Origin of the sequence: Pseudomonas sp. GXZC (assembly GCF_026967615.1) — a bacterium.
Classification (GTDB): domain Bacteria; phylum Pseudomonadota; class Gammaproteobacteria; order Pseudomonadales; family Pseudomonadaceae; genus Aquipseudomonas; species Aquipseudomonas azotoformans_A.
Genome location: NZ_CP114115.1, coordinates 1,377,554 through 1,603,274, shown reverse-complemented (window position 1 = coordinate 1,603,274; position 225,721 = coordinate 1,377,554). Strand labels below are relative to the sequence as shown.

The window sequence follows — 225,721 nt, the reverse complement described above, 5'->3', positions numbered from 1 at the left end:
GCCGATCTGACCGCCCAGGCTGGGCAGCCCTTCAAGGCCTTCGATGTCGAGGGTCAGCTTCAACTGATCGGACGCAAAACCCGCCAAATCGGTGTGCTCCCATTCCAATAGCCGCTCATTGAGCAGCGCGGCATTGGCGCCGTAAATTTCCACCACCGGTGTAAATCCAAGTGTCATGGTGACTCCTTAGTCCCAGGCCGAAACCGGCTGCTTGGCAATAGGTTGTACCGACAGCTCGGGCACCACCACGGTGACGCCTGCCGGCAGGACCACACCCTGCTCGGCGAGTTGAGGATTCAAGCGCCACAGCACTTCCTCGGCCGCATCATCACAGCGACCCAGCTCGCGGTAGAGCAACAGGTTCACCGAATCCCCGGCAATACTTCTCACCCTACGCATTGACGAACTCCTCCAGCACCACGGACCAATTGATCACCATCGCCGTGCCGTCATCGATGACGCTGGACTGTTTTTCGTCCACCGACTTGATGGTCCACAGCCCCCAGCTAAGGCCAACGCCGTCGACCAGAGGCAACGGCAAACGCAGGGTTTGCAACGCACGCAATTCGTCCAGCCGCGCCATGCCCTGTGCCCGTGCGGCCTTACCGCCGAAGGTGAGCGTTTCGAGCGCCTGGCCGACCTGGCTAGATTTGGGTTTGCCGGCAATGATCTCCAGGCTGACCCAGCCACCGCTGCTCGCACGGTCAAGGGTGTCGTAGGCAAAACCCCGGGACAGCCCAAAAATAAACGAGCCCAATGCCATCTGTTGTCGCATCACGCCACTCCTGTATCGGTCAGCGCCGAGTCACGTCGCGTCGCCAACAGGCTGTCCATCGACAACGGCGTGAATTGGGCTTCAATCTGTTGCACCACCAGCGCCGCCAGTTGCTGATAGCTGGCCTGTTCAGGTGCGTTGATGGTGATTTGCGGGGCGAATGTCAGTTGGCGATTGTCAGCCTGGGCGTTGCTCAGTTGCTTGCTGACATCGGCGGGCGCGGCCAGGCGGTCGCTTGGCCCGAACAGCTTGTCACCCAGCCAGGCGCCCGCCTCACTGCCCAGCAATCCACCGATCGCGCCGCCGACAGCCGTACCGACACCGGGTAAAACCAGGGTGCCGATGGCGGCCCCGGCAGAGGCGCCGGCCCAGGCACCACCCGCCGTGCTGAGGCCGGCGCCGACGGCCTTGACGTCACCGTCGCGTACGCCCTGGATCACGCCCAAGGTGGCTTCAGCGGTTCTCAAGGGCGCGAGCCGCCGAATGCCGACGGATCCGAGTGTGACGAAAGCATCGGCCAAGGCACCCGCCGGAATGTCTGGCCGGTTGGGCGCTGGCGTTGCGGTGCTCGCCCCAGTAAAGGACTGAAAGCCTTGCGAGGTCGCCCCGGCTTGAAAACTTGCTGACGAGCCGCCCAACGCCTGGCGGCCTGGTTCGACTAAGTTACGGACTTCAGCAGTACGCCCACCGATTTTTTTGCGACCTTTGTATTTCTTTGCAGCCGTGTCTATGACCCAATCAATCGCTTTTTCTGCGGCCTTGCTTTTCAGCGCGTCCCACAGCTCGCTCCAAACCGCCTTGATGGAGCTCATCACCACACCATCAGCCGGTTCCTTGGGTTCATCCTTCGGCGCGCTCGCGGCAACATCCGCTGCCTTGGGCATCAGCGCATCGCTGTTGATGAACAACGTCGTGTTGAGCGTCTCCAACGTCTCGCGCAGTCGCACTTGTTCCTGGGTCAAGGCGTTGATATCCACACTGAGCGTGGCCAACGTGCCGTTCAACGCCCATTGCGGTTGCGAGGCAGCCTCCAGGCTTACAGGTGCCGCAGCGCTGGCGGAAAACGGTGCCAGCACATTGCCAAGGTCTGCGTTGCCAATCATCCAGCGCAAATCCTCCTGGGCGAGTCGGATCCCATAGTTAGTCTCTTGCATCCCGCTCTACTCCTGTTTAACGCCAAGGCGAGTGATCGCAATGTCGTAGCGGCGCAATGCTTTTGCGGCATCCCAATCCAGGATCTCCGCCTCATTGACCGAGTAAACCAGCGGCACCACATCGAGGATCACGTCGATGTCGCGTTGCGAAAGAAGTCCGCCGGTTGATTTAAAAAATCGTCGATGCGCTCCTGCAGCTCGGTCCAGTCAGGCACGGTGAGGTGGGCAAGATCGGGGATCATCAGGCCTGTGCAATGAGCGGTGATGAACTCGGCACGCTCTTTATTGGTGGCGAGTTTTTTCATCACCTTGGTGGCGCGCAGGGCGGGCATTTCCAGGGACAAGTCGGTGAAGACACGGCCGGCAGCGTCGAGAGGCTGCAACAGTTGGACGGGCTGGTCGTGGGTCGATGCCGCTGGCTTATCGAGGAAGAACGACGCAGGACGTGTCGACATCTCATGTACGTATTGGGCGATGGTCACGTAGTCCGGACGCTTGAGTTGGTCGAGCTCTTTTTCCGACAGGCCGGTGGCGAGTTTCGCCAGTTCGAAGAACTGGTCGTCCTCGTCCTCACCGGCCCGGGCCAGCGCGTCTTTTTGCGCGGCGTAGTACAGCGGCTTGAGTTGAACCTGCTCGATCGTCGCGCCGGTATCGGCAGTGACTGGCGAGAGCAGGCGGTGCAGCGGTGGCATCCAGGCCATTGTGCAGCTCCTTGGTGAAGTATGGGGGCGAGCGAACCCGCCCCCGGGGGATTACGGCATCAGCACGGCGCGACGCGCATCGCCGAGGATGTCGACGCCGTTGAGCACGAATTTCTGAGTGCGCACGTCGATGTCGATCACCGGAATGCCGTTTTCCAGGCGGTTGTAGGTGCGGCAGGAGAGTTCCAGGGTGGTGACAGGCTTCTCACCCATTTTCAGAGCCGTCTCAGTCAGGCTTTTCAACTTGCCGCCGACCGTGTGGTAGGTGAAGTAAGTCTTGCCATCCTGGTCCTGGCCGGCTTCGCGCACGTTGAGCAGGATGTCATCACCCAGGCGAACGCCCAGGGCCAGCATGATTTCCGGGCCGGCGCCTTGCAATTCAAGGGTCGCGTTGAGCACCTTGGCGCTCTTGGCCATTTCCTCACCGATGAAACGCCCGCCGGTCATCGGTTCCATATCGAAGTCGATCTTCGGCGGTGTGAACGAATTGACCGTCGCGGACAACGGCAAACCTTGAAGAGTGGCCGCAATGGCCTGTCTGACTCGGTTGGTAAACATTAGAGAACGTCCTCCAGGAACTGCTCGATGATTTCATCGCGGGCATTGAGTTGATAAATCATGTGTTCGTTCGGCGCATAGCGGCCGTAGTCGATGACGATGAACCAGGTGCCGTTCTTGTACTTCTCGACACTGTTCAACTCCGGGTGCAGGTACACGCTGCCGCCGGGGATGGTTTCATCGGCGACCAGGGTTTGCAGCCAGTCGTTGATGCGCTTGACCTCCTGGTCCATGAAGGACTTGGTGAGGTTCTTGGCCATGGCTTTCTGGCCGGCCTTTACCAGCTTGCGGCTGATGGCATCTTCCAGGCCGACGTAGCTGATGAACTTGCCGGTGATGGACCGGTTACCCAGCAGCGAGAAGCCACCGAGGATGGTGCGGGCGTAGTAGCTCACGCCGTAGCGGTTGAGCAGGTCGCCTTCGGTGGAGGTGTCGAGGATGTTGTACTCGACGACGCGGGAAACGTCCTCGGCGAACGTCACCTGATTGCCTGGGCTTTCCCATTGCTTGACCTTGGCCAGGGCTGCGATAGCCAGGGAAGATGGCGCAAGGAACACGTTTTTCTTCGCCGCCTTGGAGTACACCGACGGCATGTTGTGCACCAGCAGGCAACGGTCAAAACCCAGATCGGCCCCGCCCAGTTCACCGCTGTAGGTCACTTGGTCAGCGACGCTTGCGTCTTTGCCGTCCAGCACCACACGGGCCTTGATGCGCTTGCCGAACGAGGCGAACTCACCGGCCACCGCCTTGGTGCCGGTGAAGCCTGGAGCGCCGATGATAGTCAGGTCTTCCGGCACGCTGGCTAGCGCCGCCAGGCCCAGTTTGCGACCGGTCACCGGCTCGTCACCGCCGATCACGTTATTGAGCGTGTCCGCCGGGGTGGCGCCCTCCTCCACGATCACCACATAGACCGGCACCTTCACCACTTTGAGGATCTGGTACACCGCCTGGAACAGCGTGCCCGACTCCGTACCGGTCGGGTCCAGCAGCGCCTGGGTGGTGAAACTGTTGATGCGAAACGGGGCATTCTTCGGGATCGACGCATGGGCCTTCGGCGCAGTGCCGACCAGGCCGATCACATTGTCGCCCAGGCCACCCATGGCCTCGGGGGATTCGGTGGCATTCACGGTGATGCCGTTGTGCTCGAAGTTCAAAACCTCAGCCATGGTTAGTCAGCCTTCTTGGGGGTGGAGTTGAGGACGCTGGTCAGTTCCAGGCGGCCGGCGGTGCGCAGGGCGGATGCTTCGACGTCCAGCAGGTCCAGTTCCTGGCCGACGGCGGACCAATGGCCACCTCCGGTGGGGAATGGGATGAGGACGGTGTAGGTTTGGCGGGTGGGCATGAGAGAGAATCTCCAGGCGAAAAAAAACCGCGGGAAGCGGTTTGGGATAGTGATTAGCAGGGAAAGGCTCCTGAAACTGTCGGAGGCTTATTTGATTTGTTTGTCGATCCAGTCAGGTGAGACTGGCCGTCCTTCGCTATTAGGGAAATCTGGGGATTGAGGCCAGTCGCGCAACCCCTGCATATAAACCAGCAGCTCTTTGAACTGCTCCGAAGAAAGGGTAGTAGCGACCTCTATTTCTCGCTGGTCACGATGTCGATCACGCAACCATGAAGTATCAGCTAACACCGCGTCACGCCACTCACGTTCAATCATCATGAAATCAAGAGTCGGCTCTGGGCCAGCAGCCAGAGCCATAGCCTCAGCTTCTGAAACAACACTTAAACTATCTGGCGTACTCACGCCCAACTCAAAAGCGAATACCTCTCCAGCGTCATTAACGAGATAGTTCATCAGCGCATTTCCGTCCATGTATTAATTGTGTAGCTACCCGTCGGGACTTTATAAGTGGCGCCTGCTGGAACAATTGCAGAAACCGCCAGGCTCAAGCTTGCACTTGGGAATGAAGACCCAAGAATCAACACGCCATCGACAAGAATCGATGCTGTTTGGTTATTTGCAGTACTAACAAATGCAATGTTGACGTACAGAGGACTTTCTGTCGCATTAGTATATGTGATGTTAATCGCCCTGCTTGCCTTGACATCAGATATTGCCTTGAACTGATTCATCAAGGATCGATTCAAATTTTGTACGTGAGTTCCTAGTGCTGCTACATCGATACTTCCTTGATTGATTGGCGCATTCCAGGCCTTGATGCACCACATAACGGCTAAGTTACGCGGACGAGTTTCGATCCCCCCCTCAGACTGAACGTAGCTACTGCTATTAGTTTGCGTACCATTGGAGTACATCGTTGTGAAACCACCCCCCGCGGCGGCTTCTCTGACGGTAATTCCGTGGTTGTGGGCTTTCAACTGATCACTTTGCCAACTTCCTGGCATCCTCCCAGCATCTATTCCCCGTCCATGATCCCAACCACGCAAGAACTCTCCTCGCGACTCAGGCAGGCGGAAAAAGCCGGCAGGTTCGCTACCTATATTGAAGGTCGTGCCCAAATAAGCAGCGAGATCTGGGTACACAGCGATGCTTTGCACACTCCCGTCCAACTCCAAATACCCAGGAGGTACAGCAGCTTTCGGAAAAGGAACAATCGACCCAACTGGAACAGCAGATTTCAACGCATCAAGTTCATTAACAAGGGCCGCAACATCAATACTTCCCTGGTTGATAGGCGCATTCCACGCTTTGATACACCAAAGAACGGAAAGGTTACGCGGACGAGTCTCCGCGCCGACTCGAGGTTCGCCGTTAATACCGTCGGTAACGGGCGTACCGGAAGCAGCAGGATTTATGATTCCGCTGCCAGCTGCTAGCGCGGAGCCACCAGAACCGAATGCGGCATATGCCGTAGTCCCCTTAGGTGCGGCATGAAAGTGTCCTTGCATCTGATCGAGTTGATAACCGCCAATAATCCGACCGGCATCCACCCCCCGCCCATGATCCCAGCCACGTAAAAACTCCCCTCGTGATTCCGGCAGTCGAAAATTCCCCGTGCCTTCGTCCCCTTTGTTGAACGCAACCCCCAAGAACTTCGCCAAGTCCGGATAAGCCGCAGCACTCTTCACGCTGCCGTCAATTTCCAGGAACCCAACCGGGACCTTATCAACCGGAAATGCCACCATGGATCCCACTGGCAATGCGGACGACTGAGCAATCATCGCCTCAATCTCAGCCTTCGAATAGGTCCCCTTCCCCAGGTAATCCATAACCCAAGCCCGAGTCGCCTTCACCACCGTGTCATCAATCAACAACGTCACGATTGCAGCATTACTCGTCTCGAAGATCGAGCGGATATAAAACTCTTTCCCCGACCCCGACGTTGCCAACACCGGCTTATACGACTCCGGATATTTGACGATGGCGTACAGAATCCCGGTATCCGTCCACAGACCGGCCTCGCGCACGTACCAGCCACCCACATCCGAGGGGATGGTGACTTCGGCCATCAGCCAGTTGGCGTTTTTCTCATCTTGAAACAACGCATTCAAAGGCCCGCGCCAGACTTCGCGTTTCAGCGCTTTTGCGCTGGCATCTGGGTTATAGACAGCGCCGTTGCCGTCGCCGACGGAAATCTGCGCCAGTTTGATCGGTACGCCCGCGGCCTTGCAGGCGGTTTCGTAGGCGATCCCCGCGTTGGTGAGCAGGGTGTAATAGTCAGCCATTTAGTGCTCCTGTGGATAAAGGGTGGTGGTTTCGACGGTGTAGAGGGCGGCCGCCATAAAGGCGCGGCCGGAGGCCTCGACGCCTGCCAGCACGTTGGGGTAGATCGTGGTGAGTTCGCCGCACAGCGTGGCGGCGCCGATGCTGTGGCTTCCAGAAGCGCTAAGGCCGACGGAGATCGAGAGAATGTCGCGCTCGCTTTTGGCGTCGGCCAGGCGGCGGTCGAGTCGGGCATCGATGGTTTCGCTGTAGGGCAATTCGGTCCAGGCCCGCACGGCAAAGCTATAGGGCACGCCCTTGGGGTTTTGTTCGTACCAGGCGCGTACTTCGGGGCTGAGTTGCAGACCTTTGGCGGCGTTCTCCAGGGCTTGGCGGGTGCCGGCCTGGCGTGCGGTGGGCCAGGCAAGTTTGACGGTCAGGCGCTTCTCGGCCTCGGGGGCCGTGGTGCTCCATTCGTTCACCGCGCGGTCCGCTGCCAGGTAGGGCAAGAAAGCAGCCGGTGTGTGATCCGGGTCCATCAACTGTGGGAAAGGAGGCGTTACGCGCTCCAGCAACTGGCCGAAGCCTAGGTCCAGCGCCTTTTCCAGCGGTGAGCTATTGGCCGGCAACAGGCTCGCTTTAGGCTCACTCATAGCGTACGCACCTCCACCTCGACACCCGTGCAATACGGGGCCTGGAACGCCGTGCTGATGATCGGTTCCAGCGGTTCGAGTATCTGCAGTTGCGCGGCACCGGCGCTGTGGATGGCGTAGTCGATCCAGCTGGGGTCGACACGGCCTTCCAGGCGATGGCAGGAGTCGGCGTAGGTTTGCAGCAATTTTTGCGCTGCGACTTGGGTCAGCCCTGAATCCGGGCCGGCGTTGATCTTGGCGACCACGCGAATCTTGTAGCGCTGAATCTGCGCGCCTTGGACGCCGACCAGATCAGTCTCCGGTCGTACATCCGGCCGTGCGAAATGTCGCCGTACGCCGTCAAGCAAATCGGCGGAAGCCGTGCCATCACCGTCCCTGGAAAGCACGGTGACCATCACTTCGCCGGGGGCAGTGCGGCGGCCGTTGCCGTCCTTGACCTGGGCTGCGTAGCCATCCGGGTCAAAGGTGTAGCTGACGGTCACCACGCCGGGTGTGGCGCTTTGCACCTTGACCGACGGTCGCTCGCCGAGGGTGAATACCTCACGGCGATATTGCATGCGTGAGCCCGCCGCCGGGGCGTGTGGTGCCAAGTAGTAACGCAGGCGGGCGTCGTCGTCGCTTTCCAGAACAGGTGGCACGGGTGGAAAAGCGGCCGGGTCGCCGGGATTGAGCACCTGACGCTCCAGCCCCATGTCGGCCAAGCGCGCGTCCAGGTTGCTGCCAGTGGCCCACCACGCCAGCATCTGCTTGATGCGAGCGTTGTACTTGCGTTCGTGGGTTTGCAGGCGCAGGCAAAACGCTTCCAGCGCCAGGGTCAGCAGTTCGCTTTCATTGTCGAGGCTGACCTTGAGTTTGGCCGCGCTTTGCGGCGCGCGGGTGGCAACGTAATCGACGACGAAGGCCTTGAACTCGGCCAACAGCGGTTCGAACTCATCGACGGCGATGATGGCCGGTTCCGCCAGTTGGTTCTGGCCTGGGATCAACATGCTCATGTCACGACCTCGAAGGTTTGTTGGCGGTTTTTCCAGGTGCCGGCAAAACGCAGCAACAAACCCGCGCCCTGACGGGTAGCGACGATGACCTGGGGTTGAAAGTCGGCGATGCCGTTCTGGGTGTTGTAGAACGCCTGGGCGGCATGGCTTTGGGCGAGGATCAGCAGGTCATCGCCCAGGTTCTGGCCGAGCAATTGCGGGATCAACGAGCCGTACAGCGGGCGCTTCTGGCGAGTGCCCACGGGGGTGGTCAGCGCTCGGGTGGCGCGCTGCACGAATTGCAGCCAGTCGTCGACGGCGGCCCCGGTGTTCCTATCGATTCCGATCATGGCAAATCCTTATGCGCTACTGATCACGCGGCCCTGGTGATCCACCACCGGACCGCTCAAATGCACGCCGGCGGCATCCAGCAACATGCTGGTGGCGCCAAGTTGCAGGGTGATGCTCTGGGCGTTCAGGGTGAAGCTGGCGGCGCCGACGTTGACGTCGACCTGCTCGCGGGAGCCGCTGAACGTGGTGGGACCGTTGACCCAGTTGAACGTGTGGCTGGCGTCGTCGTAGTCGCTTTGGGTGCCGTCCTGATGGCGACGCCGCGTCAGCGAAGCGACACCGGACACAGGCGGAAAAAGACTACTGTTGAGGCCGAATAAGGCGACGGACTGAGCGCCCCCTTCCCCGCCGCCATAATTGAGCAGCAGGCATTGTTCGCCCACGGAGGGAATGCGGGTTTCGGTCTGCGCCCCCGCACTCGGGTTGAAAAACTTGATCGCCGGGCTGAGCAAATCACCGTGGCTGACCTTGCAGGTATTACTCGCGGCGTCGACCTCCTGGCACACGCCAATCCGACAGAAGCTTTCGGCACGCCGATACAGATCTTCCAGCTGGGCTTCCATTTCCGCCAGGCGCTCGACAATCGGCCCCAGTTGCATGCGTAGCAATGCATCGAACATGGACTACTCCTGCAAGGGGCGATATTGATCCGGATCGTTGATGTCGGAGACTTCCCAGGTGCAGGCAAATAAAGGCTTGCCTGTGGGATCTTCGAGCAGCAATGGTCCGAGATAGAGGTTTTGGGTGAAGGAAACCGTCCAGGTGTCGTAGTCCGTTTCTACACCGCTGAGCGCGGAAGGCGCTGCGACAATCGCGTTGGGCAAATCGCACTGATCAGGCGGCAGGCCCCAGCGGTTATCCAAGGCCAGGTCCATCAATTGGCTGGCCAGGTCGCAGGCATCAAAGGCTGCCGATCCGCTGGCAACCATGGCCTTGAGTGAAACCGACAAGGCATGCGCCTTTCGCCCTGCAAGAGAGCGCACGCCGGGGCCATTGCGCTCCACGCTGATCAAAATGCCAGCTTTATCGCCCGTTCCGGGAAAGTCATGGTGATTGCCTACGTGCAGCTGTGGGAAAGCGCTCTTGAGCACGTCCCCAATCGCCTCTGGTAGCTGGGAAGGTTTTTCGAGAAGTGTCATCTGCTTGCATCCTTGCAGCGGTTACTGCTGATCCGGTCGAGAGGTTGGGGTCTCGTTGACCCCGATGCGCTTGGCCGCCCAGCGTTCATAAAGGCCGATGGCCACGTCCGCACCGGCCATGGCCGTCAGGCAACCAATGGCGCCAGCGGTCCAGATCGACATGCCGGCGGCGTAGCACAGCATCAATGCCGATACCCCGCAGACCATGCACGCCCCGGACCGCAGCGCCAGGCGCCGGATCAGCGACCAGCCGCGGGCGCCCTCCTTGTCGGCGCGCCACATTTCGCCGGATACACCGCCAATCAGCGCCAGTACGATCACCAGCCAGATAGGCATTTCCGCTAACGCTTGCTGCTCGTTTGTCATGTCACGCCTCCTGGCTGAGCACTACCGGCCAAAGACCGGCTCTTGGGTAAATCCATTTATAGGTAGGCATTCCAAAAAGCCCGGTTGCCCGGGCTTTTCAGTAATGCGGTCCTCAGTCGATCTTTCGGCGCTACTGGCGCGGTACGGATCTTTCCTCGATGTTTTTCCGACCACGATCCCTGTCTGCCGGATAACTGCTTCTGGTGCTTTACGCTGCACACCCGGGTCAGTTGCCAACCCTCTGAACCGTTAAGGCCGGTTCATCGCTGCCTGTTTGTTAAGCGGTGAAACTAAAGAGCGTCGGCATCCTTGCCGGTGTTGCTGGCGTCCTTGCCATCGCTCGGATGGCGTCCTTGCCGGTGTTGCGTGCCTTCCTTGTATTGACTGGCAGCATCCTTGCCGCCTCCACCAGGCCTTGTTGGCTGGCTTGATATGGAGAATATGCATGTATGCATATACAGTCAATGCGCAAATGCATTTATTTTCACTATTCAAATGCACAAATGCATTTTTGTCCTTGTGGACAGCGGGTTTGGTGGTTTTTTCCAGGCGAAAAAAAGCCCGCTCGTTGGCGGGCTATTTCTTACAGAAGAAGGTTAACGGGCGTACATGCCCCACCAGAACACATGGCCCAGGATGCTGATCTGCTCATCCTGGATATCCTGGAAGCTGTAGTCCTCATCCGGGTGCTCATCGCGATTGAAACTGCGCAGGCGAATCCCGGAAGGCAGGCGGTAGAGCTGTTTCACGCGCAATTGGCCGTTGTGGTTGATGGCATACAAGTCACCATCGACGATGTCACCAATGCCGCTTTTGCCCGCGTTCACCCCGACCGTCGCGCCATCACGCAGCACCGGCAACATGCTGTTGCCACGCACCGTCACACACTTGGCCTGGTCGAACTGCACACCGTTATGCCGCAGGCTGCGCTTGCCGAATCGCAGACTGGCCTTCTCGCTTTCCTCGATGACGAATCTTCCTGATCCAGCAGCCAATTCAACCTCGCGCAGAAAGGGGATCGACACCTCGTCGTCATTAACGGGTGTGTCGTCGTCCCACAGGCTTATGTCCTTGAGTTCCGAATGCATCGGGTCGCGCCCGTCCTCCCGCGAAACACCCACCGCCGCGCGCCCGCGCAGTTGGTCGGTGCTCACACGGAAGTACTCGGCGATGCGGGAAATGTGCTTGTCCGACGGATCAACGATCTTGCCGCTGAGGATCCGGGACAGCGTGGATTGAGGCACGCCGGTACGCCGGTGAAGCTCCGTGGGGGAGATCCGGTCGCGGTCCAGCAGTTCGCGTAAGACGATAGAAACGTTGCGTTTTTGCATAACGGGGATAGTGACGGGAGATTTTGGGGTTGGCAAATGCTAATTTGCATTATTTATGCAAACTCGATGCATTTCCTGGGCTATTTCAAGTGGAGTGATGTGGACTGCGAACGGCAGACCTCGCGTGTTAACCTTGCGCCATCGCAAAATCGCAGGGCGGAATGCCCCACCTTTGCCCCACTCCTTTCAACGAATTTGCCTACGACCCAATGAGTAAAACCACTTCAGACCTCTCCTCCCACACCCCGATGATGCAGCAGTATGGGCTTGGTTTGGGCGTGGGCCTTCTGCTACGGTGCTTTCCGCTTAAACCTGTCTAAAACCCTATCGTCATTATTGGAGCTTTAAGCCCAATGAAACCGACTTAGCTCAAGGTAGTATTAGACAGAGAACCACCCTTTCCGGCGTCCTGCCGACGAACACCACTCCCAAATCCTAATCGCCTCGATTACTGTATGCACATACAGCATTTGAGTTTGCCCACCATGAACATCGATGAAGACACCTCAGCGTGGCTTGGCTGCCCTACGCCGCTGGAAATGTACAAGCACCATTGCGCCCTGCTCGAGGACGAACTCAACCAGGCGCAAGCGATGCTGAACAAGGCGCGGCGCAATATTGCCGGACTTGTCCAATTAAGCGATGACCTGGCCACCGGCAAAGCGACTGCCGAACTGGCACTCAAGAAAGCATTGGAAAATATCGCCAGGCTGAACGTGGAAAACTCCGATATGGGGCGGAAGATCGCCAGCCTCGACGTGGTCGCCGATCAGCGCGACCACCTGTTCAGGGAGAACCAGAAGCTGTTGATGGAAAGGAAGCCGGTGCAATCGTCCTGACGTACGCCTGGCATGCCCGTAGCGCAATCAGTCCTTGGTCGCCGGTGTCGGTGATGGCGATAATTCGTTGAGCATGCGCTGGGTCAAGTTGGGCTCGACGGGCTGCATGAACCACGCCGGCGGCGCCGGTGGCGGCAGGCACGTCGCAGTCACTGGCTGAATCCTCGAGGAGGACTGACAGCCGGACATCAGCAGTAGCAAGCTGGTCACGCAGGCGAGCCTGGTTGCGCTGGGCATCGGATAATTCCTTGGTGTGTTGCTGGTCCTGGCCGGAGAGCTTCTGCTCCAGGGCCAGCCGTTTGTCCTGTTCGCCGCGGGCCTGGGATGCGGCGGCATTGCTGATAGCCGCCAAGTCATCCTTGTGCAGGGCCGCCTGTTCGGCCAGCTGCTTGCCCATTCGCCAGTCCTGCACCTGCCAGGCACCCCCAAAGCCGATGGTAAGCGCCAGCAGGATCGCGGCCAGGATTTGCCCGGGCGTCATCATTGCTCATCCTCCCAGTCAGGTAGGTCAACGGTCTGGCCGGCCAGCTTATGCGTGCAGTCGCCCAGGTACTGGATTCGACCATTGGTGACGAATGAGTGGCAGACCTTGCCGAAGCGGCTGGCAAAAACCGCCTCTCTTCCACCCTTGGCATAGATAGCGTCGTATTCAGCCTCGTCCTCAGGCGTCATTACACTACGTCCATCAGGGGCGCCCGTGGTTCGAGCCAGCACAGACGGCGTGAATGTAGGTGCCTCGGCATTGCCGTTGTAGCCCCAGCGGGGGCCAGGCCCATTTCCAGTGGAGATGCCGTGCACCATGTCGCAGCCTGGGCACTTGAAGAAGAGATCGCCTTCCTTGGCCTGGGCCAGCACCCGCGACAGCCTGGTGAATCCTGTGCCGCTCATGCCAGCACCTTCAATGCCTTTTCGTACAGCGCCTGGCGGTCGTCCTGACCATTCGGAACTCTTCCTCTCTGCCCGGTGTTGATGATGCTGCCAATATCCTGGAAGGCGCCGGCGTCTGCCAGTTCGTTCAGGCCCCGAGCGTCCCAGTAGTGCGCTGCAGACATTGCCGCCCATTCCGCCTGCTCAAGCAGCTCAGGCTGATTCAACAAATCGATCTGCAGCGCCGTGCCGGCAGCCAGGTAGTTCGACTTCCCCGTCACCTGGATCAGGCCGCGCCCGCGGTACTTCCAGCCGTCGCCGGTGGACGGTGAGCCGTTGCCCATACGCGAGGCGTACACATTGTTCGCGATCGCCTCAGGCTTCCCGGCCAGGCTCAGCGCCAGGGCATTTGGCTTGTTCCGCGCTTTGCCCTTCACATCGACTTTCAGATAGCCGCCTTTCCCGTCAGGCTCCGCATAACGGGCTGCCCAGTTGCCGGCCAGGCCGTCGGCGCTGTAATTGAGGTTTTCCGCCACACTCTTGAGTTGCCCGGATTCATGGCCGACCTGGGCGATGAAGGCGGCTTGCCGCTGCGACGTGTCGATTTTGAATCGGAGCATCGCACGGTTTAGTGCAGGCAAAAAAATACCGGCTCGAGGGCCGGCGTTCTGGAGGATCTGCAGCAGCTGCAGCTGAGTGATTGGCATACTTTTCTCCGATCAATATAAAAAACCGCGCATGGCGGTAATGCATTGATTACAAGACTTCAGGAAACTGGCTTAGCCCAAACGACAGGCGTATATAGCGTTGTTTGTATATCGACACCAATCACTTGCATGACCAGCCTATTATTTCCATAGTCCCAGACGGCATATTGATTACCCTGCCGAGAAGAACTACCGGCAACGTCCATTGCTATATTGTTAATCAACATATACTCCCCTGTATTAAGCGGAGTAAATGCAGTCCAACTCAGTCTAAGAACGCCCTGCCCGGTATTTTCCGCACCCAGGTAAGTCCAGGACGTAATAGTCTTTGTAAACTGGGCGCAGGGATTCGAGCTATCAAACAGTAACGTCGACGCCCCATCCCATAGTCTTAATCCAAACGTTCCAATAGGCGAGGCTTTAAATGCGGCGGCGAAGTACGTCCCCGAATAGACTTGACCTGCAATTCCCCTGAAAGAGAACCCGGTCCAGGCTCCTGGGGAGCCATTGATAAGGCAAAAGCACATCGTGCAAGACGAGCTAGGCCTTACAAACACCAAGGGCGGATCAGATGATGTTATCACCGCTGGAAATGACACCGCCGCCCCACCACCGCCATTTGTCCAAGATCCTTTGTGAAGTACTACAAGCCTCGCAAACTCAGAGTCCAATGTAACCACGTCATTATTGTTTACAAACCTTAGACCGAAAGACATTACCGATACCTAGTGACAATAAGTCTTTGAGGCCCAATACCTAAAGGCGCCCCCTCGTTCGTGCCCGGCTGCCCAAAATATAAAGTCACCCCACCATTTCCGACGATGGGGATATATTGAATAGACGCAATATTTTGAGCGGACGTGTCATAAGCTGCCACCGGAAAACAAACCGCTGAGTGTGTTGCCGGCGAAATCCCAGGAATGGATATCCATCTAGTTCTGCTCTCGCCGCCCACCTTCTGTACAACGGCGCTGTAAACAATCCTGACGGTGAATGAACTTTCATCTAGCTCAAGGAAGCCAGTAGGCCCCCAGATTCTCATTCCGAAGCTCATGCTGTCAGATCTCCAAGCTGTACCCTCTTAACGTTGTTTTCGTCGTAGACCTTGATCGCCCGATTGGTCATCGTCAGCCGGCCACCGCCAGGAGCTGGGCCGTTGAACTCAAGGTTTCCAGCCTTATCCAGGCGCCACCCCTGCACACCGGCGACGTAGTTGTCCGATTGCAGGGCCTGGCCGATCTTCAGCATGGTGATGCTGCCATCTCGGATGAAGGCCGTATCGATGTACGCCGCGTTGTCCTGCACCACGAACGGGTAAAAGACATTCGTGGTGTTCGGGTCAACGATCGCAAACCTGCTCGCTGCTATAAGCACCTGGCTGGTGATGATCCCCTCGTTGTTTTCGACACCTACGCCGATACCGGCGAGATACGGTTTCCCGTCCACGGTGAGCTGCGTCTTGATGCTGTACATCGCCGCCAGGTCCGACTTCAGCGCCTCTATCTCGATCTGGGCACCGCCGCCAGAATCGATCTTCTCAAGCAGATGCTGGCTGAGCTGGGTCTCGGTGATCTGGTCATTGAGGTAGTCCAGGATAGGTCCTGCGTCCGAAGACGACTGGCCGTCAACCGGTCCGTAGAAAGCGCCCAAGTTGCCTATACGGTCCACCAGGCGCGCCCAGAAGAAGAACCGCTTGCCGGCGGCCAGGCCCATGATTGTCAAATCTGTTTGCGGATTTGCGTAATCACCGAACTTGACTGCGCTGGCAATATCGCTGGTCTCGCTGTACCAGATTTCAGTTCGCTGCAGGTCAGCGGTGCTAAGGTCCTGGGGAATCGACCACTGCAATTTGATGCCGAACACGATCGACAGCGCAGTGAATGACGATACGACCGGCGGCGGCGTGGTCTTGCCGTTCAGTACCGTCTCTGCCGAAGTCGCAAACACCGACCCAATGTCGAGCGAATTAATCGCACGCACCTTGGCCACGTAGCGCCCGGCGTATATTCCGCTCACGTCAATCGACGTGGTACCGGTACGGCCCGCGAAGATCCAATCGCCATCGTTCTTGCGCCAGTAAACCTCATAGGCGATTGCTGAGGTCGGCTTCTCCCAGGCGATCGTCATAACACTGACCGCTGTGCCCTGGTCTACGAAGTGGTCATTGCTGACTATCACATTTTCCGGGGGCGGCTGAACGCTGGGCGGAATTACGGTCAACGGCGGCTGCTCGATGCGGCTTCCGTTATCGATCGCGCTGTACTTGCTGGAGTTGTGGCGAACGGCTGTGATGCTGAACTTGATCTCGGTGTCGGAAAAATCCTCAACCACGGACATGACACGGAACTGCTGAACCGCCAGGGTTGGCGAATCGATTGCCCACATCGAATGCGTGGGAGGCAGGTCAGTCAGCGGCTCGGCCAGGACCACCTGCTGAACATCCGATGGGAAGCCAGTGGTGTCCATGGTGATATTGCCGTTATCCCAGGTGATGCCGGTGCTGTCCCACGTCAGCGGGTAGCCAACGGACTTCACCGCCCGGGATATGGCCTTGCCGTTCGGCATGATCAGCGTGATGGTATCGCCCGGGTAAGCGGTCACGTCGGCATCGAGGACGAGCGTATCCAATGTGGATGAACGCAGTCGGCCGCCAATGCGCCGGCCAGCCCGATCATTGTCTGCGACACGGATAATCTGCCCAGGGCGCGCCAGGGTGCCGTCCAGGCCAACCGAAAAACCTACACTCTCCGTCTCCAGGCGGTTAGTGAGCAGAGCCCACTTACCGATCCGCTGGGCCTGGGCTTGGGAAGTGCACCCCGTTGCAGTGATTTCTGTCTGCTGAATGCCATAGCGGCTGATACCTGCCTGATCATCAACATACTCGACCTTCTGCCGATAGAAGTCTGTCGGGTCGTTCCAACTAACCAATGCGACGGTGTAGCGCGTCTTCTTCGATGAGCCGAAGTAGCTAAACTTGCCATCAATGACGTTGGCGTTCGAATAGGTATAAACCGGATCCTCTGGCATATCGCACAAGGCAGTAACAGTGCCGCCAGCCCAGTACGCCATCCCGCGGAATGCCGTCGAAAGATCTTGCAGCACGCGTAAGGCGTCGGCGCGTACTGACAAGTAGAGATTGCAGGTAAATCGCGGGTGGGTTCCGCCCTTGCCGTCCGGCACAAGCTGATCGCAGTACTGGCCGATCCGGTAAAGCTCCCACTTGTCGACCTGGCCATCGTTCAGGAGGTGGCCCAGCCCATAGCGAAAGTGCAGAAGCAGGTCGTAGAAGATCCAGGCTGGATTATCGGTCCACGCGCTTTTGAAGCTACCGTCCCAGACGCCAGAGTAGATACGGGTCTCGGGGTCGTAATTGCTCGGCACCCGGATAATTCGCCCGTACAAGTCGAACGAACGTGTCGGGATCGACTGGAACTGTGAAGCGTCAAACTGGACACCAATCATCGCCGAGCCCGGGTAGCGCAGCTTCGCGTCGATTACTTCCGTAATCGCGTCGATGGTTGTGGTGTCGGCGATGGCGGAGCTGGTCGCGTTTGGGGTGGATCTCACCACGCGCACCTGCCAACCACTATTGGCTGGGGGAAGATCCACCCGGTGTGAACGCTCGTACTTCGTCGATGTTTTACCGCTGAACGATGAAATCACCATAGGCACGTATGGGCCGCCGTCGGTAGAAAGCTCGATCCGGTACTGCACGGTATAGCCATTGGTGTCGCCGTTCGAGGTGTTCGTCTGCGCGAGCCGAGGCACTGAAATTCGAACACGCTCGGCCGACAGCTGCAGGTTGGTAACAGCCCTCACCCAAGGCTGGTCATAACGAAGCTCTACGCCCACCCCTACCTCGCTTTCCACCGCCGGGAAGCCAGGGATATGCGTCTGGTCCTGGCTTCCCGTCCGGACATCGAGCGTCACACCACTGAAGTTCAGTGAACCATCCGCGTTGGCCAGCGGCGTTTCACCAAGGAAGACGGAGCGCATGCCGTCCACCAAACCTACAATTTCACCCTCACTCACCAGGTCCAGAATTCGGGCGTACGCAACGCTTTGCAGGTTGTCAGGGGCCTCAACTGACGGGCGCGGCTTATCCTCGCCGCCTTTGCTGCCGGCGATAGCTAGATTGGTCATGGCTTTCCTTCAGGCGAAAAAAAGCCCGCGCGTTGGCGGGCCTGGTGGTGGGTGGGCGCTTACATCTGGTCTTCGGAGTAAATGCCGGCGCTGATCACAGCGCTGCCAACGATCATCCTGCCGTAAAGCAGCGGGACGGGGTTACCCTGAACGCTGGTATTTACCGGCCCGTTGAAACTGTAGCTGGGCCGGTTGTTTGGGCCGTCCTGGGTGCCGAGGCCTTTGGCTTGAGGGCTGAGCATTTGCATCGCGCCACCGATGGTGAGGCCTATACCGAGTTGAACGGCCCAGGTTTGCCCGAAGTAGCTGCCAACAGCAATTAGAACGACCCCCACCACTGTCTGGATAAGGCCAGCGCGCTTGGAACCGGAAATTATCGGAACGATGCGAATCACATCTCGCCCGGTCGGCTTCCCCAGGTCATCCTCGCCGACGTTCTCCCTGCCGTTGAATATCGCGTAGCGCAGTCCTTTTTCTGAGCTATCCACCATGTGACGCTCAAAGCCAGGAAATTGCTTTAAATACCCAACTACATCGCGGAACCCGCCGGCCGTCGTGACGCGATGACGTCTCCCAAAGAGACGGCCCAGCGATCCAGACAGCAGAACGGTTTGCATCTTCTCGACTGACTGAGCCATTTTTTCTCCGAGCAATAAAAACCGCCAGAAAGCGGCCTGTTGATTAATGGGCGGCGCTGCGATGGCGCCAGTACCCGACCGTCACCTCGGACCAGTAGCCGCCGTACACGTCGCGCTTGCTGTCGCGGTTATAGAGGTGGTGCAGAATCGAACCGGGCGCCGGGTAATGTTGGGGCTCGGTCTTCAGCACTCCGTCGGCTAGGTAGATCGCGGCGTGGTTCGGAACCGGTGAGCGGATCTGCATCAGCACCAAGTCGCCGTGCTGCAGCGTCGATACCTTCTCGAAGCCGGCGGCAGGCAGATTATCCAGGTACAGGTTGCCGCCCTTATCCCACCAGCCGTCTTCGCGCTCGAAATCGCCAAGCTCGATACCCATCTCGCGGCGGTAGAAGTCGAGGATTATGCTCAGGCAGTCGCTAACGCCGTGCGCAAAGGCCCTGCCAATCAGCGGGGCCTGGTAACCGGTGGGCGCGAAACTCACCAGGTCGCCGGCGCGCACCACATCGTCGTCTCCCTTTCGGAGCTCCAGGATGTGCCACGGAAGTGCCGATGCCTCGCAAGAGATGCGATCGGCCTCGCTGGGTGATGCTGGGTAGTCCGGATGGCTGTGCACCACCGCCAGGATCGCGCCACGGTCCTCAGCGCCGGCGTAGTCCTCCGGATCTAGGCGGAAATGCTCGCTGGGCGTCGAGGCGGTATTGCGGCACGGCACGTAGACTTCCTTGCGGCCCTCGCGCACCAGCAGCCCGCAACACTCGCGGGGGTACTCGGCGAGCGCATGAGCCTCAATTGCTGCCTTGCTTGCTTTGTTCATGGGTTAAGCCCTGATCAGGCCGGCGGCCGGGAACGACCCGTACGGCAGCGGGTTATTGGCGCCGAAGCGAAGCTTGCAGCTGGTGAGCCGCCCGCCGCACTTGTCCTTGGCGGCATCCGTCACAATGATGTCGTTCTCGTCTGCCACCGGCGGCCCGTTGTAGCCACAGTACGGCCCGCGATATCCGCCGCAGGAAAGCCACCAGCAAACGTTGGCGACGATCTGGCGGCGCGGTAGCTGGACACCCTGGAAGTCCAGAGCAGAAGCCAGTTCAAACTGCACCACCTCATTGTCTTCCGAGGCTTTGCGCTCGACGTACCAAATGTCCGGCGGCATCTCCTCGTCAGGATCGGCCTCTGGCTGCCCGTCCAGGTATTTGCCCAGAGTGCGGTGGCGAATCAGCTTCGCGCCCACCAGGTCCTCGAAATACAGCACCAGGGCGGTGATGAAACCACCGACGTTGCCCACGGAGAGCGTCGGCGTGGGCTGCGCGCCCTGCCCTGTCATCTCGAACCCGCCGGCCTTGATCGGCCACGGCGAGTACTCCAGTCCCTGCCAGAAAATAGAGGATTCCTGGGGGTATCCGTGGAAACGGTAAAGCTCAGCGCCAAGCGCCGTGGCGTCTAGCTCAAAAAGCTCCACCCACGCTCCTGGCTCAAGCGTTTGGATGTCGGCAGTTATCGGCATGGCTTTCTCCAGGCAATAAAAAACCCGCCGAGGCGGGATTAGATAGTTTGATTTTTACCTACAGGCAGCCCTGTAGCGATGACAGCCTATTCTTTGCGATAGTATCGCTAACAACCACGTAGAACTTAGCCATAGACCCGCTTGGGCTGTCGTCAATATCTACGAAATAGTGAGAGCCTTTAGTAACAACCGTATAGCCGGTATTTCCCCACGACTGAACATATGAGCCTGGCGATCCATCAGCGGCGCTCTGGGATTGCCAAGCACCCTGCACACACTTGGATAGTTGCGATGAGGTTTTTTTTGAGCCAAAGGCCTGGTTCGAGCCCCAGCCACGCAGTTCGCCCATCGATGGCGCGCCGCATCCTGCAAGAAAACACACAACCGCCACTACTATCAATGCACGCATGATCGATTCCATTCCTGAAAGCAGCCAGTTTATCACCAAGCCCTAGTAGTGCGTAGGACTTGGCTCAGCTTCCAGCAGCTATTGAACTTGTCCATAGGGTCAGCATCTTGATATGACCAATCAAAACTTCAGCAGCGACAGCGAAGCAACAGGTGCGATCTTGGCATGGCCCTGCAAGTTGAAGTGAAGGCCATCTGCTTGAAGGTCGGTTGCGGGGTTTATTGTTGAGAACACATCTGCGAGATTGACTCTATAACCATCAGCTACAAGCATCGCCACGTTATCCGAGATAGCAGTGTTGTAGGCAATGGTGGTTGCATCAACGCCTCCGCCGGCGGCTGTTTGGCGAGCAACGTTCAACACGTTTACCGGTCGGCTAAAGTTCGCAGCATCTGGAACGGCGAACCACTCAACAAAGAATAGGTTTTGCGAGTCCGCAGTTACCGTCGTTATCGTAACTGTGTGCTGCCCGGCGGAAAGCCCGCCGAATCGATACAGCGCGGGACCATAGTTAGCGCCAATGATAGTGTTAGAGGAAAATCCTTGGGCGGTGACCGTGCCAACAACTACACCATCAATTCGCACCGTAGCAGTTGCACGTGTGCCGGATACGTTTGTTCTGGCCGTAGAAAAATATAGCGTGGTTCCGGTGAAGGTGAAACTCGCGACGGATCCAACGGCAGGAGAACCTTTAAGCGTGAGGGTTGGGTAAGCCGCCGAGTCACCCCAGTTACCCGTGTAAGTAATCAGTGGGTTGGCTGCCCTAACTTTACCCAGTTCGGGGATTGCGAGCCAAGCAATCAGGGATGCGTGAGCACGTTTGAAGGTGTCAAGATCATTTGCTACCGTGCCATACCTGCGCGAATCGTTGGTCCCGATCATAATTTGAGAGCATTCATTTACAGCGAGGTTAGTTGAATAAACTTGAGCAGCCTGATCCCAAGTGCATGCGCTATTAACTGCATTATTTACAAAGGGAATCTTAACTATTTCCGACTCGCGATTGATGTAATTGTATGCAGTCGAGGATAGTCCCAGCCCCACTGTATTTGAATCGCCAAACCCTTTAACGCTAACGTAAGGTTTTTGCGTTGAGATCGTCTGCCAAGTTCCGTCGCTTGCAAGAAAGCGTAGGTCACCAACTGATGGCGCCGGCACCAAGCCCTTGGTTCCGACCGTGCTGGAAGACGCGCCAACCATATCAGGTACGCCAGACGCAGAACCTGTACCACCCTGGCTCAAAGCCAACGGTGTAGTGAGGCCTGTAATCGCCGTGATGTCGCTATTGGCGCCCTTGTTGGCCTTGTTCGCAACGGTGCCTGCCAGGTCGCCGATCTGCTTCTGAAGCTTACCAACAGCGACCAAGATAGTGTCCGTGGTGACAACAGGAGTTCCAGTGAGCAAGGAAAGCCCAGAAAGGACCGCGCTAAGTACTCGAGCTCCACTGAAGTAAAGGTTCGTAGAACCTTCCGGCAAGCTGTCGGTGTTGTCTGGTCCGCCGCCTGAAGCGCCTTGTAGCACCCATTTTATATCGGATGCGTCCCAAATGAATCGCTGAACGTCCGCGCCGACCCCCGCATCCACGTCGCCGTAGTCGCCTGCGACCGGCGTCGAGACGCCGGCCTGCAGTGCGGCAAGCGAGATGAACGTGCCGCGATAGTGGGCAGGCTGCAAACCGGCGAGCTTGTTCTTCTCCCCGGTGGTGAAGTCTTCGGTGCTAAGGCCCTTACCTGCGATCTTGTCGACCTTTACGTCCAGGCCTGTCTGAAGCTGTACGTTTGTTACGGCAGCATCTGCAGTCGCCTGAGCTGAGGTCGCACGTTGGTCCAGCTCGGCGAAATTATCGTTGATGACCTGTCCACCTGAGCGCAGATCTTGACCAGTTCCGTCGTTCGGCCCCGATCCGATGTTGAGAGGGACAATACTCATGGGTGAAATGCCTGTTCGAAGGTTGCTGTCAGGGTGTAGACGCTGCCGCCCTTGTTGCTGGACTGATATTCCTTGCACTTAATCAAAAGATTTTCTCCGAATGGCTCGGTCCAGTTGAAGGCTGTGGCGCCTTTGTGTCTATTCAGAAAGGCCTTGATCTGAGCGATCTTGGTCTTCTGCCCCGTAAACGTAAGTGGCCATGACTCAGACTTGTTGTTGATTCCGTCCTCCGCCGTCTGCTCGTAACCGTCGCCGAATTTGGCTGACTTGATACGGAAGCTGGTGGTACCGGTTGGCTCCTTATCTGGAGTCCACGTGAAGGTTTCCGTAGCCATACGGCTCTCCAAAAAAAGGAACCCATACCGAAGTGGGGGCTGTTATCGACCGTTGATTGCCGCCCAAATTTGACCGCCAGGCCTCAGGTCTCGGGCAATTTGCTCCTGAGCGCCCTGTTTCGCTGCCTTGGCGTATGCCTGCGCCACCGCTTGGCCCTGCGCCTCCTCGGAAGCCCCTCCCCCCTGACCATCGGCAACAGTGAAGTTCTGCTGAATAACCACCTCGGTGCTCGAGCCCTGACCGCCGCCAACCGCCATAACGCCGAGCTTGCCGCCGGCAGTCCGGGTCAGAGGCATGATCGCCTCATCGCCGGCCTCGCCCATGACCCCGGTCTTGCCGTTCGCCATGCCAAAAGCCGTGGGCTTGCTGACGACAGAATTAGCGAACGCTCCACCATCGGCGAACATCTGGACGCCATTGGACCAGGCCCCTCCAAGTGCTTGCGGAAAGTACGTGCTGGAGTATCCAGCCGAGGACGCGCCAAGGCTGGATGAAGCCGCGCCGGCAGACCCTGCGGCCATTCCGTTTCCCGCGCCGCCGCCGAAGTAGGCGCTTGCCGCAGAACTGGCGGCCCCGAACAACGAACTGAGAGCCGATGACGCCGCTTGCCTGGCAGCAATGCGCGCCATGTCCGCCAAAATCGACTTGGTGAAGTCCGCAAACGAAAGCTTCCCGGTCATGGCGAAGTTAACGACCGCATCTTCCATCGAGCTGAACGCGTTGCTGAACAGGCTTTTTGTTTGCCCTGCCACATCCCGGGCACTGTCCATGTAGTTCTGGAAAGCGGCCGTTGCCCCGTTGCGCCAATCACTTTGAGCGGCCGACATCTGCTCATAATTGCTGAGCGTGGTCTGCGCAAGGTCGGATTCGCTTTTATTGATGGCAGCGAGCTTCTGGTTGTACTCGTCCGCACTCATGTTGCGCGCGGCGTCGGCTTTGTCCCGGGCCAGATCTAGGCGCTGCTGGTTGGCTTGGTCAGCAATGCCATTCAGCTCACCGTTGAGGGCGTTTTGACGGTCACCCTGACCAACGCCGAGCGCGGCCCGCTGCCCCGCCTGCTGCAACGCTTGATTCTGCCGACTCAGCGCATCGGTGTAGTTATTGATCGCCAAGGTTTGCTTTTTAAGGCGCCCCTCTTGATCAATCTCCAGCACTTTAAGCTTACTGTCCGCGTCCTGCTGAGCTTTAACCATGTCAGTGCGGGCATCGGCGATCTTTTTGTCGAGTTCGATCGCTTGCGCAGCAGAGGTGGTCTTTCTGGTTTTGGCTGACTCAAGCGCTGCTATCTCGGCCTCATACGCCGCGGTGATTTCGTCTTTCTCATTGCCTATCAGGCCTGCGCGCTTCCAGCCGTACTCTTCCTGCGAAACCAAGCCAGCCTTTTGCAGTGCATCCAACTCCTTTTGGGCGTTGGTGTACTCGGCGAGGATTGTTTTGATAGCGTTTTGAGAGGCGTTGAACTCCGTCAGGTCTACGGCGCCGACCGCTCCTTTTGGGACTTTCGGGTCTTTGTACTTGTCTTTGATGTTCTGAAGGGATTTAGCCACAAACTCTGCCTGGACCAGAGGATCGTCCGGATTGGCCTTCTTCAGCACTTCTACATCACGTAGATAAGCCTTGGTGAGTTTGTCGCGCTTTTCTGCATTTGTAAGGCTGGCATCACTAATTTGCTTCAGCCGCTGCCCGGCATCTATACCTTCTTTTTGTATTCGGTTTCGCTCGCCGAGATAGCTGTTTTTGGATTTCTCCGCATCAATTTGAAGCTCGAGATAAGCCAGCTCACGCTGATCATTAGCAATGTCTCTGGTCTCAATACCAAGCGATGCTACTCGCCCGCGTCGACCCTGATTGGTTGCGAGGCGATCCCGAATGACCTGCGCCTGCTGCTCCATGGTCAGCACCCGACCGATATTTAACGTCGCATCCAGCGCGCCGGCAGCCGCATCCTTGATCCCTTTCCATGCCCGTTCAATCGTCCCGAGGTTGTCGGTAATCTGCCTGGATCGATCTTGAACCGTTTCGGCGTAGGTTTTGGTGAGAAGGTCGGTCGCTGCCGTGGTATCGCCCTGCTCCTTCAGCGCGACAATTTGCGAGTAAACCGAGGCGGTCAGGAAGTGATATTGATCATTGAGTTCTTTTGCTGCCGCCACCGGGTCCTTTGCGATTTTGACGAACTCGGCAATGGTTGCATCTACCGACCTGCCAGTAGCGTCTTCCATTGCTGAAGCTGCATCAGCTATTTCCTTGAAGCTGCTACTTGCAATCACACCACTACCTGCGAGCTTAGCCAGTATGGCTGCCGCATCGCCGATCGTGCCATTGGTAGCGCTGACCTGCAGTGCCAAGTCAGCCAATTGCCCGGCGCTGGTTCCGGCATAGTTACCGGTGAGGATCAGTGCCTTGTTGTACTCATCAGCCTCCTTGCTCCCCTGGCTATAGCCATAGATCAGTACGCCTACCGCTGCCGCTGCGGCAAGTACGGCGAGCGCCATCCCTGCCGCACCAAGCGTCACGCCACTCATTGCTGGGCTGATCGCCCCTACGGCTTTCTGTGCGTTCTCAGCGGCCTCCGCTGCTGTGTTCGAGCTTTCAGCCAGATCAGAAAGACTCTCGCCAGCTTCGCCAGCACTCTCAGCCAAATCTTGTGAGTTCACTGCCATGCCGGCCAAAGAAGCCCCTAAATCAGCGGCGCCGGAGCCACCTGAAAACAGCGACCGAAACTTCTCCTTGAGCACGGTCAGGGTGTTATCAATGCCTCCAAACGAGTCCTTGATCTGCCCGCCCTGTTGGATCAACACCATCAGCGGGTTTTGCCCGCCTGCCAGGCTGGTAAATATATCGGTGAACTGAGCTGGTAATTGACGCAGTGCCGCCTCGGTTTGCTTCGCACTCAGGCCGGTTTTCGACAACCCATCGTCAAACCCGCCAAGGCTCTTGCGCGTCGAATCGATGCGCGTCGAGTAATCCTTGAAGGTCTCTGCATCAATCAGCCCGGCCTTGCGGTATTGCTCGAGCTTGGCCTGCTGTTCATCAAGACGCCCCAGCGCTGCAACGGCAGGATTGATTTGCCCCAGAAGCTTGGCCAGACCGTCGGCCTGCACTCCGGTCGCCGCTGCTGCTTGGCGGGTGGATTGCGCTTGTTGGTCTACCGTTCCAACCAAAGCGTCAGCATCCGCCTTAAGTCGCCGGTTGAGTGCAGCAAAGTCGGTGGTGGTGGCTCGAGCCGCATCCATGGCGGCGGTATTGGTGTTTACGCTTGAAGCCAGGCTCTTCAGATACTCGCTTGAGTCCAGAGAGGCCTTGGCCATTGCAAGCAGGCGAACCTTGGCATCCTCCGTGGTTTCAGCCAGTTTGGTTTCTGCGCCCGACAAACCAGAAGCCGCCGCCGAAGCCTTGTCGAAACCATCACTGATCCCTGCTGCTGCCTTTTCAGCTTTTTCACCAACCTGAACGAGTTTTTCCAGCTCGTTATTGGCCTTGGTGACTTCGCCGGTCTGCACGGCAATCCCAAGGCTCGCAATATCGCCACTCATGCCGTCACCCTTTATTCATTTGCTCAGACATGACGAGCATGGCCTCGGCTTCCAAAACCCGAAGGTCAGGGAAGAGCTTAATTGTGTGTTTTTTGGTAAAGCCCGAGAGGCTGGCGGTGTCGTAGATCGCCGAATAATCAAGGCCGGTAGCCCCGCACGCGCCGGTGCGCCACTGCGTCGACAGGGCTTCAAAAAGCCGGAATGCCTGCCAGTTATCTGGCCAGACTTCGACGGTGTCGTCGTAGTCTGTCGAGGTCAGACCGAACAGACTGAGCTGCTCGGATGACGCCGAAGGTTCATACAGCGCGCGACCGACCTCGATCAGTTTCCCAAGCGTGCCGCTTCGAATGCACCCTGATAGGCTTTAACGATTGCATCCCCAGCGCCCGCTGACGTTTCCACCAGCGCCCGAATGGATTCTTGGCTAAGTTTGACGTCATAGCCCCAGCCAACAACCAAGGCTTCGACCTGACTCACCTGGTGCTCGATATTGGCCTCAGTCAGCGCAACGATGGTCAACTCGGCGCCCATTTCCTTGAAGCGCACCTCATCCGCCTTGAAAGCCTCCTGCCACGACAGGAACAATGCAGCCAAGGCTTTACGGTCTCGATACTTGAACTCGAAAGGTACCTTGTCGGGCTCAGCGCCAACGCGAGGGATTTCAACGGTGACCTTGAACGTGGGGTTTTGCTGAATTTTGAACTTGGCCATGAGTGCTCCTTACACCAGATAACGGGTCGGTTCGGCCTGCAAAGCCAGGTTAACGGTGCGGGTCAGCACGTTGCTACGCGAGACCGTCGGCTGCTTGGAAAACGAGGTATAGGCACCGTAGAAAATGGTGTCATTGCCGGGTAGGTTCAGGCGCGCAGCTTCCACCTTCCGACCTGCGTCAGCGGCCTCCAGTACTTTCACGAATGGCTTGCCCGGATCGTCGGCAATGGTCAGCACCATACTGGCCGCCGATTTGTCGGTGGGCACTTGGCGGCCTTGCTTATCTTCCAGAAAAACCACGTCCGTGTACTGCTGCTCGCCGCCGGAAAACGCCACGTCGGTGATTTGCGGAATCTGCACCCACGTTTCGATCTTCTTGAGGGTGCCGCCACCGGAGCCCGCCGGGAAGCTTTGCGTGTCAGAGGTGTCAATATCCTCAAGAGTGATCGACACCGCTGTTGCGGCCTTAACACGTACAACGCGCCCATTGAGGGTGCTCCAGCCGGACTCAACCAGCACGATATCGCCCACCTCCAGATCGGCGTCTGCGACCGTGGCCACGGCTTCAGTGGCGTTACTGATCGCAGTGAACGCCAGAGCAGCGGCATAAGTGGCGGCGTGCTGGAACGTGCCGCCGTTGGGGAGTTTGTAGCCCATGGTTTTTACCTCTCTCAGAAATAACAAAACCCGCTCAAGGCGGGTTCGGGGTTTGCCCAATGGGCTGGATTAGTGGGTGTCGGCGCGATATGAAAACGAAACGGGAACCGTGTATGTGGAATCGCCGGTGATGCCGGGGCCCTGGTCGGCCGGCGACATCGTCACCACGGTGACCGAGCCCTTCGTGTCCCTGGCGTAGAGCGGGAACAGATCGGTCAGTTCAGTTGCTATAGGGTTCGTCTTGGTCTTGCCGGTGCCCGCCGGCGCGATGATGCTCACCTGGAACACGCCGGTGAACAGCCGGTGATCACCGCCGAGCGTGTTGCTGGCGGTGTCGCCCGGGATCGTGAACGCCCGCAGGTAGGTCTCGCCCGCCGACGGCGTGTAGGCCGTGTTCTCGAAGACGATCTTCAACTTCTCCGACCTGGCAGCGTTCCAGGCGATGAGCTTTGCCTCGTAGATCGAAGCGATGATTGCGTGTGACATTCGGAAGCCCTGTATGATTGCTCTGTGCAGCTAGGGTCGCCCCCGAAAAGCCGTCTAATCACCGGCCTGCTGCACTCCATTAGTGATTACCCTCTGTGATGGAGAGCAAAATGAATGAGATATGGAAGCCTGTTCCCGGCTACAACAACGCCTATGAAGCGTCTTCGTTCGGCCGCATACGCTCAATCGACAGAGTAGGATTGGGCCGTTTTCGCTCCGGGAAGCAGGTCGCGCGCAAATTTTCAGGCGTGGTACTCAGTCCCAGGATTAGCAATTCCGGATATCTACGCTGCCTGATGGCGGGAAAAACGGTGAGCGCTCATCGAGTGATCGCAGAAGCATTCATCGCTAACCCCTCCGCACTGCCTTGCGTCAATCACATAGACGGGTGCAAGACAAATAACCAGCCAGCAAATCTGGAATGGTGCTCCCACAAAGAAAATACGGCACATGCTCACTCAACAGGGCTTCTGGTTCCCAAAACGTGCCAAGAAAGCCACGCAGCCAAACTCACAGATAATCAAGTTCGAGAAATTAGGAACCTGATGCAAGAAGGCGTTTCTCAGCGCCAGATTGCTGCAATGTTTGGCATGAGCCAGCGCGCTATCGCTGCTATTAGCACGGGCCGGTCTTGGGCAAACCTTGCATGACGCACAGACTCATACCTGATTGTTCCTGATAGCCTCCAGCACGATCTGCTGGAAGCGGGCCACGGTTACCCGGACCATGCCGCCGGGCGCCTGGGTCGAATGGCCAAACTCCAGCGGGATCGCGTATCCGAGACTGTTAGTTATGTAGCAAGTATCGCCTGCTTTGAATTCGATGGTACCGGCGGTAATACGCGCCGTCGACTTGGCGCCGCTCGGGTCGACCTCTTCGGTCGTGGCGCTATCGGGGGCGCCGATGCTGAACATCCAGTTCCCGCGGAACCGGCCACCGACGTAGCCTTCAGGAGCGACGATATCCATGCCGTCGTGCACCTTGCGCCCTGGTCGAAGCCTGCCCGCCTTCGTCAGGTTGGCCGGATCACTACGCAGCGTCGTGTTGTGCTCGTCAACGGCCTTGTTGTACTGGATCGCCACAGCGTTCTGCGCCCAGATCTCCGGGCTACCCACGGGAGACATGCGGATCAGGCTGTTGCCGACCTCAATGATGATCTCGCGCAGACTAGCGTCGATGGCTTCCGTGGCCTGGGCGGCAAACTCAGCCAGGCTCAGGGCGAAACTACCGGACTGGCCGGCACCTGCCCGACTCACGACCGCACCTGCAGCTCATACAAGATCGGCGTGCCGGCCGGGTTGACCTCTTTCAGCGGTGGCACGATTGACCAAGTGCGCCCCTGAACGACCACCTTGTCCAGCAAACCCGGCACCCAGGACAAGCCCTGCGCGGCGATCTTGAGCTTCTTGTCACCCTGCCGGATGAGACTGTTGTTTTGAAATTCTTGGCCGGTGAAGTCGAGCAGGATGCCCTGGGCGATCTGTTCGACAGTTGCCCCCGGAGCTTCGCCGCCCGTCTCTGGGTCGTACTCGCCAGGTTCAGTCTTGCTGATGATTACGGGCTGGCCGAACTCTGTGATCATATCCAGAGCCATTACGGCCATTTCGTCGTAGAAGGCCATGGCGGTCTCCGCTGTGTCTATGCGCGTACTGCGAACAGCCCACGCTTTTGAAGGTAGTCGGCAAACTGCGTTGCGCTCGGACGATCAGGCGCCGCTGGCAGCAGCCGGTTACTGGTAGACGGAATAGCCGCATACTGTCGCGTCACCGCCCCCTCAACACGATCCAGCAGCACAGCTCCTTTGCGCTTCTCCACCGGGTCGATATCGTCCTGATGAATCTCAGCGGCCAGGGCCATCTGCCCGTACTGGATGCGCGCCGGCAGGTAGTTGTTCGGCTTGATCTCCTGATCCAGCAGCACTTCCCGGCGCGGCCAGGACAAGGCCTGCTCGCTGCTCATCTTGCGGCCTTTCCAGGTCTTGCCATCCATCGCCAAGGCGGCCCGGCGCAGCAATGCTTCCTGCTCGGGAACGCCTGCGGGGATGACTGTGCCGAATTTCACGGCATACAGGGCCAAGTCCTCAGCGCTCGCGTAGCTTTCGGCGTCAGGCTTGCCGGTGCCGTCCTCGATGATGAGTGTCATGCGTCAACTCGCTGGAATGGTTTGAAGATTGGCCGCCGGGTCGCCGGCAGCCAGCATTATCAGGCCTTGGGCAGATCAGCTACGAGCTTTTCCAAGGATTCCTTCGAGGCGTTGGCGCGGTACGGCACCTTCGCTTCGTCGAGCTTTGCTTTCAGGTCGGAGATTTCCTTCGCGTAGCCATCTTCCCGACCTGCTTTGTCGGCCTGCTGGAGAAGGTCGTCTACCTGAAGTTGCAGAGATTTCACCTTCTCAACTTCACCGTCACGCTCGCGAATAAGGCTTTCCACGCCGGCGTTTACCGCTTCGAACACCTGAAACAGGCGATCAGCGATCGGGCCAAGATCACCTTCGGGGCGCACCAGCGCTTGATCAGCGAATGACTCGACGATCAGGCCGACAGATTCGAGTTCGGCACGGAAGGCGTCGATGTTGATGCTGGAGTTTCCGCCATCGATCAGCAGTACCGTCGGCACTTCCTTGACCGTCACGTCGGGCACATCGTCGGCAGCATCTTCGCGGCTTTCGGTAACGCTTGCGTCGACGATGCGCAGGCCATTCGCCTTGGCCAGCGCCTTCACGTCTTCCTGGTACTGGTGGAATGGACCAGGCAGATACCAGATGTTCTTGTTGCTCATGATCGTGTCCTCGCCGAGCCGGGCACTGGGCCCGACTCAGCTGTCAGGGTTACTTGGAGGCGTCACCGATCAGAGCCACACCGGCGGTGTGCTTGATGCTGGTGGCGGTCTTGTCCCAGTTCGTCCCAGTGGCCAACTCGGCGTCGGTAGGCGACTTGCCGCCGGTGGTGGTGTCCCAGGTGTAGCCCTTCAGACCCAGGCCGAAGGTGTAGTCGGTCTGGAGCGTGGTTTCGATACGCTCCTTGCCGTTGGTGGTCTGGACGTTGCTGATGATGTCGCGGCCGTCGTGGACCAGCGCAGCGCCTTGCACCAAGGACAGGATGATTTCCTTGTTCGGGGTGCCGGCCTGCATCAGCGCCGGAGCATCCGTCACAACGGAGATCTTGCCGAGGATGTCTACCACGCGGACGTTGCCCGCCTGGAACAGCTGCTGCTGGTTCGCCAGGTTCTGACCTACCAGCTTGTGGTAGCTGGTGCCCTGCATCACCTGGGTTACCAGGTTCTGGCTTGCGTCGCCGAACTTCGCGTGGGCGTTGTTCAGGCCTGCGTAGGTGATGCCAGCAGTAGCCGACACATCGTTGACGGCAGCAGCCTGGGCGGTGATTGCAGCAACCAGGGCGGCGATCGCGGTGTTCAGCTGGTCCTTCAGCAGGATTTCAGCGAACGCACGGCTGGCGACCTCGATGCCTTGCGCGGTTGGACGCTCCAGCCAGGTCATCTGCGATGGCTCGTAACGGATCGGACCGAAGCCGCCGGCTACCTTCACCGAAGTGTTCTTCAGCTCGGTCAGATCGGTTGCAGCGACAGTAGCGTTCGCGCTGTAGCGGTCCACGCGGCGCTGGGCAGCGGCCAGGGTCTGGAAGAACGATTCCTGGAGGAAGTCACCAGTGAAGCCGTCCGGAGACAGCACGATCGCGCCACGGCTGGCGGCGTTGAAAGCGGCGAGATACTGATCCAGCGTCTCGAGAGTCGCCGGCATGATGTATTCGTTGAAAACCTGCATTTGCGACAGGGACATGAGTTATTTCCTTACGATTGAGGGAGATCCGGGAACCGGCTCGCGATCGCGGCCTGTCGTTCCTCTTTGGTGCCGCCGATTTTTCCTTTTGCGGCCCCGCCGCCACCTCCAGCACCAGCAGCCCCGCCGCCAGATGCCTTGCTACCCGCGATCAACGGCGCGAAGGCCGTGTCGTTTGCGAATTCTGCTTTCAGCTCATCCAGCGTTGCCGCCGAGAGCTTGCCTTGCTGGTCGAGGACGACCACAACAGGCTTCCCTTCGCGCTGCTCGACGCTCAAACGGCGCTCGATGTGCGGCAACAGGGCTTTGGCGCTGCCTGGGATTGCCAGGGCAGACGCGATGTCAGTAGCGGTACGGCCGACGGTCAGATCCCGGATCTGAGTGCTCAGCGTTCCACGCTCCTGTTCCAGCATGCCGTTCAGCTCAGCTTCGCGGCGGTTGTATTTTTCAGACCAAGAACGCTCAAGCTCCTCGACGTTGCCGGACTTGCGGGCGTTTTCTTCACGCTCCAGGCGGGCCTGGTCCTCGGCATCCTTGCGGGCCTTGTCGGCAGCCTTCTTCTCGTCCAGCAGTTCCTGGACCTTGGACTTCAAGCCCGAGACATCCTCAGGCTGCGGCAGACCTTCGATGCCGAGTACGAACTTGCCGTCCTTCTCGGTGTAAAGATCGCGCACGGCTTCATCTACCCCTTCCAGGGTATCCAGTTGGAATTTCAGCATTGGTTGTCTCCCAGAGACGTAGTTGCAGGCCCTGCCTGCTATTTGATGCCTGCCCGCTCGAACGCCAGAGGCTCAAGAGCCTTCATCTGCACAAGGGTCAGAGGTGAAAAGTTGCGATCAAGCTGTAGCTCGGAGAATCGTTCGATACTCAGGCCACCTTCGCGGAACAGCTTGGCGCGAACCGGGCCGATGGCCTTGTCCTGAAACGCTGCTGGCTGCTGCTGGAGCCAGTCGTAATAGCTGAGGTCTGCCCTCACCTGCTGGGCACCGCCGTCGCCGATGGATGCCCGGGTGGCATCCTTGGCGAACAAGGCGCTGAAGCGCGTCACCGCAACCACCGTCGAGCGACAGTTGATGTGGATCGGTGGCCTTGGCCCCTCGGTCAGCTTGAACCGTTGCTTATCCAGCGTCCGGCATTGGCTGGTGGTCTTCGAATCCAGGGTGCTGACCCACTCCACCGACTGCACGACGTCACTGTTTTCCTTGAGCGTCTCCATGCGCGCCTGGGTGGCGACGTGCTGCACTGCCGTCCGCACGATGGCGCCAGCGTTGCGGTTGGTCGTAGCCAGGATGCCGTCGTTGTACTGGAGCGCCTTGGTGCCCCGGATGTTCTTGATGATCTGGAAGTTCGTCTGGCCCTCGAAGAAGCCCTGCCTGATCGCGCCTGTGAGGCGTTGCCGCTCCGTGGCGGTGAAGCCATCAATGAACGCCTTGAGCAGCTTCCCGCCATCCGCACCGCGCACGCTGAGCGGATTGGTGAGGATTGCCGCCCTGATTGCCGCAGCACCTGGCACCGCCGCGTCGAAGGTCACACCCACCGGCGCCGCCCGGGTCAGGCTGGTCGCCTCAAACTCGGCCTCGTAATTGGCGATGTCCACCAGGTCGAGGTTCAGCTTCTCGCTGTAACGGTCGAAGATGCCCAGCAGCAGGCTGTCGACTTCGCTTAGCAGGCGCTCCAGGCGGTCGACGGTGTAGTCCGTCAGGTCCGCCCGGGTCAGCCGCTCGCGTATCGAGCGGTCAATTTCCTTGAGGAAGGGTGCGAACTTCGCAACCTCTCCCGACTTCAGCTGCTCCAGGAAGACGGCGTGCCGGATGGTGGCGTCAAGGATTGCTTGGTTTGCCGCCATTCGGAATTACCTCGTCGTCATCCAGGTCAGGCCCAGTGCTTTGCGCTTCCAGCTCACCTCGGATGTCGTCGTCTGTTTTCTCCGGGTTGATCACGCCGCGATCGCGCAGGTACTGCCAGAAGTCGCCTTCCGGCAGCTTGCCGCCCTGCACTGCATTGAACAGTGCAGCGAGGATCGTCGCGTCCAGCGTGATCTGGCTGAAGTCTTGATTGAGCTTGTAGACCACCTCGCCGGTGGCGTTCACGAACTCAGCCATCCAGGCCAGGCACTGGCTGTACGCTTCGCTAACGTTGCTCACTACCAAGGAGAGAACGCTGTGCTCAGCGGCGCTGTCGTTGTCGGCCTGGGTTGCGGTCTTCACCGCGCTACCACGCTCAATCAGTCGGGCGCCGAGGGACACCATGTCCTGCTTCTTGGCGTCCATGGCCTCCTTGGCCACAATGTTTGGCTGTGCCTGCCAAACGCCACACGCGCCATTCGCAGGGAGCAGCCAAGGCGCCCGGGAACCCAGGAATATCCCGGTCTTTTCGAGGTGGTCGCGCCATTGCTCATCAAGCCCGGACATCCATGGTTGAGGCTGGCCCACCAGGTAAGCTGCTTCTTCGTAGTCGGCACTGTTCCGGTAATGCCCGATATTCACTTCGGCCATGTCGTACAGCGGCGAGTCGTCGATGCTGGTGTCGTTGTTCTCGCTGCCCAGGAACTGGAACGGAATAATGCGCCACGGCTGGCCTGAGCCGTTCAGCGGGGCAAATGGCGCCACGGTCATTTCCGTCTTGCTGGAGCCCTCTTCCCAAACCTCCTGGGTGTACACGCCGGAAGCATCCAGGCGCAGCACGCGATATTGCACAACCTGCTCACTGCCAAACCCGTCATCAGTATCGACGTCGACCTTTTCGCGCAGCACAACCAGGCTCAACAGGTGCTGACCGCCAACCTGGCGCGTCTTCCAGTTGATGATTGATTCAGCTGGGTAGCTGGCGACGTTGGCGCGGGCACGACCGGCCTGCTCGTCCGCTTTACTCACGGTTCCCGCCTCAACGGCGGCGTAATCCACCAGCAGGCCGTGACGACCAACCTCGAGCAAATGCCCGATAACCGACTGCGATTGCTGGTAAACGCTGACGCCTTGCCCGTCGATGTCCTTCGTCACGTAGTCGAGCGCACCCGGCACGGTCAACGTTGGCCAAGTGCGGAACACCGCGCCCACGAGGCTGTGTTTCGTGCGGCCGGTCGCGTTGTAGAACACAGCACGCTTCTTGTACGCGTCGTACCGGTCCTTGTTGTCCCGTGACTTGTCCGAGGCATTCGGCCTGGGCAGGTAATAATCGCCGGCAGCCTTGACCGTTTCCGAGCCCTTGCAGACGTCGCGCACCAAGCGCCAGCGGTATTTCGCCGCCGTGTACTCGGGACGGGTGAAAGTGACGTCCGTCATCGAGCGACCCCCATTTTCATTGCGGTGACCGGTTTGATGATCGGGTACTCGCGGTGGATGAAGTAGCCGCCTGCGTCGTTCGCGTGATCGATACCGGCGGTTTTGTCTGGCTCCCCGTTCGCGCCCCACACCTGCTGCTCCAGGCCATCGGCGTAGGTCGGACAGGTGAGCGAGTTGACCAGGTAGCGGCGCTCGCCCTGCGCATTGCAGAAGACGGCGTTCATTGCGTTGATTCGGTCCTTCACCGGCGGGTTTGCCGCTGGAGCGATGACCGCGAACCCGGCCTGCTTGAGCATGGCCAGGTCGGTGATACTGGCGTTCACGGACTTGCGCGAATCGCCCGAGGCATCCGGGTAGATCCTGATCTCGCAGGTCTTCTTGAAGTCGTTGCCGTCGTGATGCCAGTAGCGCTCTTTGATGCGGCGGATCATGTCGGGCGTGTCGTAGCCGTCGATCAGTTCATCCACGGCCCTGGGCAGCCCCTGGTCACGTTTGACGTGTGTGATCGCAGCCATCTTGCCGACGTTGAAGTCCATGCCGATGAACAGGGGCTCGCCAGGCTGCACGGTGTCGAAGCATCCGTTTAGCTTGCGGTCGTAGGCGGTGTAGATCGTGCCGGACGTCAGGTTGACGAACTGACCCTTGAGGTACGCCATGATCAACTGAGGTGGATACGACTCCATCAGCGAGGCGATGTAGTCATCCGGCAGGTTCAGCTCGTTGTCGAACGTGCTGGCCTGCACCAGGCCGTACATCTCCTTGAGCGACGGCTTGTCGCGCAGCTGCTTCACGAATTGCAGGAAGACAAATTTGAAGCCTTCCGGCGTCGTGGTGACGTCCACCCCGTTCTTCAGCCCAGGCAGGTTATAGCGCATCCGGGCGATGATCTTGCGCCAGGCCTGTTGAGCCTTGACGGCAGTAAGAACGTCCAGCTCATCCACCAGGGCATGGCCAATCTTGAAACCGACAATCGTCTGCGGCTTCTCCATCGACCGACAAATCACAGTGCCGCGGTACTGCCGGCCGCTGTAGATGTGAACCTCATGGTTCGCCTGGTTGATCTTGGTCTTCAGCCCCCAGTCGTAGGCCACCTCATCCATGGTCGGATAGAAGATGTCGCGGATCTGCGGGTAAGTCGGTGCGAAGTAACCAGCGTTGACGCCGGGCCACTCCATGAAGTGCTTGCTCAGTGCCGAACAGCCCACCCATGTCTTACCTGAGCCAAACCCAGCCACGAAGGCGCGGAATTTATGAGGCAGCGTGAGGAACTGAGCCTGCGGAACGTTAAGGCTCGGCATTCGGCTTCCTCGCATCCACCACGTCGACCTGGATGCGGGTCGGGATCACCGGTTCGTCGCCCGCCTCTTCCTTCCGGGCTCGGTTGACGTAGATGTCGCCACACTCTTTGGCTGCCTGCTCCAATAGCTGGGCAGTGAGTGCAATGTTCTTCATGCTTTCGGCTTTCTCAGCCATGCGCCCAAGCGTGCGAAGTCGGTGAGAACGGTTGGCGATTGGTATCTCGGCCGTCTCCTCCCTGAATCGCTTGCGGGTGTCGTGAAACAGGGTCACCCATTTGGCCGCGAGGGTCTTGCTCGCCCGCTTGGTCGCATCATGCGATTCACAAAGCTGACGGGAGATCTCAATGCCGAATTCTTGTTTGACGGCCTCTACCACCTGAGAGGGGGTGTCAAAGCACGCCAAGGCCTGAACGATGAAGCCTTTCACCTCACTATTCAGGTTTGCCATAAATTGGATTCCGTCTAATGCCTGTCAAATTTCAGGCCGATCTGAGCAGACAGGTTCCGCAGGCCCTCGCTATTTTCAATTTCCCCACCTCAGCAGGACTGTTTGCAGCATCCACCAACGCTTGAACGTCAGGGCTTGCACCGTAGCGGCGGACCACACCGACGAACTCTTCGACGTCGTGGCCACGCATCTCCAGCTTCGGCGCCCCTTCCTTGGTGAAGGCTGGCTGACCGTACTTATCGTTGGCGTGGGCGATGTGATAAAGCTCATGCTCTAACAGGGCGCAGAAGTCGGTGTCGCTGCACTGGGCGCAGTAGTCGGCAGCCAAGGTGATGATGAAAGCCGGCACGCCGCCGAACCAATCGCGCATCTGTTGCTCCATCCGGGCTTTCTGCCAGCCGCCGGCGCGGAACGCTACCTGTTCGGCCTGACCCAGGACAGTCCTTCCCTGCCTCTCGAAGCTCGACGAAGCCCACATGATCCGGATGTCTGCATCCAGTAGGTGGGCATGGTCTTCGTTGTGAATGCTGCCGGTGTCGGCAAGGATCTCGGCCTGGAGCCACTCCCACACTTCGGGATCTGGGGTCAGCCGGACGCCAAAGTCGGAAAGATCGGACAGCTCAAGCAATGACGATGGAGGGTATGGCCTGTCCATGGGTCACCTTAAGCTTGAAATAGTGGCGCGTTGCCGGTATTGGTGACGATCAACTCAACAGCAAGGAACGCATCATGTCTGAAAACTTCAAGAATCTTCGCAGGGACAACGGCTTAGGCGAAGGATCATCAGCCCTCCAGCGAGAGGCAGCCGTGGCAGCCGCGCTGACCTTGATTCAGTCCAAGGTCTTGAACTCCACCGGCGCGTCCCAGCTTCAATGGGAACTCGATAATTTGGATCGTTACGCTGACAAGATCCAGGAAGCTCTGAAAGTGAAGTGATACACCCGTGCCGCACTCACCTGCGGCACACCTACCCTTCCGCGTTATCCAGCAGCACATCAATCAGCTTCTGCTCCCCGAGACGCATTGCACCCAGGCATTGCAGGTCATCGCACTTGGGGCCGAGGCCGAACACGGTGACCTCTCCCTTCGCGCCAATCAGCGTCAAGGCACCTACGGTGCACTCGGGATGCTCGCCGGCGTCCAGATCATCGGCAATCTTGCGCAGGGTCTTGGCTGCATCGCGCCAGTCTTCCCGCTTGAACTCAAGAACCTTGACGGTCATACGGTCACCATCTGATGCGTCTGTGCGTGGGCATGGCCGTGGAGCAATCCAACGATCAGGCCCTGGGGCAGTCCGGCGTCCTTGGCGGCGTCAACGGCATCAGCAATCGCCTTGTCGAGAGCGCCTACCGCAGCGTTGATGTCCGGGCTCATCGGCAGTACGTGCCGCAGGCGAGTCACTTTGCTCACGGTGCAACCTCGTACTGGAATGCGCGATCAGCAGGCGTTGCCGTCACAAACCGGCAGCGGTGGCTGTCGAACGGCTCCTTTGTGGCGATCGTGCGGCGGTATTCGGAATCTGTCTTGCCGGTAAAGCGCTCACGGTGAACGACCACACCTTCACGCAGGAACTCGACCTCAGCCGACCCCAAGAGCTTGGTTACGATTACTTTCATGGCGTCACACGAAGCTGAAGGCCGCCACTGCCAGGACGATGATCACAAGCGCGATCCCGCCCAACAGGGTGACAGTCTTGGAGGAATTGGTATTCGAAGCCATGGCGATGCCCTCGGCGCATTCCGCGCCACAATTTTGCGAGTTACGAAAACGTGGCGCGGATTACTGCTTCCGGCGCTCTATACCTTCGGGCGCCTTCGGGCAGCTCATGCAGTGTTCGCAGTTGAGCGTCCGGCAAAGCCAGGCTTTAACCGGCTGCCAGTAAGTGACCATGAAGATGTGGCGGGCGCCGGCCAGGGCCAGGGACACATGCAGGGTCAGGCCGGCACTGCTCGGGCCAAAGAAGATGTTCTGGCTGCGTGCCATAACGACGAAACCGCTGATGGCGATGGCCGAGTAGATCAGCTTCCCGAGGATGCCGTCCCTCACCTTCCCGCTCAGTACGCACCAGGCTGCCCACAGCGCGATAAGGCCGCAGGCGATGGAGTTGATCAGTTCAAGATTCATGGTGGATTGCCTCCCCCGAACCGCTGGCGGATAAGCGCCCAGAGGTCAGCGGATTTAATGGCTCGATTGATGGCCGCCAGGAGCGAGCCGCCGAAAGCACCCAGCAGGAAGCCGATGCCGGCGACGATCTTCGGCTCCGTCACACCCAGGTAGGTGCTGACCATGCTCGTCAGGTAGATCGAGCAGGCCATGCCGGTGATGAGGAAGATCATCCAGGCACGCCAGTCGTTCAGATCGTCCCTGTGCCACCAGCTGGCGATCACAGCCCCAACGAGACCCGCAATCAGTAGTTCGAACCTGTCGATCTTGTCGAGCAGGCGCTGTAGATACTCCATGCGCTCGACTCCGTGGGGCATGAGGAATAAAAAAGCCCGCTCAGTGGCGGGCATATGGCTCCGTGCTATCGTCGATACCACTAAAGACACGAGACGGGATAGAACCATGGAGAAAACAAATATTGAGCGATTTGACGAGGTAGCTGCGCAGATTCTTTCTGCCCTCTATGAGACGTTTCCCCGACCCACACACATAGACCCCAAGGTCATCGGTGTGCTAGATGAAACACCAACGCGCGATGATGCGGGCGGGGTTATCTACAGCGAGGAATGGAAAGAGCTCACGACATTTGCCAATCACACGGCGAAATGGCTCGCAGAAGAAGGCTATCTATCTGAGCGGTCAGGGAGGTCTTACTCTCTGTACACCTTGTCCGCTGTTGGGCTCAAATCCTTGAAGCATGTCGATCAGCCCGAGTTAGGAGCAGATACCTTAGGCGAGAAGATAAAAAAGGCATCTTCCGATGGCGCTCGAGCCACTACATCAAAACTAGTCGATCAGTTCTTTGCGATCGGCGCCCCACTCCTAGCGAAGGCGATAGGAGTCGGTTAATCCCACGCCAGCACGGCGAAGCAATAAAAACCCGGCGCTTGGCCGGGTTCAGGGTTTCGTGTGCGTTTCGCGTTACTTGTGCACTATGGGAAAAGTACCCACATTATTCATTCATGTCAATACAATTATGCCGCCTCTTGGTCCTTTTCCGAATGAATAACCTGCCAAATAGGCTGCTGAGCCTGAATATCCACTTCCTCAATTTCTTTTCTCAGGGAAATCCACAGGTCACGCCAGTCCCGGTTCCAGTTGTTCTGATCAACTGACGCGCCGAAGAAGGCCATCATCTCGGCAGCTACCCGCGCCGGCCCCCACTCCACAGCACCGTGCACCTCCCCCTTGTACGACTGCAGGGCCAGGGTTACCAGGTACTGCGCCTTCACTCGCTTGGCCGAAGTCAGGTCAGGCAGCGCCGCTTTGGCTGTTATCAGCAGCACCGCGTTCAACAGGTGCTTCATGTTCATAGCCGGGTGGTACAGGTAGTGCCCGAACTGCTGTACCTGAAACGGCAAGGTGTCGATGGCACGCAGTACCTTGCCGATGGTTGCCAGGTGCGCGGCGCGAGCGGTGGAGCGGCCGGCGGGCGTACCGCGGGTCTCGCTGATACTGATCTTCTGGCGCACAACCTGGATGCGCTCTTCCTTGTCCTCTCCCAGGGCTGCAAATACAGCCTCGGCGCGACGCATGCGCTGGCCCTTCTTGATAGGTGCTGATTGCGATTTTTCGATGGCCACGGCGCTGATCGACGCGTTCGATTCGTGCTGAGCCTCAGTCCATACCTGCCTTGCGTTGATCAGTTTCATGCTGCGAGCCCCTTCTTCAATTCTATGTTCTTTGCCCGGTATTCGGCTTTGATGGCTTTGATCTCTTCCACGGTGTACTTGCATGGCGCGTGCAGCCCCTCAAGCCAGGACACCTTCTCTTCGCCGATGCGCTGCACCAGGCGAATGCGGTACTCCACGGCGTTGCCGGAAAGGTTTCGGTTGCACTTCACGCACTGCCGGTGGATGTTCAGCGGCTCGAAGCGCAGCTCTGGGCAGGCGCCGACGGATCGGTAATGTCCGGCGTCCCAGCGGCTGCCGGTCATGAGGTCGTTGTCGTTCGGCGTCGAGTCGCAGCTGATGCACGGCAGGTGTGCGTCACGCAGGCGCACGTACTCGTTCACCGCGGCCTGAGCTTCGCGCAGGTGATCCGCCCGGGTCTTCAGCTTCTCCTTGCGGACCTTAATGTCCTTGCGCTCGATGTCGGCCAGGGCCTTTCGCGCCTTGGGCGCATGCCTGGGCGCGTCGATCATTGCGCAGACCGGGCTGCATACCGCCTGGCCCATCCGCGCAGGCACGAATAAGGCCCCGCACGTAGCAACGCGGCATTTCTTCGGCTTGGCCGGCTTCCGTTCGATAGTCATGCAACCTCCTTGAACGCTTCGAACTCCGCCATCTCGGTCAGGCGCTCTTCGGTTAGCGTCGGCCAGTCATGCAGCACCAGATACGCGCAGCACTGGCGCCAGAAGTCTTGGAACACCTCTTCGCCCATCGAGTCGTAGGAAAGGCTGCGTGGTGTCTTGCGAGTGAGCTGGCCTAGGCCGGGAATGTCGAATGCTTCCTCGTCGCAGTACACGCCCGACTCCAGCTGCAAGGCCTTGATTGCGTCGTGGGACTGCTTGCCGGAAAACCGATCGATGTTCTGGCTCAGTACGCGGCCCAGGCCGTGGACCAAACCATTGAAGCGCGGGTTGCGCGGCTGCTTGAGGTCGGCGCGGATCTTCGCGTTCATCTTGAATTCACGCTCACGCAGGATTGACCGGTCGGCGTCGGAGGACGGTACGAATGCAGCCACCTCCTTGCCAGTGGCTGGATCGACCAGGCGGCGCAGCACCAGGTACACGGGCATTGGGCGGGGCTTCGTCGGCTTAGTCATTGCCCGCCACCCTTTGACCCTTCTGGGTCAGTACTTTCAGACGTTTTTGAGGTCGATTGCCCGCCACGGTCAACGAACACAATTGAGTTGTCTGTCATGCGCACGAACATGGCCGTTTCCCCAACCAGATCAGCAAGCGCGGTCATGTACTTGGCTACCCGTTCCAGTGGCATACCTGAGAAGCCAATACCGCTCAGCTCAAAACTCAGCTCAGTAGTCATGACTGCTCTCCATTGTCCATGGCGGCAGCCTCTTCTTCCCACGGGAAAGGACTGTATGACTCAAAGTCAGTCTCCCAGTGAGCCGGCTCCGTCATGCCTACGTTGTCGTAATGCGCCTGGTAGTGGGCGCACCTGAAAACGTAAAGGCCTGACCCCTTCTCGAAATAGTCCTCCCGATATTCACGGATCTCAGCCTGGATCAAAGCCAACTGTTCGACGGTAATCTGGCCGCTGATGGCGCTGATGAATTGATCGTCGCCTTCGCTGTTAAAGACTTCGACCCAGACCGACTCTTCGCCATTGCGCCAAGCGTTGGCGTCGTACTGTTTCTGCTCACTGTCGTCGCGCAGCGCCTCGCACTTAGCTTCGATACCCTGAAGCCGATCAATTTCCGCAGAAGCTTCTTTGGCCCACTCAATACGAGACTCAGCATCCTTGCGCAGCGCCTCGTTCTCGGCCTTGAGTTGGTCGCGCTCGGCGGCCAACGCTTCGAAGTCTTCCAATGACCCAAGAACGCCATCCCCGCCGCAGGTGCCGCACACGTCCATGTCAGGTTCTGGCGGCTGATTGTGACCCTGGTAGGAGCTGTGACCGGAATAGACCTCACCCTGGCCACCGCAGTCTCGGCACACGCAAAGTCGAGCTTTGACGCGCTCGTTCTCGGCGATCAGGGCCAGGACTGCTGCAGGAGTTGCTACCGTGTAGGCATGGCCAAGCGAAAGATGATGCTCGGCCAGACGCTGCAGTTCGGTGTAGTCGGTCATTGCGATATCCCCTTCAGCAGTTCCTGCAACTGTTTCAGCTTGCCCACGGCCGCTGCGTTGGTTTCGCGCTCAGCCTCCACGGACAGCGCCACCTCTTCGATGCGACTGGCGAGCGCCTTCATGCGCTTGCTGAAATCATCAGCCAGGCTCACGACTTCGCCGGAAAGGCTGGCCAGAACATCCAGGGCGCCTTCGGACTTCTTGATCGAAACAACGGCTTGTTTGGCTACCTGGGTCACGGCTTGCTCCTTGATTGTTTTGGGGGTCGCTGCGTCACGCTGAAACTTGCCACCAACCGGCTCACGGATCAGACCGGCCTCCATGAGTTCGCCCAAGGCGCGGCGGATGGCGTAGGGCGATGCGCCGGTGGTCTTGGCCGTGAGAGCGGCGCCGTGGATTTCGTGATTGCTCCAAGCCGCCTGGATAGGAACGAGGGTGAAAACCTTCTGAGCGATTGAGGACTGACCGGCGAGAATCTGTTGCTGCCTGGATTCGTTCATCAGAAGCCCTCCTTGCCACGCTGAGATTCCCACTCGAACGGAACGACGATCAAACCGCCCTCCCGCAACCGGTCGACACAGCGGTCGCCCATGGCCCGCCCCAGTTCGCCGGCGCCCAGGTTGGAAATAATCACCGTCGGGGCTTCACGCTCGTACCGCCCATTGATGATTGCGAACAGAGTGGTCAACTCGAAGTCGCTCGGCTGTTCCTTGCTCACGCCGATCTCGTCCAGCACCAGCAGGTCGGGATTGATCAGGCTGGACAGGATGTCCGACTCGGACAGTTCGCTCTTGCGGTCAAAGGTTGCCTTGATGGCCTGCAGGACTGCCCCGACGGTTCGGTACACGGCCGTACGTGGCGTTTTGTGCAGCAGTTCATTGGCCATGGCTACGCCGAGGTGCGTCTTTCCGGTTCCGGGCTTTCCGATCAGAACCATGCAGCGCCCTACTTCGCGGATCTGGTCGAACGTGGCGACGTAGTGGCGGCAGAACTTCAGCGCCCGGCGCTGCTCGTCATGCTCGGCTTGGTAGTTATCCAGTGTGCGGCTCAGGAAGCGCTTCGGGATCAGCGCGTCACCCAACTTCCGGGCCAGGGACAGGCGCAGCTCGTATGCCTTCTCGGCTTTGGCGCTTTCCTCACGCTCAATGGCAACAGCGCGAAGGCACTCAGGGCATCCGCCCTTCAGCTCCCGCCCGAGGATCACGGTAACCTTCTGGTCGAATTTGCCGTGCTTCTCGCAATCGGCCGGCTGGGTGCGGATTGGCAGCACACCATCCGGAACTGACACCGCTTTCTCAGAGCGCATAGGTGCCGTCCTCCCGCTGGATCAAGCCTGCGGTGTAGTCGCGCTCAGCGAAGCCCGTGTGGCGAGATGGGGTCTCACGCTTCACGAACGGGCGGACGTTGCTGGCCCTGTTCTTGTCGTCCTTGACCCACTTCACCAGCAGGGAAACCCACTTGGATTGGGTTTGCAGCAGGCCGGTTGTTTCGTGGTGAGCGGTAAACGGGGCCACGGCCTCCTTGGTGAACAGGTCAGTCGAGACGCCGAAGTGGATGCAGTAGGTCTTCAGCAGATTGGCGTCAGGCATCCAATCCAGGGTCATCTCGACAGGGGCCTTTGGGTCAACAGGTGGTTCGCCCTCTTCCGGGGGAAGGTCTTCGAGATCATCGAAGCCTTCGAAGCTTGAGCCCGGAACTTCTTCGCCCGCGTTATGAGAGTGGTGTTGATCCCTTCCATTCCCTTCTACATCTACATCCCTTCCGGGGTCGAGGTCTCGAGGATCATTCGACGACTCCTCGACGACTTCTCCGCTACCGCTCGACGACTGCTCGACTACTTCTTCCTGATTGATCGACTTATCGTCGCTGTCAGGCTCTTCGTCCTCGACGATCAGTTGCGGAGGCTTGGGGTACTTGAAGGTGCGCTTTTCGATCTTCTGGTGCTTCCAGCCGTTAACGTGGAGGTACTGCTTTCCGGATACGGAATAGCTGCGGGTCAGACCAGAGCCTTCAAGCTCGCCCAGCAATTCGCTGACCGCCTCGGTAGTGATGTCGTCGCCTGGGAATACCAGAGCCTTAATAGTGCGCGGGGCCAGCGGGTGGTTGCCGCCGTCATCGCAGAAATTCCAGAGCCCAATGAACAGCAGTCGAGCGAGCGGACGGCTTTCCATCACCTGCTCGCTCGACCAGAATTCTGGTTTGATGGTGCGAATGCGGGCCATTACTTGGCTCCTTTGCCGACAAGGCCGGCCAATTCAAGGAAGCGATCCACGTACCAGTGAGGCTGCGTCTCGCGGGGGCATTGAGGGCTGGTGAGGTTCTTGCCGTAGGCCAGGCCCTTCTCGGTCACGGACCAGAAATCGACAGTCTCTTGTTTGGAGTTTTTGCGATGAAGCAGAGTCAGGAACCCGTGAGCCTTGAGTGCAAGGTTGAAAGCGCGGGCAGTGCTGGCGATGGCGTGATCTTTGATCAGGGCGGTGATTGCCTTGGTTGGCATCGAAGACCCGCCGGCAGCGTCACAGGCGGCGTCCACTGCATAGCCTGGGAGGAATTTGGCATCCAGGCCGTTGTTGGCGGCGATCTGCGCAAGCATCATCATTTTGCTGGAGGGCGCCGGCTTCAGCAGGCGATCGAAGCATTCCAGAATGGCGAGTTCGCCAATGACCTTGGAGTTGTTCGTCTCCTGGCCGGTGTAAGAGCCGGTCTTTCGAATGGTCGGCAGGACCTGGCCAACCACCCACTCTTCGAACTGCTCAGCAGCCGGAAGCTTGGACTTCATCACCAGCCGGTAGAGATCGCGTTCAGGGATGATTTGCACTGCGCGGACCTGACCTCCCATTTCGGTATGGCAGGTGCTGACCGCTTTGCAGTGGACATTGATCGCCTTCGACGTGTTGGAGTAGCCCAGGGCTTCGGCGATGTCCTTGGCCATGAACCATGGCTCCCCGTGACCGTCGTCAATTACGCGGACGGGAAAGCCGTGGAAGTCGAAAGGTGTCACTGGTTTAATCCGCGCCACGTTTTGCGATTGCACAAAACGTGGCGCGAGATTGTTGGGGCTATTGATCGATTCTGTGTGTTGGTGCATGATTCGCTCCAGATGTTTACTGCTGTAGAAAAAGCCACCCTCGTCCGGTGGCTTTTTTGTGTTTGAAATTCAGGCTGCTTTCACCGACTGCTTGAACACTTCCAGGCTGACGATCACTTCCTCAGCCTCCTTGAGCAGTTCGGATTTCTCGCGAGAGCAAACGCGACCATCGGCCTGGGCGTCGAACGCAAGGCGGGTCACGTCTGCCAGATCGGCATGGAGGCGCAGAAGCGCGGTGTTGAGGTTGATCCCCTCAGGCTTTTCCTTCGGCACCAGGTCGAAACCAAACGCCTCGGCCCATGCCTTCAGCGGACGGAAGTCCTGGGTGAACTTCATAATCCGGTGCAGCTCCTGGACGTTCAGCTTGTGGCTGTCGTAGTCCGGGTTCGCCTTCTGGGAAAGCAGCGTCTTCGAGGAGAAGCTGGCGCCCTCTGCAATCCGCCCTGCCCCGTGGTCGTCCACAACGTCATAGATCGCCTTCATCAATTCCTGCATGTAACACCTCGAAATTCTTTACGTGGCGCCCTGCAGGTGCAGAGGCGATCATTTGCTCAATGGAACGGCGGACAGGAATGTCGCTTAGGCGGCCTGGACTTTCTTTGCGGCCTTAAACTTGCCCTTGGAAAGGACCTGGATCTGGTATTGCCGGGATTCAGGGATGGTTTCTCCCCACATGGTCACGGCGCTTGGGCGGATGCCCAGAGCCAGTGCCAGCTTTGTCTTGCTGCCGAAGAATTCGGCGACTTCATGCGTATTCATTTCGCATCCTCGTTCGACTCTGGCGCAATTTCAGCATGCTTAAGTTATCGAGTCAACGGCGTTTTATGCCTACTGCATGCTTAAATTCAGTTAACTTAATATTGAGTCCATGGAAAGACACGAACGTATTGCCCGGGCTATACAGCTCAGCGGGAAAAAGAAGGGCGAAATTGCGTCGCTTTGTGGGGTCGCAAATTCTGCTGTTACTCAATGGATTACTGGCGAGAGCAAAAGCCTGCGGCCAGAGAATCTCTACGCCTTGGCGAAAGCCACGGGATTTAGGGCTGAGTGGCTTGCCATTGGCGAGGGGGATGAGAAGGAGGCTTCGGAGTCGAACGTCTCCACAACTTCGCAGCCAGCTCTATCCTTCCGCTATCCGGTGATTAGTTGGGTCTCTGCGGGCGCCTGGTCTGAAGCGGTGGAGCCCTACCCCACTGGAATTTCGGATCGCTACGAGTTTTCCGAATACAACTCGAAGGGCCCCGCGTTCTGGCTCGAGGTCAAAGGCGACTCAATGACCTCTCCAGTCGGCACGAGCATTGCCCAGGGATCCCTGATCCTAGTAGACACCGAAGTCGAGGCGACCCCAGGCAAGCTTGTTGTGGCCAAGCTGCCGGACAGCAATGAGGCGACCTTTAAGAAGTTAGTCAGTGATGGTGGCAGGCTCTACCTAAAACCCCTGAATCCCGGCTACCCGACTGAAGTATTTGATGAAAACTGCCGAATCGTTGGAGTTGTAGTGCAGGCCACCCAGAAATTTCACCACTGAGCGCGGAGGCCGTGATGGCCCTGACCAAGCCCAACCAGCAACTGCGCCGCGACTTGAAAGAGGCTGCGGCCCTGCTCAAGTGGTCAGGTGTAGATCTGTTTGTCTTTGCCAAGCGCCTTCTGGCGGCAGGGGATGAGCAAGGCGCCAACGATCTGATGAAGATCGCGCTGAGCTTTCAGGAGACCGAGGACAGGCTGGAGGGTTATGCGGATGAGGTGAAGGCGGGAAGGATTGTGCGTGATGCGTAACGAGACCTATATCCAGGAACGCGTACTGCTCGTCTGGAATGCCAACTTGGTTTGACGCAGTTTGGCGATTTATTTAAGAGGATTTCATGTCTGAAGAACAGAAAAAAGTCCATAAATTCTCAACAACCATGGACGACTTCGTTCGCTTTTTAGTTGCAAAAACTGATGATTCGAAGTGTCCAGGGTGCGGATCAAAAAGCTGGACAGTCATAGGTTCGGACGAAACCCAGATGGCATACCGAATGGTCACGCCTATGAGGGATGGACCTACTCCGACCTACCTGAATTTTTTCGGAATTTACTGCAATGAATGCGGTTTTGTAAGGCAACATGTCGCCAGGAAGGTCAAGCAATGGGTCGACGAAAATCCTGTGCAGGAGCAGCTGGAGCTAGAAGAGACCTCAGATGATGACCTCGAGTAGATTTGAAACTTCGCAGCACATAAAGGAGTCATTTGAAAAGGTAACCCCAATGTTTAGCAGGCCGTCACGGAACGATACAGTCTCGGCTGATGACAAGTCGCCACCTGCGGGAGATACTGACTTAATGAATGACATAACTCGCGAAGAACTCAGCTCCACGCTATCTGCCATTGAAGAGCGAATGGACAAGCGCGTCGAACGAATAGAGAAAGAAACCGATCGCCGCTCGGAAGAGTTCCGGAAAGAAATTTCTCTTCGCGACGACACTATTCGTCGAGAGCTTGATCTTCGCCGAGAATCATTTCTTGCTGAACAAGCGATCAGGGATCAGGCGTGGGAGGCAAAATTTTCCGGTTTCCTGTCCACTCAGGCCGAGCGGGATAAACGCTTGGATGAGTCTGTTTCAGGAATTCGAGCGGACCTGACTCGACTTGGCAGCCTCAAGCTCAACATTTGGGGTGCAATGCTCACGGCTGTAGGTGTGGGTCTGGCAGTTGCGGCGTTAAGCGTCAGCTTTTACCAAACCGGAAAAGCTGACAAACCAAACGTAGAAGTTGTGCGGACACCGACTCCACCAACTGTTAAATCTGGTTCATAGCGAAAGCCCGGCCCGTCGCCGGGCTTCTTGTATATGCCCTCCCCGCCCGACAATGGTGGCTGTACGCCACGGATGGTAAAGTGCGGGTCAATTACGGGAGTGATCCAATGAAAGGATTTGGGACGTTCGCGCTGATCGTTGGCGTCTGCTGGCTGATCTTCGCGCTGAGCATGGATGTATCCGTGTCTACTGGTGCCGGCGGCAGAGTGAATAACCTGGGGCTCATGGCCGACCGCCAGATCCACACCATTGTCGGCGGAGTGATTGCACTCGCCGGCCTGCTAATGGTTTTGCTTGGCGGTAAGGGCTCCCCTGCTGCCGCCAAGGCAGAGAAAGACATGCGCCCATGCCCTTTGTGTGCCGAGGGCATCAAAACCGCTGCAATCAAATGCAAGCACTGCGGTGCAGACGTCGAGCCCGCCGCGGCACCGAGGTTGAAAAACGGCTGGGTAGCCTCTACGGCCTGCCGTGACGAAGAAGAGCAGCAGCGAACAATAGAATCCATCCACGGCGCGGGGCTTCCAGTTGTTTCGATGATCGGCCTGGACGTAGGTGCTGGCCCATTTGAAAAAAAGGAAGAAGCCAAGCAGGCCCTGGTCGCAATGCGCGACGGCCCTAGGTTGTTCAGCGAGATTGTTTATAGGGACTCGGTGAGCGGCAAGTACCCACCGATAATCGATTGACACCCACAGGTTACCAGAGCCCGCTTTTGCGGGCTTTTTCTTGCGCGTAGGAAAGTCACCTTCAGACTATTTATGCATAAATGCATGCTGGATCCAAATGCAGCTTGCCAATATCGCTGACCACCAATACTGTACATATATCCAGTAACGACCAGGAGAGTCGCATGCCCAGTCCAGCGTTTACCACCTCGAAACCAAAATCCTCGTACGAGTCGGCAGGCCGTCGCCTACAGGCCCTGATCGCCTCTCCAGGCGTTCAAAAGTATCAGGCGGTGACCGTGTGTAGGTTGGAGCATGAAGCTCCTGAAGACTGGCAGCGCTTGCTGGATGAGATCAGCGAAACAGCCGGCGTCCGAGTCGAGACCCTAGAGGGCGGAACCGTCAGGATCGGCTGGCGAGAATACTGCGACCCATAAATTAGCCCGCCATTGAGCGGGTTTTTTACGGTCGCTAATTTCAGCAAGCTGAATTTATTTATTCAGCATGCTTGACATGGGTATTTCAGCTTGCTTAAATTCACTCCATCGAGTCACCCAACAGGGACTCGCCAGGGCCTCACCGCCCGCCGCTCTTTAACAGCACGGGAACCTCGCAGATCGATCCCCAGCAATGGGCACAGCGCGAGCAATAAATTCGATCTCCACGCCAGCTCTGGGACTGGCCGTACTCACCAGATGTGAGTACGCGAAACCACGCAAGCCGGTCGGCGAATAACACCGTCCACGAAATGTGTGACGCCGGCCAGAGATATGAATCGGGCGATGCGCGTGGTGGAGACAACAGATTTCACTGGCAGGCCTTCGCAAGAGGGCCTGACGGGAAATCAAACGAACATCCCCGACGAGGAATCAACCATGCAAGCAGCAGAGCAAGAACAAATCACCATCCCTGAAATCGGCGCTGTGTGGCCTGGTCAGGGCGGTATCTACGCCGGCTTCATGCCGGCCCGCAACGGCTCCGAGGGCTACCACCTGATCCTGGGTGAAGAGTTGGCCCGTGCTGAGTGGGGTCAGTATGGCGAAGAGTCGCCGGCCACCAGCCTGATCGACGGCCGGGCCAACACCTTGGCACTGGTTAACGCTGACGGCGAATATCCAGCAGCAATTGCCGCATACGAACACATCGCCGAAGGGCATGGCGACTTCTACCTGCCGGCCGCCGCCGAACTGTACGAAATCTGGCTGAACCTGAATGGCAAGTTGAGCGGCTGGGTGTGGTCGAGTTCGCAGCGCTCAGCCAACAACGCTTTCATCACGTACTTCGGTGGTGGCACTCAGGGCTTCAACGCCAAGTACGACGAGCTCCGTGTCCGCCCCGTCCGCAGATTCATTCAGTAATTCGTTTATTGCTTTTCATGCAGGCGATTCCTGGGGCCACGGGGTGTCCGTGGCCAGACCAGAAGCGCCCGAGGTAGCGCTCGGCGCCTGCTCCCCTTACCGCCACACTGGAGGCGACCATGTCAGCACTACGCAAGGCTCAGTTTGAGCATGACGAACAACTGCCGCCCCCGGTGAGTGACGACGACCTAGCGGAAGTCGAGTGGCTTGAAGCGAACGCCGAGCGCCTGATACTTGGATATCGGGTCGACTGGGGGTTCAGCCGGGCCGATAAGGGCGAGGTGACCCAGGCCATGTTCGCCAAGGCCGTTCAGGATCACGTCAACCAGCGACAGATCGACGGAAAGGACCAAACCGACGCCCTTGGGCAGTTGGTGATTCACGCCATGGGGTTTGGCAGCGCCGGACTGATGCTCGACCTGGCCACCTACCTGCTGGGCACCAAGAGCGCCTTGAAAGACATCGCCGTCGAGTTGCTAAAGCCACACGCCGCGCTGGCCGTTCAGCTTCAGGAGGAGCAGGACGATCTGGAGCTGAGGGCAGGATTTTGAGCCCGCACATTCTGATCGACGAGGCGCTCGAAGCCTTGGAGCATCCTGCCAGCGAGCCAGGCGCCCAGCGCGTCGTACTGAACATGATCACCAACATGCTCACCGGCAACGTGATCACCACCGAAGAGTTCAACCACTACTGCCAGCGCATCCTGAAAATAACCAGGCAGCGCAAGGAGGCCCCATGAACAGCATGACCTTGGCGTTCACCCACAAGTCCTGGCTAGGCGCACTGTCGCTGGCCTACGACGCTGGTATCGAAAACGTCCACGCCTGGAGCCGTCGAGCCTGCCTGTGCGGTGAGTGGACCGTGGCTTATGAGGTGAAGGCATGAAGATTGATCTGACCAAAAAGCCCGAAGGCGCCACCCACATAAACCCGCATTCCGGCCTTTGGATTAAATGCTTTGGCGGAAATTCTGGCAGCTATCAGTTCTTCAAAAATGGCGAGTGGGAGATGGGCTTCGGGTGCATGAGCAACTCCTATCTCGAGATTGCTCAGCCTGAACCCTGGACCGGCGAAGGCCTAGCGCCTGTTGGGACTGTATGCGAGTTCGCCGGTTTCAATCCCGAGGAAACCCTTTCGACGGATCCGCGTGTCGGCGACCAGGTGACGGTGATTGCTCACTTCATGAGCGGGTCTTTCGAGGTAGCTGCATTCACCTTTTATGCGCCTCCTGAGTTTGAATATTTGCAAGTCGCTCAAGGCGCGCACGGCTGCTTCCGCCCCATCCGCACGCCCGAGCAGATCGCCGAAGAGGCGCGCATCGCCGAACTCAACCTGATGATCGGTGCAATCAAGGATCACCCTGGCGGACGGCACGGCGTTGACCATCTGACCCAGCTCAAGATTCATGAAGAGGCCTGCATAAATCTTTACGACGCAGGTTGGCGAAAGCAGGTGGTGGAATGAGGGATATTGAACGCACCGAAGCTCTAGGTTGGAAAGGTGAAAGCGAAGCGCGTCGGGCGGATAACCGCGAAAAGAGCGCTGTCATCTTGGCGGATCGAGGCATTCAGTTCGAGACCAAGAATATGGGAGCCCACTTGATCGTAAGCCACGACGGCAAGGTGGCCGACTTCTGGCCCGGCACCGGCAAGTACATCCCGCGCGGTGGCGGTCGTCCTGGTCGTGGCGTGTTCAACCTGCTGAAACACTTCGGTGTAAAGCCATGACCACCCACCAGCGGCACCGGCGCCGCGCCATCCGCGCTCTGTCGGCCATCGTTGGCCTGACCTTCCTCACCATCTTTCTACTGGGCCCAGCCATTGGCGGCCTGATCACTCAATAGGTAACCGACATGAACGAAGCCAAGCACACTCCCGGGCCTTTCTTCACCACCTGCCCGCATGGCGGAACGATCTACGTTGAAGCCAGGCTTCGCGGCTCAACAATTCAGGAAGTTGCAGCGGTTGGTCCGACCGAGGCACCAGAGCAGCAGCATGAGAACGCCAAGCTGTTCGCCGCCGCGCCGGATCTACTTAAGGCCCTGGAAATGTGCATTGAGTGGATGGGTGATCGTCGCGACATATCACCAGAGTCCATCGAAGCTTGGGTCAAAGGCCGCTACGCCATCGCCAAAGCCACCCAATAACCCCCTTCACAGCGCCCCCCTCCGGTGGCGCGGAGAGCAATCATGTCTGACAAGAACATGCAGATCTGGAATCAGGTCAGCAAGACCGACACCAGCCACACGAAAAAAGCTGAGGTCGGCGGGCAGAAGATCACCAGCCTCAACGGTACGGCGATGATCATGAAAGCGACCGAGATTTTCGGCCCCGTCGGTATTGGGTTCGGCTGGTCGGTGGTGGAAGAGCGCTTCGACCCTGGTGCGGAAATGTTCGTTGGTGAGGGCGACAAGCGTGCATCGTTGGGGTTTGAGCTGAATCACACGATCAAGATCAAGTTTTGGTTCGAGCTCGACGGCAAGCGCGGCGAAATCGAACAGTACGGCTGCACCCGCTACCTCTACAAGTCGAAGTTCGGCACCACCACCGACGGCGAGGCGCCGAAAAAGTCGCTGACCGACGCCATCAAGAAATCGCTTTCGATGCTCGGTTTCAGCGCAGACGTGTTCCTAGGCCTTTTCGACGACGACGAGTACGTCACCCAGCTCAAGGAAGAGGAAGCGATCGCCAATGCCGACGACAAGGACGCCGAGATCTTGCGCCAGAAGCAGGAGCGCGTGGACTGGCTTGCCTCGGCAGTTGAGACCATTGGCAAAGCAGTCACAGCCTACGAACTAAAAACCCTGAACGTGAAATACATCCGCGAAGCCACTCGCCGCAATGAGCCCGCGTTCATCGCCCGCATCACTCGCGCATTCGAAGAGCGCAAAGCCAGCCTTGAGAAAGGCACGGAGGCAGCAGCATGACTCAACTCTACGCACTCACCGGCAAACTCGCCGAACTCCAGGCCATGGCCGACACCGATGATGAAGGCCTTAAAGAGGCGTTGCAGCACGCCATGGACGAGGTCCAAGGCGACTTCAATATCAAGGCGGACAACATCGTCATGCTGCGCCGCAACATCGAGAGCGACGTGACCGCCATCGACAACGAAATCGAGCGCCTGGCCGAACTCAAGCGGATCAAGTCCAACAGCGTGTCGCAGATCAGCGACTACCTGCGCCGCAACATGGAAGCCGCCAACATCAAGTCGATCAAGCGTCCGCTCTTTACCATCACACTGGCCATGGGCAGCGAACGGGTGATCGTGGACAACGAAGATGCAGTGCCGGACGAGCTGACCACTGTGAAGTCGAGCATTGCTCCGGACAAAAAGGCCATTGCCGCCAAGCTCAAGGAGATCCGCGAGCATAACGAAGCGGTGCGCAAGCGCATGGCAGCCGGTGAAGACGCTGAACACGAACTTCTACCCGAACCTATCTGGGCTCACTTGGAGCGCGGCGACAGTTCGATCCGAATCAAGTGAGGTCGCCATGTACGTCAGTAACCACCTAAGCCTGGTAGAGCAGCACCGCCAGGACGCAGTTTCAATCTCGGAGCGCACGGCGCAGTTCCTGGCGTCGGGTGGTGCCGTCGCCCAGGTGCCGAGCATGTCAGTCAACCCGGTGCCGCCGAAGCGCGCAACCAAGATTGATCCCGAAACTATCCTCAAGCGCCGAAAGCCAGCTATCACAGCGGCAGAACGCAAGGCGCTGCGCAAACTTGCGGAGGCGTTATGAAAAAGCGCAAGCCTCACAACCTGCGGGAGCGCATTGCCAGATCGTGCCGCTCCCTGCTGGCCACCAACCATGTCGCGGTGGTGAACATCGATCCCAGCGGCCGCCAGGGCATGATCAATTACAAGTCGCTGAAGAACATTACACCGGGGAAGATTGGCCAGGCCGTCTGCGGTATCCCCCACCGGTGGACGATCTACCTCAGCGCCCTTTGCATCGATGCCCGCGGTGACCGATACAGCAAGTCAGTGGAGGTGGCGCCCGATGGCGTTTACCTCTCCGACCACCTGGAAGACGTGATCGAGCATTGCTACAAGAAGCTGCGCGACGAGGCCAATCAAAGCCAGATGGTGGCTTCGGGTTGGATTGCCATTCCGGAAGCGATGTCACTCGATGAGGCACACGCCGCGCGCATCTTCGAAGCCGTCGGCGCCTGGCACCAGGTGAAGGTCGATTCATGCGCCGCATAGCCCGCACCCAGCAACGCAAACGTCAAACCTGGCTCGCACTGCCGGCCAGCGGAATTGAAGAGGTAGGCCATGGCAGCAGTCCCGCAGAAAGAACGCTCGGCCAAGTCTGCCAGGAAGCGCGTGGCACTTGCCGAGGAAGAGTTGAGGCTCAGGGTTCGCCCAGGCACCCGACAGGCTCTGGCCGATCTGATGGAGTGGTCGGGCATTACTGAGCAGGGCGAGGCGATGACGCTGATGATTCATCACCTGCATGCGATGGGCGCTGCGAAGTGCCAGCCTCTACTGAATCCGCCGCGCCACGAAATCGAGATATCGCAAAACGTGGCGCGGGAATTCCGCAATAAAAGCCTTCTCGCCATCCAGAAAGACCCCGGCGACGAAATCATAGATCCCGAATAACTCACCCGAGGAACACCGATGAAAGCCAAGACAATCTCTATCGAGGCTGACGGCCTCAAAATCAAAGGCACTGCCGAACGTATGATTCAGCTGCTCGCGGCGAGCTTGTTCGTGCAGGCTCTGCCACCGGCTGCGAATGTGCAGCCGGTAGTGGCGTCGGCCGTTCCAGAGATCGGCCAGCCTTGGCCAGGCCAGGGCGGCATCAATGGCGGGTTTGTGCATGCCCGCGGCGATGTGCCAGCGCACTACCTGATCATCGCTGCAAAGGACGTTGGCAGCCTTGAGTGGGGCGGTCGCGGAGTCGAGGTTAAAGGCCTCAGCAAGACCGACGGCTACACCAACACCCAGGTGCTGATTGGTAACGACGACGAGCGAAAATATCCCGCCGCCGATGCGTGCGCCGAGTACCAGGCTGATGGTCACCATGACTTCTACCTGCCGGCCGCTGCCGAGTTGTACCAGGGCTGGCTGAACTGTCCCGAGGTGTTCGCCCAGGACTGCTACTACTGGTCGAGTTCGCAGCGCTCAGCCCACGGCGCATTCAGCCTGCTCTTCGATGATGGCTATCAGTACTACGACGCCAAGTTCAACGAGCTCCGTGTCCGCCCCGTCCGCAGATTCTTTATTTGATCCTTTAACCATTCGTTCTTGATCCGGCACACCAGGGCGCACAGCGCCTTTTTTGTTGCCTTCGAAAAGAGGAAGCACCATGTCCGCAGTTGAGAAAGCAGCACCGGCATTGACCACCCCATCCATCGGCCAAGCCTACGGCGGCGGCTTCGTCACCGGCATTACCCGCGACCCTGCAACCGGTAAGCGTTCCCTGCACATCACCGCCAGTTCGGCGCATGAGCTGGTTGGCAAGTGGGGGGAGTACGGCGAGAAGATCGAAGGCGCCGACAGCCTCACTGACAGCCTGGCCAACACCAAGGCCATGGCGGCGGCAGGCAGTGAGCTGGCGGCAAAGGTTCTGGCCCTGAACATAGAGGGCTTCACCGATTGGGCGATCCCAGCCCGCGACGTGCAGGAGTTGCAGTACCGGCACTTCAAGCCGACCACCGAAGAGAACTGGGAGAATTCGCGCAACGGTGATAACCCGCACAGCGAGCCAGTCGGCCAGCTGTACAGCGCAGAAGATCCGCTGCAAACCGCTCATGCCGCATTCCAGGAAGGTGGAGCCGAAGCCTTCCGCGACACCTGGTACTGGTCGAGTTCGCAGCGCTCAGCCTACTACGCATTCAGCATGGACTTCGCTGATGGCAGTCAGGACAGCTACGTCAAGAACGACGAGCTCCGTGTCCGCCCCGTCCGCAGCGAGCTTATTGATTAATTCGCTTATTTAATCCGGCCGCTTGCGGCCGGTTGCTTTGCTTATGGAGCTGTACCGCAATGGGAATGCACACCGATCTGTCGATCTACCGGGCGGCCATGGGCCTCTTACACATGGCAACCATCCTGACTCGCAATATCCCGCGAGACCTCAAGCAATCGCTGGGCAAGCGAATGATCGACGAATGCATCGAGGTCGTGATGCTGATCGCCCGTGCAAACGCAACACAGGACAAGCGGCCACACCTGACCCTGCTGGTTGAGAGGGTTCAAGTGGTTGAGTTCCTGATGCGCCTATTCAAGGACAGCCGATTCATCAGTGTCGAGCAGCATGCTAAGGCGATAGAGGTAACAGCCTCCGTCGGCAAGCAGGCCAACGCCTGGAAACGCTCCACCCCAACCGCGCCCGCTACCTGAAGGTTACGGCTTTCTGGTCTGTGCGAATTGAATCTGGTCGTGCCGCTGACCTGATAGGTCACCGCCATGCGCATCAGAGATACCGACGGTCTAAAGCGTCCGTGCAGGTCTCGCGCAGTTTCCTTGCTGATCGGCTATGCCTTCGGCTCGGCGACGTAGATAGCACGATAGGTCGCAGCGCTCAGCCAACAACGCATTCAACATGAACTTCGATGATGGCAATCAGAACAACAACGACAAGAACAACGAGCTCCGTGTCCGCCCCGTCCGCAGATTCGACTTTGGGTCCCTACCCGTTTCAGGATCTGGTCCAGGCCTATTACGACTGCCGACGCACCAAGCGCAACAGCGACAGCGCGCTGGCTTTCGAGATAGACCTGGAGCGGAACCTGATCCAGCTGCACAACGACCTGGTCACCGGAAATTACCGGCCAGGCCGATCCATCTGTTTCGTGGTCACCCGGCCGAAAGCCCGCGAAGTTTGGGCTGCAGCCTTTCGGGACCGCGTCGTCCACCACCTTATGTACAACCATGTGGCACCGCGCTTCTACGCCAGCTTCATAGCGGACAGTTGCGCATGCATTCCAGGGCGCGGCACGTTGTACGCCGCGACCCGGCTTGAATCGAAGATCCGCAGCGCCAGCGAGAACTGGTCGAAGCCAGTCTTCTACCTCAAGTGCGACCTGGCCAACTTCTTCGTCGCCATCGACAAGGCAGTGCTGCGCAAGCAGTTGGAGGCCAGGATCACCGAACCCTGGTGGTTGGCCCTGGCCACGCAGATCCTCATGCATGACCCTCGTGAGGATTACGAGACCCGCAGCCCGGCGCACCTGTTCAACCGGGTGCCGCAGCACAAGCGCCTGGTAGCGCAGCCCGCACGCCTCGGGCTACCGATCGGCAACCTGTCATCGCAGTTCTTCGCTAACGTCTACCTCGACGCACTTGACCAGTTCGCCAAGCACACGCTGCGGGCCAAGCACTACATCCGCTACGTAGATGACTTCGTGTTCCTGCACGAGTCGCCGCAGCAGCTCAACCAGTGGCTGGCCGAGGTCGAAGCGTTCCTGCCCAGCTTGGGCGCCAGGCTCAACCCGACCAAGACCATCCTGCAGCCCGTGGATCGCGGTGTGGACTTCGTTGGGCACGTCATCAAGCCGTGGCGGCGCACCACCCGCAAGCGATCACTGGCCCAGGCGCTGAAGCGAACAGCTGCAGCACCGGCCGAGGATCTGCGCGAGACCGCCAACAGCTACTTCGGCCTGCTCAGCCAGGCCAGCCACAGCGAGAAAGATAGGGCGGCACTCGCCCGCGTCGTGCTGAAGCGCGGCAACAGCGTCAATGCCGACCTGACGAAGACCTACCAGAGGTGCAAGGCGCCGGGCCATAAGCAAGATCGCGCCATCGCGCAAGATCAGCAATCAATCTAAGCCCCCCAGCGGCCTCGGCATCAAGCCTTTCATCAGGAAGGCTAAGCAGCCGGACAACCTCATCGCCGATCAGGCGTATGGCCTCCACATCAGTTTTCGTGCTCATCGCAGCCACCAAAAGGTTCGCGTAGAGCGCCGATTATAAACCCACTCCACCGCCCGGGCATGGCCCGGCAAGGACTCCCCATGCCTACAGAAAACAAATTCTTCGCCACCGGTGTGACGCTCCAGGCTGCCCGCGCCAACCGCGTCTATGTGGCCGGGCCCATGACGGGTATCGCCGACTTCAACTACCCCGCCTTCAACGCCGTGGCCGACCAGCTGCGCGCCCTGGGCTACGAAGTCGAGAACCCGGCAGACCACGGCATCGTCGAGGGTGCGCAGTGGGCCGACTACATGGCCTACGACCTGACGCGCCTGGGCCTCTGCGGCGTCATCGCGCTGCTTCCGGACTGGGAGAAATCGCAAGGCGCCCGCCTGGAAGTCCTGATAGCCGAACGCCTCGGCATGACTGTTGTGAATGCCCATGATCTGGTAACGAGGGAGGCTGTATGAACAAGACTCTTAAGGCATTCGCGGTGGTCGGTGACGGTTACGAAGACTCGCCCGAACAGTTGCCCGTGGCAGCGACTGACGGTGTTCAGCTGGCTGTATTCGCCACGATCCCATCGGCCACTGAGCGCCTGGAGTTTAAAGGTGAGCAGGTTCTGCCTGTCGTGATTCTGTCGGAAAAAGATCACGACGCCAGGAATGCTAAGTACGAGCAGCTGCAACAGTGCCTGACCGCAGCGGATGAGCTGGCGGATACCATGGGAGGGTTGTTGCGACTGGCGCGCGGCGCAATTGGCGAGAATCAATGGACTCTTCTGACCAAAGACATTGACACGATGCTGTCGCAGGATGCCGGGCGGACCAATAACAGCAGGAACGCGCACTGCCCGCATGACGGCATCTGTCATACCAGTGAAGAAACATGCGCTGATGCTCAGGAGCGTATCGCATCACTCACAGCGCCAGCGGGCGCAGGACAATGAATATCCCGACCTTCAACCCGAAAGGGATTCGACCATGGATGCTCAAGTGCCCGCTTGCCACTCGCGCCTTCTGCTTGGTGATGCTGCCTATCGCGCCCTTCGTTTTCGCAGCTGCGATCCTGTGGGCGAACCGTAGCGACTTCTCTGAAATGAAGATGCTCGTCAAGGCAGCGTTTCTTCCATGGCAATCTATCCCGGCACCAAGCGCCCCGCCTAACCCTGGCTCGGGCGATCGCGCAAAACCCTCATAGCACTTTCCAGTTCGTCGGCAGCGCCGGCTACGTGGTCAGCTGTGACCCAGTGCCACGAGGTATTGCCGATAAGACCGCCAATCGCCTGCTTGTATAGCCGGTCTATATCGACGCCTTGCTGCTCGGCCTGCTGAAGTACCGCCAGCAGCGCCTGTTCAAGATGAAACACCCTTTCGACGGACATGGCCCAGCCCTCAAGAAGTGAGGCGCCAAGTCTAGTCTGTAACCCCTCCCCCTTCAAAGTCAGCCGCTATAGCGGCAAGGACGAAGTCATGCCTGAAGAAAACAAACACGACCTGGCTGCAGCTGATCGCAAGCTACTCATTCAGGCCGCGCACTCCGCCCGCATCGATATCGAACCGTGCACCTGCAGCGATCCTAAGTGGCCTTTCCGGCTGGCTGGCAAGTCCGGTGTCCGTGGACACTGGAACCCGCTCATCAATGACGGGGATGCGCTGCGCTTGGCGGTGGTCATGGGCCGCATGGAGCGCCTGTGCGTAGCCATCCACATAGTCGAGCCATTCGACGGCGACACCGGGCCGTATACCTACGTGGATGCTGAGCGCTTCGGCGAACACACCATGTCCCACCACGCCGATCCGTTCGGGGCAACTCGCCGCGCAATCGTCGAAGCCGCAGCTGAAATCGGGAGAAGGTCATGAGCCGGAGCGGATACAGCGACGATTGTGGTGGGTGGGATCTGATCTGCTGGCGGGGCGCTGTGAATTCGGCGCTCAGGGGAAAGCGTGGACAGGCTTTCCTGGTCGAGTTGCGCGATGCTCTGGACGCCATGCCTGAAAAGCGCCTGGTGGCAGACACGCTTGAAGCAGACGGCCAGTTCTGCACCCTCGGCGTTCTCGGTGCAAAGCGCGGGGTGGACATGAGCACAATCGATGCGCATTGCCGAGAGACGGTGTCGGAAGCTTTCGGAATTGCGCCAGCCATGGCCGCCGAAGTCGTGTTCGAGAACGACGAATGTGGATGGAACGAAACCCCAGAGCAGCGCTGGCAGCGGATGCGGAAATGGATCGACAGCCATATCAAGGAGGTGACGCCATGATCGCCACCCTCTGGTTCGCCTACGTCTTCATCTACAAGGGGCCAAGGCCATGAAACAGCATCGCGTTTTGATCGGCGACTGCATTGAGTCGATGCGGACGCTGCCAGACAAGTCGGTTCAGATGTGCGTGACCAGCCCGCCCTACTACGGGCTTCGGGATTACGGCGTGGACGGGCAGATCGGCCTGGAGGAAACGCCGGCTGAATTCATCGCTCGACTGGTTGAGGTTTTCCGCGAGGTGCGTCGAGTGCTCCGCGACGACGGTACCGCCTGGGTGAATATGGGTGACAGCTATGCCAGCAAGCCCAACGGGCCAATAGGGCTTGGAGGACACAATACCGACGCGCCGCATGTGGCAGTGCGTACCGCCAACGCCAGACGATCCAGCCAAATCCCCATGGGGTTCAAACACAAGGACCTGATGGGAATGCCTTGGCGACTGGCCTTCGCCCTACAGGATGACGGATGGTACCTTCGGCAAGACATCATCTGGCACAAGCCAAACCCCATGCCGGAATCAACGCGCGACCGCTGCACAAAGGCCCACGAATACATCTTCTTGATCAGCAAGTCGCGCCGGTACCACTGCGATATGACCGCGATCCGCGAGCCTGCGATATATGGCGCAACACCCAGCGGGGTCGGCTTCGGCCATGGCTTCGATGCGGTAACCAAGCCGCGGGCGACGGTACCGACCGGCTGGGACACATCAACCGGCGACGGTGGGCACGGTGCTTTCCACAAAGACGGCGCAGAGCGGGCACGGCGGGACAGCTTCAAGCGTGAAGGTTCGAAGCGAGAGCAAGCCATACCGGGCCAAACAGTCGGCACGCATCGACCTGACCGCGAGGAAAGTTCGTGGGATGTGGCTACCCGCAATAAGCGCAGTGTCTGGACTGTTGCAACGCACGCCTTCAAAGAGGCCCACTTCGCAACCTTCCCGCCCGACCTGATCCGCCCGTGCATCCTTGCCGGAGCGCCACTCGGCGGCGTCGTGCTTGACCCTTTCGGCGGGGCCGGCACTACGGCGGTGGTCGCCATGCAGGAAGGGCGAAAATCGATCCTGTGCGAACTGAACCCGGAATATGCCGCAATGGCTGAACGCCGAATAGCGGCAGCCTGGCTCGACGGCGCGGCGCAGATGGATGTCTTTCGCGACACCGCGCAACACCCAGCAGCCTAACCCCAATCCCCCTACATGCCTGCCGGTGAGCGGCGGGCGAGGTATTCGTATGTCTGACTTTCAAACGGAAACCATGCCCGTGGCGCGCAAGCAGCACCAATGCTGTGAATGCTACGGCCCGATCCAACCTGGCCAGCAGTACCAACTCATCAGCGGATGCTGGGATGGCGACATGGACACTTTCAAGACTTGCTCAGCCTGCACGGCGGCACGCTCCTGGGCAACCACACAACCTGAATGGATGGGAGACGGTGAGCACCTCTATTACTTCGGGCAGATGGAGGAAGACTTGTCGTACACGGCGCCAGAGATTCCACCCGGTGACGGGCGGCGATTCAAAGCGTACCGCTTGCAGCTGCAAATCACGCGGCGCCGTAAGGCCGCATCAGAAGCCCGCAAAGCGGCGTAACCCTAACCCACCTTCTGCCGCCCAGCGCGGCAAGGACACCAAATTAAATTGATCAAGAAAGCGCGGCCCAGAAGGGACTGCGGGAGGTAGGTATGTTTTTGACAGCAGAGGAAGTTGCCGACCTGACCGGATATAAAAAGCCAGGGGCACAGATAAAGTGGCTGACCGCCGAACGATACGGGTTCGCGGTAGGTGGTGATGGGCACCCAAAGGTGCTGCGCCAAGTTGTCATTGGGCGGCTGGGTGGTATTCAATCAAGGAAGGGGCCGGAGTTGCGGCTGTGCTGAGGTGATATAGATGCGACCGCGCAAGAAGGACCGGCACCTGCCGGCGTGCATGTACCAAAAGCACGGCGCCTATTACTTGGTCCGCAAGGGCAAGTGGTTGCGCCTCGGCACTGAGTTTCAGGCGTCTCTCGCCGAATACGCCATGCTGCTGGATAAGCGCAGCCTGGGCGGGATGCCCAAACTGATCGACGACGCGCTCGAGCACATGCGCACCAGAACGAAGCCGGCGCTGAAGCCGAACACGCTCAAGCAATACGAGGCGGCGGCCGAGCGACTGAAGGAAAACTTCGCCGACTTCGAGCCGCGCGAGGTGCTGCAGCGTCACGTCGTTGCGCTAAAGCTGCACATGGCGGACACACCGAACATGTCGAACCGGGTGATCTCGGTGCTGCGGGCAGTCTTCACCTACGCCCTGGAGCAGCAGATTGTCGACTCGAATCCGTGCATCGGCGTGCGCCGGCACCTGGAGCACAAGCGCGACAGGTACATCACTCACGGCGAGTTCCAGGCGATCTGCGCCAACTCAAGCGACAACATGCGCGTCATCTATGAGATGTGCTACCTGACCGGCCAGCGTATCGGTGACGTCCTGGCCATCCGGCTGGCCGACATCAGCCCCGAGGGCATCGCCTTCAAACAGGAGAAGACGAACGCGAGGCTGCTGGTGCAGATGACGCCGGACCTGGAGGACTTGGTGGCCAGGGCAAAGGCGCTTCCAAGGAAGATCCGCGGGCTCACGTTGTTCTGCTCGCCGCGCGGCGGAAAGCCGGTGCACTACAGCTCGGTCAAGGATGCATTTGCGATCAGTTGCAAGAAGGCCGGCGTCGAGGATGCCAGCCTCCACGACCTACGCGCGAAGTCGCTTTCCGACACGGACGACCAAGGCAACGACGCGCAAAAGCTCGGTGGCCACACCGATGCCAAGATGACGCAACGTTATCTGCGCCTGCGCAAAATCAACGTAGGCCTGCCGCCAACAATGCCTAAAAAATCCCTGTAGTATTAGACAGATGTGAATTGTCAAATAGACAGGTAGAGCCGAAAGCCCCGTATGACAGACCTTTCAAGCCACACTCCAATGATGCAGCAGTACTGGCGCCTCAAGAACCAGCACCCTGATCAGTTGATGTTCTACCGCATGGGCGACTTCTACGAGATCTTCTACGAAGACGCGAAGAAGGCCGCCAAGCTGCTGGACATCACCTTGACCGCGCGCGGGCAGTCGGCGGGGCAGTCGATTCCGATGTGTGGGATTCCTTACCATTCATTGGAAGGTTACCTGGTCAAGCTGGTGAAGCTGGGCGAGTCGGTGGTGATCTGTGAGCAGATCGGCGACCCGGCCACCAGCAAGGGGCCGGTGGAACGTCAGGTGGTACGCATTATTACGCCGGGGACGGTGAGTGATGAGGCGCTGCTGGATGAACGTCGTGACAACCTGATTGCGGCGGTGTTGGGCGATGAGCGTCTGTTTGGCCTGTCGGTGCTGGACATTACCAGTGGCAACTTCAGCGTGCTGGAGATTAAAGGCTGGGAGAACCTGCTGGCGGAGCTGGAGCGTATCAACCCGGTGGAATTGTTGATCCCGGATGATTGGCCGAAGGATTTGCCGGCGGAAAAACGCCGTGGGGCCAAGCGTCGTGCGCCGTGGGATTTTGAGCGTGACTCGGCGTTGAAAAGTCTGTGCCAACAGTTCTCGGTGCAAGACCTTAAAGGCTTCGGTTGCGAGACCCTGACCCTGGCCATCGGCGCCGCCGGTTGCTTGCTGGGCTATGCCAAGGAAACCCAGCGCACCGCCCTGCCGCATTTGCGCAGCCTACGCCATGAGCGTCTGGACGATACCGTGGTGCTCGATGGCGCGAGCCGTCGCAACCTGGAATTGGACACCAACCTGGCCGGCGGGCGTGATAACACCCTGCAATCGGTGGTCGACCGTTGCCAGACCGCCATGGGCAGCCGCTTGCTGACCCGCTGGCTGAACCGACCGTTGCGCGACTTGAGCGTGCTGCAGGCGCGTCAGACTTCTATTACTTGCCTGCTGGACGGCTATCGCTTTGAAAAGCTGCAGCCACAGCTGAAGGAAATCGGTGATATCGAGCGCATCCTGGCGCGGATCGGCCTGCGCAATGCACGTCCGCGTGACTTGGCGCGCCTGCGTGACGCCCTCGGTGCCTTGCCACAATTGCAAGCGGCGATGACCGAACTGGATACACCGCACCTGCAACAGCTCGCGGTCACCGCCGGTACTTATCCGGAGCTGGCCGCGTTGCTGGAAAAAGCCATCATCGACAACCCGCCCGCGATCATCCGCGACGGCGGCGTCTTGAAGACCGGTTACGACAGCGAGTTGGACGAACTTCAAGCCCTGAGCGAAAACGCCGGGCAGTTCCTGATTGACCTGGAAGCCCGCGAAAAAGCCCGTACCGGCCTGGCCAACCTGAAAGTCGGCTACAACCGTGTGCACGGCTACTTCATTGAGTTGCCGAGCAAGCAGGCCGAGTCGGCCCCCATCGACTACCAACGTCGCCAGACACTGAAAGGCGCCGAACGGTTTATCACCCCAGAGCTGAAAGAATTCGAAGACAAGGCACTGTCGGCCAAGAGCCGTGCCCTGGCTCGGGAAAAGATGCTCTATGAAAACCTGCTGGAAGACCTGATCAGCCAGTTGGCACCGCTGCAGGACACCGCCGCCGCCTTGGCTGAGCTGGATGTGCTGAGCAACCTGGCCGAGCGTGCGCTGAACCTTGACCTGAACTGCCCGCGTTTTGTCAGCGAGCCGTGCATGCGCATCGTGCAAGGTCGCCACCCGGTCGTAGAACAGGTGTTGACCACGCCGTTCGTCGCCAACGACCTGTCGCTGGACGACGATACCCGCATGCTGGTGATCACCGGTCCGAACATGGGCGGTAAATCCACCTACATGCGTCAGACCGCTTTGATTGTGCTGTTGGCGCACATCGGCAGCTTTGTGCCGGCGGCCAGTTGCGAGCTGTCCCTGGTGGATCGCATTTTCACCCGGATCGGCTCCAGCGACGACCTGGCCGGTGGCCGTTCGACCTTTATGGTGGAGATGAGCGAAACCGCCAACATCCTGCATAACGCCACCGAACGCAGCCTGGTGCTGATGGACGAAGTGGGTCGCGGCACCAGCACTTTCGACGGGCTGTCCCTGGCCTGGGCGGCGGCCGAGCGCCTGGCGCATCTGCGTGCCTATACGTTGTTTGCCACCCACTATTTCGAACTGACCGTGCTACCGGAAAGTGAACCGCTGGTGGCCAACGTGCATCTGAACGCCACTGAGCACAACGAGCGTATCGTGTTCCTGCACCACGTGCTGCCGGGGCCGGCCAGCCAGAGTTACGGCCTGGCCGTGGCCCAACTGGCCGGTGTGCCGAATGACGTGATCACCCGCGCCCGCGAACACCTCAGCCGCCTTGAAACCACGGCCCTGCCCCATGAAACCGTGGTCGCCAGCCCAGCCAAAGCCTCCAGTAAACCGGCCGCACCGCATCAGAGCGATATGTTCGCCAGCCTGCCCCACCCGGTGCTGGATGAGTTGGCAAAGCTTGACCTGGATGACTTGACGCCGCGAAAAGCGCTCGAAATGTTATATGCACTGAAGACTCGGATATAACGCTGACGCTTGCAAGCTGGTAGACTCTCGCGCGGTTTGGGATGCTGCAGGCTATTAGCCTGGCCTGCAGACTATCGCTCCCGAACCTCGCGAGCCCTGCCACAAAGGGTTTCGCTGCCGCCGCCTGAGGAGAAAATTAGAAATGACCTTCGTCGTCACCGACAACTGCATCAAGTGCAAGTACACCGACTGCGTGGAAGTATGTCCGGTGGACTGCTTCTACGAAGGCCCGAACTTCCTGGTCATCCACCCGGACGAGTGCATTGATTGCGCCCTGTGTGAACCTGAATGCCCGGCCGTCGCTATTTTCTCCGAGGATGAAGTCCCGGCAGGTATGGAGCAGTTCATTCAGCTGAACGTCGAGCTGGCTGAAATCTGGCCGAATATCACTGAGCGCAAAGACCCGATGCCGGATGCTGCGGAATGGGATGGCAAGACGGGTAAAATTGCTGACCTCGAACGCTGATAGCGTCGCGTCCAAAAAAGGCCCCTTGCGGGCCTTTTTGCGTTTCTGGAAGGTGGGTATCACTTTCCTACAGGCAAAAAAAAGGGGCGGTATGACCCGCCCACATTTTTTCCCTAGTCCCTGTATTCCTTTTCATCATCCTGATGAATCGCATCCTGCGATATTCCTTTAACCATCGTTCCTTGATGGCTGTGTCAATCCGTGGACACAGGGCTGATGTTAGAGAGTTCCAAAGGAAGTTCAACGGGATCCATTTCTGCGGCTGACAGGCTTTGACGGTCAACAGACAATAATTAATTGTTATTTTTCAACAAGATAGAAAACTCTTTCACCTAACCGGGACGGACTTGGCGGGTAAAAAACCCAAACGCTTACGAAAAAGTAAGCGAATGCTTACACGACCAATTGCGTAAATGAGAAATAAACCCGCCTTGACCACTGCCCAGACATGAAAAAGCCCCGACACTGTCGAGGCTTTTTCCCTTCAAAGCCCTCAGTCGTCGCTGACGGTGATGGTCGGCATCGCTGGCGCAGCGGCTTCCTGCAGCACAATACGCGCGCCCACATGGCGAGCCAGCTCCTGGTAAACCATGGCGATCTGGCCATCAGGGTCCGCCGCGACCGTCGGCTTGCCGCCGTCAGCCTGTTCACGAATAACCATCGACAGTGGCAATGAGGCCAGCAGTTCCACGCCATATTGGGTGGCCAGCTTCTCGCCACCGCCTTCGCCGAACAGGTGCTCGGCGTGGCCGCAATTGGAGCAGATGTGCACCGCCATGTTCTCCACCACGCCCAATACCGGGATATTGACCTTGCGGAACATCTCCACGCCTTTTCTCGCGTCGAGCAACGCCAGGTCCTGGGGCGTGGTGACGATCACCGAGCCAGCCACCGGGACTTTCTGTGCCAGGGTCAGTTGGATATCACCGGTGCCTGGTGGCATGTCGATCACCAGGTAGTCCAAATCGCCCCAGGCGGTCTGGGTGACCAGTTGCAGCAAGGCGCCGGAGACCATTGGCCCGCGCCAGACCATCGGCGTGTTGTCATCGGTCAGGAAGGCCATGGACATCACTTCCACACCCAAGGACTCAATTGGCACGAACCACTTCTGGTCCTTGACCTTCGGCCGCGTGCCCTCGGCGATGCCGAACATCACGCCTTGGCTCGGGCCGTAGATGTCCGCATCAAGGATGCCCACGCGCGCACCTTCGCGGGCCAGGGCCAAGGCCAGGTTGGCCGCCGTGGTGGATTTGCCCACGCCGCCCTTGCCCGAGGCCACGGCCACCACGTTCTTGACGTTGGCCAGGCCCGGGATCTGCGCCTGGGCCTTGTGCGCGGCGATCACACACTGGATGTCGACCTTGGCCGAACGCACGCCGTCGAGGCCTTCAATGGCCATCTGCAGCATCTGCGCCCAACCGCTCTTGAACAGGCCGGCGGCGTAACCCAGTTCCAATTGAACCGACACCTGGTCGCCCTGGACGTCGATGGCACGCACACAGCCGGCACTGACCGGGTCCTGGTTCAAATAAGGGTCGGTGTACTGGCGAAGCACGGCTTCCACCGCTGCGCGATTGACGGCGCTCATGGGCTACTCCCGAAAAAGACTGACTGAAACAGGCGGCTATCCTAACCGTTCCAGCGGCGTTACGGCATGCTTTCGCAGGTTCGGAAGATTCTGAAACAGCGCCACGGGGTGAAATATATTTCCCGGCGCTTTATAGTGGCCGACCTCCGTTTCATCAAGTAGCCGAGCCCCATGTCCGAGCCACGCAAGATCCTCGTCACCAGCGCCCTGCCCTATGCCAATGGTTCCATCCATCTTGGCCATATGCTTGAGTACATCCAGACCGATATGTGGGTGCGCTTCCAGAAGCATCGCGGCAATCAATGCATTTATGTCTGCGCAGACGACGCCCACGGTTCGGCCATCATGTTGCGCGCCGAAAAGGAAGGGATCACCCCGGAACAACTGATCGCCAATGTGCAGGCTGAACATAGCGCCGACTTTGCCGAGTTCCTGGTGGACTTCGATAACTTCCACTCGACCCACTCCGAAGAAAACCGTGAGCTGTCGAGCCAGATCTACCTGCGCTTGAAAGAAGCCGGGCATATCGACCAGCGTTCGGTGACCCAGTATTTCGACCCGGAAAAGAAAATGTTCCTGGCCGACCGCTTCATCAAGGGCACCTGCCCGAAATGCGGCACCGAAGACCAATACGGCGACAACTGCGAGAAATGCGGTGCGACCTACGCGCCCACCGAGCTGAAGAACCCTAAGTCGGCAATCTCTGGCGCTACCCCGGTGCTCAAGGATTCCCAGCATTTCTTCTTCAAGCTCCCGGATTTCCAGCAGATGCTGCAAACCTGGACCCGCAGCGGCACCCTGCAGGACGCCGTGGCCAACAAGCTCTCCGAATGGCTCGACAGCGGCTTGCAGCAGTGGGACATCTCCCGCGATGCGCCGTACTTCGGCTTCGAGATCCCAGGCGAGCCGGGCAAGTATTTCTACGTGTGGCTGGATGCGCCGATCGGCTACATGGCCAGCTTTAAGAACCTGTGCGACCGCACGCCGGAACTGGACTTCGACGCGTTCTGGAACAAGGATTCCACCGCCGAGCTGTACCACTTCATCGGAAAGGACATCGTCAACTTCCACGCGCTGTTCTGGCCGGCAATGCTTGAAGGTTCGGGTTATCGCAAGCCGACCGCCATCGCGGTGCACGGCTACCTGACGGTCAACGGCCAGAAGATGTCAAAGTCCCGTGGCACCTTCATCAAGGCGCGCACCTACCTGGACCACTTGTCGCCGGAATACCTGCGCTACTACTACGCCTCCAAGCTGGGCCGTGGCGTCGATGACCTGGACCTGAACCTGGAAGACTTCGTACAGAAGGTCAACTCGGACCTGGTCGGCAAGGTCGTCAACATTGCCAGCCGTTGTGCCGGGTTTATCCACAAAGGCAATGCGGGCCTGCTGGTGGCCGAGAACGCTGCGCCGGAACTGACTGACGCGTTCCTGGCCGCTGCGCCAAGCATTGCCGATGCCTATGAAGCGCGCGACTTTGCTCGCGCCATGCGCGAGATCATGGGCCTGGCCGACCGCGCCAACGCCTGGATCGCCGACAAGGCACCGTGGTCGCTGAACAAGCAGGAAGGCAAGCAGGCGGAAGTCCAGGCGATCTGCGCCACGGGCGTCAACCTGTTCCGCCAACTGGTGATCTTCCTCAAGCCGGTGCTGCCGTTGCTGGCCGCCGACGCCGAGGCGTTCCTCAATGTGGAGCCGCTGACCTGGAACGATCACGCCACCTTGCTCAGCAACCATCAGTTGAACGAGTTCAAGCCGCTGATGACGCGTATCGACCCGGTCAAAGTCCAGGCCATGACCGACGCTTCGAAAGAAGATCTGGTTGCCAGCCAGACCGATACCGGTTCGACCGCACCTGCTGGCAATGGTGAGTTGGCCAAGGACCCGATCTCTGCGGAAATCGACTTTGATGCTTTTGCTGCCGTGGACCTGCGTGTCGCGCTGATCGTCAAGGCCGAAGCCGTGGAGGGTGCCGACAAGCTGCTGCGTCTGACCCTGGACCTCGGTGGCGAGCAACGCAACGTGTTCTCCGGGATCAAGAGCGCTTATCCGGACCCGTCCAAGCTTGATGGCCGCCTGACCATGATGATCGCCAACCTCAAGCCTCGGAAAATGAAGTTCGGCGTTTCCGAAGGCATGGTGATGGCGGCTGGCCCTGGTGGGGAAGAGATCTACCTGCTCAGCCCTGACAGCGGCGCCAAGCCGGGCCAACGTATCAAGTGAGCCTGCACGGTCTGGGGGTGTGGTTGTAGTGAGCGGGCTTGTCTGTGGTGAGCGGGCTTTTGTGGTGAGCGGGCTTGCCCCGCGCTGGGCTGCGAAGCGGCCCCCATCATTGCCACTGCAGTTTTTACAGATAGATCCGGGTGCCTGGTTTTAGGGCTGCTTCGCAGCCCAGCGCGGGGCAAGCCCGCTCACCACAGACAAGCCCACTCACCACAGCAAGCCCGCTCACCACAAGAAAGCACAACCACTCCAACCAAGTTTGCATAAACGGCCTACCCATGATCACCCCATGAACCTCATTCAACGTATCGACGCGCTGCTGCCGCAGACCCAATGCGGCAAATGCGGGCATCCAGGCTGCAAGCCTTACGCTGAGGGTATTGCTCAGGGCGAAGCGATCAACAAGTGCCCGCCTGGTGGACAGGAAACCATTGCTGGCCTTGCGCAATTGTTGCGCGTTCCGGTGCTGGAACTGGATATCAGCCGAGGGGAAGCCCCGGCCCAGATTGCCTATATCCGCGAAGCTGAGTGCATCGGTTGCACCAAGTGCATCCAGGCCTGCCCGGTAGACGCCATTGTCGGCGCCGCCAAGCTGATGCACACGGTCATCGTCGATGAGTGCACCGGTTGCGACCTCTGCGTCGCGCCCTGCCCCGTTGACTGCATTGAAATGCGCCCGACAGCCACGGTCTTGCCGATCGTCGGTGGCCTGGCGACAAATGATCAGCAACGCCATGAACGCCACCTCAAGCGCGACCGGGCAAGGCGGCGGTATGAGCAACGCAACGCGCGGCTGCAACGAGAGGAAGCGCAAAAAGTCGCCGAACGCCAGGCGCGGGCCAAACGCTCAGTGCCGATTTTACCCGTGCAAGCCGATGCAGCACAGGATGCCGCGATCAAGAAAGCCAAAATCACAGTCGCCATGAGCCGCGCCCAACTGCATAAGTCCTTGAAGGCCTTCGGTCACCCGCCAACCTTTGAACAGCAGTCGCAGTTGATCGTTTTGCAGCAGCAGTTCGAAGCGGCAGAACAAGCGCTGACGACGCTAGAGCTGGGCACCGCGCCGAAGACAATGGCAGCAACCGGTAATACTGCCGACCTGAAACGCGCCAAAATCCAGCTGGCGATGCGCCGCGCAGCGTTAAAGAAAGCCCAGGACTTGAACGCCAGCCCGCAGCAACTGGCCGAAGCGCAGCATGACCTCGACGAGGCGCAACGCCAAGTGGATGCCCACGGCAACGCCTGACCCGCAAAGCCTGTATTGCTACAATCCCGCCGATCGACTGCCAGGAAAAACCCACCCCATGAACGCCGCAAAACGCCTGGAAATTTTCCGCAGGCTCCACGAAGACAATCCAGAACCCAAGACCGAACTGGCCTACACCACGCCGTTCGAGTTGCTGATTGCGGTGATCCTGTCGGCCCAATCCACGGACGTCGGCGTGAACAAGGCCACGGCCAAGCTGTACCCCGTGGCGAATACGCCAGAGGCGATCTATGGCCTGGGTGTAGAGGGGTTGTCGGAATACATCAAGACCATCGGCCTGTACAACAGCAAGGCCAAGAACGTCATCGAAACCTGCCGCCTGCTGGTGGAACTGCACGGCAGTGAAGTGCCGCAGACCCGCGAAGCTCTGGAGGCCTTGCCAGGCGTTGGCCGCAAAACCGCCAACGTGGTACTCAACACAGCGTTCCGGCAACTGACCATGGCCGTGGACACCCACATCTTCCGGGTCAGCAACCGAACCGGCATCGCCCGTGGCAAAAACGTGGTGGAGGTGGAAAAGCAACTGATGAAGTTCGTGCCCAAGCCGTATCTGCTGGATTCCCACCACTGGCTCATCCTTCATGGCCGCTACGTTTGCCAGGCCCGCAAGCCGCGCTGCGGCAGCTGTCGCATCGAAGACCTGTGCGAATACAAGGACAAGACGTCCGACGATTAAGGGATCATTGGTTTTCTCGATCAGTCGATTGAAAAAATCTTTTTTACCGGATCATGGATTATCGTTATAAGGAGCGCCAACGGCAGTCTTAGCCCGGAGTGAACCTTATGAGCACTGGCAAAGAGCAACTGGAAGTGGAAGACGACCTCGTTGAGTCGGAAGACGAGGGGGCGGAGACACCTGTGGCAGAGGTCGCCAAGACCAATTTGAGCAAACGCCGCACTATCGACAATCTACTGGAAGAACGACGCTTGCAAAAACAGCTGGCCGATTACGACTTCGATCTCTGATCGAGCGATCGACAGCCGGAAGCCTCCTTCAGGGAGGCTTTTTTCTGCCGGTGACCCGGGCAATACGCTGTGCTTTACCCTCCTCTATACCAAGCCGTTGCGCTGGGCCAGTTCGATCAGGTCCACCAGCGAGCGCGCATTGAGCTTGAGCAGCAGACGCGTCTTGTAGGTGCTGACGGTCTTGTTGCTGAGAAACATGCCGTCGGCAATCTCCTTGTTGGTCCTGCCCCGCGCCAACTGCTGCAATACCATCATTTCCCGCCCGGACAGGCGCTCGACCATATCGGCTTCACTGGCATTGCCCATGGTAGAACGTACCGAGTTGAGCGCCTGGTTGGGGAAATAGCTGTAGCCGGACAAGACCGCCTTGATCGCACTCAGCAGCTCGGTGAGGTCCTGTTGCTTGCACACGTAGCCGGCAGCCCCCGCTTGCATGCAACGCATGGAAAAATGACCCGGGGCCTGGGACGTCAGCACCAGCACCTTGAACGGCGCAGGTTGCTTGGTAGAAGACAGCCGGCAAATAACTTCCAGGCCATCAAGTTTGGGAATCCCGATATCCAGTATCACAATGTCCGGCATATGCTCCCGTGCAAGTTGCAACGCATCGACACCGTTATCGGTCTCGGCAACGACCTCATAACCATGACGTTCCATTAGCATACGCACAGCAAGACGAATGACGGGATGATCATCCACGATCAGCACTTTATTCATAAGAAAGTCCAATTTCGCTGTTCGAATTATTTAGAGCAAGCACAATAGCCTAGTCGTTTCCTAGTTGGCATAGCATTACCCCCCAAGCAACAGCAAGCAGAGACCCACCCCACAGCGATAAAGGAATTGCCCTACAAAAAAACGCCCTCTCGGAGGGATCTGGTTTTGTGGATCCTTTCAGACCTTTCCTGGGACTTACATACTTTGAGTGAAATATCCGTGGCTTATAGGGGTTTGGGTAAACGTGCCGCACATGACTCTCAGGAAATGCCCCTTGCCTCTCACCTGCTGCAGGGGAAAACGGCCAGAACGATCCGTCTGCTTTAGTTCCATTTAACATATTCACTTACATCCTTAATTCCTACAGACTATTCGGCGCTTCGTATCTTCTCCGCACTTGTATGAGTGAATTATCTGTAAGACCAGTTCCTACATAGATGTAAAAAATTCATTCCCCCTACAAACTTTCAACAACAATTCATTCAAACCCCATTTCTGATAAAGATTTTGAGGAAAAACATCCACAGTCGTTTAATCGTTATAAACATCTAACATCTCTAAACAATCACAGGACAAAAAAAATGGCCCCTTGTACAAGGGGCCATTCTTCACAACAGGCTGAGACTTAGAACAGCGAGCGACCTTTGTTGGCGGCAATGCGCATGCGCAATGCGTTCAACTTGATAAAGCCTGCCGCGTCTGCCTGGTTGTACGCACCGCCGTCTTCTTCGAAGGTGGCGATGTTGGCGTCGAACAGCGACTCATCGGACTTGCGACCGGTCACGATCACGTTGCCCTTGTACAGCTTCAGGCGCACAACGCCATTAACGTGAACCTGGGAAGCGTCGATCATCTGCTGCAGCATCAGACGCTCAGGGCTCCACCAGTAGCCGGTGTAGATCAGGCTGGCGTACTTGGGCATCAGCTCGTCTTTGAGGTGAGCCACTTCGCGGTCCAGGGTGATCGATTCGATCGCGCGGTGGGCGCGCAACATGATGGTGCCACCAGGGGTTTCGTAGCAGCCACGGGACTTCATGCCCACATAACGGTTCTCGACGATGTCGAGACGGCCGATGCCGTGTTCGCCACCGATACGGTTCAGGGTCGCCAGCACGGTGGCCGGGGTCATTTCGACACCGTCCAGCGCGACGATGTCGCCGTTGCGGTAGGTCAGCTCCAGGTACTGCGGCTTGTCGGGCGCGTTCTCCGGGGAGACGGTCCACTTCCACATGTCTTCTTCGTGCTCGGTCCAGGTGTCTTCCAGCACGCCGCCTTCATAGGAGATGTGCAGCAAGTTGGCGTCCATCGAGTACGGGGACTTTTTCTTGCCGTGGCGCTCAATCGGGATTGCGTGCTTTTCAGCGTAATCCATCAGCTTTTCACGGGACAGCAGGTCCCATTCACGCCAAGGGGCAATCACTTTCACGCCTGGCTTGAGGGCGTAGGCACCCAGTTCGAAACGCACCTGGTCGTTGCCTTTGCCGGTGGCGCCATGGGAAATGGCGTCGGCGCCGGTTTCGTTGGCGATTTCGATCAGGCGCTTGGCGATCAGCGGACGTGCGATGGAGGTACCCAGCAGGTACTCGCCTTCGTAGACGGTGTTGGCGCGAAACATCGGGAAAACGAAATCGCGGACGAACTCTTCGCGCAGGTCGTCAATGTAGATCTCTTTCACGCCCATGGCTTGCGCCTTGGCACGTGCAGGTTCGACCTCTTCGCCCTGACCCAGGTCAGCGGTGAAGGTCACCACTTCACAGTTATAAGTATCCTGCAGCCACTTGAGGATCACCGAAGTGTCCAGGCCGCCGGAATACGCGAGAACGACCTTGTTTACGTCGGCCATGCCATCACTCCACGGGGTTGTACGGAAAGGCGTCGATTCTACCGACCAAAACCGCGAATTTACAGGGGCGCGACAGCAAATGAAGATAAAGCGACAGATTATGTCGAACGGGCGACCGATGGTCGCACCTCAGGACGTGTGCGCGGGGTTGCTCGGGCCAGTGGCCTGAGGTGCCGGTTTCTCGGGGGCTGCGACGCGTTCAAGCTGGATATTCACGCGGCGGTTGCGCGCCCGGTTGGCTGCATTGGTGTTGGGCGCCAGTGGGTAGCTTTCACCGTGGAAACGCAGGGTGATCTGCGATTCCGGGATCCCGTTGGCCTTGAAGTAGTCCATGACCGCCAGGCCGCGACGACGCGAGACGTCTCGATTGGTCAGACGATTACCGCTGTTGTCCGAATGGCCATTCAATTCGATATGGTTGACGGTCGGATCGGCTTTCATGAACGCGAGAATCACGTCGAGTTTCTTCTTGGCGGCCGCGTCCAGCTCGATTCCGCCGCCGGGGAAGCCAACTTCGGTCTGTTTGACCTGGTCGTAATTCATCGGCAACAGCTTGGCGGTGCACAGTTGGTAATCGTTGTAGGCCTTATTGAACTTGACCGGCAGCAGGCGGATCTCCGAATAGCCGCCTTCGCGCCCATAGTGCCGCACGGTCGGGCTACGCCCTTCCAGCAAGCCATTGAACAGACGCCCGGCCTGGGCCTGGGAGCTGTTGAACAACACATCGCCACTGCCTGCACGCACGGCGCCGAGGTTGATATCCCCTCGGCCCGGCTGCCACGGTGCAGCGGCGGCCAGCAAGGTGGCAGAACCGGCGCCCAGTGAGCCGTTGTAGGCCTTCAGACGAAACGTCGCCTGCTCGCCGGCCCGGCGCACGAACTCACCCGAACCGAAATCGGTGATCGGCTGGGTCAGGCGGCACTCGAATTGGTCGCCTTCCACCTTCCACTCAATATTCTCCAGACGTGTCTGGAACGTGAGGGCCATCGCAGGCAGGCTGGCGAACACACTGAGCAGGGCTAGATATTGCTGGCGCACGGGAGGCTCCATTGGTTTCTACAACACTTCAAAGCGTCATACATCGATAAGGCATACCCAAGGCTATCGGTTGCATCCTGCAAAACTTGATAGCGAGTGCCTGAGAGAGTCTTTTCCGGTAGCATTCCCACCAGATTGACCCGCCTGGAATCCCCAATGTCCGACCGCCTGACCCTGCTGCGTCCCGACGACTGGCATATTCATCTTCGCGATGGTGCTGCGTTACCCCACACCGTGGCCGATGTCGCGCGCACGTTTGGCCGCGCCATCATCATGCCTAACCTGGTACCTCCGGTGCGTAATGCCGAGCAAGCCGATGCCTATCGCCAGCGTATCCTCGCTGCACGACCGGCCGGCAGCCGCTTCGAACCGTTGATGGTGCTCTACCTCACCGACCGCACCCAGCCCGAAGAGATTCGTGAGGCCAAGGCCAGCGGTTTCGTGCACGCTGCCAAGCTGTACCCGGCCGGCGCGACCACCAACTCCGATTCCGGCGTAACCAGTATCGACAAGATTCTGCCGGCCATCGAAGCCATGGCCGAAGTCGGCATGCCGCTGCTGATCCACGGCGAAGTCACCCGTGGTGACGTGGACGTGTTCGACCGCGAGAAGATCTTCATCGACGAGCATATGCGCCGTGTGGTCGAGCTGTTCCCGACCCTCAAGGTGGTGTTCGAGCACATCACCACCGCCGATGCCGTGCAGTTCGTCAGCGAGGCCTCGGCCAACGTTGGCGCGACGATCACCGCGCATCACTTGCTGTACAACCGCAACCACATGCTGGTGGGCGGGATTCGGCCGCACTTCTATTGCCTGCCGATCCTCAAGCGCAACACCCACCAGGTGGCCTTGCTGGATGCGGCGACCAGCGGCAGTCCGAAGTTCTTCCTCGGCACCGACTCGGCGCCTCACGCACAGCATGCCAAAGAAGCGGCGTGCGGCTGTGCCGGTTGCTACACCGCCTATGCAGCGATTGAGCTGTACGCCGAAGCGTTCGAACAGCGCAACGCCCTGGACAAGCTTGAAGGTTTCGCCAGCCTCAACGGCCCGCGTTTCTATGGCCTGCCGGCGAATACCGACCGCATCACCCTGGTCCGTGAAGACTGGACCGCCCCTGCCAGCCTGCCGTTTGGCGAGCTGACCGTTATCCCGCTGCGCGCCGGTGAAACACTGCGCTGGCGCCTGCTGGAGGAAAGCAAGTGAGTGAAGACCATTACGACGACGAACACGAGCACAGTGGTGGCGGTTCGCGCCACCCGATGGCCGAGCGGTTTCGCGGCTATCTGCCGGTTGTCATCGACGTAGAAACCGGTGGTTTCAATTGCGCCACCGACGCCTTGCTGGAAATCGCTGCAACGACGATTGGCATGGATGAACAGGGTTTTGTGTTCCCGGAACACACCCACTTCTTCCGCGTCGAGCCGTTTGAAGGCGCGAATATCGAAGCCGCCGCTTTGGAATTCACCGGCATCAAGCTCGATCACCCACTGCGCATGGCGGTCAGTGAAGAAGCGGCATTGACCGATATCTTCCGTGGTGTGCGCAAGGCGTTGAAGGCCAATGGCTGCAAACGCGCGATCCTGGTCGGCCACAACAGCAGCTTCGACCTGGGCTTTCTCAACGCCGCCGTGGCGCGGTTGGACATGAAGCGCAACCCGTTCCACCCGTTCTCCAGCTTCGACACGGCCACCCTCGCAGGCCTGGCGTATGGCCAGACCGTGTTGGCGAAAGCCTGCCAGGCCGCCGGTATCGATTTTGACGGCCGTGAGGCTCACTCGGCTCGCTACGACACCGAGAAGACTGCCGAGCTGTTCTGCGGCATCGTCAACCGCTGGAAAGACATGGGCGGCTGGGAAGACTTCAACGATTGAGAAAAGCTTGTGTGGTGAGTGGGCTTGTTGTGGTGAGCGGGCTTGTCCCGCGCTGGGGCGCGTAGCGGCCCCAACTCAGGCACTGCATTTCTCCAGCTAGAACTCACTGACAGGTTTTAGGGCGGCTTCGCCACCCAGCGCGGGGCAAGCCCGCTCACCACAAAAAAAACCGGCCTTATCAGGCCGGTTTTTTTGTACCTCAAACCTGGCTTACAGCTTGCCAGCGTTCTCGGTCAGGTAAGCCGCAACGCCTTCTGGCGAAGCGTTCATGCCTTTGTCGCCTTTTTTCCAGTTGGCAGGGCAGACTTCGCCGTGCTCTTCGTGGAATTGCAGGGCGTCGACCAGGCGGATCAGCTCTTCCATGTTACGACCCAGTGGCAGGTCGTTGATGATCTGAGAGCGGACAACGCCCTTGTCGTCGATCAGGAACGCGCCACGGAACGCCACGCCGCCTTCGGACTCAACGTCGTAGGCCTTGGCGATGTCGTGCTTCATGTCGGCAGCCATGGTGTATTTGACTTTGCCGATGCCGCCATCATTGATGGCAGTGTTGCGCCAGGCGTTGTGGGTGAAATGGGAGTCGATGGAAACGGCTACCACTTCAACGTTTCGCGCCTTGAAATCGTCCATGCGGTGGTCCAGAGCGATCAGCTCCGAAGGGCAGACGAAGGTGAAGTCCAGCGGGTAGAAGAACACCAGGCCGTATTTGCCTTTGATGGCTTCAGACAGTTTAAAGCTGTCTACGATTTCGCCATTGCCGAGGACGGCTGGGACGTCGAAATCCGGCGCTTGTTTGCCGACGAGTACGCTCATTGGGTATCTCCTGATGTGAGGGTGACGATTGAAGTAAAAGGACCGGCTCCGAGTCTGCCGTTAATAAGCGACAGCCCTGTGACGCGGTCACGCTTCGTGAAGACCGACCATCATACACTGAAAAAACCGTTCGTCAGTGCGGGCGCGGTGCCAGCAAATACCCTACGAATCTACTTTGACAATCATTCTCGTTAACATTAAGATCCATCGCACTTAAGCCTTAAACCCGCGACGGTTCTCCCTTATGTATGTGTGCCTCTGTACTGGCGTCACCGACGGACAAATCCGCGAAGCAATCTATGAAGGTTGCTGCAGCTACAAGGAAGTGCGTGAAACCACCGGCGTTGCCAGCCAGTGCGGTAAATGTGCTTGCCTCGCCAAGCAAGTGGTACGGGAAACCCTGACGCAGCTGCAGACAGCCCAGGCCGCGCTCCCCTATTCAGCAGAATTTACACACGCCTGATTGGCGTGTTTTAAAGAACCGGACTTAGTGTCCGGTTTTTTTATGCCCGCAATTCAATAAGTTAGCACTAAGACGCGGAACACAAACATTCTTATTCCGATTAATTTTCATTTATTATTCAATAACTTAGGTTTGACACTAGGGATTTCGCCGCTCAAACTCCGCCTTATACACAGCTATTACAGGGCAGGACCCCAGTCATGAAAGGCGACATCTCAGTCATCCAGCAACTCAACAAAATCCTTGCCAATGAACTGGTCGCGATCAATCAGTACTTTCTGCATGCGCGCATGTATGACGATTGGGGCCTGGAAAAGCTGGGCAAGCGTGAATACAAAGAATCCATCAAGGCCATGAAAGATGCGGACAAGCTGATCAAGCGCATCCTGTTCCTGGAAGGCCTGCCGAACGTCCAGGACCTGGGCAAGCTGAACATCGGCGAGCACACCCAGGAAATGATCAGCAGCGACCTGAAGTTCGAACACAAGAGCCACAGCGACCTCAAGGCCGCCATCGCTCATTGCGAAACCAAGGGCGACTTCGGCAGCCGCGAACTGCTGGAAGACATCCTCGAAGACCAGGAAGAACACATCGACTGGCTGGAAACCCAACTGGGCCTGATCGACAAAGTCAGCCTGGAAAACTACCTGCAATCGCAGATGGGCGAAGAATAAGCCCCCAGCAAGCAGGTACAAAAAAGCCCCGCTCTCTCACGAGAAGCGGGGCTTTTTATTGCAAGCGCATCAAGCGTCGGTCTTGGCCGCCGCGTTGGCTGCTGCTTCTTTGACCAGCGTTTGCAGCGAACCATCAGCCGCCATCTCAACGATGATGTCGCTACCGCCGACCAGCTCACCGGCCACCCACAGCTGTGGGAAAGTCGGCCAGTTGGCGTATTTCGGCAGGTTGGCGCGGATTTCAGGGTTTTGCAGGATATCCACGTAAGCGAATTTCTCGCCGCACGCCATGATGGCCTGGGACGCCTTCGCGGAGAAACCGCACTGAGGAGCGTTTGGCGCGCCCTTCATGTAAAGCAGAATGGTGTTGTTGGCAATCTGCTCTTTGATCGTTTCGATGATATCCATGGAACACCTCGGCTGGAACTTTGCGACTCACAGGTCGGCACGGTGGCGCATTGTAACGCAAAATTCCAGCGCAGTGCTCAGGCGGCTGCTACCTGCACGGGGACGCCGTTCAATGCCGCATTGCCCGACAGCTCGTCCAGTTGCCGTTCGTCGGTCAAATCGTTGGCACTCGCCCCTGGCTGCCCACTGGCGATCGTCATCTGTACCCCAGGACGCCCGTGGCCCCAACCATGGGGCAGGCTGACCACGCCGGGCATCATGTCCAGGCTGGCCAAGACTTCCACTTCGATCATGCCGATGCGCGAACTGACCCTGACCCGCTGGCCATCGCTCAATTGCCGACTGGCCAGATCATCCGGATGCATCAGCAATTGATGGCGCGGCTTACCCTTCACCAGCCGGTGATAGTTATGCATCCAGGAATTATTACTGCGCACATGGCGGCGGCCGATCAACAGCAGTTCGTCGGCCACAGGCACCGGTTGCGCGGCAAAGCGCGCCAGGTCGGCGAGGATCACCGGCGGCGCTGCCTGCACCTTGCCATCCGCGGTTTTCAAACGCGCTGCAAGGTTGGGTTGCAGCGGCCCAAGGTCGACGCCGTGGGGATGATCCGCCAGCATGGCCACGGACAACTTGTGGCTGGATGCATCACCGTAGACACCCGCACGCAGACCGAAATCAATCATGTGTGCCGGGGGCATCGCCGGCTTGAGCGCGACACCGCTCTGGGCTGCGAAGGCTTTGGCCAGGCCGACGAAAATCTCCCAGTCATGCAACGCGCCTTCCGGCTTGGGCAAGATCGCCCGATTGAAGCGGGTGACATTACGCACCGCGAACATATTGAAGGTGGTGTCGTAATGATCGTTTTCCAGCGCCGACGTAGACGGCAGGATCAGGTCGGCATAGCGCGTGGTTTCGTTGATATAGAGGTCGATACTGACCATGAACTCCAGGCCATCGAGGGCCTGTTCCAACTGCCGGCCGTTGGGCGTCGACAACACCGGATTGCCTGCCACCGTGACCAATGCACGGATTTGTCCTTCGCCCTCGGTCAGCATTTCCTCAGCCAACGCCGACACAGGCAACTCGCCACCGTACTCCGGACGCCCGGACACCCGACTCTGCCAGCGATTGAAATGCCCACCACCAGTCGACGCCACCAGGTCCACCGCCGGCGTGGTACATAGCGCGCCACCGACGCGGTCCAGGTTGCCGGTCACCAGGTTGATCAACTGCACCAGCCAATGACAGAGCGTGCCAAACGCCTGCGTCGACACACCCATGCGCCCGTAGCACACGGCCTTGTCGGCTGCAGCAAAGTCCCGTGCCAACTGGCGGATCTGCTCGGCAGGCACCGCACATTGGCGGCTCATGGTCTCGGCAGTAAACCCGGCGATCGCACGACGCACCTCCTCAAGGCCTTCAATCGGTAGATGGCTGTCGCGCGTCAGGCCCTCGCTGAACAAAGTGTTGAGCACGCCGAACAACAACGCCGCATCCCCACCGGGACGCACGAACAGATGCTGGTCAGCCATTGCTGCCGTTTCACTGCGCCGTGGGTCGACCACCACCACTTTGCCGCCCCGCGCCTGGATCGCCTTGAGGCGTTTCTCCACGTCGGGCACGGTCATGATGCTGCCGTTGGACGCGAGCGGGTTGCCTCCCAGAATCAACATAAAGTCGGTGTGATCGATGTCCGGGATCGGCAACAACAGGCCATGGCCATACATAAGGTAACTGCTGAGGTGATGGGGCAGTTGGTCCACCGACGTCGCGGAAAACCGATTGCGCGTCTTCAACTGGCCGAGGAAGTAGTTACTGTGGGTCATCAGCCCATAGTTGTGCACGCTCGGGTTGCCCTGGTACACCGCCACTGCATTCTGCCCGTGCCGCGCCTGAATGCCTGACAGACGCTCGGCGACAAGCGCGAAGGCGTCTTCCCACGCAATCGGCTGCCATTCGCTGCCGACCCGCAACATGGGTTGGTGCAAGCGGTCGGGATCGTTCTGGATATCCTGCAACGCGACGGCCTTGGGGCAGATATGCCCGCGGCTGAACGTATCCAGCGCATCGCCCTTGATCGAGGTGATCGCCAGGCTGCCGTCGTCCGCTTGGGTGGTTTCCAGGGTCAGGCCACAAATGGCTTCACACAGGTGGCAGGCACGGTGGTGGAGAGTCTTGGTCATGGCCAGTCTCTTTTATAGGGGCTTTGATCCCACTATGGGCCGCGACCGAGACAGGCGCCACCAACGTTCGTCCCGTGAATCGACCTGCATCAGGCCAGACCATGGCCAAGCGTGAGCAAATGTTTCAAAACCCGGCATACCGCCTCTGAAACCGACGCAGCCTGGCCTGAGCCCGCCCCCGCACGTTGCAAAAGGTCTCGGCGCCAGTGTACAAATGGCTCGCTGCTGTCTGGAGATTGTCTTCAAAAGCGCCTTGGCGCCCTTCTTGAACACCCTTAAAAACCGTAGCCCTATTGGTAAGACGCGACATTTAATTATAAGATCGCGCCTCCCCCTATTTCGTCGCCCCGTGCGGCTTTCGCCGCAGGTCTCGCCCGTTGTCACAATAAACAAGGCTTTGAGTATCTGCGGTCTGTTGCAAAAAGGTAGTTAATGATGAGCGCAAGGCACTTTCTCTCCCTGATGGATTGCACGCCCGAAGAGCTGGTCAGCGTGATCCGTCGAGGCATTGAGCTTAAAGACCTGCGTAACCGCGGCGTACTGTTCGAGCCTTTGAAAAACCGCGTACTCGGCATGATCTTCGAGAAGTCGTCGACCCGCACCCGCGTGTCATTCGAAGCCGGCATGATCCAACTGGGTGGCCAAGCCATCTTCTTGTCCTCGCGCGACACCCAACTGGGCCGTGGCGAGCCGATCGCCGACAGCGCGAAGGTGATGTCGAGCATGCTCGACGCCGTGATGATCCGTACCTTTGCCCACAGCACCGTGACTGAATTTGCCGCCCACTCCCGCGTACCGGTGATCAACGGCCTGACCGACGACCTGCACCCGTGCCAGTTGCTGGCCGACATGCAAACCTTCCTTGAACACCGCGGCTCGATCCAGGGTAAGACCGTGGCCTGGATCGGCGACGGCAACAACATGTGCAACAGCTATATAGAAGCGGCGATCCAGTTCGACTTCCAACTGCGCGTTGCCTGCCCGGAAGGCTACGAGCCTGACGCGCGCTTCCTGGCCCAGGCCGGCGACCGCGTGACCCTGGTGCGCGACCCGCGTGACGCGGTGATCGGCGCACACCTGGTGAGCACCGACGTCTGGACCTCCATGGGCCAGGAAGAGGAAACCGCCAAGCGCCTGGCCCTGTTCGCCCCGTACCAGGTGACCCGCGCCCTGCTCGACTTGGCCGCGCCCGACGTGCTGTTCATGCATTGCCTGCCGGCCCACCGTGGCGAAGAGATCAGCACCGACCTGCTCGACGACCCGCGCTCGGTCGCCTGGGACCAGGCTGAAAACCGCCTGCATGCGCAAAAGGCCCTGCTCGAATTCCTCGTCCCGCCGTCGTACCACCACGCATGAGCCAGCCATTACTGCTGAACCTGCGCAATCTGGCATGCGGCTATCAAGATCAACGGGTGGTACAGAACCTCAACCTGCACCTCAATGCCGGCGATATCGGTTGCCTGCTGGGCTCTTCGGGGTGCGGCAAGACCACCACGTTACGTGCGATTGCCGGGTTTGAGCCGGTGCACGATGGCGAGATCAGCCTGGCGGGCGAAGTGATCTCCAGTGCCGGTTTCACACTGGCTCCGGAGAAACGTCGTATCGGCATGGTGTTCCAGGACTACGCACTGTTTCCGCACCTCAGCGTGGCCGACAACATTGCCTTCGGCATTCGCAAGCATCCGCAAAAAGATCGTGTGGTGGCTGAGTTGCTGGAGCTGGTCAACCTGAAGAACCTCGGCAAACGCTTTCCCCACGAACTTTCCGGCGGCCAGCAACAACGCGTCGCCCTCGCCCGCGCTTTGGCGCCGGAGCCGGCCCTGTTGCTGCTGGATGAACCCTTCTCCAACCTGGACGGCGAGTTGCGCCGCAAGCTCAGCCACGAGGTGCGCGACATCCTCAAGGCACGCGGCACCAGCGCGATTCTGGTGACCCATGACCAGGAAGAAGCCTTTGCCGTCAGCGACCAAGTCGGGGTTTTCAAGGAGGGTCGTCTGGAGCAGTGGGACACGCCCTACAACCTCTATCACGAACCGCAGACGCCCTATGTCGCCAGCTTTATCGGCCAGGGTTACTTCATCCGTGGCCAATTGAGTTCGCCGGAGTCGGTCAGCACCGAACTGGGTGAGTTGCGCGGCAACCGCGCCTACACCTGGCCTACGGGCGGTGCTGTGGATGTGCTGTTGCGCCCGGACGACATCGTCTACGCACCGGACAGCGCGTTGAAAGCGCGGATCGTCGGCAAGACCTTCCTCGGCGCGTCGACCTTGTACCGCCTGCAGTTGCCGACCGGTGCGCAATTGGAGTCGATTTTCCCGAGCCATGCCGACCATCTGGTCGGCGCGGATGTGGGGATTCGTGTGGCGGCCGAACACCTGGTGTTGTTCCAGGCCTCAGGCAGCACCGCCGCGCAGATCCCTCAAGCCGAATCCGGCGTGCGGCGCTACAGCCCGGTCTAACGCGTTGTCATGCCCGGCCAATTTCTGCGAATTTGGCCTGGGTATGTTCAGCCAGCACCGCTGCCGGCAGTTCAACTTCCAAGCCTCTTCTCCCCGCACTTACAAAAATCGTTGCAAAGGGTTGCGCCGTTGCATCGATAAACGTGCGCAGGCGTTTCTTTTGCCCCAACGGGCTGATGCCCCCCAGCAGATACCCGGTTGAACGTTGCGCCGCCGCCGGGTCGGCCATTTCAACTTTCTTGACGCCCGCCGCGTGAGCGAGAGCCTTCAGGTCCAGACTTCCGACGACCGGCACCACCGCCACCAACAATTCGCCCTTCTCGCTGCTCGCCAACAAGGTCTTGAACACCTGCGCCGGGTCGAGGCCCAATTTTTCCGCGGCCTCCAGCCCATAGGACGCCGACTTGGGGTCGTGTTCATAACTGTGGATACGATGTTCGGCGCGAACTTTTTTCAACAGGTCCAATGCGGGGGTCATGACGTCTCCAGGCGTGGCAAACAGATGGCCAATTCTAGGCCAAGCCCACACAAAACGCTCTAGTCCGCCCACTCTTAAGGTGCACATACAATGTGACAAGCGTGATCATTCACCAGACCAATAGTTTGAAAGTGACTGACGGTTCACTTTCGACCTTTGACAGCCGTCATTCTTGTCTATATTTTTTCGTTTCCGAATACTGTAGGAATAGACCCACAGCATTCAAGCAGTAAGCCGTGACCGGGATGGGGATCCTTGCCACGGTGAAAATCGCGCAACAATCCGTTGAGGTTGTGCGCCAGACAAGAACAACAACTGAGGTTTTCCATGACAACTGCTCTTCAACAGCCTTCACTTTCGAGCCAATGCATGGCCGAATTCCTGGGGACTGCGCTTCTGATCTTCTTCGGCACAGGATGCGTCGCTGCGCTCAAGGTCGCGGGAGCCAGCTTTGGCTTGTGGGAGATCAGTATCATCTGGGGGGTCGGCGTCAGCATGGCGATCTACCTGAGCGCCGGGATTTCCGGGGCCCACCTCAACCCCGCCGTCAGTATTGCCCTGTGTATTTTCGCTGACTTCGAAAAGCGCAAACTGCCCTTCTATATCCTCGCCCAGATCGCCGGTGCCTTTTGCTCGGCGGCCTTGGTGTACACGCTCTACAGCAACCTGTTTTTCGATTACGAACAAACCCATCACATGGTGCGCGGTTCCCAGGCCAGCCTGGAATTGGCGTCGGTATTCTCCACCTACCCCCATGCGCTGCTGAGCACCGCCCAGGCGTTCCTGGTGGAAATGGTCATCACCGCGATCCTGATGGGCGTGATCATGGCCCTCACCGATGACAACAACGGCCTGCCACGCGGCCCGTTGGCCCCGCTGCTGATCGGCCTGCTGATCGCGGTGATTGGCAGCGCCATGGGCCCGTTGACCGGCTTTGCGATGAACCCGGCGCGGGATTTCGGGCCCAAGCTGATGACCTTTTTCGCGGGTTGGGGTGAAATGGCTTTCACTGGTGGCCGTGATATCCCTTACTTCCTAGTACCGATTTTCGCGCCGATCGTCGGCGCATGCCTCGGTGCTGCGGCCTATCGCGGGCTGATTGCCCGCCATCTGCCTAGCGCCGCACCTGCTATAGATGAAGCAACACCTGACACGGCTGTCAACGGCAAGACCCGTATTTCCTGATAGCGCCAGCCTGAGCACCTGCCCTTTGTAGCCCAGGCTGATTACCGATTTTCTTATTTTCCAAGGCATTCGACATGACCGATATTCAGAATAAGAACTACATCATTGCCCTTGACCAAGGCACCACCAGTTCCCGGGCGATCATCTTCGATCGTGACGCCAACGTGGTCTGCACCGCCCAGCGTGAATTCGCACAGCACTACCCGCAAGCGGGTTGGGTCGAGCATGACCCGATGGAAATCTTCGCCACCCAGAGCGCGGTGATGGTCGAGGCCCTGGCCCAGGCCGGCCTGCACCATGACCAGGTCGCCGCCATCGGCATCACCAACCAGCGTGAAACCACCGTGGTGTGGGACAAAGTCACCGGTCGCCCGATCTACAACGCCATCGTCTGGCAGTGCCGCCGCAGCACCGAGATCTGCCAGCAACTCAAGCGCGACGGCCACGAGCAGTACATCAGCGACACCACCGGCCTGGTCACCGACCCGTACTTCTCCGGCACCAAGCTCAAGTGGATCCTCGACAACGTCGAAGGCAGCCGCGAACGTGCGCGTAATGGCGAACTGCTGTTCGGCACCGTCGACAGCTGGCTGATCTGGAAATTTACCGGCGGCAAGACCCACGTCACCGACTACACCAACGCCTCGCGCACCATGCTCTTCAACATCCACACCCTGGAGTGGGATGCGAAGATGCTGGAGATCCTCGACATTCCGCGCGAGATGCTGCCGGAAGTTAAGTCGTCGTCCGAAATCTACGGCCGCACCAAGAGCGGCATTGCCATCGGCGGTATCGCCGGTGACCAACAAGCCGCCCTGTTCGGCCAGATGTGCGTCGAAGCCGGCCAAGCCAAGAACACCTACGGCACCGGCTGCTTCCTGTTGATGAACACCGGCGACAAAGCCGTGAAATCCAAGCACGGCATGCTCACCACCATCGCTTGCGGCCCGCGTGGCGAAGTGGCCTACGCCCTGGAAGGTGCGGTGTTCAACGGCGGTTCCACCGTGCAATGGCTGCGTGATGAGCTGAAAATCATCAACGACGCCCACGACACCGAATACTTCGCTGGCAAGGTCAAGGACAGCAACGGCGTGTACCTGGTGCCGGCCTTCACTGGCCTGGGCGCCCCGTACTGGGACCCGTACGCCCGTGGCGCGCTGTTCGGCCTGACCCGTGGCGTACGCGTGGACCACATTATTCGTGCAGCCCTGGAGTCGATTGCCTACCAGACCCGTGACGTGCTCGACGCCATGCAACAGGACTCGGGCGAACGCCTCAAGGCCCTGCGCGTGGACGGCGGCGCGGTGGCCAACAACTTCCTGATGCAGTTCCAGGCCGACATCCTCGGCACCCAGGTCGAGCGCCCGCAAATGCGCGAAACCACCGCATTGGGCGCCGCCTACCTGGCCGGCCTGGCGTGCGGCTTCTGGGGCAGCCTGGAAGAGTTGCGCGGCAAGGCAGTGATCGAGCGCGAATTCGAACCGCAACTGGACGAAGCAGCCAAAGAGAAGCTCTACGCCGGCTGGCAAAAAGCGGTCAGCCGCACCCGCGACTGGGAGCCCCACGAAGGCGCTGAATAAGCCAACGTCCGGTTGTAACTGGCAGGGAGCGGATTCCTGCGTCATCATGGGCCACTTTTGTATGGCAGCCCAAAGGACGCCCCATGAATCTGCCTCCCCGCCAACAACAAATCCTCGAGCTGGTCCGCGAACGCGGCTACGTCAGCATCGAGGAAATGGCGCAGCTGTTCGTTGTCACCCCGCAAACCATCCGCCGCGATATCAATCAGCTGGCGGACGCCAATCTGCTGCGCCGCTACCACGGCGGCGCGGCCTATGACTCCAGTGTCGAAAACACCGCCTACGCCATGCGCGCCGACCAGATGCGCGACGAGAAACAGCGTATCGGCGAAGCCATCGCTGCGCAGATCCCCGATCACGCCTCGCTGTTCATCAATATCGGCACCACCACCGAATCTATCGCCCGTGCGCTGCTCAACCACAATCACCTGAAAATCATCACCAACAACCTCAACGTCGCCACCATGCTCAGTGCCAAGGACGACTTCGACGTGTTGTTGACCGGCGGTAACGTGCGGCGTGACGGCGGTGTGGTGGGTCAGGCGAGTGTGGACTTCATCAACCAGTTCAAGGTCGACTTTGCCCTTGTGGGCATCAGCGGTATCGATGAAGACGGCAGTCTGCTGGACTTCGATTACCAGGAAGTTCGGGTTTCCCAGGCGATCATCGCCAATGCACGCCAGGTGATCCTGGCAGCGGACTCCAGCAAATTCGGGCGCAATGCCATGATTCGCCTGGGGCCGATCAGCTTGGTGGATTGTTTGGTCACGGATCAGCAGCCGGTGCCGGCGTTGGTGCAGTTGTTGAGTGACCATAAGGTGCGGCTGGAAGTCGTGTAACCCTGTGGTGAGCGGGCTTGCCCCGCGCTGGGCGGCGAAGCCGCCCCAATAAGACCACCACAGCGCATCAGGGTGACCGAGATGCCTGGGTTTGGGGCGGCTCCACCACCGGCGCGGGGCAAGCCCGCTCACCACACCAGCCGGCTGCCCTTCGTGCAAATGTTCACAAATCTTCCTTTCCCAGCCCTTCGATGAGTTTTTTCAATCGAAGTCGGCTGGCTGTGCGCGTGTTTATCAGCTACCATTTTCGCAAATGAACATTAATGTTCGAATTCCAAGACGAAAAAATCGCGAGGCCAGCCGATGAACCCTTCCACCTTGCCTGCTCCACCGCTTGCCGAAGTCTATGACGTTGCCGTGATCGGCGGCGGGATCAATGGCGTCGGCATTGCAGCAGACGCAGCCGGTCGCGGGTTGTCGGTATTCCTTTGCGAAAAGGACGACCTCGCCAGCCACACCTCGTCCGCCAGCAGCAAGCTGATCCACGGCGGCCTGCGCTACCTCGAACATTACGAATTCCGCCTGGTGCGCGAAGCCCTGGCCGAGCGTGAAGTATTGCTGGCCAAGGCCCCGCACATCGTCAAGCAAATGCGCTTCGTGTTGCCGCATCGCCCGCACCTGCGCCCAGCGTGGATGATCCGTGCCGGTCTGTTCCTGTATGACAACCTCGGCAAGCGCGAAAAACTCGCCGGTTCGAAAAGCCTCAAGTTCGGCGCCGACAGCCCGCTGAAAAGCGAAATCACCAAAGGCTTCGAATACTCCGACTGCTGGGTGGATGACGCCCGCCTCGTCGTGCTGAACGCCATGGCCGCCCGTGAAAAAGGCGCGCACATCCACACCCAGACCCGTTGCATCAGCGCCCACCGCAGCAACGGCATGTGGGAAATGAACATGGAACGTGCCGATGGCAGCCTGTTCTCGATACGTGCCCGTGCCCTGGTAAACGCCGCGGGCCCATGGGTCGCCAAGTTCATCAGGGACGACCTGAAGCTGGATTCGCCTTACGGCATCCGCCTGATCCAGGGCAGCCACCTGATCGTGCCGAAACTGTACGAAGGCGCCCACGCGCATATCCTGCAGAACGAAGACCAGCGCATTGTCTTCACCATCCCGTACCTGAACCACCTGACCATCATCGGCACCACCGACCGCGAATACACCGGTGACCCGGCTGCCGTTGCGATCACCGAAGGTGAAACGGACTACATGCTCAAAGTGGTCAATGCGCATTTCAAAAAGCAGTTGAGCCGCGACGACATCGTCCACACCTACTCCGGCGTGCGCCCACTGTGCAATGATGAATCGGACAACCCGTCGGCCATCACCCGCGACTACACACTGGCGTTGTCCGGTGGCAAGGGCGAAGCGCCGATCCTGTCGGTGTTTGGCGGCAAGCTGACCACGTATCGCAAACTCGCTGAATCGGCGATGGCACAACTGGCGCCGTATTTCACCCAGATGCGCCCAAGCTGGACCGCCAAGGCCAGCCTGCCGGGCGGCGAAGACATGACCACGCCGCAAGCCCTGGCCGAGGCCATCCGCAGCAAGTTCGACTGGGTGCCGACTGAAATCGCGCGCCGCTGGTCCACCACCTACGGCAGCCGTACCTGGCGCCTGCTGGAAGGCGTGCAGTCGCTGGCGGACCTGGGTGAGCACTTGGGCGGTGGCCTGTACACCCGCGAGGTGGATTACCTGTGCGCCGAGGAATGGGCGACCCAGCCTCAGGACGTGCTGTGGCGTCGTACCAAGCTGGGTCTGTTCACCACCCCGGAAGAACAGGCCAACGTGCAGCGCTACCTGACCACCGTTGATCAGAACCGCAGCAAGATCGAAGCCGCCTGACGGACCGGTACTACAAAAGCCCCTGCGCCGAAAGGTTCAGGGGCTTTTTTTCACATTCGGTTTTCCGAACACCACAGTACCATCCATTCGGTTTGCCGGACTTCAGGCCCTGAAAAACCCCGTCATATAAAGTTAATAACCTTATAAATCATTGAGTTAACCTTTTATAGCGAGCCTGGCACGACTCATGCTCTACACTCTTGGACGATTGCCTGGGACGCCTCAGGAGCCGTCACGGGCATTCGCTGTACAAGAGAGCCGTTTAGCCGGCTTCATAAAAAAAACAAATGTCGAGGAAGTATTGATGCGCATCGTTCCCCATATTCTGGGCGCAGCTATCGCTGCTGCTCTGATCAGCACTCCAGTTTTCGCCGCCGAACTCACCGGCACGCTGAAGAAGATCAACGACTCCGGCACCATCACTCTCGCTCACCGCGACAGCTCCATTCCGTTTTCCTACATCGCGGATGGTTCGGGCAAACCTGTGGGCTACTCCCACGACATTCAGTTGGCCGTCGTCGAGCAACTGAAAAAAGACCTGAACAAACCCGACCTGAAGGCCAAGTACAACCTGGTCACTTCGCAAACCCGTATTCCGCTGATCCAGAACGGCACCGCGGACCTCGAGTGCGGCTCCACCACCAACAACGCCGAACGCGCCCAACAAGTTGATTTCACCGTCAACATCTTCGAAATCGGCACCCGTCTGCTGGTCAAGAAAGATAAGGAAAGCAAGCCGTCCTACGCTGACTTCGCTGACCTGAAAGGCAAGAACGTCGTGACCACTGCGGGCACCACGTCCGAGCGCATCATCAAAGCGATGAACGCCGACAAGCAAATGGGCATGAACGTCATCTCCGCCAAAGACCACGGCGAATCCTTCCAGATGCTGGAAAGCGGCCGCGCCGTAGCGTTCATGATGGACGACGCCCTGCTGGCCGGTGAAGAAGCCAAGGCCAAGAAGCCGGACGACTGGGTCATCACCGGTACTCCGCAATCTTTCGAAGCCTACGCGTGCATGGTGCGTAAAGACGACCCAGCCTTCAAGAAAGCCGTCGATGACGCCATCGTTGCCCTGTACAAATCCGGCGAAATCAACAAGATCTACAGCAAGTGGTTCGAGAGCCCAATCCCACCAAAAGGCCTGAACCTGAACTTCCCGATGAGCGACAAGGTGAAGGAGCTGATCGCCAACCCAAGCGACAAGCCAGCGCCTGACGTAAAAATCTGATACCTGACTAAGCTTATCTCCTGAGGGAGCCAACCCTCCCTCAGGCGTCTGTTACTACCTGCTGGCTTTATTTTGGAACACTCGACCTGGCGGTTTTCGAGCCGATCGCGTGTGCCTGACGTTCACCGTCAGGTGGGAAAGGATCTTCCCCAAGCGGGTGCTTGTACATCGATCGATCTCGAGGGGAGACCCTAATGAATTACAACTGGGACTGGGGCGTGTTCTTCAAGTCCACTGGCGTGGGCAGCGAGACTTATCTCGACTGGTACATCGCCGGCTTGGGCTGGACCATCGCCATCGCTGTCGTGGCATGGATTATCGCCTTGCTGCTGGGGTCCATTCTGGGCGTCATGCGCACCGTGCCAAACCGCATCGTATCGGGCATCGCGACCTGCTACGTGGAACTGTTTCGTAACGTGCCGCTGCTGGTTCAGCTATTCATCTGGTACTTCCTGGTACCCGACATGCTGCCGCAGAACCTGCAGGACTGGTACAAACAAGACCTCAACCCGACCACCTCGGCCTACCTGAGCGTTGTCGTGTGCCTGGGCCTGTTCACCGCCGCCCGTGTGTGTGAGCAAGTGCGTACCGGCATCCAGGCGCTGCCACGCGGCCAGGAATCCGCCGCGCGTGCCATGGGCTTCAAGCTGCCGCAGATCTACTGGAACGTGCTGCTGCCACAGGCCTACCGGATCATCATTCCGCCGCTCACCTCGGAGTTCCTCAACGTCTTCAAGAACTCCTCCGTGGCGTCCTTGATCGGCCTGATGGAACTGCTGGCGCAAACCAAACAGACCGCCGAGTTCTCGGCCAACCTGTTTGAAGCCTTCACCCTGGCCACGCTGATCTACTTCACCCTGAACATGAGCCTGATGCTGCTCATGCGCCTGGTCGAGAAGAAAGTCGCAGTGCCCGGCCTGATCTCCGTGGGGGGTAAATAATGGACTTCGATTTCAGCGGCATCATCCCCGCTATTCCAGGCCTGTGGAACGGCATGGTCATGACCTTGCAGTTGATGGTCATGGGCGTGGTCGGCGGCATTGCGCTGGGGACGGTCCTGGCGCTGATGCGCCTGTCGTCCAGCAAACTGCTGTCGCGCGTGGCCGGCGCTTATGTGAACTACTTCCGCTCGATCCCGCTGCTGCTGGTGATCACCTGGTTCTACCTGGCGGTGCCGTTCGTGTTGCGCTGGATCACCGGCGAAGACACGCCGATCGGTGCGTTCACCTCCTGCGTCGTGGCCTTCATGATGTTCGAAGCCGCGTACTTCTGTGAAATCGTACGGGCCGGCGTGCAGTCGATCCCCAAAGGCCAGATGGCGGCGGCACAGGCGATGGGCATGACCTATGGCCAGACCATGCGCCTGATCATCCTGCCCCAGGCGTTCCGCAAGATGACCCCGTTGCTGCTGCAACAGTCGATCATCCTGTTCCAGGACACCTCGCTGGTCTACACCGTGGGCCTGGTGGACTTCCTCAACTCCGCCCGCTCCAACGGCGACATCATCGGCCGCTCCAACGAGTTCCTGATCTTTGCCGGTGTCGTCTACTTCATCATCAGCTTTTCCGCCTCGCTGCTGGTCAAGCGTCTGCAAAAAAGGTTTGCCGTATGATCTCTATCAAGAACATCAACAAGTGGTATGGCGACTTCCAGGTGCTGACCGATTGCAGCACCGAGGTTAAAAAAGGCGAAGTGATCGTGGTGTGCGGGCCGTCCGGCTCGGGCAAATCCACCCTGATCAAGTGCGTCAACGCGCTGGAACCGTTCCAGAAGGGCGACATCGTGGTCGACGGCACCTCCATCGCCGACCCGAAGACCAACCTGCCGCAGCTGCGTTCGCGCGTGGGCATGGTGTTCCAGCACTTCGAGCTGTTCCCGCACCTGACCATTACTGAGAACCTGACCATCGCGCAGATCAAGGTGCTCGGCCGCAGCAAGGAAGAAGCCACCAAGAAAGGCCTGCAGCTGCTCGACCGCGTAGGCCTGTCGGCACATGCCCACAAGCACCCTGGCCAACTCTCCGGCGGTCAGCAACAACGTGTGGCGATTGCCCGCGCCCTGGCCATGGACCCGATCGTCATGCTGTTCGACGAACCGACCTCGGCGCTGGACCCGGAAATGGTCAACGAAGTGCTCGACGTGATGGTGCAACTGGCCCACGAAGGCATGACCATGATGTGCGTGACCCACGAAATGGGCTTCGCGCGCAAAGTGGCCGACCGCGTGATCTTCATGGACGCCGGCAAGATCATCGAAGACTGCCCGAAAGAAGAGTTCTTCGGCGACATCAGCGCCCGCTCCGAACGCGCGCAGCACTTCCTTGAGAAAATCCTGCAGCACTAAGCACTGCCCAGTTGTGGTGAAGGGCCCAATCCCTTTCACCACAACTGGTTGACCCAAGGCATCTGTGATGAAATGCGACCCCAACCAATTTCGCGCCGCACCGCCATCACTTGCCGTGAAACCACGTCTGATCCGCCAACTGTTCCTGCCGCCGTTGATCATCGCCCTGATGATCGGCCTGGGTTATATCGGCTTCTGGGTCAGCGAGTACTACGGCATCCGCACCCTCAGCGATACCGGCGAACGCCAGCTGGAGCTGCATGCCCGCACCGTCGAAAGTGAACTGAGCAAATACACCTACCTGCCGAGCCTTCTGGAATTGGAATCCAGCGTCTCCACGCTGCTGGCCGATCCGAACCAGGAAACCCGCAAGACCGTCAACGATTACCTCGAAGGCCTGAACCGACGCAGTCGCAGTCGGGCCATCTATGTGATGGACACCACCGGCCGCGTACTGGCCACCAGTAATTGGCGCGATGCCGACAGTTACCAGGGTGAAGACCTGTCCTTCCGTGCCTATTTCCAGAACGCCGTGCGCGGCCAGCCTGGCCGTTTCTACGGCATCGGCAGCACCAACGGTGAACCCGGCTACTACCTGGCCCACGGCCTCGAAGAACACGGCAAGATCATCGGCGTCGCCGTGGTCAAGGTGCGCCTCGAAGCCCTGGAAGAACGCTGGCAACGCGCGCGCCTCGAAGCCTTTGTGAGCGACGAGAACGGCATCATCATCCTCTCCAGCGACCCGGCCCGCCGCCTCAAGGCCGTGCGTCCACTGAGCGATGACACCAAGGATCGCCTGGCCCACAGCCTGCAATATTACTGGGCGACGCTCAACGAGCTGGAACCCCTGGCCCGCGAGCGCCTCAACGAAGGCACCGAAAAACTGACCTTCCCGGCCAACAGCGAAGTGGTCAACGACGAGCACGAAGTCAGCTACCTGGCGCAAACCCGCCCGCTGAATGACACGCCGTGGAACTTCACCCTGCTCACGCCGCTCAACGATCTACGCCGCGCCGCGATCAACCAGGGCATTTTGGTGGCCGTTGCGTTTGGCCTGGTGGCGTTTTTGCTGATCGCCTGGAACGAGCGGCGTAAGGTCATCGCCACCCGCCTCGCCGCCCGTGAAGCCCTTCAGGAAGCCAACAGCCAGTTGGAACGGCGGATCGCCGAGCGCACCGCCGACCTGCGCGCCAGCAACGAACGGCTCAAAGGCCAGATCCGCGAACGACGCCAGGCCGAAGAGACGCTGCGCCGCGCCCAGGATGAGCTGGTGCAGGCCGGCAAACTGGCGGCCATCGGCCAGATGTCCACCAGCATCGCCCACGAATTGAACCAGCCACTGGCGGCGCTGCGCACCTTGTCCGGCAATACCGTGCGCTTCCTGGAGCGCGGTGCCCTGGACACCGCCAGCGCCAACCTCAAGACCATCAACGAACTGATCGACCGCATGGGCCGCATCACCGCCAGCCTGCGTTCCTTCGCCCGACGTGGCGATGACCAGGGCGAGGCCAGCCTGACCAAAGCGGTCGACGCGGCTTTCCAAGTACTCGGCGCACGCCTGGACAGCCTGCCGCTGACCCAGCACCGCGACTTTTCCCCCGCCCAATTGCAAATCGACCAGACGCGCCTGGAGCAGATCCTGGTCAACCTGATCGGCAATGCCCTCGACGCCATGCAGGCCCAACCCGCACCCGAGCTGTGGCTGGAAGGCAGCAGCAGCGAGGGCAAATACCGCCTGCACGTGCGCGATAATGGTCACGGTATCGACGCCGAGGCGCGCAAGCATTTGTTTGAACCGTTCTTCACCACCAAGCCCGGCGAGCAAGGCCTGGGCCTGGGCCTGACGCTGTCCGCCAGCCTCGCGGCGGCCACCGGCGGCAACCTTGCCGTGGAGCACCCGGCCAGTGGTGGAACGGCCTTTGTCTTGTGCCTGCCGTTGGCGGGCGCTCAAAAAGCTGAGTCGACATGAATACAGACGCTAAAGCCATCAAAGACGAACTCACGGTGCTGATCGTCGAAGACGATCCTCATGTGCTGCTCGGCTGCCAGCAGGCCCTGGCTCTGGAAGACATTCCCAGTGTCGGCGTGGGCAGCGCTGAAGAAGCGTTGAAACGTATCGGCGAGAACTTCGCCGGCATCGTGATCAGCGACATTCGCTTGCCAGGCATTGACGGCCTGGAACTGCTCACCCGCCTCAAGGCCCTGGATAAAAGCCTGCCGGTGGTGCTGATCACCGGGCATGGCGATATCTCCATGGCCGTCGGCGCCATGCGCAACGGCGCCTATGACTTCATGGAAAAACCCTTCTCCCCCGAACGCCTGGTCGACGTGGCGCGCCGCGCCCTGGAGCAGCGCGGGCTGGCGCGGGAAGTCTGGTCGTTGCGCCGCCAACTGGCCGAGCGCGATTCACTGGAAGGCCGCATCATCGGCCGCTCGCCGGCCATGCAGAACCTGCGCGAGCTGATCGCCAATGTGGCCGACACCTCGGCCAACGTGCTGATCGAAGGCGAGACCGGCACCGGCAAGGAACTGGTCGCGCGCTGCCTGCATGATTTCAGCCGGCGTCACGCCCACCAGTTCGTCGCCCTGAACTGCGGCGGCCTGCCGGAGAACCTGTTCGAAAGCGAGATTTTCGGCCACGAAGCCAACGCCTTTACCGGTGCCGGCAAACGCCGCATCGGCAAGATCGAACACGCCCACGAAGGCACGCTGTTCCTCGATGAAGTGGAAAGCATGCCGATCAACCTGCAGATCAAACTGCTGCGGGTGTTGCAGGAGCGCACCCTGGAGCGCCTGGGTTCGAACCAGAGCGTGGCGGTGGATTGCCGGGTGATCGCCGCCACCAAGTCCGACCTCGACGAACTGAGCCGCGCCAACCAATTCCGCAGCGACTTGTACTACCGCCTCAACGTGGTAACCCTGGAACTGCCGCCGCTGCGCGAGCGCCGTGAAGACATCCTGCAACTGTTCGAACACTTCCTGCAGCAGTCGTCGCTGCGTTTTGACCGCAGTGTGCCAGAGCTGGACAACCAGACCCTGTCGAGCCTGATGAGCCACGACTGGCCGGGCAACGTGCGTGAGCTGCGCAACGTCGCCGAACGCTTCGCCCTCGGCCTGCCGGCGTTCAAGAAAAGCGGCGCCAGCAGCGGCAGCCAGGGCCTGGCCTTCACCGAAGCGGTGGAAGCCTTCGAACGCAACCTGCTCAACGATGCCTTGCAACGCAGCGGTGGCAACCTGACCCAGGCCAGCCAGGAACTGGGGATGGCCAAGACCACACTGTTCGACAAAGTCAAAAAATACGGGTTGAGCCACTGATGGATCTGCTATTGAAAGCCGCCCTGGGCGCGGCCGTGGTGTTGATTCTGGCCGCGCTGGCCAAGACCAGGAATTACTACATCGCAGGCTTGGTGCCGCTGTTTCCGACCTTTGCCTTGATCGCCCACTACATCGTCGGCAAAGGCCGTTCGGTGGACGACTTGAAGACCACGATCCTGTTCGGGATGTGGTCGATCATTCCGTATTTTGTGTATTTGGCGACGTTGTATGTGATGGTCGATCGGATGCGGTTGGAAGCGTCACTCGCCGTGGCGGCAGTAGCATGGTTGATGGCCGCGACGGTGCTGGTCAGCGTGTGGGTCCGCGTTCACGCCTGATCAGCGCACGATTTTGTCGACCTGAATGCCCAGCTTCTTCAGGCGATACCAGAAGCTGCGCTCCGAAATGCCGATCTTCGCTGCCGCCGCTGCCTGCACACCATTGCTCTCCTGCAACGCCGCGAGTATGTAGGCCTTCTCCACCTCCGCCAGCGCCGCATCCAGGTCCTGGGGAATGCCCGGCCCGTCGCTGAGGATCGCCGTCACACCGTCCTCGCTTGGCTTCGAAGCAAACAGGTAACCCGGCAAGTCGATATCTTCGATCACCGGCGACGCCGCCACGATGGTCGCGCGCTCTACGCAGTTTTGCAGTTCTCGGATATTGCCAGGCCAGTGATACGCCGCCATGGCCTGCAACGCCTCCGGGCTGAAGCCGGTGATGCGTTTACCCGCTGTAGCGCTGAGGGTCTGGGCGAAGTGGCGGGCCAAGGGGGCGATGTCTTCCACCCGTTCGCGCAAGGACGGCAGGGGAATCGGGAACACGTTGAGTCGGTAGTACAGGTCTTCGCGAAATTCCTTGTTGGCCACCGCTTCCAGCAGGTTTTTGTTGGTGGCGGCGATCACCCGCACATCGACCTTGCGTTCGCGGGGATCGCCCACCGGCTCAATCACCCGCTCCTGCAACGCGCGCAGGATCTTGGCCTGCAACGCCAGGGGCATGTCGCCCACTTCATCGAGAAACAGCGTGCCCTTGTCGGCCTGTTGGAAGCGCCCTACCCGGTCAGCCACGGCGCCGGTAAACGCGCCTTTGCGATGGCCGAACATTTCGCTTTCCAGCAACCCTTCCGGGATGGCCGCGCAATTGACCGCCACGAAGGGTTTGTCGGCGCGACTGCCATGCTTGTGGATGGCACGGGCAACCATTTCCTTGCCGGTGCCGCTTTCGCCGGTCAGCAGGATAGTGGCGCTGCTGTCGCGCACCGAGTCCACCGCTTGCAGTACTTTGCGAAACGCCGGGCTGTCGCCCACCAGGCTGTCGAACTGCGCGTGTTCGTCCAGCTCGGCACGCATGCGAGCGTTGTCGCGCATGATGTCGCGAAATTGCAGGGCCTTGGCCACGGTGATGTCCAGCTCGTCGATATCGAACGGCTTGGCGATGTAGTCGTAGGCGCCGTTGCGCATCGACTGCACGGCGTTTTTCACCGTGCTGTAGGCGGTCATCACGATCACCGGCACATGGGGGTAGCGCACCTTGATCTCGGCCAGCAGCGCCGGCCCGTCCATGCCGGGCATGCGCCAGTCGCTGATCACCAGGTCGATGTCTTCCTGCTCCAGCACCTTGAGCGCGTGCAGGCCGTTGCCGGCGACAAACACCTGCACGTCGTTCTGGCCCAGGGCCGAGGCCAACAGGTCGCAGAGTTTGGGTTCGTCGTCGACTACCAGAATGTTATGCGTCATGACTGTCCTCGTCGTCTTCGCCACTCGCCGGAATGTACAGGCTGAAGGTGGCGCCGGCATCTTTCTCACTGGCACATTCGATGCTGCCGTCGTGACTTTCCATGATCGAATAGACTTTGGCCAGGCCCAATCCGGTGCCCGACGCCTTGGTGGTGACAAATGGCGTGAAGATGCGCTCGATCATGTCCGCCGGAATGCCTTGGCCGGTGTCAGTAATGCTGATCAGCGTGTTCTCGCCTTCCGTACGAATGCCCAGGGTCAGGCGCCCGCCTTCGGGCATCGCGTCGATGGCGTTGAGGATCAGGTTGAGGCACGCCTGCTTGAGCTGTTTGGCATCCGCGTAAATCGTCGCTCCGGGTGCCTGGTCGTCGATGTGCGCGTCGATGTTATGGGTGGCCAGTTCCGGCGCGCAGAAGCCGAGGATTTCCTCCACCAGCGGGCGCGCCGGCAACAACACGCGCAACGGCGGGTTGGGCTTGGCAAAGTCGAGGAATTCGGTGATCAAGTCGTTGATACGACTGACCTCGCTGACCACATATTCCAAATGGCGCTTGTCGGTTTCCGCCAGGTCGGCGCGGCGGTGCAGCAGCTGCGTCGCCGTTTTGATGATGCCCAGCGGGTTGCGAATCTCATGGGCCAGGCCCATGGCGACTTCACCCAGGGCATGCAGGCGATCACGTCGACGCAGCTGGGCTTCAAGGTGATGCAACTCGCCCAGCCGCTCGGTCATGTGGTTGAAGGTGCTGCTCAACTGCGCCAGTTCGTCGCCACCGCTGACCACCACGCGGTGCGCGTAGTCGCCGGAAATCACCGCGCTCACGCCTTGGGACAGGTCCCGCAGCGGCTTGGTCAGGCGCCGCGATACCAACACCCCCGCCGCCAGCGACAGCGCCGAACTGAGCAGGAAAATCAGCACGAACAGATTGCTCTGGTTTACCAGCCCCACCAGGCTGGTATGGCGCAACAAGCCACTGAAGATCACACCTTGCAGCTCACCGGCATCGTTGAAGATCGGCCAGTACAAGCCGCTGTAGTTGTTGGTGAACTGTTCGCTCGGCTGCTTGGTGCTGCGCATGGCGATTTCGACGCTCTTGGGGATGCGCGACGGGTGATCTTCAAAGCGTTGGGTCGAGAATATCTCTGAGAAGCCATTGGGGTTGGCCAGGTACAGGCGCAGGTCGAGGGAATGCACATCGGCCACGCTGGTGAGGAAACTGCTGTCCAGATAAGTGGCGACCAACAGCAGGTAATCGACACCGTCCTGGGTGGTTTCAAAAGTCGACACCACAACCCCCGTGCTCACCCCGGCCACCTGCACGGTCTGCAACACCGCGTTGCTGGTCAGGCTGATCTGCTTGACGATGTCGTCAGAGGCGGTGCTGAACACCAGCTTGTGGTCGCTCATGCGGATCAGCGCCACCACGTCGATGTCGGTGGCGTCGGCAATGTCGGCGGTCAGGCGGTCGTGCTTGGCGGCTTGCCGGCTCGACGGCGGGCTGGTGTAGCGCAGGAACAACTTGGCCATGCGCGCGTTGTCATGAAGGATGTCGCCGATCTCATCCTTGACGATCTTGGTCGACTCCTGCAGCCAGATGCGCACGTTGCTGTCGAAGATCTGCGACAGCGTGGTAGCCGCCAATTCGGCGGCGATCATGGTGGGGATCACGCTGACCAACCAGAACGCCAGCACCAGCTTGCGCTGGACGCTCCAGCGCGAAATGGCAAAGGGGCGGGCTTTCTGGCGGGTCTTGGTGATCATCAGGTTTCGCTTATCGCAGCAGCCATGGCAGGGTCGGAACGATCCGGTCGAATAAACAGTTTTACAAGCTTGAGCAGGCCGTTCACCAGCCGGTTGCGGTGGCGGAAAAACACGCTGTTACCCTGGAACTCGCAGCCCAGGCGCAGCTTACTGGCATACCCGGCCTGGCCGCACTCATACACGGCAATATTGTGTTGAATACAGTAGTCGACATTGGTCAGCCAGCTACGGAAGTACAGGTTGTAGTCACGGGTGAATTCCACGTCATGCCCGAAAAACTTGTCCACCAGTCGGTGCTCGTCCAACAGGATCAGGTTGAACGCCACCAGTTGCTCGTCCACCCAGTAAAGAACACAGACTGCCCGCTCATCAAGGCGTTCGAGTACACCGGTGAAGTAGCCGGCGGGCAGCCGCTCGAACTGCAACTCGGCACGCGTCAGCGTGGCCTCGTACAAGCGCATGACCTCGGGCAGCACGTCGTCGATATTGCGCCGCCACTCCACTCGCGGCCCCGGCGCACGCAGTTTACGGCGCAGGTCCTTGCGTGTGGATTTGCCCAAGGATCCCAGGTAAGCGTCCACCGAGCCGTAGGGCAGCGGCAACACGCCCGTGGGCAAGCTCGGCATGCTTTGGAAGCCCGCCGCGCGGCAACTTTCGACCCAGTGCGGGTCTTTGCTCGGTGCGTCCTTGACCGCCACCAGGCCGATACCGAAGTCATCGGCATCCTGGCGCGCGGCTTCCAACAGGTGCTTGAGCAGCAGCGGACGTCGTGTATCCGCCACACTGCTGGCAAAACCAACGTCGCAGCGCTCCGCCACCGGGGAGCCGAGGGCATACAGGCCCAGTTGCAAAAGCCCCGGCCACAGTCGCTCCACACGCTCGGTCAAGCGTTTGCCGGCGCCCGACACCGTGGTGTCGAGGCGATAATGGGTGATGAACGCGGCCGCCACAGCCACCAGCGTTCCATCTTCGTAAACCGCCAGGTAACGCCACTGGAAATCATCGATGGCGGCGTTTTCCACGGCGACGTAATAGTCCCAGTCCTCCAGGGCACCCGGGAAACAGTCGTTCCAGGCACTGCGCTGGAGGGCCCGGATGGTCGGGAAGGCTTGGGCGGTAATCACATCGTGTCCTTTGTTAGAGTCTGTGGCGGCAAGCAGGCTTGTTGTGGTGAGCGGGCTTGCCCCGCGCTGGGTGGCGAAGCCACCCCATCACTGACACTGCATTCCCCCCGTTAAAACCGAGGTGCCTGGGTTTAGGGCGGCTTCGCCACCCAGCGCGGGGCAAGCCCGCTCACCACAGGAGAGGACAGTGTGCTGTTCGACAAAGTCGGCGCTCAACTCGATCACCCGGCGGTATTGCAAGTCGACGGTGATCATGTGGTAGCAGTTGTCCAGCAGGATCTTGGTCACCGGGCCACCGAGGTGGCGTTCCACATAGTCAGCGTTCCAACGGCTGGTGATGTCATCCTCGATAGAATGCAACACCAACGCCGGCACCTTGACCTGCGGCATGCGCTTCTTGACCACAGCGTTCATCCGGTGCAACTCGCGCACGGTGATGCCCTCCATGGTCAGCAAGCCCGCCTCGCTACTCTCGCCCTCCTTCATTTGCCGCTCGACGATGCCGCGCAGGCGCTCATTCTTGATGCCGTACGGCGGCTTCTCTTCGAAGCGGCAGATATGCACGCCGAAAGGGATTTTCATCAGCAACGGCGTGAGGAACGCCAGCTTGTTGATGCTCCAACCGTCGTACTTCAGGGTGGTGGAATACATCAGCAGCCCGGCGACTTGCCCAGGGTGCTCGGCGGCCACGTACATCGACATCACCGCCCCCATGGACAAACCACCGACAAACACCTGTTCATGGCGCTGTTTCACACCGACGAACGTCTTGCGCACGCCTTCGTACCAGTCGCGCCAGCCGGTGGCTTGCAGGTCGCTGTTATCACCGCAGTGCCCGGCCAGGGTAGGCACGTACACCGTACAATTGCCCACCTTGGCCAGGCCCTTGGCGACCTGGCGCAATTCCGTCGGGGTGCCGGTCAGGCCGTGGATCAACAGGATCCCGACCGGACCATCACCGAGAACGAAGCCGGCAGTACCTTCACCGAGGTCGATCTCTGCCGTTTTCACCGGTTGGTCGCCCGCACCAGCAGTTGCTCAAGCAGCTTCAGGCCCAGTTCGATTTCCGGGTAGCTGATTTCCAGGGACGGTGCCAGGGTGATCACGTTTTTGTAGTAACCGCCCACGTCGAGGATCAGGCCGAGTTTCTGACCGTCCACCACCATGTCGCCCTTCATGCCTTCTTCGACCATGTAGTCCAGGGTCGCCTTGTCCGGCGTGAAACCATCCGGGCCGCAGATTTCGCAGCGCAGGGCCAGGCCCAGGCCGTCGACGTCGCCAATGATCGGGAAACGCTTCTGCAGGTCTTGCAGGCCTTCGAGGAAGAACTTGCCCTTGGCCATGACCATCGCGCCGTAGTCGACTTCGTTGGTCATCTTGAACATTTCCAGGCCTACCGCCGTGCCCAATGGGTTGGAGGCGAAGGTGGAGTGGGTCGAACCTGGCGGGAAGATCTTCGGGTTGATCAACTCTTCACGGGCCCAGATGCCGCCCAGTGGGTTGAGGCCGTTGGTCAGCGCCTTGCCGAACACAATCACGTCCGGTTGCACGTCGAAGTGCTCGATCGACCACAGTTTGCCGGTGCGGTAAAAGCCCATCTGGATCTCGTCGGAGACCATCAGGATGCCGTGCTGATCCAGCACGTGCTTCAACTCACGGTAGAAGTTCATCGGCGGGATCACGTAGCCGCCGGTGCCCTGGATCGGCTCGACGTAGAACGCAGCGTATTCGCTGGAACCGACTTTCGGGTCCCACACACCGTTGTATTCGGTCTCGAACAGGCGGGCGAATTGCTGCACGCAGTGGCTGCCGTACTCTTCCTTGGTCATGCCTTTAGGGCCACGGAAGTGGTACGGGAACGGGATGAACTGCGCGCGCTCGCCGAAGTGGCCGTAGCGGCGACGGTAGCGGTAGCTCGAAGTAATCGACGAAGCGCCGAGGGTACGGCCATGGTAGCCGCCTTCGAAGGCGAACATCAGGCTCTTGCCGTTGGTGGCGTTACGCACCACCTTCAGGGAGTCTTCGATGGACTGCGAACCGCCGACGTTGAAGTGCACGCGACCGTCGAGGCCGAATTTCTTCTTGGCGTCGACTGCGATCATTTCCGACAGCTCGATCTTGCCCTTGTGCAGGTACTGGCTGGCGATCTGCGGCAGGGTGTCGATCTGCTGTTTCAGCGCGTTGTTGAGGCGTGGGTTGGCGTAGCCGAAGTTGACCGCCGAGTACCACATCTGCAGGTCGAGGTAGGCCTGGTCTTCGGTGTCCCACACGTAGGAGCCTTCGCAACGGCTGAAAATGCGTGGCGGCTCGATGTAGTGGACGGTGTCGCCGTAGGAGCAGTATTTGGCTTCTTTATCCAGAAGGATCTGGTCTTCGGCGGTAGCGATACGGATATCAGACATGGTGGAAGAGTTCCTGATTGTCAGCAGCAGTAAAGGAGGTAGCGTTGGCGGCAATGCCTTGTGGCAGTCGGGCCAGCAACGCAGGCAGTTCGGCAAAAGTGTCGAAACGTGCGTGAGGAATGTTGTTGGCTTCGCAGTACTTGGCGAGGCTGCCCTTGGCGAACACGAAATCGGCGGTGGACGCCACGCACATGTCGGACTTGCCGTCGCCGATCACCAGCACGCGCTTGTTGCGCGGCGTGGACTTGCACTTGCAGTTACCGGAGGCGGCGCGGCAGGCATCGCTGGAATACGGGAAGTCGATGCGCCAGCTGTTCTGGTCGACTTGGCGCAAGCGGTTGGCGAGGATCGGCAGCAAGGTCACGTAGTTGCGCGACAGGATCCGCGCAATGCCCTGCTCGATGCCGTCGCTGACCACTTCGATGGTTGCGCCCAGGCCCATGACGTGATCGACGAAGTCCGGGAAGTCCGGGTCGATCTCGACGCTGTCGAAATACGCCAGCAGTTCGGAGGGGGTCGCCTTGATCAGCGCCAGTTGGCGGCTCAGGCATTCGCGTGAACCGATATGCCCATCCAGCCATTCCTGTTCGATGGTTTCCCACTCGGGGCCGGCGAAGCGTTGGAGGACGTTGTCGATGACATCGGTGGGGGTAATGGTCCCGTCGAAGTCACACACGATATGCCAGTGGATCATCGTTGTTTACCTTGGAGGAGCGCGCTGTATGCGCTTGCAACAAGGGGTAGAGCAGGGAGTGTGCCAACTGGCCAACAGCCAGCGGGGCTGGTGCTTTGCCTGGCATGGCGGGCAATTTGTGTCCCAGGAGCTACAATTTTTGTAGCTTGCTACAAACAAGATGAGTGCTTGCGTGGAAAGGATGCTTTGCGCGTTCATGCGCACGTAATCAATCAAGGAACAGTGACCATGTTGAGGATCACTTGCGCTGCACTGGCCGGTTTACTGGGCCTCTGGAGCGTTTCTAGCGCGGCTCAGGCCGGCGGTATCACCGGCGAAGTCGGCGCAGGCGTCAGCTACCAGCCCCATGACCCCACCGGCAGCCGCTACGAAACGCGGCCCGTGCCCTATTTCGACCTGGACTGGGGCGATGTCAGCCTGAGTACCGATGACGGCCTGACCTGGAGCGCGCTCAACACCCAGGGCCTGAGCGCCGGCCCCTACATCAATTACCTGTCGGGCCGCACGTCCAATGGCGATCTCCAGGGCCTGCGCAATGTGTCGGACATGGCGGAAGTCGGTGGTTTTATCCAATACGCCCCGGCTGATTTCTGGCGGGTCTACGCACAATTGGGGCAAGCCGTGGGCGGGGGGCATTCGCAGAGCGGTGCCCTGGGCAAAGTCGGCGGCGAACTGGGCTACCCCCTGGGTGGCGGGATTATCGGCAGCAGCGGCCTGGTCGCGCATTTCGCCGATGCGCGCCAGACCAACACGTTTTTCGGCGTGGATGACAACGAGGCCGCCGCCACCGGCTTTCGCCCCTACAACGCCAGCGGCGGCTTCCAGAACCTGACGCTGACCCAGAGTTTCGAGTTTCCCCTGGCGGCTAAATGGTCATTGCTGACCAGCGCCAGTTGGGTTCACCTGGTGGGCTCGGCGGCCGACAGCAGCATCGTGCGGCAGACCGGCGACGTGAACCAAGGCCAGGTGCAGACGGCCATCAGCTACAAGTTCGATTAGGTTGGTCTGGGGTTTGCAATGAGGTCCTGGAATCCATTTTTCCAGGACACTCTTCATGGCTCGCCCCGCTTACCGCCTGCTGCACCACTCGCTCTGGGACCTGGTGCCCATCGCCCTGGGCCTGGCGCATTTCGCTTTTGTCATCTGGCTGGTCACCGCGTTCCACAGCCTGAGTTGGTGGGCGCTGGTGCCCCTGGCGCTGGTCTACGCGGTGAGTCTGTCGTGGAGCATCAACAGCATCTCCCACAACCAGATCCACAACGCCTACTTCACCCATCGTGCGATGAACCGGGCGTTCGATCTGCTGCTGTCGGTGACCATCGGCTTTTCCCAGACGCTCTACCGCGATATCCACAACCGCCATCACCGTGGCAACGCCGACCTGCCGGGCCCGGACGGTAAAACCATTGACCCGCTGTCGATCTACCAGCGCGGCCACAATGGCAAGCCGGAAAATCCGTGGGCTTACACTTTCCTGAGTTTTTTCCGCGACGATCCCAAGCCGTTCTATGACGAGATGAAGCGCAAGCGCCCGGCGGATGCGCGCTGGGTCAAGGTTGAGATCGGCGTGACGGTAGCGTTCTATATCGCCCTGGCGTTCTACAACTGGCAGGCGGTGTTGTGGCTGTTGCCGTTCTGGTACCTGGGCCAGTGCCTGTCATCGCTCAATGGCTACTACGAACACTTCGGCGGCAACCCGGACCTGCCGATCGCCTGGGGCGTGAGTTCCTACAGCGTGCTGTACAACCTGATCTGGATGAACAACGGCTATCACGCCGAGCACCACTACCGGCCGAAAATGCACTGGACGAAAGTGAAGGCGTTTCATCGGGAGATTGCCGAGCAGCAGCGTGAGGCGGGGGTCAAGCAGCTTCCGGTGTCACACGGGTTGGGCTTTCTGGTAGCGCACCGCAATAACTAGGGCTGAAACCGGGATTTTGTGGTGAGCGAGCTTGCCTCGCGCGGGGCAAGCCCGCTCACCACAAAAATCAAATCAAACCAGACCAAAGTGATCAGTTTTCTTCGCCTTCCGCCAGGAGGGCGATACCGCCGATAATCACCGCCACCCCCACCCAGTGCAGCGGGCTGATATGTTCCCCCAGCCCCAGCCACGAACCGAGCAGCACCACCACAAACACCAGTGAACTCAGCGGAAACGCCAGGGACAGGCTACTGCGCCGCAGGATCAGCATCCACACGAAAAACGCGCCGATGTAGCTGGCGATAGCCGCCAGAATCCCAGGGTTGCGCGCCACGTCCGCCAGCCATTGCCAGCTCAAATCCATCTGCCCCAGTTGATCCCCGGCCACTTTGGTAAACAGCTGGCCAGCGCTTTCGGTGCAGATCAACAAGGCCCACAGCACCACCGTGCCGAGGCGCCCATGTAGCCATCCGTTATTCATGGTTTGCGTACTCATGCCTGACTCCCTGCAATCGCCACCAACATCACACCCAAGGTGATCACCAGCGTGCCCAGCCAACGGCGGCGGCTGACGGTTTCGCCCAGCACCACCTTGCCCGCCAGCACCACGCCGCAATAGGCCAGCGCCGCAGCCGGGAACAACAGGCTCAACGGCGCACGGGACAAGGCTTCGAGCCACACGAAGAACTCAATGGCATAGGCACCGATCCCGGCCCACAGCAACGGCGCATTGAACACCTGGCCCCAGAACGCATTCAGGCGAAAACCGCCGTCCAACTCGGGCAAACGGTCGAGGCCGATCTTGAAACACAACTGGCCGATCACATCGAGCACGATGGAAAACGCCACCAGCAACACCACGGTCAACGTCACGGGAACAGCTCCTCAAACAGGTCGATCAAGGCCTCATTGGTGGCCGCATTACGCTGCAGATCTTCCGCGCTCCAGCGCTCGGGCGGTGGCTGGTCGGACTTGGCTTCCCAACGCTTGAACGCATTGCTGAAGGCGGGCGTGGCGAACTCGCCGCACACGTCGATGCCGATGATGCGTTTGCGCGCTGCCAAGGCCCGCAGGGCTTGTAGCAGATGGGTCAGGCGCATGCCGCCCTGGTCCCAGTTGGTGGCCGCGTCTTCGCTGGCGAGCACGTCTTTGTCGATGGTGATCCAGATCGCTTCGGTGGGCAGGCTGGTGATCATCTGATCGAGGAATTGCGCCCAATCCAGCTCGGCCAGGTTGCGCCAGTACAGGTGGTTTTCCTGCTGCTGGTGACCGGCGCCATCCCCTACCCGGCCCCAGACTTTCGACGGCGGATGCTGCCAGGGGAACAACTGCAAGTGCCCGCGCTTGAGCGCGCCGAGGTTGCCGCCGCGCAGCTGCGGGTTGTGCAGGTCGTCGCTGCACGGGCCGAGGGTGACGATGCGTTTGATCGCCGGCATCTTCAGCGCGCGGTTGACCCACGAACCACAGTGACGCTTGGGCGCAAAGCGCACCCAGTCGGGGTGATTGTCGAAGTGGATCAGGCTGATGGGTTCTTTCAGGTCGGCGAGAAAGGCTGGCGTGAGGTGGTGATAGTCGCCGGAGCCGACAAACAGGATTTCCGGGCGCGCATCGGTGGGTCGTGGCCGTTGGGCCAGGCGTTCGGCGAAGCGCTTCCAGGTTTTTTCGGTGGACCACAGGCGCAGCTTGGGGCCCAGGTCCAGCAGGTCGATACGCGTGGCACGGCCGCTGGCCAGACGCCGGGCAATCGGTGCCTGGCCGGTGAGGCTGTGGTCGAGGTCAAGAATATTCAAGGTAATGTTTCACCCCTAATGGCAGCGCCCATCCGGTACCGGATGGGCTTTAGGGGGTCAATGCAAGGGACGGGCCAGCGCTTAGCCTTTGGCCTCTTGGATGATCTGGCGGATCGCCCCCACAAAGGCTTCCGCCGGCTGGCCGCCGCTGACGGCGTACTGGTCGTTGAAGACGATGGTCGGCACTGAGGTCACGCCACGGGAGATCCACAGTTGCTCTTGCTCGCGCACTTCAGCGGCGTATTCATCGGAGGCGAGAATCTCGGCCGCACGCTGGATATCCAGGCCGACGCCTTCGGCGATGATCGCCAGGGTGGCGTGGTCGGACGGGTCCTGCCCATCCGTGAAGTAGGCCTTGAACAGCGCTTCCTTGAGGTTGTACTGCAAGCCTTCCAGCCCGGCCCAATGCAACAGGCGATGCGCGTCGAAGGTGTTGTAGATGCGGCTTTGGCCGTCGGTGCGGAAGGCAAAACCCAACCCGGCGCCCAGGTCGCGGATACGCTCGCGGTTGGCCTGGGATTGCTCGGCGGTGGAGCCGTATTTCTCAGTGATGTGCTCGACGATGTTCTGACCGACGGCAGGCATGTTCGGGTTCAGCTCGAAGGGCTGGAAATGGATCTCGGCCTGCACCTCGGCGCCCAGTTGGTCGAGGGCTTCGGTCAGCCCGCGCAGGCCGATGATGCACCAGGGGCAGGACACGTCGCTGACGAAATCGATTTTCAGGGGAGTACTCATGACAGGCTACCTCGCAGGCGCAAATGGGCCACAAAGGTTGCACGATACACCAATGTCACAAGACCTTCGAAGGCTCGCCCAGGTCAATCTGCGCCCAATGCGCCGCGTCTTCGCGATGGGCTTGCAGGTACGGCAACACCGCCGTCAGCAGCGGTGCCTTGAACGCTTCCTGGAAACGATGGGCCATGCCGGGAATCAGCTTCAACTGGCTGCCTTGGATATGCGCCGCCAGGTGCACGCCGTGCATCACCGGCAACAGCGGGTCGGCGGTGCCGTGCACCACCAGGGTCGGCACGCGCAGTTGGTTGAGCAACGGTACGCGGCTGGGTTCGGCAAGGATCGCCATGATCTGGCGCTTCACGCCGTCCGGGTTGAAGGCGCGGTCGTAGGACAGAGCCGCCTGGTGCAACAGCGCTTGGCGGTCATCCGTCACGTTCGGGCTGCCCAGGGCCGCCAGCAGATCGGCCTGCTGCTCCAGCGCCACTTCACGGTTCGGGGCGCTGCGCCGCGACAGCAGTTGCACCAACGCCGCATTCGGCGCAGGCAAACCTTCGGCGCCGGAGCTGGTCATGATCAGCGTGAGGCTTTCGACCCGCTGCGGCGCCATCGCCGCCAGGTGCTGGGCGATCATGCCGCCCATACTCGCGCCGAGCACGTGGAATTGCTGGATCTGCAACGCGTCCATCAAGCCGATGGCGTCATCAGCCATGTCGGTCAGCGTGTAAGGCGCCGCCACCGGCAGGCCGAGCTTGTAGCGCAGCACTTCAAAGGTCAGGTTGGCGTTGGCCGGTGCCTGGCGCCAGGTGGACAGGCCGACGTCACGGTTGTCGTAACGGATCACCCGAAAACCCTGCTGGCACAGGGCGACCACCACTTCATCCGGCCAGTGGATCAACTGCCCGCCCAGGCCCATCACCAGCAGCAACGCCGGGTCGGACGCACGGCCGATGCTCTGGTAGGCGATGCTCACCTGAGCCAGATCGACCGTTTGGGTCGGGACATTGACATCACATCGAGAAGCCGCAAAAGACGGCAGGCCGAACAACAGAGCGGCCAGTAAAAGCAACACGCGCATGAAAAACACCGAAACGCAGAACCCCAGTAGAGCGCGAGTCTGATGAAGTTTGTTCAAGCGCGCTGCCACAGTTGCGTGACAGTTTGATGAAGAGTGCCCAGCGGTCATTGTCGACCTGCTTATCGACAGGCAAGCCAACATGAGACAAACTCACGCCATTCGAATTCGTCACAAATTATATTCATGGAGAGCCCGTGCTCGAGATCCGTCACCTCAAGACCCTGCACGCCTTACGCGAGGCCGACAGCCTGGTGGAAGCCGCCGAACGCCTGCACCTGACGCAGTCGGCGCTGTCCCACCAGTTCAAAGAGTTGGAGGAGCGTCTGGGCATGCCGCTGTTCGTGCGCAAGACCAAGCCGCTGCGCTTCACCAGCGCCGGCCTGCGCCTGCTGCAACTGGCCGACGCCACCCTGCCGCTGCTGCGCGGCGCCGAGCGTGACATAGCGCGACTGGCCGGCGGCACCGCCGGGCGCCTGCACATGGCAATCGAATGCCACAGCTGCTTCCAGTGGCTGATGCCGACCATCGACCAGTTCCGCGATGCCTGGCCGGAAGTGGAGCTGGACCTGGCCTCCGGCTTCGCTTTCGCCCCGCTGCCGGCGCTGGCCCGTGGCGACCTGGACCTGGTGGTGACCTCCGACCCGCTGGAACTGCCAGGCATCACCTACGTGCCGCTGTTCACCTACGAAGCCATGCTCGCCGTCGCCAACCAGCATGCGCTGGCAACCAAGGCGTACATCGTGCCCGAAGACCTGTTGACCGAAACCCTGATCACCTACCCGGTGGAACGCGACCGCCTGGATATCTTCACGCGTTTCCTCGAACCCGCCGATGTGGAACCGGCGCAGGTGCGTACGTCCGAGCTGTCGGTGATGATGATGCAGCTGGTGGCCAGCGGCCGTGGCGTGTGCGGCATGCCCCATTGGGCGCTGCATGAGTACAGCTCGCGTGGCTACGTGAAGGCCAAGCGCCTGGGTGAGAAAGGTTTGTTTGCCACGCTGTATGCCGGGATTCGTGCGGACATGCTGGATGCGCCCTACATGCGCGACTTCCTGCTGACGGCCAAGGACACGTCGTTTTCCACCCTGGATGGGGTCAGCGCAGTGCGCTAGCGCGTCAGCTCACGCCACATGTGGATCTTGTCGAAATAATCCACACCGACCCGCACCGCCAGCGGTTCCAGGCCGTACTGGATGAAGCCGCAGCGTTGGTACAGGGCGAAGGCGGCGTCATTGCCGGCGGTGACCGTCAGTTGGATCACTTTGAGCCGCGGCTGTTTGCGCGCTTCATCCAGTGCCGCTTCCACCAGTTGCCGGCCCAAGCCTTGTTGTTGGTGGCCTGCATTCACGTACATACCGAACAGGGTCACCTTGTGCCGCGCTTTCTCTCGCGGCTCAAACGCCAGGCCGACAATGCCGGCCAGCTCATCCCCGGCAAACGCACCGAGCAAGCAATCCAACGGACTGCTCAAGCGTTTTTCCCACCAACTCAGCGGCATGGCTGCACGCTCCGCCACGCTGGAGGTGAACGCCTGGGGATAGACGCCATAGGCTTCCAGCATCAACGCCCGATACGCCTCGGCATCGCTGGCCGCCAGCGGGCGAATGATCATGCCGTCAGCGAGGCACGGTAAAACGGCAGGATCAGGTCCCGCGTCAACGGGGCCAATTGCAGACCGCCGTCACCGGCCGGGTCGATCCAGCGCACTTCTTCAATCTCGGCGGCAGGCGTGACCGCCACATCGATCTGCACCTGGAACAGCTCGGCTTCCACGGTGAAACCCGGCTCGTTGACCGCAGGTGCGGAAAACTTGCCGAGATAGACGGCGGCGCTGGGCTCGATACGCAGGTTCAGCTCTTCGTGCAGCTCACGGGCCAAGGCCTCGGCAGGCTGCTCGCCAGCATCGATCTTGCCGCCAGGTTGCATGAAGGCCTGGGTGCCGCGCTTGCGCACCAGCAGGGTCTGGCCGTCAGCGCCGATCAGGAGGGCGGCGGCGATGCGGATGGTGGAGGGCATGAACGATCTTCCTTGGCTGCAAAAGGCGCAAGGATCACATGAAGTGGCTCAGCCGCAAAGCAGTGCATCGCCGTTGTCCTTGATGAAGACACTGTAGCGCGCGCCCTCCATGGTTTCGAAGGCAATCAATTTATCCACCAATGGCAGGTTCAACACCTTGCCGGCGTTGAGCAGCAACATGCCGTTGTCGGCATTGAGGTTGCGCGCCAGCACCATGCCCTCTTCCAGCTCACGGGTGCCGAGGACTTTGACGTTGGGGTCGCCCAAGGTCACGTCATTGAGATAGGTGGCGCAGACCAGCACAAAGTCTTCGACCATCACCGGGTCATACAGCCGACCGGCGTATTTGCGGATGTACAGCAGCGCTTCGTCGCTGTTCATCTGTCGCTCCAAGATCAACCCCTTTTGCAACTCGATGAAATCCACCGCCAGTTTGAGCAAACGAGAACCGGTGGGAATTGCTTCGCCTTTGAGGTGATCGGGGAAGCCACTGCCGTCCCAACGTTCTTGGTGATGACGGATCAGGCGCGCGGCGTCTTTCATCGGCTCCAGGGTCATCAGCAGTGATTCGCTCTGGGTGGCGTAGGCGCGATAGCGTTCGCGGTCGCTGCTGTGCAGCAGGTCCGAGGGCGAGGCCATCATGCTGTCGCTCCAGCTCAGTTTGCCGATGTTGTAGAGCGCGGCGGCCATGGTCAGGTCGCGGTTGCTCGCCTCGTCTACGCCATGAGTCACACACCAGGTGCGCACTAACTCGATAATCTGCCGGTTGGTCTGCTTGGCTCGCGGCAGTCGCAGATTGGCCAACAGCGAGAACACCTCGGTGCCGGTGGCGTAGCTGTGTTTGAGCTCTTCGTAGGCCAAGTCGAGCATGTCGGCGGTCTGCTGCAACTCGCTGGTGCGCGAGGCCACGCGTTTTTCCAGGCTGGCGTTGAGCTGCTTGAGTGCTTCGTTCTGCTGCTGAATCAGTTGTTCAAGACGCAGGCGTTCGCGCTCTGAATGCTGATGGGCCAGGGATTGGCGCAAGGCCAGCAGCAATTCTTCGTCTTTCCAGGGTTTGCTCAGGTAGCGGTAGATCTCACCTTCGTTGATGGCTTTGACGATCAGGGTCAAGTCAGTTTCGCCGGTCAGCAGAATGCGCACGGTGTGAGGGTAGTGTTGGTGGATATGCGCCAGCAGCGAGGCGCCGTCCATGTCCGGCAAGCGTGCGGCGCTCATCACCAGGTCGATGGGTTGGCTGGCGAGAATGGCCAGGGCATCGACAGCGCAGGTGGCGCTGTGCAGGTCGAAGGGTTCCAGCCGCAACAGTTGGGTGAGGCTGTGGAGGACGTCCGGATGGGCGTCGATCAACAGCACCACGGCACGTTCGGCATCGGTAAAAGTGACTGACTCTCCCATGGGACACCTCGGATCGTCGGTGTGCGGTCCTTATGGTCGGGGTCTGCCTTCCTGGCGCTTACTGATTTGCCTATTACTGAGTAGCTTAGTCGGTTTTTTGGGGAGGTGATGGCCTTTCAGTATCACCCCTTTTCAACCGCCAATAAAAACCCGGCACTCTCGCCGGGTTTGAAGAGTGGAACATCAGACGCAATGCGCGACTTTCTCCACTTCCTTGGATATCTGAGCGCCCTTGGCAATTTCCACCGTACGCAAATCATAAGCGGTCTGCAGGTTAAGCCAAAACTGCGCGGATGTTTCCAACGCAGCGGCCAAGCGAAGCGCCACATCAGCACTGATGCTACGGCGCATCAGCACAATGTCATTCACCGTCGGCGCGGAGACATGCAGCGCTCGCGCGAGGGCTGCAGCCGTAAGGCCCAACGGCTCCAAGTATTCTTCCTTGAGAATCTCTCCAGGGTGTACGGGGCGCATGCCGTTTTTAAACATGATTCACCTCAGTGGTAATCCACAATTTCAACGTTTTGCGGACCGTTAGGCCCCCAAATGAAACAGATCCGGAATTGACCATTGATTCGGATGCTGTGCTGCCCCTCTCTGTCACCGTACAGTGCTTCCAGCCTGTTTCCAGGTGGCGAACGCAAATCGGCAAGATCAATGGCCGCATCGAGCATGCTGAGCTTTCGTTCAATCACCGACACGATGGCAGACCAGCGCCGGGTTCGACCGGTTTCAAAAAGGGTTTTGGTATCCGCGCATTTGAAGCTTCTGATCATCGCTTAATGCTTAACGTTATTCGTTAACGCCAAACTCTACACGGGTTCCCAGGATATTCAACGGGTCATTGAGCACGCTCAGGGATGTAGCGACAAACGGTCAGCACCGAAGCAAAAAAGCCGCTCCAGATTCCGGAGCGGCCTTCGAGGTGAAACCTGTAAACCTCACGCGTCAGCTTTTTTCGGGCTTGATCCGAACGAAGCGAAACGCTTGTTGAACCCGGCGATGCGGCCTTCGACCTGGGTCTTGCGCTGCTGGCCGGTGTAGATCGGGTGCGAGGCGCTGGAAACGTCCAGCGGAATGTACGGGTAAGTGTTGCCGTCGCTGTGTTTATGGGTGCGGTCGCTGTCGGCGGTGGAGCCGATCAGGAAGAACACGTCGGCGGCAGTGTCGTGGAACAGCACGGTGCGGTAGTCGGGATGGATACCAGCTTTCATAAGGCCTCCGGGGCGTCTGGGTGCATTTGATGTGTTATACAGTAACACAAATCATGCACCCAAACGAGAACCGATTGCAATAAGAATAGGCCCGTCGCTTCTATGCGGCTTCCTGGAAGTCCATCTCCGGTGGCTGCTGTGAGAACCCGCGAGTCAGCACGCCCAGGTAAACCAGGCCGATCGCCAACCACACCAGGCCCAGATAGATCGCCAGATGATCGAGGCTGACCATCAACCACAGGTCCGCCAGCAGGCCGATGAACGGGAACACCAGGAACAGGATCAATTCACGCCCCCCCCGCTGCTTGGCGCCGATCCAGTAGTGGAAAATCACCGACAGGTTGACCAGGCTGAACGCCAGGAATGCACCGAAGTTGATGAACGAGGTGGAGGTGGTCACGTCCAGCTTCAACGCCAGCAGGGCGACCACTGCACACAGCAGGATACTGTTGACCGGCGTACCGAAGCGCGCATGCAAAGCGCCGAAGAACGACTTGGGCAACACACCGTCGCGGCCCATGGCGAACAGCAAGCGCGAACCACTGGCCTGGGCCGACAGCCCCGAAGCGAACTGGCCGACAATCAGGCCGATCAGGAAGATCGACACGAACAGGTCGCCACCGATATTGCGCGCAATTTCATACGCCGCCGAATCCACATTGGCGAATTCGAACGACGGATGGGCAATCTGCACAAAGTAGGACACCGCCACGAAGATCAGGCCGCCAACCAAGGTGATCAACATGATCGCCCGTGGGATGGTGCGGCGTGGGTCGCGGGTTTCTTCGGTCAGCGTACTCACCGCGTCAAAGCCCAGGAACGAGTAGCAGGCGATGGCCGCACCGCTCATGATCAACGGCATGTGCATCTGGCCGTTGAAGAAGGGGGCGATGGTCCACAGCGGCTTGCTTGCGTCACCGCCGATGTAGTGGATGCACAGCGCCACAAACGCAATCAGCACCAGGAATTGCACCAGCATCAGCAAGGCGTTGATACCGTTGGCCAGCTTGAGGCCGACGATGTTGATGGCGCTGGTGATGCCGATAAAGGCCAACACCCAGATCCACTGCGGCACCGCCGGGAACGCCGAATTGAGGTACGCCGCACCGATCAGCCAGATAGCCATGGGCAAGAACAGGTAGTCGAGCAACACCGCCCAACCGGCGATAAACCCCAGTTTGGGGCTGATGGCCTTGCGCACATAGCTGTAGGCGGAACCGGCCACCGGAAACGCCGAAGCCATGCGCCCGTAACTCATGGCGGTGAAAAACATCGCCACCAGGGCAGCCAGGTAAGCGGCGGGGACCATGCCCGCAGTGGATTGCGCCAGGATGCCGAAGGTGCCGAGCACGATGATCGGCGTCATATAGGCGATGCCAAACAGCACCACCGACCCTAGCGACAGGGTGCGTTGCAAACGAGCCATGGGTGATTCTCCGCGCAATTATTAGATTTATGGCAGAACTGAAGTGGGTGTTGCGAATGTCATTTTTCTTATGATCAAGCTTGTTTCGTGTGGCGAGCGGGCTCGCCACAATGGTCCGATGCACAAAGGGAAATCAGTGTTGTGGGATCAACAACTCGCGCGTCCCATCGCTGCGTTCAATCACCTCACCCGGCAATTTCATGCGTTGGTCATCCAGGTAGCGGTAATCCTTGCGCGCCGCCGCCAGTCGGTCGAGATCCAGCTCAACCGTGTATTGCCCTTCCTCACGCCCGGCTTCAAACAGCAGCGTGCCAAACGGGTCCACCAACGCACTGCCGCCAGCGAACACCAGGTCGCCATCGCCCTCTTGCACCCGGTTGACCATCAGCGCAAATGCCTGGTTTTCCTGGGCACGGGCCATGATCGCGGTGCGGTGGGTAGGCCCGTAGGGGTCCATGTTGCCGTTGGTGACAATCAGCAACTCAGCGCCCAATTGCGCCAGGGCGCGGGCAGTTTCAGGGAACTCGATGTCGTAGCAGATCAGCAGGCCGACGCGCAGACCGTTCCACATACCAGTGGGGTAACGATCGCCAGGATTGAACACACCGCGCTCCAACGGCCACAGGTGGGTCTTGCGGTACTTGAGGGCGATACCTTCGGGAGTGATCAACAAGGTGGCGTTATAGAACTGGCCGCCATCATTTTCAGCGATGCCGATGACCACGGCGACGTTGCGCGCGCGGGCGGCCTGGATAATCGCCTGTACGGTGGGGCCATCCAGCGGCTCGGCGATGGCTGCAACGGTCTCGGCCGTGGGGAAACCGGTCAGGTGGGTTTCCGGGAATACGATCAGTTGCGTATCGTCGGCGCAGGCGGCAATGGCCGCCAAGGCGCGCTCAAGGTTGTAAGCTGTATCGTTATCACGACCGGCCAACTGGGCAAATTCGACCTTCATGGGTATTCCTTGTTCTTTAGCTGTGCCGCAGTATGCGCAGCCTCAACCCACCAGGGAATCACGCGGCGGGGGTAACCCGATAGGGGTAGATCAATGACCATGTCGCTGCAAGACATCGCCTGGCACCGTGCGGTGGGGCAAATGATAGACGCGTTGGACCAGCCCAACTTCTGGACCCAGCTTGTCCGGTTGCTGGACCAATACGTGCCGTCCGACAGCTGGGTAGCCCTGCTGTTCAGCAGCGCGCACCGCCCGCTGGTGTTCGCCGAATGCCCCGGCGCCGACGGCACGCCGGACCACCTGTTCCAGGACTACCTCAACGGCCTGTACCTGCTCGACCCCTTCTACATCGCCAGCCGCGAACACGCGCGCACCGGGCTTTTGCGTCTGGCCGAAGTGGCGCCGGAACACTTTGAACTCACCGAGTACTACCAGCGCTACTTCCGCCTGAACGTGGTGGCCGACGAAATCCAATTCAATTGCCACCTGCCGGATGGGCGTACCCTGTGCCTGTCGCTGGGCTCGAAGCAGCGCTTTGACCCGCAGCAGATCGCCCTGCTATCGCTGATTCAACCCTGGGTCGTGAGCCTGCTGCGCCAACGCCTGCCCCATGAACTCAGCCAGGTCAGTACGCCGCAGCCGATCCAGAATGATGACTGGGGCGCGCAACTCACCGCCCGCGAGCTGGATGTGGGCCGCTTGATGCTCAGCGGTTGCTCCAGCAAGGAGATCGCTCGTAAGCTGGAAATCTCTGTTGAAACCGTGAAAGTCCATAAGAAACACATCTACAGCAAGTTAGGGATCAAATCCCAGTCAGAGCTGTTCTCGATCTTTCTACAGGCGCAAAACGCCTAGCCGATGAGTCCGAACCAAGGAAAACCGTATGAGCCTGTCGTTATTAAGCCGTTACGCCTTCTTTGCCGTGTGCGTCATTTTCACCCTCGCCAGCCTCCCCTTTATCGAACATGAATGGCTGTGGCCGATTACCCTGGTCACGGGCGTGTTGAGCCTGATCGGTGTGTTCGACCTGCTGCAAAGCCCCCACGCCGTGCGCCGCAACTACCCGATTCTGGGCAATATCCGTTACCTGGTGGAAGCCATCCGCCCGGAAATCCGCCAGTACCTGCTGGAATCCGACAGCGACGCCCTGCCCTTCTCCCGGGCCCAGCGCTCGCTGGTCTATTCGCGGGCCAAGAATGAAACCGCCGACAAACCGTTCGGCACCCTGATCGACGTGTACCAGTCGGGCTTCGAATTCATCGGCCACTCCATGCGCCCGGCACCGCTCAGCGACCCCAGCGCATTTCGCGTGATGGTCGGCGGCCCGCAGTGCACGCAGCCGTACTCGGCGTCGGTGTTCAATATCTCGGCGATGAGTTTTGGTTCGTTGAGCGCCAACGCTATCCGCGCGCTCAACCAGGGCGCCAAGCTGGGCAACTTTGCCCACGACACCGGTGAAGGCAGCATCAGCCCCTACCACCGTGAAAACGGCGGCGACCTGACCTGGGAGTTGGGCAGCGGCTACTTCGGCTGCCGCACCAGCGACGGCCGTTTCGACCCGGAACGCTTCGCCGTGCAGGCGCAGAACCCGCAAGTGCGCATGATCGAAATCAAGATGAGCCAGGGCGCCAAGCCCGGCCACGGCGGCATCCTGCCCAAGCACAAGGTCACCCAGGAAATCGCCGACACCCGCGGCATCCTGATGGGTGAGGACTGCATCTCGCCGTCGCGCCACAGCGCGTTCTCCACACCTATCGAGCTGATGCAGTTCATCGCCCAGTTGCGCGAACTGTCCGGCGGCAAACCGGTGGGCTTCAAGTTCTGCCTGGGCCACCCGTGGGAATTCATGGGCATCGCCAAGGCCATGCTCGAAACCGGCATCCTCCCGGACTTTATCGTGGTGGACGGCAAGGAAGGCGGCACCGGCGCCGCGCCCGTGGAATTCACCGACCATATCGGCGTGCCGCTGCGTGAAGGCTTGCTGTTCGTGCACAACACCCTGGTGGGCCTGAACCTGCGCGACAAGATCAAGCTCGGCGCCAGCGGCAAGATCGTCAGCGCGTTCGACATCGCCAGCGTCCTGGCCATCGGCGCCGACTGGGCCAACTCCGCGCGGGGCTTCATGTTTGCCATCGGCTGCATTCAGTCCCAGAGTTGCCACACCAACAAATGCCCGACCGGCGTGGCCACCCAGGACCCACTGCGCCAACGTGCGCTGGTGGTGCCGGACAAAGCCCAGCGCGTGTTCAACTTCCACCGCAACACGCTCAAGGCCCTCGCGGAAATGCTCGCCGCCGCCGGCCTGGATCATCCGTCGCAGCTGTCGGCCAAGCATCTGGTGCGACGCATGTCGGCGACCGAAATCAAGCTGTTCTCGCAACTGCATGTGTTCCTCAAGCCCGGCGAACTGCTGACCGGCGAGGTGAATGGCGAGTTCTATTCGCGCATGTGGCAGATGGCCCGGGCCGACAGTTTTGAACCCCACGAAGTTGTTGCCGCTTAAGGAGCCGCACCGTGTTGAAGGTCATCGCCGAAGACTTCATCAAACCTGAACATGTAGAGACCGTGCACGGGTGGTACGCCGAGCTGGTGGAAAAAACACGCCAGGAACCACTGTGTATCGCCTACGATTTGTTCATTGATCAAAAAGACCCAGGACACTTTATCTTTGTCGAATTATGGCCCGACCAGGCAGCCCTCGACACCCATTGCCAGACCGAACACTTCACCCGCCTGGTGCCGCAGATCAACGCGTATCAAGCCAAGCCATGCCGAGTGCTGTTGATGGATGCGTTTTGAGCCAAACACCTTTCCCCGCTGAACCGGACCACCGACGGCATCGCTGAAACAAGGAGATTCACATGCCGTTACTGGACTTCGCTGCCATTGCCGCACAACTGCCCGACACCTGGAAATCCACGCGCCTGGGCCAGGTCGGCCCGGCGCATATCAAGGTGCTGCGCATGGATGCGCAGGCCTATGAGGAAGAGACCCACGATTACAACGAAGGGCTGCTGGTGATCAGCGGGTGTTTGCGCCTGAGCATCGCGGATGCCGTGGTGACGGTCAGCGCCGGTCAGATGTACCTCGTAGAAGCCGGCATTGCCCATGGGGTCCTCGCCGGTAGCCAAGGTACCCTGGTGATCATTGATGTCTAGAGACATTCAGTAATACCCAACCTTTGCAATTGTTTACAAATACCGCCAACCTGCGCCCGCCCGACGTGAGGCGCCCTCTCGCCTCTCTGTCACTCCTACTATTTTGTACAAGAGCCCGCTGCCATGCTGAACGGACGCGACCCACGCATCGATTTTTTTCGGGGCCTGGCGTTGATCTTCATTTTCTGGGATCACGTCCCCCACAACCCCCTCGGCCAGATCACCCTGCGCAACCTCGGCTTCAGTGATGCTGCGGAGGTCTTTGTATTCCTCGCCGGCTTCGCCTCGGTGATGGCCTATGGCAAGGTCTTGCAACGCGAAGGCTACTGGATGGCCTGCCTGAAAATCCTCCGCCGCACCTGGGTGCTTTATGTGGTGCATATCTTCTTGCTGGCGATGCTGATGGGCATCGTGTTTTTCGCCAACAGCCACGTGGAGACCCGCGACCTGGTGCAGGAGATGGGCATGACCCACTTCATCACCCATCCGCAACAGGCGTTGCTGGATGAGTTGCTGCTACGCTTCAAGCCCAACCTGATGGACCCGTTGCCGTTGTATATCGTGTTACTCGCCAGCCTGGCATTGGTGTTGCCACTGATGCTGCGCAAACCCCTGGTGGTAGTGGCAGTGTCGCTGACGGTGTACCTGCTGGCGCCGTGGATGGGCTGGAACCTGCGGGCCATCGAAGATGGCGTGTGGTATTTCAACCCGGTCACCTGGCAGCTGCTGTTTGTGCTGGGCGGCGCGGCGGCGATTCGCAGCGGGCAACCCAAGCCCGCCCAGAGCCTGCCCTTGCAGCGTCAGCCGCTGTTTGTGGCAGCGGCGGTGTATGTGCTGGTCACCGGCCTGATCACCGTGTCGTGGCGCTGGCCCGAAATCCATGACGCGTTGATGCCCGCGCTGATCAGCGACCTGATCTACCCCATCAGCAAGACCGACCTGTCGCCAGTGCGCCTGCTGCACTTCCTGGCCTTGGCCTATGTCACCGCCAAACTGCTGCCCGGCGCGGGCTGGACGCAAAACCCGGTCGCCGCGCAAGTGGGCCGCATGGGGCGGTTTTCCCTGGAAATCTTCTGCCTCGGCGTGCTGATTGCACCGCTGGCAGACATGCTCAACGCCATGGCCGGCGACACATTGACCATGCAATTGCTCACCGCTGTCGCGGGTGTGGTGCTGATGGCCGCACTGGGCGCCTGGCTGGATCTGAACAAACGCCTGAGCCAGCCCCGGGCTATATAGGTAGCGCCCGCCACGGCTGGGCGAGTGTTCCCATTTCCTTCCACGTCTCACTGTGAAAGGAAATGGCACATGCCCAACCACCACCTTCTCAACGGTCTCTCCGGCCACTTGCAGTCCAGCGAATCCTGGGGCCGACAACAGGCCCTGGAACTGCTGCGCCAGATCCTGGCGCAATCGATGAGCAGCCTGACCCTCGCGCAACAGCGCGATTATGTGCGACTGCAACGCGAGGCCGTCGCCGCGCTCAAGGCGGTCGAAACAGAAAACGCCGCCTTGGTCGAGCAGTTCAATGTCAATGGCCAGGCGCAGTTGCGCGCCAGGCTCGGTGGCCTCGACCCGAACGAAATCCACATCAACACGCGCTACCTGGAAAAGGTCGATGCGCCCTTGCCCTGGGAGCCGCGCAGCAGCGCCAGCGAGGGCTTGACGCTAAGCTCGCGCTACAGGCGGGCGGTGGATGAGTGGCAATACCGCACACATGAATCAAGGATGACGTTATGGCAGGCCGCGTGCCTGAACTTCGACTTCGGCACCGGCAACCCTCAACAGTCCGGGCACAGCTATGTCGACGCCTCCTACCTGACCGGCGTGGATAAAAAACAGCTGAGCGTCAGCCAGTTCGTCGACATCAGCCGCGAACTGGACCTTGGCGGCCAACTGCATACCACCTTGACCAACACCCTGGGCCAGGGTGGCAAGCTGCACAGCTTGATTGAGGCCAGCACGCGCGCCCACCTGCTGTTCGAAGCGCTGGAGGCCTATCGCAACCGCGCCAGCACGGGCGTGATGCGGGACCGGTACGACGCGCTGGTGGGGGCGATTGACGGCAGCGGCGCGGCGTTGCCGTTCGATACCCTGAGCCTGGACTTCGACACGGCCATCATTCAGACCATACCGTTCGTACCTTCCGGCGAGGGCATTCCGCTGCCCTTGATGCTGATCCATGTCGGCAGCGTGGGCGTGGTGTCCTATTTTCCCTACAGGCCAGGCGGGGCCATGCGTTATCACCTCGACGCCAAGGCTGCCGGTGCGCAACTGCACGCGGACCTCAAGGCAGGCCATAGCGACGACGACCTCGGTTGGTTTTCGCGGCAGTTGCCTATCCGCGAAGTCAATCAGTTCACCCAGCTCTTGCGCGAAGACCCGCGCCCCAAGGGCTTGAGCCTGGTGGCGGGTTTCCTCTATGACGCCTTCCACACGCTATTCCCGGAGAAAACCCTGGATCACCTCAGGTTCATCCACGATCCAAAACCGAGTCGTCCGCAAACCCTCGTACAAGCCCTCACCCAGCGCCATATCCGGCATTACCACACCAACCTCGGCATGCTTGCCACGCGCCGTTCGGAGCGCGACCTGCAAGGCGTGATCGACGGCGCGGCGGCGATTGCCGCCGAGATCATGGAGCTGCTGATGACACCTGTACCGGGCGGCGTCTGGGGCCTGAACCGGATCATGCAAGTCGTGGTCTTCGGCAACCTGGCCTACAGCGTGATCGTCGGCATCGACAAGGCCGCCAAGGGTGAAGCCAGCGAATTTGCCGGCGCCTTGGCCGATGTGGCTGACCTGGCAATCAACGGCCTGCTGATTTCCACCGCCGGGCGTGTCCATCGCCAGCGGATCGAAGGCCTGCTGCAACGTTTGGGCAACCCGCGCAAAGTGACCCGCAGCGACGGCACCCCTGAGCTGTGGAAACCCGATATCACCGCCTATGCCAGCCCCAACCAACGCCTGCTTGACGGCCAGATGCCAAATGCCCAAGGCCTGTACCTGATCAATAACCAGCAGTACGTGCGCGTGCAACAAGGCCAACAGCAGCTCGTGGCGCAAGTCACGGTCGATCCAAAGACCCAGGGCTTCGTGCTCAAGCGCAAGAACGGCAACGGCGTCACCGCGCCCGTGGTGTTCGACCCCAGGCGCCAAGCCTGGGTCCTGGACTTGCACAGTGCCGGCCAACTCTCGGACACCCAGTTGATTGGGCAAATGCTGCCCAACGGCGAAGCCCCCGTGCCCACCGTGCAAATCCGCAACCTGCTGCGCAGCACCGCTGTGTCCCGCGCCACCCTGGATGCCATCTGGGCCGGCGAGCAGCCGCCAGTCAACCTGATCGAAGCCTCCCGCCGTGTACAGGCCGACCGCGTGATCGAGCAACTGAGCAAGGATTTCCATCGCCGCGGCAACCTGCCCGCCCATGCCGGCAGCGCCGTGTTTGCCCTGCTGACCCAACTGCCAGCATGGCCCGCGGAGGCGGTCATTCATGTGCATGACAGTCAAGGCAACTTGCTGGAAAGCCACGCCGCCAGCGCCGACGCCAGCCACGCCATCAACCTCAAGCGCCGCGATGACGGCACCCACGTTGCCCTCGAAGCAGCGGACACCGACCTCGCCACGCAGGAGTCGCTGTTCGAACTGATCCTGCGCCAGCAACCCGCCACCTCCACCCTGGGCAAGGAAGGCAGCCCGCAGCTCAGCGAGACCCAGCGCATCGCCAGGCTGCGTGTACAGATCAGCGCCTTGGCGAGCACACAGCGCATCGCCCTGTTCCAGGCGCTGACCCGTTACAGCGGCCAAGCCCGCCACCAAGTGCCGGAGGGCGACACGGCGCGGGCATTTGTGCCGATCAAGGCCGCGACCAATGGCGTGCAAGCCACGCCCTTGCTGAGCAAACTGCAAGCGCAATTTGCACCGCTGAGCCTGGCCAACCTCAAGCAACTGCTCGACACCCAGCCACTGACCCCGGCCCAGCAAAGCACCTACCTCAAGGACGCCAAGCTGCCCGACAACGTGCGCGAACACCTTGAACAACACCGCACCACCGTGCGCATCGACGCCGTGATCGACAGCCTCTACTACGCGCGGGTGTTCAACCACGACACTGACCTCTGGGTCCGGGAATTTGCCGGCAGCCTGCTGCGCGAGCGCCTCAAGCGCGAGTTTGTCGTCACTGAAATGGCGACCGGGCAGCCCAAGGACCGCTACAAAAGCAGCGGCCCCGACGACACCACCGTCGAGCTGCTGCACTACGGCGACGGCCGCTACGAAGCCTATGACATGCGCAACGCCGGGCCGATCCCGGTATCGCCGGCCACCGACAGTTTCTACCTGGCCATCGCCTCGGTGCTGCAACCCCACGAACGCAGCCTGCTCGGCATGAACTCCGCTACCGATGCCCAAGGCCTGCGCAACACCCTGGGCGACCTGATGAGCGAACGCCGCAGCCCCAGCGGGTTGGTCAGCTTGATGGACTATTCGCTGGGCCAATACCAGAAGCACAACCTGGTGCTGCCGGTCGACTTGCGTCCCAACCCCGAAGGCTTGTACGACTGGCAGGGCGAACAACTGATGGCGCTGTACGGCGCGTTCTACCCGGTGACGTTCGACCAAAAATTGCTGCAATGGCGGCTCAAGCACCCGCATAAAGTCGGCGTCGACACGCCCCGCCTGGAACACAACCGCCACGGCGCCTGGCGCCTGGAAAACGAAAGCCCGCTGAGCTGGGATGACCATCACCTGTTCTCGCGCCTGGGCAGCGATTTCAACGTGAGCCAGGCCACCAGCGAGCGCATCCTGAAACTCACCGATACCCCGCCGCGGGCATTGCGCGAAGTGCATTGCGCCGGCCTGCCACCGCCGCCGCTGTTGAAAGACAGCACCAAGCGCTTCGACATCGAGGCGCAGATCCTGCATTTCATCAAGGCCATGACCACCTATTCGGCCACCCGCACCGCGCGGCCGTCCCTGCAATTGCTGCTGGTGTGCGCCCTGCCGCAGTGGCCGGCCAGCCACGTGCTGCAAGTGCATGACGAGTCGGGCCGAACCACCGCGCATTACCCGGCCGCCAACGCCGACGCGCCGCATAAAGTGCGGATGTCGCAAGCACAAAGCCGCAGCCTCGAACCCCTGCTCAACCTGGTGCGCAACGACGACCTGACCCGCGCCCTGCTCGGCGAGTTGCCCGAGGGCCAGCAAGAGCGCCTGTTCAAACTGGCGAAAAAAATCGCCGAACACGCCTACCGCGAACGCAGCCAACTGTTCGACACGCTGTACGCGCAAAGCGAGCGCAATGGCAACGGCCTGCACAACCGCCTGCGTAACCACTACCCGCAATTGCCCGCCAGTGCGATCCAGGCCTTGCTCGACCACGCGACGCCCAAGGAGCTCAAGCATCTGGGCGAGAAAGACTGGGTACCGCTGCGCCTGGCCGAACAAGCCAGGCTGACCGCCGACGATGTGCGCCTGAACCGCGCCTTCGAAGGCCTGTACCTGACCACCCTGGCCAACCCCGACAGTGAAACAATCATCCTGCATGCGCTCAAGCTGCTGCCCGGTTGGCCCGCCGATGTGCGCGTGGATATTCACCAGGGCAGCGCCAGCGGGCCGCTGCTCGAAAGCGCCGGGCACCTGGCCGGCCGTGACCGCAGGCGGCTAGCGCGGGTCGATGAGCGTTATCAAGCGTATGACGCCGAGGGCAAGCTGATCAGTGAGCAACCCTACGATTTGCTCACCGCGCTGTGGCAGGTACTCGACGACAGCGAACGTAAAGCCCTGGGCGTGGCCGACAGCGGCGACCTGAGCGCGCTACGCAACGCCATCGCCGACCTGGCCCTCAACCAGCGCATTGCGATCAAGGACCTGTTGGGCCTGGCGCACATTCCGTACTGGCTGCAACCGCCGATGCGCGTCGACAGCTCGTTCACCGCCTACCCCTTCACCGTGCAGGACCTGTGGCCGTTCGGTGGGCGCCACTCAAGGGACCTTGTCAACAAAGTACGCGAGCTTTACCCCAGCATGTCCCGCGCCAATGCCAATGACCTGCTTGATTCCCTGGGCCCGAACGAGCCGGCGGCACTGCTTGAGCTGGAACGGCGCAAAGCCGAATACCAAGCCCTCAGATACGGCCTCAACCGCTGGGCGAACGCCGAATACGCCGTGGATGCCGACAATCCGTTAAACCTCAACCAACGACGCATGACCGCACTGAACCTATTGAGCGCCTGGCGCCAGGAAACCCTGCGCCCGTACATTGGCGGGTTGCTCGATGCCCATAGCCTGGAGCTGCAATTGGACGGCAACACCCTGCCGGACGTTGACTTCATCTTGGGCACCCGAGGCTTTGCGCACATTGAGTACCTGAAAATCGCGGGCAATGCTTTTCCGGCCAACGGCGATGCGTTCCTGAGCAAGTTCGCCAACCTGCGCGAGCTGAAACTCGATTGCATGCTCACCCACTTGCCGCCCAGCGTGACCGCCATGGCACATCTGGAAAACCTGGACCTTCAGGACAACGACATCGTCCTCACGCCGGAATCACGCCAACGCCTGGCTGGGCTGACGCAGTTGCAGATACTGGAACTGAGCCACAACCCGCTGGGGTTGACGCCGGATGTCACTCGCATGCACCACTTGCTCAACCTGAACCTACGCCACACCGGCATCAGCGAATGGCCCATCGGCGCCGAACGCCTGACCCAACTGCACAGCGTAGAGCTGCAGGAAAACCAGATCACCACCGTGCCCGAAGCCCTGTTCACCAACCCAGACATGCAACACGCCAACCGCAACACCGAACTGCACGAGAACCCCTTGAGCGCAGCGACGCTGCAACGAATGGCTGAATATCGCCTGCGCACTGGCAGCCGGTTCAACGGCGAGATTCCGGGGCAGGTGCACGCGCCTGTGCACGCTCCAATCCAGCCACCTGTGCATCCCCTGGGCACCTTGGGCCTATGGCTGGCTGGCGTCCCGGAGGCTGAGCATGGCCAACGCCGAATCGTCTGGGACCAACTGCAAGCCAACGAAGGCGCGAACCCCGACGATGTCTTTCGGGTCCTGGGGGATTTAAGAAACTCGGGCGACTACAAGAAGGGTGGCGCCCGAAGGGCAGCCTTGACGGCACGCGTGTGGCGTGTGCTGCAGGCAATGGCCGAGTCCCATGAGCTGCGAGAAGATATCTTTCTGCACACCTATGAGGCCGGCACCTGCGGTGACGGGGCCATTCTGGTCTTCATGGAGATGGAGATCCGCAGCAAGCAACATGCGGCGATGACGCTGCCCAGTTCCAACCAAGCCACTCAAGCACTGAAAAAACTCTTGGATGGGCTGTTCTACCTGCGCCGCCTTGATGATTTTGCTCTCGAGCATATCGAACGGTTGCGCAGCGAACGCGAAGTATGGAACGCGCTAAACCCCACCCTTGAGCCCAAAGCCATGCCCGATGACGTTGAGGTCAAGCTGTACCTGCGCCTGGATATGCGCGTGTCATTCGACTTGCCAATGCAACATGAAAACAGGCTATACAACCCGGGTGAAGACCTGCTGCCCGAGGACCTGAACGCGATTCGCAACAAAATGAACACGCTGAAGTCCACCAATGAGGTGAGCCAGGCTTTGCAGAAAAACGCGACATGGATCAACTACATACGGCGCAGCAGACCGAAACGCTTCAGCATTGTCGAGATTCACACCGATAAAATGATGCAAATACTCAGAGAACAAGTCCCCGACCCGCATTCCGACGAGTATCAGGAGCGCCGCCAATCCATCACAAAACTGAAAGTCGCCGAAAGCGAACGACTCGTCAGCCAGTTCACCCAGAAATTCCTGACCACAGGTGAACTGCCCGCCGATTATTGATTTATTGAGACACCACACGACCCGCAAGCTTGGGCTGCAGGTTGAACGCGTAGTACAGCACCGTCAGTAGCACCAAAAACGCCGGCCCCACATACAGCGCCACGCGGGTGTCCGGGAAGTAGGCCATCAGGCCGACCACCAGCACCAGGAACGCCAGCGCCAGGTAGGAGCTGACCGGGTATAGCCACATGCGGTACTTGAGCCCCGCCTGCTCGGCCGGGCTCAAGCCTTTGCGGAATTTGAGCTGGGCCAGCAGGATCATCAGCCAGGTCCAGATCGCACCGAAGGTGGCGATGGAGGTCACCCAGACAAACACCTGGTCCGGCACCAGGTAATTGAGCAGCACGCCCAGCAGCAAGGCGAAAATCGACAGCAACAGGGCTTTGCGCGGCACGCCATTGCTGGAGGTGGTGCCGAAGGTGGCCGGGGCCTGGCCGTTCTGCGCCAGGCTGTAGAGCATGCGCCCGGTGCTGAAGATGCCGCCGTTGCACGACGACAGCGCGGCGGTGATCACCACGAAGTTGATGATGCCGGCGGCGGTCTTGATGCCCAGGCGCTCGAACGTCATCACGAACGGGCTACCCTGGGTGCCGATTTCATTCCACGGGTAGATCGACAGAATCACGAACAGCGCACCGACGTAGAACAACAGGATGCGCCAGAACACCGAGCCGATCGCACTGGGGATGGTCTTCTGCGGGTTGCGCGCTTCACCGGCGGTGAGGCCGATCATCTCGACGCCCAAGTAGGCGAACATCACCATTTGCAGGGACATCAGCACGCCCTGCACACCATTGGGCATGAAGCCGCCGTGAGCCCACAGGTTGGAAATACCCAACGCCACGCCGTCATTGCCAAAGCCGAACGCGATGATGCCGACGCCACCGATAACCATGGCAATAATCGTGACGATCTTGATCAGCGCGAACCAGAATTCGAATTCACCGAAGGCTTTCACCGCGATGAGGTTGATGGTGCCCATGCTGATCAACGCCGCCAGGGCCCAGATCCAGCGTGGCGTGTCGGGGAACCACACGCCCATGTACACGGCGACGGCGGTGATCTCCGCGACGCAGGTCACCAGCCACAGGAACCAGTAGTTCCAACCGGTGAGAAAGCCCGCCAAAGGGCCGAGGTAATCCTGGGCATACCGGCTGAACGAACCGGCGACGGGGTTGTGCACCGCCATTTCGCCGAGGGCGCGCATGATCACCAGGATCGCCAGGCCGCCGATGATGTACGACAGCATGATCGCCGGGCCGGCCATTTCAATGGCCTTGGCCGAACCGAGAAACAGGCCGACACCGATGCAGGCACCGAGGGCCATGAGGCGAATGTGCCGTTCACCGAGTTCGCGTTTGAGCGGGCCGCCTTGAGCGGTCTCGCCATGGGGCAGTGGGTTGCCGACTGGCATAGGGGTACAACCTCATTTTGTTATTGGATTGTCCGTTGAGTTTCAAGGGAACAAGCCGGTGAGCCTGCGCCCTTGCCGAAACCGGAGCCGCCTCATGGGCGGGCCCTTCTTGCCAGGCAAGATCAGCGGGCATGCAGTATAAAAAGCTCTACATAGGTTCTTTCACCATAAAATCCATTCTATTTAGTGAAAGCAGCTGCTAAAAGCACAAACAACAGGAGCATATACCCTATGCTTCTGGCAATAAACAGCTAGCGAATCGTTGGGAGGTGTTGCAGGACAGCGGCGCTGGCGGCGTTCGCTATCGCGCCCCGGGCAGCTCTATCTCAAGCCGTTCAATCAACGTTGAGTTTCCCCATGGATAAATCGGAAAGCTCGCGATGAAGGTCACGCAGCCAACGGGCAGGCTGGTGTTTTTCCAGCAGGACGCTACGAATGGAGCCCCTTCAACGCCAACAGGCCGACCGCGAGCTGATCAACGGCCTGATCGATCATCTTGCCGGCAACACCCCAGAGGCGACGCTGCCTCTCCCGGCGCACAGCTCGTTGGACAGCTGGTTGCGGTGCTACCGCAAAGCGCAGAACGAACCTTGGCGCAAACAACAGTTGGCCTGGATCATCGATCCCGACAGCCAAGGCTTGCCCCTCCTGAGCCCTGGGCAAATCCTGCGTTTCTACGGCTACCCACAACCGCGCACGCCAGCCGAACGGGGCGTACTGTTGGATGCCTTGCGTACACGTCAGGGTTTCGCCGATACGCCCGGGATCCCAACACTGCACAGCGCTTTCGAGCAGCTTCACCAAGACACGCAAACCCTGGCGCGTGAACTGCGTGCACTGGTCAGTCATCATGATTTGGCCGATGACCCCTTCAACTTATTCGCCTTGTACCGAACGCGGTGCTGGCTGACGTCGAACTCGTTCTGGGCCCGAGCCATGGGCCATGCCGCTACCCTGTTGCAAGCCATGATCGAACATCCAAGCCTTATTGCCCTGGCACCCGCGAGTGACGTTTACACCTTTGATCCTATCGCAGGCACCCTCAGCGGCACGTCGGTCGAGATCAGCCATGCACAACTCTTGGCGCTCCCGCCGCAAGCCCGGTTTGACGAGTTCATGGCCGTCGCCGGGCGCCTGCAAACCTTCATTCATCAGGACGGCCGCTTCAGCCTGGCGCAACTGCTCAACCTGCATCAACTGCCACTGCCCGCCAGCCGCGAGGATGCCTGGGATGTGATCGAGCAACTGCAACAGGCCGAACCGCTGGCGGTGCCGCCCGCCTGCGACTTCGCCAACTCCGACGTAGCGTTGTTGCACTACGACCAGCCCGTCACCGCCCACGCTAAACCGCGCTGGGGCAATTACTGGGAAACCCTGGGGTTGCCCAAGCCGAGCGCGCTGACGCTCTCGGCGCAACAACGCACCGCAGTCAGGGAGGTGGTCGCGGCTTTTCTGCCCGACTCAATCAATGGGCTGCTGACCACGTTGTTGGGCCCCTTGGAACCCACTGAACCTGATGAAAGCCTGCATCAATTACTCAACAGCCCACGCGCGCAGGCACTGGCCGACTGCCTGATCCGCGCGGTCGGCTGGTACGGCCACGCGCCCGATGAACCGACCAACCGCGCCAGCCGTGACGCGCTGGTGCTGGGCGCGCTGATACTCAGCCTGGACCCCCACGCCGGCGAAGTTCGCTATCGCGTTGCCGGGCTCGACCTCAATCACAGCGACTTCTGGGGGCGCGATTACGTCGAACTGCGTCAGGCGGTCGAATTGCACCTGATCGACCGGGGTGTCGCCACCGCGCGCACTACGGCCCTTGCCGCCCACCTGCTACTGGCCGGTGTAGCGCCCGAATGCGTGGTGCGCGACATTCCAGCCTCGTTGTACTTCATGAGTTCCTACGCCTGGATGATCTTCAAGCAAGGCGTTCTACAGGCCGAGGCACTGGCCAGTGGCGCAGCGCGACACATGACATTTATCGAGGTCATGACCCTGGCGACCCAGGAGGCCGCCGCCGATGAACAGCTGTGGTACGAACACTGCGCCACCGCCAGCCTGATTGACTGGGGTGTTGCCCGGAACCTGCTGCACCCTGCGCCCGAAGGTCCAGCCTATTCGCTCGCCGCCATCGAGGCGCTGAAACAGCAACTGGCACCGCGCATGCAAGCCCTCAGGTCCGCCAGCCAACAATTGACCACTGCCCTGGTGACGCGTCGCGCCTTGGCCCTGGCCGATTTGCAACGCGTCTTTCCCAACCATCCCTTGCTGGAAAAACAATGCCTGCGATGGGTCAAGGGCGTCGGCAAAGCCCCGCCGTTTCGGCGCGCCCACCCTTCCCCCCAAAGCCTGGTGGACCTGCACATCAGCGGAGACCTGACGCCGATCCGCCCTGAATGGCACTCGACCGACCGACAACTTGATCTCGCGCGGCTCAAACCCGGTTTCAAATACCTGAACAACATCATTGCCCAGTTCAACCACGCCGCCGAAGCCTATGTGACACGCCTTAAAAGCGCCTATACCCACGCCATACAGTACCTGTTGTCGCAACTGCCCCTGGCTGACAGGCAACTGCTGCTGCACGGCGAACTGCAACTGTGGGTGCTCCGCCAGCCGGCCAAGGTGCCCCTGGATCAGGAGTCAGTCGTGGACAAGATGGCCCGGACCGGGCGTTACGGGGTCCTGCTACGTTGCGAGCAGCGCCCGGTGGTGACGTATTACGAGCTGTTCCCGATGCTCAACCACGTGCGCAAGAACCCACGCCTGCCCATCAGCCTGCAAGCAGGCGGGCAGCCGCTGTCCTTCAACACCGGCAGCCCCACCAGTACTCACCCACGCAGCCAGTTGTATATCGGCAGTCGATTGGCCATTGACTGGTCGGCTTACGTCAAGGGTTCACCGCCCAAGACGGAGCAATGGGCAACCGTGATCACCGACCCGTTGCCCGTTGATATCCCCCAGGCCAGTGACGCAGCTTTTGATTTCGATGCACCGCGATGCCAGGCAATCGCCCAGGCGATCACGCGCCAGCACTTGTTTCTCGATATTGATGCATTGCTTGTGCAGGCACGCGGGTCCAACATCCTGGAGGATCAACAACGCATCAACGATGCCCTGATACGCAACCTGCTCAACCTGGTCCCCTTCTGGTCCTGCGTGCAAGACCTGCGCTCGGGCGATACCCGCCAGGCCATTGAGGGCGCATGGAGCTGTTTCTTCGATGTACTGGGGGTGTTTGCCCCCACTCAAGTGTTTGCCTCGCGCACACTGTCTACCCTGGGCAAAACCTTGCCGGCCAGCCGTAAACTGCTGCAACTGGCATCACTCAGTGCGCGCTATGTGAACGCAACGTTCAACCCACTCGACGGCTTACCGTCGCTGGTGCGCCTCGGCGTCCACGGCTGGGTAAGGCTGAGCAAAGCCGGGCGCCATTTGATGGACACTGCGCTGGGGCACGCGCGGCAACGCTTGGCCAAGGGCAGTGGCCTGGACTACAGCCGCCTGCTCGAACGGGCCGATGTGGACAACGCGCGCCTGTTTCATGCCGAGACGGTAACCCACCTGCCGGTCATCCATCGTCCCGCAGCCTGGTATGGCTTCGACCCTTTCAGCAGCCGGCCCTATGGTCCGCCACTGGGTGACCTGCGCCTGGATTCGGCGCTGGTCACCCACCCGATGCGCAGCGTCGACGGCTATCAGGCCCGTGTGGTGAAGCGCCTGTTTGAAACGCCGCCGTTGATCATCCCCCGTGCCGACGCCACCGACCTTCTTGAGCGTAATCATCTCTGGCGATTAGCCCCGCACAACCCCGCACAGTTGAACGACATCACCAGCGCCGCCTATATTCGACTCAGCGATGCCCTTGAGAGCACTTGCCCGCTCGGCCGGGCAAAACGCAGCCCGGTGCCCATTGTCTGCTTCAGCAAAAAACTCTATCCCTTCCTGGGCTCCATCCATAAACGCCGGGTCCAGGCCCTGGACCATATCCGACTGATTCCAGGACCGGTTATCGGGGGCGCCAACCGCCGACTGGTGCTGCACCGCCGGGTATACGAGGTCGTCGTGACGCTGAGCGATTTCGAGCTCAGGCCACTGCGGCCACGCACGCCCTTGACCTACAAACAGCAGGTCAGCGCCCAACGGATCGACAACGAACCCCAGTTCGGCCTGCCTGGCGACAAGCTGGATAACCTGCTGAACCGCCAGACCCAAGTCGTGCGCCTGGCCGGCATTCACGACGGCATAGACGACAGCCGCACCCTGCGAGCAGCGGTCATCACCTTGCCAGGCAGCCCGAATGGCACCCAGTGGGTCGTCGAGGCCGACACTGGCGTGTTTTACGCGACCACCGCCACGCCCACGGGCCCCTTGCACTTGCGGCAATTGGATTACAGCCTGGACGGTGAAGACAGGGCACTGATCCGGGCTTTCTGCGATTGGCGCAACCAGCACCTGAATGCGGGAGGACTGATCCCGGACCAGCCGTTGGTCGCTCTGCCCACCCTGGAAACCCTTTACCGCCAACTGACACGCCGCGGTTTCGATGCCGCGCGCCTGGCTCGGCTGCGCACCCAAGCCAGCCGGCTTAGCGTACTCAAACAACGGGAGTTATTGCTGAACGCCTCCGACCAGGGCCGGCGCCTGGACATCCAGGTGGTCAACCGACCGATCCAACTGGACATCTGGCCACCCCGCCCGAATGTGCCCGGTGGTGCCAACGCCCAACAGATCAATCGCTATTTGGCGGAGCGGGCTAGAGAGAGCACTTTGGCCGTGGTGGAAAAAACCGGCGTTGGCTCGGCCAACACCCTCGGCCTGGGCCCCGCCGAAATGCAGCGTTGGCGGGTAGCCGAGCCCGTCGTGATGTGGGAGTACAGCAAAATGGGCCATCCCAATTACACCGAAGTCATCCTCAAGACAGGCGCAGGCAATTGCGACCAGATGGCCCACATCGCCTGCGAGCTGATCCGTACAAACGGTGGTACTGCGAGTGTCTGGGGCACACGGCCGGCTGGGCATGCGTTTGTCGTGGTGGGCACGCCACCGCCAGGCTTGGTACAAACCATCAACTTCGGTGAAGTCGGGTGGGACGACGTGTGGATCAGCGATCCGTGGTCGACGGTCACCAGCGCAGCGGCTGATTACATCCACGCACTGAATATCAAAATGATCGAATGGGATCTGCTGGATATCTCGGTGTTTTTCAAGAGTGCCGGGGCTTATCGATGGGCGCGAGCCAATGATCCGGCCTGGCTCGCACGCCTGACCCTCAGCGATAAACTGCCAATACCTTAAAACGCCAGGATCACCGCCATCGACTAAGCTTTCAGCAAGTCCGATCAATCTGCGTGCAGGATCAATCGACTATGGGCGCACTGTGGCAAACCGACTCGACCCAGGCTGCGAAAGTACAAGGCAGTTCGGACCCAGCGCCGTCACCCGAAAACAAACCCCGGCCCCGTTACGCCCGCCGCCTGTTCTGGCTCATCGTGCTGATGGGCCTGATTGCCCTGGGGTTTGCCGCCGCCAAAGAAATGCGCACCTCACGCCTGCAGGCCCAGGAACTCAGCCGCCTGGCCCGCGACCTGACCTATCAGGTCAAACCCGGCCCCAGTGACGCCATTGCCTACCCCGGCGCCGGCCCATTCGACCGCCGCCTGGGCTACAGCGACCTCGATACGTTCCTGCCGCGCTTGCTCAAGCGCGGGTATGTGATCGAGGCCCAGGCACGTTTCTCGCCTGAATTGATGGACTACAGCGCCAAGGGTTTTTTTGTGCCCTATGTGGAAAAAATCCAGGCGGGATTGTCGATCACCGATTGCCGTGCAGTCCCGTTGTATCAGTACAACTACCCGCAACAGCTGTACGCCAGCTTCGCCGCGATCCCGCCGTTGGTGACCCACAGCCTGTTGTTTATCGAAAACCGCGACCTGCTCGATCCCGCCCAACCCCAGGCCAACCCTGCCGTGGACTGGCCGCGGTTTGCCAAGGCGGCGTGGTCGCAAGTGGCCAAGCTGTTACACCTGCCGGGCCAGAGTGCCGGCGGCAGCACCCTGGCGACCCAGTTGGAAAAATACCGCCATTCGCCGGACGGCTTGACCCTGTCGGGCGGCGAGAAACTGCGGCAGATGTTTTCCGCCGCCGTGCGCGCCTATCACGATGGGCCGCAGACCCTGCCTGCACGGCAGAATATCCTGCGCGACTACCTCAACAGCGTGCCGCTGTCCGCCGTGCCCGGCCATGGCGAAGTGCATGGCATGGCCGAAGGTTTACGGGTGTGGTACGGCGCCGATTTCAACCAGGTCAACCAGGCGCTGACCGGACCGGTCAACGCGGCGCAAGGCTTGGCATTGCGCCAGGTGCTGTCGCTGATCATCGCCCAGCGTCGGCCTTCGCATTACCTGGCCAGAGGCCGCAAAGAACTCGCCCAGCTCACCGACAGCCACCTGCGCCTACTGGCGCAGAATGGCGTGATCGAACCGGCGTTGTTGCAGGCCGCACTGGCGAGCCAGGTCACCTATCGCGACTGGGCGCAGCAACCCACGATTCAACCGATCGAAACCAACAAAGGCATCAGCGTCGCCCGCAGCCGCCTCGCCGCGCTGCTCGACCGGCCGCTGTACGACCTGGACCGCCTGGACCTGTCCGCGACCTCCACCCTGCAAGCAGAGCTGCAAGGCCAGGCCACCGACTACCTGCGGCATCTAGCCGACCCGGAGTACGCCCGCCAGATCGGCTTGCTCGGTGAGCGCCTGCTCACCCCCGCCAGCACCGCTCAAGTGCGCTACAGCTTCACCCTGTTCGAACTGACGCCCGACGGTTCGCGTGTGCGCGTGCAGACCGACAACACCGACCAACCCTTTGATATCAACGAAGGCAGCAAGCTGGAACTGGGCTCCACGGCTAAGCTGCGCGTGCTCACGACGTACCTGCAAATCATCAGTGAACTGCACGACAAGTACGCGGAAAAGGCGCCGGCTGAGCTGAAGAAAATCCCGGTGGATGACCAGGATCGCCTGAGCCGCTGGGCCCTCGACTACCTGATCCAGACCTCGGACAAATCCCTGTCCAAGATGCTCGACGCCGCTCTTGACCGCACCTATTCGGCCAACCCCGGCGAACGCTTTTTCACCGGCGGCGGCCTGCACACCTTCCACAACTTTCGCAGCCAGGACAACGGCCGCAACCCGACCTTGCGCGACGCCCTGCGCGAATCGATCAACCTGCCATTCATCCGCCTGATGCGCGACGTGGTGCGCTACGTCACCTACGCCGGCGAAAACAACAGCGCCGAACTGCTCAAGGACGATAGCGACCCGCGCCGCCAGGAATACCTCGCCGGGTTTGCCGACCGTGAAGGCACCACCTTCCTGCGCAAGTTCTGGAAGAAGTACCAGAAAAAAGACACCCAGGCGCGCCTGGAAACCTTCCTCGACAGCCTGCGCCCCACGCCGATCCGCCTGGCCGCCGTGCACCGCTACCTGTTGCCCAATGCCAGCCAGGAGAGTTTCAACCTGTTTGTGCGCGCCCACATGACCGGCGTTAAAAGCACGGTCAAGCTCACCGACGAGCGCCTGGAAAAACTCTACAAGGATTACGGCCCCGGCACCTACGACCTGCCCGACCAAGGCTATATCGCCAAGGTGCACCCGCTGGACCTGTGGTTGCTGGGTTTCCTGCTCAATCATCCCGATGCCACCCTCACTGACGCGGTCAAGGCCAGCCAGTTCGAACGCCAGGAGGTCTACAGCTGGTTGTTCAAGAGCCGCCATCAGAGCGCGCGGGACAGCCGCATCCGCACCATGCTGGAGATCGAAGCGTTCCTGGATATTCATCAACGCTGGAAGTCCGTGGGCTACCCCTTCGACCATCTGGTGCCGTCGCTGGCCACCGCCATCGGCAGCTCCGGCGACCGCCCCGCCGCGCTGGCGGAACTGATGGGGATCATCCTCAATGACGGTGTGCGGCCTCGCGTGCTGCGCGTCGACACCCTGCATTTTGCCGCCGACACCCCGTATGAAACCCGCATGGTCAACGACCCGGCACCGGGCAAACGGGTGATGCCAGTCGAGGTGGCCCAAGCCTTACGCGGCGCGCTGTCCCAGGTGGTGGATGCCGGCACCGCCAAACGCGTCGCCGGCAGTTTCAAACTGGCCGACGGCACGCCCCTGGCCATGGGCGGCAAGACCGGCACTGGTGACAATCGTATCGAGGCAATTGGCGCGGGTGGGCGGATTCTCAGTTCAAAATCCATCAACCGCACCGCAACCTTTGTGTTCTACCTCGGCGAGCACCACTTCGGCACGTTGACCGCGTTTGTACCCGGCCAGTCCGCCGAACACTTCACCTTTACCTCGGCGTTGCCGGTGCAGGTGCTCAAGGGCATGGCGCCGATCCTGTTGCCGTACCTGCAGCCTGGCGAGCACACGCAATGCGTGCCCGGCCCATTAGTCGACGCTGAAAAACACCCGCCGCGCCAGGGGTAGTCCAATGGCCGAGCGATGAATCTCCAGCGCCTTGCCTCCCGCAGACTCGGCACGCGCCTGGGCTTTTCGCCCCAGACGGTTCTGTTCGGGAGTTTTCAGATGACCGGCACTGAAATGCTCATCCAGCGCCTGAGCTCGTGCGTAATGGAAGTGGGCATAGGCCAACACTTTTGGGGGCTGCACGGCCTCCACTCGGTACACCTGCAAGTAATCCACAGGCGGCCCCTTGAGCATGACCCGTGGCCCCTCCCGCACAATGCGGACTTGATTGTGCTGATGCAGAAACACGAGGCCGTCCAGGGTCAACACGTTGTCGCACGTGGCGCGAATCCGCACAGCCAGCCCTGCCTCGTTCAGCCGCGTCACCGCCTTGCGCAGACCCGCTTCGGCCGTGCGGGCATTGGCTTGCTGCACCGCGGCCAAACGAGGCGTGCCCTCGCTGTTCAATTTGTCGCGGATTTTGTTGGCCAGCCAAAGGTGTCGACGCGCTTCGGCTTCGAGCAGGTCTTGCAGGGAGGCCAGGTCATTGGCGCGGGCGGCTAATTTGTCGACGTTGGCAATGGCGCTTTCGACCTCCTGCAACAGCGTGCCGGCGCTCTTCAGCAGGCTGCCCAATTCGGGGTCGGGACGTGGCACCCGCGTTGGCGGCGCCTCTTCCCAGACGCCGTCATCAGCCTCGTTGAAGGTGCCGATCACACTCCCGCTGGCATCCGTCAACTGTGCCGCGGTGCTGCTCTGCGACTCCGTACGGGCCACCAGCAGATCACGGTTGCGCATACGAATGATCTTCTTGTTGCGCTGAACAGGAACGGGCTTGGGCTTCGGCACGTCAGGTGACACAGGCCGCAGTAATACCGTCAGGTCACGTTCCACCTGCACATGCAGCGTGGTGAGCAGTTGCTGAAGTTTTCCAAGATAATCCAGCTCGAACTTTTCCGGTTCCATCGCGCGCCAGAATTCGATCTGGTCATCAGTCTGGGCGAAGACGTGGTCGATGCTGTCGAGCAGCTCAATCCGTTCGGCATCGCTCGCCTGCACCTGCGCCAACTCTGCCAGCGAACGGCTGGCCCAACGTGCGCGCACGATGGTTTCGGACATGCGCTCAAACAGATTGTCCTCAAACACAGGCCCCGGCACGTCGATGGCCAGCCCCCACAAGGTACTCAATTGCAAGGACTGCAGGTCCAGCAAAGAGGGCCGTACTGGCGTTTCGGCGATCAGCGCAGCCGCCTTATCGCGTCCAAACCGAGGGACTTGCTGCAGCGCGTTCAGGTAGCGGTCTTCCTGGCTGCGCCAGTGAATCGCCTGATCATAACTGGCCGCCAGCACACGCATGCCCTGGTTCAGCGCGGCATGGGCCTGGGCGTCACCGCCTTCGTCGGAACGTTTGAGCAACGGGACTACCCGAGCGTTGGCCTGTCGCACCTCGGTGCTCATCTGGATGTCGATCAATTGCAGGGTGAGCACGATGGACTCCAGCAGTTGACTCAGCTCCGCTTCATAACGTGGTCGTGGTGCCAGCTCGCGCAAGCGCCGCAGCATGCCCAACTCGGCTATGGATTGCCGGGCCTTGTCCTCCAGCGCCTTGCGGTAGCGGGCCTGGGCCTGACTGCGTTGCTGTTCGTCGCCCGTTTCCTGAAGGTGCTGCAATAGGTTGCGCGCAATTTCCATGGCGCGCTGCAACCGCGTACGTTCAACAACGGCTTGCTGGTACTGGGCTTCCAGCAGTGGGCGGTCAACCGGTGTGGCGTGCACTGGGTCGGCACCGCCGCTCAAGCGCAGTTGCAGGTCGAGATCCCAGCTTGCGCCACCTTCGGCTTTAAGCCACGGCCCCTGGCGGCTGCCATCGGCGCTGATGATCCGCACCCGCCCCTGTTCTATGCGCACGCGAAAAAGCTGACCCCGTACCAGCGCCTGCCACTGTTGCTGAACCCGCAGCAAGCCTTGCCAAGCGCCACTTTGCTGAGCGCCCGGCAGCGTCTTTGGCCAAGGTTTTGGGAACGTGCGCAGGCTCAATGCATTCAGGCGAATTTGCATAGGCGGCGTCAGCACATCACGGGCATTGGCCCAGGCGGCAGGGGCGACAAAAGGCGCGGGCGTCGGAATCCGCGTGAGCGGCACGCTGGGGGGGTCATCCTTGGGTTCGAACACCGCGTGTTCGAGGTCCAGATGCTGCTGCACATCATGGGGCGTGGCCTGGTGCGCGATGATCACCATCAGATTCACCAGTACATCCAGCATCGCCGCACTGCGAGCTTGTGGATCGCTGCTTTGCAACCCGGCGATGTCTTTCCCTGCACTGTCCATCACCTGCACCAGCCAACCGACGAGCATCAGCGGGCCGCTCAACAGGGGTTGCAGCGTGCCGAACAGCAGCCAGCCGATGCGCTTGATACTGGCCCAGCGTTGCTCGGCATTCGACACCGACTGGCGGTCGGCCAGCGCCACCAACGCCTGGGCAGTGGCGGTAAACAGCTGCCAGGCCGGGTCGCCGCTGGAGACGGTTTTGCTCAACTGGGCGGGTGCGGGTGTGTCATAACGGCTGAACTCGTCGCCCGGCAGAAAGTGCCGTACATGGGGCTCGCGAAAACCACCATTGGCGTATATCGCCTGGCGCCGAGGTTCTATCCAGGTCAACACGCTCTCCTGCACCGCGCCCGGTTGTTTGATCGCTTCGAACAAGGCGTCGAGCGTGGCAAATTCCAGTAACGGCGGCTCGAACAATGGCCGGTACAGCAAGTGGCAGCCGTCGGCCCCTTGTTGCGGGCCAACAATGAACACATTCGCCACCGTGTCCGCCGTCGACCGAGCCGTGGCCTTGAATGCCAACGGCCACAACCCCATGCCTTGACGTTCCGCGGCTGTGGCTTGCAGTGCCGCGCGCAGCCGGCGAAAGCCTTCGTGGGTAAGGCCATGCTCGCCTTTGATCTGCCACTCCAACGCTTGCATCGGCAGCTGGATGCGCAGTTGCTGGCCGAAACGCTGGCGACGGCGGGCCGCTTCGGTCTGGTCATCGATCAGGTGCTTTTTCAGCAGGGTCGGGTAGGTCTGGCCGACGTCGATGCGCGTCACACAGGCCTTGAGCTCGTCATAACTCAAACCGGCCGGGCTGATGGCCTTGGCGGTGTAGGGAAACCCGGCCAGGTTTTCCAGGGCCAACTGCGTCAGGCTCACCTCGACACGCTCGACCTCGCCCGCTACGAAGCCGCCGGGCACCGGTACTGCGGCGGCGATCACGCGCTCGAAGGTCAGGGTGATGTCGTCCGGTTTGAGGTGGGCCGCCTTGGGTTCATTGCGCAGGCAGGTTTGCAGCTGCTCGCTCGCGTACCCTTTCAGGGTGGGGATAGCGTCCAGAAAATGCGCTGTGCCGTGCTGCTGGCGGTCGAGTATCAAGGCCTGCAGCAACTGCGCATAGGCGATGCTCGCGCCAGCATCGGCATGCAGTAGCCACAGCGGCAACTTGTCGTGCAGGTCGTGCTGGCGATCACTCAGCGGGCGCACAAACCAGCGCTGGCTGTCGGTGATCATGCCCAGCTGCGTTTGATAATCCTCCAGCAGGCGCGGCACCTGGGGGTTGAGGTTGGCAATGTCGTGCAATTGGCGCTGCAAGTAACTGGCGGCCAAGGCATCAAAGGGATCGCCCTGGACCTCGGCGGTAAACCACGATCCCCTCTGGCGAGTGTAAGCCGGCAACAACGCTTGCAGCGCATCGAGGTCAGCCAGCGCCTGCACGCCGCTGGCCGGGCTGAACAACCAATAGCTCGTTTGAGACGGCTGACTGAACAACAACAGCGGCAACATCTGCGCCGGCTGCTGCAGATGCACAGTTTGCACACGCAGCGTCGAGCTACGGGCACTCCACAGGCGATCGGGTCGACGTGCGTGCAGTTGTGCCCTGGGGAATGTCGCGTCAAAGCGTTGCCGGGCCATGCCCGGTGGGGGGGAGGAATCGAAAAGCAACTCCAACAGCTCGTCCGATAGATAGCCCCAGCGCGTCATCTCCACCGGCAGCGCTTCACGCCACCAGGCTTGCAGGCGCTGACCATAGAGCGTCAACAGTGTTGCTCCGCAGTGATTGATCAACGACTCAATCTCGGCAAGGCTCGGGCCGACCGACGCGTAGCTCTCGCGGACACGCAGGAACACCTGATGATACTGCTCCACCAGCAGCGTCGGGCGTGCGGCGGCCAGGCGCTGCAATACCCAGTCAGGCAATGGTCGATAAGGCCCGCTGGGTGCCGCAACAACCAGGTGACCGGCAGCATAGTGACGCCCGGCGAAATGCAGGTCCAGGTAGGCCTGGACACTGTCGTTGGCGACGTCGTTCAGGGACGGAGGATCGCTGAAAAGCGCCAGCACCTCCTGGATACGAAGGTGTCGCAAGGACGTAGCGGAAACGGTCATCAACTCAGTTCTCGGTGACATTCAAACCGCCACCCTAACGCTGTCGCCTCCCTACCCCGCACTACACAATTACCTCACCGCAAGCTTACCGATGCTGGCGTGGAACTCCCACACGCAGCAGCAACTTGGCCGATGGCGCTCCCCCGCCCGGGTTTCTAGATTGAGTCCACATCCCTCCTATCAGAGACCCTCCATGGATATCCGGATCAACCATCGCAATATGACTCGCGAGCAAAAAACCACGTTAGTCGAAGCCGTGCTGCGCTTGAAAAACGACACCGCCAGTGTGCTGCGCCCCGGTCAGCAAAACCGTTACGACGACTTTGTACAGGTGCACAAAAACGCCATGGGCGGCGCCGACCAGTTCCAGCCCATGCCGCACCGCAGTCCATTGTTTTTCCCCTGGCATCGGGTGTTCCTGCGCCAGTTCGAACGCGCCCTGCAAACGGCGGCCAATGACACCAGCATCACCCTGCCATTCTGGGACTGGACCCTGACCGGGCCCAACGACCCCTTCACCCCGACCTTTCTCGGCGGCAACGGTGACCGCGAGCAGAATTTTCGGGTGGTCACCGGGCCGTTCGCGGCGCAAGCCGGACGCTTCGAAGTGAAAGTCTGGGAACAGGACGCAGGCGACCCCGGTCTGCGCCGCGACTTCGGCAACGAAGCCGGCGCGCACTTGCCGGACAACGAACAGGTCACCACCGCCCTATCCAAAACCCCTTACGCCGGTGGCCCCGATACCTGGCTGAATTTCTGCGAGGGCGTGCTGCACGATCCGGTGCATCGCTGGGTGGGGGGCGACATGGGTTTCAGCAGCTCACCGAATGACCCGGTGTTCTTCCTGCATCACTGCTACCTCGACCTGCTGTGGGAACGCTGGAAACGCCAACACCCAACCATTGAGCCCTACCTGCCGCAAGCCGACTTTCCGGGCCTGGACCTGTCGGCCAGGCTGGTGTTTAACGCCGAAGATAAAACCGCGCCCTGGACCGAGAGCTGGTTGGTGGGCGACGTGCTGACCACCGAGGCGCTGGACTACACCTATGGCCAGTTCACCGCACTCGCGCCGAACTGTCCGGTCACGCCACCGCCTTCGGGGCCAACGGTGCAACTGGTTGAAGACGACCTAACTATCTAACCCCTGGCACTTCCCAGCCCCCCTAGGCTGATGGCCTTGTCCACAACACAAGGTCATCCGCCATGCCTAAAGGCCCCCACTACTCACTGATCAAACGCCGTTTGCCCGATTGGCTGGCGACCACCGCCGTGCCACGGGCAAAGGCGCTGGGCCAGGTCTCAATGGCCCGTTTACCCACATTGCTGCGCACCGCCGATAAAGACCACAGCGCGCTCAAACGGGCCAACGCCGAAGCCTGGACCACGCAAAACGCAATCGACAAACGCCTCAAGGACCTGCAAGACGTCTACGCCTTCGCCGCGCCCTTGCTCACGGCGGCGCTGGTGCAACGCTACGCCATCACGCTCGACGTGCGCGCAACTCACCTATTCCTAGTAATCACCAAGGGCACCCTGCTTCAGGGCACCAGCAGCCGCACCGTGTCGCTGCTGGACGCCGCGCTGCAGAACTTCGCCAAAGACGAAACCTTCACCGACAGCTCCAGCTACATCACCCGACCGGATGCACGCGGGCACTTCATGATCGAGATGCACAAGGACCGCATGAGCATCGCGCAATTCGTCGCCCTGTGCCGCGAACTGGACATCGGCGCGCAATACGCCCGGCACCTGAAACAGCACCTGCTTGACGGCGCAGACCTGCAACCCCAAGTGATCGCCAGCCAGCAAGCCGCACTGAACAACGCCGCACATCTGGCGCAATTGCACGACGAGATCCAGCCCGCCACCTTTCATCTGCTGCAACGCACGGTGAAGGGCGAACGTGGGGTGATGCAGTTTTATCGGCTGCGTATGCAAGGCACCTTGCTCGCCGGCATCTTGCTGATCGCCGCCAACCTCGATCAGGCAACCGATGTAGTGCCCGTAGTGGCCTATATCCCCCACGACCCCCAGGGCGCCATCCGCGAATACCCCAGCACCCTGGCGTTGCGCAACGCGCTGGTCGAGCAGTTGAAAGCCCCGGCCTACCAACAGTTTTTCAGCCAGTTCATCGACCACGGGCAACGCACGGCGTTTTTCAGCGGGCTGCAACAACGCCCGACGCTCGCCGCCGAGCGCATCGACGGCGAACTGTGGCCGCTGCTGTACCAGGCCGCGCTGAACAAGATCCTCAACGACGGCCGCAGCCTGGCCGTGTCCACCGCCGATGCCGACCGCCGCGCACGCTGGGCCTGGTGGGACAAGGTCAGTCAAACCCTGGAAGGCGTGCTCAATGTGGCGCTGCTGGTGATCACGCCGTTCGTGCCGTTGCTGGGCGAAGTGATGCTGGCCTACACCGCCTACCAATTGCTGGATGAACTGGTGGAGGGCGTGGTGGACCTTGCCGAAGGCCAGGCGATGGAAGCCGCCGGGCATTTTGTCGGGGTGGTCAGCGATGCGGTGCAACTGAGGGCGTTTGGCGTCGGTGGAGAGTTGGCCCAGTCGGTGTTCGTCAACGGGCTCAAGCCGGTGGAGGTCAAGGGCAAGACGCGTTTGTGGAACCCTGACCCGCAGCCCTACCGGCAAGACCTCCAACTGCCCGCCGACTCGACTGCCGATGAATGGGGCCTGCACACCCACCTGGGGCAAAAGGTTCTGCCCGTTGCGGGCGAGCACTATGCGGTCAAGCTTGAAGGCGGCGAATACCGCATCCAGCATGCCAGCCGCCCGGACGCCTATGCCCCGCCGCTGCAACATAACGACAGCCCGCGAGCCTGGAGCGATCAGCGCCGCTTGCAAGCGCTGGGCCCTTTCAGCCCGGCGCAGCACGACCAGATCCTGCGCACCAGCGGCCTCGACCATGCCACGCTGCGTGCGGTGCAGGCCGATAACCTGGCGGCGCCGTTGCTCGACGATACCCTCAAGCGCGTGCGCCTGAACCAGCAAGCGGCCGACATGGCAGGTCAATTACGCGCTGGCGAACCGATCGATCAAGACACCTACTGGAGCCCGCATATCGCCCGCGAGCTGCCGGGCTGGCCCGGTGATCGGGCGATCCTGGTGTATGAAAACGCCGACCTCAGCGGCGACCATCTGCGCTTCGGCGAGCCCGAGGCATCGCATACCCTGGCGATCAGCCGCGATGACCTGAACCAGGGTAAATTACCGGAGCGCCTGGTGGACTTTCTCGACACACCTCAACTGACGACCCTGCTCGGCGAACTGCCCGAAAGTCGCGCAGCGCGTATCGATGCCCTGCGCAATCGCATGGCCGACCACTTGGCCCAGCGCAGGGGCTCGCTGTTCGCCTACCTGTACCGCCACAGCGAAGACCTCACCACCGAGCATGGCCTGCGCATACGTGAAGCCTGCCCTGGCCTGCCCAAAAACCTGGTGCGCCACGTGCTGGGCCAGGCGCGGCCCGATGAGCTGGCGATCCTGGACACGCAAAAACGCCTGCCCTTGCGCCTCAAGACCCTGGCCCGCGCAGGGCAGTTGCAGGCCCGGGGCGCCCATGCCTATCAGGGCTTCTACGACGCTCAATTGCTCACCCCGCAAACCGAGCAAATGGTGCTCGACACCTTGCGCCTGTTCAGCGACAACCTGCAGGATTGCCGCATCGAGATCCGCCAACACACGCCGATTGCCAATGTGCGCGCCAGTGCCGGGCCGCCGGGCGCCCGCCACCGCCGCCTGTTGCTGAAAACCGACGGGGTGTATGAGGTCTACAACGAACACCAGCAGCGCCTGCAACCGGCTGCCGACTTGTTTGACGCACTGCTCGATGCCCTGCCCACCGACAAACGCACGACACTGGGCACGGGGCCCGCGCTCAAGGAGTGGGTGATGGACACGTTGCTCGCCCCCGAAGCGCGTCGCACCGTGTTGACGGGACCGCAGCCCGTCAAACCTGCGCCCGCGGCCAACTCGCCACTGCTGCAAAAGCCCATGCATCCGGCGGCGCCCTGGAGCAGCGACCTGTTCCCCGGCACCCTGGAGCAACGGGTCAAGGTGCTGTACCCCTACGCCGACCAAGCCCTGATCGACAGCTACCTGCAGACCCTCACCGATCCACTGCAACGCCAGCACTTCGAAGCCCGCGAAATCGAGAAAGCCGAACTGCACGTCGACCTCAGCAATTGGATCAACACCGCCCCTATTGACGAGGCACCGGGCGTGGCCGATCAACGCTACTACCTGGCCAAGGCGCTGTTGCGCACCTGGGAAGAAAACCTCGGCGTCGACGACACTGGTGTGCGCCTGAGCCTGCAAGGGGTAAGGCTGTCGGGGTTGTTGGGCAACCTGCGGCTGCGCGCCAATTTCAACCATGTGCTGCACCTGGAAATGATCGACGCAGGCCTGCTGGACAACGACACGCTGCTCCTCGACAGCTTCCCCCAGTTGGTCAGCCTCAGCCTGCGGGATAACCAACTGACCCGACTGCCGCAGGCCATCCGAGGCATGACCTCACTGACGTATTTGAGCCTGGAGAGCAACCCGATCGAGTGGGACCCCGTGGGCCTGCGGCAACTGGCCGAGCTGTCCCACTTACGCCAGTTGTCCCTGGGCCATAACCGCCATCTGGTCCAGGCGCCGAACCTGGGTGGCCTGCCGCATCTGGAGGCGTTGTCATTGCGCAACACGGGGATCAGCGACTGGCCCGACGGCTTGTTCGATCTACCCAGGCCCTGGGGGTTTTACCTGGATGTGCAAAACACCGCGATCAACCGCCTGCCGCAATTTCTGCCCTGGCAACCCGAAGCCCAACTGCTGGCGTACACCCGTCTCGACCGCAATCACCTGAATGCCAACGACGAGCAACTCTTGATCAGCTACCGCCTGGAGGCCGGCCTGGATCCCCATCGCAACTACCCGCCCAAGGGCGATGCGCGCTTTTGGCTGGAGAACGAATCGCCACAGCACCGAGCCTGGTTGCAGGAGCTTTGGCAAGACATCGAGACAGAGCACGGCTCCCAAGGTTTTTTCGAAGTGATCAAAAGCCTGGAACCGTCGGCGCTGTTTGAGGATGAAGTCGATGCCGACCTGTATGAGCAAGGGCGCAGTGACCTGACCGATAAGGTCTGGCGCATGCTGCTGACCATGGAGACCGACACGGACTTGCGAACGCGGCTGTTCCAGATGGCCAGTAACCCGGTGACCTGCGCCGATGCCGGCGCGCATACCTTCAATGCGATGGGTATTGAAGTGCAATTGGCAGAAATCAACCGTGACCTGCACGGTCAGCAACGCGCGTTGAAGCTGGCTCATCTGGCCAGGGGAAAGTCCCGCCTGGATCGCCTCAACCAGGCAGCCCAGGCCGATATCCGCCAGCGCATCAAACCTCGGGCAGAAGGTGGCCAGGGCTTGCGCTTCAGCACCGAGGTGATTGACGGCGAACCCGGCACGGTGGATGAGGTGGAGGTGTACCTGGCGTATCACAGCGGGCTGAAGACGCGCCTGAAACTGCCCTGGGTATCGCAACACATGCACTACCGCGCCACGGCCGACGTCGACGTGACCCGACTCAACCGCGCGTTCGACCACGTGATGCGCCTGGAGGCCGGCGACGGCCTGGTGGACGGCATGCGTAAGCAACCGTTCTGGGACCTCTACTTACGTGAGACCTACGCACCGGCATTCCAAGCCAGCATTGAGCGCGCCAATGCATTGATCGACCCGCTGGACGATTTGCTCTTCGCCCAAAACCAATGGGCCAGCGCCGGTCCGGCCGAGCAGACGCTGTTGAAACCGCGCCTGCAGGCCTTGGCTGATGCGCTCAACGTGCCCCATGCCGAGGTGTTCAGCGGCCAGCCGATGAGCCAGGAAACCTATGAACGTATCCTCGCCGCCGGCTTCACCGAGGAGGTGCCCAGTGAAGAGAACCTCGCCCGCCGCCTCACACGGGAAGTACTGCGAGCATTAACAGCACAGGAAAGCGGCGCCCGTTCGTAGGCCTCTACGGCGCGATCGCATCAAACACCATGTGCACCGTGCCGGAGTAATGGCCCGGACGATAATCGTCAGCCGGCTTGATCGCGGCGATTTCCAGGCCGACGCGCTTGCCCGGCCGCGCGTCGACGGTGGACACCACTTCGGATTGCGTCAGCCCCAGCACCACCTCATTGAAGGTCACGCGCAGGTCGACGCGATCCGTGCCGTTGAACAGGTAAGCCTCCTGGTCCAGCCGCGCGCCGATCGCGCCGCCGACGTTCTTCACATCGAACGGTGCGCGCAACATGGCCAGTTGCGAACTCACCGGGTTGTAGGCCAGCTTTTGCTCGCGCTGCACCAGTTGCGGATCCACGGGCAGCACGTAGAAGTCGGCGGTGGGAATAGTCACCGAGACCTCGAATGTCTCGCGCTCGACGGCGGCCTCCAACCGGGATATCGACAAGCCCAGCACCATCGCCAGAACGACCAGCGCAATTATTCTGTACATGGCTTCACCCCTTGACCTCGATTTTGCGGGTTGCCTCGCCTTCGATCAGGCTGAAGCGGTATTCACGGCCAGGTTGTTTGTCAAAACCGTAGGAGCGCCCGGCGCGGATGTGATGGCGAAGGGTCGGCCGGCACTCTTGCGGCGAAGCGGCGGCGCAGTCCTTGAATTCATCGACCACCACCACGCTGTTGCCGTTATTGCGCAGGGTGTAGCGCTTGCCGTCGTCCTGCAATTGAGTATTGAACTGGGTGTTTTTCGGCCGCACGAAAAACACCGTGCCATAGCCGGCCAGCACGCGTACGCCGGCCGCGAGGCTTTCCTTGTATTCAGCACGTTCGTCTTCGGTGACGGCAAAGTCATCCTCGGCCTGGGGCACCACCGGCACAAAACGTACGCGAAAATAACGCTCTTTATCGCGGTTGCCCATGAACAGCAGGCGCGTGCCCTGGGTGCCGTTGGCCGGCACGATCAGCCGCGCCGGGCTGGCCATCAAGCCATCGCGGGCGGTGGCGCCGGGCTGGTTTTGCAGGGGCACTTCGCGGTAGGTGCCGTCTTCGTCGTAAATCATCTCGAGGATGTTGACCTTGACGAAGGCGGTGGACGTGCCGCCGTTGAACACCCGCTTCATGTAGGTACTTTTATCGCCGGCGAGGTAGTCGTACACCACCCCCACATTGATCTGCGGGCCGGCCAAGGCGCCGAGGGAACACAGCGACAAGGCGCACAGCATCAACAAACGTTTCATTCACTCAACCTCATGTAAAAGCGCTTCAAACTTGTGAATCCCAGACCACGGTGACGGTGCCGGAGAAGGTGCTGCCGGGGTGGTCGAGCATCTGCTCGACAACGTCGGCCTTGATTTCGAAATGCAGGGTGCTGGGTTTGCGGTCAATGTATTGCGTGGGCTGGAACAGCTCGGTGCCACTGCCGTCCAGGCGCAGGGGCAAGCGGTTGACCGGGCGCCCGGCGCCGTCGCTCATGCCATTGGGCAGCGTCACCGCAATGTCCAACGGCACCTGCACGCCTGCCGCATTGCGCACGCTGCAGGTGTTGCCAAGGGGCTCGGGGCATTCGAGGGTCATCTTGAAGGCCGAACTGGTCCACAGGTTGATGTTCTGGTCGCGGAACAGCCGGCTGGGTTTTCGCCCGTTCTGCAGCCAGGCCTGCCAGCCGCCTTGGGGTTCGAGCAGGATGCGGTTGCCGCCTGGAGGAATTTCAACTTTGAGGATGTGGTCGACGTCCAGCACGAAGTCGATCACGGCCAGGTTCTCTTTAGGCAGTACGTTGTCGCCAAAGTCGAAGTCCTTGCCGGGGCCTACGGTGTACATCTGGCTGCCGCGATAGGTCCCGGCGGGCATGGCCAATGGGTTGGGGGTACGCAGCTCGTACGCGAATTCGAGGTGGGCGTAGTCGAACTGCGTCAGGTCGAACTTGGCTTGAGTGGCGCACGCGCCGGCGTTTTCCGGCACCAGCCAGAAAAACCACACCCAATAACTGGTGCCGTTGAGGCCACCGGTATGCTGGCAAGGAGGCGGCGCGCTGCTCCAGCGGCCGTAGCTCCACAAATGGTTGTAATTGCCACCGCCGGTAATTTTCACGACATCACCGTAATGGTCTGCCCGACCGCCGATCCCGGCAATACGCACCTCCAGCTGCGAGTCGTCGCCCTGATCATTGGTTACTGTGACGTTGCGCCAGTCTGAAGGCACCTTGAGGTAGGCGCCTTGGCGCGGGTCGGGATGATTGGCCAGTATCGGCCCGCCGATTGTCTGGCGGGCCGGTCCTATTGGCATAAGCAAACTGAACAACCCACGCGGATCACAAAATGCGTAGAAATAAGCGCAATAACCGGCACTGGGCGTCACGTTCTTGAAGCGGTTGACCATCGGGTTGGCAGGGTTGGGCCGAAACTCAGCGCGCACCTCCACATTCCCCGCGTACACCTGTGCTGCCGTCAGCGCCAGCAACGCGCCTGCTAAAAACCGATAAAGCGTCTTCACTGAGTGGCTCCAAAACATGTGCTCAACCCGCCGCGCGATGGGCGACGGCGATATCCGCCAAGGTGTCCGGCGTGCAACGCAGATCGCCGATCATCAACACATCGCTTTCCCGCCGCGCCGTGCTGGGGTCCAAGCGGAACTGGCACAGCAACTGGTTGGCGTGGCGTACTTCCAGGGTCGGCGCGCTGGCGGTCATTTCCATCGAGAAGAAACCATCCACCTCACTCACCGCACGGCTGGCGTGGTTGATCACCTGATGGCCCCTGAGCGGCTGGCCGGTTTCATCCACCAGGCGCCCGAGCACGGTCACGGTTTTCATCACACTGACTTTTCGGTACTCCACGCCGCCCTTGTTCAGGTGGTAGTTGCTGCGTGGCGGTTGAATGTTGGCCGCCGGTGGATGGTTGCCTTCGAAGTCGAACGCGAGGGTGCTGTTCTTGTAGGCGGTGATCGGTACAAAATTGCGCCCTGGCCGCAGGCGCGTGCTGCCGCCGGTCAAGTCATCGGCGCGCAGGGTGATGTCGTCGAGGTCGGTTTCGACGTCCACAATCATCCCGGCACCGCCGCCCTGGGGTTGGCTGCTCAAGGCCAGCGCGCTGCCGCCCACCGCCACCGTGCTACTAAGGTTCAGCCCACCGGACAAACGCCCGTTGAACGACGAGCGCTGCGCATAAGTGTCGCCGTAGAGCGCGTCGCTCTGGAAGCTGGCACGACCCGCCAGCCCGACGCCGTAGGTGTCGGCCAGCACCGTGCCGGAGACGCTTTGCAGCACGTGGTCTTCAAGGTTTTTGGTATAGGTGAGCGAACCGTTGTTATCACGGGTGCCGTCGCGGGCGGTGCGCGTACCAATACTGGCGCTCCACTGCTCGCCCGGTGAACCGAGGGCCACGCTGACACTGAGGTCGACGCCACGGTTGCGGTTGTCGCCAGTGCTCGCGGTGGCGGGCCGGTCGAATACCGAGAGGCGCCAGTTGGCATCGCTGCCAAAGAACGTGCCGCGTTCGGTCCAGCCCACATCCAGGCCCATCCCTTCAATGTTGCCTTGGCTGTAGGACAGCCGCGAGTTGATCGAACTGGTGTTGCTTAGTCGATGGTTGAGTGACAACGATGAGTTGCTGGTCTGGCCGATAAACACGTTGCGCTGCCGCACACGCGTGCCGTCCGGCAGCACTTCATAGGTATTGGTGGTGTCGAGCCAGCTGCGGTTGTGGCTGAACACCACGCTGCCCGTGCCATAGCTGTACAGGGTTTGCAGGTCCAGGCCGGTACCGTGGTTTTGGGTCTGGTAGACGTTGGCATACAGGCTGAGGCTGTTGCCCAGGGTCCAGTCGATGGAGGTGCCGTATTGCATGGCTTCACGCACTTTGCGCGTCGACAGGCCAAGGATCACCCGTGGATGCGCCAAGTAATTGAGGCCGGCGCCGTAGGTCAGGAACCCGCTGGACTGCTCATCCCAGTTGCTCAGCAGTTTGCTTTCGCGCCCGACAAAGGTGTTGTAGCGCCAACGCTCGTCGAGGTTGCGCCAGTTGTTGGGCTTGTAGATCAGCTCCTGGGTGGTGGAGGTGGTGAGGCCGTCTTCGATCAGGCGCACTTCCACTTCGTAGATACCGCCGGGCAAGGGCCGCGTATCCAGGGTTTGCAGGCCGGCGGCGACCGGCTGCGTATTGATCAGCAGGCCGGCACGGTAGATCTCCACCGACGCTTGGCGGCTGGCGGTGACATACACCGGGTACACGCTGGGCTTGGGGTTGTTGATCACCAGGCTGTCGGAACTGCCGTACATCACCCCCATGGCGGTGTCGGGGTTGGCGCCGAACGAGCGGATCTGCCGGGTCAGGCCGTTGGAGCCGGGAGTGAAATAGCCCAGGCGCACGAAGTTGCCTTCCAATTCACGCTGGGTGTAAAGCTCGTGCATGGCGTGATACAGCGTGGTGTCGGTGCCCCCGATACGCGACAACTGCAGGTTCATGGCCTGGGTCCAGTTGCCGAGACTGGAACTGGCGACGACACCGTAACGTCCGCCGACGGCTTCGTTCTCGCCACCCGTAATATTCAATTGATTATTGACGATCAGCCCCAGGCTGCCGGTCTCCGGTTGATCATAAAACTGTTTGATCTGTGCGCTGCGCTCGACGTTTTCGGTCAGGATTGACACCAACGAATTTTCCAAGCTGTAGTGCACAGCCAACAGTTGCGACGGGCAACTTTGCTGGCAACTTCCCAGCGACAGGCCTTGTTGCAGAAGTTGCTCCCAAGTTGCACGGATTGTGGCAGAGACGGGGCTGTCGCCGATATCATTGAATTGCAGCAGGGTAATACGATCATCGCGCCCTAATACAATCATGGCTTCGCCCAGGAACTGTTGATCCAGTTCCACGCGCACGGCCAATGGCACATCGAAAAAGTGTTGTTCAAACTCTGCCGGCAGTCCCTTGGACTGAGATAACAGACTGCCGGGCGTGGTGCCGGGGGTCGCTGGCGCGGCCAGCGCACTGGCGCACAGCAACAGCGCAAGCGCGCCCGCAATTGGCGTCATCGAAAACATGGACGGAATACTCGTCGGTACGGACAGTCGGGACGGTTGAACCAGGCCGGCGTTCGGGGAGGAAGGCGCCGGCCGGTCTTTTCATGCCCCCATGGCCAGGGCGGCCTGGGGGTTACGCACCCGCTGGAATCAACGTGGTACTGCGTCGAAGATCACGGTGTAGCTGGCGGTGTACAGGCCGTTCTGGGTGTCTGCCGGGCGAGCCGGAGCGATCACCAGGTCAGCCTGGGTACCGGGCGTGGACTGCGGATCATCGACCACTTCCTGCGAAGTGCCGGTCAGGACCACACCGTTGAAGGTGTTGGTCAGAGCAATGCTGTCCGAACCGTTGTACAGCGCAGCGGCGGTTGGGCCGCCTTCGATGTAGGCATTGACCGAACCGTCGGTGTTTTTCACATCGAAGGTTGCCCGCAGGGAACTGAGTTCACCGCTGACAGGGTTGTAGTTCATGGTCTCGTCTTTACCGAAGTTCGGGTCACGAGGCTGCGCGTGAAACTGCTTGGTTGGAATATCGGCCGTGATGCTGATGGACGAACGCGCGTCATCGGCAGCCATGGCAATGGAGGAACTCAGGGCGGCCGCAACGAATGGGACAGCTACGGCGAGTGTCTTGAACATGGTGATTACCTGTCATCTAAAGAGGGGTTCTTAGAAGCAGTTGAAAAACGACATATTTTCCAACTATTTGCATTGCAAGTCAGCGACTTGTTCAACGCCAGGCAAGTATCCAGCTCACGCTCTTTAAAGTAAGCAGGCGAATTCACTTAGTTGCGTAGCCTTGTAACACTACAACTGATAGGAAAGTTATGGCATTTTGCCAAAACTTAAAATATAGCTGTAAGACAAAGACTACGCGAGACTAAATGAGAATGTTTTAGTTGCATTCTTATCCGTAAGAATAGGATTACACCCAATAAAAAACAACTGCATTTATTAGACTTAACCCACTTAATGCTTAACTTGAGTAGTTGCTCTAGTTTATCTCGTCGTCATGCGCGAACACCGGCGAGACGGCATGCCGTCCGTCGGGCGCTCTTGCCAGCCATCTAAGATATATCTTACGTTATATCTAGACACACACAGAGGCGCCTACCCATGCGAGACCATCCTCACCAGCGCGACGGCTTTGACCCGCGCGCAGGCCGCGGTCGCGGCCCCCGGGTATTTGCACCCGGCGATTTGAAACTGCTGCTGCCGGCGCTGATCGCCGAACAGCCTTGCCACGGCTACGACTTGATCCGCCAGATCGAAAGCCTGTTCGACGGCGCATACACCCCCAGCCCCGGCGTGATCTACCCGACCCTGACCTTCCTGGAAGAAAGCGATTTGATCCAGGGCGACGCCGATGGCGGAAAAAAACGCTACACAATCACCGACGCCGGTCGTCTCTTCTTAAGCGAGCAAGCGGTCGCCCTGGACGGCGTACGCATGCGCATCGACGTGAGCAAGCGTTCACTGCGCGGCCATGACCGCCCACCGGAGATCCACGAGGCGGTGCACAACCTGCGTCATGCCCTGCACTCGCACCACGGGCGCTGGAGCCCGGAAGAAATCGTTCGTGTCGCGGCGCTGCTCAATCGCACCGCTCAAGCCATTGCCGACGGGAAAGACCAATGAATACTCAAGTCATCCATCGCGTTACCCACGAAATCAAACGTCGCCGCCTGCAAGTGTTGCGGGTGGTCGATATCACGCCACGCATGCGTCGCATCACCCTGGGCGGGCCTGAGCTGGCGGGGTTTGTCAGCCTGGGGGCCGACGATCACATCAAGCTGCTGTTCCCACAGAACGCCGCCGAGCAGGCTGCACTGGAAAGCCCGACCTTCACCATCAAGGGCGACGGCCCGCAGCCGGCCATGCGCGACTACACGCCGCGTCGCTTTGACCTGAGCATCGGCGAACTGGATATCGACTTCGTGCTCCACGGCGATGGCCCCGCGTCCACCTGGGCCGAGCAGGTGCAGGTCGGCCAGCACCTGTACATCGGCGGGCCACGGGGCTCGTTGATCGTGCCGGATATCTTCGACAGCTACTTGCTGATCGGCGATGAAACCGCCCTGCCCGCCATCGCGCGGCGCCTGGAAGAATTGTCGGCGGGGCGTAAGGTGCTGGCGGTGATTGAGATCGCCAATGCGCAAGAAAAGCAGCCGCTGCAAAGCGCTGCCGATGTTGAAGTGATCTGGGTGATCCGTGGCCAGGATGACCTGCTCGACACCGTGCAAAAACTGACGCTGCCGAGTGGCTCGCTATACAGCTTCGTGGCGACCGAAACCAAGTTGTCACGCCGTGTGCGCCGTGTGCTGCTGGACACGCATCAGGTCAATGAAGACTACCTCAAGGCCGTGGGTTACTGGCGTGCCGATGGCAGCGAAGAGGAATGATCAGCGCCGGGGCTTGATCAGCTTATCCAGCCCCACCACCGCCAACGCGATCAGCACAAAGCCCAGCAAAATCCCCCCGGCATTCACAAACACCTGTGGATAGCCGAGGGTGCTCACGTCAATGAACGGGTACTGATACTGCCCGAGCAGATCCCCCCGCAACAGTGCGTAAGCGAAGTACACCAGCGGGTAAATCACCCAACCGCCGATGTGCTTCAAGCGTAAATCGCCCTTGGGCACACACCGCCACCAGTAGATGAAAAACAGCACCGGCATCACGTCGTGCAGCAACTCATCGGCGATGAACTGGAAGCCTTCGGGCTGCCACAAATGGCGCAGCAGCAGGTTGTACGCCAGGCCTACCACCAGGATGCTCACGGCGATGCCGCTGCTGATCACCGGCGCGAGGAAAAACCGCTTCGCAGGGGAATCACGGCTCACCCGCGCATAGCTCAACACCACCACCGCCAGGGTGTTGGTGAGCACGGTGAAGAAGCTGAAAAAGTTGATCAACCCGCCCAACAGGCTGGCACCGGATTCCCAGCGCGAATAGAGAATCAGGTATTGCTGGATCGCCAACCCCGCCCAACCGGCCAGCGCCGCTGCTGCCACGAACCGCTTCATCGAATCAATCCAGCGGGCGTTTGGTGCGCATCAGTTTTACGTACAGACCTTCGACTTTCTCCCGCGCCCACGGAGTTTTGCGCAGGAACGTGAGGCTCGACTTGATGCTGGGGTCGCTCTTGAAACAGCGGACATCAATGCGCTCGGCCAGGCCTTCCCATTCGTAGTGTTCCACCAGAGTGGTGAGGACGTGTTGCAGGGTCACGCCGTGAAGTGGGTCGTTGCTTGTCGCGGTCATGCCAGGCCTTTTGCAAAAAAGTAGAAATACAGCCGCTCACTTTAGCACGAAGAAAAAAGTTCCCGTTCTCAACGAAAAAGAGATGTTATATTGTAACTATAACTTTCAAATCTTTTAGTCGTTTTGCCAAGGAATGTGTCCGATGTCCCTCTCTTCTCTCTGGCGCTTGTCCCCGCTTGCCGCCGCCCTGTTGATCGGCTCCGAAGCCCACGCGCTTGAGCTGCAACCCCAAGTCATCACCGGCAACCCGTTGGGCAGCGAACAGCTCGCCTCGCCCACCACCGTGCTGGAAGGCGATGACCTGACCCTGCAACAAAAAGGCAGCCTCGGCGAGACCCTCAACAAGCAGCCGGGTGTGTCCTCTTCGTACTTTGGCCCAGGCGCCAGCCGGCCGATCATCCGGGGCCAGGACGGCGACCGCATTCGCATCCTGCGCAATGGCGTGGGCGCGCTGGATGCTTCGTCGCTGTCCTACGACCACGCGGTGCCGCTGGACCCGGTCAACGTCGACCGCATTGAAATCGTGCGCGGCCCGGCGGCGCTTTTGTATGGCGGCAGCGCCATTGGCGGCGTGGTCAACACCTTCGACAACCGCATCCCGACCGAAGCCATCGAAGGCATCCACGGTGCCGGTGAACTGCGCTACGGCGGCGCCGACACCACCCGCAGCAGCGCGGGCAGGCTGGAAGCCGGCAACGGCACCTTTGCCTTGCACCTGGATGCGAATGCGCGGGAATTCAACGACCTGAAAATCCCCGGCCAGGCCCGCAGCCGTCACGCACCAGAAAGCGACGACGCACCGGGTAAAAACGGCCGTCTGGGTAACAGCGACGGGCGCCAGGACGGTGGTGCCGTGGGCGGTTCCTACACCTGGGACGACGGTTATGCTGGTTTGTCCTACAGCAATTACGACGCGAACTACGGCTCCCCGGCCGAGCAGGACGTGCGCATCCGCATGAAGCAGGATCACTACGCCTTCGCCTCGGAGATCCGCAACCTGCAAGGCCCGTTTACCTCGGTAAAACTCGACGCGGGTTACACCGACTACGAACACCGCGAAATCGAAGGCGGCGAAACCGGCACGATCTTCAAGAACAAAGGCTACGAAGCCCGCGTTGAAGCCCGTCACCAGCCGATTGGCCCGCTCGATGGCGTGGTCGGTGCCCAAGTCACCCGCAATGAATTCTCGGCCCTCGGTGAAGAAGCCTTCGTACCGCAGACCGACACCACGGCTGGCGCGCTGTTCATCCTCGAAGAAATGCAGGCCACCGAACGCCTGAAACTCAGCCTCGGCGGACGCCTGGAACACACCAGCGTCGACCCGGACGCCAAGGGCAACGCGCGTTTTGCCGGGGCCGACAAATCCAACGATTTCACCGCCGGCAGCCTGTCTTCCGGTGCGGTGTACACCCTCACGCCAGTCTGGTCCCTGGCCGCGACCCTGGGCTACACCGAACGCGCACCGACGTTCTACGAGCTGTACGCCAACGGCGCCCACGTTGCCACCGGCACCTACGAGCTGGGCGATGCCAACCTGAAGAAAGAAAAAGCCGTGTCCAGCGACCTGGCGCTGCGCTTTGACAACGGCACTCACAAGGGCAGCTTCGGCGTTTTCTACAGCCGCTTCTCCAATTACATAGGCCTGTTGGGCAGCGGTCGCACGCTGAACGATGAAGGTGAAGAAGACGCCGGCGGCATCCCTGAGTACAAATACTCTGGCGTGCGCGCCCGTTTCGCCGGCTTTGAAGCCCAGGATCACTGGAAGCTTGGCGAAAGCGCCTACGGCAAGTTTGCCTTGGAACTGTCGGGCGACTACACCCGCGCCACCAACCTGGACACCGGCGAAGCCTTGCCGCGTATTGCACCGCTGCGCTTGAACAGCGGCTTGCTGTGGGAACTGGACCGCTGGCAGGCACGCATCGACGTGGAACATGCGGCGGGCCAAGGCCGTGTGCCGGATAACGAGAGCGGCACCGATGGCTACACCACCTTGGGAGCGAGCGCGGGTTATCGCTTCAACATGGGTGGCAGCCAGTGGTTGGCGTTTGTGAACGGTGAAAACCTGACCAACCAGACGGTGCGGTATGCCAGCTCGATCCTGCGGGATATTGCGCCGGCGCCGGGGCGGAGTGTGCAGTTCGGCGTGCGAACCACTTTCTAAAGCTCAACCCATTCAAAGGAAGCCCGCTTACTCACTGTGGTGAGCGGGCTTGTTGTGGTGAGCGGGCTTGCCCCGCGCTGGGTGGCGAAGCCGCCCTAATAACGCCACCTCGTTGTTTCAGGCACATCCCAGCTTAGGTATTGGGGCTGCTGCGCAGCCCAACGCGGGGCAAGCCCGCTCACCACAATCACTGTTACCAATTCAGAAATGATGCATATCGCGATTCGTCCTTTCTCTCCAAGACAACTCCCTTTATCCTTGCCCGCAACAAACTGAAACGTTTCACTTCCGCGGTCGACCCCATCTTGCCGAATTCCCCCTCTGCCAAAGACAGCGCTGTCTTATATCGACCTGCGCCTGGGGATAAATCGCCCGTCTGTGGATAACCCCACTTATCCCCAGAAAAACCGAATTAACGCTGAACCAAGCCCGTGTCGAATCGTCATCTACAGTGAAGAAACACGGGGATACATAATTCCAACGTCACGGAGAAACACACTATGAGCACTGATGGTGCTTCGAGCCCTAGCCGCCTGCTGCCCAGGCTGCTCGGCGTCTTGCTTCTGATCATGGGCCTGGCCTTGCTGGCCGGGGGTATCAAGCTGACGATGCTTGGCGGGTCGCTGTATTACCTGCTGGCCGGTATCGGCATCACCCTGACCGGCATCCTGTTGCTGGCCACCCGTCGCGCCGCGCTGGGCCTGTACGCACTGGTGCTGTTTGCCAGCACCGTGTGGGCCTTGTGGGAAGTCGGCCTGGATTGGTGGCAGTTGGTGCCGCGCCTGGCGCTGCTGTTCGCCTTGGGCATCGTCATGCTGCTGCCGTGGTTTCGCCGTCCGTTGCTGCGTGGCCAACCTGCCCCGCTGGGCACTGGCGCGCTGAGCGTGGCCGTGGTGCTGGCGGGTGCTACCGCCCTGGCCAGCCAGTTCACCAACCCCGGTGAAATGGTCAAGACCGGCCAACTCGACCGCGACGCAGTCCCTGGCATGGCCAGCGCTGCACCGTCCCAGGCGGATGGCGACTGGAACTCCTACGGCCGTTCGGCCTACGGCGATCGCTACTCGCCACTGGCGCAGATCACTCCGGAAAACGCCCACAAGCTGGTGCCGGCGTGGACGTATCGCACCGGTGACATTCCTGGCCCGAACGATCCAGGCGAAACCACCGCAGAAAACACCCCGCTGAAAGTCAACGGCATGCTTTACGTGTGCACGCCGCACAGCCAAGTGATTGCGCTGGACCCGGACACCGGCAAGGAAATCTGGCGCTTCGATCCGAAGATCAGCAGCATGGGTGCCGAGAACTTCAAGGGTTGGGCCCACATGACCTGCCGTGGCGTGTCGTATCACGATGACGCCGCCTACGCTTCCGAGCAGAGCCCGACCGGCAGCGCCAGCCCGGCTGCCGCACCGAATGCCTGCCCGAAACGCATCTTCGTGCCGACCGCCGACACCCGTCTGATCGCCCTCAACGCCGACACCGGCAAGATGTGCGAAGACTTCGGTGACAAAGGCCAGGTCGACCTGCGAGCCAACATTGGTGGTTTCGCCCCAGGCGGTTACTACTCCACCTCGCCACCGGCCGTGACCAAAAACCTGGTCGTGATCGGCGGCCACGTCACCGACAACGTCTCTACCGACGAGCCGAGCGGCGTGATCCGCGCGTTCGACGTGCACACCGGCAAGCTGGTGTGGAACTGGGACAGCGGCAACCCGGACGACACCACCCCGTTGGCCGAAGGCAAGACCTACACCCGCAACTCGCCGAACATGTGGTCCATGTTCGCCGTGGATGAAAAACTCGGCATGCTCTACCTGCCGATGGGCAACCAGATGCCCGACCAATACGGCGGCGACCGTACCGAAGATTCGGAAAAATACAGCGCCGGCCTGACCGCCCTGGACATCGACAGCGGCCACGTGAAGTGGACCTTCCAGTTCACTCACCATGACCTGTGGGACATGGACGTGGGCGGCCAGCCGTCGCTGATCGACATCAAGACCGAAGCCGGCGTGAAGCAGGCGGTGATGGCGTCGACCAAGCAAGGCAGCATCTACGTGCTGGACCGTGCAACCGGCCAGCCTGTGGTGCCGATCCACGAAGTCGCTGTACCGCAGGGCGCAGTGGCTGGCGATCACACTTCGCCAACCCAACCGAAGTCCGACCTGAACTTCATGCCACCGCCGCTCAAAGAGCGTGACATGTGGGGTGTGACGCCGTTCGACCAACTGCTGTGCCGCATCGATTTCAAATCCATGCGCTACGACGGGGCCTTCACACCACCTTCGCTGCAAGGTTCGATCGTTTACCCAGGTAACTTCGGCGTGTTCGACTGGGGTGGCATTTCCGTCGACCCGGTGCGCCAGATCGCGTTCGTGAACCCGAGCTACATGGCGTTCAAATCCAAGCTGATCCCGGCCGCCGACATTGCCAAGCAAGGTCCACGCGTCAGCGAAACCGAAGGCGTGCAGCCGAACAAAGGCGCGCCGTACGGCGTGATCCTCGAAGCCATGCTGTCGCCAATGGGCCTGCCGTGCCAGGCACCGGCGTGGGGTTATGTGGCAGCGGTCGACCTGACCACCCATAAAACCATCTGGATGCACAAGAACGGCACCGTGCGTGACAGCGCGCCGGTTCCGATCCCGTTGACCATGGGCGTGCCTAGCCTGGGCGGCACCTTCACCACCGCCGGTGGCGTGGCGTTCCTCAGCGGCACCCTGGACCAGTACCTGCGTGCCTATGACGTGAAAAACGGCAAGCAACTGTGGGAAGGCCGCCTGCCAGCCGGCGCGCAAACCACCCCGATGACCTACACCGGTAAAGACGGCAAGCAATACGTGCTGGTCATGGCCGGCGGTCACGGTTCCCTGGGCACCAAACAGGGTGACTACGTGATGGCGTTCAAACTGCCGGAATAAGCTTTACTGGCGGTAAAAAAGGCGGCGCCCCTCAACAGGTCGCCGCCTTTTTCTTGGGGTCAGTGTTCGATCACATCCCCACGCATCACGGCCAACCGTGCAATCAGACGGTTTTGCACCGGCACCGAGATTCCCTCGCTGTCCATCGCCTTGATCAAATCCTCCACCAACGCATTGAAGTCACTGCGGCTCACATTCTGCCCCTTGTGACTCTCGGCCATGCTATCCCCGGTGTAAGTGCACGGCCCGCCCGCTTCCACACAGAACTGCTCGATCAATTTGTTCCGCAGGCGCTGTATATCAATGCGCCGGAAGCGTTCGACGATACGTTCATCGCGGGCGATGTTGAGCAGCATGCCCTCAACGATACGCGTGATACCCGGCATGGCGCCGAGGTCGCGGTACAGGCTGTCGTCCTTGGGCGGTTGCTGAGCGCAGGCACTGAGCAGCATGACGAACACCACAGGCAGCCAACGCATCAGAAACTCCCCTGCACAGACAGGTAGGTACCGTTCTGGTTATCCAGCGTGGCGATTTCGCCCAGGCGTGCGTAGGCCAATACGAACGACACATGCTTGTTGGGAAAGTAGCCGACAAACACATCCGCCCAATCACTCTCGCCGGCAAACGACAGGTTGTCGGGCTTCTCGCGGTACTCCACGCCCACCGCCCAGCGCGGGTTGAGCAGCAACGCCAGCGAGCCTTCCTTGAGCAGGCTGCGGCTGTCGCGGCGGTCACCGCCAAAGCCAAGCAAACCGGTTTCATTCGCCCGGCTGTAGCGCAGGCTGCCGTTGACCAGCACGTTGTAGCCAAACGCGGCGCCCATGAACAGGCGGCTGGCGGCGAGGTAGCCTTCAACGTCGCTGTCACGCTTGGCGCCCACCAACTTCGGGATGTCGAAGTTGGTCTGGTGCTTGTATTCCAAGCCCAGGGACACTTGGGGCAAATCGTCGTAGATCACGTCGCCAAACAGTCGCACCTTGAGGCCCAGCACGTCCTGGCCGAGATTGTCTTCGGGCAGATTGAGCGTGTGCACCAGCGTGCCGAGGTCAAAACGCTGGCGGGCGAAAGACACTTCGACGCGGTTGTCATACGCCAGCGCCAACCCGGCCACGTCCAGCCGATAGTCCGGCAGGTTGACCGTGGTGGCAAACGCCGTGGCGCCCCACTCGTGCTGTTCGCCATACCCGGCCAGCAGCGCCCACGGCGTGATCCCGCCGCCCGCCGTACCTTCAATGCTGCTGGCGCCACCCGTGGCAATCAGACGGCCGTTATCGGCCCACGCCGTTTGCAGGGTCAGTGCACCAAGGCAACCGATCAGAAAAGAAACACGCACCGTCATGCCACTCAATGAACCAGGGAAGTTTGCGCACTGAGGGGCAAGGCCACCCAGGCTTCGAAGGCGTCGGCACTCAAAGGCCGACTGATCAGGTAACCCTGGGCCGTGTCGCACTGCCAACGCTCCAGCAAGCGCAGGCTGTGGGCGTACTCAACGCCCTCGGCGACCACCTTGAGGCCCAGGTTGTGGCTCATCTCGATGGTGGAGCGCACGATCACCGCGTCTTCACTGGTTTCATCGAGGTTGCGCACAAAGGATTGGTCGATCTTCAACTCTTGCACCGGCAGGCGCTTGAGGTGCGCCAATGACGAATAACCGGTGCCGAAGTCGTCCACCGACAGGCCGATACCGCAGTCGCGCAGCAAGTTGAGTACCTTGAGGGCTTTTTCCGGCTCGCGCATCACCGCGCTTTCAGTGATTTCGAACAACAGCTGTTCCGCTGGCAAGCCGTAGCGACGCAACAACGCCGACACGCGGTGGGCCAGTTCATCGCCGAGCAGATCGTCGGCCGAGATGTTCAGCGACAACTGTAGCGACAGGCCACGCCGGTTCCATTCGCACAACTGGCGAATGCCCTCTTCGATCACCCATTGGGTCAGCAACTGGATGCTGCCCGAGCGCTCGGCCAAGGGGATGAACTCCGCGGGCGAGACCATGCCAAATTGCGGGTGTTGCCAGCGCAACAGGGCTTCGGCCTGGCGCACGTGGCCCTGGCGAATATCCAGTTTGGGCTGGTAGTGCAGCAGCAGTTGGCCCTGGTTAGGCGCGTGGCGCAGGTCGCGGATCAGAGTGATCTGGCGGCGGTGTGCCAAGTCGCGGCCCTGCTCGTAGATCTGCAAGCGCCCCGGCATTTGCGCGGCATCTTTCATGGCGATGGCCGCGCGTTCCAGCAAGGTTTGGGGACTTTCGCCATCGGCCGGGTAGGCCGCGATGCCCAGGCGGCAATCCAACGCCAGGTCATGGCCATTGATGCGCTGGGGACGCAGCAACAGTTGCTGAAGTTTGTCAGCCATGCCCACCGCCTCGTCACTGCCCGCGCCTTCCAGCAGCAGCAGGAACTCATCGGCAATCAGGTGCGCCAAGGTGTCGCCGGGGCGCAGCGCCGCCTGCAGGCGCTGGCTCACCGTCAACAGCAATTGGTCCACGGCTTCGGGGCCGGCGGCTTCGCTGGCGGCGCGCAGGTTGTCGATGCCCAGGTAAATCAGCGCCATCGGTCGTTGCAGGGCAATCGCACTGCCCAGGCGCTCCATCGCCAGTGCGCGATTTGGCAGGCCGGTGAGACGATCATGCAGGGCGTTGTGCGCCAGCTGTTGTTCACGCTCGGCAATCCCGCTTTGCATGGTGTTGACCGCCAGCGCCAGACGCCCCAATTCATCACTGCGCGCCAGCACGACCGGGGTCTGGTAGTCGCCGCTGCGGATACGCTCGGCCGCCAACGCCAGCGCCTGCACCGGACGCGACACCGTACGGGCCAGCAGCAAGGCACCGACCAGAGACGCTATCAGCGCGACCAAGGCTATCCCAAGGATCTTTTCATCCAGCGGCACAAACGCCTGCATCGCCGCGTCCAGCGGACTTTGCAGCAAGGCCAGGACTTTGCCGTTTTCATCGCTGGCCAGGACCAACGACTGACTGAGAAAGCTGTGTTCAAGATGATCGGTGGTCGACACGCCACGGCGCGTCGAGTCGCCTTGCATCAACACACTGATGCTCTCGCGCAGCACCTGTGGCTGGGTGCTGACCAACTCGCCAGGGCGGTCGTGGTCAATCGCCAGGAACGAGACTTCCAGGTTGCTCAACGAACGCAGCTCATCGGCAAACGCTGCGTCCATGCTGAAACCCATCACCACCCGCGCAATCGGCAATGGCGCCAGCACCGAAGCCTCCACCAACAGATGCGGCTCGCCTTGCAACGGCACCATCAACATCGCCTGGCGATTGCGTCGTGCTTCGCGCAACGCCTGGTCGTAACGAAAGGTCGAGCCCTCCGGGACTTCCTCCAGGGTGCTGGCCAGGACTTTGCCGTCCATGCCCAGCAGGATCATGTCGCTGGCGTTGATGCGCTTGCCGTGGTTGAGCAGCACCGAGCGCATCGTCGCCGAATCGCCACTGGCGACCGCATCGCGAAAACCGAAGTCGGCGGCCAACAGCTGAACGCCGTCAGCCAGGCGCCGACCACGAACATCGAGCAAGCGCTCGAACACCCGCGTACCCACTTCCAACTGGGACAGGGCCTGGCCGTGTACCGCCGAGCGGGTCGCCGCCTTGACGCTGAAATACAGCGCGCCGATCACCACCAGCGACAGCAGGATCAGCACACTGGCGACACGCGCCTGGAAACTACTGCGCAGTTTCACGGGCGGCTCGATTGAAGGCATCACCAAAGGCGCTAGGCGTCGGCGGCAGATCCGCGGACGCAGGCTCCAGGCTCATTGAAACCCGATGGCTCAGGCCCGCAGCGGGGATTTTCAAGGTACCGCCGTCCAGCGGTTGCATACCCGCCAACTGCGGGTGCCACAGGGTCAGGTGGTAGTCACCGGCCGGCAGTTGCTCCAGGCGCACGCGTCCCTCGGCATCGCTGACACCGAAGCGAGGATCCTCGGTCACGTAGATATAGCCGAGCATCCAATCATGGATATTGCAGCCCAACACCACGACCCCGGGCTTGTCGAACAGCAGCGGGTCGGATGGCGTGCCCTCGTATAGCCGCAGCTCAAAGCGCTTGGCGGTGGAAAACGAATAGACCTGATGACGAATGTTGTCGCTGTTGGGGAAGCGCACCTGCGTGCCGGTATGCACGGCCAACACATGGGGCGCGAAGCGTTGGCCGCGCTGGTCCATATCCGCCTTGAGCACACCCTCGGGCGCACCAACCGGGCCCCACACGGTCACCACAGCATCGGTCACCGGGCGGCCATCGGCCTGGTAAGCCAACACCTCAAGCGTCGCCGCAGGCACAAGGCCGGCCGCCGCCAGCAACAGCGCAGCAAGGGATAACAGAGAGAAAATCCGAGCCATGGTCGATCCGCAGAAAAGGGCTAAAAGAGCGGCCAGCCTTGGCACAACAGCATTGAACTGCGAGCATGATGACGTAAATAAGGCCAATTGCCATCACTGGACATGCATCAATACATGACCGCCGGTCGGCAAAAACCTATGCAACCGGTCAGGCTCTGTAGAGATTATCGACCCCGTCTCAAAATTCTGTAGTCGATGGGAAGGGCTTATCTAGATCGGCACCCGTTCGCGACGCATCCACATCTCGAACGCCATGGCATTCAAGGGCCGACTGATCAGGTAGCCCTGCGCGGTGTCGCAATTCCACTGTTTGAGCAGCTTCAAGCTGGGGGCGAATTCCACGCCCTCGGCGACGACCTTGAGCCCAAGGTTGTGGCTCATCTCGATGGTGGAGCGCACGATCACCCCGTCGCCACTGGTGTTGTTGAGGTTACGTATGAAGGACTGGTCGATCTTCAACTCCTGCACCGGCAGGCGCTGCAATTGCGCGAGGGATGAATAGCCGGTGCCGAAGTCATCCACCGACAAACTGATGCCGCAGCCGCGCAACTGCTCCAACACACTGAGGGCCTGTTGTGGGTTGTGCATGATCGCGCTTTCGGTGATCTCGAAAATCAGTTGCTCGGCGTCCACCTGATATTGCATCAACAGCGCAGTGACACGAATCGCCAGGTCATCATCAGCCAAATCATCCACCGAGATATTCACCGACAGCTGGATCAGCATGCCGCGCTGCGACCACTCGGCGATCTGGCGGATGGCTTCTTCAATCACCCACAGGGTCAGGCTGCCCATGCTGCCAGTGCGTTCGGCCAAGGGGATGAACTCTGCCGGAGACACCTGGCCGAGGGTCGGGTGCTGCCAGCGCAACAAGGCTTCGGCCTGGCGTACGTGGCCATGCTTGAGGTCGAGTTTGGGCTGGTAGCACAGGAACAACTCACCCTCGATGGCCGCTCGACGCAGGTCACGGATCAGGGTGATCTGACGTTGGTGGGCCAGGTCGCGGTCCTGCTGGTAGATCTGCAAATGCCCCGGCAGGCTGGCGGCGTCATGCCGAGCGATGGCGGCGCGGCTGATCAACTCTTCCACTTGCTGGCCGTCGGCCGGGTAGGCGGCGATGCCGATGCTCACTTCGTGGCGCAGCTCGTCATGGCCGATGCGCTGCGGCTCGGTGAGCAGCGCGTAGAGACGGTCCGCGCGGGCCACGGCGCGATCAACCTCAGTATTTTCCAGTAACAACAGGAACTCGCTGCCAGCGATACGCGCCGCCGTATCACTGGCCAAGAGGCTCATGGACAAGCAGCGGCTGGCTTCGCGCAGCATCTCTTCAACGCCTTCAGGGCCGAAACCTTCGTTGATCACCCGGTAATTTTCGATGCCGACGTACAGCAACACCACCGGCCGTCGCGCACTGATCGCACTGCCCAGGCGCTCCATGGCCAGGGCGCGGTTGGGCAAACCGGTCAATGGATCGTGCAGGGCGTTATGCGCCAACTGCCGCTCGCGCACGGCAATGCCGCTTTGCATGGCATTGAAGGCGCGGGCCAGCAAGCCGAATTCATCGTGGCTGCGTACTCGCACCGGTGTGCGGTAATCACCGGCACCGATACGCTCGGCCGCCTGCACCAGGGCATTGAGCGGGCGCGATACCCGTCGCGCCAGAAACAGCGCGCCGGCCAACGACACCAGCAGCACTGCCAGGGCAATCCCGAGGAACTGCCGGTCCAGCGGCGCAAAGGATTCCAGGGCATGGTCGAGTGGGCTTTGCAGCAGCACGCGCACTTCATCGCCATCGTCGGTGTTGGCCAGCGGCAGCACCTGGCTGAGTACCCGCTGGCCATAGAACAAGTGAATTTTCGGCTCGGGGTCGACATGCCCTTCGCGCAACAGGCTGAGAGTGGCGGCCTGGTAAGCATCCGGCTGCGTGCTGTACAGCGGGCCGGGGATGCCGTTTTGCACGCTGAGGAACGACACCTCCAGATTGCTCATGGAACGCAGCTCATTGGCGAACAGCTTGTCCATGGGAAAGCCCATGACGATGCGTGCGATGGGCAACTCGTCGAGCACTTCATCCTGCACCAACAGATACGGCCGTCCGTCCAAGGCCACGATCAGCATCTGCAGGCCCGTGCGCCGGGCATGGCGCAGGGCATCGTCATAGGGGAACGGTTGGCCGCGCGTGAGGATGGGCAAGGTGCTGACCATGACCTTGCCGTCCAGGTCCAGTACGAAGACCTCGCTGGAACGGATGCCCGTGCCGTGGCGACGCAACGCAGCCAGAATCGGCACGGTCTTGCCTTCGGCCACGGCTTGTTTGAACGGGAGGTCGACGGTCAGCCAGTCGAGCCCGTATTGCAAGCGCCGACCGCGCAGGTCGATGAGGCGCTCGAACACTTGGCTGCCGGTTTGCAACTGGACTTGCGCCTGGTTTTCCACGGCGCGGGTGGTGGCGGTCTTGACGGCGAAATAGGTGGCGCCGACCACCACCAGCAGTAACAGCGCCAGCACCCCGGCGATGCGGGTTTGGAACGTGTGGCGCCACCTCATTGCAGTGCCCTCTGGCAGCGTTCGCCTCTCTCTGCCACTACGTCCCTTTGTCATGTGCATTCCTTGCGACTGCTGACCTGGCGTCAAAAAAATATCCATTTGGATTGAATATTAGGTCTTAGGAGATTAGCTGGGACTTGGGTTAAGTGCACCCAATAAAAGCGGGGAGTTTGGTGGCGGTTTTTTGGCGACAATGGGTTGGCTGGGGATTGAGTTGAGTACATATCCGTTATTTGGGTAACGGCTGATATGGGTTCCGCCCTTACGGCGGGTCACTTTGCAAAAGCGGCAAAGTAAACCAAAACGCTCTTACCCCAACACTCGGCACCTCGCTTAGGCTCGGTGTGCCCTCACTCCGGCTTGAATCCGTGGGCCGCCGCGATGGGCCATCCTTGGCCCAGCGCGGCTAACCCGGCGTCCTGCCGGGTTACCCACGGATTCAAGCCTGCGTTCGGCCAGCGTGTTTGACGGGGCGCCTCAGATCAAAAGCAAAAGCGCGGCGGCCTTAGAGCCGACCGGTGTTGTGTCGGCGAACTCGGTCAAGTGTGGGAGCAACTGTCTTTGAGGATTTATTTTAAAAATAATCCTTTCGGACATGGCTTCGCCAGTAATACCGCGTAGCGGTATTACTGGCGAAGCCCGCGCTTCAGTAAAGTGCCCCTCATTTGTTATCAGGCTGCGGGGACCTGAGATTTCTGCTCTCTCCAACCCGTGCCATCTCGCAGCATTGCGTTTAGACGAATCAAGAGCTTTCGCATGCATGCCACAACAGCGACCTTCGCAAGCTTGCCTCGCGCTCGCAGAGCCTCATATTCGGCTTTGACTTGCGGATCGTGCTGAACCATTGACCAGGTCGACATATAGGTTGCGCCACGCACCGTATAGCGCCCGCCCTCGATTGATCTAGGGCCGCTCTTCTTGCCGCTATCGTTGTTGTAGGGCGCTAACCCTGCCAAAGCCGCAATCTTGCGTCCCGACACGGTTCCAAGCTCAGGAAGAAATGCCAAGAGCGTTCCGCAGGTGATGGCTCCGATCCCTTTCACCGACCTCAGTCGTCTGGCTTTCTCCTGATCCAGCACGGTCGAGGCATCCTCAATCTCCTTACCCAATGACTTGATCTGGCCCTCCAGGTAAGCGATGTGATCGGTGTAAGTGGATATGGCTTTAGCGCATGTGGTTTGCTTCATCCGGCGCTTGTCGCTGTCCCGGCTCTTGACCAAGCTGCCTCGCAGCTTGAGCAATTCGCCCAGCTCATCCCGATCCTTATTCGGTTCAACATGCGGCAAGTCCTCGAAATCTCTCGCAAACTTCGCCAGCATCTGAGCATCGATCTTATCGGTTTTAGCTATCTTGCCCATTGCTCTCGCATAGTCGCGAGCGCGTTTTGGATTGACGCGAAAGACATTCAAACCCTCCAACCGCAAGGCTCTGAGCAATGCCCTTTCATAGCCGCCGGTGGCTTCAAGCAAGACCCTTCCCACCTCAAGCTCGTTCAGGCATGTGATCAGCCGAGTGAAGCCCTCAAGGTCATTACTGACCTGAAACTGCGTGTAATTCGCAGGAAGAAACCCCACATCCACAGTCGCTTTCGAAACATCGAGACCAACATAGTAGGAAATCATCGCCAAACCCTCTTACACTCAAGAAGTGAGAGCACTCTGACCTATCCCTAGCTTGTGATTTCGAGTTTTGCCGCTCATCCAACTGTTCGGGCTTCTGGTCAGAGTGAGAGGTGGATGGCGACTTGGCTCCCACTCGTGCTTTAAGCACCGCTGGCTTTCAGTCTGCCATCCACTGCTCTCACCCTTCTGAGTTTAAGAGATCTTGAAGACACAAGCTGGCTTGCCTGCGATTGCATCAACTCGGTGTGCCTGATGTACCTAGGTGCCTGCATCGCAGGCAAGCCAGCTCCCACAGAAAAGCAGATCCTATTCAGTTCTGGCTCTGGCTTTGTTTTTGATTTTGATCTCAGACGCCCCGTCAAACACGCTGGCCGGAATTCGACAGGGATTTGGGGGGTAAACCGGCAGGGATGCCGGTTTAGCCGCCCCGCGCCATGGATGGCGCGTGGCGGCGGCCCCCCCAAATACCTGTCGGATTACGGGCACACCGAGCCTAGGCGAGGTGCCGAGTGTTGGGGCGAGGACCTTTTGGTTACTTTTGGGTCCTTCTGTATGGACCGGACACATGGTGGACGGGTGTACGGGGACATGGTGGACACTTTTCGGCGAGCCAACTTCGCCGGAAAGCCATCATGCCCTGGAACACGAGAGACACCATGAGCCTGAAAGAAGAGTTCATTGCCTTTGCACGGCAACCCGGCAGTAATAAACGAGAGCTATGCCGACGATTCGGCATCAGTCCGCAAACGGCCTACAAGTGGCTCAAACGCTACGAAGCGCACGGTCAGCCAGGGCTGCAAGAGAGGTCTCGCAAACCGGCCACCAGTCCCAAACTGACCACCGCAGCTCTGGAAGCGCAGGTCATAGCACTTAGGCAAGACCATCCAGCATGGGGTGGACGCACAATCAGCAGCCTCTTGAACAAGCAGATCGCTCCCAGCACCGTCACCAATGTCCTGCACCGGCACGGTCTGATTCAGCCTTCTCAGAAGGAACAAGAGGCAAAGCTGAGATTTGAGCACGATGCGCCTAACGATCTTTGGCAGATGGATTTCAAAGGGCATTTTCCTACGCAAGAAGGCCGATGCCATCCGCTGACCATGCTGGACGACCATTCACGATTCAATTTGGCAATTCAGGCCTGTGACAACGAGCGTGGAGCTACGGTGAAGGAGAAGATGATCGAGGTATTCCAACGCTTCGGATTACCGGCTCGCATCAACGTTGATAACGGCCCGCCATGGGGCTCGCCACGCAACCCTGGTGAAATCACAGAGCTAAGTATCTGGTTGATTCGCCTAGGAATTCGGATCAGCTTCAGCCGTCCATACCATCCTCAAACAAATGGAAAAATCGAACGTTTCCACCGCTCACTCAAGGCCGAAGTGCTTGAAGGGCGTCATTTTTCCACTACCAAGGAGGCTCAAAAAGCGTTTGATCAATGGCGTGAGATTTATAACCTACAACGTCCTCATCAAGCGTTGGATTACAAGGTACCTATGGACCGGTATCGCTCCAGCCCCTGGATTTATCCGCAGCAGTTATCGGAGTTTGAATACGGTCCGGATGATAAGCTGGCTAAGGCTTATCACAGTCGATTTCGCTTTCAGAAACGCTATTTCAGCATTGCCAAGGGTTTGGCTGGGCTTCATATCGCGATACGGCCTAACCCTGAAAGTGATGGCCTTTTTGATGTCTACTTCTGTCATCACTTCCTACGAACGATCGACGTGAGCAAACCTGACTATGGTTCATAATGTGTCAACCATGTCCCCGCACATGTGTCCACCATGTATCCGGTCCATACAGGTCCTTCCAAAAGTGACCCGCTGTAAGAGCGGAACCCATATCAGCCGTTACCGAAGAAACGGATATGTACTCAATCAATCAAACAATCAAACAATCAAACACACCGAGCCCGCATAAAATCCCCCCACCGCCGCACCAGATAATTATGCTCATCCATCACCGAATTCCACACCGCAATATGCCCCATGCGCGCTTCATAAGACCCCCCATCCCGCACCTCACCCACATCAATCAACGGCAACCCATCACTCCCCAGCAACTCCTCCCGAGCCGGCTTGCCGGCATACCAGTAATCCCACTCCGCACTGCTCAAGTGATCCCGACTCCGCGCCGGGTTGCCAATGTAATACCCCTGGCGCGCCATCACTGCCCCAGGCCACCCCGACAACCACCAATTCAAATACGCATAAGCCGCATCCAACACCGGCCCCTTGGCATGCCGCGACAACGACAACCCACCAAACCACGCGCGATAGCCTTCACGCGGCACCGCCAAGCGGTATTTCACACCCGCACGATGAAGGCGCATCAAGGTCGGCGACCACAGGCTCTGGATATCGATACTCGGGCTGAGCATCAATTGCGCCGCCTCTTCATCATCAGACCAGAACGCCGCAAAGTGCCCCTCCTTCTGCTTGCGCACCAGGATGTCGGCGAGCACGTCGATCTCCTCGATGCTCATATTGCCGATGTCCCTGAAACTGGCCAGCCCCGCACCCTGCACCGCCAATGCAGCATCCAACGCACCGATAGCCGCGTCACTCTGCAGGGCCGTGCGTGCACGCCAAGCGGGATCGAGCAGCCAGCCCCAGCTTTCATTACCGTGGCAAAAGCCTTCGGGCAAGCGTTCGGGACGGTAGGCGAAACTATCGGCGTTGTGGGTCAGGGGCAACATGCTGATGCGCTCGGTGACCGTGCTGCCGAGGCTGCCGTCGTGCTGCACGAACAATCGTTCGCTGGGCACGCTGCCGCTGCCCAGTCGGTCATCCGGTGATAGGCGCCCACGCTTGGGCAGGTCATTAATCTCGTGCCACAGCGCAATGCGCCGGGTGTCGATAGGCTGGATGGCCCGGGCCGGCCAAACGAAGTCGACGTTGTGGAACCATTGGTCGTAGAGGTCGTAGCTCTCGGGTTGCATCACCGCGATGCGTTGGGCCTGCTCGACATCGTGTACTTGGTAGACCAGGCGAATACCCAGCTCCTGTTCCGCACGGACGCGCAGGCATTCAAGCAGGGTGACGGAGGTGCCGAGGACGCGCAGAGTGATCATGCCGCGAACCGCCGCGAGAACACGTTGAAGGAGCGTCGCAACAGTTCGGGGTCTAGGCCACGCAGGATAAACACCAGGCGCGACTGCCGATCGGTGCCCGGCCATGCAGGCAAATGAACCGGCGCATGCAGGCAATGCTGCACACCATGAATGACGATGGGGGCGTTACTGGCGTTCACGTTGAGCAGCCCTTTGACACGAAGGATTCGTTCGCCGTGGCATCTTAACAGCATCGACAACCACACCCCGAAACCCACCCAGTCCAGCGGCTGGTCGAAGGTCAGGCTGCACACTTGTGCGGCGCCGTGGGTAGCGGTGGTGGTGCGATGCAGTTGCCAGCGACTGACTTCCACGGCGGGTTCGGCGCTGCGCAGGCCTTCGCCGAGCAACAGTTGATCGCCGCTGTGGATGTCGTGGGTATCGAGGATCGGCGTACCGGCATTCAGCGCCTGCAAGTGAGCGCATAACGCCGTGCAATCGCCGGCCAGGTCGGTCTTGCTCAACAGCAGGCGATCCGCCGCCGCCACCTGGGCCAGCCATTCCGGGTGCAGGCGTTCTTGCAGGTCGGCGTGGCTGGCATCGACCAGGGTGATCACCAGGCCAACATGAAAACGCCCGCGCAGTTGCACGTCGTTGTTCAGGGTGGCGAGGATCGGTGCCGGGTCGGCCAGGCCGGTGGTCTCCAGAATGACGCGCTTGAACGCCGGGATTTCACCGCGCTCGCGGCGTTGCAACAGGCCGAGCAGCGCTTCCTTCAGCTCGCCTCGGATCGAACAACACACGCAGCCGCTGGGCAGCAGTACGGTGTCCGGTGCCACCTCTTCCACCAGCAGATGGTCGATACCGACATCGCCGAATTCGTTGATCAGCAGCGCGGTGTCGCCCAGGCTTTCGCCTTGCAGCAGACGCTTGAGCAAGGTGGTCTTGCCGCTGCCGAGGAAGCCAGTGATGACATTAAGGGCGATGCTCATACGGATGACTCCAGATGATCCAGCAAGCGCGGATCGAGGGGATCCAACGGACGGCCGAGCATCGTTTCGGCCGCCTGCCAGAGTTGATCCAGACCGCTGGCCAATTCCTGCTTACCGGTAGCGCCCAGCAGCAGATACGACGCGCCCTGGAAATCTTCGACCTTGAGCCGGAACACCGCCAGCACCTGATTGATCGCGGCGATTCGGCGCAGGCGTTCGCGGCGTCGGGGCAGTTCGTCGCCCAAAGGATCGCTCCAGTGCAAGTCTTCGCCGAGCAAGCCGCAGAGTCCGCACATGGCTATACCTCACTCATGGCATGACATCGCCGGAGTTCGGACCCAGGGTCTGACCGACGAGCAGGTTGCCACCGGGCTCGCTGGCCAGCAGCACCGCCGTGGGCGCCACTTCATCCGCCAGGCCGAAGCGCCCCAGGGGCAGTTCCTTGGCCTTGGCGCGTTTCCAGTCGTCGCTGATACCGCCCACCAACGGCGTCTCGATCGGGCCGGGCGCGATGGCGTTGACCAGCACATTGTCCTTGGCCACTTCCAGGGCCAGGGACTTGGTGAAGCCGATCACCCCGGCCTTGGCCGCCGCGTAATGGGTCAGCTCGGCGCCGCCCTTGATGCCCAGTTGCGAGGCGACGTTGATGATCCGTCCCCAACGCTGCGCGAGCATATGCGGCAAGGCGCGCTGGCTGGCGACGAACACGCTGGTGAGGTCGACGCGCAGCATGTCGTTCCACATCTCGATGGACAGGTCGACGCAGCGCGCCTGGGTGAGCATACCGGCGTTGTTGACCAGGATATCGATGCCGCCGAAGTGTTCGACGCAACGGTCAACACTCGCCTGCGCACCGTCGACGGTGCCGACATCGGCCAGGCATTCGAACACCTCGGCGCCGAGGTTGCGGCAGGTGATCGCCGTTTCCGCGAGGCTGGCGGCGTTGCGGTCGGCCAGCACCAGGCGCGCGCCTTCAGCGGCGTAGGCACGGGCGATGGCGGCACCGATGCCGCTGCCAGCGCCGGTGATCACCGCGCGGCGGTTTTCCAATTGTCTCATGTTCATTCCTCAATCAGTCCGGCCAGCGCACGGTAAGGCCACCGTCGATGACAATGCTTTGCCCGGTCAGATAGCTCGACGCGTCACTGGTCAAAAACTGCACCAGCGACGCCACTTCATCCGCCCGCCCTACCCGGCCCAATGGAATCGCGCGCGCCGCTTTGGCCAAGCCTTCCGGCCCCAGCGAGTTCTTTGCATCCAGCGACTGCGGCGTCTCGATCAATCCAGGAATCACCGCATTGCAACGAATGCCCTTGGCCGCCAACTCCACCGCCAGCGACCGGCACAGCCCCGGCACGCCCGCCTTGGCCGCCGCGTAGTGGCTGTGTTCCTGCCAGCCATACACGCCGCCGGCAATCGACGAAATCGCCACCAGCGCGCCGCCTGCATGCATATGCCGGGTTGCCGCGCGGAAGGTGCGCATCACCCCCGTGAGGTCGACATTGAGCATTTCGTCCCACAACGCGTCGGTCATCTCCAGCAAGGGTGCGCGGCGCAGCAGGCCGGCATTGGCCACGGCGTAATCAAGTCGGCCGAAATGCTGGATGGCTTGCGCGGCCAGTGCATCGACGGAAGCGGTGTCACCCACGTCCAACGGCAGCATCAGGCACTCGCCGCCCGCCTCTTCCACCAGACGGATAGTGGACTGCGGGTCATGGGGATCGGCCGGGTAATACCCGCCGACCACCGCCACACCGTTGCGCGCATAGGCCACGGCGAGGGCTTGGCCGATGCCGCTGGCGGCACCGGTAATCAAGGCAACTTTACGGCTCATCAATCACTCCTTACTGAACGGTTTCCGGACGCACATGGCGTGCGGAAAACATCAAGGCGCCGGACAGGAAGCACGGCAGTGCACCGAACCACAGGGCGGCGGTCTGCCAGTCGCTGCCAGCGGACAACACTTGGGTCGCACCAAAGCCTGCGACTACCGCACCAATCGGGCCCATGGCATGGATGATTGCGCCGCCGGTGGCGCGGATGCTGGTGGGGAAACTTTCACTGATAAAGAACAATGCCGCCGAATACGGCCCGATCAGGAAGAACAAGCCCAGGCTATACAGCCCGACCACCATCGGCATATTGCTTGGGCCAAACAGCATCCCGGCGAACGACAGCCCGCCGAGCATCCAGCCCAGGCCGATCACGTTGCGACGGCCGATCTTGTCGCCCATCCAGCCGTGGCTGAGGTAGCCGCAATAGCCCACCAGGTTCGACAGCACGAGAATGATCAGCGAGTTCTCGAACGAGATGTGGTGCACGCTGATGATCACCGAGGTACCGAGCACGCTGAACACCTGGATCGCCGCCCAGTTGAGCAACAGTGCCGCGCCAATCACTAAGGTGGCGCGACGCGCCGGGCCACGGAACGCGGCTTTAAGGCCCGCCTTGCTGTGTTCGTCGTAGTCCACGCCGTAGGTGGCGGCGACGTTTTGCGCTTCTGTGACGGCGCCGCTTTTACGCAATTGGCTGATGCGCTGGTGGATCTGGAACTGCGGGCTCTCCTTGAGCTTGCGCGCCATGATCGCGATGACGATGGCCGGGATCGCGGCGAAGATGAAGCAGCCCTGCCAGCCAATGATCGGCAGCAACAGCGCGGTCAAACCGGCGGCAATCAAAGCACCCACCGGCCAGCCGCCCTGCACCAGGCTGTAGATAAAACCCCGGCGCTTGGTCAGGCGCGGATCCTCAGAAGCGCCGTACAATTCACTCAAATACGTGGCGTTGACGGTTTCCTCGGCATAACCCAAACCGCCCAAGGAACGGATCAAGATCAGCGGCGATTTGCCCCACGCTCCGCCAATCGCCGTCAGCGCCGAGCACAGCGCAGAGCCGGCCACGGTGAAGATAATCCCGGTGCGCCGCCCCAATTTGTCCACCACCGGGCCGATGGCAAACGCGACTACCGCCGTGCCCACTGCCACCCATGTCGCAATTTCAGCTTGCTCCACTTCACCCCAGCCAAAATGCCGGCCAATCTCCGGCAGCAAGGTGCCGAACAGGATGAAGTCATACACCGCAAACACCCAGGCAAAAAACGCGATCCAGGTGGCGAAACGCACCTCCTTGGACGTCAGTTGCCGGGGTTTCCAGCCAGTCAGGTCAAGCTTGTTGTAGATGGACATGGGTCGCGCCTCAGGAATAAGGGGTCAGGTACGGGGTTGGCGGCGGATGAAGTCGTCGGCGATTTCGTCAAAGGTGACGAAGCGCACGCCGGCATGGCTCTGGATGTGTTCGATCAGGCGCTCCAGCATCAGCAGCACTTGCGGGCGGCCGGAGACGTCGGGGTGGATGGTCATGGTGAACACCGCGTGTTCGTGTTCGCGGTAGACCCAGTCGAACTGGTCGCGCCACATTTCTTCCAGGTGACGCGGGTTGACGAAGCCGTGGCTGTTGGGGGCTTTTTTGATGAACATCATCGGCGGCAGGTCGTCCAGGTACCAGTTGGCCGGGATCTCCACCAGGTCGGTTTCTTCGCCGCGCACCAGGGGTTTCATCCAGGTGTCGGGGTGCTGGCTGTAGTCGATCTTGGTCCAGCTGTCGCCCTTGCGCACGTAGTAGGGGTGGAAGTCGTTGTGCATCAGGCTGTGGTCGTACTTGATGCCTTTTTTCAGCAGCAGTTCGTTGGTGACCTTGCTGAATTCCCACCACGGCGCCACGTAACCCGTCGGGCGTTTGCCGGTGACCTGGGTGATCAGCTCGATGGATTTATCCAGGACGATTTCTTCCTGCTCGGCCGTCATGGCGATGGGGTTTTCGTGGCTGTAGCCGTGCACACCGATTTCGTGACCGGCGTCGGCCACGGCTTTCATTTGCTCGGGGAAGGTTTCCATCGAGTGGCCTGGGATAAACCAGGTGGTGCGCAGGCCGTAGCGTTCGAACAGCTTGAGCAGGCGCGGCGCGCCGATTTCCCCGGCGAACAGGCCACGGGAGATGTCGTCCGGCGAATCTTCGCCGCCGTAGGAACCGAGCCAGCCGGCGACGGCGTCAACGTCGACGCCGAATGCACAGAGAATGTCTTTAGCCATGATGTGTCTCCTTAAACGTTGAGTACGGATTCGACGGACAACGCTGCGCGCAGCAGGCGAGCGTCTTCCCCCGTCGGGGCGCTGAGCAGCAGCCCGGTGGGCAGGCCCTGGGCATCGCGGCCGCTGGGCAGGGTCACGCCCGGCATGTCGAGCAAACTGCCGGGCATGGTCAGGCGCAGGGTGGCGAGGTTGGTGTTCACAAACAGGTCGTCGTCGGCTTCCAGCGGTGCCAATGCGGGTGCGACGTGGGCGACGGTGGGGGTGATCAGGATGGCGCCGTCGAGGTCGTCGACCAGTTGCTGTTGCAGGCGGCGGCGGGCATCGACCAGATGCAGCAGTTGGCTGGCCGGAAGCGTGCGCGCGGCTTCGAGGCGGCGGCGTACACGTGGGTCAAGTTGTTCGGCGTCGGGGCTGTCGAGCAAGGCTTCGTGCAGGGCGAAGGCTTCGAAGGAACCGAGCCAGCCGTGGTGTTTGATCAGGTCGAGGGTGGCCTGGAAGGTCGGGCATTCGCGCTCTTCGATCAGTGCGCCGTGGGCCTTGAGTTGCTCCACGGCGCGCAGCAGGTTGTTGCGCACGGCGGCTTCGACGTCTTGTTGCGCCAACACAAAACGCTGGCCCTTGAGGCTGCGAGGGGTGTGGGTTTGGCGACGGCCATGCAGCAGATCGTCGATGGCCAGGGCATCACGCACACTGCGAGTCAGCGGGCCCAGGCTGTCGAGTGTATGGGCCAACGGGAACACGCTGTCGCGGCTGTAGCGTCGGCTGCTGCTGCGGTACCCCACCAGGCCGTTGAAGGCCGAGGGGATGCGGATCGAACCGGCGGTGTCGGTGCCCATGGCGATCGGCACGATTCCGGCGGCAACGGCCACGGCTGAACCGGACGACGAACCGCCAGGAATGCGCGGTTGGTCAGTGCCATGGGGGTTGTGCGGCGTGCCGAAATGCGGGTTCAGGCCCAGGCCGGAATAGGCCAGTTCGCTGAGGTTGGTCTTGCCCACGCTGACCATCCCGGCGCGGCACAACAGGCCCACGGTCGGTGCGTCGAGCAACGCGGCAGGCGCAGTGCGGCGGTAGGCCGCGCCCGCAGTGGTGACGCTGCCGGCCACGTCGAACAGATCTTTCCAAGCCAGAGGCACGCCGTCGAATACGCTCAATGGCTGGCCGGCGCGCCAGCGGGCGGCAGAGGCTTCGGCTTCGCGACGCGCACGCTCGGCGGTCAGGCTGATAAACACCGCCGGGAGCTCACTCGCCTTTTCGAGTGCCTGTTCGAGGATTTGCACCGGATCGCTGCGACCGCTGGCGAAATCTTCAGCCATTGAAGTGGCGTCTGACATCAGAGTGACCCCCATAAAACGTACATATTAATAAAATGTACATTTTATAAAGGCAGCTTTCGTGCCAGTCTTTCTCAGGCAGCATTTACGCAACCAGGGGATTTCGCCCAGAGCTACGGGATAGATGGTTTTAACCAGCGGGAAAAAATCTTGCCAGGCCGCCGGAAAGCGCCTTCAATGAAATAATGTATCTTTTATTAATAAGTACATTTCGGTGCAGAAAAGTAACATTCCCCGATTCCGAGCCCCACAAAGGTGCCGCCGCTGTGGCGCAGGGTGACAGGCGCAACTTATGAGAGAATCCCCGGCCACCGTCCTACAAGCCCCAGAGAAAGCGATGAAAGCAGCGTCCGCCTCGGCCTCCCGTTACGCGATGATTCACCAGGTATTGCGTGATGCGATCGTCAACGGCACCGCGCGCCACGGCCTGGTCTTGCTGGAAGCGCCACTGGCCGAATTGTTCGGCACCAGCCGTGTGCCGGTGCGTCGGGCCCTGGACCTGCTGCATGAGGAAGGCCTGATCTGCCGCTTCAACGGCCGGGGTTACCTGATCAATCCCGACGGCCTGGCCATGGAACCGCTGCGCTTGCCCTTGAGCCATGCGCACCTGGGCCTCAACGGCGAAGATGAGTTGGTGGACACGCGGCCGCTGGGCGAGCGCATCGTCGAGGAGATTGGCGCGGCGTTGTCCACCTGCATTGCCTTCGGCCATTACCGCCTCGATGAGCAAGCCGCCGCCGACCACTACGGCGTCAGCCGCGCGGTAGTGCGTGAAGCGCTGATGCGCCTGCGCGACCGGGGATTGGTGGAAAAAGAGCCCTACTCCCAATGGCTGGCCGGACCGCTGACCGCCCGTGAAGTTACCGAAGACTACGAACTGCGCGCCTGCCTGGAACCCGAAGCTTTGCGCCAAAGTGCGCCGGGGCTGGACCGCGAGATGCTGGAAGCGATGTTGCAACGCGTGCTGGACGCCCAGGACAGCGCCCACTGCAGCCTGGAGGCCATCGAACAGATCGAGGAGGACTTGCACCAGCGCTGCCTCGCGGGCCTGCAGAACCGCAAGATCGCGGCGTTGATCCGCCAAGGCCAAAGCCCGATGATCATCAGCCGGATTTTCTACCGTTTGCTGGGGATCGGCGCCGATCCGGCCATGCTGGCCGAACATCGGTTGATTCTGGAATTACTGCTGCACGGTGCATTTGATGCAGCGGCGTTGAATCTGCGTGAGCACCTGCAACGCGCACGGCAGCGCATGCTGCAACGGTTGAAAGTGTTGTCAGTGCTTCCGGAGCAGCCATTGCCGAGCTATCTGCATAAGATCAGCTGAATTCATGCAATTTGTTGCTAACTTCACACGACCATTGAAACCACCGCTACCCCGCCCCATCTAACCTGCATACTTCCTTATGCAGGTGCCCCATGAGCGACCAGCAAGAATTCCCTGATTACGACCTCAACGACTACGCCGACCCCGAAAACGCTGAATCCGCCTCGTCCAATACCGGCCTGGCCCTGCCAGGGCAAAACCTGCCGGACAAGGTCTACATCATTCCGATCCACAACCGGCCCTTCTTCCCGGCGCAAGTGCTGCCGGTGATCGTCAACGAAGAGCCGTGGGCCGAAACCCTGGAGTTGGTGAGCAAATCCGACCACCACTCCCTGGCCCTGTTCTTCATGGACACACCGCCAGAAGACCCGCGCCACTTCGACACCTCCAGCCTGCCGCTGTACGGCACCCTGGTGAAGGTGCACCACGCCAGCCGCGAAAACGGCAAGCTGCAATTCGTCGCCCAGGGCCTGACCCGCGTGCGCATCAAGACCTGGCTCAAGCACCACCGCCCACCGTACCTGGTGGAAGTCGAATACCCGCACCAGCCGAGCGAGCCGACCGATGAGGTCAAGGCCTACGGCATGGCGCTGATCAATGCGATCAAGGAACTGCTGCCCCTCAACCCGCTGTACAGCGAAGAGTTGAAGAACTACCTCAACCGCTTCAGCCCCAACGACCCGTCGCCACTCACCGACTTCGCCGCCGCGCTGACGTCGGCCACCGGTAACGAGTTGCAGGAAGTGCTGGACTGCGTGCCCATGCTCAAGCGCATGGAAAAAGTGCTGCCGATGCTGCGCAAAGAGGTTGAAGTCGCGCGCCTGCAAAAAGAACTGTCCGCCGAGGTCAACCGCAAGATCGGCGAGCACCAGCGGGAGTTCTTCCTCAAGGAACAACTCAAGGTCATCCAGCAGGAGCTGGGCCTGACCAAGGACGACCGCAGTGCGGACGTCGAACAGTTCGAGCAACGCCTGGAAGGCAAAGTGCTGCCGCCCCAGGCAAAAAAACGCATTGATGAAGAATTGAACAAACTGTCGATCCTCGAAACCGGCTCGCCAGAGTACGCGGTGACACGCAATTACCTGGACTGGGCCACTTCGGTGCCGTGGGGCGTGTTTGGCGAGGATAAACTCGACCTGAAACATGCGCGAAAAGTGTTGGATAAACACCACGCGGGCCTGGATGACATCAAGAGCCGCATCCTTGAGTTCCTTGCGGTGGGTGCCTATAAGGGCGAAGTCGCCGGTTCCATCGTGCTGCTGGTCGGCCCGCCGGGCGTGGGCAAGACCAGCGTGGGTAAATCCATCGCTGAATCCCTGGGCCGGCCCTTCTACCGCTTCAGCGTCGGCGGCATGCGCGACGAGGCCGAGATCAAGGGCCATCGCCGCACCTACATCGGCGCCCTGCCGGGCAAGCTGGTGCAGGCGCTTAAAGATGTGGAAGTGATGAACCCGGTGATCATGCTCGACGAGATCGACAAGATGGGCCAGAGCTTCCAGGGCGACCCGGCGTCGGCCTTGCTGGAAACCCTCGACCCTGAGCAGAACGTCGAATTCCTCGACCATTACCTGGACCTGCGCCTGGACCTGTCCAAAGTGCTGTTCGTGTGCACCGCCAACACTTTGGATTCCATCCCCGGCCCGCTGCTGGACCGTATGGAAGTGATTCGCCTGTCGGGCTATATCACCGAAGAAAAAGTCGCCATCGCCAAGCGCCATCTGTGGCCGAAACAGCTGGAAAAAGCCGGCGTGTCGAAAAACAGCCTGACCATCAGCGACGGCGCCTTGCGTGCGTTGATCGACGGTTACGCTCGCGAAGCCGGGGTGCGTCAGCTGGAGAAACAGCTGGGCAAACTGGTGCGCAAGGCGGTGGTCAAGTTGCTGGACGAGCCGGATTCGGTGATCAAGATCGGCAACAAGGATCTGGAAAGCTCACTGGGCATCCCGGTGTTCCGCAACGAGCAAGTGCTGTCCGGCACCGGCGTGATCACAGGCCTGGCCTGGACCAGCATGGGCGGCGCGACCTTGCCGATCGAGGCGACGCGTATCCACACGCTCAATCGTGGCTTCAAGCTCACCGGGCAGTTGGGCGAAGTGATGAAGGAGTCCGCGGAAATCGCCTACAGCTACATCAGTTCGAACCTGAAGTCGTTTGGTGGTGATCCGAAATTCTTCGACGAAGCCTTCGTGCACTTGCACGTGCCGGAAGGCGCCACGCCGAAAGACGGCCCGAGCGCCGGGGTGACCATGGCCAGTGCGCTGCTGTCGCTGGCGCGTAACCAGCCGCCGAAAAAAGGCGTGGCCATGACCGGCGAGCTGACGCTGACCGGACACGTGCTGCCGATTGGCGGGGTGCGCGAAAAGGTGATTGCGGCGCGGCGCCAGAAGATCCATGAACTGATCTTGCCGGAGCCGAACCGCGGCAGTTTTGAAGAGCTGCCGGAGTACCTGAAGGAAGGCATGACGGTGCACTTTGCCAAGCGCTTTGCGGATGTGGCGAAAGTGCTGTTCTGACAATTATGTAGTGCCTGGTCTGGCCTCATCGCGGGCAAGCCCGGCTCCCACCTTTGAATGTGTTCACCCATCAAAATGTGGGAGCGGGCTTGCCCGCGAAGGCGTCAGTCGCCACAGCGCAAATCCCTCCTTGTCACACCTTGTCTCATCTTCGGTTATGCTCGCCCTTCGTCGTGAATCAACGGAGCCCCCATGACCGCTGCCCGCCTGCTTCTCCCCTTGAGCCTTGCCCTGCTGGCCGCGTGCGCCAGTGCACCGAAGCAAAACGTCACCGTGGACAACCAGAGCGCCTGCCCGCTCCAGCTCAAAAGCGGACAAAACCTTATCCTCACGTTGCCAAGCAACCCCACCACCGGTTACCGCTGGGCCATCCAGGACTCCGCTGGCGGCGTGCTGCGCGCGCTGAGCCCGGAGGTCTACAGCAGCTCGGAATCCGGTGTGGTCGGTGGCGGCGGCCAGTCGACCTGGCGTTTCCAGGCTTTCGCAGCCGGCCAGGGTCGTTTGCGCCTGACCTCCCAGCAACCCTGGGAGCCGGAAGCCGAACCCGTCGAAACCTTTGACTGCGCCATTACGGTGAACTGATATGCCATGGCTGATTCTTGCGTTGATGGGCGCCGGCACCTTTATCTACGGCCTGACCACCCATGCCACCTTATTGTGCCTGCTGGTCAAACCGCTGCCGGTGCTGGCGTTGTTGGGTTGGCTGCATGATGCACCGCCCACCGACTATCGACGCTGGATCAGCCTGGGGCTGATTTTTTCCCTGGTGGGCGATGTGCTGCTGGCCTGGCCGGGCGACCTGTTCGTCTTCGGCTTGGGTGCCTTCCTGTTTGCGCATTTGGCGTACCTCAAAGCCTATTTCAGTGACTGTCGCCGCATGGCGCTGCTGCCGCTGGTATTGGCGCTGGGCGTGGGCGCAATCCTGCTGAGCATCCTGATCTCCCATGGCCTGGGCGACCTGCTGGTTCCTGTAGTGGTTTATGCAACCGTGATCAGTGCCATGCTTTGGCGTGCGTTGGCGCGACTGGGCAGCGATGTGCCGAAACGCTCGGCATGGCTGGCGGCGGCAGGTGCGGCGTCGTTTGTGTTTTCTGACACGCTGATCGGTATCAATCGGTTTGTGGTGGCGTTCGATGCAGCGCCGTATTTGCTGATCAGTACCTATTGGCTGGGCCAGTGGGGTATCACTGCATCTGCGTTTGCACTCGGTACGCAGACAGAACACCTCAGCGACAATCCTTGAAAAAACCAAGTCCTCTATCCTACGCCCTGCCTAGAATCAAAACATCTAAACGACTGGTAGTTTTGACAGTTACGTAAAGTAGGCGCCTGCCGATAACGTCGTGGGACAACGCGCACAATCATGTGGGCGAATGGGTCAGAAGGATTCAATCATGGCCACCCGTAGAACACTCAAGAAAGCCAAGGGAACATTGACCGCCTCCATCAACGGTGAAGCGAATTTCGTTGCAGACGCGGTTTATCTGACGCACGAGAATGGACTGACAAGGATCGTAGGTGTGGATGAGGATTCAGCCAGCCTTCTACGCATCATCCAGATTGATATGGTGGCGCACATACCCTACGGCGAACATGATTTTCCAGGCGATCACATTCGCGCACTCATAGGCGGTGGAAACACTGCTCCCTCGCACTATTTAACCAGCAGCGGTCGTGTGACCGTTGATTTTGACCATAAAACTGGCCGCTACGAGGGCCAGTTCAAGTTCACTGCACAAAACATCTTTCCACCAAAAAACATCATTGAGGTTGAGGGTGCTTTTGCTATTCACACGGGCCCTAGCGCCAAAAAGTGACGGAGATCGCCGGGGCGGTGAAGCCAGTACCGACAGCTCCATCACGGTTTATCAGACAACCCGCGCACACCGGGGCCAACTTGGCTAAAATGCCGGCCTTTCCCCATCGTCGCCGGAACAACCGTGAGCAAAGAACCCGATCGCCTATTCGCCCAGCCCCTGCCCCAGGTGCCGGACTTCGCCTTTAACGAGGACGTGGTGCGGGTGTTCCCGGACATGATCAAGCGCTCGGTGCCGGGCTACCCGACTATCGTCGAGAACCTCGGTGTACTCGCCGCGCAGTTCGCCCAGCCCAACAGCGTGCTGTATGACCTGGGATCCTCGCTGGGCGCGGTGACCCAGGCCCTGCGCCGTCATGTGCGCACCGACGGTTGCCGGGTAATCGCGGTGGATAACTCGGCCGCGATGGTCGAGCGGTGCCGTGAATACCTCAATGGCCAGGACTCGATGTTCCAGGAGCTGCTGCCGGTCGAGGTTATCGAGGGGGATATCCTCGCGCTGCAGTTCCAGCCGGCCTCGGTGGTGGCGCTGAATTTCACCCTGCAATTCATCGCGCCCGATGAGCGCCTGGCCTTGCTCGCGCGCATCCGCCAGTCGCTGTTGCCGGGTGGCGCGCTGATCCTCTCGGAAAAGCTGCGCTTCAATGATGCCGAAGAACACGCGCTGCTCACCGATCTGCACATCGCGTTCAAACGCGCCAACGGCTACAGCGAACTGGAAATCGCCCAGAAACGCAGCGCCATCGAAAACGTCATGAAGCCCGACAGCCTCGAAGAACACCGCGAGCGCCTGCTGGCGGCCGGTTTTTCGACAGTCGTGCCGTGGTTCCAGTGTCTTAACTTTGCCTCGTTGATTGCCTTGCCATGATTGATCTTTCTCCCCTCGCCCGCCATCTGGTCGGCACTCCCCTGGCCGTGTGGGCCCAGGGCCTGCAAGCGCAACTCGATAGCAAGATGGAAAAGGGTCATGGCGACCTGGAACGCTGGCAGAGTGCGCTGGATGCACTGCCAAAAATCCAGCCCAGCGAAGTGGATTTGCTGAACGGCCTGACGCTCGATACTGACTGCGACGATGACACCCGCGTGCAGATGCATTCCGCGCTGATGGGCCTGAGCCCGTGGCGCAAAGGGCCATTCAACCTGTTCGGCGTGCATGTGGACACCGAATGGCGCTCGGACTGGAAGTGGTCCCGCGTGGCACCGCACCTGAACCTGAAGGGCAAGCGCATCCTCGACGTGGGCTGCGGCAACGGTTACTACATGTGGCGCATGCTCGGCGCCGGGGCCGACAGCGTGATTGGCGTGGACCCGAACTGGTTGTTCTTCTGTCAGTTCCAGGCGGTGCAGCGTTACCTCTCCGAACCCAAGGCCTGGCACCTGCCGTTCCCGTTCGAAGACCTGCCGTCGAATCTGGAAGGCTTCGACACGGTGTTTTCCATGGGGGTGTTCTATCACCGGCGTTCGCCTATTGAGCATCTGCTGGCGCTGAAGGACACCCTGGTCAAAGGCGGCGAACTCGTCCTGGAAACCCTGGTGGTCGAAGGCGATCAGCAGCAGGTGCTGGTGCCGGAAGACCGTTACGCGCAGATGCGCAACGTATGGTTCCTGCCGTCAGTGCCGGCGTTGATGCTGTGGCTACGCCGCGCAGGATTCAGCGACGTGCGCTGTGTGGATGTGAGTGTGACCACGGTCGAGGAACAGCGTGGGACAGAGTGGATGAAGTACCAGTCGCTGAGTGATTTCCTCGATCCTCAAGATCACAGCAAAACCATCGAAGGGCTGCCGGCGCCGATGCGGGCCGTGATCATCGCCCGCAAATAAATCTCAAAGGGACGGCTTGGCTCTTCGCGCCTTGAAGAACTCACTCAAGACCGTCCCGCATTCCTCGGCCAACACCCCCCCTTCAAACAGCACCTTATGATTGAGAAAGCCCTGGGTAAAAAACTGCCCCTGGCTTTGCACAATCCCCGCCTTGGGTTCCAGCGCGCCGTACACCACACGCGCAATCCGCGAATGCACGATCAGCCCCGCGCACATGCTGCACGGCTCCAGGGTCACATAGAGCGTGCTGCCCACCAGGCGATAGTTGCTGATGGCCTGCGCGGCGGCGCGGATGGCGACCATTTCGGCGTGGGCGCTGGGGTCGTTGCCGCTGATGGGGCAGTTGAAGCCACGGCCGATGATTTCGCCGTCTTGCACCAGCACCGCACCGACGGGCACTTCACCCAATGCAGCGCCTTGGGCGGCAAGGGCCAGGGCTTCGCGCATGAAGTCCTGGTCGCGGCTGCGGTCGATGATCGCGGTAGGGCGGAACTGGCGCATCACGCCACCTCGATGGCGGCCATCAGGCCGGTTTCCATGTGGTCGATCACATGGCAGTGGAACATCCACACCCCTGGGTTATCCGCCACCAACGCCACGCGGGCGCGCTCGTTTTTACCCAAAAGGTAGGTGTCGGTGAAGTACGGGATCACCTTGTGGCGGTTCGAGGCGATCACCTTGAAGCTCATGCCGTGCAGGTGAATCGGGTGCTGGTACTGGGTCATGTTCTTCAATTCGAAAATGTAACTCTTGCCCTTTTCCAGCTTGGCAATCGGGCGGTCGGCACAGGTCTTGTCGGTGATGTCCCAGGCCTTGCCGTTGATCTGCCACAGGCTTGGTGGTTTCCCGTCATCCACGGACACCGTGCCGACCCACTCGAAATTGAAGTTGAGTTTCTCCGCATTGGCCAGGTCCGGCTCGGCAATCGGGTTGGCGGGCAATGCAGGCGGCCACTCAGTCGGCGCATCGGCGTTGGCCACCGAACGGAAGGTACCCAGGCGTACTGGGCCATTGCGGATCGACAGCTCTTCGCCCGCCGGCGGTGCCTTTATCGCCAGGCAGATGCGCATGCCGGGGCCCAACCAGTATTCCTTGCCCAGCGGGCGCGGCTCGATCGGGTTGCCGTCCAGCGCGTAGATCTGCGCCTCGACATCCGGAATGTTGATGCGATACGTCAGGGTGTTGTCGAGGTTGAGCAGACGCACGCGAGTGATCTGTCCGGCCGGCAAATCGATCACTGCCTGGGACACACCATTGATCGTCGACAACCGCCCGGCGGTGCCACCGCGTGCCGCCTCACGAGGAACGCTGAAGGCCACGAAGGCGCCCTCTTCGTCCACGTGCCAGCTTTTCAGGCTGAGGGTGCGTTCATGTTTGAAACCGGTGGGTTCGCGCTCTTCGATGATCAGCGGGCCGACCAGGCCACGGCCGAGTTCTTCGCTGCTGTTCACGTGGGGGTGATACCAGTAGCTGCCGGCGTCGGGCACACGGAATTTGTAATCGAAATACTCACCGGGCAGTACCGGCAACTGCGAGACGTAGGGCACGCCGTCCATTTCCAGCGGCAGGCGGATGCCATGCCAATGAATGGTGGTGGCGACCGGCAAGTGGTTGATGAAACGCACCCGCAGCCATTCGCCCTGACGCACCCGCAACTCGGTGCCCGGCGCTGACGGGCCAAATGCCCAGGCTTCGGTCTTGTGACCCGGCACCAGTTCCACGTCGAGCGGCGCGGCGATCAGCTCGTAATCATGCCCCGCCTCGGCCTCGGCAACTTTCCCCAGCCAGTAGCGGTAGGCGCCACCGGCACCGACGCCCACTACGGCCAGGCCTGCAAGACCACCCAGGATTTGTCGACGGGAAAAGGATCGGGACACAACAACCTCACGTATCGGCCGCAGGCCCAAGGCCTGCAAAGGGCAGATACGATACACCTGCCCTGGCTAAACAGTAAGGCTTCGCATTGCCGCAGTAGGCGGATCAGGCCTTGGCGGCCGCCAGGATCAGGGCTTTCATCTCGGCCACGGCACCTTTGAAACCGACGAACAGCGCGTGCGCCACCAGCGCATGGCCGATGTTCAGCTCGTTGATACCCTTGATCGCCGCCACGGCTTCGACGTTGTGGTAGTGCAGGCCGTGGCCGGCGTTGACGATCAAGCCTTCATTGAGGCCGCAGCTCACGCCGTCGATGATACGTTGCAGCTCATCGGCCACTTCAGTCGGCGTGGTGGCATCGGCGTAACGGCCGGTGTGCAGTTCAATCGCCGGTGCACCGACACGGCGCGAGGCTTCGATCTGGCGCTCGTCAGCGTCGATGAACAGCGACACTTCGCTGCCGATCTTCGACAGGCGTTCCACGGCGGCCTTGATCCGCGCTTCCTGGCCGGCCACATCGAGGCCGCCTTCGGTGGTCAGTTCCTGGCGAGTTTCCGGCACCAGGCAGATGTGCGCCGGGCGGATGCGTTCGGCGAACTGCATCATTTCCTCGGTGACGCCCATTTCGAAGTTCATGCGGGTTTGCAGCACGTCCTTGAGCACCAGCACGTCACGTTCCTGAATGTGGCGGCGGTCTTCGCGCAGGTGCACGGTGATGCCGTCGGCGCCCGCTTCTTCGGCGTCCAGCGCGGCCTTGACCGGATCAGGGTAACGGGTGCCCCGGGCCTGGCGCAGGGTAGCGACGTGGTCGATGTTGACGCCAAGAAGAATGCGATTGCTGGTGGTCACGGAAGCGCTCCTGAAAAGGGAAAGAAACGCTGCACAGCATACACGGGGTTGTCAGGGCTTTCGAAACAACTCGCGACTGACCAGCGGCCGTCCGCCCAAGTGCACGGCCAGGGCCTGGCGCATCAGGCGCTTGGCGGCAGACAAGGCGCCGGGAGCGGTCCAGTCGGCTTCGCTCATGGCCAGCAGCTCGGTGCCCTGGAACAGGCCCGGTTGCAGCAGGTAGACGCGCTCCAGGCCGGCGTCGACCTGCAGACGGTACATGCCGTCGGCCGCGATGGGGTCGCCGTGCAGGTCATTGGTCAGTTCAAAACCGTAGCCCAGGTCGTCGAGCAGGCGCCATTCGAAGGCGCGCAGGAGTGGTTCCAGAGGGCGCCCTTCGGCCAGGGCGAGCAAGGTGGCAGCGTAGTGATCGAAGACGGCCGGGTGCGGGTCTTCGGCAGGGAGCAGGCGGATCAACAGTTCATTGAGGTAGAGCCCACTGAACAGCGCCTCGCCATTGAGCCAGGCGGAGGTGCCGACGCTTTCCATGCGACCGACGTTCTTCAGCTCGCCCTTGCCGCGAAACTCCACGTCCAGGGCCACGAATGGCCGTGCCAGCGTGCCCGCCTTGCCTCGCGCACTACGCAAGACTGCACGCAGGCGACCTTGGGGCGTGAGGAAGTCCACCAAGGCGCTGGTCTCGCGGTAGGCGCGGCTGTGCAGGACGTAGGCGGGTTGGCTGGGGGGTGGGGATTGGGACATGGGAGTCTCGATGACGGAACGCAAACCATGAAATAGCGAAGAACCACTGTGGTGAGCGGGCTTGCCCCGCGCTGGGCTGCGCAGCGGCCCCATACAAATCACCGCAGTTCTTTCAGGCAGATCTCAGTGGCAGGTTTTGGGGCTGCTTCGCAGCCCAGCGCGGGGCAAGCCCGCTCACCACAAACAGCCTGCTCGCCACAGCAAGCCGCTCCCACATTTTTAGTCCTGCGGTGTTCTTATAGGTCGCCGTAGCCCAGGGAGCGCAATGCACGCTCATCATCGGACCAGCCACCCTTCACCTTCACCCACAGGTTGAGCATGATCTTGGAATCGAACAGCAATTCCATGTCCTTGCGCGCTTCGGTGCCGATACGCTTGATGCGCTCGCCCTTGTCGCCAATGATGATTTTCTTCTGGCCGTCACGTTCGACGAGGATCAGCGCATGGATATGCAAGGTCTTGCCCTGCTGCTTGAACTCTTCAATTTCGACGGTGATCTGGTACGGCAGCTCGGCGCCCATCTGGCGCATGATTTTCTCGCGCACCAGTTCGGCGGCGAGGAAACGGCTGCTGCGGTCGGTGATCTGGTCTTCCGGGAAGAAATGCTCGTTTTCCGGCAGGTGCTCGGCGATCACGCGCTCCAAGGCATCCAGGTTGTGGCCGTGCTGGGCGGAGATCGGGATGATCTGCGCGTTCGGCAGTTGTTCCTGCAACCAGCTCAGGTGCGGCATCAATTCGGCTTTGTCTTCGATGCGGTCGGTCTTGTTCAACGCGACGATCAGCGGGCCGGTGACGTACTGCACACGCTCCAGGACCATCTGGTCTTCGTCGGTCCACTTGGTGCGGTCAACCACGAAGATCACCACGTCGACGTCTTTCAACGCCGCCGAAGCGGTCTTGTTCATGTAGCGGTTCAGGGCTTTCTCGCCACCTTTGTGCATGCCTGGGGTGTCGACGTAGACCGCTTGCACGGTGCCTTCGGTCTTGATGCCCAGCATGTTGTGGCGGGTGGTCTGCGGCTTGCGCGAGGTGATCGCCAGCTTCTGGCCGAGGATGTGGTTCAGCAGCGTGGACTTGCCCACGTTCGGGCGGCCGACGATGGCAACATAGCCACAGCGTGTTGCGGTTGAATCAGTCATGGCCATTCTCCACGCCCAGGGCAATCAGTGCTGCAGCGGCCGCTACCTGTTCGGCAATGCGACGGCTCACACCCTGACCTCGGCTTTTTTCGTTCAGTAAGGTGATTTCACATTCCACGAAGAACACGCGGCAATGGGGCTCACCCTGGATATCCACCACTTCGTAGCGTGGCAGTTCGCAACCACGGGACTGCAGGAATTCCTGCAGGCGGGTCTTGGGGTCTTTGTTGGTGTCGACCAGCGTGAGGCTTTCGATCTCGGAGGTCAGCCACGCGGTGACGCGCTCCTTGGCTGCTTCCATGCCTGCATCGAGGTAGATGGCACCGATCAGCGCTTCGAGGGCGTCGGCCAGGATCGACTCACGGCGGAAACCACCGCTCTTCAGTTCACCGGACCCCAGGCGCAGGTACTCGCCCAGGCCGAAGCCACGGGCCAGCACCGCCAGGGTCTCGCCCTTCACCAGGCGTGCGCGCAGGCGCGAAAGCTGGCCTTCACGGGCTTGGGGGAAGCGTTCGAACAGCGCTTCACCGGCGACGAAATTGAGGATGGCATCACCGAGGAATTCCAGGCGCTCGTTGTTGCGCCCTGCAAAGCTGCGGTGTGTGAGGGCAAGGACCATCAATTCCTGGTCCTTGAAGGTGTAGCCGAGCTGACGCTCGAGACGACTTAGAGAAACGGTCACGGTTTACCCATATCTGTTTGGTGGCACCGGCGGCCATCGACGATTGACGCAGTGTTCAAATTCAAATCCTGGTTGGTACAGCATGAGGCAGGACAGATTTGTCCCCACCCCAGAAAAGCATTCGGCGCTGTGTTCACAGCGCCGCCTGTATTACTTGATCAGCCCGACCCGCGAGAAGTTCGGCAGGTGGCTGAGTTTGGGTTCCGGCCAGCTCATCCAGACCGCGAAGGCCTTGCCGACGATATTCTGGTCGGGAACCATGCCCAGCAGGTCCTTGGGAATGTTGGGGTCATCCCAGTACCGGCTGTCATTGGAATTGTCGCGGTTGTCGCCCATCATGAAGTAGTGCCCGGCCGGCACTGTCCACTGGCCGTCAGGCTGGGCACGGTAGCGGCTCATTTCCTTGCGGATTTCGTGCTCTACCGTGCCGAGTTTTTCCTGGTACAACTCGGCGCTGCCCAAACTGTTCGGCTCGGAGCCGATCAGTTTCTCGGCCACCGACTCACCGTTGATGAACAGGCGCTTGTCGCTGGTGTAGCGGATCACGTCGCCCGGCAGGCCAACCACACGCTTGATGTAGTTGACGTTCGGGTCGCTCGGGTAGCGGAACACCATCACATCGCCGCGCTGCGGGTCACCGACTTCGATGACCTTCTTGTCGATCACCGGCAAGCGGATCCCGTAGGAAAACTTGTTCACCAGGATAAAGTCGCCCACGTCCAGGGTAGGTTTCATCGACCCCGACGGGATCTGAAACGGCTCTACCAGGAACGAACGCAGCACCAGCACGATGAACAACACCGGGAAGAACGACTTGCCGTATTCAACCAGCAAAGGCTCTTTGTTCAGCTTCTCGATCACCACGCCATCGGGCTGGCTGACGCTGCCCTGATAGGACGCGATAGCCGCCCGCCGACGCGGGGCGAAGAACACCAGATCGAGCAACGCCAAGAGACCGCAAACGGCAACGGCGATGACCAGCAACAGCGGGAAATTTAGCGACATAGGACCTAACTATCCAACCTGAGCACCGCAAGGAAGGCTTCTTGTGGAATTTCCACGTTACCTACTTGCTTCATGCGTTTTTTACCGGCCTTTTGCTTCTCAAGCAGCTTGCGCTTACGGCTTACGTCACCGCCGTAGCATTTGGCCAGTACGTTCTTTCTGAGTGCCTTGACGGAGGTCCGTGCAATGATCTGCCCGCCAATGGCGGCCTGGATCGCGACGTCGAACATCTGGCGCGGAATCAGTTCTTTCATCTTCTCGGTCAACTGGCGACCTTTGTAGTGCGCGTTGTCCTTGTGCACGATGAGTGCCAGGGCATCGACCTTGTCGCCGTTGATCAGCACATCCAGTTTCACCAGATTAGCCGATTGGTAACGGTCGAAATGGTAATCCAGCGAAGCATAGCCGCGACTGGTGGATTTGAGACGGTCGAAGAAGTCCAGCACCACTTCGTTCATCGGCAAATCGTAGGTCACTTGCACCTGGGTACCGAGGAACAGCATGTCGTGCTGTACGCCACGCTTTTCGATACACAGCGTAATGACGTTGCCCAGGTGTTCCTGCGGCACAAGAATATTGGCGCGCACGATCGGTTCGCGCATGTCTTCGATGGAAGACAGGTCTGGAAGCTTGGACGGGTTGTCGACGTAAATCGTTTCACCGGTTTTCAGCGCCAACTCGAAAATAACCGTCGGCGCGGTGGTGATCAGGTCCAGGTCGTATTCGCGCTCGAGGCGCTCCTGGATGATCTCCATGTGCAGCATGCCGAGGAAGCCGCAACGGAAGCCGAAGCCCAGGGCGTCGGAGCTTTCCGGGGTGTACTGCAACGACGAGTCGTTGAGGGTCAGTTTTTGCAGGGCTTCACGGAAGTCTTCGAAGTCGTCGGAGCTGACCGGGAACAGGCCGGCGTAGACTTGCGGCTGGATGCGCTTGAAGCCCGGCAGCACGTCGACGTCAGGGGTGGAGCTCAAGGTCAGGGTGTCACCGACTGGCGCACCGTGGATGTCCTTGATTCCGGCAATGATGAAGCCTACTTCGCCGGCTTTCAGATCAGTGGTAGCGGTGTGCTTTGGGTTGAAGACACCGACGCTGTCCACCAGGTGGATCTTGCCGGTGGACTTGACCAGGATCTTGTCGCCTTTCTTCACACGGCCATGGCGCACGCGGACCAGGGAAACAACGCCCAGGTAGTTGTCGAACCAGGAGTCGATGATCAACGCTTGCAGCGGATCTTCGTAGTTGCCGGTTGGCGCAGGAATGGTCTTGACCAGGCGCTCGAGCACTTCGTCGACGCCCAGGCCGGTCTTGGCGCTGCACTCGACGGCGTCGGTGGCGTCAATGCCGATGATTTTCTCGATTTCTTCTTTGACGCGGTCCGGATCGGCTTGTGGCAAGTCGATCTTGTTCAGCACCGGCATCACTTCCAGGCCCTGCTCGATGGCCGTGTAGCAGTTGGCGACGGACTGGGCTTCAACGCCCTGGCCCGCGTCCACCACCAGCAACGCACCTTCACAGGCAGCCAGCGAGCGGCTGACTTCGTAGGTGAAGTCAACGTGGCCAGGGGTGTCAATGAAGTTCAGCTGGTACTTGATACCGTCTTTGGCGGTGTAGTACAGGGTGACGCTGTGGGCCTTGATGGTGATCCCGCGCTCGCGTTCGAGGTCCATGGAGTCCAGGACCTGGGCTTCCATTTCACGCTCGGCAAGGCCGCCGCACATCTGGATGAATCGATCGGCCAGCGTCGACTTACCATGGTCAATGTGGGCGATGATGGAGAAATTGCGGATATGACTCAAATCACTCACGGATCAACACTCAAAAAGGCTGCAGGCAGATTGCCCGCTGAAAAATAGCCGGGAATTGTACCTGATGCTCAGGCCAGACGTCATCTTTGCTGACCAGAACAAAAATGCCCCGATCTCTCGACCGGGGCATTTTTTGTTCATAAGCGCGCAATCAACCGGCCCGGCGCAGTAGCCAGAAGCCGGCCAGGGCACAGATGGCCGTGGGCACCAGCACCGCAAACAGCGGCGAGAAGCCGAACACCAGGCTCGACGGGCCGAGCAGGTCCTGGGCGATGCGGAAGGTGAAGCCCACCAGCACGCCGGTGAATACGCGCTGACCCAGGGTCACGGAACGCAATGGGCCAAAGATGAAGGAAATCGCCATCAGCACCAACGCGGCCGTCACCACCGGTTGCAACACCTTGACCCAAAATGCCAGCCAGTAGCGGCCGTTGTTCAGGCCCTGGTCCTTCAAGTAGTGGATGTAACCCCACAGCCCGGAGATCGGCAGGCTTTCCGGGATCATCACCACGGTATTGAGCAATTGCGGCTTAAGGGCGATGTCCCACTCTTCGCTCGGCACATTGATCACTTCGGTGCTGGCGTTGGAGCCTTTGTCGATGTTGCGGAAATACGTAGTGGTAATGTCGCTCAGCTGCCACTTTTCGCCACTGTATTGCGCACGTTTGGCGAAACTCGACGACAGCAGATGGCGTTCTTTGTCAAAGGTGTAACGCGTCACACCAATCAACAGGCCACCCGGCTGCACGGCGTTGATGTGGATGAATTCATCGCCCTGGCGGTGCCACAGGCCGTGCTTGGAGCTTTGTGCGTCGCCCGAACCCTGGGCCAGGGCACGATTGGCCTGGGCCGTGGTTTCGGCCGGCGGCGCCACGTATTCACCGATCAGCACGCTGCACGCCATCAGCAGCAGCATGGGCTTCATGACCGCCCAGACGATACGACCGATGGACACGCCAGCGGCGCGCATGATGGTCAGTTCGCTGTTGCTGGCCAGGCTGCCCAGGCCGATCAGGCAGCCGATCAGAGCAGCCATCGGCATCATGTCGTAGAGGCGGCGCGGCGCGGTGAGGGCCACGTAGCTCAGCACGTCCCAGACGGTGTAGGTGTCGGTGACGTTACCCACTTCATCGATGAAGGCGAACAACGACGCCAAGCCGAGGATGATGCCCAACACCGCCAGAATGGCGATCAGTACGCTGCTACCAATGTAGCGATCGAGCTTAGCCACGAGCCAACTCCTTCTGGCCACGACGGCTCATCATTTTCAAACGGATCGGTTCCCAATAGAGCAGGCCCAGGCCAATCACCAGGAAGATCCCGTGCACCCACCACAGGCCCAGGGTTGGCGACAGCTTGCCCTTCTCCAGGGAACCACGGGCGGAAATCAGGATGGTGAGATAAGCCATGTACAGCAGGATCGCCGGCAACAGCTTGAGGAAGCGGCCCTGACGCGGGTTGACGCGCGACAGCGGCACCGCCATCAAGGTCACGATAAACACCAGCAGCGGCAGGGAAATCCGCCATTGCAGCTCGGCAATCGAGCGCAGCTCCTTGCTGCCGAACAGCTCGGTGGTCGGGATGGCGTCGCGGTCGGTGACTTCGTCTCTGATATCCGGACGGGCCAGCATCACGCCATAGGTGTCGTATTTGATCGCACGGTAATCGGCCATGCCCGGGCTGCCATCGTAGCGATAGCCATTTTCCAGGATCAGGTAGCGACTGCCGTCAGGACGCACTTCCTGGCGACCGGAATCGGCCACCAACACGGAAATGCCCCGGTCCTTCTTGTCCTGGCCCAGGCGCTTCTCGGAGATGAACACGCCGCCCAGGTTGGCGCGATCGTCGGTCAGGGTTTCGGTGTAGGTCACCCGTGAACCGTCATTGAGCGCCTGGAAGCGGCCCGGCTCGAGGGTGTCGAACTCGGTCATCGCGTCCTGTTTATTCAGTACCAGTTGGAACTGCATGGCGCCCTGGGGGGCCAGGCTCAGGCTCAACCAGGCGACGATCAGCGCGACGCCGGCGGCCGGGATCATGGTCATGCCCAACAGGCGCTGTTGGCTCATGCCGGTGGCCGAGAGCACGGTCATTTCGCTTTCGAGGTACAGCCGGCCGTAGGCCAGCAGGATCCCGAGGAACAGGCCGAGCGGCAGGATCAACTGCAGGAAGCCCGGCAGGCGAAAGCCCATGATCAGGAACAGCGAGCCCGGATCCAGTGCGCCGGAGGCAGCCTGGGCCAGGTATTTGACGAAACGACCACTCATGATGATGACCAGCAACACCGCACTCACGGCACTCAGGGTCAACAGGACTTCGCGGGACAGATAACGGAAGACGATCAAACCAGACACTCCAGGGTTGTCAGGCTAAGGCGGCCAAACAAGCAAGCATACCGAGTCAGCCCGCTTGCACGGGCCGGCTAAAAAGATGGCGCATTATCCTGTGATTGACCGCGCCTGTCACGGAGCTTGCTCATGCACGAGCACAAAGCGGGTGACAAGGGTTGTCAGGCTCCGCTGGCGAGGTTCAAACTGCGGCCTTTGTCGCCGGCGGTTTACACAGCTGCCTGGTATTAAAGCCGGAGTACAGACTCCTGGCTAACCGACCTTTATAAGGGACCCGAAAATGGAATTGGTTGTAAAAAGCGTTAGCCCCGAAACGTTGAAAACCGCCACCCTCGTGGTCGCCATCGGCGAAGGCCGCAAGCTCGGCGTAGCCGCCAAGCAACTCGACGAACTCAGCGGCGGCGCCATCAGCGCAGTGCTCAAGCGCGGCGACCTGGCCGGCAAAGTCGGCCAGAGCCTACTGTTGCAGAGCCTGCCCAACCTGAAAGCCGACCGCGTATTGCTGGTAGGCGTGGGCAAGGACGCTGAACTGGGCGACCGTCCGTTCCGCAAAATCGTCAGCGGCATCCTCACCACCCTCAAGGGCCTGGGCGGCACTGACGCCGCGCTGGCACTCGATGAAGTCGTGGTCAAAGGCCGTGACAGCTACGGCAAGACCCGCCTGCTGGCCGAGAGCCTGGTGGACGGCGGCTACCTTTTCGACCAGTTCAAGAGCACCAAGGCCGAACCCCGCGCCCTGAAGAAAATCACCCTGCTGACCATCAAGGCCGCCCAGGCTGAAGTTGAGCGCGCCGTAACCCACGCGACCGCCATCGCCAACGGCATGTCGTTTACCCGTGACCTGGGCAACCTGCCGCCGAACATCTGCCACCCGACGTTCCTCGGCGAACAAGCCAAGGCGCTGGGCAAAGAGTTCAAGGGCCTGAAGGTCGAAGTGCTGGACGAGAAGAAGATCAAGGAACTGGGCATGGGCTCGTTCTATGCCGTGGGCCAGGGCAGCGACCAGCCGCCACGCCTGATCGTGATGCAATACAACGGCGGCAAGAAGTCCGAGAAGCCTTACGCCCTGGTCGGCAAAGGCATCACCTTTGACACCGGCGGCATCAGCCTCAAGCCGGGCTTGGGCATGGACGAAATGAAGTACGACATGGGCGGCGCCGCCAGCGTGTTCGGCACCCTGCGCGCCGTGCTGGAACTCAAGCTGCCGATCAACCTGGTGTGCATCCTGGCGTGCGCCGAGAACATGCCGAGCGGCGGCGCGACCCGTCCTGGCGACATCGTCACTACCCTGAGCGGCCAGACCGTCGAAATCCTCAACACCGACGCCGAAGGCCGCCTGGTGCTGTGCGATGCCCTGACCTACGCCGAGCGTTTCAAGCCACAGGCGGTGATCGACATCGCGACCCTGACCGGCGCCTGCATCGTCGCCCTGGGTTCGCACACGTCGGGCCTGCTGGGCAACAGCGATGAGCTGATCGAGCAACTGCTCAGCGCCGGTAAAGCTGCCGACGACCGAGCCTGGCAACTGCCGCTGTTCGATGAGTACCAAGAGCAGCTGGACAGCCCGTTCGCCGACATCGCCAACATCGGCGGCCCGAAAGCCGGCACCATCACTGCGGCCTGCTTCCTGTCGCGCTTTGCCAAGAACTTCAACTGGGCACACCTGGACATCGCCGGCACGGCCTGGACCAGTGGCGGCAAGGACAAGGGCGCAACCGGCCGTCCAGTTCCCCTGCTGACCCAGTACCTGCTGGATCGGGCCAAGGCCTGAAACTGAAGACGCCGGGGTGGTGATTGTCTCACCGCCCCGGCCTCAGGAACCGCAATGACCCAAGTCGACTTCTATATATTGCCCAGCGCCGACCCGCTCGCGCGCCTGGACTTTGCCTGCAAACTCACCGAAAAAGCCTGGCGCATGGGCCACCGCATCTACCTGCATTGCAGCGATGCCGCCCAACGCGACGAGCTGGATGCCCGACTGTGGCGCTTCAAGGGCGAAAGTTTCGTGCCTCACGGCCCCGCCGAGTCCGAACCCGACGGCCTGGTTGTCCTGGGTTTAGGCGACAGTTGTGGCGATCACCAGGACCTGCTGGTCAACCTGGACCTGAAAGTACCGCCGTTCGCCAAGGCCTTCGCCCGTGTGGCGGAAGTGGTGGTGGAAGACCCGGCGATTCGTCAGGCCGCGCGGGAGAGTTTCCGTTTCTACCGCGAACAGGGCTATCCTCTGCAAGATCACCGGCTACAACGACTTTGAGTACATGATGGACAATCCCAACCCTATAAAAAAAGACGACCACCTGCTGGACGACCTGGAGTCGATCCGTCAGTTGCTCGGTGATGATGACTTGCAACCGCCGCTGTTGACCGAGACGGTCGAGGGCGAGGTACAGATTCCGCTGTTGTTCGACATGGTCGGCGGCAAACCCGTCGCGCCGGAGCCGGTTGCGGTAGCCCCCACCGTCGAACCTGCCGCTGCTGAAAAAGGGCCAGACGCCTTGCTGCTGCATCTGGACAACGAACTGCGCGCAGCCGCGCAGTTGATCATGCAAGACGTGATCGACGACTTTGCCCCGCATATCGAGACCGAGATCAAGCGTCGGCTGGATGCGCGGATGGAGCGGTTGTTGAGCCAATACCAGTCATAAGTCCTATCAGGAGCGATTTTGCTCGCTCCTACCCCTCTCCCCTATCCCCCGTTATACTTGCCGGCTTTCCTGAATAAATGCCAACTAGGGTCCCGCCGCGCATGGATAAGACCTACCAGCCGCACGCCATCGAAACTTCCTGGTACAACACCTGGGAATCCGAGAATTATTTCGCCCCGCAAGGCGCGGGCGATTCCTACACCATCATGATTCCGCCACCGAACGTCACTGGCAGCCTGCACATGGGCCATGGCTTCAATAATGCGATCATGGATGCGTTGATCCGTTTCCGCCGCATGCAGGGCCGCAACACTCTGTGGCAACCGGGTACCGACCACGCCGGTATCGCCACCCAGATGCTGGTGGAACGCCAACTCGAAGCCACCGGCCAGAGCCGTCATGACCTGGGCCGCGAGAAATTCCTGGAAAAGATCTGGGAATGGAAAGACCAGTCCGGCGGTAACATCAGCCGTCAGATCCGGCGCCTGGGCTCGTCCGTTGACTGGAGCCGCGAGCGCTTCACCATGGACGACGGTCTGTCGGAAGCCGTGAAAGAAGCCTTCGTGCGCCTGCATGAAGACGGCCTGATCTACCGCGGCAAGCGCCTGGTCAACTGGGACACCAAGCTGCACACTGCAATTTCCGACCTCGAAGTGGAAAACCACGACGAGAAAGGTTTCCTGTGGAACCTCAAGTACCCGCTGGCCGATGGCGCCAAGACCGCTGAAGGCAACGACTACCTGATCGTCGCCACCACCCGTCCGGAAACCATGCTCGGCGATGCCGCTGTCGCGGTTAACCCGAACGACGAGCGCTACCAGGCGCTGATTGGCAAGTTCGTCGAGCTGCCATTGGTCGGCCGCCGCATCCCGATTATCGCGGACGACTACTGCGACCCTGAATTCGGCACCGGCTGCGTGAAAATCACCCCGGCCCACGATTTCAACGACTATGAAGTCGGCAAGCGCCACAACCTGCCGCTGCTGAATATCTTCGACAAAAACGCCGCCGTACTGCCAGCCTGCCAGGTGTTTAACCTGGACGGCACGCTGAACGAGAGCATCGACGGCAAGATCCCGGCTGAATACGCCGGCCTTGACCGTTTCGAAGCACGCAAGCAGATCGTGGCCGCCTTCGACGCTGCCGGTTTGCTGGTGAGCGTTGACGACCACGGCCTGAAGGTGCCGAAGGGCGACCGCTCCGGCACCGTGATCGAGCCGTGGTTGACCGACCAATGGTACGTGTCCACCAAGCCGTTGGCAGAACCTGCCATCGCCGCCGTGGAAGATGGCCGCATCCAATTCGTGCCGAAACAGTACGAAAACATGTATTTCTCGTGGATGCGTGACATCCAGGATTGGTGCATCAGCCGTCAGCTGTGGTGGGGCCACCGCATTCCGGCCTGGTACGACGAGTCGGGCAAGGTCTATGTAGGCCGCGACGAAGCCGAAGTGCGCGCCAAGCACAACCTCGGTGCCGACGTTGCGCTGCAACAGGACAACGACGTACTGGATACCTGGTTCAGCTCGGGCCTGTGGACCTTCTCCACCCTGGGCTGGCCGCAGCAGACCGAATTCCTGAAGAAATTCCACTCCACCGACGTGCTGGTCACCGGCTTCGACATCATTTTCTTCTGGGTTGCCCGGATGATCATGCTGACCATGCACTTGGTGAAGAACGAGGATGGCACGCCGCAAGTACCGTTCAAGACCGTGTACGTGCACGGTCTGGTGCGTGATGGCCAGGGCCAGAAAATGTCCAAGTCCAAGGGCAACGTCCTGGACCCACTGGACATCATCGACGGCATCGACCTGGAAACCCTGGTGCAAAAACGCACCTCGGGCCTGATGCAGCCAAAACTGGCGAAGAAGATCGAGAAGCAGACCCGCGACGAATTCGCCGATGGCATTGCCAGCTACGGCACCGACGCCCTGCGCTTCACCTTCTGCTCGCTGGCGTCCACCGGTCGCGACATCAAGTTCGACATGGGCCGCGTCGAAGGCTATCGCAACTTCTGCAACAAGATCTGGAACGCGGCGCGCTACGTGCTGGACAAGGGCGAAGACTGCGGCCAGAACGGCGAAGCTTTCGAACTGAGCCTGGCCGACCGCTGGATCATTTCGCAGTTGCAACGCACCGAAGCCGAAGTGACCCGCCAACTCGACCAGTTCCGTTTCGACCTGGCCGCACAGGCTTTGTATGAGTTCATCTGGAACCAGTATTGCGACTGGTACCTGGAACTGTCCAAGCCCGTGCTTTGGGACGAAAATTCGCCAATCGAACGCCAGCGCGGCACTCGTCGCACCCTGGTGCGCGTACTGGAAGTGGCGCTGCGTCTGGCGCACCCGTTCATGCCATTCATCACCGAAGAAATCTGGCAGCGCATCGCGCCGCTGGCCGGTATCGAAGGCAAGACCATCATGCTTCAACCTTGGCCGGTGGCCAACGAAGCACGCATTGATGAGGCCGCCGAAAGCGATATCGAATGGCTCAAGACCCTGATGATGGGCACGCGTAACATTCGTGCCGAGATGAACATCGGGCCGGGTAAGCCATTGGCGGTGTTTGTGAAGAACGCCAGCGCTGAAGACCAGCGTCGTCTTACCGAGAACGATGCGCTGCTCAAGAAGTTGGCGAAGCTGGAGTCGATCACCGTATTGGCGCCCGGCGCAGAAGCACCGCTGTCCGCCACCGCACTGGTTGGCGAAATGGAAGTGCTGGTGCCGATGGCCGGCTTGATCGACAAAGATGCCGAACTGGCGCGTCTCGACAAGGAAATCGGCCGCCTGCAAGGCGAAGTGCAACGCGTGGGCGGCAAGCTGTCCAACGCGGCCTTCGTCGACAAGGCACCGGCTGAAGTGATCGAGAAAGAACGTGCCAAGCTGGCCGAGGCTGAACAGGCCCTGGGCAAGCTGGCAGAGCAACATGCGCGGATTTCCAGCCTGTAAGGTGTAAACCGTGTGAAAAAAGAGACCTTCGGGTCTCTTTTTTTATGCCTGCCGTAAGTCGCCGGAGAATGTGGGACAATGCCCACCACTTTGAGCCAACACCAGAATCATCATGACCGCCCCCAGCACGCCCAAGCCTCCACGCAAGAAGCCCAAAACCGCCGCCACGGCCAAGCCCGTCGCGCCGCGTAAAGAGGCGACCCTGCACCCACGCAACCGCCACACAGGCCGTTACGACTTCCCGGCGCTGATCAAGACCACGCCGGAATTGGCGAAATTCGTGATCATCAACCCGTACGGCAAGGAAAGTATCGACTTCGCCAGCCCGGATGCGGTGCGGGTGTTCAACCGAGCGCTGCTGAAAGCCTTCTATGGCATCCAGCACTGGGACATCCCGCAGGACTACCTGTGCCCACCGGTACCGGGGCGTGCGGACTACGTACACTTCCTGGCTGACCTGCTGGCCAGCACCAACGATGGCAAGATCCCGCGCGGTTCTATCGTCAAGGTACTGGACATCGGCATGGGCGCCAACTGCGTCTATCCGCTGATTGGCTATATGGAATACCGCTGGAATTTCCTGGGCTCGGAAGTCGACCCTATCGCCGTGGCCGCCGCCAAGGCCATCGTGCAGTCCAATGACCTGAGCAAGGTCATCCATCTGCGCCAGCAAACCAACCCCAAGCAGATCCTGCTGGGCCTGCTGGAGCCGGGCGAGCGTTTTGACCTGACGATGTGCAACCCGCCGTTCCATGCGTCCATGGAGGAAGCCACCAAGGGCAGCGAACGCAAGTGGCGCGCCCTGGGCAAGGCCGATCCAAAGCGCAAGTTGCCGGTGCTGAACTTTGGTGGCCAATCGGCCGAGCTGTGGTGTGAAGGCGGTGAAGCGCGCTTTGTGACGCAGTTGATCGCCGAGAGCGCGCATTTTTCCCACAAGGTGTTGTGGTTCAGCACCCTGGTGTCAAAAGCATCGAACTTGCCCGCGATCGAGACCGCCCTGAAAAAGGCCGGTGTCCTGGAAAGCCAGGTCGTGGAAATGTCCCAGGGCCAGAAGCAAAGCCGCTTCGTGGCCTGGACCTTCCAGACCAAGAACGAGCAACAGATCTGGCGCCAGCGCTGGGTTCGCGACTGAATCACTGTTGGGGCCACTTTCTGTAGTGAGCGGGCTTGCCCCGCGCTGGGCTGCGAAGCAGCCCCACATCGGGCACCGCATTTCTCCAGCCTAACCTCATTGCAGACTTTGGGGCGGCTTCGCCACCCAACGCGGGGCAAGCCCGCTCACCACAAAAGCAGGTGCCAGCCGGTAAAAACCATTCAAGTGCCTTTACAAATCGCAGGCAACAAAAAACCGTGCCCGGATCGCTCCGGAGCACGGTTTTTTTGCTGCGTCTTACTTGTTAACAGCGTCGGTCAGGCCTTTGGCCACAACCAGCTTGATAACTTTCTTGGCAGCGATTTCGATGGCAGCGCCAGTCGAAGGGTTACGGCCAGTACGGGCAGGACGCTCGGTCACTTTCAGTTTGCCAACGCCTGGCAGAGTGATTTCGCCGCCGTTTTCCAGCTGGTCAGCAACAACTTGGCTCAGTTGGTCCAGCAGAGCGCGCACGGTGGTTTTCGGTGCGTCTACTGCTTCAGCCAGGTCAGCGATCAGTTGGTCTTTAGTAATAGCCATTGTGGTGTTCCTTCCCTATCAAATTCATATGGATTGCAGAGTGCAGTGTCAGCCGTCGAGCCCGACCGTCTAGGCCTGGCACCCCCGGCTATAACCACGGAGATCGGGGTTATAGATGCTTGAAACGGGGATTGGTTCGACCTGACAGATGCTGAATGCACGCTTATCGCCGAGACTTGGCGTAAGACGGGGCAAAACTAGCACAGAGACGGGGAAATATCCGCTTCTACCTACCCATTTGGTCAGCTTTATCGCTCTAAACCGTGAAAAAAAGGCATATGGCCCGTCGGACGGCGCCCAAAACACCCTTCGAAGCCCGTCTCGGCCAATGGTGCGGTACACTTGGCCACTTTTCGGGGAGGCCCACCGCTCCCCGCTCAACCAGCCGAGAAGCCTATGCCGATCCGTCATTGCATCGTCCACCTGATCGACAAAAAACCCGACGGCACACCTGCAGTTCTCCACGCCCGCGACTCCGAGCTTGCCGAGTCGGCCGCCATCGAGAACATGCTTGCCGACCTCAACGAGAGCTATAACGCCAAACAAGGCAAGGCCTGGGGTTTCTTCCATGCCGAGTCCGGCGCGCACCCGTTCAGCGGCTGGTTGAAGGAGTATTTCGACGGTGGTCAGGATTTCACCACCTTCAGCCGTACGGCGGTCGAGCATCTGCAGAAGCTGATGGAGGAGTCCAACCTCTCCACCGGCGGCCATGTGCTGTTCGCCCACTACCAGCAAGGCATGACCGATTACCTGGCCATCGCCCTGCTACACCACAGCGAAGGCGTGGCGGTGACCGACGAGCTGGACGTGACCCCGTCGCGCCACCTGGACCTCGGTCAATTGCACCTGGCGGCACGCATCAACGTGTCAGAGTGGCAGAACAACAAGCAGTCCAAGCAGTACATCTCATTTATCAAGGGCAAGAACGGCAAGAAGGTCTCGGAATACTTCCGCGACTTCATCGGCTGCCAGGAAGGTGTCGACGGCCCGGGCGAGACCCGCACCTTGCTCAAGGCCTTCAGTGACTTTGTCGAAAGCGAAGACCTGCCGGACGAATCCGCCCGGGAGAAAACCAAGACCCTGGTGGACTACGCCAGCAGCCAGGCCAAGCTCGGCGAGCCGATGGGCCTGGAAGAACTCTCGGGGTTGATCGATGAAGATCGGCCTAAGGCGTTCTACGACCACATCCGCAACAAGGACTACGGCCTGTCGCCGGAAATCCCGGCGGACAAGCGCACCCTCAACCAATTCCGCCGCTTCACCGGCCGCGCCGAGGGCTTGTCCATCAGCTTTGAAGCGCACCTGCTGGGCGACAAGATCGAGTACGACGAAGCTGCCGGCACCTTGATCATCAAGGGTCTGCCGACTCAACTGACTGATCAGCTCAAGCGCCGTAACTGATGCTCGGCGGGGTTTTCAAGAAAGTCCTGCTGGTGTTGCTGGTCGTGGTGGTGATCCAGAACTGGGGCAAGATCGAGCGGGTGTTCAACCCGTCCCAAGTGGTATCGGAACAAACCCGCGCTTCAGCGCGGGTGGTGCTTTATTCCACCGAGTGGTGCGGTTACTGCAAGCAGATCCGCCGCTTTCTGGACCAGAAAGGCATTCCCTACCAGGCGGTCGATATCGAGAAGGATGCCCAGGCGCGCAAGGCGTATGAAGCGTTGGGCGGCGGCGGAATTCCGTTCGTGGACGTGAACGGCACGCTGATTCGCGATTACAACCCCGAGAAGATCATGGCGGCGCTGAAATAATCAGCGCACTACGATCATCCGTCCCAATACTGTGTGCAGCTCAAAGCCAAGCACGGACTGCAAGGCATTCAACACCGCCTGCGGGTCCTTGCTCGGGAAACTGCCGCTGACGCGCTTGGCGCCCATCTCTTCGTTGAGCAACAGAATGCGGCCTGGGTAGTAACGCTCCAGGTCCTTGACCACGTCCACCAACGGCGCCTTGTAGTAATTGAGCCAACCGTCGCGCCAGGCCAGGCGTGATTCGCTGTCCACCGCGTGCAGAGGGTCAGCAACACCGTCTACGTAGGCCACTTGCTGTCCCGCCGTAAGAATTTGCTGCGCACCTTGCTTGGACGGCGTCACGCCAACCCGTCCGGACAACACCGTCACCTGAGCGCCTGCCGGTTGCAGGCGCACTTCGAATTGCGTCCCCAGCACCCGCGCTTCACCACTGCCCGCCTCCACCACAAAGGATTGCCCGGTGTGGGTCACGCTGAAAAAACCGGCGCCTCGACGCAGCTGGATGTGCCGTTCGCCATGGTTGAAATCCACGGCAATGGCACTGTCGGCATCGAGGGTGACTTGGGAATTATCCGCCAGCGTGACGGTTTTGACTTCGCCCGGCGCGGTCACGTAGTCGGCACCGAAGTCATCGATCCAGCGTGACGGCTGCCAGCCGGCGCCCATGGACACCATCAACAGCAGGCACGCAGCCATCGCCAAGGCGCCGGACCAACGCGCCACCCGCGAGCGTTTCGGGGCGTTCATGGCATTGAGGTAGCCCTGCAACACCAACGAATCTTCGTCCGCCAGCTTGCGCGCTGGCACTTCGCTCAACTCCCACAACACCTGGGCCTGGGAGTAGGCCTCAACGTGCGCCGGATCTGCCCGCAACCACTGGCTGAAAGTGGCCTGGTCGCCACTGCTGGGCTGGTCATGCAGCAGGCTCAGCCAGGCCAGTGCGGCTTGTTCCTGGGCGGGCGTAGGAGTGACGTTCACGGTGCTTTCCCTGGCGATGGTTCGCGAAGGCTGGCTTTGCAGGCTTCGAGGGCACGCATCATATGTTTTTCCACGGCACTTTGGGACAGGCCCATGGCCTTGGCGATTTCTGCGTACTTGCGGCCGTGGATGCGGTTGAGCAGGAAAATCTGCCGCGTACGCTCCGGCAGGCTGCGCAAGGCAGCTTCGACATGGCGCAGGTCATTGCCGGCTTCCAGTGCCGCCTGGGGTTCGGAGCCTTGGTTGTCTTGCTGTTCAGGCAGCCAGCCTTCACTGCTACGCACCCGTGCGCCTTCGCTGCGCAGGTGGTCGATGGCGATGTTGCCGGCGCAACGCAGCAGGTAAGTGCTGAGCTCCTCGACCTGCACCAAGGGCCGGCGCCAGAAACGCAGGAACAGATCCTGCACCAGGTCGGCCGCCGTGGCGCGACAGCCCACGCGGCGATTCACCAGGGCTTCCATCTGCGAACGCTGGGACAAGAACACCTGCAGGAAATGCGCACGTCCACCCGCCGCGTCAGCGTGCGGGCTGTCCTGGGATTCGGGGGGCGTGCTGATCATCATGGACGGGCTCAGAGGGTGGCGAAGGCTGCAACGGGGCTGGCGAGCAGGCCGACACCCGCCAGGATCAAGGCCAGCCTTGGCCGGTACGGCAACAACAGCACCAGCAGCAATGCGCTGAGCATCAGCACGGCGCACCACTCCACCAGGCCCTGGCCCCAACCGGCGACATCCACTGCTGGCCAGATCGACACCACCAGCAGCAACCAGCCGATCACCCGCAAACCCAAGCGCCGACGGGGCGAGGGTTTGCTGTGCAGCAACTCGCCGTGGTGACGGTCAGTGGACAGGCACAGTGCGGTGAACCCGGCGTAGCACATCAGCAGCGCGAGCAGCATTCAGTTCGCCTCCTGCTTCAGCGCCAGGGGGCGTGCGTGCTCTGCTTTAGGCGCAGGCGCGGTGCGACGCTGCATCTTCCAGGCGGCCCAGCCGAGGAAAACGCCACTGGCCAGACAGGTCAAGTCGAAGCCAGCCATGGCCCAGTCGCCGGTTGCCAGCGAAACGCCCAGGTGATGCGAAGTCGTCAGTGCATTGAGCAGCGGGATCGCGATAAACAGCAACGCGCCGAAGCTCAGTTGCTCGACCCAGCCCTGGCGACCGCGACGCAGCAGGGCGTGCAACAGGCTCAGCCCCCAGGCGATAAAGAAGGTTTGCACTTCCCAATCGGAACGCTCGGCAAAGCTCACCGGCAACAAACGGTTAGCCCAGAAAAACGCCGCAATGGCGATCATCAACCCGGACATGCTGGCGATGTTCAACACTTCCACCAAGCGCAACTCAAACGGCATGACCGCAGCCTTGGCATGTTTGAGCTGGCGCTTGCCGAGCCAGATCACCAGCCCGGAGCCAATCATCGCCGTGCCCGCCAGGCCACAGATAAAGTACAACCAGCGCAACACCGGACCGGCGAAGTGGCCCATGTGCAGGCCATAGAAAGTACCGCCGATAGCAGAAGGCAACGACTGCCCGCCACTGACCCGCACCAGCTCGCCGGTGGTGCCGTTGAAGGACACGGTGCTGCCAAAATCATGCACCACGCTGTCGGAACCCGCGCGGAACACATTGACCGAGGCGTTCACATCACTGGGGTTATTCACGGCCACGCGCCCCACATGACCACCGGCCCATTGCGCCCGCGCTTGCTCGTACATCGGCATCAGCGGCAGCAATGTGCCTGGCTGACCCGTTGCCGGCGCGTTGTTGGTATTCGGGAACACTTCGCTGAAGAACGCTCGGGTGTCTCCCCCATAGGAAGCCAGGATCGGCGCCGGCATCACCATGCTCATAAAGATCACCAGGCTGCTGTAGGTGATCATCAGATGGAAGGGCAACACCAGCACGCCGACCGCGTTGTGCCCGTCGAGCCAGGAGCGCTGGCCCTTGCGGGGGCGGAAGGTGAAGAAGTCCTTGAAGATTTTCTTGTGGGTGATGATGCCGGTGATCAAGGCGATGAACATCACCATCGCGGCGATGGTCGACAGCCAGCGGCCCCAAGGATGGGGCATTTGCAGCTGGAAGTGGAAACGATAGAAGAAATCGCCGCCCATGCTTTCACGGGCTTGCACGGCCTGGCCGGTGACGGGGTCGAGGGTTTTCTGGATGAAGTTGCCGCGTTTGCCGGGGTCGACCTTGTCTTGCCACATCACCGACAGGCCGGGGTCACGGCTGTCCGGCAGGGTGATAAACCAGCGTGCGGCGGTCGGCGCAACTTGCTGCAGATAGGTCTGGGCGACCGTCAGGCTGCGCGCATCGTCCAGGGGGCGGGCCTGCACTTCAGGCTGCATCCAATGGCTGATCTCATCCTTGAAATACGCCAAGGTGCCCGTCAGGAAAATCGCAAACAGCAGCCAGCCAAAGATCAGCCCCGCCCAGGTGTGCAACCAGGCCATGGCCTGGCGAAAGCCCTCTTTCATGTGCGTGCCATCCAGAAGCCCACACCCGCCAGGGTGGCAAATACCGCGCTTGGCAGCATCACGCCAAACCAGGCGCGCGCGGCGCTGCGGCAAGCGAAACACCAGAGCACGGCCAGCAGGTAGAACACGAACGAACTCATCATCCCAGTGATCACTGCGTCAGCGCGGGACGTCGGCATCCACAGCGCCAGGCAGATGCTGGCCAGGGAAGCCATCAGATAGCCGCCCACCACGGCAGCCAGCACGCGCGAGGTGACGGCGAGGCGATAGGAGACAGGCAGCGAGGTTTTGCTTTTCATGCGGGAGGCGCCAGGTTCATCAAGCCGCAATATTAATGATAAATATTCTCATAAGCAAAACAGAACGGATGAAAGACCTTCCCTGACGGATTGCCGAAGCCCGTCGCGAGCCCTACAATACGAACAATTCTTGTTCTCTAAAGCATGGCGATGCTTGTGGAGTGTCCGCGTTGAGCCCGTCCAATACCGTCGAAGTGTTGTACAACGACCATCACCACTGGCTCACCGGCTGGTTGCGACGCAAGCTCGGCTGCCCGGAAAACGCTGCCGACCTGGCCCAGGACACCTTCATCCGCGTGCTTACCGCGCGGGAAACACCCACGCTGATCGAACCGCGCGCGTTCCTCACCACAGTCGCCAAGCGTGTGCTCTTCAACTTCTACCGCCGCCAGGACCTGGAGCGCGCCTACCTCGACGCCTTGGCGCAGATGCCCGAGCACGTGGCACCGTCGGAAGAAGAACGCGCAATCATCCTGCAAACCCTGGTGGAGTTGGACCAACTGCTCGACGGCCTGCCGATCCAGGTCAAGCGTGCGTTCCTGCTGGCCCAACTCGATGGCCTGACCTACGCACAAATCGGCACTGAACTGGGTATTTCCATCGCCACCGTCAAACGCCACCTGAGCAAAGCGGCTATGCGCTGCTACTTCGCCCTATGAACTTTTCCACCCAAGTCGCCGAACAAGCCGTGCACTGGCTGATGGAAATGCAGCAAGGCGCGCTCAACCCACGCCAGCAAGCCGCCTGGCAACAGTGGCTGAATGCCCACAGCGAACACCAGCGTGCCTGGGACCACATGCAGCGCGTCAACCAGCGCCTGCGCGGCATGCCGTCGCCCCTGGCCCATGCGGCGTTGAATGCGCCAACCTCCACCAGCCGTCGTCAGGCGCTGAAGTTGCTGTTGATCCTCGGCGCCGGTTCCGCTGCCGCCTGGAGCCTGCGCCAACAGCATATTTTGCCGCCGCTGACCGCCGACTATCGCAGTCCCGTTGGCCAGCGACGAAAGGTGCAATTGGCCGATGGCAGCCAGTTGCAGCTCAACACCGGCAGCGCGGTGGATGTGCATTTTGATGGCCAGCAACGCCTGATCCGCCTGCTTGAAGGTGAGATTCTGCTGACGGGTATTACAGGCAGCACGCCATTGCAGGTGCTGACCGGCCAGGGCCTGCTCACCAGCCAGGCGGCGCGCATGAACGTGCGACAATTCAACGATCACACGCAATTGGCCGTGCTCGACGGCCGCGTCGACGTCATGCCCAACACCTACACCGGCCTGCCGCTGAGCGTCCAGGCCGCGCACCAGGTCAACTTCACCCGCAAAGGCTGGGACACCCCGCGCCCCACCGACGCCAACAGCGGCGCCTGGGCCGACGGCATGCTGGTTGCTGCCCACATGCGCCTGGAAGATTTCCTAGGCGAACTCGGCCGTTATCGCCGTGGCCAGGTCAATTGCGACCCACAGGTAGCCAACCTGCTGATCTCCGGCAGCTACCCGCTGGATGACAGCGAACGCATTCTCGACCTGCTGGAAGTGAGCCTGCCGGTGAAGGTGCGGCGCTTTACCCACTACTGGGTGACCGTGCAGGCACGCGCCTGAAATTAATTCAAAAAACAGTGAGCCGTTTTCCACCCCTCGCGTGACAGAGAAGGAAAGCCACCTTGATCCTTCCTTCTCAGGACCGCTCTTCATGCCCCAGCAACCGACGCTTCTTGCCCGCACCGTGCGCCAACTCCTACTCGGCGTTAGCCTCAGTCTGACCGTGCTGCCCCCGGTGATGGCAGCTGACGCCAAGCCCTTTCACATCGCCCCGACGTCGCTGGAAGCTGCACTGAACCAGTTTGGCCGCGAAGCTGGCGTGTTGATCTCCTTCGGCTCCGAAGTCACGGCGGGTATGCAGAGCCGTGGTTTGTCCGGCAACTACGGCGCTGCGGACGGCCTGCAGAAACTGCTGGAAGGCACCGGCCTGCAAGCCCGTGCCGAAGGCGACAATGCCTACAGCCTGCAACCGGCCACAGCACCGGCCAGCATTGAGTTGGGCACCTCCAGCGTGGTCGGCGACTGGCTGGGCGACGCAGCGCAGACCAATGTGTTCGAACACCCCGGCGCCCGCGATGTGATCCGCCGTGAAGAATTCGAACGCCAGGGCGCCACCCAGGCCAAGGACGTGCTCAACCGCATTCCCGGCGTGAACGCCCCGGACAACAACGGCACTGGCAGCCACGACATGGCACTGAACTTTGGCATTCGTGGCCTCAACCCGCGCCTGGCGTCGCGCTCCACCGTGCTGATGGATGGCATCCCGGTGCCGTTCGCGCCCTACGGCCAGCCGCAACTATCCTTTGCGCCGATCAGCATGGGCAACATGGACGCGGTCGACGTAGTGCGCGGCGGCGGTGCGGTGCGCTACGGCCCGCAGAACGTCGGCGGCGTGGTCAACTTCGTGACCCGCGCGATCCCGGATGCACCGACGGTCAAAGGCGGCTTGCAGACCGAAACCAGCCCATCCTCCAGCCACGACGGCTTCAAGACCACCGGCAACTTGCTGGCCGGCGGCACGGCTGACAACGGCCTGGGCGGGGCGATTCTGTACTCCGGCACCCGTGGCGGCGACTGGCGCGAAAACAGCAATACGCGTATCGACGACCTGATCCTCAAGGGTAAATACCAACTGGATGACGCCAACAGCTTCAACGCCATGGCGCAGTACTACGAAGGCCAGGCCGATATGCCGGGGGGCTTGAACGTCGCGGACTACAAGGCGGATCCCTACCAGTCCACCCGCCCCTACGACAAATTCTGGGGCCGACGTACGATGTTCAACGTCGGCTATCGCTATGAGCAGGACCGCCGCGAGTTCACCGTGAACAGCTTCTTCACCAAGACCTTGCGCAGCGGTTACCTGGACCAGGGCACGTTCCTTTCGCTGTCCCCGCGTGAATACTGGGTGCGTGGCATCGAGACCCGCTTCGCCCAAGGTTTCGACCTGGGCCCAACCAGCCACGAAGTCGGCGTCGGCTACCGCTACATCAACGAGGCCGGCCACGAACTGCGCTACCGCACGCCGATTGCCGCCAACCAGCAGATTCCCACCACCGACAGCCGCAACGACCGCGACACCCGTGGTGGCACCGAAGCCAATGCGTTCTTCATTGATGACCGGATCGATATCGGCAAGTGGACCATCACGCCGGGCGTTCGCTACGAGATGATCGAGTCCCAGCAGACCAACAACCTGACCAACGTCAAATACAAAGGCGACTACAACACCGCGCTGCCGGCACTGAACGTGCTGTACCACCTCAGCGACAGCTGGAACCTTTACGCCAACACCGAAGGTTCGTTCGGCAGCGTGCAGTACAGCCAGATGCCGAACCGCGTGACCAGCGGCGAAGTGAAACCGGAAAAAGCCCGCACCTGGGAACTCGGTACCCGCTACGACGACGGCACCTTGCGTGCGGAAATCGGCGCATTCCTGATCAACTTCGACAACCAGTACGAAAGCAACCAGACCAACGACTCGGTGATTGCCCGTGGCGAAACCCGCCACCAGGGTATCGAGACCAGCGTCAACTACGCGCTCGATGGTTTGAGCCCGGCCCTGGCTGGCTTCGATGTGTACGCCACTTACGCCTACGTCGACGCGACCATCCGCGAAGACGGCCCGAACAAAGGCAATCGCGTGCCCTTCTCGTCCAAGCACAAAGGCACCCTTGGCGTGGGTTACACCGAAGGCCGCTGGAAACTCAACCTGGACAGCAGCTACCAGAGCAGCCAGTTCGCCGACAACGCCAACACCGAGAAGGAAACCGCCAACGGCGCCAACGGACGCATCCCTGGCTACATGCTGTTCAGCAGCCGTGCGGCCTATGACTTCGGCCCGCAACTGTCGGATTTGAATGTGGCAGTGGGTGTAAAAAACATCTTCAACACTCAGTATTTCACCCGCTCGTTCGACGATAACAATAAGGGTAAATACGTGGGCGAACCCCGCACGGTCTACGTGCAGACCTCCATTGCGTTCTAACGCCACCCAAACGAAAACGGGCCTGCAAATGCAGGCCCGTTTTTAGTGGAGCGTGAGAAAGCTATCAGCCGTTAAACACGGCGCGTTCTTTTTCCAGAAACTCCTGCTCAAGCTCATCTTCGTTGACTTTGGTGGTCGGCTGGTTTTTCCCGGCAGCGCGTGGCTTGCCTTGCAGTTTGCCGAACAAATGCTCCAACGCATGGTCCAGCTTGGTCGCCGCACCGTCGATCGCCTGTTCCAGGGTATCGGCTTTGTGCAGCACGGACAGCGGTTGATGGCCTTTTGGCCGCGCTTCCAGGCGGCAACTTAAATCGTGGGGACCGGGCTTGTCGCCGTTCTCATCCCGCAGGTAGACCTCCACTCGGGTCAGGTCTTCTTCGTAACGTTCGAGCGTGCTCTCAATGGTCGTACGTACCCACTCCTCCAGTCGGATGCTGCTTTCAATATGGTTATCGCTATTGACTTGGATTTGCATAGTTCTTCCCTTATTTCAGCTAGCTCGCGAGAGGTCACAACTGCAACACCGGGTCGGTGAAACCATGACCTCTTGATTACACAATTGAGCAGTCAGCAGAACAATTCAACCCCTTTGCAAAGATAAATCCCACATTACAAATTAAGTCTGACTACGAGCAAAAACGCTGTTAGGGTGGGGAGTTAGTTACATCTTCTTACGCCCCGCCAGCCTCACAATTGCCCCTCTCCCAACGGGTGCAATCCGCGGAAAACCTCTGCTTCTTCAACTAACCAATCGTGCACCGCGCGTACGCCCGGATGGCTCAGTGCGCCTGGCGCATACAGCAACACGTAACGTTTGTGGTTAGGCACGGCCAAGCCGAAGGGCACGATCAAGGTGCCGCGCTCCAACTCATCGTTGAGCAAGGTGCGCCGCGCAATGGCCACGCCCATGCCGGCGATGGCGGCTTCGATGGTCAGGTGGTTGCGGTTGAAGGTGTGCCCGCGCCGTACATCGGCGTCGTGATAGCCGATAGCATTCAGGTAAAACTCCCACTCGGCGTACTCATAACTCCCACGCCAGGCGGTGATGTCGTGCAGCAGTGGGAAATGCACCAGGTCAGCGGGGCCATGCAGCGGTGGCCGGCCGCGCAGCAGGCTCGGGGCGCAAACGGGGAAAATCTGTTCGTCCAGCAAGGCCGTGGACAACAGGCCAGGGTAGCTGCCGTCGTTCAAGTCGATGGCCAGGTCGAAGTCCCCCTCATGCAGGGCGATGCTGCTGTCTTCGGCGACCATACGCAACTGGATATCCGGAAAGCGCTGCTGCAAACGCGGCAGGCGCGGGGTCAGCCACTTGCCGAGAAACGATGGGATCGAGCGCAGGCGCAGGGTCCCGCTGATCATTCCCGCGTCCAGGCGCTGCAACTCCGCGGCGATGCTGCCATAGGCCTCGCCCACCGTTGTCGCCAATCGCTGTCCCTCTGCACTCAGCTCCACCCCCCGCGCGCGCCGATGAAACAAGCGGAATCCCAAGCGCTCCTCCAACTGGCGGATCTGCTGGCTTACCGCGCCCGGCGTGATGTGCAGTTCCTCGGCGCAGCGGGTGAACGACAAATGCCGCGCAGCACAGGAAAAAACGTGCAGCCAGACATACGTCTGGCCATGAATGGGCCGGGTCATAGTGTTTAGTCCTGCTAAAGGGTGTCTTAGGATAATTCGTTGGTCAGTGCCGATCCAGAGGCTCAGTATCGCGCCAATTCCGCTCGCTCTACAAAACATGGCAGCGATTTCTACTCCATTGCTTGTAAGGCTTTAGCATGGCTATCAGTGTTTTCGATCTATTCAAAGTGGGCATCGGCCCTTCCAGCTCCCACACCGTCGGTCCGATGCGGGCGGCGGCGACCTTTGCCCAGGCCCTGATCGACCAACACCTGCTGAGCGACGCTCGCCGTGTAGAAGTGCGCCTGTACGGTTCGCTGTCCGCCACCGGCGTCGGCCATGCCACCGACCGCGCCTGCGTGATGGGCCTGATGGGCGAATGGCCGGACCGGGTCGACCCCACCTCGATCAACGCACGCATCCAGCAACTGCGCGAATCCGGCCGACTGCTTCTCGCAGGTCAGCAGGACATTGCCTTCAACTGGAAGCACGATCTCCTACTGCTGGACGAAAGCCTGCCCTACCACCCGAACGCCATGTCCCTGCACGCCTACGGCGAAAACGGCCTGCTGAGCGAGCAAACCTATTACTCCATAGGCGGCGGTTTCATCATCGAAGCGGCGGAAGCGGCCTCGGGCATTGCGCCGACCAGCGATGTGGAATTGCCCTACGACTTTTCCAGCGCCGTAGAACTACTGGCCTTGTGCAACAAGCACGGCCTGCGGGTTTCCGAGCTGATGATGGCCAACGAACGCGCGTGGCGCAGCGATGCCGACATCCGCAATGGCCTGTTGCACATCTGGTCGGTAATGCGTGAATGCGTGGAGCAAGGCCTGCGCGATGAAGGCATCTTGCCGGGCGGTCTGGACGTACCGCGCCGCGCGGCGAAATTGCACCGCAGCCTGCTGGAAATCGGCAAACCGAATGTCATCACCTCGACCCTGTCGGCCATGGAGTGGGTCAACCTGTTCGCCCTCGCCGTCAACGAAGAAAACGCAGCCGGTGGGCGCATGGTCACCGCACCGACCAATGGCGCGGCCGGGATCATCCCGGCGGTGCTGCATTACTACATGAAGTTCAACGCCGACGCGTCTGACGACGACGTGGTCAATTTCTTCCTGGCCGCTGCGGCAGTCGGCATCCTCTGCAAGAAAAACGCCTCGATTTCCGGCGCCGAAGTCGGCTGCCAGGGTGAGGTGGGTTCGGCCTGCGCCATGGCTGCAGCAGGGCTTGCCGATATTTTGGGCGCTACTCCAGAGCAACTGGAAAACGCCGCCGAAATCGGCCTGGAACACAACCTCGGCCTCACCTGCGACCCAGTGGGTGGTCTGGTGCAAGTGCCGTGCATCGAGCGCAATGCCATCGCGGCGGTCAAGGCGATCAACGCCACGCAAATGGCCCTGCGCGGTGACGGCAAACACTTCATTTCCCTCGATCGGGTGATCCGCACCATGCGTGATACCGGCGCCGACATGCATGACAAATACAAAGAAACTTCACGGGGCGGCCTGGCGGTCAGCTGGGTGGAGTGCTGATCGGAGCACTGCTACCCGCCCCTTACGTGAGCCCGCGCAAAAATAATAACGAGGCAATACCGATGACCGATGTACGTACACCTGCTGCTGAAAATCCTGCTGCTACAGCAACCACCGTGACCACCGGCTGGACCCAACACGACACCACCTGGATGCTGGGCCTCTACGGCACCGCCATCGGCGCCGGCACGTTGTTCCTGCCGATCAATGCCGGCGTCGGCGGCTTCTGGCCGTTGATCGTGCTGGCCCTGCTGGCCTTCCCGATGACCTTCTTCGCCCACCGTGGGCTGACGCGCTTTGTGCTGTCAGGCAAATCCGGTGACATCACCGAAGTGGTCGAAGAACACTTCGGTGTCGGTGCGGGCAAGCTGATCACCCTGCTGTATTTCTTTGCCATCTTCCCGATCCTGCTGGTGTACAGCGTGGCACTGACCAACACCCTGAGCAGCTTCATGGAACACCAACTGCACATGGCCCCGCCCCCTCGGGCGATCCTGTCGCTGGTGCTGATTCTTGGCCTGATGGCTATCGTACGATGCGGCCAGGGCGTGATCGTCAAGGCCATGAGCGTGCTGGTGTACCCGTTCGTCGCCGCCCTGCTGTTGCTGGCGTTCAGCCTGATCCCCAACTGGAATGGTGCATTCTTCGCCTCCGCGGGTGATGGCATGCCCCTGCCGCTGTTCTTCAAGACCCTGTGGCTGGCGATTCCGGTGATGGTGTTTTCCTTCAACCATTCGCCGATCATCTCTGCCTTCGCCGTCGACCAGAAACGCGTGTACGGCGCCCAGGCCGAGCGCAAAAGCAGCGGCATCCTGGCCACGGCCCACGGCATGATGGTGCTGACCGTGATGTTCTTCTGCTTCAGTTGCGTACTGGCACTGTCGCCGGCCGACCTGGCGGCAGCCAAGGCGCAGAACATCTCGATCCTGTCCTACCTGGCCAACCACTTCCAGACGCCAGTGATCGCCTACGCCGCGCCGTTGATTGCGCTGGTAGCTATCACCAAATCCTTCCTCGGCCACTACATCGGCGCCAGCGAAGGTTTCCAGGGCCTGATCGTCAAATCCCTGCGCGGGCGCAATCGCTCGATGTCGGCCAAATGGCTGGAACGCTGCACCGCACTGTTCATGGTGCTGACCTGCTGGGCCGTCGCCACCTTCAATCCAAGCATCCTGGGCATGATTGAAACCATGGGCGGGCCGATCATCGCGTGCCTGCTGTTCCTGATGCCGATGTATGCCATTCGTCGCGTGCCATCTCTGCGCCAGTATTCGGGCCAGATGTCGAATGTGTTTGTAGTGGTGATCGGGTTGATTGCGCTGTCTGCGATCGTTTTCTCGGTACTGCCCTGAAATAGATCACCCAACAAAAAGGCGAACCTCGGTTCGCCTTTTTCATATCCCGCAATAACGGCTCGGCGCCTTATGCGGCACGGCCTTTGCTGTACAGCTGTAGAGGGAAACGGACCTTGTGAAAACCTCAGCGACGGAGTGGCCGATGGTCAGGAGACGCGAACTAATCCCGACACCGGTCGTCAATGACTGCATGTTCTTATCAGGCGGTACGCACCATGGACAATCCTTTTCAGATCATCACCGACACCTTCACCCCTGAATACCGCGTCAACTTGAGCATCCAACGCCTGGACGGCAGCATCATGCTGACCCTCTCCAACGAACAAGGCGTAGTGGCCAAGCGCATGATCAGCGCCGAACAGCGCAATGATCCCAAGCGGCTGAAACGCCTGGTGCAAAGCATTCAGTTCGGTATTGCCATCGAGCAGGGCCACAGCGCCATGGAGATCCTGGCGGTGATGACGGATGGCGATCACAAAGTCCTGCATCGACCGCCAACCCGCGCCCTGCCGTTCAGCGTCGGGCTTTAAAGCTCGCCCTTCTCGGTTTCCAGGCTCGCCTCGCCCTTGCGGCGCGGGCCTTCGACCTTCACCGACGGGAAGGCCGACGAGGCGTAGCGCACCACCAGAATCGCGAACGCCAACAGCAGAATCCCACCGCACAGGTAGATGATTCCCACATCGGGAGGGTTGTGGTGTGACACGTTGGAGATCAGCAGCCGCGTCAACGCGGTGATCGCCACGTAGATCAGGAAGCGTACCGGCATGTGGTTGGTCTTGAAGTAAATACCGACCATCGCACCCAATTCCAGGTAGATGAACAGCAGCAAGATGTCATCGATCTTGATGTGCCCGTTCTCCAACATCCCCAGAAACTCCATCACCGCTGCCCAGGCCGTCACCGCACCAATGGCGAACAACGCCAGGTAGTGGAACGACTCGACGAACAGGTTACCCAGGGACTCGGCCAGCCCGTGTACTTGCTGGCGCAGCCTTTCGGCCCAGTTGATTTTCACGATGATGCTTCCTTAGGTCGACTCGACCGGATAATGCGGGTTGGACGTGACGGTTGTTCTGCATGCAGAAAAAAGGCCAGGGGCGGGTATGAGATGGTGGCCGGGTGACATGAGGCACTTAATCGACTTGTTGCTTTGGGCACTTCGCTGCAAGCAATGCATTCATTTCGCGCATCACTTGTTCATGAGGGATTCCTGGACTGGGGTCATCCAGGGCCGCCTGTACCCTGGCTCGGAACCAACGGTCATAAAGGTAGGAGCAATCTTCGGTGTCAGGTGATTCGGTTTTCATTAGCGGTAAACACTTTTGATGTGGTGAGCGAGCTTGCTCGCGCTGGGGTGCGAAGCGCCCCCAACACTATTCACTGAGGCTTACCTGAAACAACAAGGTTGCCCTTGGAAAGGGCTGCTTCGCAGCCCAGCGCGAGCAAGCTCGCTCGCCACAGGTACTCGGTTGACCTTAGGCCGGCGCGACCTGCTCCAATACTCGATCGACTAACAAACCGCTCATTTCCACCAATTGATGAATAGCTAACACCAGACTTCGCTGTGGTCCATCAAGGTCGAACGCCAACGTACTCGCCATTTCACGCGCACTGCTCAAGGTCTCGCTGGCGTTAGCCAGCAAGGTTTCTGTGTCAGCGTTGGTCGTCACGTTGAAGAGCGGGATAGGGGTTTCTGTATTGAATTGCCCGGCACAGCTGAAATGTTTTTTTGGCATGAGACGACTCCAGTATTTGTCAGATGAATACTCCTTCTTAATCGAGCCGCCAAACTCGGCCCTGCATAGGCAGGGCTGAAAAAGATAAGTCACCGTAGGATTACCCGGCAACCCCGCCGTGTCGTCAGAAATTTCCGTTGTAGCAAACCCCCATTTCCCAACTACATTAAAAAACTGCTACCCAAACCCCCGTGGTTTGGCTTACTCTTTTAGCTGTATATAAATACAGTAATGGCAACACCCGAACACAAGGGCTACTCCCCTTCACTACTGCACCCTGATGACGAGGCCAAAAAATGGCTGTTGAAACCCTGTATCGCAGTACCCGCGACTTGGAGACTACATTCGTGGATCGCAAACTTGCCGACGCACACGACCAGATGCTTGAACTGGCAGAGTCTCTGATGGATGTCCTGTTGAAAAACGTGGAAGGCTTGACTGAAAAGCAGGCAGAAGACGCCGGTATTTTCATGGCCAAGAACCGCGCCGCCTTTGCAGCAGCGTTCAAGAACAACGCCAGCGCCCTGGCCGAGATCGGGCAGCCGGAGGCGGAGTAAGAGGAACGGCCCGCCTCCGTTGATTCAGGGTGAACCAACGGGTTCAGGCAGACCGGCGGCTCAAGGTTTTACCGAAGGCTGTTTGCGCCTTAGGCCTGCCACAAGGTTTTACCGAAGAAGGTCAACGTGCGGTCCCACGCCAGTTGCGACCATGCGGCGTCGTATTGCGTGTCGGGGATACGGCCATGGCCGATCGCCGTTTCGTTGGCAAAGGCATGGCGCGCCAGGTAGCGATAAAACGTAGCGTCAACACCGGCCGCGTGCAGCGTTGACTCCAACTCCGCGACGGTGTCGATGTTGAAAAAAGCATCCTGCGTGCCCCAATGGCCAATCAGCGGTGCTTTGATTTTTGCCGCATCCAGGTATTCAAGCGGTGGGAAGCCATACCAGACCACACCCGCCGCCAGCTCCGGAATGGCATTGAGCGCCAACAGCGTCAACGCCCCGCCCATGCAGTAGCCGGTCACGCCCACTTTTTTCGAGTCGGCCTGCAGGTAACGCACCGCGCCTGTGATGTCCTGGGACACCGCATCGCCAAAATCCAGGCTGTCCATCAGGTGATGGGCTTCTTCCTCTTCCACAGTCGAGGCGCCGCGATAAAGGTCCGGCACCAGCACCCGGTAACCGCATTCGGCCAGGCGGATGGCCACGCCCTTGATCTGCTCGTTAAGCCCCCACCACTCTTGAATCAATACGATGGCCGGCGCCCCTTCCAGCTCAGCCGGGCTGGCCAGGTAGCCGTTGACCTCGGCACCGTCTGGGCGCTTGAACGTTACGGAATGCGCTGTTGCTTGATTGGACATGAAGACTCTCCGCGGCAAGTAGGAAAACGATAGCGGGCAAGTACCGAAAAGCGCCCGCCCTCAGAACCCTATCAGGATTTTCAAGCTGAAAAACCTTCCTCTTCCCTCGTTATGTACCACTGTGTATTAGCGCACCCGCGAGACATATTCGGGATACAAAACACCGGTCTACTGGGCCTGCCTGAACCTTCACTGATCAATACACCGTGACCGAAGGTTCAATCACATAGGACCCGGAGAATAAAAATGCACGAATCAAAACCGGTTGATCGCCTGATCGTCAACACCTATACCAACGGCCTCATCGGCCCCAGCCAGAAGATGCTCGGCCCACTCGCCGATGGCGGCACCCTCATCACAGGTACACCACCGGGGTGTTGGGGCCCGATGATCACGCCCGCGTTTGAGGGCGGGCATGAGGTGACTCAACCCGTATTCATCGCCGGCGCCGAAGTCGGTGACGCCGTGGCCCTGAAGATCAAACGCATGCGCGTAACGTCGCTGGCCACTTCGTCAGGCGTCATGCGCTTTGTTGAGGGGCGCTATCACGGCGATCCCTTTGTCGCCAAGTTCTGCTCCAACTGTGGGCAAGAACATCCCGCCAGCCATGTCGAGGGGATCGGCGCCGACGCCATTCGTTGCAACGCCTGCGGTGCGGAGGTCAGCGCGTTTCGTTTCAGCCATGGCTACGTCATCGTGTTCGATGCCGAGCAGCAGGTGAGCCTGACCGTGAACCAGTTGGTAGCCGACCGCCTCGCCGGCCAGGCACCCGATATGGCGGCGTTGCCGGAGATGTCCGCGCAACACTCGATTCTGTCCCTGGCCCGCGCCGATATCCCCGGCCTTGCCGCGCACATGCGGCCGTTCCTGGGCAATATCGGCACCACGCCTTCAAGGGATCTGCCGGATTCCCATAACTGTGCCGACTTTGGCCAGTACCTCGTCGGCGCGCCCCACCGCTACGGCATGACCCATGACCAACTGCATGCCGCGAAAACCGACGGGCATATGGACACTAACTCCGTACGCGAAGGTTGCGTGCTGATTTGCCCGGTGAGAGTCCCCGGCGCCGGGGTGTACATGGGCGATATGCACGCCCAGCAAGGCAACGGCGAAATCGCTGGGCATGCCACCGATGTCTCGGGCGAAACCGAACTCACTGCCCACGTGATCAAGGGGTTGAACCTCGACGGCCCGATCCTGCTGCAAAACCTCGATGACCTGCCGCCCATGGCTCGTCCGATGACCGCCGAGCAACGGCTGCACGTCAAGGCATTGGGCGAGCGCTGGGGGCAGTTCGAGATCGAAGACAACGGGCCCATTACCTTTATCGGCAGCGGCGCCGACCTCAACCTGGCAACGGAAAACGGCCTGGAGCGCGCGGCGGCGGTCACGGGCCTGTCGATGGACGAGGTGCGCAACCGCGCAACGCTTAACGGCTCGATTGAAATCAGTCGGCTGCCAGGGACCGTTCGCGTCACGATTCTGTGCCCAATGCACATTCTGGATCGCATGGGGGTCGGCTCACTGGTACGTGAGAAGTATCAACTCTGATCGGTGTATCAGCGATACAGCAAGCGCTCGGCCAGCTCATCCGCCACCCGTGCGGGTGAGCGTTTTTCCGCCTGGGCGTGGGCGAAGATCTCGGTGAGTCGCGTGCCGATGTTGGACAGGTGCGCGGTAATCGTCGGCAGTTCCGCTCCGCCGTGCTTCAGCGCGACGTAGATCAGGCCGCCGGAGTTGATCACGTAGTCGGGGGCGTAAAGGATGCCGCGCCCTTCCAGTTGGTCGGCCACTTGCAAGTTGGTCAATTGCGCACTGGCCGAACCGGCGACGGCAGCGCAGCGTAACTGGCCAACACTCTGGCGATTGAACACGGCGCCGAGACCGCAGGGCGCGAGGATGTCGCATGGCGTGCTGAGTAACGCATCGTTGGCGATGGGGTGCGCGCCCAACTGTTCCATGGCCAACTGCACTTTGCCGTGGTCAATGTCGCTTACCAGCAATTCCGCACCGGCAGCGTGCAGTTGTTCAGCCAGGGCGTAG

Annotated in this window: 231 protein-coding genes (2 of these 231 cut by a window edge); 97 read left to right on the top strand and 134 right to left on the bottom strand. The window is 60.3% G+C overall.

What is annotated here, in order from left to right:
- The 18 genes from OZ428_RS07615 to OZ428_RS07530 all read right to left on the bottom strand — a co-directional run.
- Window positions 1–177, bottom strand: the 5' end (the start) of a protein-coding gene (locus OZ428_RS07615) for a contractile injection system protein, VgrG/Pvc8 family (RefSeq protein ID WP_269133037.1). 831 nt of this gene lie to the left of the window's left edge; the window shows 177 of its 1,008 coding nt (coding positions 1–177); it begins with the start codon at window positions 175–177; its stop codon lies beyond the left edge, outside the window.
- Window positions 178–186: 9 nt separating this feature from the next.
- Window positions 187–399 (bottom strand): tail protein X, encoded by a 213-nt coding sequence (locus OZ428_RS07610; protein ID WP_133074481.1) that lies wholly within the window; start codon window positions 397–399, stop codon window positions 187–189.
- Window positions 392–775: a phage tail protein gene (locus OZ428_RS07605; RefSeq protein WP_133074482.1), complete on the bottom strand. Its 384-nt coding sequence runs from the start codon at window positions 773–775 to the stop codon at window positions 392–394. The genes OZ428_RS07610 and OZ428_RS07605 overlap by 8 nt, the downstream gene beginning before the upstream one ends.
- Window positions 775–1,929 (bottom strand): hypothetical protein, encoded by a 1,155-nt coding sequence (locus OZ428_RS07600; protein WP_133074483.1) that lies wholly within the window; start codon window positions 1,927–1,929, stop codon window positions 775–777. Before OZ428_RS07600 ends, OZ428_RS07605 begins: the two co-directional genes overlap by 1 nt.
- Window positions 1,930–1,935: 6 nt before the next feature.
- Window positions 1,936–2,061 carry a hypothetical protein gene (locus OZ428_RS07595; protein ID WP_010212704.1) on the bottom strand — a complete coding sequence of 42 codons (126 nt, stop codon included), beginning with the start codon at window positions 2,059–2,061 and terminating at the stop codon, window positions 1,936–1,938.
- Entirely contained in the window at window positions 2,058–2,630 is a 573-nt protein-coding gene (locus OZ428_RS07590; protein WP_269133036.1) for a phage tail assembly protein, read from the bottom strand. Before OZ428_RS07590 ends, OZ428_RS07595 begins: the two co-directional genes overlap by 4 nt.
- A gap of 51 nt (window positions 2,631–2,681) precedes the next feature.
- Window positions 2,682–3,188, bottom strand: a complete 507-nt coding sequence (locus OZ428_RS07585) for a phage major tail tube protein (protein ID WP_269133035.1) — start codon at window positions 3,186–3,188, stop codon at window positions 2,682–2,684.
- Complete coding sequence (locus OZ428_RS07580) at window positions 3,188–4,354, bottom strand: phage tail protein (protein WP_133074486.1); 1,167 nt, start codon at window positions 4,352–4,354, stop codon at window positions 3,188–3,190. Before OZ428_RS07580 ends, OZ428_RS07585 begins: the two co-directional genes overlap by 1 nt.
- A 2-nt stretch (window positions 4,355–4,356) precedes the next feature.
- Window positions 4,357–4,530, bottom strand: coding sequence for a hypothetical protein (locus OZ428_RS07575; RefSeq protein WP_269133034.1), 174 nt, complete (start codon window positions 4,528–4,530; stop codon window positions 4,357–4,359).
- Window positions 4,531–4,617: 87 nt separating this feature from the next.
- Window positions 4,618–4,983: a phage tail assembly chaperone gene (locus OZ428_RS07570; RefSeq protein WP_269133033.1), complete on the bottom strand. Its 366-nt coding sequence runs from the start codon at window positions 4,981–4,983 to the stop codon at window positions 4,618–4,620.
- Window positions 4,983–6,815, bottom strand: coding sequence for a phage tail-collar fiber domain-containing protein (locus OZ428_RS07565; protein WP_269133032.1), 1,833 nt, complete (start codon window positions 6,813–6,815; stop codon window positions 4,983–4,985). The genes OZ428_RS07570 and OZ428_RS07565 overlap by 1 nt, the downstream gene beginning before the upstream one ends.
- Window positions 6,816–7,445 carry a phage tail protein I gene (locus OZ428_RS07560; protein ID WP_133074488.1) on the bottom strand — a complete coding sequence of 210 codons (630 nt, stop codon included), beginning with the start codon at window positions 7,443–7,445 and terminating at the stop codon, window positions 6,816–6,818.
- Window positions 7,442–8,437, bottom strand: coding sequence for a baseplate J/gp47 family protein (locus OZ428_RS07555; RefSeq protein WP_269133031.1), 996 nt, complete (start codon window positions 8,435–8,437; stop codon window positions 7,442–7,444). Before OZ428_RS07555 ends, OZ428_RS07560 begins: the two co-directional genes overlap by 4 nt.
- The gene (locus tag OZ428_RS07550; protein ID WP_028619075.1) at window positions 8,434–8,766 is read right to left on the bottom strand and encodes a phage baseplate protein; all 333 of its coding nucleotides are present in this window, start codon (window positions 8,764–8,766) and stop codon (window positions 8,434–8,436) included. The genes OZ428_RS07555 and OZ428_RS07550 overlap by 4 nt, the downstream gene beginning before the upstream one ends.
- Window positions 8,767–8,775: 9 nt before the next feature.
- Window positions 8,776–9,387: a phage baseplate assembly protein V gene (locus OZ428_RS07545; protein WP_133074490.1), complete on the bottom strand. Its 612-nt coding sequence runs from the start codon at window positions 9,385–9,387 to the stop codon at window positions 8,776–8,778.
- A 3-nt stretch (window positions 9,388–9,390) separates the two neighbouring features.
- On the bottom strand, window positions 9,391–9,906 hold the full coding sequence (locus OZ428_RS07540) for a hypothetical protein (RefSeq protein WP_133074491.1): 516 nt from the start codon (window positions 9,904–9,906) through the stop codon (window positions 9,391–9,393).
- Between the two features lie 21 nt (window positions 9,907–9,927).
- Window positions 9,928–10,272 carry a phage holin family protein gene (locus OZ428_RS07535; RefSeq protein WP_016977943.1) on the bottom strand — a complete coding sequence of 115 codons (345 nt, stop codon included), beginning with the start codon at window positions 10,270–10,272 and terminating at the stop codon, window positions 9,928–9,930.
- A gap of 596 nt (window positions 10,273–10,868) precedes the next feature.
- Window positions 10,869–11,603 (bottom strand): LexA family transcriptional regulator, encoded by a 735-nt coding sequence (locus tag OZ428_RS07530; RefSeq protein ID WP_010212723.1) that lies wholly within the window; start codon window positions 11,601–11,603, stop codon window positions 10,869–10,871.
- Window positions 11,604–12,088: 485 nt separating this feature from the next.
- Here OZ428_RS07530 and OZ428_RS07525 point away from each other — a divergent pair, with 485 nt between their 5' ends.
- On the top strand, window positions 12,089–12,442 hold the full coding sequence (locus tag OZ428_RS07525; RefSeq protein WP_269133030.1) for a hypothetical protein: 354 nt from the start codon (window positions 12,089–12,091) through the stop codon (window positions 12,440–12,442).
- Here OZ428_RS07525 and OZ428_RS07520 read toward each other — a convergent pair.
- From OZ428_RS07520 to OZ428_RS07450, 15 genes are all read right to left on the bottom strand, one after another.
- On the bottom strand, window positions 12,390–12,923 hold the full coding sequence (locus tag OZ428_RS07520; RefSeq protein ID WP_269134163.1) for a lysis system i-spanin subunit Rz: 534 nt from the start codon (window positions 12,921–12,923) through the stop codon (window positions 12,390–12,392). The two genes, OZ428_RS07525 and OZ428_RS07520, sit on opposite strands and share 53 nt — an antisense overlap.
- Window positions 12,923–13,330, bottom strand: coding sequence for a DUF6527 family protein (locus OZ428_RS07515; protein WP_122758047.1), 408 nt, complete (start codon window positions 13,328–13,330; stop codon window positions 12,923–12,925). The genes OZ428_RS07520 and OZ428_RS07515 overlap by 1 nt, the downstream gene beginning before the upstream one ends.
- A complete protein-coding gene (locus OZ428_RS07510; RefSeq protein ID WP_269133029.1) occupies window positions 13,327–14,016 on the bottom strand; it encodes a glycoside hydrolase family 19 protein in 690 nt (229 codons plus the stop codon). The genes OZ428_RS07515 and OZ428_RS07510 overlap by 4 nt, the downstream gene beginning before the upstream one ends.
- A 1,050-nt stretch (window positions 14,017–15,066) precedes the next feature.
- Window positions 15,067–18,159 carry a host specificity protein J gene (locus OZ428_RS07505; RefSeq protein ID WP_269133028.1) on the bottom strand — a complete coding sequence of 1,031 codons (3,093 nt, stop codon included), beginning with the start codon at window positions 18,157–18,159 and terminating at the stop codon, window positions 15,067–15,069.
- A 59-nt stretch (window positions 18,160–18,218) separates the two neighbouring features.
- Window positions 18,219–18,797, bottom strand: a complete 579-nt coding sequence (locus tag OZ428_RS07500; protein WP_269133027.1) for a tail assembly protein — start codon at window positions 18,795–18,797, stop codon at window positions 18,219–18,221.
- 43 nt (window positions 18,798–18,840) lie between these two features.
- Window positions 18,841–19,611 (bottom strand): C40 family peptidase, encoded by a 771-nt coding sequence (locus OZ428_RS07495; RefSeq protein ID WP_269133026.1) that lies wholly within the window; start codon window positions 19,609–19,611, stop codon window positions 18,841–18,843.
- 3 nt (window positions 19,612–19,614) lie between these two features.
- The gene (locus tag OZ428_RS07490) at window positions 19,615–20,298 is read right to left on the bottom strand and encodes a phage minor tail protein L (protein WP_269133025.1); all 684 of its coding nucleotides are present in this window, start codon (window positions 20,296–20,298) and stop codon (window positions 19,615–19,617) included.
- Between the two features lie 58 nt (window positions 20,299–20,356).
- On the bottom strand, window positions 20,357–20,707 hold the full coding sequence (locus tag OZ428_RS07485) for a hypothetical protein (protein WP_269133024.1): 351 nt from the start codon (window positions 20,705–20,707) through the stop codon (window positions 20,357–20,359).
- A gap of 120 nt (window positions 20,708–20,827) precedes the next feature.
- Entirely contained in the window at window positions 20,828–22,636 is a 1,809-nt protein-coding gene (locus OZ428_RS07480) for a hypothetical protein (protein WP_269133023.1), read from the bottom strand.
- On the bottom strand, window positions 22,633–22,971 hold the full coding sequence (locus OZ428_RS07475; protein WP_269133022.1) for a phage tail protein: 339 nt from the start codon (window positions 22,969–22,971) through the stop codon (window positions 22,633–22,635). The genes OZ428_RS07480 and OZ428_RS07475 overlap by 4 nt, the downstream gene beginning before the upstream one ends.
- 42 nt (window positions 22,972–23,013) lie before the next feature.
- Window positions 23,014–26,505, bottom strand: coding sequence for a phage tail tape measure protein (locus OZ428_RS07470; RefSeq protein WP_269133021.1), 3,492 nt, complete (start codon window positions 26,503–26,505; stop codon window positions 23,014–23,016).
- A 4-nt stretch (window positions 26,506–26,509) separates the two neighbouring features.
- Window positions 26,510–26,764, bottom strand: a complete 255-nt coding sequence (locus OZ428_RS07465) for a DUF1799 domain-containing protein (RefSeq protein WP_371304172.1) — start codon at window positions 26,762–26,764, stop codon at window positions 26,510–26,512.
- Between the two features lie 62 nt (window positions 26,765–26,826).
- The gene (locus OZ428_RS07460) at window positions 26,827–27,216 is read right to left on the bottom strand and encodes a phage tail assembly chaperone (protein WP_048375948.1); all 390 of its coding nucleotides are present in this window, start codon (window positions 27,214–27,216) and stop codon (window positions 26,827–26,829) included.
- A 9-nt stretch (window positions 27,217–27,225) separates the two neighbouring features.
- A complete protein-coding gene (locus OZ428_RS07455; protein WP_094988703.1) occupies window positions 27,226–27,873 on the bottom strand; it encodes a phage tail protein in 648 nt (215 codons plus the stop codon).
- A 69-nt stretch (window positions 27,874–27,942) separates the two neighbouring features.
- A complete protein-coding gene (locus OZ428_RS07450; RefSeq protein WP_169863119.1) occupies window positions 27,943–28,359 on the bottom strand; it encodes a phage tail terminator-like protein in 417 nt (138 codons plus the stop codon).
- Window positions 28,360–28,469: 110 nt separating this feature from the next.
- Between OZ428_RS07450 and OZ428_RS07445 the strand changes: the two genes are divergently transcribed.
- A complete protein-coding gene (locus tag OZ428_RS07445; protein WP_053069982.1) occupies window positions 28,470–29,009 on the top strand; it encodes an NUMOD4 domain-containing protein in 540 nt (179 codons plus the stop codon).
- Window positions 29,010–29,018: 9 nt separating this feature from the next.
- Here the strand turns inward: OZ428_RS07445 and OZ428_RS07440 are convergent, their stop codons facing one another.
- From OZ428_RS07440 to OZ428_RS07390, 11 genes are read right to left on the bottom strand one after another with little or no spacing between them, the layout of a single operon-like run.
- Window positions 29,019–29,615 (bottom strand): hypothetical protein, encoded by a 597-nt coding sequence (locus tag OZ428_RS07440; protein WP_269133020.1) that lies wholly within the window; start codon window positions 29,613–29,615, stop codon window positions 29,019–29,021.
- Entirely contained in the window at window positions 29,612–29,980 is a 369-nt protein-coding gene (locus OZ428_RS07435; protein WP_269133019.1) for a hypothetical protein, read from the bottom strand. The genes OZ428_RS07440 and OZ428_RS07435 overlap by 4 nt, the downstream gene beginning before the upstream one ends.
- A 17-nt stretch (window positions 29,981–29,997) precedes the next feature.
- A complete protein-coding gene (locus OZ428_RS07430; protein WP_046382981.1) occupies window positions 29,998–30,501 on the bottom strand; it encodes a DnaT-like ssDNA-binding protein in 504 nt (167 codons plus the stop codon).
- 59 nt (window positions 30,502–30,560) lie between these two features.
- Complete coding sequence (locus tag OZ428_RS07425; RefSeq protein WP_269133018.1) at window positions 30,561–31,136, bottom strand: hypothetical protein; 576 nt, start codon at window positions 31,134–31,136, stop codon at window positions 30,561–30,563.
- A 49-nt stretch (window positions 31,137–31,185) separates the two neighbouring features.
- Window positions 31,186–32,154 carry a major capsid protein gene (locus OZ428_RS07420; RefSeq protein WP_078825126.1) on the bottom strand — a complete coding sequence of 323 codons (969 nt, stop codon included), beginning with the start codon at window positions 32,152–32,154 and terminating at the stop codon, window positions 31,186–31,188.
- 11 nt (window positions 32,155–32,165) lie between these two features.
- The gene (locus OZ428_RS07415) at window positions 32,166–32,873 is read right to left on the bottom strand and encodes a hypothetical protein (protein WP_269133017.1); all 708 of its coding nucleotides are present in this window, start codon (window positions 32,871–32,873) and stop codon (window positions 32,166–32,168) included.
- Window positions 32,874–32,911: 38 nt separating this feature from the next.
- Window positions 32,912–34,000, bottom strand: a complete 1,089-nt coding sequence (locus OZ428_RS07410; RefSeq protein ID WP_269133016.1) for a minor capsid protein — start codon at window positions 33,998–34,000, stop codon at window positions 32,912–32,914.
- On the bottom strand, window positions 33,975–35,435 hold the full coding sequence (locus OZ428_RS07405) for a DUF4055 domain-containing protein (RefSeq protein ID WP_269133015.1): 1,461 nt from the start codon (window positions 35,433–35,435) through the stop codon (window positions 33,975–33,977). Before OZ428_RS07405 ends, OZ428_RS07410 begins: the two co-directional genes overlap by 26 nt.
- Entirely contained in the window at window positions 35,432–36,733 is a 1,302-nt protein-coding gene (locus tag OZ428_RS07400; RefSeq protein ID WP_269133014.1) for a terminase large subunit domain-containing protein, read from the bottom strand. Before OZ428_RS07400 ends, OZ428_RS07405 begins: the two co-directional genes overlap by 4 nt.
- The gene (locus OZ428_RS07395) at window positions 36,720–37,181 is read right to left on the bottom strand and encodes a DUF2280 domain-containing protein (RefSeq protein WP_154845443.1); all 462 of its coding nucleotides are present in this window, start codon (window positions 37,179–37,181) and stop codon (window positions 36,720–36,722) included. The genes OZ428_RS07400 and OZ428_RS07395 overlap by 14 nt, the downstream gene beginning before the upstream one ends.
- A 31-nt stretch (window positions 37,182–37,212) precedes the next feature.
- Complete coding sequence (locus OZ428_RS07390) at window positions 37,213–37,836, bottom strand: putative metallopeptidase (protein WP_269133013.1); 624 nt, start codon at window positions 37,834–37,836, stop codon at window positions 37,213–37,215.
- A gap of 74 nt (window positions 37,837–37,910) precedes the next feature.
- On the opposite strand from OZ428_RS07390, the gene OZ428_RS07385 reads away from it, so the two are divergent.
- A complete protein-coding gene (locus tag OZ428_RS07385; protein ID WP_177067407.1) occupies window positions 37,911–38,117 on the top strand; it encodes a hypothetical protein in 207 nt (68 codons plus the stop codon).
- 31 nt (window positions 38,118–38,148) lie between these two features.
- Here OZ428_RS07385 and OZ428_RS07380 read toward each other — a convergent pair whose 3' ends face one another.
- From OZ428_RS07380 to OZ428_RS07360, 5 genes are all read right to left on the bottom strand, one after another.
- Window positions 38,149–38,403 carry a hypothetical protein gene (locus OZ428_RS07380; protein WP_021491149.1) on the bottom strand — a complete coding sequence of 85 codons (255 nt, stop codon included), beginning with the start codon at window positions 38,401–38,403 and terminating at the stop codon, window positions 38,149–38,151.
- On the bottom strand, window positions 38,400–38,591 hold the full coding sequence (locus tag OZ428_RS07375) for a hypothetical protein (protein ID WP_269133012.1): 192 nt from the start codon (window positions 38,589–38,591) through the stop codon (window positions 38,400–38,402). The genes OZ428_RS07380 and OZ428_RS07375 overlap by 4 nt, the downstream gene beginning before the upstream one ends.
- Entirely contained in the window at window positions 38,588–38,797 is a 210-nt protein-coding gene (locus OZ428_RS07370) for a hypothetical protein (RefSeq protein WP_269133011.1), read from the bottom strand. The genes OZ428_RS07375 and OZ428_RS07370 overlap by 4 nt, the downstream gene beginning before the upstream one ends.
- A gap of 163 nt (window positions 38,798–38,960) precedes the next feature.
- Window positions 38,961–39,305, bottom strand: a complete 345-nt coding sequence (locus tag OZ428_RS07365) for a hypothetical protein (protein WP_269133010.1) — start codon at window positions 39,303–39,305, stop codon at window positions 38,961–38,963.
- Entirely contained in the window at window positions 39,302–39,640 is a 339-nt protein-coding gene (locus OZ428_RS07360) for an MFS transporter (RefSeq protein WP_269133008.1), read from the bottom strand. The genes OZ428_RS07365 and OZ428_RS07360 overlap by 4 nt, the downstream gene beginning before the upstream one ends.
- Before the next feature lie 106 nt (window positions 39,641–39,746).
- Between OZ428_RS07360 and OZ428_RS07355 the strand changes: the two genes are divergently transcribed.
- Entirely contained in the window at window positions 39,747–40,193 is a 447-nt protein-coding gene (locus OZ428_RS07355) for a hypothetical protein (protein ID WP_269133007.1), read from the top strand.
- A 125-nt stretch (window positions 40,194–40,318) separates the two neighbouring features.
- Here the strand turns inward: OZ428_RS07355 and OZ428_RS07350 are convergent, their stop codons facing one another.
- The 11 genes from OZ428_RS07350 to OZ428_RS07300 form a co-directional block, all read right to left on the bottom strand.
- A complete protein-coding gene (locus tag OZ428_RS07350; RefSeq protein ID WP_269133006.1) occupies window positions 40,319–40,996 on the bottom strand; it encodes a hypothetical protein in 678 nt (225 codons plus the stop codon).
- The gene (locus tag OZ428_RS07345) at window positions 40,993–41,598 is read right to left on the bottom strand and encodes a recombination protein NinG (protein ID WP_269133005.1); all 606 of its coding nucleotides are present in this window, start codon (window positions 41,596–41,598) and stop codon (window positions 40,993–40,995) included. Before OZ428_RS07345 ends, OZ428_RS07350 begins: the two co-directional genes overlap by 4 nt.
- On the bottom strand, window positions 41,595–42,110 hold the full coding sequence (locus OZ428_RS07340) for a hypothetical protein (RefSeq protein WP_269133004.1): 516 nt from the start codon (window positions 42,108–42,110) through the stop codon (window positions 41,595–41,597). The genes OZ428_RS07345 and OZ428_RS07340 overlap by 4 nt, the downstream gene beginning before the upstream one ends.
- Window positions 42,107–42,331, bottom strand: a complete 225-nt coding sequence (locus tag OZ428_RS07335) for a hypothetical protein (RefSeq protein WP_269133003.1) — start codon at window positions 42,329–42,331, stop codon at window positions 42,107–42,109. The genes OZ428_RS07340 and OZ428_RS07335 overlap by 4 nt, the downstream gene beginning before the upstream one ends.
- The gene (locus tag OZ428_RS07330) at window positions 42,328–43,095 is read right to left on the bottom strand and encodes a hypothetical protein (RefSeq protein ID WP_269133002.1); all 768 of its coding nucleotides are present in this window, start codon (window positions 43,093–43,095) and stop codon (window positions 42,328–42,330) included. The genes OZ428_RS07335 and OZ428_RS07330 overlap by 4 nt, the downstream gene beginning before the upstream one ends.
- Window positions 43,092–43,595, bottom strand: a complete 504-nt coding sequence (locus OZ428_RS07325; protein ID WP_269133001.1) for a hypothetical protein — start codon at window positions 43,593–43,595, stop codon at window positions 43,092–43,094. The genes OZ428_RS07330 and OZ428_RS07325 overlap by 4 nt, the downstream gene beginning before the upstream one ends.
- Window positions 43,595–44,401, bottom strand: coding sequence for an ATP-binding protein (locus OZ428_RS07320; RefSeq protein ID WP_269133000.1), 807 nt, complete (start codon window positions 44,399–44,401; stop codon window positions 43,595–43,597). Before OZ428_RS07320 ends, OZ428_RS07325 begins: the two co-directional genes overlap by 1 nt.
- Window positions 44,391–45,317, bottom strand: coding sequence for a DnaT-like ssDNA-binding domain-containing protein (locus OZ428_RS07315; protein WP_269132999.1), 927 nt, complete (start codon window positions 45,315–45,317; stop codon window positions 44,391–44,393). Before OZ428_RS07315 ends, OZ428_RS07320 begins: the two co-directional genes overlap by 11 nt.
- The gene (locus OZ428_RS07310) at window positions 45,317–46,183 is read right to left on the bottom strand and encodes a BRO-N domain-containing protein (RefSeq protein WP_269132998.1); all 867 of its coding nucleotides are present in this window, start codon (window positions 46,181–46,183) and stop codon (window positions 45,317–45,319) included. Before OZ428_RS07310 ends, OZ428_RS07315 begins: the two co-directional genes overlap by 1 nt.
- Window positions 46,184–46,252: 69 nt before the next feature.
- Complete coding sequence (locus tag OZ428_RS07305) at window positions 46,253–46,678, bottom strand: phage regulatory CII family protein (protein WP_065905519.1); 426 nt, start codon at window positions 46,676–46,678, stop codon at window positions 46,253–46,255.
- 84 nt (window positions 46,679–46,762) lie between these two features.
- Complete coding sequence (locus OZ428_RS07300) at window positions 46,763–46,942, bottom strand: Cro/CI family transcriptional regulator (RefSeq protein ID WP_269132997.1); 180 nt, start codon at window positions 46,940–46,942, stop codon at window positions 46,763–46,765.
- 109 nt (window positions 46,943–47,051) lie between these two features.
- Between OZ428_RS07300 and OZ428_RS07295 the strand changes: the two genes are divergently transcribed.
- The 24 genes from OZ428_RS07295 (at window position 47,052) to OZ428_RS07175 (ending at window position 59,810) form a co-directional block, all read left to right on the top strand.
- Entirely contained in the window at window positions 47,052–47,711 is a 660-nt protein-coding gene (locus OZ428_RS07295) for a LexA family protein (RefSeq protein WP_269132996.1), read from the top strand.
- Between the two features lie 14 nt (window positions 47,712–47,725).
- Window positions 47,726–47,959 (top strand): hypothetical protein, encoded by a 234-nt coding sequence (locus tag OZ428_RS07290; protein WP_269132995.1) that lies wholly within the window; start codon window positions 47,726–47,728, stop codon window positions 47,957–47,959.
- 86 nt (window positions 47,960–48,045) lie between these two features.
- The gene (locus OZ428_RS07285; RefSeq protein WP_269132994.1) at window positions 48,046–48,381 is read left to right on the top strand and encodes a hypothetical protein; all 336 of its coding nucleotides are present in this window, start codon (window positions 48,046–48,048) and stop codon (window positions 48,379–48,381) included.
- Window positions 48,382–48,505: 124 nt separating this feature from the next.
- Complete coding sequence (locus OZ428_RS07280; protein WP_269132993.1) at window positions 48,506–48,979, top strand: hypothetical protein; 474 nt, start codon at window positions 48,506–48,508, stop codon at window positions 48,977–48,979.
- Between the two features lie 107 nt (window positions 48,980–49,086).
- A complete protein-coding gene (locus tag OZ428_RS07275; protein WP_269132992.1) occupies window positions 49,087–49,662 on the top strand; it encodes a hypothetical protein in 576 nt (191 codons plus the stop codon).
- Window positions 49,663–49,742: 80 nt separating this feature from the next.
- The gene (locus OZ428_RS07270; RefSeq protein WP_330912748.1) at window positions 49,743–50,078 is read left to right on the top strand and encodes a DUF1654 domain-containing protein; all 336 of its coding nucleotides are present in this window, start codon (window positions 49,743–49,745) and stop codon (window positions 50,076–50,078) included.
- Between the two features lie 345 nt (window positions 50,079–50,423).
- Window positions 50,424–50,999 (top strand): DUF1566 domain-containing protein, encoded by a 576-nt coding sequence (locus OZ428_RS07265; protein WP_269132990.1) that lies wholly within the window; start codon window positions 50,424–50,426, stop codon window positions 50,997–50,999.
- Window positions 51,000–51,118: 119 nt separating this feature from the next.
- Window positions 51,119–51,550 carry a hypothetical protein gene (locus tag OZ428_RS07260; protein ID WP_269132989.1) on the top strand — a complete coding sequence of 144 codons (432 nt, stop codon included), beginning with the start codon at window positions 51,119–51,121 and terminating at the stop codon, window positions 51,548–51,550.
- Window positions 51,547–51,738, top strand: a complete 192-nt coding sequence (locus OZ428_RS07255) for a hypothetical protein (protein ID WP_269132988.1) — start codon at window positions 51,547–51,549, stop codon at window positions 51,736–51,738. Before OZ428_RS07260 ends, OZ428_RS07255 begins: the two co-directional genes overlap by 4 nt.
- Window positions 51,735–51,884, top strand: a complete 150-nt coding sequence (locus OZ428_RS07250; protein ID WP_010566434.1) for a hypothetical protein — start codon at window positions 51,735–51,737, stop codon at window positions 51,882–51,884. The genes OZ428_RS07255 and OZ428_RS07250 overlap by 4 nt, the downstream gene beginning before the upstream one ends.
- Entirely contained in the window at window positions 51,881–52,462 is a 582-nt protein-coding gene (locus tag OZ428_RS07245) for a hypothetical protein (protein ID WP_269132987.1), read from the top strand. The genes OZ428_RS07250 and OZ428_RS07245 overlap by 4 nt, the downstream gene beginning before the upstream one ends.
- On the top strand, window positions 52,459–52,725 hold the full coding sequence (locus tag OZ428_RS07240; protein ID WP_269132986.1) for a hypothetical protein: 267 nt from the start codon (window positions 52,459–52,461) through the stop codon (window positions 52,723–52,725). The genes OZ428_RS07245 and OZ428_RS07240 overlap by 4 nt, the downstream gene beginning before the upstream one ends.
- Window positions 52,726–52,850: 125 nt before the next feature.
- Entirely contained in the window at window positions 52,851–53,144 is a 294-nt protein-coding gene (locus OZ428_RS07235; RefSeq protein ID WP_269132985.1) for a hypothetical protein, read from the top strand.
- A 42-nt stretch (window positions 53,145–53,186) separates the two neighbouring features.
- The gene (locus tag OZ428_RS07230) at window positions 53,187–53,924 is read left to right on the top strand and encodes a hypothetical protein (RefSeq protein WP_269132984.1); all 738 of its coding nucleotides are present in this window, start codon (window positions 53,187–53,189) and stop codon (window positions 53,922–53,924) included.
- Complete coding sequence (locus OZ428_RS07225) at window positions 53,921–54,484, top strand: siphovirus Gp157 family protein (protein ID WP_269132983.1); 564 nt, start codon at window positions 53,921–53,923, stop codon at window positions 54,482–54,484. The genes OZ428_RS07230 and OZ428_RS07225 overlap by 4 nt, the downstream gene beginning before the upstream one ends.
- A gap of 7 nt (window positions 54,485–54,491) precedes the next feature.
- On the top strand, window positions 54,492–54,737 hold the full coding sequence (locus OZ428_RS07220; RefSeq protein WP_269132982.1) for a hypothetical protein: 246 nt from the start codon (window positions 54,492–54,494) through the stop codon (window positions 54,735–54,737).
- Complete coding sequence (locus OZ428_RS07215) at window positions 54,734–55,204, top strand: hypothetical protein (RefSeq protein WP_269132981.1); 471 nt, start codon at window positions 54,734–54,736, stop codon at window positions 55,202–55,204. The genes OZ428_RS07220 and OZ428_RS07215 overlap by 4 nt, the downstream gene beginning before the upstream one ends.
- 69 nt (window positions 55,205–55,273) lie before the next feature.
- Complete coding sequence (locus tag OZ428_RS07210) at window positions 55,274–55,603, top strand: hypothetical protein (RefSeq protein WP_269132980.1); 330 nt, start codon at window positions 55,274–55,276, stop codon at window positions 55,601–55,603.
- An 18-nt stretch (window positions 55,604–55,621) separates the two neighbouring features.
- Window positions 55,622–56,233, top strand: coding sequence for a DUF1566 domain-containing protein (locus OZ428_RS07205; protein WP_269132979.1), 612 nt, complete (start codon window positions 55,622–55,624; stop codon window positions 56,231–56,233).
- A gap of 79 nt (window positions 56,234–56,312) precedes the next feature.
- Complete coding sequence (locus tag OZ428_RS07200) at window positions 56,313–56,933, top strand: DUF1566 domain-containing protein (protein ID WP_269132978.1); 621 nt, start codon at window positions 56,313–56,315, stop codon at window positions 56,931–56,933.
- Window positions 56,934–56,992: 59 nt separating this feature from the next.
- Window positions 56,993–57,349: a four helix bundle protein gene (locus OZ428_RS07195; RefSeq protein ID WP_269132977.1), complete on the top strand. Its 357-nt coding sequence runs from the start codon at window positions 56,993–56,995 to the stop codon at window positions 57,347–57,349.
- A 281-nt stretch (window positions 57,350–57,630) separates the two neighbouring features.
- Window positions 57,631–58,776 (top strand): RNA-directed DNA polymerase, encoded by a 1,146-nt coding sequence (locus OZ428_RS07185; RefSeq protein WP_269132976.1) that lies wholly within the window; start codon window positions 57,631–57,633, stop codon window positions 58,774–58,776.
- Between the two features lie 186 nt (window positions 58,777–58,962).
- Window positions 58,963–59,331 carry a DUF4406 domain-containing protein gene (locus OZ428_RS07180; RefSeq protein ID WP_269132975.1) on the top strand — a complete coding sequence of 123 codons (369 nt, stop codon included), beginning with the start codon at window positions 58,963–58,965 and terminating at the stop codon, window positions 59,329–59,331.
- The gene (locus OZ428_RS07175) at window positions 59,328–59,810 is read left to right on the top strand and encodes a hypothetical protein (protein ID WP_269132974.1); all 483 of its coding nucleotides are present in this window, start codon (window positions 59,328–59,330) and stop codon (window positions 59,808–59,810) included. The genes OZ428_RS07180 and OZ428_RS07175 overlap by 4 nt, the downstream gene beginning before the upstream one ends.
- Window positions 59,811–60,023: 213 nt before the next feature.
- On the opposite strand, the gene OZ428_RS07170 is transcribed toward OZ428_RS07175, so the two are convergent.
- On the bottom strand, window positions 60,024–60,245 hold the full coding sequence (locus OZ428_RS07170) for a hypothetical protein (protein WP_269132973.1): 222 nt from the start codon (window positions 60,243–60,245) through the stop codon (window positions 60,024–60,026).
- A gap of 88 nt (window positions 60,246–60,333) precedes the next feature.
- Between OZ428_RS07170 and OZ428_RS07165 the strand changes: the two genes are divergently transcribed.
- From OZ428_RS07165 to fdxA, 8 genes are all read left to right on the top strand, one after another.
- Complete coding sequence (locus tag OZ428_RS07165) at window positions 60,334–60,723, top strand: hypothetical protein (RefSeq protein ID WP_269132972.1); 390 nt, start codon at window positions 60,334–60,336, stop codon at window positions 60,721–60,723.
- Entirely contained in the window at window positions 60,720–61,121 is a 402-nt protein-coding gene (locus OZ428_RS07160; protein WP_269132971.1) for a hypothetical protein, read from the top strand. The genes OZ428_RS07165 and OZ428_RS07160 overlap by 4 nt, the downstream gene beginning before the upstream one ends.
- Window positions 61,122–61,170: 49 nt before the next feature.
- A complete protein-coding gene (locus tag OZ428_RS07155; RefSeq protein ID WP_269132970.1) occupies window positions 61,171–62,304 on the top strand; it encodes a DNA-methyltransferase in 1,134 nt (377 codons plus the stop codon).
- Between the two features lie 49 nt (window positions 62,305–62,353).
- Complete coding sequence (locus OZ428_RS07150) at window positions 62,354–62,713, top strand: hypothetical protein (RefSeq protein ID WP_269132969.1); 360 nt, start codon at window positions 62,354–62,356, stop codon at window positions 62,711–62,713.
- A 92-nt stretch (window positions 62,714–62,805) separates the two neighbouring features.
- The gene (locus OZ428_RS07145; RefSeq protein WP_005785292.1) at window positions 62,806–63,000 is read left to right on the top strand and encodes a DUF4224 domain-containing protein; all 195 of its coding nucleotides are present in this window, start codon (window positions 62,806–62,808) and stop codon (window positions 62,998–63,000) included.
- Between the two features lie 10 nt (window positions 63,001–63,010).
- Window positions 63,011–64,000 (top strand): tyrosine-type recombinase/integrase, encoded by a 990-nt coding sequence (locus tag OZ428_RS07140; protein WP_159954506.1) that lies wholly within the window; start codon window positions 63,011–63,013, stop codon window positions 63,998–64,000.
- A 51-nt stretch (window positions 64,001–64,051) separates the two neighbouring features.
- The gene (gene mutS, locus OZ428_RS07135; RefSeq protein ID WP_269132968.1) at window positions 64,052–66,631 is read left to right on the top strand and encodes a DNA mismatch repair protein MutS; all 2,580 of its coding nucleotides are present in this window, start codon (window positions 64,052–64,054) and stop codon (window positions 66,629–66,631) included.
- 142 nt (window positions 66,632–66,773) lie between these two features.
- Window positions 66,774–67,097 carry a ferredoxin FdxA gene (fdxA, locus tag OZ428_RS07130; RefSeq protein ID WP_033899812.1) on the top strand — a complete coding sequence of 108 codons (324 nt, stop codon included), beginning with the start codon at window positions 66,774–66,776 and terminating at the stop codon, window positions 67,095–67,097.
- A gap of 493 nt (window positions 67,098–67,590) precedes the next feature.
- Here fdxA and apbC read toward each other — a convergent pair whose 3' ends face one another.
- Window positions 67,591–68,685, bottom strand: coding sequence for an iron-sulfur cluster carrier protein ApbC (gene apbC / locus OZ428_RS07125; RefSeq protein WP_028619070.1), 1,095 nt, complete (start codon window positions 68,683–68,685; stop codon window positions 67,591–67,593).
- Between the two features lie 171 nt (window positions 68,686–68,856).
- On the opposite strand from apbC, the gene metG reads away from it, so the two are divergent.
- From metG to OZ428_RS07105, 4 genes are all read left to right on the top strand, one after another.
- The gene (metG, locus tag OZ428_RS07120) at window positions 68,857–70,908 is read left to right on the top strand and encodes a methionine--tRNA ligase (protein ID WP_269132967.1); all 2,052 of its coding nucleotides are present in this window, start codon (window positions 68,857–68,859) and stop codon (window positions 70,906–70,908) included.
- A 289-nt stretch (window positions 70,909–71,197) separates the two neighbouring features.
- Window positions 71,198–72,154 (top strand): electron transport complex subunit RsxB, encoded by a 957-nt coding sequence (rsxB, locus tag OZ428_RS07115; RefSeq protein WP_133074495.1) that lies wholly within the window; start codon window positions 71,198–71,200, stop codon window positions 72,152–72,154.
- 58 nt (window positions 72,155–72,212) lie between these two features.
- The gene (nth, locus tag OZ428_RS07110) at window positions 72,213–72,851 is read left to right on the top strand and encodes an endonuclease III (protein WP_033899807.1); all 639 of its coding nucleotides are present in this window, start codon (window positions 72,213–72,215) and stop codon (window positions 72,849–72,851) included.
- Between the two features lie 107 nt (window positions 72,852–72,958).
- Window positions 72,959–73,141 (top strand): PA3496 family putative envelope integrity protein, encoded by a 183-nt coding sequence (locus OZ428_RS07105; protein ID WP_133074496.1) that lies wholly within the window; start codon window positions 72,959–72,961, stop codon window positions 73,139–73,141.
- 84 nt (window positions 73,142–73,225) lie between these two features.
- On the opposite strand, the gene OZ428_RS07100 is transcribed toward OZ428_RS07105, so the two are convergent.
- From OZ428_RS07100 to OZ428_RS07090, 3 genes are all read right to left on the bottom strand, one after another.
- Window positions 73,226–73,858 carry a response regulator transcription factor gene (locus OZ428_RS07100; RefSeq protein ID WP_010212736.1) on the bottom strand — a complete coding sequence of 211 codons (633 nt, stop codon included), beginning with the start codon at window positions 73,856–73,858 and terminating at the stop codon, window positions 73,226–73,228.
- 625 nt (window positions 73,859–74,483) lie between these two features.
- Window positions 74,484–75,701: an argininosuccinate synthase gene (locus tag OZ428_RS07095; protein ID WP_010212738.1), complete on the bottom strand. Its 1,218-nt coding sequence runs from the start codon at window positions 75,699–75,701 to the stop codon at window positions 74,484–74,486.
- 129 nt (window positions 75,702–75,830) lie between these two features.
- The gene (locus OZ428_RS07090) at window positions 75,831–76,739 is read right to left on the bottom strand and encodes a flagellar protein MotY (RefSeq protein ID WP_095014902.1); all 909 of its coding nucleotides are present in this window, start codon (window positions 76,737–76,739) and stop codon (window positions 75,831–75,833) included.
- A 156-nt stretch (window positions 76,740–76,895) separates the two neighbouring features.
- Here OZ428_RS07090 and pyrC point away from each other — a divergent pair, with 156 nt between their 5' ends.
- On the top strand, window positions 76,896–77,942 hold the full coding sequence (gene pyrC / locus OZ428_RS07085) for a dihydroorotase (RefSeq protein WP_177110986.1): 1,047 nt from the start codon (window positions 76,896–76,898) through the stop codon (window positions 77,940–77,942).
- On the top strand, window positions 77,939–78,610 hold the full coding sequence (gene rnt, locus OZ428_RS07080) for a ribonuclease T (RefSeq protein ID WP_010212742.1): 672 nt from the start codon (window positions 77,939–77,941) through the stop codon (window positions 78,608–78,610). The genes pyrC and rnt overlap by 4 nt, the downstream gene beginning before the upstream one ends.
- 210 nt (window positions 78,611–78,820) lie before the next feature.
- Here rnt and OZ428_RS07075 read toward each other — a convergent pair whose 3' ends face one another.
- On the bottom strand, window positions 78,821–79,423 hold the full coding sequence (locus tag OZ428_RS07075; protein ID WP_003172097.1) for a peroxiredoxin: 603 nt from the start codon (window positions 79,421–79,423) through the stop codon (window positions 78,821–78,823).
- A gap of 244 nt (window positions 79,424–79,667) precedes the next feature.
- Between OZ428_RS07075 and OZ428_RS07070 the strand changes: the two genes are divergently transcribed.
- The gene (locus OZ428_RS07070; RefSeq protein WP_010564137.1) at window positions 79,668–79,886 is read left to right on the top strand and encodes a bacterioferritin-associated ferredoxin; all 219 of its coding nucleotides are present in this window, start codon (window positions 79,668–79,670) and stop codon (window positions 79,884–79,886) included.
- 200 nt (window positions 79,887–80,086) lie between these two features.
- Window positions 80,087–80,560 (top strand): bacterioferritin, encoded by a 474-nt coding sequence (gene bfr, locus OZ428_RS07065; protein ID WP_033896414.1) that lies wholly within the window; start codon window positions 80,087–80,089, stop codon window positions 80,558–80,560.
- A 69-nt stretch (window positions 80,561–80,629) separates the two neighbouring features.
- Here the strand turns inward: bfr and grxD are convergent, their stop codons facing one another.
- Both grxD and OZ428_RS07055 read right to left on the bottom strand, forming a co-directional pair.
- Window positions 80,630–80,968 carry a Grx4 family monothiol glutaredoxin gene (gene grxD / locus OZ428_RS07060; RefSeq protein ID WP_033896413.1) on the bottom strand — a complete coding sequence of 113 codons (339 nt, stop codon included), beginning with the start codon at window positions 80,966–80,968 and terminating at the stop codon, window positions 80,630–80,632.
- A gap of 77 nt (window positions 80,969–81,045) precedes the next feature.
- Window positions 81,046–83,154 (bottom strand): molybdopterin oxidoreductase family protein, encoded by a 2,109-nt coding sequence (locus OZ428_RS07055; protein WP_269132966.1) that lies wholly within the window; start codon window positions 83,152–83,154, stop codon window positions 81,046–81,048.
- Between the two features lie 435 nt (window positions 83,155–83,589).
- Between OZ428_RS07055 and argF the strand changes: the two genes are divergently transcribed.
- Together argF and OZ428_RS07045 are read left to right on the top strand one after the other, a co-directional pair.
- Window positions 83,590–84,510 carry an ornithine carbamoyltransferase gene (gene argF, locus OZ428_RS07050; protein WP_038847844.1) on the top strand — a complete coding sequence of 307 codons (921 nt, stop codon included), beginning with the start codon at window positions 83,590–83,592 and terminating at the stop codon, window positions 84,508–84,510.
- Window positions 84,507–85,613: an ABC transporter ATP-binding protein gene (locus OZ428_RS07045; protein WP_061435478.1), complete on the top strand. Its 1,107-nt coding sequence runs from the start codon at window positions 84,507–84,509 to the stop codon at window positions 85,611–85,613. The genes argF and OZ428_RS07045 overlap by 4 nt, the downstream gene beginning before the upstream one ends.
- A gap of 7 nt (window positions 85,614–85,620) precedes the next feature.
- Here the strand turns inward: OZ428_RS07045 and ybaK are convergent, their stop codons facing one another.
- Window positions 85,621–86,091, bottom strand: a complete 471-nt coding sequence (ybaK, locus tag OZ428_RS07040; RefSeq protein WP_269132965.1) for a Cys-tRNA(Pro) deacylase — start codon at window positions 86,089–86,091, stop codon at window positions 85,621–85,623.
- A 327-nt stretch (window positions 86,092–86,418) separates the two neighbouring features.
- Between ybaK and OZ428_RS07035 the strand changes: the two genes are divergently transcribed.
- The 11 genes from OZ428_RS07035 (at window position 86,419) to OZ428_RS06985 (ending at window position 98,764) form a co-directional block, all read left to right on the top strand.
- Window positions 86,419–87,276 (top strand): MIP/aquaporin family protein, encoded by an 858-nt coding sequence (locus tag OZ428_RS07035; RefSeq protein ID WP_133074501.1) that lies wholly within the window; start codon window positions 86,419–86,421, stop codon window positions 87,274–87,276.
- Between the two features lie 74 nt (window positions 87,277–87,350).
- Complete coding sequence (gene glpK / locus OZ428_RS07030) at window positions 87,351–88,856, top strand: glycerol kinase GlpK (RefSeq protein WP_010212752.1); 1,506 nt, start codon at window positions 87,351–87,353, stop codon at window positions 88,854–88,856.
- A gap of 83 nt (window positions 88,857–88,939) precedes the next feature.
- Window positions 88,940–89,695: a DeoR/GlpR family transcriptional regulator gene (locus tag OZ428_RS07025; protein ID WP_061435475.1), complete on the top strand. Its 756-nt coding sequence runs from the start codon at window positions 88,940–88,942 to the stop codon at window positions 89,693–89,695.
- Between the two features lie 303 nt (window positions 89,696–89,998).
- Window positions 89,999–91,537, top strand: a complete 1,539-nt coding sequence (gene glpD, locus OZ428_RS07020) for a glycerol-3-phosphate dehydrogenase (protein WP_269132964.1) — start codon at window positions 89,999–90,001, stop codon at window positions 91,535–91,537.
- Window positions 91,538–91,841: 304 nt separating this feature from the next.
- Window positions 91,842–92,768, top strand: a complete 927-nt coding sequence (locus OZ428_RS07015; RefSeq protein ID WP_269132963.1) for a glutamate/aspartate ABC transporter substrate-binding protein — start codon at window positions 91,842–91,844, stop codon at window positions 92,766–92,768.
- A gap of 194 nt (window positions 92,769–92,962) precedes the next feature.
- Window positions 92,963–93,709, top strand: a complete 747-nt coding sequence (locus OZ428_RS07010; protein WP_010212762.1) for an amino acid ABC transporter permease — start codon at window positions 92,963–92,965, stop codon at window positions 93,707–93,709.
- Window positions 93,709–94,380, top strand: coding sequence for an amino acid ABC transporter permease (locus tag OZ428_RS07005; protein WP_010212763.1), 672 nt, complete (start codon window positions 93,709–93,711; stop codon window positions 94,378–94,380). The genes OZ428_RS07010 and OZ428_RS07005 overlap by 1 nt, the downstream gene beginning before the upstream one ends.
- Complete coding sequence (locus OZ428_RS07000; protein ID WP_133074504.1) at window positions 94,377–95,111, top strand: amino acid ABC transporter ATP-binding protein; 735 nt, start codon at window positions 94,377–94,379, stop codon at window positions 95,109–95,111. The genes OZ428_RS07005 and OZ428_RS07000 overlap by 4 nt, the downstream gene beginning before the upstream one ends.
- Before the next feature lie 67 nt (window positions 95,112–95,178).
- Window positions 95,179–97,080, top strand: coding sequence for a sensor histidine kinase (locus tag OZ428_RS06995; RefSeq protein ID WP_269132962.1), 1,902 nt, complete (start codon window positions 95,179–95,181; stop codon window positions 97,078–97,080).
- Window positions 97,077–98,426, top strand: coding sequence for a sigma-54-dependent transcriptional regulator (locus OZ428_RS06990; protein WP_016977477.1), 1,350 nt, complete (start codon window positions 97,077–97,079; stop codon window positions 98,424–98,426). Before OZ428_RS06995 ends, OZ428_RS06990 begins: the two co-directional genes overlap by 4 nt.
- Complete coding sequence (locus tag OZ428_RS06985) at window positions 98,426–98,764, top strand: GlpM family protein (protein WP_033896402.1); 339 nt, start codon at window positions 98,426–98,428, stop codon at window positions 98,762–98,764. The genes OZ428_RS06990 and OZ428_RS06985 overlap by 1 nt, the downstream gene beginning before the upstream one ends.
- On the opposite strand, the gene OZ428_RS06980 is transcribed toward OZ428_RS06985, so the two are convergent.
- The 6 genes from OZ428_RS06980 to OZ428_RS06955 all read right to left on the bottom strand — a co-directional run bounded on the left by OZ428_RS06980 (window position 98,765) and on the right by OZ428_RS06955 (window position 106,141).
- Entirely contained in the window at window positions 98,765–100,162 is a 1,398-nt protein-coding gene (locus tag OZ428_RS06980; RefSeq protein WP_269132961.1) for a sigma-54-dependent transcriptional regulator, read from the bottom strand.
- Complete coding sequence (locus OZ428_RS06975) at window positions 100,152–101,921, bottom strand: sensor histidine kinase (RefSeq protein WP_133074507.1); 1,770 nt, start codon at window positions 101,919–101,921, stop codon at window positions 100,152–100,154. Before OZ428_RS06975 ends, OZ428_RS06980 begins: the two co-directional genes overlap by 11 nt.
- Entirely contained in the window at window positions 101,921–103,045 is a 1,125-nt protein-coding gene (locus tag OZ428_RS06970; RefSeq protein ID WP_133074508.1) for a GNAT family N-acetyltransferase, read from the bottom strand. The genes OZ428_RS06975 and OZ428_RS06970 overlap by 1 nt, the downstream gene beginning before the upstream one ends.
- 87 nt (window positions 103,046–103,132) lie before the next feature.
- Complete coding sequence (locus tag OZ428_RS06965; RefSeq protein ID WP_133074509.1) at window positions 103,133–104,056, bottom strand: alpha/beta hydrolase; 924 nt, start codon at window positions 104,054–104,056, stop codon at window positions 103,133–103,135.
- Window positions 104,053–105,447, bottom strand: a complete 1,395-nt coding sequence (locus OZ428_RS06960; RefSeq protein ID WP_016977483.1) for an aspartate aminotransferase family protein — start codon at window positions 105,445–105,447, stop codon at window positions 104,053–104,055. The genes OZ428_RS06965 and OZ428_RS06960 overlap by 4 nt, the downstream gene beginning before the upstream one ends.
- Entirely contained in the window at window positions 105,440–106,141 is a 702-nt protein-coding gene (locus OZ428_RS06955; RefSeq protein WP_033896397.1) for an MtnX-like HAD-IB family phosphatase, read from the bottom strand. Before OZ428_RS06955 ends, OZ428_RS06960 begins: the two co-directional genes overlap by 8 nt.
- A 228-nt stretch (window positions 106,142–106,369) precedes the next feature.
- Here OZ428_RS06955 and OZ428_RS06950 point away from each other — a divergent pair, with 228 nt between their 5' ends.
- Both OZ428_RS06950 and OZ428_RS06945 read left to right on the top strand, forming a co-directional pair.
- On the top strand, window positions 106,370–107,140 hold the full coding sequence (locus tag OZ428_RS06950) for a MipA/OmpV family protein (RefSeq protein ID WP_269132960.1): 771 nt from the start codon (window positions 106,370–106,372) through the stop codon (window positions 107,138–107,140).
- A gap of 55 nt (window positions 107,141–107,195) precedes the next feature.
- The gene (locus tag OZ428_RS06945) at window positions 107,196–108,062 is read left to right on the top strand and encodes a fatty acid desaturase (protein ID WP_133074511.1); all 867 of its coding nucleotides are present in this window, start codon (window positions 107,196–107,198) and stop codon (window positions 108,060–108,062) included.
- Window positions 108,063–108,153: 91 nt separating this feature from the next.
- Here OZ428_RS06945 and OZ428_RS06940 read toward each other — a convergent pair whose 3' ends face one another.
- The 5 genes from OZ428_RS06940 to OZ428_RS06920 form a co-directional block, all read right to left on the bottom strand.
- A complete protein-coding gene (locus tag OZ428_RS06940) occupies window positions 108,154–108,558 on the bottom strand; it encodes an EamA family transporter (protein ID WP_033896394.1) in 405 nt (134 codons plus the stop codon).
- A complete protein-coding gene (locus OZ428_RS06935; protein WP_010212789.1) occupies window positions 108,555–108,935 on the bottom strand; it encodes a transporter in 381 nt (126 codons plus the stop codon). Before OZ428_RS06935 ends, OZ428_RS06940 begins: the two co-directional genes overlap by 4 nt.
- Window positions 108,932–109,852 carry an arginase gene (locus tag OZ428_RS06930; RefSeq protein WP_033896393.1) on the bottom strand — a complete coding sequence of 307 codons (921 nt, stop codon included), beginning with the start codon at window positions 109,850–109,852 and terminating at the stop codon, window positions 108,932–108,934. The genes OZ428_RS06935 and OZ428_RS06930 overlap by 4 nt, the downstream gene beginning before the upstream one ends.
- Before the next feature lie 81 nt (window positions 109,853–109,933).
- Entirely contained in the window at window positions 109,934–110,587 is a 654-nt protein-coding gene (locus OZ428_RS06925; protein WP_269132959.1) for a DsbA family oxidoreductase, read from the bottom strand.
- 55 nt (window positions 110,588–110,642) lie between these two features.
- A complete protein-coding gene (locus tag OZ428_RS06920; RefSeq protein WP_061435465.1) occupies window positions 110,643–111,662 on the bottom strand; it encodes an alpha/beta fold hydrolase in 1,020 nt (339 codons plus the stop codon).
- Between the two features lie 194 nt (window positions 111,663–111,856).
- On the opposite strand from OZ428_RS06920, the gene metR reads away from it, so the two are divergent.
- Entirely contained in the window at window positions 111,857–112,774 is a 918-nt protein-coding gene (metR, locus tag OZ428_RS06915; protein ID WP_033896390.1) for a transcriptional regulator MetR, read from the top strand.
- On the opposite strand, the gene OZ428_RS06910 is transcribed toward metR, so the two are convergent.
- From OZ428_RS06910 to OZ428_RS06875, 8 genes are all read right to left on the bottom strand, one after another.
- Entirely contained in the window at window positions 112,771–113,274 is a 504-nt protein-coding gene (locus OZ428_RS06910) for a GNAT family N-acetyltransferase (protein WP_269132958.1), read from the bottom strand. The two genes, metR and OZ428_RS06910, sit on opposite strands and share 4 nt — an antisense overlap.
- Window positions 113,271–113,678, bottom strand: a complete 408-nt coding sequence (locus tag OZ428_RS06905) for an NUDIX hydrolase (RefSeq protein ID WP_095014884.1) — start codon at window positions 113,676–113,678, stop codon at window positions 113,271–113,273. The genes OZ428_RS06910 and OZ428_RS06905 overlap by 4 nt, the downstream gene beginning before the upstream one ends.
- Window positions 113,679–113,726: 48 nt before the next feature.
- Window positions 113,727–115,073, bottom strand: coding sequence for an HD domain-containing phosphohydrolase (locus OZ428_RS06900; RefSeq protein WP_269132957.1), 1,347 nt, complete (start codon window positions 115,071–115,073; stop codon window positions 113,727–113,729).
- A 183-nt stretch (window positions 115,074–115,256) separates the two neighbouring features.
- A complete protein-coding gene (locus tag OZ428_RS06895; protein ID WP_133074516.1) occupies window positions 115,257–115,562 on the bottom strand; it encodes a HigA family addiction module antitoxin in 306 nt (101 codons plus the stop codon).
- 8 nt (window positions 115,563–115,570) lie between these two features.
- Complete coding sequence (locus OZ428_RS06890; protein ID WP_038846016.1) at window positions 115,571–115,849, bottom strand: type II toxin-antitoxin system RelE/ParE family toxin; 279 nt, start codon at window positions 115,847–115,849, stop codon at window positions 115,571–115,573.
- Between the two features lie 165 nt (window positions 115,850–116,014).
- Window positions 116,015–116,287, bottom strand: coding sequence for a type B 50S ribosomal protein L31 (locus OZ428_RS06885; RefSeq protein ID WP_033896384.1), 273 nt, complete (start codon window positions 116,285–116,287; stop codon window positions 116,015–116,017).
- Window positions 116,288–116,387: 100 nt separating this feature from the next.
- Window positions 116,388–117,713, bottom strand: a complete 1,326-nt coding sequence (locus OZ428_RS06880; protein ID WP_133074518.1) for an APC family permease — start codon at window positions 117,711–117,713, stop codon at window positions 116,388–116,390.
- 133 nt (window positions 117,714–117,846) lie between these two features.
- On the bottom strand, window positions 117,847–118,668 hold the full coding sequence (locus OZ428_RS06875; RefSeq protein WP_133074519.1) for a carbon-nitrogen hydrolase family protein: 822 nt from the start codon (window positions 118,666–118,668) through the stop codon (window positions 117,847–117,849).
- Window positions 118,669–118,761: 93 nt separating this feature from the next.
- On the opposite strand from OZ428_RS06875, the gene OZ428_RS06870 reads away from it, so the two are divergent.
- The 6 genes from OZ428_RS06870 to OZ428_RS06845 all read left to right on the top strand — a co-directional run bounded on the left by OZ428_RS06870 (window position 118,762) and on the right by OZ428_RS06845 (window position 129,695).
- Window positions 118,762–119,523, top strand: coding sequence for a helix-turn-helix transcriptional regulator (locus OZ428_RS06870; RefSeq protein ID WP_133074520.1), 762 nt, complete (start codon window positions 118,762–118,764; stop codon window positions 119,521–119,523).
- A gap of 28 nt (window positions 119,524–119,551) precedes the next feature.
- Window positions 119,552–121,171: an FMN-binding glutamate synthase family protein gene (locus OZ428_RS06865; RefSeq protein ID WP_038846012.1), complete on the top strand. Its 1,620-nt coding sequence runs from the start codon at window positions 119,552–119,554 to the stop codon at window positions 121,169–121,171.
- An 11-nt stretch (window positions 121,172–121,182) separates the two neighbouring features.
- Window positions 121,183–121,467: a putative quinol monooxygenase gene (locus OZ428_RS06860; protein WP_133074521.1), complete on the top strand. Its 285-nt coding sequence runs from the start codon at window positions 121,183–121,185 to the stop codon at window positions 121,465–121,467.
- Between the two features lie 62 nt (window positions 121,468–121,529).
- Window positions 121,530–121,826, top strand: a complete 297-nt coding sequence (locus OZ428_RS06855) for a cupin domain-containing protein (RefSeq protein ID WP_133074522.1) — start codon at window positions 121,530–121,532, stop codon at window positions 121,824–121,826.
- Between the two features lie 123 nt (window positions 121,827–121,949).
- On the top strand, window positions 121,950–123,065 hold the full coding sequence (locus tag OZ428_RS06850; RefSeq protein WP_133074523.1) for an OpgC family protein: 1,116 nt from the start codon (window positions 121,950–121,952) through the stop codon (window positions 123,063–123,065).
- Between the two features lie 69 nt (window positions 123,066–123,134).
- Window positions 123,135–129,695 carry an NEL-type E3 ubiquitin ligase domain-containing protein gene (locus tag OZ428_RS06845; protein WP_269132956.1) on the top strand — a complete coding sequence of 2,187 codons (6,561 nt, stop codon included), beginning with the start codon at window positions 123,135–123,137 and terminating at the stop codon, window positions 129,693–129,695.
- Window position 129,696: 1 nt separating this feature from the next.
- On the opposite strand, the gene OZ428_RS06840 is transcribed toward OZ428_RS06845, so the two are convergent.
- Window positions 129,697–131,109: an amino acid permease gene (locus OZ428_RS06840; protein WP_269132955.1), complete on the bottom strand. Its 1,413-nt coding sequence runs from the start codon at window positions 131,107–131,109 to the stop codon at window positions 129,697–129,699.
- A 435-nt stretch (window positions 131,110–131,544) separates the two neighbouring features.
- On the opposite strand from OZ428_RS06840, the gene OZ428_RS06835 reads away from it, so the two are divergent.
- Both OZ428_RS06835 and OZ428_RS06830 read left to right on the top strand, forming a co-directional pair.
- Complete coding sequence (locus tag OZ428_RS06835) at window positions 131,545–136,407, top strand: hypothetical protein (RefSeq protein ID WP_269132954.1); 4,863 nt, start codon at window positions 131,545–131,547, stop codon at window positions 136,405–136,407.
- Between the two features lie 71 nt (window positions 136,408–136,478).
- On the top strand, window positions 136,479–139,598 hold the full coding sequence (locus OZ428_RS06830) for a transglycosylase domain-containing protein (protein WP_269132953.1): 3,120 nt from the start codon (window positions 136,479–136,481) through the stop codon (window positions 139,596–139,598).
- Here OZ428_RS06830 and OZ428_RS06825 read toward each other — a convergent pair.
- Window positions 139,560–144,002, bottom strand: a complete 4,443-nt coding sequence (locus OZ428_RS06825) for a hypothetical protein (protein WP_269132952.1) — start codon at window positions 144,000–144,002, stop codon at window positions 139,560–139,562. The two genes, OZ428_RS06830 and OZ428_RS06825, sit on opposite strands and share 39 nt — an antisense overlap.
- Window positions 144,003–144,195: 193 nt before the next feature.
- Here OZ428_RS06825 and OZ428_RS06820 point away from each other — a divergent pair, with 193 nt between their 5' ends.
- Together OZ428_RS06820 and OZ428_RS06815 are read left to right on the top strand one after the other, a co-directional pair.
- Entirely contained in the window at window positions 144,196–145,143 is a 948-nt protein-coding gene (locus OZ428_RS06820; protein ID WP_269132951.1) for a tyrosinase family protein, read from the top strand.
- Between the two features lie 62 nt (window positions 145,144–145,205).
- A complete protein-coding gene (locus OZ428_RS06815) occupies window positions 145,206–150,014 on the top strand; it encodes an NEL-type E3 ubiquitin ligase domain-containing protein (RefSeq protein WP_269132950.1) in 4,809 nt (1,602 codons plus the stop codon).
- Window positions 150,015–150,018: 4 nt separating this feature from the next.
- Here OZ428_RS06815 and OZ428_RS06810 read toward each other — a convergent pair whose 3' ends face one another.
- The 5 genes from OZ428_RS06810 to OZ428_RS06790 all read right to left on the bottom strand — a co-directional run bounded on the left by OZ428_RS06810 (window position 150,019) and on the right by OZ428_RS06790 (window position 155,664).
- The gene (locus tag OZ428_RS06810) at window positions 150,019–150,501 is read right to left on the bottom strand and encodes a CS1 type fimbrial major subunit (protein WP_133074531.1); all 483 of its coding nucleotides are present in this window, start codon (window positions 150,499–150,501) and stop codon (window positions 150,019–150,021) included.
- Between the two features lie 4 nt (window positions 150,502–150,505).
- Complete coding sequence (locus OZ428_RS06805; protein WP_133074532.1) at window positions 150,506–151,246, bottom strand: molecular chaperone; 741 nt, start codon at window positions 151,244–151,246, stop codon at window positions 150,506–150,508.
- Between the two features lie 25 nt (window positions 151,247–151,271).
- Complete coding sequence (locus OZ428_RS06800; protein WP_269132949.1) at window positions 151,272–152,501, bottom strand: hypothetical protein; 1,230 nt, start codon at window positions 152,499–152,501, stop codon at window positions 151,272–151,274.
- A gap of 22 nt (window positions 152,502–152,523) precedes the next feature.
- Window positions 152,524–155,046, bottom strand: coding sequence for a CS1-pili formation C-terminal domain-containing protein (locus OZ428_RS06795; RefSeq protein ID WP_269132948.1), 2,523 nt, complete (start codon window positions 155,044–155,046; stop codon window positions 152,524–152,526).
- Between the two features lie 129 nt (window positions 155,047–155,175).
- Window positions 155,176–155,664 carry a CS1 type fimbrial major subunit gene (locus OZ428_RS06790; RefSeq protein ID WP_133074534.1) on the bottom strand — a complete coding sequence of 163 codons (489 nt, stop codon included), beginning with the start codon at window positions 155,662–155,664 and terminating at the stop codon, window positions 155,176–155,178.
- Window positions 155,665–156,141: 477 nt separating this feature from the next.
- Here OZ428_RS06790 and OZ428_RS06785 point away from each other — a divergent pair, with 477 nt between their 5' ends.
- Together OZ428_RS06785 and OZ428_RS06780 are read left to right on the top strand one after the other, a co-directional pair.
- A complete protein-coding gene (locus OZ428_RS06785) occupies window positions 156,142–156,663 on the top strand; it encodes a PadR family transcriptional regulator (RefSeq protein ID WP_049709805.1) in 522 nt (173 codons plus the stop codon).
- Window positions 156,660–157,427: a siderophore-interacting protein gene (locus OZ428_RS06780; protein ID WP_133074535.1), complete on the top strand. Its 768-nt coding sequence runs from the start codon at window positions 156,660–156,662 to the stop codon at window positions 157,425–157,427. Before OZ428_RS06785 ends, OZ428_RS06780 begins: the two co-directional genes overlap by 4 nt.
- Here OZ428_RS06780 and OZ428_RS06775 read toward each other — a convergent pair whose 3' ends face one another.
- Both OZ428_RS06775 and OZ428_RS06770 read right to left on the bottom strand, forming a co-directional pair.
- The gene (locus OZ428_RS06775) at window positions 157,428–158,051 is read right to left on the bottom strand and encodes a Pr6Pr family membrane protein (RefSeq protein WP_269132947.1); all 624 of its coding nucleotides are present in this window, start codon (window positions 158,049–158,051) and stop codon (window positions 157,428–157,430) included. It lies immediately after the preceding gene.
- A 4-nt stretch (window positions 158,052–158,055) separates the two neighbouring features.
- A complete protein-coding gene (locus OZ428_RS06770) occupies window positions 158,056–158,289 on the bottom strand; it encodes a VF530 family DNA-binding protein (protein WP_016977534.1) in 234 nt (77 codons plus the stop codon).
- 142 nt (window positions 158,290–158,431) lie between these two features.
- Between OZ428_RS06770 and OZ428_RS06765 the strand changes: the two genes are divergently transcribed.
- Entirely contained in the window at window positions 158,432–160,450 is a 2,019-nt protein-coding gene (locus OZ428_RS06765) for a TonB-dependent receptor (RefSeq protein ID WP_133074537.1), read from the top strand.
- 500 nt (window positions 160,451–160,950) lie between these two features.
- Window positions 160,951–163,368 (top strand): glucose/quinate/shikimate family membrane-bound PQQ-dependent dehydrogenase, encoded by a 2,418-nt coding sequence (locus OZ428_RS06760; protein WP_133074538.1) that lies wholly within the window; start codon window positions 160,951–160,953, stop codon window positions 163,366–163,368.
- Between the two features lie 59 nt (window positions 163,369–163,427).
- Here OZ428_RS06760 and OZ428_RS06755 read toward each other — a convergent pair whose 3' ends face one another.
- The 6 genes from OZ428_RS06755 to OZ428_RS06730 all read right to left on the bottom strand — a co-directional run bounded on the left by OZ428_RS06755 (window position 163,428) and on the right by OZ428_RS06730 (window position 171,894).
- Complete coding sequence (locus OZ428_RS06755) at window positions 163,428–163,847, bottom strand: group I truncated hemoglobin (RefSeq protein WP_269132946.1); 420 nt, start codon at window positions 163,845–163,847, stop codon at window positions 163,428–163,430.
- Entirely contained in the window at window positions 163,847–164,710 is an 864-nt protein-coding gene (locus OZ428_RS06750; RefSeq protein WP_269132945.1) for a DUF3034 family protein, read from the bottom strand. The genes OZ428_RS06755 and OZ428_RS06750 overlap by 1 nt, the downstream gene beginning before the upstream one ends.
- Before the next feature lie 5 nt (window positions 164,711–164,715).
- Window positions 164,716–167,064 (bottom strand): putative bifunctional diguanylate cyclase/phosphodiesterase, encoded by a 2,349-nt coding sequence (locus tag OZ428_RS06745; protein WP_133074541.1) that lies wholly within the window; start codon window positions 167,062–167,064, stop codon window positions 164,716–164,718.
- Window positions 167,048–167,725 (bottom strand): methylamine utilization protein, encoded by a 678-nt coding sequence (locus tag OZ428_RS06740; protein ID WP_269132944.1) that lies wholly within the window; start codon window positions 167,723–167,725, stop codon window positions 167,048–167,050. Before OZ428_RS06740 ends, OZ428_RS06745 begins: the two co-directional genes overlap by 17 nt.
- 210 nt (window positions 167,726–167,935) lie before the next feature.
- Entirely contained in the window at window positions 167,936–170,272 is a 2,337-nt protein-coding gene (locus OZ428_RS06735) for a putative bifunctional diguanylate cyclase/phosphodiesterase (RefSeq protein ID WP_269132943.1), read from the bottom strand.
- Window positions 170,273–170,943: 671 nt separating this feature from the next.
- The gene (locus tag OZ428_RS06730; protein WP_269131116.1) at window positions 170,944–171,894 is read right to left on the bottom strand and encodes a transposase; all 951 of its coding nucleotides are present in this window, start codon (window positions 171,892–171,894) and stop codon (window positions 170,944–170,946) included.
- A gap of 632 nt (window positions 171,895–172,526) precedes the next feature.
- Here OZ428_RS06730 and OZ428_RS06725 point away from each other — a divergent pair.
- On the top strand, window positions 172,527–173,651 hold the full coding sequence (locus OZ428_RS06725) for an IS481 family transposase (protein ID WP_269132942.1): 1,125 nt from the start codon (window positions 172,527–172,529) through the stop codon (window positions 173,649–173,651).
- Window positions 173,652–173,797: 146 nt separating this feature from the next.
- Here the strand turns inward: OZ428_RS06725 and OZ428_RS06720 are convergent, their stop codons facing one another.
- The 8 genes from OZ428_RS06720 to OZ428_RS06685 are packed head-to-tail and all read right to left on the bottom strand — an operon-like array spanning window position 173,798 to window position 181,366.
- The gene (locus tag OZ428_RS06720) at window positions 173,798–174,973 is read right to left on the bottom strand and encodes an ABC transporter substrate-binding protein (RefSeq protein WP_269132941.1); all 1,176 of its coding nucleotides are present in this window, start codon (window positions 174,971–174,973) and stop codon (window positions 173,798–173,800) included.
- Window positions 174,970–175,944, bottom strand: a complete 975-nt coding sequence (locus OZ428_RS06715; protein ID WP_269132940.1) for a CobW family GTP-binding protein — start codon at window positions 175,942–175,944, stop codon at window positions 174,970–174,972. The genes OZ428_RS06720 and OZ428_RS06715 overlap by 4 nt, the downstream gene beginning before the upstream one ends.
- The gene (locus OZ428_RS06710) at window positions 175,941–176,240 is read right to left on the bottom strand and encodes a hypothetical protein (RefSeq protein ID WP_177111662.1); all 300 of its coding nucleotides are present in this window, start codon (window positions 176,238–176,240) and stop codon (window positions 175,941–175,943) included. Before OZ428_RS06710 ends, OZ428_RS06715 begins: the two co-directional genes overlap by 4 nt.
- 13 nt (window positions 176,241–176,253) lie before the next feature.
- Window positions 176,254–177,003 carry an SDR family NAD(P)-dependent oxidoreductase gene (locus OZ428_RS06705; protein ID WP_269132939.1) on the bottom strand — a complete coding sequence of 250 codons (750 nt, stop codon included), beginning with the start codon at window positions 177,001–177,003 and terminating at the stop codon, window positions 176,254–176,256.
- 13 nt (window positions 177,004–177,016) lie between these two features.
- Window positions 177,017–177,778 carry an SDR family NAD(P)-dependent oxidoreductase gene (locus tag OZ428_RS06700; RefSeq protein WP_269132938.1) on the bottom strand — a complete coding sequence of 254 codons (762 nt, stop codon included), beginning with the start codon at window positions 177,776–177,778 and terminating at the stop codon, window positions 177,017–177,019.
- Window positions 177,779–177,788: 10 nt separating this feature from the next.
- On the bottom strand, window positions 177,789–179,129 hold the full coding sequence (locus tag OZ428_RS06695; RefSeq protein ID WP_269132937.1) for an MFS transporter: 1,341 nt from the start codon (window positions 179,127–179,129) through the stop codon (window positions 177,789–177,791).
- Between the two features lie 24 nt (window positions 179,130–179,153).
- On the bottom strand, window positions 179,154–180,032 hold the full coding sequence (locus tag OZ428_RS06690) for a polysaccharide deacetylase family protein (protein ID WP_003234086.1): 879 nt from the start codon (window positions 180,030–180,032) through the stop codon (window positions 179,154–179,156).
- Between the two features lie 11 nt (window positions 180,033–180,043).
- Window positions 180,044–181,366 (bottom strand): amidase, encoded by a 1,323-nt coding sequence (locus OZ428_RS06685; RefSeq protein WP_269132936.1) that lies wholly within the window; start codon window positions 181,364–181,366, stop codon window positions 180,044–180,046.
- Window positions 181,367–181,703: 337 nt separating this feature from the next.
- Between OZ428_RS06685 and OZ428_RS06680 the strand changes: the two genes are divergently transcribed.
- The 7 genes from OZ428_RS06680 to cmoB all read left to right on the top strand — a co-directional run bounded on the left by OZ428_RS06680 (window position 181,704) and on the right by cmoB (window position 188,843).
- The gene (locus tag OZ428_RS06680; protein ID WP_033902439.1) at window positions 181,704–182,693 is read left to right on the top strand and encodes a GntR family transcriptional regulator; all 990 of its coding nucleotides are present in this window, start codon (window positions 181,704–181,706) and stop codon (window positions 182,691–182,693) included.
- A 92-nt stretch (window positions 182,694–182,785) separates the two neighbouring features.
- Window positions 182,786–185,206, top strand: coding sequence for an endopeptidase La (lon, locus tag OZ428_RS06675; protein ID WP_033902440.1), 2,421 nt, complete (start codon window positions 182,786–182,788; stop codon window positions 185,204–185,206).
- A 192-nt stretch (window positions 185,207–185,398) separates the two neighbouring features.
- Window positions 185,399–185,788 (top strand): protease inhibitor I42 family protein, encoded by a 390-nt coding sequence (locus tag OZ428_RS06670; RefSeq protein WP_269132935.1) that lies wholly within the window; start codon window positions 185,399–185,401, stop codon window positions 185,786–185,788.
- A 1-nt stretch (window position 185,789) separates the two neighbouring features.
- Entirely contained in the window at window positions 185,790–186,449 is a 660-nt protein-coding gene (locus OZ428_RS06665) for a lysoplasmalogenase (RefSeq protein ID WP_269132934.1), read from the top strand.
- Window positions 186,450–186,600: 151 nt separating this feature from the next.
- Complete coding sequence (locus OZ428_RS06660; protein WP_269132933.1) at window positions 186,601–187,023, top strand: hypothetical protein; 423 nt, start codon at window positions 186,601–186,603, stop codon at window positions 187,021–187,023.
- A gap of 123 nt (window positions 187,024–187,146) precedes the next feature.
- Entirely contained in the window at window positions 187,147–187,890 is a 744-nt protein-coding gene (gene cmoA / locus OZ428_RS06655) for a carboxy-S-adenosyl-L-methionine synthase CmoA (RefSeq protein ID WP_038851283.1), read from the top strand.
- On the top strand, window positions 187,887–188,843 hold the full coding sequence (gene cmoB / locus OZ428_RS06650) for a tRNA 5-methoxyuridine(34)/uridine 5-oxyacetic acid(34) synthase CmoB (protein ID WP_269132932.1): 957 nt from the start codon (window positions 187,887–187,889) through the stop codon (window positions 188,841–188,843). The genes cmoA and cmoB overlap by 4 nt, the downstream gene beginning before the upstream one ends.
- Before the next feature lie 3 nt (window positions 188,844–188,846).
- Here the strand turns inward: cmoB and tadA are convergent, their stop codons facing one another.
- The 10 genes from tadA to lptF form a co-directional block, all read right to left on the bottom strand.
- Window positions 188,847–189,344 (bottom strand): tRNA adenosine(34) deaminase TadA, encoded by a 498-nt coding sequence (tadA, locus tag OZ428_RS06645; RefSeq protein WP_033902446.1) that lies wholly within the window; start codon window positions 189,342–189,344, stop codon window positions 188,847–188,849.
- Entirely contained in the window at window positions 189,344–190,720 is a 1,377-nt protein-coding gene (locus OZ428_RS06640) for a multicopper oxidase family protein (protein WP_269132931.1), read from the bottom strand. The genes tadA and OZ428_RS06640 overlap by 1 nt, the downstream gene beginning before the upstream one ends.
- Window positions 190,721–190,823: 103 nt before the next feature.
- Window positions 190,824–191,567 (bottom strand): pyridoxine 5'-phosphate synthase, encoded by a 744-nt coding sequence (pdxJ, locus tag OZ428_RS06635; protein WP_133074553.1) that lies wholly within the window; start codon window positions 191,565–191,567, stop codon window positions 190,824–190,826.
- 51 nt (window positions 191,568–191,618) lie between these two features.
- Window positions 191,619–192,308, bottom strand: coding sequence for a DNA repair protein RecO (recO, locus tag OZ428_RS06630; protein WP_133074554.1), 690 nt, complete (start codon window positions 192,306–192,308; stop codon window positions 191,619–191,621).
- 236 nt (window positions 192,309–192,544) lie between these two features.
- A complete protein-coding gene (gene era, locus OZ428_RS06625; protein WP_033902448.1) occupies window positions 192,545–193,447 on the bottom strand; it encodes a GTPase Era in 903 nt (300 codons plus the stop codon).
- Entirely contained in the window at window positions 193,440–194,129 is a 690-nt protein-coding gene (rnc, locus tag OZ428_RS06620) for a ribonuclease III (protein WP_033902449.1), read from the bottom strand. The genes era and rnc overlap by 8 nt, the downstream gene beginning before the upstream one ends.
- A gap of 150 nt (window positions 194,130–194,279) precedes the next feature.
- Window positions 194,280–195,134 carry a signal peptidase I gene (gene lepB / locus OZ428_RS06615; RefSeq protein ID WP_033902450.1) on the bottom strand — a complete coding sequence of 285 codons (855 nt, stop codon included), beginning with the start codon at window positions 195,132–195,134 and terminating at the stop codon, window positions 194,280–194,282.
- Window positions 195,135–195,139: 5 nt separating this feature from the next.
- Window positions 195,140–196,939 (bottom strand): translation elongation factor 4, encoded by a 1,800-nt coding sequence (gene lepA / locus OZ428_RS06610; RefSeq protein ID WP_003210439.1) that lies wholly within the window; start codon window positions 196,937–196,939, stop codon window positions 195,140–195,142.
- Window positions 196,940–197,090: 151 nt separating this feature from the next.
- Complete coding sequence (gene lptG, locus OZ428_RS06605; protein ID WP_033902451.1) at window positions 197,091–198,170, bottom strand: LPS export ABC transporter permease LptG; 1,080 nt, start codon at window positions 198,168–198,170, stop codon at window positions 197,091–197,093.
- A complete protein-coding gene (lptF, locus tag OZ428_RS06600; protein WP_269132930.1) occupies window positions 198,163–199,281 on the bottom strand; it encodes an LPS export ABC transporter permease LptF in 1,119 nt (372 codons plus the stop codon). The genes lptG and lptF overlap by 8 nt, the downstream gene beginning before the upstream one ends.
- Window positions 199,282–199,564: 283 nt before the next feature.
- Between lptF and OZ428_RS06595 the strand changes: the two genes are divergently transcribed.
- From OZ428_RS06595 to rlmF, 5 genes are all read left to right on the top strand, one after another.
- A complete protein-coding gene (locus OZ428_RS06595) occupies window positions 199,565–201,055 on the top strand; it encodes a leucyl aminopeptidase (RefSeq protein WP_033902452.1) in 1,491 nt (496 codons plus the stop codon).
- A gap of 54 nt (window positions 201,056–201,109) precedes the next feature.
- A complete protein-coding gene (locus tag OZ428_RS06590; RefSeq protein ID WP_033902453.1) occupies window positions 201,110–201,538 on the top strand; it encodes a DNA polymerase III subunit chi in 429 nt (142 codons plus the stop codon).
- Between the two features lie 7 nt (window positions 201,539–201,545).
- Window positions 201,546–201,929, top strand: coding sequence for a DNA polymerase III subunit chi (locus tag OZ428_RS06585; protein WP_133074555.1), 384 nt, complete (start codon window positions 201,546–201,548; stop codon window positions 201,927–201,929).
- A gap of 101 nt (window positions 201,930–202,030) precedes the next feature.
- Window positions 202,031–204,877 (top strand): valine--tRNA ligase, encoded by a 2,847-nt coding sequence (locus OZ428_RS06580; protein WP_269132929.1) that lies wholly within the window; start codon window positions 202,031–202,033, stop codon window positions 204,875–204,877.
- Window positions 204,878–204,989: 112 nt separating this feature from the next.
- Window positions 204,990–206,009: a 23S rRNA (adenine(1618)-N(6))-methyltransferase RlmF gene (rlmF, locus tag OZ428_RS06575; protein ID WP_269132928.1), complete on the top strand. Its 1,020-nt coding sequence runs from the start codon at window positions 204,990–204,992 to the stop codon at window positions 206,007–206,009.
- A gap of 258 nt (window positions 206,010–206,267) precedes the next feature.
- Here the strand turns inward: rlmF and OZ428_RS06570 are convergent, their stop codons facing one another.
- On the bottom strand, window positions 206,268–206,549 hold the full coding sequence (locus OZ428_RS06570; RefSeq protein WP_003188840.1) for an HU family DNA-binding protein: 282 nt from the start codon (window positions 206,547–206,549) through the stop codon (window positions 206,268–206,270).
- 396 nt (window positions 206,550–206,945) lie between these two features.
- Between OZ428_RS06570 and yejK the strand changes: the two genes are divergently transcribed.
- Window positions 206,946–207,950 carry a nucleoid-associated protein YejK gene (gene yejK, locus OZ428_RS06565; RefSeq protein WP_010212893.1) on the top strand — a complete coding sequence of 335 codons (1,005 nt, stop codon included), beginning with the start codon at window positions 206,946–206,948 and terminating at the stop codon, window positions 207,948–207,950.
- The gene (locus tag OZ428_RS06560) at window positions 207,950–208,300 is read left to right on the top strand and encodes a glutaredoxin family protein (RefSeq protein WP_269132927.1); all 351 of its coding nucleotides are present in this window, start codon (window positions 207,950–207,952) and stop codon (window positions 208,298–208,300) included. Before yejK ends, OZ428_RS06560 begins: the two co-directional genes overlap by 1 nt.
- On the opposite strand, the gene OZ428_RS06555 is transcribed toward OZ428_RS06560, so the two are convergent.
- The 5 genes from OZ428_RS06555 to OZ428_RS06535 are packed head-to-tail and all read right to left on the bottom strand — an operon-like array spanning window position 208,301 to window position 212,050.
- Window positions 208,301–209,278: a FecR family protein gene (locus tag OZ428_RS06555; RefSeq protein ID WP_269132926.1), complete on the bottom strand. Its 978-nt coding sequence runs from the start codon at window positions 209,276–209,278 to the stop codon at window positions 208,301–208,303.
- Entirely contained in the window at window positions 209,275–209,841 is a 567-nt protein-coding gene (locus OZ428_RS06550) for an RNA polymerase sigma factor (RefSeq protein WP_269132925.1), read from the bottom strand. The genes OZ428_RS06555 and OZ428_RS06550 overlap by 4 nt, the downstream gene beginning before the upstream one ends.
- 8 nt (window positions 209,842–209,849) lie before the next feature.
- Complete coding sequence (locus OZ428_RS06545) at window positions 209,850–210,176, bottom strand: DUF3325 domain-containing protein (RefSeq protein WP_095014821.1); 327 nt, start codon at window positions 210,174–210,176, stop codon at window positions 209,850–209,852.
- Complete coding sequence (locus OZ428_RS06540; RefSeq protein ID WP_269132924.1) at window positions 210,177–211,751, bottom strand: PepSY-associated TM helix domain-containing protein; 1,575 nt, start codon at window positions 211,749–211,751, stop codon at window positions 210,177–210,179.
- The gene (locus tag OZ428_RS06535) at window positions 211,748–212,050 is read right to left on the bottom strand and encodes a DUF3649 domain-containing protein (RefSeq protein WP_025999879.1); all 303 of its coding nucleotides are present in this window, start codon (window positions 212,048–212,050) and stop codon (window positions 211,748–211,750) included. The genes OZ428_RS06540 and OZ428_RS06535 overlap by 4 nt, the downstream gene beginning before the upstream one ends.
- Before the next feature lie 170 nt (window positions 212,051–212,220).
- Between OZ428_RS06535 and OZ428_RS06530 the strand changes: the two genes are divergently transcribed.
- The 3 genes from OZ428_RS06530 to fecA all read left to right on the top strand — a co-directional run bounded on the left by OZ428_RS06530 (window position 212,221) and on the right by fecA (window position 216,075).
- Window positions 212,221–212,709 (top strand): sigma-70 family RNA polymerase sigma factor, encoded by a 489-nt coding sequence (locus tag OZ428_RS06530; RefSeq protein WP_269132923.1) that lies wholly within the window; start codon window positions 212,221–212,223, stop codon window positions 212,707–212,709.
- Complete coding sequence (locus OZ428_RS06525) at window positions 212,706–213,647, top strand: FecR domain-containing protein (RefSeq protein WP_269132922.1); 942 nt, start codon at window positions 212,706–212,708, stop codon at window positions 213,645–213,647. The genes OZ428_RS06530 and OZ428_RS06525 overlap by 4 nt, the downstream gene beginning before the upstream one ends.
- A 91-nt stretch (window positions 213,648–213,738) precedes the next feature.
- Window positions 213,739–216,075: a TonB-dependent Fe(3+) dicitrate receptor FecA gene (gene fecA / locus OZ428_RS06520; RefSeq protein ID WP_269132921.1), complete on the top strand. Its 2,337-nt coding sequence runs from the start codon at window positions 213,739–213,741 to the stop codon at window positions 216,073–216,075.
- Window positions 216,076–216,139: 64 nt separating this feature from the next.
- Here the strand turns inward: fecA and OZ428_RS06515 are convergent, their stop codons facing one another.
- Together OZ428_RS06515 and OZ428_RS06510 are read right to left on the bottom strand one after the other, a co-directional pair.
- Window positions 216,140–216,550 carry an HPF/RaiA family ribosome-associated protein gene (locus OZ428_RS06515; RefSeq protein ID WP_016978251.1) on the bottom strand — a complete coding sequence of 137 codons (411 nt, stop codon included), beginning with the start codon at window positions 216,548–216,550 and terminating at the stop codon, window positions 216,140–216,142.
- A 212-nt stretch (window positions 216,551–216,762) separates the two neighbouring features.
- A complete protein-coding gene (locus tag OZ428_RS06510) occupies window positions 216,763–217,710 on the bottom strand; it encodes a LysR substrate-binding domain-containing protein (protein WP_269132920.1) in 948 nt (315 codons plus the stop codon).
- 137 nt (window positions 217,711–217,847) lie between these two features.
- Between OZ428_RS06510 and OZ428_RS06505 the strand changes: the two genes are divergently transcribed.
- The 3 genes from OZ428_RS06505 (at window position 217,848) to OZ428_RS06495 (ending at window position 221,109) form a co-directional block, all read left to right on the top strand.
- Window positions 217,848–219,224 carry an L-serine ammonia-lyase gene (locus tag OZ428_RS06505; protein WP_269132919.1) on the top strand — a complete coding sequence of 459 codons (1,377 nt, stop codon included), beginning with the start codon at window positions 217,848–217,850 and terminating at the stop codon, window positions 219,222–219,224.
- A gap of 62 nt (window positions 219,225–219,286) precedes the next feature.
- Complete coding sequence (locus OZ428_RS06500) at window positions 219,287–220,576, top strand: serine/threonine transporter (protein ID WP_269132918.1); 1,290 nt, start codon at window positions 219,287–219,289, stop codon at window positions 220,574–220,576.
- Between the two features lie 218 nt (window positions 220,577–220,794).
- A complete protein-coding gene (locus OZ428_RS06495; protein WP_016978247.1) occupies window positions 220,795–221,109 on the top strand; it encodes a DUF3509 domain-containing protein in 315 nt (104 codons plus the stop codon).
- Here the strand turns inward: OZ428_RS06495 and OZ428_RS06490 are convergent.
- The 3 genes from OZ428_RS06490 to OZ428_RS06480 form a co-directional block, all read right to left on the bottom strand.
- Window positions 221,106–221,594 carry a phosphate-starvation-inducible protein PsiE gene (locus tag OZ428_RS06490; RefSeq protein ID WP_016978246.1) on the bottom strand — a complete coding sequence of 163 codons (489 nt, stop codon included), beginning with the start codon at window positions 221,592–221,594 and terminating at the stop codon, window positions 221,106–221,108. The two genes, OZ428_RS06495 and OZ428_RS06490, sit on opposite strands and share 4 nt — an antisense overlap.
- Before the next feature lie 118 nt (window positions 221,595–221,712).
- Window positions 221,713–221,886, bottom strand: coding sequence for a type II toxin-antitoxin system RelB family antitoxin (relB, locus tag OZ428_RS06485; protein ID WP_269132917.1), 174 nt, complete (start codon window positions 221,884–221,886; stop codon window positions 221,713–221,715).
- Window positions 221,887–222,054: 168 nt separating this feature from the next.
- Window positions 222,055–222,315, bottom strand: coding sequence for a DUF6124 family protein (locus OZ428_RS06480; RefSeq protein ID WP_269132916.1), 261 nt, complete (start codon window positions 222,313–222,315; stop codon window positions 222,055–222,057).
- Between the two features lie 296 nt (window positions 222,316–222,611).
- On the opposite strand from OZ428_RS06480, the gene OZ428_RS06475 reads away from it, so the two are divergent.
- Window positions 222,612–222,872: a YebG family protein gene (locus tag OZ428_RS06475; protein ID WP_016978245.1), complete on the top strand. Its 261-nt coding sequence runs from the start codon at window positions 222,612–222,614 to the stop codon at window positions 222,870–222,872.
- An 89-nt stretch (window positions 222,873–222,961) separates the two neighbouring features.
- Here the strand turns inward: OZ428_RS06475 and OZ428_RS06470 are convergent, their stop codons facing one another.
- Entirely contained in the window at window positions 222,962–223,675 is a 714-nt protein-coding gene (locus OZ428_RS06470) for a dienelactone hydrolase family protein (protein WP_269132915.1), read from the bottom strand.
- 246 nt (window positions 223,676–223,921) lie between these two features.
- Between OZ428_RS06470 and OZ428_RS06465 the strand changes: the two genes are divergently transcribed.
- The gene (locus tag OZ428_RS06465) at window positions 223,922–225,229 is read left to right on the top strand and encodes an acetamidase/formamidase family protein (RefSeq protein WP_269132914.1); all 1,308 of its coding nucleotides are present in this window, start codon (window positions 223,922–223,924) and stop codon (window positions 225,227–225,229) included.
- A gap of 8 nt (window positions 225,230–225,237) precedes the next feature.
- Here the strand turns inward: OZ428_RS06465 and OZ428_RS06460 are convergent, their stop codons facing one another.
- Window positions 225,238–225,721 carry the end of a Leu/Phe/Val dehydrogenase gene (locus tag OZ428_RS06460; protein WP_033902474.1) on the bottom strand. 536 nt of this gene lie beyond the right edge of the window, so only the last 484 of its 1,020 coding nucleotides appear in the window; its start codon lies beyond the right edge, outside the window; it ends in the stop codon at window positions 225,238–225,240.

Bases quoted from the DNA above. Each gene is read 5' to 3' on its own strand.
- OZ428_RS06805 (WP_133074532.1), bottom strand. From the start codon at position 151,246: ATGAAACGTTTGTTGATGCTGTGCGCCTTGTCGCTGTGTTCCCTCGGC.
- OZ428_RS07405 (WP_269133015.1), bottom strand. From the start codon at position 35,435: ATGACGGACGTCACTTTCACCCGTCCCGAGTACACGGCGGCGAAATAC.
- OZ428_RS07565 (WP_269133032.1), bottom strand. From the start codon at position 6,815: ATGGCTGACTATTACACCCTGCTCACCAACGCGGGGATCGCCTACGAA.
- OZ428_RS07570 (WP_269133033.1), bottom strand. From the start codon at position 4,983: ATGAACTATCTCGTTAATGACGCTGGAGAGGTATTCGCTTTTGAGTTG.
- cmoB (WP_269132932.1), top strand. From the start codon at position 187,887: ATGATTGATCTTTCTCCCCTCGCCCGCCATCTGGTCGGCACTCCCCTG.
- OZ428_RS07575 (WP_269133034.1), bottom strand. From the start codon at position 4,530: ATGCCCACCCGCCAAACCTACACCGTCCTCATCCCATTCCCCACCGGA.
- OZ428_RS06735 (WP_269132943.1), bottom strand. From the start codon at position 170,272: ATGAGGTGGCGCCACACGTTCCAAACCCGCATCGCCGGGGTGCTGGCG.
- OZ428_RS06785 (WP_049709805.1), top strand. From the start codon at position 156,142: ATGCGAGACCATCCTCACCAGCGCGACGGCTTTGACCCGCGCGCAGGC.
- OZ428_RS07525 (WP_269133030.1), top strand. From the start codon at position 12,089: ATGAACATCGATGAAGACACCTCAGCGTGGCTTGGCTGCCCTACGCCG.
- apbC (WP_028619070.1), bottom strand. From the start codon at position 68,685: ATGAGCGCCGTCAATCGCGCAGCGGTGGAAGCCGTGCTTCGCCAGTAC.
- OZ428_RS07210 (WP_269132980.1), top strand. From the start codon at position 55,274: ATGGCAGCAGTCCCGCAGAAAGAACGCTCGGCCAAGTCTGCCAGGAAG.
- OZ428_RS06975 (WP_133074507.1), bottom strand. From the start codon at position 101,921: ATGATCACCAAGACCCGCCAGAAAGCCCGCCCCTTTGCCATTTCGCGC.
- OZ428_RS07380 (WP_021491149.1), bottom strand. From the start codon at position 38,403: ATGACCGTCAAGGTTCTTGAGTTCAAGCGGGAAGACTGGCGCGATGCA.
- era (WP_033902448.1), bottom strand. From the start codon at position 193,447: ATGACTGATTCAACCGCAACACGCTGTGGCTATGTTGCCATCGTCGGC.
- OZ428_RS06560 (WP_269132927.1), top strand. From the start codon at position 207,950: ATGCTCGGCGGGGTTTTCAAGAAAGTCCTGCTGGTGTTGCTGGTCGTG.
- OZ428_RS07145 (WP_005785292.1), top strand. From the start codon at position 62,806: ATGTTTTTGACAGCAGAGGAAGTTGCCGACCTGACCGGATATAAAAAG.
- OZ428_RS06545 (WP_095014821.1), bottom strand. From the start codon at position 210,176: ATGCTGCTCGCGCTGCTGATGTGCTACGCCGGGTTCACCGCACTGTGC.
- OZ428_RS06890 (WP_038846016.1), bottom strand. From the start codon at position 115,849: ATGATCAGAAGCTTCAAATGCGCGGATACCAAAACCCTTTTTGAAACC.
- OZ428_RS06905 (WP_095014884.1), bottom strand. From the start codon at position 113,678: ATGCCCTCCACCATCCGCATCGCCGCCGCCCTCCTGATCGGCGCTGAC.
- OZ428_RS07310 (WP_269132998.1), bottom strand. From the start codon at position 46,183: ATGCACCAACACACAGAATCGATCAATAGCCCCAACAATCTCGCGCCA.
- OZ428_RS06875 (WP_133074519.1), bottom strand. From the start codon at position 118,668: ATGAAGGTCGAATTTGCCCAGTTGGCCGGTCGTGATAACGATACAGCT.
- OZ428_RS06570 (WP_003188840.1), bottom strand. From the start codon at position 206,549: ATGGCTATTACTAAAGACCAACTGATCGCTGACCTGGCTGAAGCAGTA.
- OZ428_RS07250 (WP_010566434.1), top strand. From the start codon at position 51,735: ATGAACAGCATGACCTTGGCGTTCACCCACAAGTCCTGGCTAGGCGCA.
- OZ428_RS07140 (WP_159954506.1), top strand. From the start codon at position 63,011: ATGCGACCGCGCAAGAAGGACCGGCACCTGCCGGCGTGCATGTACCAA.
- OZ428_RS07545 (WP_133074490.1), bottom strand. From the start codon at position 9,387: ATGTTCGATGCATTGCTACGCATGCAACTGGGGCCGATTGTCGAGCGC.
- fecA (WP_269132921.1), top strand. From the start codon at position 213,739: ATGCCCCAGCAACCGACGCTTCTTGCCCGCACCGTGCGCCAACTCCTA.
- grxD (WP_033896413.1), bottom strand. From the start codon at position 80,968: ATGGATATCATCGAAACGATCAAAGAGCAGATTGCCAACAACACCATT.
- OZ428_RS06725 (WP_269132942.1), top strand. From the start codon at position 172,527: ATGCCCTGGAACACGAGAGACACCATGAGCCTGAAAGAAGAGTTCATT.
- OZ428_RS07275 (WP_269132992.1), top strand. From the start codon at position 49,087: ATGAAAGGATTTGGGACGTTCGCGCTGATCGTTGGCGTCTGCTGGCTG.
- OZ428_RS06825 (WP_269132952.1), bottom strand. From the start codon at position 144,002: ATGACCGTTTCCGCTACGTCCTTGCGACACCTTCGTATCCAGGAGGTG.
- OZ428_RS06830 (WP_269132953.1), top strand. From the start codon at position 136,479: ATGGGCGCACTGTGGCAAACCGACTCGACCCAGGCTGCGAAAGTACAA.
- argF (WP_038847844.1), top strand. From the start codon at position 83,590: ATGAGCGCAAGGCACTTTCTCTCCCTGATGGATTGCACGCCCGAAGAG.
- OZ428_RS06900 (WP_269132957.1), bottom strand. From the start codon at position 115,073: ATGGGAGAGTCAGTCACTTTTACCGATGCCGAACGTGCCGTGGTGCTG.
- metG (WP_269132967.1), top strand. From the start codon at position 68,857: ATGTCCGAGCCACGCAAGATCCTCGTCACCAGCGCCCTGCCCTATGCC.
- OZ428_RS07230 (WP_269132984.1), top strand. From the start codon at position 53,187: ATGTCTGACAAGAACATGCAGATCTGGAATCAGGTCAGCAAGACCGAC.
- OZ428_RS06775 (WP_269132947.1), bottom strand. From the start codon at position 158,051: ATGAAGCGGTTCGTGGCAGCAGCGGCGCTGGCCGGTTGGGCGGGGTTG.
- OZ428_RS06465 (WP_269132914.1), top strand. From the start codon at position 223,922: ATGCACGAATCAAAACCGGTTGATCGCCTGATCGTCAACACCTATACC.
- OZ428_RS07265 (WP_269132990.1), top strand. From the start codon at position 50,424: ATGCGCGTGGTGGAGACAACAGATTTCACTGGCAGGCCTTCGCAAGAG.
- OZ428_RS07515 (WP_122758047.1), bottom strand. From the start codon at position 13,330: ATGAGCGGCACAGGATTCACCAGGCTGTCGCGGGTGCTGGCCCAGGCC.
- OZ428_RS06770 (WP_016977534.1), bottom strand. From the start codon at position 158,289: ATGACCGCGACAAGCAACGACCCACTTCACGGCGTGACCCTGCAACAC.
- OZ428_RS06755 (WP_269132946.1), bottom strand. From the start codon at position 163,847: ATGCGTTGGCTGCCTGTGGTGTTCGTCATGCTGCTCAGTGCCTGCGCT.
- OZ428_RS07315 (WP_269132999.1), bottom strand. From the start codon at position 45,317: ATGGCCCGCATTCGCACCATCAAACCAGAATTCTGGTCGAGCGAGCAG.
- OZ428_RS07350 (WP_269133006.1), bottom strand. From the start codon at position 40,996: ATGAAACTGATCAACGCAAGGCAGGTATGGACTGAGGCTCAGCACGAA.
- OZ428_RS07010 (WP_010212762.1), top strand. From the start codon at position 92,963: ATGAATTACAACTGGGACTGGGGCGTGTTCTTCAAGTCCACTGGCGTG.
- OZ428_RS07410 (WP_269133016.1), bottom strand. From the start codon at position 34,000: ATGGCGGCAAACCAAGCAATCCTTGACGCCACCATCCGGCACGCCGTC.
- OZ428_RS07180 (WP_269132975.1), top strand. From the start codon at position 58,963: ATGCCTACAGAAAACAAATTCTTCGCCACCGGTGTGACGCTCCAGGCT.
- OZ428_RS07070 (WP_010564137.1), top strand. From the start codon at position 79,668: ATGTATGTGTGCCTCTGTACTGGCGTCACCGACGGACAAATCCGCGAA.
- OZ428_RS06990 (WP_016977477.1), top strand. From the start codon at position 97,077: ATGAATACAGACGCTAAAGCCATCAAAGACGAACTCACGGTGCTGATC.
- OZ428_RS07420 (WP_078825126.1), bottom strand. From the start codon at position 32,154: ATGTCCCTGTCGCAAATGCAGGTTTTCAACGAATACATCATGCCGGCG.
- OZ428_RS07495 (WP_269133026.1), bottom strand. From the start codon at position 19,611: ATGAACAAAGCAAGCAAGGCAGCAATTGAGGCTCATGCGCTCGCCGAG.
- OZ428_RS06810 (WP_133074531.1), bottom strand. From the start codon at position 150,501: ATGTACAGAATAATTGCGCTGGTCGTTCTGGCGATGGTGCTGGGCTTG.
- OZ428_RS07160 (WP_269132971.1), top strand. From the start codon at position 60,720: ATGAGCCGGAGCGGATACAGCGACGATTGTGGTGGGTGGGATCTGATC.
- OZ428_RS07200 (WP_269132978.1), top strand. From the start codon at position 56,313: ATGTCCGCAGTTGAGAAAGCAGCACCGGCATTGACCACCCCATCCATC.
- OZ428_RS06960 (WP_016977483.1), bottom strand. From the start codon at position 105,447: ATGTCTGATATCCGTATCGCTACCGCCGAAGACCAGATCCTTCTGGAT.
- OZ428_RS07395 (WP_154845443.1), bottom strand. From the start codon at position 37,181: ATGGCAAACCTGAATAGTGAGGTGAAAGGCTTCATCGTTCAGGCCTTG.
- OZ428_RS07205 (WP_269132979.1), top strand. From the start codon at position 55,622: ATGAAAGCCAAGACAATCTCTATCGAGGCTGACGGCCTCAAAATCAAA.
- OZ428_RS06505 (WP_269132919.1), top strand. From the start codon at position 217,848: ATGGCTATCAGTGTTTTCGATCTATTCAAAGTGGGCATCGGCCCTTCC.
- OZ428_RS07345 (WP_269133005.1), bottom strand. From the start codon at position 41,598: ATGACTATCGAACGGAAGCCGGCCAAGCCGAAGAAATGCCGCGTTGCT.
- OZ428_RS06850 (WP_133074523.1), top strand. From the start codon at position 121,950: ATGCTGAACGGACGCGACCCACGCATCGATTTTTTTCGGGGCCTGGCG.
- OZ428_RS06895 (WP_133074516.1), bottom strand. From the start codon at position 115,562: ATGTTTAAAAACGGCATGCGCCCCGTACACCCTGGAGAGATTCTCAAG.
- OZ428_RS07165 (WP_269132972.1), top strand. From the start codon at position 60,334: ATGCCTGAAGAAAACAAACACGACCTGGCTGCAGCTGATCGCAAGCTA.
- OZ428_RS07540 (WP_133074491.1), bottom strand. From the start codon at position 9,906: ATGACACTTCTCGAAAAACCTTCCCAGCTACCAGAGGCGATTGGGGAC.
- OZ428_RS07585 (WP_269133035.1), bottom strand. From the start codon at position 3,188: ATGTTTACCAACCGAGTCAGACAGGCCATTGCGGCCACTCTTCAAGGT.
- OZ428_RS06780 (WP_133074535.1), top strand. From the start codon at position 156,660: ATGAATACTCAAGTCATCCATCGCGTTACCCACGAAATCAAACGTCGC.
- OZ428_RS06590 (WP_033902453.1), top strand. From the start codon at position 201,110: ATGACCCAAGTCGACTTCTATATATTGCCCAGCGCCGACCCGCTCGCG.
- OZ428_RS07430 (WP_046382981.1), bottom strand. From the start codon at position 30,501: ATGACACTCATCATCGAGGACGGCACCGGCAAGCCTGACGCCGAAAGC.
- OZ428_RS06795 (WP_269132948.1), bottom strand. From the start codon at position 155,046: ATGTTTTCGATGACGCCAATTGCGGGCGCGCTTGCGCTGTTGCTGTGC.
- OZ428_RS07400 (WP_269133014.1), bottom strand. From the start codon at position 36,733: ATGCCGAGCCTTAACGTTCCGCAGGCTCAGTTCCTCACGCTGCCTCAT.
- OZ428_RS07095 (WP_010212738.1), bottom strand. From the start codon at position 75,701: ATGGCCGACGTAAACAAGGTCGTTCTCGCGTATTCCGGCGGCCTGGAC.
- OZ428_RS07075 (WP_003172097.1), bottom strand. From the start codon at position 79,423: ATGAGCGTACTCGTCGGCAAACAAGCGCCGGATTTCGACGTCCCAGCC.
- OZ428_RS07280 (WP_269132993.1), top strand. From the start codon at position 48,506: ATGAATGACATAACTCGCGAAGAACTCAGCTCCACGCTATCTGCCATT.
- OZ428_RS06950 (WP_269132960.1), top strand. From the start codon at position 106,370: ATGTTGAGGATCACTTGCGCTGCACTGGCCGGTTTACTGGGCCTCTGG.
- OZ428_RS06540 (WP_269132924.1), bottom strand. From the start codon at position 211,751: ATGAAAGAGGGCTTTCGCCAGGCCATGGCCTGGTTGCACACCTGGGCG.
- OZ428_RS06995 (WP_269132962.1), top strand. From the start codon at position 95,179: ATGAAATGCGACCCCAACCAATTTCGCGCCGCACCGCCATCACTTGCC.
- OZ428_RS07245 (WP_269132987.1), top strand. From the start codon at position 51,881: ATGAAGATTGATCTGACCAAAAAGCCCGAAGGCGCCACCCACATAAAC.
- OZ428_RS06470 (WP_269132915.1), bottom strand. From the start codon at position 223,675: ATGTCCAATCAAGCAACAGCGCATTCCGTAACGTTCAAGCGCCCAGAC.
- OZ428_RS07015 (WP_269132963.1), top strand. From the start codon at position 91,842: ATGCGCATCGTTCCCCATATTCTGGGCGCAGCTATCGCTGCTGCTCTG.
- OZ428_RS06585 (WP_133074555.1), top strand. From the start codon at position 201,546: ATGGACAATCCCAACCCTATAAAAAAAGACGACCACCTGCTGGACGAC.
- OZ428_RS07290 (WP_269132995.1), top strand. From the start codon at position 47,726: ATGGCCCTGACCAAGCCCAACCAGCAACTGCGCCGCGACTTGAAAGAG.
- OZ428_RS06840 (WP_269132955.1), bottom strand. From the start codon at position 131,109: ATGCCAGTCGGCAACCCACTGCCCCATGGCGAGACCGCTCAAGGCGGC.
- OZ428_RS07385 (WP_177067407.1), top strand. From the start codon at position 37,911: ATGTCTGAAAACTTCAAGAATCTTCGCAGGGACAACGGCTTAGGCGAA.
- OZ428_RS06920 (WP_061435465.1), bottom strand. From the start codon at position 111,662: ATGCGCGTGTTGCTTTTACTGGCCGCTCTGTTGTTCGGCCTGCCGTCT.
- OZ428_RS07510 (WP_269133029.1), bottom strand. From the start codon at position 14,016: ATGCCAATCACTCAGCTGCAGCTGCTGCAGATCCTCCAGAACGCCGGC.
- OZ428_RS06730 (WP_269131116.1), bottom strand. From the start codon at position 171,894: ATGATTTCCTACTATGTTGGTCTCGATGTTTCGAAAGCGACTGTGGAT.
- OZ428_RS07355 (WP_269133007.1), top strand. From the start codon at position 39,747: ATGGAGAAAACAAATATTGAGCGATTTGACGAGGTAGCTGCGCAGATT.
- OZ428_RS06845 (WP_269132956.1), top strand. From the start codon at position 123,135: ATGCCCAACCACCACCTTCTCAACGGTCTCTCCGGCCACTTGCAGTCC.
- OZ428_RS07045 (WP_061435478.1), top strand. From the start codon at position 84,507: ATGAGCCAGCCATTACTGCTGAACCTGCGCAATCTGGCATGCGGCTAT.
- OZ428_RS06765 (WP_133074537.1), top strand. From the start codon at position 158,432: ATGTCCCTCTCTTCTCTCTGGCGCTTGTCCCCGCTTGCCGCCGCCCTG.
- OZ428_RS07505 (WP_269133028.1), bottom strand. From the start codon at position 18,159: ATGACCAATCTAGCTATCGCCGGCAGCAAAGGCGGCGAGGATAAGCCG.
- OZ428_RS07500 (WP_269133027.1), bottom strand. From the start codon at position 18,797: ATGGCTCAGTCAGTCGAGAAGATGCAAACCGTTCTGCTGTCTGGATCG.
- OZ428_RS07170 (WP_269132973.1), bottom strand. From the start codon at position 60,245: ATGTCCGTCGAAAGGGTGTTTCATCTTGAACAGGCGCTGCTGGCGGTA.
- pyrC (WP_177110986.1), top strand. From the start codon at position 76,896: ATGTCCGACCGCCTGACCCTGCTGCGTCCCGACGACTGGCATATTCAT.
- OZ428_RS06955 (WP_033896397.1), bottom strand. From the start codon at position 106,141: ATGATCCACTGGCATATCGTGTGTGACTTCGACGGGACCATTACCCCC.
- rlmF (WP_269132928.1), top strand. From the start codon at position 204,990: ATGACCGCCCCCAGCACGCCCAAGCCTCCACGCAAGAAGCCCAAAACC.
- OZ428_RS07155 (WP_269132970.1), top strand. From the start codon at position 61,171: ATGAAACAGCATCGCGTTTTGATCGGCGACTGCATTGAGTCGATGCGG.
- OZ428_RS06670 (WP_269132935.1), top strand. From the start codon at position 185,399: ATGACCGCTGCCCGCCTGCTTCTCCCCTTGAGCCTTGCCCTGCTGGCC.
- OZ428_RS06595 (WP_033902452.1), top strand. From the start codon at position 199,565: ATGGAATTGGTTGTAAAAAGCGTTAGCCCCGAAACGTTGAAAACCGCC.
- OZ428_RS07365 (WP_269133010.1), bottom strand. From the start codon at position 39,305: ATGAATCTTGAACTGATCAACTCCATCGCCTGCGGCCTTATCGCGCTG.
- OZ428_RS07520 (WP_269134163.1), bottom strand. From the start codon at position 12,923: ATGACGCCCGGGCAAATCCTGGCCGCGATCCTGCTGGCGCTTACCATC.
- OZ428_RS07000 (WP_133074504.1), top strand. From the start codon at position 94,377: ATGATCTCTATCAAGAACATCAACAAGTGGTATGGCGACTTCCAGGTG.
- OZ428_RS07320 (WP_269133000.1), bottom strand. From the start codon at position 44,401: ATGCGCTCTGAGAAAGCGGTGTCAGTTCCGGATGGTGTGCTGCCAATC.
- lepB (WP_033902450.1), bottom strand. From the start codon at position 195,134: ATGTCGCTAAATTTCCCGCTGTTGCTGGTCATCGCCGTTGCCGTTTGC.
- OZ428_RS06660 (WP_269132933.1), top strand. From the start codon at position 186,601: ATGGCCACCCGTAGAACACTCAAGAAAGCCAAGGGAACATTGACCGCC.
- OZ428_RS06510 (WP_269132920.1), bottom strand. From the start codon at position 217,710: ATGACCCGGCCCATTCATGGCCAGACGTATGTCTGGCTGCACGTTTTT.
- rsxB (WP_133074495.1), top strand. From the start codon at position 71,198: ATGAACCTCATTCAACGTATCGACGCGCTGCTGCCGCAGACCCAATGC.
- OZ428_RS07150 (WP_269132969.1), top strand. From the start codon at position 62,354: ATGTCTGACTTTCAAACGGAAACCATGCCCGTGGCGCGCAAGCAGCAC.
- OZ428_RS07035 (WP_133074501.1), top strand. From the start codon at position 86,419: ATGACAACTGCTCTTCAACAGCCTTCACTTTCGAGCCAATGCATGGCC.
- fdxA (WP_033899812.1), top strand. From the start codon at position 66,774: ATGACCTTCGTCGTCACCGACAACTGCATCAAGTGCAAGTACACCGAC.
- OZ428_RS07235 (WP_269132985.1), top strand. From the start codon at position 52,851: ATGAACGAAGCCAAGCACACTCCCGGGCCTTTCTTCACCACCTGCCCG.
- OZ428_RS07270 (WP_330912748.1), top strand. From the start codon at position 49,743: ATGCATGCTGGATCCAAATGCAGCTTGCCAATATCGCTGACCACCAAT.
- OZ428_RS06665 (WP_269132934.1), top strand. From the start codon at position 185,790: ATGCCATGGCTGATTCTTGCGTTGATGGGCGCCGGCACCTTTATCTAC.
- OZ428_RS07445 (WP_053069982.1), top strand. From the start codon at position 28,470: ATGAATGAGATATGGAAGCCTGTTCCCGGCTACAACAACGCCTATGAA.
- OZ428_RS06790 (WP_133074534.1), bottom strand. From the start codon at position 155,664: ATGTTCAAGACACTCGCCGTAGCTGTCCCATTCGTTGCGGCCGCCCTG.
- OZ428_RS06550 (WP_269132925.1), bottom strand. From the start codon at position 209,841: ATGATGATCAGCACGCCCCCCGAATCCCAGGACAGCCCGCACGCTGAC.
- OZ428_RS07610 (WP_133074481.1), bottom strand. From the start codon at position 399: ATGCGTAGGGTGAGAAGTATTGCCGGGGATTCGGTGAACCTGTTGCTC.
- OZ428_RS07305 (WP_065905519.1), bottom strand. From the start codon at position 46,678: ATGCAGGAATTGATGAAGGCGATCTATGACGTTGTGGACGACCACGGG.
- OZ428_RS07435 (WP_269133019.1), bottom strand. From the start codon at position 29,980: ATGGCCTTCTACGACGAAATGGCCGTAATGGCTCTGGATATGATCACA.
- OZ428_RS07240 (WP_269132986.1), top strand. From the start codon at position 52,459: ATGAGGGATATTGAACGCACCGAAGCTCTAGGTTGGAAAGGTGAAAGC.
- OZ428_RS07300 (WP_269132997.1), bottom strand. From the start codon at position 46,942: ATGAATACGCATGAAGTCGCCGAATTCTTCGGCAGCAAGACAAAGCTG.
- recO (WP_133074554.1), bottom strand. From the start codon at position 192,308: ATGTCCCAATCCCCACCCCCCAGCCAACCCGCCTACGTCCTGCACAGC.
- OZ428_RS07590 (WP_269133036.1), bottom strand. From the start codon at position 2,630: ATGGCCTGGATGCCACCGCTGCACCGCCTGCTCTCGCCAGTCACTGCC.
- OZ428_RS07605 (WP_133074482.1), bottom strand. From the start codon at position 775: ATGCGACAACAGATGGCATTGGGCTCGTTTATTTTTGGGCTGTCCCGG.
- OZ428_RS07480 (WP_269133023.1), bottom strand. From the start codon at position 22,636: ATGAGTATTGTCCCTCTCAACATCGGATCGGGGCCGAACGACGGAACT.
- OZ428_RS06855 (WP_133074522.1), top strand. From the start codon at position 121,530: ATGCCGTTACTGGACTTCGCTGCCATTGCCGCACAACTGCCCGACACC.
- ybaK (WP_269132965.1), bottom strand. From the start codon at position 86,091: ATGACCCCCGCATTGGACCTGTTGAAAAAAGTTCGCGCCGAACATCGT.
- OZ428_RS07600 (WP_133074483.1), bottom strand. From the start codon at position 1,929: ATGCAAGAGACTAACTATGGGATCCGACTCGCCCAGGAGGATTTGCGC.
- OZ428_RS06685 (WP_269132936.1), bottom strand. From the start codon at position 181,366: ATGTCAGACGCCACTTCAATGGCTGAAGATTTCGCCAGCGGTCGCAGC.
- OZ428_RS07535 (WP_016977943.1), bottom strand. From the start codon at position 10,272: ATGACAAACGAGCAGCAAGCGTTAGCGGAAATGCCTATCTGGCTGGTG.
- OZ428_RS06495 (WP_016978247.1), top strand. From the start codon at position 220,795: ATGGACAATCCTTTTCAGATCATCACCGACACCTTCACCCCTGAATAC.
- OZ428_RS07470 (WP_269133021.1), bottom strand. From the start codon at position 26,505: ATGAGTGGCGATATTGCGAGCCTTGGGATTGCCGTGCAGACCGGCGAA.
- OZ428_RS07455 (WP_094988703.1), bottom strand. From the start codon at position 27,873: ATGGGCTACAAACTCCCCAACGGCGGCACGTTCCAGCACGCCGCCACT.
- OZ428_RS07195 (WP_269132977.1), top strand. From the start codon at position 56,993: ATGGGAATGCACACCGATCTGTCGATCTACCGGGCGGCCATGGGCCTC.
- OZ428_RS06760 (WP_133074538.1), top strand. From the start codon at position 160,951: ATGAGCACTGATGGTGCTTCGAGCCCTAGCCGCCTGCTGCCCAGGCTG.
- OZ428_RS07340 (WP_269133004.1), bottom strand. From the start codon at position 42,110: ATGACTAAGCCGACGAAGCCCCGCCCAATGCCCGTGTACCTGGTGCTG.
- OZ428_RS06910 (WP_269132958.1), bottom strand. From the start codon at position 113,274: ATGATCATTCGCCCGCTGGCGGCCAGCGATGCCGAGGCGTATCGGGCG.
- OZ428_RS07225 (WP_269132983.1), top strand. From the start codon at position 53,921: ATGACTCAACTCTACGCACTCACCGGCAAACTCGCCGAACTCCAGGCC.
- glpK (WP_010212752.1), top strand. From the start codon at position 87,351: ATGACCGATATTCAGAATAAGAACTACATCATTGCCCTTGACCAAGGC.
- OZ428_RS06480 (WP_269132916.1), bottom strand. From the start codon at position 222,315: ATGCCAAAAAAACATTTCAGCTGTGCCGGGCAATTCAATACAGAAACC.
- OZ428_RS07580 (WP_133074486.1), bottom strand. From the start codon at position 4,354: ATGGCTGAGGTTTTGAACTTCGAGCACAACGGCATCACCGTGAATGCC.
- OZ428_RS06695 (WP_269132937.1), bottom strand. From the start codon at position 179,129: ATGTCCATCTACAACAAGCTTGACCTGACTGGCTGGAAACCCCGGCAA.
- OZ428_RS07550 (WP_028619075.1), bottom strand. From the start codon at position 8,766: ATGATCGGAATCGATAGGAACACCGGGGCCGCCGTCGACGACTGGCTG.
- OZ428_RS07005 (WP_010212763.1), top strand. From the start codon at position 93,709: ATGGACTTCGATTTCAGCGGCATCATCCCCGCTATTCCAGGCCTGTGG.
- OZ428_RS07450 (WP_169863119.1), bottom strand. From the start codon at position 28,359: ATGTCACACGCAATCATCGCTTCGATCTACGAGGCAAAGCTCATCGCC.
- OZ428_RS06885 (WP_033896384.1), bottom strand. From the start codon at position 116,287: ATGAAAGCTGGTATCCATCCCGACTACCGCACCGTGCTGTTCCACGAC.
- OZ428_RS07055 (WP_269132966.1), bottom strand. From the start codon at position 83,154: ATGACCAAGACTCTCCACCACCGTGCCTGCCACCTGTGTGAAGCCATT.
- OZ428_RS06525 (WP_269132922.1), top strand. From the start codon at position 212,706: ATGAACTTTTCCACCCAAGTCGCCGAACAAGCCGTGCACTGGCTGATG.
- OZ428_RS06870 (WP_133074520.1), top strand. From the start codon at position 118,762: ATGACCATGTCGCTGCAAGACATCGCCTGGCACCGTGCGGTGGGGCAA.
- OZ428_RS07390 (WP_269133013.1), bottom strand. From the start codon at position 37,836: ATGGACAGGCCATACCCTCCATCGTCATTGCTTGAGCTGTCCGATCTT.
- OZ428_RS07215 (WP_269132981.1), top strand. From the start codon at position 54,734: ATGAAAAAGCGCAAGCCTCACAACCTGCGGGAGCGCATTGCCAGATCG.
- OZ428_RS07325 (WP_269133001.1), bottom strand. From the start codon at position 43,595: ATGAACGAATCCAGGCAGCAACAGATTCTCGCCGGTCAGTCCTCAATC.
- OZ428_RS07530 (WP_010212723.1), bottom strand. From the start codon at position 11,603: ATGCAAAAACGCAACGTTTCTATCGTCTTACGCGAACTGCTGGACCGC.
- OZ428_RS06865 (WP_038846012.1), top strand. From the start codon at position 119,552: ATGAGCCTGTCGTTATTAAGCCGTTACGCCTTCTTTGCCGTGTGCGTC.
- OZ428_RS07490 (WP_269133025.1), bottom strand. From the start codon at position 20,298: ATGCCGATAACTGCCGACATCCAAACGCTTGAGCCAGGAGCGTGGGTG.
- OZ428_RS07475 (WP_269133022.1), bottom strand. From the start codon at position 22,971: ATGGCTACGGAAACCTTCACGTGGACTCCAGATAAGGAGCCAACCGGT.
- OZ428_RS07105 (WP_133074496.1), top strand. From the start codon at position 72,959: ATGAGCACTGGCAAAGAGCAACTGGAAGTGGAAGACGACCTCGTTGAG.
- OZ428_RS06700 (WP_269132938.1), bottom strand. From the start codon at position 177,778: ATGAGCCGTAAAGTTGCCTTGATTACCGGTGCCGCCAGCGGCATCGGC.
- OZ428_RS07415 (WP_269133017.1), bottom strand. From the start codon at position 32,873: ATGCTGAAATTCCAACTGGATACCCTGGAAGGGGTAGATGAAGCCGTG.
- OZ428_RS07175 (WP_269132974.1), top strand. From the start codon at position 59,328: ATGAACAAGACTCTTAAGGCATTCGCGGTGGTCGGTGACGGTTACGAA.
- OZ428_RS06985 (WP_033896402.1), top strand. From the start codon at position 98,426: ATGGATCTGCTATTGAAAGCCGCCCTGGGCGCGGCCGTGGTGTTGATT.
- OZ428_RS07285 (WP_269132994.1), top strand. From the start codon at position 48,046: ATGTCTGAAGAACAGAAAAAAGTCCATAAATTCTCAACAACCATGGAC.
- OZ428_RS07485 (WP_269133024.1), bottom strand. From the start codon at position 20,707: ATGCGTGCATTGATAGTAGTGGCGGTTGTGTGTTTTCTTGCAGGATGC.
- OZ428_RS06580 (WP_269132929.1), top strand. From the start codon at position 202,031: ATGGATAAGACCTACCAGCCGCACGCCATCGAAACTTCCTGGTACAAC.
- OZ428_RS07335 (WP_269133003.1), bottom strand. From the start codon at position 42,331: ATGACTACTGAGCTGAGTTTTGAGCTGAGCGGTATTGGCTTCTCAGGT.
- OZ428_RS07555 (WP_269133031.1), bottom strand. From the start codon at position 8,437: ATGAGCATGTTGATCCCAGGCCAGAACCAACTGGCGGAACCGGCCATC.
- OZ428_RS06720 (WP_269132941.1), bottom strand. From the start codon at position 174,973: ATGATCACTCTGCGCGTCCTCGGCACCTCCGTCACCCTGCTTGAATGC.
- tadA (WP_033902446.1), bottom strand. From the start codon at position 189,344: ATGCGCCAGTTCCGCCCTACCGCGATCATCGACCGCAGCCGCGACCAG.
- nth (WP_033899807.1), top strand. From the start codon at position 72,213: ATGAACGCCGCAAAACGCCTGGAAATTTTCCGCAGGCTCCACGAAGAC.
- OZ428_RS06705 (WP_269132939.1), bottom strand. From the start codon at position 177,003: ATGAGACAATTGGAAAACCGCCGCGCGGTGATCACCGGCGCTGGCAGC.
- OZ428_RS07425 (WP_269133018.1), bottom strand. From the start codon at position 31,136: ATGAGCAACAAGAACATCTGGTATCTGCCTGGTCCATTCCACCAGTAC.
- OZ428_RS06535 (WP_025999879.1), bottom strand. From the start codon at position 212,050: ATGAAAAGCAAAACCTCGCTGCCTGTCTCCTATCGCCTCGCCGTCACC.
- OZ428_RS06680 (WP_033902439.1), top strand. From the start codon at position 181,704: ATGAAAGCAGCGTCCGCCTCGGCCTCCCGTTACGCGATGATTCACCAG.
- OZ428_RS07295 (WP_269132996.1), top strand. From the start codon at position 47,052: ATGGAAAGACACGAACGTATTGCCCGGGCTATACAGCTCAGCGGGAAA.
- glpD (WP_269132964.1), top strand. From the start codon at position 89,999: ATGAACCCTTCCACCTTGCCTGCTCCACCGCTTGCCGAAGTCTATGAC.
- yejK (WP_010212893.1), top strand. From the start codon at position 206,946: ATGCCGATCCGTCATTGCATCGTCCACCTGATCGACAAAAAACCCGAC.
- OZ428_RS06515 (WP_016978251.1), bottom strand. From the start codon at position 216,550: ATGCAAATCCAAGTCAATAGCGATAACCATATTGAAAGCAGCATCCGA.
- OZ428_RS07330 (WP_269133002.1), bottom strand. From the start codon at position 43,095: ATGACCGACTACACCGAACTGCAGCGTCTGGCCGAGCATCATCTTTCG.
- OZ428_RS07460 (WP_048375948.1), bottom strand. From the start codon at position 27,216: ATGGCCAAGTTCAAAATTCAGCAAAACCCCACGTTCAAGGTCACCGTT.
- OZ428_RS06710 (WP_177111662.1), bottom strand. From the start codon at position 176,240: ATGTGCGGACTCTGCGGCTTGCTCGGCGAAGACTTGCACTGGAGCGAT.
- OZ428_RS07360 (WP_269133008.1), bottom strand. From the start codon at position 39,640: ATGGAGTATCTACAGCGCCTGCTCGACAAGATCGACAGGTTCGAACTA.
- bfr (WP_033896414.1), top strand. From the start codon at position 80,087: ATGAAAGGCGACATCTCAGTCATCCAGCAACTCAACAAAATCCTTGCC.
- OZ428_RS07560 (WP_133074488.1), bottom strand. From the start codon at position 7,445: ATGAGTGAGCCTAAAGCGAGCCTGTTGCCGGCCAATAGCTCACCGCTG.
- OZ428_RS07220 (WP_269132982.1), top strand. From the start codon at position 54,492: ATGTACGTCAGTAACCACCTAAGCCTGGTAGAGCAGCACCGCCAGGAC.
- OZ428_RS06820 (WP_269132951.1), top strand. From the start codon at position 144,196: ATGGATATCCGGATCAACCATCGCAATATGACTCGCGAGCAAAAAACC.
- OZ428_RS06750 (WP_269132945.1), bottom strand. From the start codon at position 164,710: ATGACGGTGCGTGTTTCTTTTCTGATCGGTTGCCTTGGTGCACTGACC.
- OZ428_RS06475 (WP_016978245.1), top strand. From the start codon at position 222,612: ATGGCTGTTGAAACCCTGTATCGCAGTACCCGCGACTTGGAGACTACA.
- OZ428_RS07100 (WP_010212736.1), bottom strand. From the start codon at position 73,858: ATGAATAAAGTGCTGATCGTGGATGATCATCCCGTCATTCGTCTTGCT.
- OZ428_RS06945 (WP_133074511.1), top strand. From the start codon at position 107,196: ATGGCTCGCCCCGCTTACCGCCTGCTGCACCACTCGCTCTGGGACCTG.
- OZ428_RS06940 (WP_033896394.1), bottom strand. From the start codon at position 108,558: ATGAGTACGCAAACCATGAATAACGGATGGCTACATGGGCGCCTCGGC.
- OZ428_RS07260 (WP_269132989.1), top strand. From the start codon at position 51,119: ATGTCAGCACTACGCAAGGCTCAGTTTGAGCATGACGAACAACTGCCG.
- OZ428_RS07025 (WP_061435475.1), top strand. From the start codon at position 88,940: ATGAATCTGCCTCCCCGCCAACAACAAATCCTCGAGCTGGTCCGCGAA.
- mutS (WP_269132968.1), top strand. From the start codon at position 64,052: ATGACAGACCTTTCAAGCCACACTCCAATGATGCAGCAGTACTGGCGC.
- OZ428_RS06740 (WP_269132944.1), bottom strand. From the start codon at position 167,725: ATGGCTCGGATTTTCTCTCTGTTATCCCTTGCTGCGCTGTTGCTGGCG.
- OZ428_RS06715 (WP_269132940.1), bottom strand. From the start codon at position 175,944: ATGAGCATCGCCCTTAATGTCATCACTGGCTTCCTCGGCAGCGGCAAG.
- OZ428_RS06835 (WP_269132954.1), top strand. From the start codon at position 131,545: ATGGAGCCCCTTCAACGCCAACAGGCCGACCGCGAGCTGATCAACGGC.
- OZ428_RS07370 (WP_269133011.1), bottom strand. From the start codon at position 38,797: ATGAAAGTAATCGTAACCAAGCTCTTGGGGTCGGCTGAGGTCGAGTTC.
- OZ428_RS06500 (WP_269132918.1), top strand. From the start codon at position 219,287: ATGACCGATGTACGTACACCTGCTGCTGAAAATCCTGCTGCTACAGCA.
- OZ428_RS06980 (WP_269132961.1), bottom strand. From the start codon at position 100,162: ATGACGCATAACATTCTGGTAGTCGACGACGAACCCAAACTCTGCGAC.
- OZ428_RS06690 (WP_003234086.1), bottom strand. From the start codon at position 180,032: ATGGCTAAAGACATTCTCTGTGCATTCGGCGTCGACGTTGACGCCGTC.
- OZ428_RS06815 (WP_269132950.1), top strand. From the start codon at position 145,206: ATGCCTAAAGGCCCCCACTACTCACTGATCAAACGCCGTTTGCCCGAT.
- OZ428_RS06880 (WP_133074518.1), bottom strand. From the start codon at position 117,713: ATGGCTCGTTTGCAACGCACCCTGTCGCTAGGGTCGGTGGTGCTGTTT.
- OZ428_RS06925 (WP_269132959.1), bottom strand. From the start codon at position 110,587: ATGAGTACTCCCCTGAAAATCGATTTCGTCAGCGACGTGTCCTGCCCC.
- lon (WP_033902440.1), top strand. From the start codon at position 182,786: ATGAGCGACCAGCAAGAATTCCCTGATTACGACCTCAACGACTACGCC.
- relB (WP_269132917.1), bottom strand. From the start codon at position 221,886: ATGAAAACCGAATCACCTGACACCGAAGATTGCTCCTACCTTTATGAC.